This is a genomic window from Microbulbifer maximicatervae (SeqCode), from assembly GCF_052467505.1.
In genome coordinates this window covers 3,984,043-4,214,728 of sequence record NZ_CP174313.1, presented here as the reverse complement: position 1 = coordinate 4,214,728, position 230,686 = coordinate 3,984,043, and the positions used below count along the sequence as shown (strand labels likewise).

The 230,686-nt window shown below is 50.6% G+C and carries 199 protein-coding genes (2 of these 199 running past the window's edge); 73 read left to right on the top strand and 126 right to left on the bottom strand.

The window, feature by feature from the left end; all coding sequences use genetic code 11:
- On the top strand, positions 1-402 hold the end of the coding sequence (locus tag ACJJIN_RS18555) for a type I restriction endonuclease subunit R (RefSeq protein ID WP_444895722.1). 2,760 nt of this gene lie to the left of the window's left edge; only the last 402 of its 3,162 coding nucleotides appear in the window; the start codon falls outside the window, past its left edge; its stop codon occupies positions 400-402.
- 417 nt (positions 403-819) lie between these two features.
- Here ACJJIN_RS18555 and ACJJIN_RS18550 read toward each other — a convergent pair whose 3' ends face one another.
- Together ACJJIN_RS18550 and ACJJIN_RS18545 are read right to left on the bottom strand one after the other, a co-directional pair.
- A complete protein-coding gene (locus tag ACJJIN_RS18550; protein ID WP_444895721.1) occupies positions 820-1,539 on the bottom strand; it encodes a methyltransferase domain-containing protein in 720 nt (239 codons plus the stop codon).
- A 1,101-nt stretch (positions 1,540-2,640) separates the two neighbouring features.
- Positions 2,641-3,036: an SEN1984 family lipoprotein gene (locus tag ACJJIN_RS18545; RefSeq protein ID WP_444895720.1), complete on the bottom strand. Its 396-nt coding sequence runs from the start codon at positions 3,034-3,036 to the stop codon at positions 2,641-2,643.
- A 1,441-nt stretch (positions 3,037-4,477) separates the two neighbouring features.
- Here ACJJIN_RS18545 and ACJJIN_RS18540 point away from each other — a divergent pair.
- The 4 genes from ACJJIN_RS18540 to ACJJIN_RS18525 all read left to right on the top strand — a co-directional run bounded on the left by ACJJIN_RS18540 (position 4,478) and on the right by ACJJIN_RS18525 (position 7,120).
- Positions 4,478-5,275, top strand: a complete 798-nt coding sequence (locus ACJJIN_RS18540) for a hypothetical protein (RefSeq protein WP_444895719.1) — start codon at positions 4,478-4,480, stop codon at positions 5,273-5,275.
- A gap of 101 nt (positions 5,276-5,376) precedes the next feature.
- The gene (locus ACJJIN_RS18535) at positions 5,377-5,814 is read left to right on the top strand and encodes a DUF1810 domain-containing protein (protein WP_413663762.1); all 438 of its coding nucleotides are present in this window, start codon (positions 5,377-5,379) and stop codon (positions 5,812-5,814) included.
- Between the two features lie 377 nt (positions 5,815-6,191).
- A complete protein-coding gene (locus ACJJIN_RS18530) occupies positions 6,192-6,815 on the top strand; it encodes a GDSL-type esterase/lipase family protein (protein WP_444895718.1) in 624 nt (207 codons plus the stop codon).
- Positions 6,816-6,991: 176 nt separating this feature from the next.
- Complete coding sequence (locus ACJJIN_RS18525; RefSeq protein ID WP_444895717.1) at positions 6,992-7,120, top strand: DUF1810 family protein; 129 nt, start codon at positions 6,992-6,994, stop codon at positions 7,118-7,120.
- Between the two features lie 37 nt (positions 7,121-7,157).
- On the opposite strand, the gene ACJJIN_RS18520 is transcribed toward ACJJIN_RS18525, so the two are convergent.
- From ACJJIN_RS18520 to ACJJIN_RS18510, 3 genes are all read right to left on the bottom strand, one after another.
- Positions 7,158-8,495 carry a dicarboxylate/amino acid:cation symporter gene (locus tag ACJJIN_RS18520; RefSeq protein ID WP_444895716.1) on the bottom strand — a complete coding sequence of 446 codons (1,338 nt, stop codon included), beginning with the start codon at positions 8,493-8,495 and terminating at the stop codon, positions 7,158-7,160.
- Between the two features lie 189 nt (positions 8,496-8,684).
- Positions 8,685-9,881: a YHYH protein gene (locus ACJJIN_RS18515; RefSeq protein WP_444895715.1), complete on the bottom strand. Its 1,197-nt coding sequence runs from the start codon at positions 9,879-9,881 to the stop codon at positions 8,685-8,687.
- Between the two features lie 107 nt (positions 9,882-9,988).
- Positions 9,989-11,020: a LysR family transcriptional regulator gene (locus ACJJIN_RS18510; RefSeq protein ID WP_444895714.1), complete on the bottom strand. Its 1,032-nt coding sequence runs from the start codon at positions 11,018-11,020 to the stop codon at positions 9,989-9,991.
- 1 nt (position 11,021) lies between these two features.
- On the opposite strand from ACJJIN_RS18510, the gene ACJJIN_RS18505 reads away from it, so the two are divergent.
- The 4 genes from ACJJIN_RS18505 to ACJJIN_RS18490 all read left to right on the top strand — a co-directional run bounded on the left by ACJJIN_RS18505 (position 11,022) and on the right by ACJJIN_RS18490 (position 14,913).
- A complete protein-coding gene (locus ACJJIN_RS18505; RefSeq protein WP_444895713.1) occupies positions 11,022-11,936 on the top strand; it encodes a CmcJ/NvfI family oxidoreductase in 915 nt (304 codons plus the stop codon).
- Positions 11,937-12,001: 65 nt separating this feature from the next.
- Complete coding sequence (locus ACJJIN_RS18500) at positions 12,002-13,333, top strand: aldehyde dehydrogenase family protein (RefSeq protein WP_444895712.1); 1,332 nt, start codon at positions 12,002-12,004, stop codon at positions 13,331-13,333.
- 34 nt (positions 13,334-13,367) lie between these two features.
- On the top strand, positions 13,368-14,165 hold the full coding sequence (locus ACJJIN_RS18495) for a prolyl hydroxylase family protein (RefSeq protein ID WP_444895711.1): 798 nt from the start codon (positions 13,368-13,370) through the stop codon (positions 14,163-14,165).
- Positions 14,166-14,271: 106 nt separating this feature from the next.
- Positions 14,272-14,913 carry a DUF6058 family natural product biosynthesis protein gene (locus ACJJIN_RS18490; RefSeq protein WP_444895710.1) on the top strand — a complete coding sequence of 214 codons (642 nt, stop codon included), beginning with the start codon at positions 14,272-14,274 and terminating at the stop codon, positions 14,911-14,913.
- Between the two features lie 34 nt (positions 14,914-14,947).
- On the opposite strand, the gene ACJJIN_RS18485 is transcribed toward ACJJIN_RS18490, so the two are convergent.
- Complete coding sequence (locus ACJJIN_RS18485; protein WP_444895709.1) at positions 14,948-15,595, bottom strand: SOS response-associated peptidase family protein; 648 nt, start codon at positions 15,593-15,595, stop codon at positions 14,948-14,950.
- A gap of 14 nt (positions 15,596-15,609) precedes the next feature.
- Complete coding sequence (locus ACJJIN_RS18480; RefSeq protein WP_413663771.1) at positions 15,610-15,858, bottom strand: hypothetical protein; 249 nt, start codon at positions 15,856-15,858, stop codon at positions 15,610-15,612.
- Between the two features lie 303 nt (positions 15,859-16,161).
- On the opposite strand from ACJJIN_RS18480, the gene ACJJIN_RS18475 reads away from it, so the two are divergent.
- Entirely contained in the window at positions 16,162-17,124 is a 963-nt protein-coding gene (locus tag ACJJIN_RS18475; RefSeq protein WP_444895708.1) for a right-handed parallel beta-helix repeat-containing protein, read from the top strand.
- An 84-nt stretch (positions 17,125-17,208) separates the two neighbouring features.
- On the opposite strand, the gene map is transcribed toward ACJJIN_RS18475, so the two are convergent.
- Together map and ACJJIN_RS18465 are read right to left on the bottom strand one after the other, a co-directional pair.
- Complete coding sequence (gene map / locus ACJJIN_RS18470; RefSeq protein WP_444895707.1) at positions 17,209-17,994, bottom strand: type I methionyl aminopeptidase; 786 nt, start codon at positions 17,992-17,994, stop codon at positions 17,209-17,211.
- Entirely contained in the window at positions 17,987-18,193 is a 207-nt protein-coding gene (locus ACJJIN_RS18465; protein WP_413663773.1) for a ParD-like family protein, read from the bottom strand. The genes map and ACJJIN_RS18465 overlap by 8 nt, the downstream gene beginning before the upstream one ends.
- A 151-nt stretch (positions 18,194-18,344) precedes the next feature.
- On the opposite strand from ACJJIN_RS18465, the gene ACJJIN_RS18460 reads away from it, so the two are divergent.
- Complete coding sequence (locus ACJJIN_RS18460) at positions 18,345-20,048, top strand: phytoene desaturase family protein (RefSeq protein ID WP_413663774.1); 1,704 nt, start codon at positions 18,345-18,347, stop codon at positions 20,046-20,048.
- 43 nt (positions 20,049-20,091) lie between these two features.
- On the opposite strand, the gene ACJJIN_RS18455 is transcribed toward ACJJIN_RS18460, so the two are convergent.
- The 6 genes from ACJJIN_RS18455 to ACJJIN_RS18430 all read right to left on the bottom strand — a co-directional run bounded on the left by ACJJIN_RS18455 (position 20,092) and on the right by ACJJIN_RS18430 (position 27,085).
- Positions 20,092-20,667, bottom strand: coding sequence for an OmpA family protein (locus ACJJIN_RS18455; protein ID WP_444895706.1), 576 nt, complete (start codon positions 20,665-20,667; stop codon positions 20,092-20,094).
- An 86-nt stretch (positions 20,668-20,753) separates the two neighbouring features.
- Positions 20,754-21,401, bottom strand: a complete 648-nt coding sequence (locus ACJJIN_RS18450; protein ID WP_282930693.1) for an HAD family hydrolase — start codon at positions 21,399-21,401, stop codon at positions 20,754-20,756.
- 14 nt (positions 21,402-21,415) lie between these two features.
- Positions 21,416-21,781: a hypothetical protein gene (locus ACJJIN_RS18445; protein WP_282930692.1), complete on the bottom strand. Its 366-nt coding sequence runs from the start codon at positions 21,779-21,781 to the stop codon at positions 21,416-21,418.
- Between the two features lie 44 nt (positions 21,782-21,825).
- Positions 21,826-22,572, bottom strand: coding sequence for a 16S rRNA (uracil(1498)-N(3))-methyltransferase (locus ACJJIN_RS18440; protein ID WP_444895705.1), 747 nt, complete (start codon positions 22,570-22,572; stop codon positions 21,826-21,828).
- Between the two features lie 131 nt (positions 22,573-22,703).
- Entirely contained in the window at positions 22,704-25,835 is a 3,132-nt protein-coding gene (locus tag ACJJIN_RS18435) for an efflux RND transporter permease subunit (protein ID WP_444895704.1), read from the bottom strand.
- On the bottom strand, positions 25,835-27,085 hold the full coding sequence (locus tag ACJJIN_RS18430; protein ID WP_444895703.1) for an efflux RND transporter periplasmic adaptor subunit: 1,251 nt from the start codon (positions 27,083-27,085) through the stop codon (positions 25,835-25,837). Before ACJJIN_RS18430 ends, ACJJIN_RS18435 begins: the two co-directional genes overlap by 1 nt.
- 294 nt (positions 27,086-27,379) lie before the next feature.
- Between ACJJIN_RS18430 and ACJJIN_RS18425 the strand changes: the two genes are divergently transcribed.
- Both ACJJIN_RS18425 and ACJJIN_RS18420 read left to right on the top strand, forming a co-directional pair.
- Positions 27,380-29,734 carry a Tex family protein gene (locus ACJJIN_RS18425; protein ID WP_444895702.1) on the top strand — a complete coding sequence of 785 codons (2,355 nt, stop codon included), beginning with the start codon at positions 27,380-27,382 and terminating at the stop codon, positions 29,732-29,734.
- A 1,205-nt stretch (positions 29,735-30,939) separates the two neighbouring features.
- Positions 30,940-33,861, top strand: coding sequence for a TonB-dependent receptor plug domain-containing protein (locus ACJJIN_RS18420; RefSeq protein ID WP_444895701.1), 2,922 nt, complete (start codon positions 30,940-30,942; stop codon positions 33,859-33,861).
- Between the two features lie 93 nt (positions 33,862-33,954).
- Here ACJJIN_RS18420 and ACJJIN_RS18415 read toward each other — a convergent pair whose 3' ends face one another.
- From ACJJIN_RS18415 to ACJJIN_RS18395, 5 genes are all read right to left on the bottom strand, one after another.
- Positions 33,955-34,671, bottom strand: a complete 717-nt coding sequence (locus tag ACJJIN_RS18415; protein WP_444895700.1) for an RluA family pseudouridine synthase — start codon at positions 34,669-34,671, stop codon at positions 33,955-33,957.
- A gap of 76 nt (positions 34,672-34,747) precedes the next feature.
- A complete protein-coding gene (gene metF, locus ACJJIN_RS18410) occupies positions 34,748-35,587 on the bottom strand; it encodes a methylenetetrahydrofolate reductase [NAD(P)H] (RefSeq protein ID WP_444895699.1) in 840 nt (279 codons plus the stop codon).
- A 64-nt stretch (positions 35,588-35,651) separates the two neighbouring features.
- Positions 35,652-37,028, bottom strand: coding sequence for an adenosylhomocysteinase (gene ahcY / locus ACJJIN_RS18405; protein WP_369974263.1), 1,377 nt, complete (start codon positions 37,026-37,028; stop codon positions 35,652-35,654).
- A gap of 107 nt (positions 37,029-37,135) precedes the next feature.
- Entirely contained in the window at positions 37,136-38,356 is a 1,221-nt protein-coding gene (gene metK, locus ACJJIN_RS18400; RefSeq protein WP_282930687.1) for a methionine adenosyltransferase, read from the bottom strand.
- Positions 38,357-38,428: 72 nt separating this feature from the next.
- Positions 38,429-39,385 carry a metalloregulator ArsR/SmtB family transcription factor gene (locus tag ACJJIN_RS18395; RefSeq protein ID WP_444895698.1) on the bottom strand — a complete coding sequence of 319 codons (957 nt, stop codon included), beginning with the start codon at positions 39,383-39,385 and terminating at the stop codon, positions 38,429-38,431.
- A gap of 258 nt (positions 39,386-39,643) precedes the next feature.
- Between ACJJIN_RS18395 and tkt the strand changes: the two genes are divergently transcribed.
- Positions 39,644-41,644, top strand: a complete 2,001-nt coding sequence (gene tkt / locus ACJJIN_RS18390) for a transketolase (RefSeq protein ID WP_444895697.1) — start codon at positions 39,644-39,646, stop codon at positions 41,642-41,644.
- A 109-nt stretch (positions 41,645-41,753) separates the two neighbouring features.
- Positions 41,754-42,761, top strand: coding sequence for a type I glyceraldehyde-3-phosphate dehydrogenase (gene gap, locus ACJJIN_RS18385; RefSeq protein WP_444895696.1), 1,008 nt, complete (start codon positions 41,754-41,756; stop codon positions 42,759-42,761).
- A gap of 494 nt (positions 42,762-43,255) precedes the next feature.
- Here gap and ACJJIN_RS18380 read toward each other — a convergent pair whose 3' ends face one another.
- From ACJJIN_RS18380 to ACJJIN_RS18355, 6 genes are all read right to left on the bottom strand, one after another.
- Positions 43,256-43,657: a VOC family protein gene (locus ACJJIN_RS18380; protein WP_444895695.1), complete on the bottom strand. Its 402-nt coding sequence runs from the start codon at positions 43,655-43,657 to the stop codon at positions 43,256-43,258.
- A 135-nt stretch (positions 43,658-43,792) separates the two neighbouring features.
- The gene (locus ACJJIN_RS18375; RefSeq protein ID WP_444895694.1) at positions 43,793-46,600 is read right to left on the bottom strand and encodes a TonB-dependent receptor domain-containing protein; all 2,808 of its coding nucleotides are present in this window, start codon (positions 46,598-46,600) and stop codon (positions 43,793-43,795) included.
- Positions 46,601-46,961: 361 nt separating this feature from the next.
- Positions 46,962-48,890, bottom strand: coding sequence for a hypothetical protein (locus tag ACJJIN_RS18370; RefSeq protein WP_444895693.1), 1,929 nt, complete (start codon positions 48,888-48,890; stop codon positions 46,962-46,964).
- Between the two features lie 872 nt (positions 48,891-49,762).
- Positions 49,763-50,995, bottom strand: coding sequence for a BamB-related PQQ repeat family beta-propellar protein (locus tag ACJJIN_RS18365; RefSeq protein WP_444895692.1), 1,233 nt, complete (start codon positions 50,993-50,995; stop codon positions 49,763-49,765).
- 389 nt (positions 50,996-51,384) lie between these two features.
- A complete protein-coding gene (locus tag ACJJIN_RS18360; protein ID WP_444895691.1) occupies positions 51,385-52,803 on the bottom strand; it encodes a winged helix-turn-helix domain-containing protein in 1,419 nt (472 codons plus the stop codon).
- Between the two features lie 224 nt (positions 52,804-53,027).
- Entirely contained in the window at positions 53,028-54,173 is a 1,146-nt protein-coding gene (locus tag ACJJIN_RS18355; RefSeq protein ID WP_444895690.1) for an aminopeptidase, read from the bottom strand.
- Between the two features lie 415 nt (positions 54,174-54,588).
- Here ACJJIN_RS18355 and ACJJIN_RS18350 point away from each other — a divergent pair, with 415 nt between their 5' ends.
- Entirely contained in the window at positions 54,589-54,762 is a 174-nt protein-coding gene (locus tag ACJJIN_RS18350) for a DUF3149 domain-containing protein (protein WP_282930681.1), read from the top strand.
- 308 nt (positions 54,763-55,070) lie between these two features.
- Here ACJJIN_RS18350 and tatC read toward each other — a convergent pair whose 3' ends face one another.
- From tatC to ubiE, 8 genes are all read right to left on the bottom strand, one after another.
- Entirely contained in the window at positions 55,071-55,820 is a 750-nt protein-coding gene (gene tatC, locus ACJJIN_RS18345; protein WP_413663789.1) for a twin-arginine translocase subunit TatC, read from the bottom strand.
- On the bottom strand, positions 55,817-56,410 hold the full coding sequence (gene tatB / locus ACJJIN_RS18340) for a Sec-independent protein translocase protein TatB (protein WP_444895689.1): 594 nt from the start codon (positions 56,408-56,410) through the stop codon (positions 55,817-55,819). Before tatB ends, tatC begins: the two co-directional genes overlap by 4 nt.
- Positions 56,411-56,439: 29 nt before the next feature.
- Positions 56,440-56,703: a Sec-independent protein translocase subunit TatA gene (tatA, locus tag ACJJIN_RS18335; RefSeq protein WP_282930678.1), complete on the bottom strand. Its 264-nt coding sequence runs from the start codon at positions 56,701-56,703 to the stop codon at positions 56,440-56,442.
- A gap of 88 nt (positions 56,704-56,791) precedes the next feature.
- Positions 56,792-57,124, bottom strand: a complete 333-nt coding sequence (locus ACJJIN_RS18330; RefSeq protein ID WP_282930677.1) for a phosphoribosyl-ATP diphosphatase — start codon at positions 57,122-57,124, stop codon at positions 56,792-56,794.
- Between the two features lie 7 nt (positions 57,125-57,131).
- Positions 57,132-57,524, bottom strand: coding sequence for a phosphoribosyl-AMP cyclohydrolase (hisI, locus tag ACJJIN_RS18325; RefSeq protein WP_282934621.1), 393 nt, complete (start codon positions 57,522-57,524; stop codon positions 57,132-57,134).
- 51 nt (positions 57,525-57,575) lie between these two features.
- A complete protein-coding gene (gene ubiB / locus ACJJIN_RS18320) occupies positions 57,576-59,186 on the bottom strand; it encodes a ubiquinone biosynthesis regulatory protein kinase UbiB (RefSeq protein ID WP_444895688.1) in 1,611 nt (536 codons plus the stop codon).
- Positions 59,187-59,188: 2 nt separating this feature from the next.
- Positions 59,189-59,818, bottom strand: coding sequence for a ubiquinone biosynthesis accessory factor UbiJ (locus ACJJIN_RS18315; RefSeq protein ID WP_444895687.1), 630 nt, complete (start codon positions 59,816-59,818; stop codon positions 59,189-59,191).
- 55 nt (positions 59,819-59,873) lie between these two features.
- Complete coding sequence (gene ubiE, locus ACJJIN_RS18310) at positions 59,874-60,623, bottom strand: bifunctional demethylmenaquinone methyltransferase/2-methoxy-6-polyprenyl-1,4-benzoquinol methylase UbiE (RefSeq protein ID WP_444895686.1); 750 nt, start codon at positions 60,621-60,623, stop codon at positions 59,874-59,876.
- Positions 60,624-60,761: 138 nt separating this feature from the next.
- On the opposite strand from ubiE, the gene ACJJIN_RS18305 reads away from it, so the two are divergent.
- On the top strand, positions 60,762-61,574 hold the full coding sequence (locus ACJJIN_RS18305; protein WP_444895685.1) for a CHAD domain-containing protein: 813 nt from the start codon (positions 60,762-60,764) through the stop codon (positions 61,572-61,574).
- Positions 61,575-61,661: 87 nt separating this feature from the next.
- On the opposite strand, the gene ACJJIN_RS18300 is transcribed toward ACJJIN_RS18305, so the two are convergent.
- The 7 genes from ACJJIN_RS18300 to ACJJIN_RS18270 all read right to left on the bottom strand — a co-directional run bounded on the left by ACJJIN_RS18300 (position 61,662) and on the right by ACJJIN_RS18270 (position 70,458).
- Positions 61,662-63,293 carry an alkaline phosphatase gene (locus ACJJIN_RS18300; RefSeq protein ID WP_444895684.1) on the bottom strand — a complete coding sequence of 544 codons (1,632 nt, stop codon included), beginning with the start codon at positions 63,291-63,293 and terminating at the stop codon, positions 61,662-61,664.
- A 15-nt stretch (positions 63,294-63,308) separates the two neighbouring features.
- Positions 63,309-64,844 carry an alkaline phosphatase gene (locus ACJJIN_RS18295; protein WP_444895683.1) on the bottom strand — a complete coding sequence of 512 codons (1,536 nt, stop codon included), beginning with the start codon at positions 64,842-64,844 and terminating at the stop codon, positions 63,309-63,311.
- A 265-nt stretch (positions 64,845-65,109) separates the two neighbouring features.
- Entirely contained in the window at positions 65,110-65,484 is a 375-nt protein-coding gene (locus tag ACJJIN_RS18290; protein ID WP_444895682.1) for a gamma-butyrobetaine hydroxylase family protein, read from the bottom strand.
- Positions 65,485-65,488: 4 nt separating this feature from the next.
- Positions 65,489-66,805: an ATP-dependent protease ATPase subunit HslU gene (hslU, locus tag ACJJIN_RS18285; protein WP_282930670.1), complete on the bottom strand. Its 1,317-nt coding sequence runs from the start codon at positions 66,803-66,805 to the stop codon at positions 65,489-65,491.
- Between the two features lie 73 nt (positions 66,806-66,878).
- On the bottom strand, positions 66,879-67,418 hold the full coding sequence (gene hslV / locus ACJJIN_RS18280; RefSeq protein ID WP_108734993.1) for an ATP-dependent protease subunit HslV: 540 nt from the start codon (positions 67,416-67,418) through the stop codon (positions 66,879-66,881).
- Between the two features lie 165 nt (positions 67,419-67,583).
- Entirely contained in the window at positions 67,584-68,162 is a 579-nt protein-coding gene (locus ACJJIN_RS18275) for an SPOR domain-containing protein (RefSeq protein ID WP_444895681.1), read from the bottom strand.
- 82 nt (positions 68,163-68,244) lie between these two features.
- The gene (locus ACJJIN_RS18270; protein ID WP_444895680.1) at positions 68,245-70,458 is read right to left on the bottom strand and encodes a primosomal protein N'; all 2,214 of its coding nucleotides are present in this window, start codon (positions 70,456-70,458) and stop codon (positions 68,245-68,247) included.
- Positions 70,459-70,788: 330 nt separating this feature from the next.
- Between ACJJIN_RS18270 and rpmE the strand changes: the two genes are divergently transcribed.
- From rpmE to rsd, 9 genes are all read left to right on the top strand, one after another.
- Positions 70,789-71,001, top strand: coding sequence for a 50S ribosomal protein L31 (gene rpmE, locus ACJJIN_RS18265; protein ID WP_108734996.1), 213 nt, complete (start codon positions 70,789-70,791; stop codon positions 70,999-71,001).
- Between the two features lie 382 nt (positions 71,002-71,383).
- Entirely contained in the window at positions 71,384-72,637 is a 1,254-nt protein-coding gene (locus ACJJIN_RS18260; protein ID WP_108734997.1) for a malic enzyme-like NAD(P)-binding protein, read from the top strand.
- Positions 72,638-72,767: 130 nt separating this feature from the next.
- Positions 72,768-73,199, top strand: a complete 432-nt coding sequence (locus ACJJIN_RS18255; RefSeq protein ID WP_444895679.1) for a hypothetical protein — start codon at positions 72,768-72,770, stop codon at positions 73,197-73,199.
- Positions 73,200-73,239: 40 nt separating this feature from the next.
- Positions 73,240-74,868 carry a glutamate--cysteine ligase gene (gene gshA / locus ACJJIN_RS18250; RefSeq protein ID WP_413663800.1) on the top strand — a complete coding sequence of 543 codons (1,629 nt, stop codon included), beginning with the start codon at positions 73,240-73,242 and terminating at the stop codon, positions 74,866-74,868.
- A 34-nt stretch (positions 74,869-74,902) separates the two neighbouring features.
- Positions 74,903-75,505 (top strand): acyl carrier protein phosphodiesterase, encoded by a 603-nt coding sequence (locus ACJJIN_RS18245; RefSeq protein ID WP_282930664.1) that lies wholly within the window; start codon positions 74,903-74,905, stop codon positions 75,503-75,505.
- Entirely contained in the window at positions 75,502-75,993 is a 492-nt protein-coding gene (locus tag ACJJIN_RS18240; protein ID WP_282930663.1) for a disulfide bond formation protein B, read from the top strand. Before ACJJIN_RS18245 ends, ACJJIN_RS18240 begins: the two co-directional genes overlap by 4 nt.
- A 36-nt stretch (positions 75,994-76,029) precedes the next feature.
- Positions 76,030-76,416, top strand: a complete 387-nt coding sequence (locus tag ACJJIN_RS18235; protein WP_444895678.1) for a CidA/LrgA family protein — start codon at positions 76,030-76,032, stop codon at positions 76,414-76,416.
- On the top strand, positions 76,413-77,099 hold the full coding sequence (locus ACJJIN_RS18230; RefSeq protein ID WP_444895677.1) for an LrgB family protein: 687 nt from the start codon (positions 76,413-76,415) through the stop codon (positions 77,097-77,099). Before ACJJIN_RS18235 ends, ACJJIN_RS18230 begins: the two co-directional genes overlap by 4 nt.
- A gap of 169 nt (positions 77,100-77,268) precedes the next feature.
- Positions 77,269-77,736, top strand: coding sequence for a sigma D regulator (gene rsd, locus ACJJIN_RS18225; protein ID WP_413663804.1), 468 nt, complete (start codon positions 77,269-77,271; stop codon positions 77,734-77,736).
- Positions 77,737-77,870: 134 nt separating this feature from the next.
- On the opposite strand, the gene bamJ is transcribed toward rsd, so the two are convergent.
- Positions 77,871-78,659 carry an FKBP-type peptidyl-prolyl cis-trans isomerase gene (bamJ, locus tag ACJJIN_RS18220; RefSeq protein WP_444895676.1) on the bottom strand — a complete coding sequence of 263 codons (789 nt, stop codon included), beginning with the start codon at positions 78,657-78,659 and terminating at the stop codon, positions 77,871-77,873.
- A gap of 457 nt (positions 78,660-79,116) precedes the next feature.
- Here bamJ and ACJJIN_RS18215 point away from each other — a divergent pair, with 457 nt between their 5' ends.
- Entirely contained in the window at positions 79,117-80,019 is a 903-nt protein-coding gene (locus tag ACJJIN_RS18215; RefSeq protein WP_444895675.1) for a histidine kinase, read from the top strand.
- Between the two features lie 115 nt (positions 80,020-80,134).
- Here ACJJIN_RS18215 and ACJJIN_RS18210 read toward each other — a convergent pair whose 3' ends face one another.
- Entirely contained in the window at positions 80,135-80,629 is a 495-nt protein-coding gene (locus tag ACJJIN_RS18210) for a TIGR02444 family protein (RefSeq protein ID WP_444895674.1), read from the bottom strand.
- A 108-nt stretch (positions 80,630-80,737) separates the two neighbouring features.
- Between ACJJIN_RS18210 and ACJJIN_RS18205 the strand changes: the two genes are divergently transcribed.
- A complete protein-coding gene (locus tag ACJJIN_RS18205) occupies positions 80,738-82,657 on the top strand; it encodes an ABC-F family ATP-binding cassette domain-containing protein (protein ID WP_444895673.1) in 1,920 nt (639 codons plus the stop codon).
- A gap of 86 nt (positions 82,658-82,743) precedes the next feature.
- Here the strand turns inward: ACJJIN_RS18205 and ACJJIN_RS18200 are convergent, their stop codons facing one another.
- A complete protein-coding gene (locus ACJJIN_RS18200) occupies positions 82,744-83,682 on the bottom strand; it encodes an outer membrane beta-barrel protein (RefSeq protein WP_282930654.1) in 939 nt (312 codons plus the stop codon).
- A 203-nt stretch (positions 83,683-83,885) separates the two neighbouring features.
- On the opposite strand from ACJJIN_RS18200, the gene ACJJIN_RS18195 reads away from it, so the two are divergent.
- Positions 83,886-84,896 (top strand): hypothetical protein, encoded by a 1,011-nt coding sequence (locus ACJJIN_RS18195; protein ID WP_444895672.1) that lies wholly within the window; start codon positions 83,886-83,888, stop codon positions 84,894-84,896.
- A 73-nt stretch (positions 84,897-84,969) separates the two neighbouring features.
- Here the strand turns inward: ACJJIN_RS18195 and trmB are convergent, their stop codons facing one another.
- The 6 genes from trmB to ftsY form a co-directional block, all read right to left on the bottom strand.
- Positions 84,970-85,755 carry a tRNA (guanosine(46)-N7)-methyltransferase TrmB gene (trmB, locus tag ACJJIN_RS18190; protein ID WP_444895671.1) on the bottom strand — a complete coding sequence of 262 codons (786 nt, stop codon included), beginning with the start codon at positions 85,753-85,755 and terminating at the stop codon, positions 84,970-84,972.
- An 84-nt stretch (positions 85,756-85,839) separates the two neighbouring features.
- Positions 85,840-86,217: a DUF423 domain-containing protein gene (locus ACJJIN_RS18185; RefSeq protein ID WP_444895670.1), complete on the bottom strand. Its 378-nt coding sequence runs from the start codon at positions 86,215-86,217 to the stop codon at positions 85,840-85,842.
- A gap of 108 nt (positions 86,218-86,325) precedes the next feature.
- Positions 86,326-87,180 (bottom strand): RNA polymerase sigma factor RpoH, encoded by an 855-nt coding sequence (rpoH, locus tag ACJJIN_RS18180; RefSeq protein WP_282930650.1) that lies wholly within the window; start codon positions 87,178-87,180, stop codon positions 86,326-86,328.
- 222 nt (positions 87,181-87,402) lie between these two features.
- A complete protein-coding gene (gene ftsX / locus ACJJIN_RS18175) occupies positions 87,403-88,419 on the bottom strand; it encodes a permease-like cell division protein FtsX (protein WP_444895669.1) in 1,017 nt (338 codons plus the stop codon).
- The gene (gene ftsE, locus ACJJIN_RS18170; RefSeq protein ID WP_444895668.1) at positions 88,400-89,086 is read right to left on the bottom strand and encodes a cell division ATP-binding protein FtsE; all 687 of its coding nucleotides are present in this window, start codon (positions 89,084-89,086) and stop codon (positions 88,400-88,402) included. Before ftsE ends, ftsX begins: the two co-directional genes overlap by 20 nt.
- 36 nt (positions 89,087-89,122) lie before the next feature.
- A complete protein-coding gene (gene ftsY, locus ACJJIN_RS18165) occupies positions 89,123-90,166 on the bottom strand; it encodes a signal recognition particle-docking protein FtsY (protein WP_444898273.1) in 1,044 nt (347 codons plus the stop codon).
- A gap of 412 nt (positions 90,167-90,578) precedes the next feature.
- On the opposite strand from ftsY, the gene rsmD reads away from it, so the two are divergent.
- The 3 genes from rsmD to ggt all read left to right on the top strand — a co-directional run bounded on the left by rsmD (position 90,579) and on the right by ggt (position 93,519).
- The gene (gene rsmD / locus ACJJIN_RS18160) at positions 90,579-91,169 is read left to right on the top strand and encodes a 16S rRNA (guanine(966)-N(2))-methyltransferase RsmD (RefSeq protein ID WP_444895667.1); all 591 of its coding nucleotides are present in this window, start codon (positions 90,579-90,581) and stop codon (positions 91,167-91,169) included.
- Between the two features lie 86 nt (positions 91,170-91,255).
- Entirely contained in the window at positions 91,256-91,732 is a 477-nt protein-coding gene (gene coaD / locus ACJJIN_RS18155) for a pantetheine-phosphate adenylyltransferase (RefSeq protein WP_282930647.1), read from the top strand.
- Positions 91,733-91,794: 62 nt separating this feature from the next.
- Positions 91,795-93,519 (top strand): gamma-glutamyltransferase, encoded by a 1,725-nt coding sequence (ggt, locus tag ACJJIN_RS18150; protein WP_444895666.1) that lies wholly within the window; start codon positions 91,795-91,797, stop codon positions 93,517-93,519.
- A gap of 46 nt (positions 93,520-93,565) precedes the next feature.
- Here the strand turns inward: ggt and ACJJIN_RS18145 are convergent, their stop codons facing one another.
- The 7 genes from ACJJIN_RS18145 to radC all read right to left on the bottom strand — a co-directional run bounded on the left by ACJJIN_RS18145 (position 93,566) and on the right by radC (position 98,258).
- Positions 93,566-95,158: an amidohydrolase gene (locus ACJJIN_RS18145; protein WP_444895665.1), complete on the bottom strand. Its 1,593-nt coding sequence runs from the start codon at positions 95,156-95,158 to the stop codon at positions 93,566-93,568.
- Between the two features lie 84 nt (positions 95,159-95,242).
- Positions 95,243-95,791, bottom strand: a complete 549-nt coding sequence (locus ACJJIN_RS18140; protein ID WP_413663816.1) for a disulfide bond formation protein B — start codon at positions 95,789-95,791, stop codon at positions 95,243-95,245.
- A gap of 11 nt (positions 95,792-95,802) precedes the next feature.
- On the bottom strand, positions 95,803-95,955 hold the full coding sequence (locus ACJJIN_RS18135; protein ID WP_444895664.1) for a DUF5993 family protein: 153 nt from the start codon (positions 95,953-95,955) through the stop codon (positions 95,803-95,805).
- A 71-nt stretch (positions 95,956-96,026) separates the two neighbouring features.
- Positions 96,027-96,842, bottom strand: a complete 816-nt coding sequence (gene mutM, locus ACJJIN_RS18130; RefSeq protein WP_444895663.1) for a bifunctional DNA-formamidopyrimidine glycosylase/DNA-(apurinic or apyrimidinic site) lyase — start codon at positions 96,840-96,842, stop codon at positions 96,027-96,029.
- Between the two features lie 97 nt (positions 96,843-96,939).
- A complete protein-coding gene (rpmG, locus tag ACJJIN_RS18125) occupies positions 96,940-97,095 on the bottom strand; it encodes a 50S ribosomal protein L33 (protein ID WP_020413983.1) in 156 nt (51 codons plus the stop codon).
- 36 nt (positions 97,096-97,131) lie between these two features.
- A complete protein-coding gene (gene rpmB, locus ACJJIN_RS18120) occupies positions 97,132-97,368 on the bottom strand; it encodes a 50S ribosomal protein L28 (RefSeq protein ID WP_020413982.1) in 237 nt (78 codons plus the stop codon).
- 215 nt (positions 97,369-97,583) lie between these two features.
- A complete protein-coding gene (gene radC, locus ACJJIN_RS18115) occupies positions 97,584-98,258 on the bottom strand; it encodes a RadC family protein (RefSeq protein ID WP_413663818.1) in 675 nt (224 codons plus the stop codon).
- A 148-nt stretch (positions 98,259-98,406) separates the two neighbouring features.
- On the opposite strand from radC, the gene coaBC reads away from it, so the two are divergent.
- The 4 genes from coaBC (at position 98,407) to slmA (ending at position 103,837) form a co-directional block, all read left to right on the top strand.
- Positions 98,407-99,612, top strand: a complete 1,206-nt coding sequence (gene coaBC / locus ACJJIN_RS18110) for a bifunctional phosphopantothenoylcysteine decarboxylase/phosphopantothenate--cysteine ligase CoaBC (protein WP_413665903.1) — start codon at positions 98,407-98,409, stop codon at positions 99,610-99,612.
- A 65-nt stretch (positions 99,613-99,677) separates the two neighbouring features.
- Complete coding sequence (locus ACJJIN_RS18105) at positions 99,678-102,053, top strand: phosphomannomutase/phosphoglucomutase (RefSeq protein ID WP_444895662.1); 2,376 nt, start codon at positions 99,678-99,680, stop codon at positions 102,051-102,053.
- A gap of 146 nt (positions 102,054-102,199) precedes the next feature.
- Positions 102,200-103,117: an acetylglutamate kinase gene (gene argB / locus ACJJIN_RS18100; protein WP_413663820.1), complete on the top strand. Its 918-nt coding sequence runs from the start codon at positions 102,200-102,202 to the stop codon at positions 103,115-103,117.
- A gap of 111 nt (positions 103,118-103,228) precedes the next feature.
- Positions 103,229-103,837: a nucleoid occlusion factor SlmA gene (gene slmA / locus ACJJIN_RS18095; RefSeq protein WP_108735025.1), complete on the top strand. Its 609-nt coding sequence runs from the start codon at positions 103,229-103,231 to the stop codon at positions 103,835-103,837.
- Positions 103,838-103,901: 64 nt separating this feature from the next.
- Here the strand turns inward: slmA and ACJJIN_RS18090 are convergent, their stop codons facing one another.
- Together ACJJIN_RS18090 and pyrE are read right to left on the bottom strand one after the other, a co-directional pair.
- Positions 103,902-104,498: a hypothetical protein gene (locus tag ACJJIN_RS18090; protein ID WP_444895661.1), complete on the bottom strand. Its 597-nt coding sequence runs from the start codon at positions 104,496-104,498 to the stop codon at positions 103,902-103,904.
- A gap of 47 nt (positions 104,499-104,545) precedes the next feature.
- Positions 104,546-105,199: an orotate phosphoribosyltransferase gene (pyrE, locus tag ACJJIN_RS18085; protein ID WP_444895660.1), complete on the bottom strand. Its 654-nt coding sequence runs from the start codon at positions 105,197-105,199 to the stop codon at positions 104,546-104,548.
- A 114-nt stretch (positions 105,200-105,313) separates the two neighbouring features.
- Between pyrE and ACJJIN_RS18080 the strand changes: the two genes are divergently transcribed.
- Positions 105,314-106,081 (top strand): exodeoxyribonuclease III, encoded by a 768-nt coding sequence (locus ACJJIN_RS18080; RefSeq protein WP_413663823.1) that lies wholly within the window; start codon positions 105,314-105,316, stop codon positions 106,079-106,081.
- A 66-nt stretch (positions 106,082-106,147) separates the two neighbouring features.
- On the opposite strand, the gene rph is transcribed toward ACJJIN_RS18080, so the two are convergent.
- Complete coding sequence (rph, locus tag ACJJIN_RS18075; RefSeq protein WP_444895659.1) at positions 106,148-106,867, bottom strand: ribonuclease PH; 720 nt, start codon at positions 106,865-106,867, stop codon at positions 106,148-106,150.
- A gap of 109 nt (positions 106,868-106,976) precedes the next feature.
- On the opposite strand from rph, the gene ACJJIN_RS18070 reads away from it, so the two are divergent.
- The 8 genes from ACJJIN_RS18070 (at position 106,977) to ACJJIN_RS18035 (ending at position 116,281) form a co-directional block, all read left to right on the top strand.
- On the top strand, positions 106,977-107,864 hold the full coding sequence (locus ACJJIN_RS18070; protein WP_444895658.1) for a YicC/YloC family endoribonuclease: 888 nt from the start codon (positions 106,977-106,979) through the stop codon (positions 107,862-107,864).
- A gap of 88 nt (positions 107,865-107,952) precedes the next feature.
- Complete coding sequence (locus ACJJIN_RS18065) at positions 107,953-108,507, top strand: rhomboid family intramembrane serine protease (protein WP_413663826.1); 555 nt, start codon at positions 107,953-107,955, stop codon at positions 108,505-108,507.
- A 529-nt stretch (positions 108,508-109,036) separates the two neighbouring features.
- On the top strand, positions 109,037-110,788 hold the full coding sequence (locus ACJJIN_RS18060) for a S8 family peptidase (protein WP_444895657.1): 1,752 nt from the start codon (positions 109,037-109,039) through the stop codon (positions 110,786-110,788).
- A gap of 334 nt (positions 110,789-111,122) precedes the next feature.
- Positions 111,123-112,367, top strand: a complete 1,245-nt coding sequence (locus tag ACJJIN_RS18055; RefSeq protein WP_444895656.1) for a sterol desaturase family protein — start codon at positions 111,123-111,125, stop codon at positions 112,365-112,367.
- Positions 112,368-112,590: 223 nt separating this feature from the next.
- A complete protein-coding gene (gmk, locus tag ACJJIN_RS18050) occupies positions 112,591-113,211 on the top strand; it encodes a guanylate kinase (RefSeq protein WP_444895655.1) in 621 nt (206 codons plus the stop codon).
- A gap of 98 nt (positions 113,212-113,309) precedes the next feature.
- Complete coding sequence (gene rpoZ, locus ACJJIN_RS18045) at positions 113,310-113,573, top strand: DNA-directed RNA polymerase subunit omega (protein ID WP_413663830.1); 264 nt, start codon at positions 113,310-113,312, stop codon at positions 113,571-113,573.
- A gap of 51 nt (positions 113,574-113,624) precedes the next feature.
- Positions 113,625-115,742: a bifunctional GTP diphosphokinase/guanosine-3',5'-bis pyrophosphate 3'-pyrophosphohydrolase gene (gene spoT / locus ACJJIN_RS18040; RefSeq protein ID WP_282930627.1), complete on the top strand. Its 2,118-nt coding sequence runs from the start codon at positions 113,625-113,627 to the stop codon at positions 115,740-115,742.
- A 155-nt stretch (positions 115,743-115,897) separates the two neighbouring features.
- Entirely contained in the window at positions 115,898-116,281 is a 384-nt protein-coding gene (locus ACJJIN_RS18035; RefSeq protein ID WP_282930626.1) for a Rid family detoxifying hydrolase, read from the top strand.
- Positions 116,282-116,328: 47 nt separating this feature from the next.
- On the opposite strand, the gene ACJJIN_RS18030 is transcribed toward ACJJIN_RS18035, so the two are convergent.
- Both ACJJIN_RS18030 and ACJJIN_RS18025 read right to left on the bottom strand, forming a co-directional pair.
- Positions 116,329-117,213 (bottom strand): sugar nucleotide-binding protein, encoded by an 885-nt coding sequence (locus ACJJIN_RS18030; RefSeq protein WP_282930625.1) that lies wholly within the window; start codon positions 117,211-117,213, stop codon positions 116,329-116,331.
- A gap of 141 nt (positions 117,214-117,354) precedes the next feature.
- The gene (locus ACJJIN_RS18025; RefSeq protein ID WP_108735039.1) at positions 117,355-117,615 is read right to left on the bottom strand and encodes a GlsB/YeaQ/YmgE family stress response membrane protein; all 261 of its coding nucleotides are present in this window, start codon (positions 117,613-117,615) and stop codon (positions 117,355-117,357) included.
- 189 nt (positions 117,616-117,804) lie between these two features.
- Between ACJJIN_RS18025 and ACJJIN_RS18020 the strand changes: the two genes are divergently transcribed.
- Together ACJJIN_RS18020 and recG are read left to right on the top strand one after the other, a co-directional pair.
- Complete coding sequence (locus ACJJIN_RS18020) at positions 117,805-118,728, top strand: hydrogen peroxide-inducible genes activator (RefSeq protein ID WP_282930624.1); 924 nt, start codon at positions 117,805-117,807, stop codon at positions 118,726-118,728.
- Entirely contained in the window at positions 118,707-120,812 is a 2,106-nt protein-coding gene (recG, locus tag ACJJIN_RS18015) for an ATP-dependent DNA helicase RecG (RefSeq protein ID WP_444895654.1), read from the top strand. The genes ACJJIN_RS18020 and recG overlap by 22 nt, the downstream gene beginning before the upstream one ends.
- 10 nt (positions 120,813-120,822) lie before the next feature.
- On the opposite strand, the gene ACJJIN_RS18010 is transcribed toward recG, so the two are convergent.
- On the bottom strand, positions 120,823-122,139 hold the full coding sequence (locus ACJJIN_RS18010) for a dicarboxylate/amino acid:cation symporter (RefSeq protein WP_413665904.1): 1,317 nt from the start codon (positions 122,137-122,139) through the stop codon (positions 120,823-120,825).
- 37 nt (positions 122,140-122,176) lie between these two features.
- On the opposite strand from ACJJIN_RS18010, the gene ACJJIN_RS18005 reads away from it, so the two are divergent.
- The 4 genes from ACJJIN_RS18005 to phoR all read left to right on the top strand — a co-directional run bounded on the left by ACJJIN_RS18005 (position 122,177) and on the right by phoR (position 126,047).
- The gene (locus ACJJIN_RS18005; protein WP_444895653.1) at positions 122,177-122,890 is read left to right on the top strand and encodes a chorismate--pyruvate lyase family protein; all 714 of its coding nucleotides are present in this window, start codon (positions 122,177-122,179) and stop codon (positions 122,888-122,890) included.
- The gene (gene ubiA / locus ACJJIN_RS18000; protein ID WP_444895652.1) at positions 122,887-123,768 is read left to right on the top strand and encodes a 4-hydroxybenzoate octaprenyltransferase; all 882 of its coding nucleotides are present in this window, start codon (positions 122,887-122,889) and stop codon (positions 123,766-123,768) included. Before ACJJIN_RS18005 ends, ubiA begins: the two co-directional genes overlap by 4 nt.
- Positions 123,769-123,878: 110 nt before the next feature.
- The gene (gene phoB, locus ACJJIN_RS17995; RefSeq protein ID WP_108735044.1) at positions 123,879-124,583 is read left to right on the top strand and encodes a phosphate regulon transcriptional regulator PhoB; all 705 of its coding nucleotides are present in this window, start codon (positions 123,879-123,881) and stop codon (positions 124,581-124,583) included.
- Between the two features lie 84 nt (positions 124,584-124,667).
- Positions 124,668-126,047: a phosphate regulon sensor histidine kinase PhoR gene (phoR, locus tag ACJJIN_RS17990; RefSeq protein WP_444895651.1), complete on the top strand. Its 1,380-nt coding sequence runs from the start codon at positions 124,668-124,670 to the stop codon at positions 126,045-126,047.
- A 12-nt stretch (positions 126,048-126,059) separates the two neighbouring features.
- Here the strand turns inward: phoR and ACJJIN_RS17985 are convergent, their stop codons facing one another.
- The 4 genes from ACJJIN_RS17985 to ACJJIN_RS17970 all read right to left on the bottom strand — a co-directional run bounded on the left by ACJJIN_RS17985 (position 126,060) and on the right by ACJJIN_RS17970 (position 128,365).
- Positions 126,060-126,419 carry a hypothetical protein gene (locus ACJJIN_RS17985; RefSeq protein WP_444895650.1) on the bottom strand — a complete coding sequence of 120 codons (360 nt, stop codon included), beginning with the start codon at positions 126,417-126,419 and terminating at the stop codon, positions 126,060-126,062.
- Between the two features lie 2 nt (positions 126,420-126,421).
- A complete protein-coding gene (locus ACJJIN_RS17980) occupies positions 126,422-127,033 on the bottom strand; it encodes a DUF938 domain-containing protein (protein WP_444895649.1) in 612 nt (203 codons plus the stop codon).
- Complete coding sequence (yaaA, locus tag ACJJIN_RS17975; protein WP_444895648.1) at positions 127,030-127,806, bottom strand: peroxide stress protein YaaA; 777 nt, start codon at positions 127,804-127,806, stop codon at positions 127,030-127,032. Before yaaA ends, ACJJIN_RS17980 begins: the two co-directional genes overlap by 4 nt.
- A 79-nt stretch (positions 127,807-127,885) precedes the next feature.
- On the bottom strand, positions 127,886-128,365 hold the full coding sequence (locus tag ACJJIN_RS17970; protein ID WP_108735048.1) for a DUF4265 domain-containing protein: 480 nt from the start codon (positions 128,363-128,365) through the stop codon (positions 127,886-127,888).
- Between the two features lie 72 nt (positions 128,366-128,437).
- Between ACJJIN_RS17970 and ACJJIN_RS17965 the strand changes: the two genes are divergently transcribed.
- Positions 128,438-129,724 (top strand): M48 family metalloprotease, encoded by a 1,287-nt coding sequence (locus ACJJIN_RS17965; protein ID WP_444895647.1) that lies wholly within the window; start codon positions 128,438-128,440, stop codon positions 129,722-129,724.
- A gap of 89 nt (positions 129,725-129,813) precedes the next feature.
- On the opposite strand, the gene ACJJIN_RS17960 is transcribed toward ACJJIN_RS17965, so the two are convergent.
- The 7 genes from ACJJIN_RS17960 to ACJJIN_RS17930 form a co-directional block, all read right to left on the bottom strand.
- Positions 129,814-130,665 carry a putative porin gene (locus ACJJIN_RS17960; RefSeq protein WP_444895646.1) on the bottom strand — a complete coding sequence of 284 codons (852 nt, stop codon included), beginning with the start codon at positions 130,663-130,665 and terminating at the stop codon, positions 129,814-129,816.
- A 290-nt stretch (positions 130,666-130,955) separates the two neighbouring features.
- Complete coding sequence (locus tag ACJJIN_RS17955; protein WP_444895645.1) at positions 130,956-131,270, bottom strand: antibiotic biosynthesis monooxygenase family protein; 315 nt, start codon at positions 131,268-131,270, stop codon at positions 130,956-130,958.
- A gap of 84 nt (positions 131,271-131,354) precedes the next feature.
- Positions 131,355-132,056: a phosphate signaling complex protein PhoU gene (gene phoU / locus ACJJIN_RS17950; RefSeq protein ID WP_282930610.1), complete on the bottom strand. Its 702-nt coding sequence runs from the start codon at positions 132,054-132,056 to the stop codon at positions 131,355-131,357.
- A 23-nt stretch (positions 132,057-132,079) separates the two neighbouring features.
- On the bottom strand, positions 132,080-132,889 hold the full coding sequence (gene pstB / locus ACJJIN_RS17945; protein WP_282934617.1) for a phosphate ABC transporter ATP-binding protein PstB: 810 nt from the start codon (positions 132,887-132,889) through the stop codon (positions 132,080-132,082).
- Positions 132,890-132,991: 102 nt separating this feature from the next.
- A complete protein-coding gene (pstA, locus tag ACJJIN_RS17940; RefSeq protein WP_282930609.1) occupies positions 132,992-134,278 on the bottom strand; it encodes a phosphate ABC transporter permease PstA in 1,287 nt (428 codons plus the stop codon).
- A complete protein-coding gene (gene pstC / locus ACJJIN_RS17935) occupies positions 134,271-135,650 on the bottom strand; it encodes a phosphate ABC transporter permease subunit PstC (protein WP_444895644.1) in 1,380 nt (459 codons plus the stop codon). The genes pstA and pstC overlap by 8 nt, the downstream gene beginning before the upstream one ends.
- 162 nt (positions 135,651-135,812) lie before the next feature.
- Positions 135,813-136,865: a PstS family phosphate ABC transporter substrate-binding protein gene (locus ACJJIN_RS17930; RefSeq protein ID WP_282930607.1), complete on the bottom strand. Its 1,053-nt coding sequence runs from the start codon at positions 136,863-136,865 to the stop codon at positions 135,813-135,815.
- A gap of 183 nt (positions 136,866-137,048) precedes the next feature.
- Between ACJJIN_RS17930 and ACJJIN_RS17925 the strand changes: the two genes are divergently transcribed.
- From ACJJIN_RS17925 to ACJJIN_RS17915, 3 genes are all read left to right on the top strand, one after another.
- Positions 137,049-137,621, top strand: coding sequence for a TRAP transporter small permease subunit (locus tag ACJJIN_RS17925; RefSeq protein WP_444895643.1), 573 nt, complete (start codon positions 137,049-137,051; stop codon positions 137,619-137,621).
- Positions 137,618-138,982, top strand: coding sequence for a TRAP transporter large permease (locus tag ACJJIN_RS17920; RefSeq protein WP_444895642.1), 1,365 nt, complete (start codon positions 137,618-137,620; stop codon positions 138,980-138,982). Before ACJJIN_RS17925 ends, ACJJIN_RS17920 begins: the two co-directional genes overlap by 4 nt.
- Before the next feature lie 184 nt (positions 138,983-139,166).
- Positions 139,167-139,556: an acyl-CoA thioesterase gene (locus ACJJIN_RS17915; protein WP_108735392.1), complete on the top strand. Its 390-nt coding sequence runs from the start codon at positions 139,167-139,169 to the stop codon at positions 139,554-139,556.
- Between the two features lie 69 nt (positions 139,557-139,625).
- Here the strand turns inward: ACJJIN_RS17915 and ACJJIN_RS17910 are convergent, their stop codons facing one another.
- Positions 139,626-140,759, bottom strand: a complete 1,134-nt coding sequence (locus ACJJIN_RS17910) for a TRAP transporter substrate-binding protein (RefSeq protein ID WP_444895641.1) — start codon at positions 140,757-140,759, stop codon at positions 139,626-139,628.
- Positions 140,760-140,991: 232 nt separating this feature from the next.
- Positions 140,992-143,196, bottom strand: coding sequence for a DNA helicase II (gene uvrD, locus ACJJIN_RS17905; protein WP_282930603.1), 2,205 nt, complete (start codon positions 143,194-143,196; stop codon positions 140,992-140,994).
- A 144-nt stretch (positions 143,197-143,340) separates the two neighbouring features.
- On the opposite strand from uvrD, the gene hexR reads away from it, so the two are divergent.
- A complete protein-coding gene (hexR, locus tag ACJJIN_RS17900) occupies positions 143,341-144,195 on the top strand; it encodes a transcriptional regulator HexR (RefSeq protein WP_444895640.1) in 855 nt (284 codons plus the stop codon).
- Positions 144,196-144,312: 117 nt separating this feature from the next.
- Complete coding sequence (locus ACJJIN_RS17895; RefSeq protein WP_444895639.1) at positions 144,313-145,572, top strand: multidrug effflux MFS transporter; 1,260 nt, start codon at positions 144,313-144,315, stop codon at positions 145,570-145,572.
- Between the two features lie 10 nt (positions 145,573-145,582).
- Here ACJJIN_RS17895 and gstA read toward each other — a convergent pair whose 3' ends face one another.
- The gene (gstA, locus tag ACJJIN_RS17890) at positions 145,583-146,188 is read right to left on the bottom strand and encodes a glutathione transferase GstA (RefSeq protein ID WP_444895638.1); all 606 of its coding nucleotides are present in this window, start codon (positions 146,186-146,188) and stop codon (positions 145,583-145,585) included.
- A 114-nt stretch (positions 146,189-146,302) separates the two neighbouring features.
- Positions 146,303-146,698 (bottom strand): DoxX family protein, encoded by a 396-nt coding sequence (locus ACJJIN_RS17885; RefSeq protein WP_413663848.1) that lies wholly within the window; start codon positions 146,696-146,698, stop codon positions 146,303-146,305.
- Positions 146,699-147,217: 519 nt separating this feature from the next.
- On the opposite strand from ACJJIN_RS17885, the gene ACJJIN_RS17880 reads away from it, so the two are divergent.
- A complete protein-coding gene (locus tag ACJJIN_RS17880) occupies positions 147,218-148,519 on the top strand; it encodes a cation:proton antiporter (RefSeq protein WP_282930598.1) in 1,302 nt (433 codons plus the stop codon).
- A gap of 13 nt (positions 148,520-148,532) precedes the next feature.
- Positions 148,533-150,389, top strand: coding sequence for a monovalent cation:proton antiporter-2 (CPA2) family protein (locus ACJJIN_RS17875; RefSeq protein WP_444895637.1), 1,857 nt, complete (start codon positions 148,533-148,535; stop codon positions 150,387-150,389).
- A gap of 14 nt (positions 150,390-150,403) precedes the next feature.
- Here ACJJIN_RS17875 and ACJJIN_RS17870 read toward each other — a convergent pair whose 3' ends face one another.
- The 11 genes from ACJJIN_RS17870 to glmU all read right to left on the bottom strand — a co-directional run bounded on the left by ACJJIN_RS17870 (position 150,404) and on the right by glmU (position 163,643).
- Positions 150,404-150,754: an AraC family ligand binding domain-containing protein gene (locus ACJJIN_RS17870; protein ID WP_444895636.1), complete on the bottom strand. Its 351-nt coding sequence runs from the start codon at positions 150,752-150,754 to the stop codon at positions 150,404-150,406.
- Between the two features lie 44 nt (positions 150,755-150,798).
- The gene (locus tag ACJJIN_RS17865; protein ID WP_413663851.1) at positions 150,799-152,418 is read right to left on the bottom strand and encodes a Na+/H+ antiporter; all 1,620 of its coding nucleotides are present in this window, start codon (positions 152,416-152,418) and stop codon (positions 150,799-150,801) included.
- Positions 152,419-152,873: 455 nt separating this feature from the next.
- Complete coding sequence (locus ACJJIN_RS17860; RefSeq protein WP_444895635.1) at positions 152,874-153,689, bottom strand: class II aldolase/adducin family protein; 816 nt, start codon at positions 153,687-153,689, stop codon at positions 152,874-152,876.
- A 310-nt stretch (positions 153,690-153,999) separates the two neighbouring features.
- Positions 154,000-155,016, bottom strand: coding sequence for a zinc-binding alcohol dehydrogenase family protein (locus tag ACJJIN_RS17855; RefSeq protein WP_444895634.1), 1,017 nt, complete (start codon positions 155,014-155,016; stop codon positions 154,000-154,002).
- 156 nt (positions 155,017-155,172) lie between these two features.
- Positions 155,173-156,051: an alpha/beta fold hydrolase gene (locus tag ACJJIN_RS17850; RefSeq protein WP_444895633.1), complete on the bottom strand. Its 879-nt coding sequence runs from the start codon at positions 156,049-156,051 to the stop codon at positions 155,173-155,175.
- A gap of 24 nt (positions 156,052-156,075) precedes the next feature.
- A complete protein-coding gene (glmS, locus tag ACJJIN_RS17845; protein ID WP_444895632.1) occupies positions 156,076-157,905 on the bottom strand; it encodes a glutamine--fructose-6-phosphate transaminase (isomerizing) in 1,830 nt (609 codons plus the stop codon).
- Between the two features lie 2 nt (positions 157,906-157,907).
- Entirely contained in the window at positions 157,908-158,732 is an 825-nt protein-coding gene (locus tag ACJJIN_RS17840) for a DeoR/GlpR family DNA-binding transcription regulator (RefSeq protein WP_444895631.1), read from the bottom strand.
- A 123-nt stretch (positions 158,733-158,855) separates the two neighbouring features.
- Positions 158,856-160,073 carry a dihydrolipoamide acetyltransferase family protein gene (locus tag ACJJIN_RS17835; protein ID WP_444895630.1) on the bottom strand — a complete coding sequence of 406 codons (1,218 nt, stop codon included), beginning with the start codon at positions 160,071-160,073 and terminating at the stop codon, positions 158,856-158,858.
- Entirely contained in the window at positions 160,070-161,065 is a 996-nt protein-coding gene (locus tag ACJJIN_RS17830; protein ID WP_444895629.1) for an alpha-ketoacid dehydrogenase subunit beta, read from the bottom strand. The genes ACJJIN_RS17835 and ACJJIN_RS17830 overlap by 4 nt, the downstream gene beginning before the upstream one ends.
- Positions 161,065-162,156 (bottom strand): pyruvate dehydrogenase (acetyl-transferring) E1 component subunit alpha, encoded by a 1,092-nt coding sequence (gene pdhA, locus ACJJIN_RS17825; protein ID WP_444895628.1) that lies wholly within the window; start codon positions 162,154-162,156, stop codon positions 161,065-161,067. The genes ACJJIN_RS17830 and pdhA overlap by 1 nt, the downstream gene beginning before the upstream one ends.
- Before the next feature lie 125 nt (positions 162,157-162,281).
- A complete protein-coding gene (gene glmU / locus ACJJIN_RS17820) occupies positions 162,282-163,643 on the bottom strand; it encodes a bifunctional UDP-N-acetylglucosamine diphosphorylase/glucosamine-1-phosphate N-acetyltransferase GlmU (RefSeq protein ID WP_444895627.1) in 1,362 nt (453 codons plus the stop codon).
- A gap of 226 nt (positions 163,644-163,869) precedes the next feature.
- Between glmU and ACJJIN_RS17815 the strand changes: the two genes are divergently transcribed.
- Positions 163,870-167,223: an amidohydrolase family protein gene (locus ACJJIN_RS17815; protein ID WP_444895626.1), complete on the top strand. Its 3,354-nt coding sequence runs from the start codon at positions 163,870-163,872 to the stop codon at positions 167,221-167,223.
- Between the two features lie 70 nt (positions 167,224-167,293).
- Here the strand turns inward: ACJJIN_RS17815 and ACJJIN_RS17810 are convergent, their stop codons facing one another.
- The 5 genes from ACJJIN_RS17810 to ACJJIN_RS17790 are packed head-to-tail and all read right to left on the bottom strand — an operon-like array spanning position 167,294 to position 175,988.
- Positions 167,294-168,532 (bottom strand): glycosyltransferase family 2 protein, encoded by a 1,239-nt coding sequence (locus ACJJIN_RS17810; RefSeq protein ID WP_444895625.1) that lies wholly within the window; start codon positions 168,530-168,532, stop codon positions 167,294-167,296.
- On the bottom strand, positions 168,529-170,631 hold the full coding sequence (locus ACJJIN_RS17805) for a glycosyltransferase (RefSeq protein WP_444895624.1): 2,103 nt from the start codon (positions 170,629-170,631) through the stop codon (positions 168,529-168,531). The genes ACJJIN_RS17810 and ACJJIN_RS17805 overlap by 4 nt, the downstream gene beginning before the upstream one ends.
- 13 nt (positions 170,632-170,644) lie before the next feature.
- Complete coding sequence (locus tag ACJJIN_RS17800; RefSeq protein ID WP_444895623.1) at positions 170,645-173,776, bottom strand: glycosyltransferase family 4 protein; 3,132 nt, start codon at positions 173,774-173,776, stop codon at positions 170,645-170,647.
- A complete protein-coding gene (locus tag ACJJIN_RS17795) occupies positions 173,766-174,743 on the bottom strand; it encodes an NAD-dependent epimerase/dehydratase family protein (protein ID WP_444895622.1) in 978 nt (325 codons plus the stop codon). Before ACJJIN_RS17795 ends, ACJJIN_RS17800 begins: the two co-directional genes overlap by 11 nt.
- A gap of 15 nt (positions 174,744-174,758) precedes the next feature.
- Positions 174,759-175,988: an NAD-dependent epimerase/dehydratase family protein gene (locus tag ACJJIN_RS17790; protein ID WP_444895621.1), complete on the bottom strand. Its 1,230-nt coding sequence runs from the start codon at positions 175,986-175,988 to the stop codon at positions 174,759-174,761.
- A gap of 409 nt (positions 175,989-176,397) precedes the next feature.
- Here ACJJIN_RS17790 and ACJJIN_RS17785 point away from each other — a divergent pair, with 409 nt between their 5' ends.
- Together ACJJIN_RS17785 and ACJJIN_RS17780 are read left to right on the top strand one after the other, a co-directional pair.
- Positions 176,398-177,744, top strand: a complete 1,347-nt coding sequence (locus tag ACJJIN_RS17785) for a methyltransferase (protein ID WP_444895620.1) — start codon at positions 176,398-176,400, stop codon at positions 177,742-177,744.
- A 25-nt stretch (positions 177,745-177,769) separates the two neighbouring features.
- Complete coding sequence (locus tag ACJJIN_RS17780) at positions 177,770-178,768, top strand: hypothetical protein (RefSeq protein ID WP_444895619.1); 999 nt, start codon at positions 177,770-177,772, stop codon at positions 178,766-178,768.
- Between the two features lie 74 nt (positions 178,769-178,842).
- Here ACJJIN_RS17780 and ACJJIN_RS17775 read toward each other — a convergent pair whose 3' ends face one another.
- Entirely contained in the window at positions 178,843-179,481 is a 639-nt protein-coding gene (locus ACJJIN_RS17775; protein ID WP_444895618.1) for a glutathione S-transferase family protein, read from the bottom strand.
- A gap of 115 nt (positions 179,482-179,596) precedes the next feature.
- Complete coding sequence (locus ACJJIN_RS17770) at positions 179,597-180,025, bottom strand: VOC family protein (RefSeq protein WP_444895617.1); 429 nt, start codon at positions 180,023-180,025, stop codon at positions 179,597-179,599.
- 236 nt (positions 180,026-180,261) lie between these two features.
- Here ACJJIN_RS17770 and guaD point away from each other — a divergent pair, with 236 nt between their 5' ends.
- Positions 180,262-181,659: a guanine deaminase gene (gene guaD, locus ACJJIN_RS17765; RefSeq protein WP_444895616.1), complete on the top strand. Its 1,398-nt coding sequence runs from the start codon at positions 180,262-180,264 to the stop codon at positions 181,657-181,659.
- Position 181,660: 1 nt separating this feature from the next.
- Here the strand turns inward: guaD and ACJJIN_RS17760 are convergent, their stop codons facing one another.
- The 20 genes from ACJJIN_RS17760 to rpmH all read right to left on the bottom strand — a co-directional run bounded on the left by ACJJIN_RS17760 (position 181,661) and on the right by rpmH (position 201,694).
- The gene (locus tag ACJJIN_RS17760) at positions 181,661-182,635 is read right to left on the bottom strand and encodes a hypothetical protein (protein WP_444895615.1); all 975 of its coding nucleotides are present in this window, start codon (positions 182,633-182,635) and stop codon (positions 181,661-181,663) included.
- A 176-nt stretch (positions 182,636-182,811) separates the two neighbouring features.
- Complete coding sequence (locus ACJJIN_RS17755) at positions 182,812-184,953, bottom strand: hypothetical protein (RefSeq protein ID WP_444895614.1); 2,142 nt, start codon at positions 184,951-184,953, stop codon at positions 182,812-182,814.
- A 160-nt stretch (positions 184,954-185,113) separates the two neighbouring features.
- Positions 185,114-185,533, bottom strand: coding sequence for a F0F1 ATP synthase subunit epsilon (locus ACJJIN_RS17750; RefSeq protein WP_108735087.1), 420 nt, complete (start codon positions 185,531-185,533; stop codon positions 185,114-185,116).
- Positions 185,534-185,551: 18 nt separating this feature from the next.
- Complete coding sequence (gene atpD, locus ACJJIN_RS17745) at positions 185,552-186,955, bottom strand: F0F1 ATP synthase subunit beta (RefSeq protein WP_282930574.1); 1,404 nt, start codon at positions 186,953-186,955, stop codon at positions 185,552-185,554.
- A 53-nt stretch (positions 186,956-187,008) separates the two neighbouring features.
- The gene (gene atpG / locus ACJJIN_RS17740) at positions 187,009-187,869 is read right to left on the bottom strand and encodes a F0F1 ATP synthase subunit gamma (protein WP_444895613.1); all 861 of its coding nucleotides are present in this window, start codon (positions 187,867-187,869) and stop codon (positions 187,009-187,011) included.
- Positions 187,870-187,946: 77 nt separating this feature from the next.
- Entirely contained in the window at positions 187,947-189,491 is a 1,545-nt protein-coding gene (atpA, locus tag ACJJIN_RS17735; protein ID WP_108735090.1) for a F0F1 ATP synthase subunit alpha, read from the bottom strand.
- Positions 189,492-189,539: 48 nt separating this feature from the next.
- Positions 189,540-190,076: a F0F1 ATP synthase subunit delta gene (locus tag ACJJIN_RS17730; RefSeq protein ID WP_108735091.1), complete on the bottom strand. Its 537-nt coding sequence runs from the start codon at positions 190,074-190,076 to the stop codon at positions 189,540-189,542.
- A gap of 12 nt (positions 190,077-190,088) precedes the next feature.
- Positions 190,089-190,559, bottom strand: coding sequence for a F0F1 ATP synthase subunit B (locus ACJJIN_RS17725; protein WP_282930571.1), 471 nt, complete (start codon positions 190,557-190,559; stop codon positions 190,089-190,091).
- 52 nt (positions 190,560-190,611) lie between these two features.
- Positions 190,612-190,857 carry a F0F1 ATP synthase subunit C gene (atpE, locus tag ACJJIN_RS17720; protein ID WP_020413895.1) on the bottom strand — a complete coding sequence of 82 codons (246 nt, stop codon included), beginning with the start codon at positions 190,855-190,857 and terminating at the stop codon, positions 190,612-190,614.
- 59 nt (positions 190,858-190,916) lie between these two features.
- Positions 190,917-191,843 (bottom strand): F0F1 ATP synthase subunit A, encoded by a 927-nt coding sequence (atpB, locus tag ACJJIN_RS17715; RefSeq protein ID WP_444895612.1) that lies wholly within the window; start codon positions 191,841-191,843, stop codon positions 190,917-190,919.
- Positions 191,844-191,892: 49 nt separating this feature from the next.
- Positions 191,893-192,255: an ATP synthase subunit I gene (locus ACJJIN_RS17710; protein ID WP_444895611.1), complete on the bottom strand. Its 363-nt coding sequence runs from the start codon at positions 192,253-192,255 to the stop codon at positions 191,893-191,895.
- Positions 192,256-192,456: 201 nt separating this feature from the next.
- Entirely contained in the window at positions 192,457-193,359 is a 903-nt protein-coding gene (locus ACJJIN_RS17705) for a ParB/RepB/Spo0J family partition protein (protein ID WP_282930568.1), read from the bottom strand.
- A 12-nt stretch (positions 193,360-193,371) separates the two neighbouring features.
- Positions 193,372-194,181 (bottom strand): ParA family protein, encoded by an 810-nt coding sequence (locus ACJJIN_RS17700; RefSeq protein ID WP_444895610.1) that lies wholly within the window; start codon positions 194,179-194,181, stop codon positions 193,372-193,374.
- A gap of 126 nt (positions 194,182-194,307) precedes the next feature.
- The gene (gene rsmG, locus ACJJIN_RS17695) at positions 194,308-194,937 is read right to left on the bottom strand and encodes a 16S rRNA (guanine(527)-N(7))-methyltransferase RsmG (RefSeq protein ID WP_444895609.1); all 630 of its coding nucleotides are present in this window, start codon (positions 194,935-194,937) and stop codon (positions 194,308-194,310) included.
- 85 nt (positions 194,938-195,022) lie between these two features.
- Positions 195,023-196,912: a tRNA uridine-5-carboxymethylaminomethyl(34) synthesis enzyme MnmG gene (gene mnmG / locus ACJJIN_RS17690; protein ID WP_444895608.1), complete on the bottom strand. Its 1,890-nt coding sequence runs from the start codon at positions 196,910-196,912 to the stop codon at positions 195,023-195,025.
- An 866-nt stretch (positions 196,913-197,778) separates the two neighbouring features.
- Positions 197,779-199,155: a tRNA uridine-5-carboxymethylaminomethyl(34) synthesis GTPase MnmE gene (gene mnmE, locus ACJJIN_RS17685; protein WP_444895607.1), complete on the bottom strand. Its 1,377-nt coding sequence runs from the start codon at positions 199,153-199,155 to the stop codon at positions 197,779-197,781.
- Between the two features lie 79 nt (positions 199,156-199,234).
- Positions 199,235-200,905, bottom strand: a complete 1,671-nt coding sequence (yidC, locus tag ACJJIN_RS17680; RefSeq protein WP_444895606.1) for a membrane protein insertase YidC — start codon at positions 200,903-200,905, stop codon at positions 199,235-199,237.
- 8 nt (positions 200,906-200,913) lie between these two features.
- Complete coding sequence (yidD, locus tag ACJJIN_RS17675) at positions 200,914-201,147, bottom strand: membrane protein insertion efficiency factor YidD (RefSeq protein ID WP_108735100.1); 234 nt, start codon at positions 201,145-201,147, stop codon at positions 200,914-200,916.
- Positions 201,144-201,530, bottom strand: a complete 387-nt coding sequence (rnpA, locus tag ACJJIN_RS17670) for a ribonuclease P protein component (RefSeq protein ID WP_413663877.1) — start codon at positions 201,528-201,530, stop codon at positions 201,144-201,146. The genes yidD and rnpA overlap by 4 nt, the downstream gene beginning before the upstream one ends.
- A 29-nt stretch (positions 201,531-201,559) precedes the next feature.
- A complete protein-coding gene (gene rpmH / locus ACJJIN_RS17665; protein ID WP_020413885.1) occupies positions 201,560-201,694 on the bottom strand; it encodes a 50S ribosomal protein L34 in 135 nt (44 codons plus the stop codon).
- Between the two features lie 511 nt (positions 201,695-202,205).
- On the opposite strand from rpmH, the gene dnaA reads away from it, so the two are divergent.
- The 5 genes from dnaA (at position 202,206) to ACJJIN_RS17640 (ending at position 210,737) form a co-directional block, all read left to right on the top strand.
- Positions 202,206-203,837: a chromosomal replication initiator protein DnaA gene (gene dnaA, locus ACJJIN_RS17660; protein ID WP_444895605.1), complete on the top strand. Its 1,632-nt coding sequence runs from the start codon at positions 202,206-202,208 to the stop codon at positions 203,835-203,837.
- Between the two features lie 33 nt (positions 203,838-203,870).
- Positions 203,871-204,977 carry a DNA polymerase III subunit beta gene (gene dnaN, locus ACJJIN_RS17655; RefSeq protein WP_444895604.1) on the top strand — a complete coding sequence of 369 codons (1,107 nt, stop codon included), beginning with the start codon at positions 203,871-203,873 and terminating at the stop codon, positions 204,975-204,977.
- A 117-nt stretch (positions 204,978-205,094) separates the two neighbouring features.
- Positions 205,095-206,201, top strand: a complete 1,107-nt coding sequence (gene recF / locus ACJJIN_RS17650; RefSeq protein WP_444895603.1) for a DNA replication/repair protein RecF — start codon at positions 205,095-205,097, stop codon at positions 206,199-206,201.
- Positions 206,202-206,219: 18 nt separating this feature from the next.
- Positions 206,220-208,640 (top strand): DNA topoisomerase (ATP-hydrolyzing) subunit B, encoded by a 2,421-nt coding sequence (gyrB, locus tag ACJJIN_RS17645; RefSeq protein ID WP_444895602.1) that lies wholly within the window; start codon positions 206,220-206,222, stop codon positions 208,638-208,640.
- A gap of 315 nt (positions 208,641-208,955) precedes the next feature.
- Positions 208,956-210,737 carry a hypothetical protein gene (locus ACJJIN_RS17640; protein WP_444895601.1) on the top strand — a complete coding sequence of 594 codons (1,782 nt, stop codon included), beginning with the start codon at positions 208,956-208,958 and terminating at the stop codon, positions 210,735-210,737.
- A 251-nt stretch (positions 210,738-210,988) separates the two neighbouring features.
- Here ACJJIN_RS17640 and ACJJIN_RS17635 read toward each other — a convergent pair whose 3' ends face one another.
- Positions 210,989-211,882, bottom strand: coding sequence for a LysR family transcriptional regulator (locus ACJJIN_RS17635; protein WP_444895600.1), 894 nt, complete (start codon positions 211,880-211,882; stop codon positions 210,989-210,991).
- 97 nt (positions 211,883-211,979) lie between these two features.
- Here ACJJIN_RS17635 and ACJJIN_RS17630 point away from each other — a divergent pair, with 97 nt between their 5' ends.
- A complete protein-coding gene (locus ACJJIN_RS17630; RefSeq protein ID WP_444895599.1) occupies positions 211,980-212,486 on the top strand; it encodes an SRPBCC family protein in 507 nt (168 codons plus the stop codon).
- Between the two features lie 221 nt (positions 212,487-212,707).
- Here ACJJIN_RS17630 and ACJJIN_RS17625 read toward each other — a convergent pair whose 3' ends face one another.
- Both ACJJIN_RS17625 and ACJJIN_RS17620 read right to left on the bottom strand, forming a co-directional pair.
- Positions 212,708-213,388: a phosphoadenosine phosphosulfate reductase domain-containing protein gene (locus tag ACJJIN_RS17625; protein ID WP_444895598.1), complete on the bottom strand. Its 681-nt coding sequence runs from the start codon at positions 213,386-213,388 to the stop codon at positions 212,708-212,710.
- 139 nt (positions 213,389-213,527) lie between these two features.
- Positions 213,528-213,974: a GNAT family N-acetyltransferase gene (locus tag ACJJIN_RS17620; protein ID WP_444895597.1), complete on the bottom strand. Its 447-nt coding sequence runs from the start codon at positions 213,972-213,974 to the stop codon at positions 213,528-213,530.
- A gap of 231 nt (positions 213,975-214,205) precedes the next feature.
- Here ACJJIN_RS17620 and ACJJIN_RS17615 point away from each other — a divergent pair, with 231 nt between their 5' ends.
- The gene (locus ACJJIN_RS17615) at positions 214,206-216,386 is read left to right on the top strand and encodes a TonB-dependent receptor family protein (RefSeq protein ID WP_444895596.1); all 2,181 of its coding nucleotides are present in this window, start codon (positions 214,206-214,208) and stop codon (positions 216,384-216,386) included.
- 71 nt (positions 216,387-216,457) lie between these two features.
- Here the strand turns inward: ACJJIN_RS17615 and ACJJIN_RS17610 are convergent, their stop codons facing one another.
- Complete coding sequence (locus ACJJIN_RS17610; RefSeq protein WP_444895595.1) at positions 216,458-217,645, bottom strand: class I SAM-dependent rRNA methyltransferase; 1,188 nt, start codon at positions 217,643-217,645, stop codon at positions 216,458-216,460.
- A 273-nt stretch (positions 217,646-217,918) separates the two neighbouring features.
- Between ACJJIN_RS17610 and ACJJIN_RS17605 the strand changes: the two genes are divergently transcribed.
- A complete protein-coding gene (locus tag ACJJIN_RS17605) occupies positions 217,919-218,914 on the top strand; it encodes a GlxA family transcriptional regulator (protein WP_444895594.1) in 996 nt (331 codons plus the stop codon).
- Between the two features lie 218 nt (positions 218,915-219,132).
- Here ACJJIN_RS17605 and ACJJIN_RS17600 read toward each other — a convergent pair whose 3' ends face one another.
- Positions 219,133-220,083 carry an IS5 family transposase gene (locus ACJJIN_RS17600; RefSeq protein ID WP_444895593.1) on the bottom strand — a complete coding sequence of 317 codons (951 nt, stop codon included), beginning with the start codon at positions 220,081-220,083 and terminating at the stop codon, positions 219,133-219,135.
- 428 nt (positions 220,084-220,511) lie between these two features.
- On the opposite strand from ACJJIN_RS17600, the gene ACJJIN_RS17595 reads away from it, so the two are divergent.
- Positions 220,512-221,786 (top strand): serine hydrolase domain-containing protein, encoded by a 1,275-nt coding sequence (locus ACJJIN_RS17595; protein ID WP_444895592.1) that lies wholly within the window; start codon positions 220,512-220,514, stop codon positions 221,784-221,786.
- 66 nt (positions 221,787-221,852) lie between these two features.
- Here the strand turns inward: ACJJIN_RS17595 and ACJJIN_RS17590 are convergent, their stop codons facing one another.
- From ACJJIN_RS17590 to glyQ, 4 genes are all read right to left on the bottom strand, one after another.
- A complete protein-coding gene (locus ACJJIN_RS17590) occupies positions 221,853-224,834 on the bottom strand; it encodes a S8 family serine peptidase (RefSeq protein WP_444895591.1) in 2,982 nt (993 codons plus the stop codon).
- Between the two features lie 304 nt (positions 224,835-225,138).
- Positions 225,139-225,690, bottom strand: coding sequence for a D-glycero-beta-D-manno-heptose 1,7-bisphosphate 7-phosphatase (gene gmhB, locus ACJJIN_RS17585; protein ID WP_444895590.1), 552 nt, complete (start codon positions 225,688-225,690; stop codon positions 225,139-225,141).
- A 56-nt stretch (positions 225,691-225,746) separates the two neighbouring features.
- The gene (gene glyS, locus ACJJIN_RS17580; protein ID WP_444895589.1) at positions 225,747-227,828 is read right to left on the bottom strand and encodes a glycine--tRNA ligase subunit beta; all 2,082 of its coding nucleotides are present in this window, start codon (positions 227,826-227,828) and stop codon (positions 225,747-225,749) included.
- On the bottom strand, positions 227,828-228,784 hold the full coding sequence (glyQ, locus tag ACJJIN_RS17575; RefSeq protein ID WP_282930551.1) for a glycine--tRNA ligase subunit alpha: 957 nt from the start codon (positions 228,782-228,784) through the stop codon (positions 227,828-227,830). Before glyQ ends, glyS begins: the two co-directional genes overlap by 1 nt.
- Positions 228,785-228,943: 159 nt before the next feature.
- Here glyQ and ACJJIN_RS17570 point away from each other — a divergent pair, with 159 nt between their 5' ends.
- Positions 228,944-229,831, top strand: a complete 888-nt coding sequence (locus ACJJIN_RS17570) for a lysophospholipid acyltransferase family protein (protein WP_444895588.1) — start codon at positions 228,944-228,946, stop codon at positions 229,829-229,831.
- A 33-nt stretch (positions 229,832-229,864) separates the two neighbouring features.
- Here the strand turns inward: ACJJIN_RS17570 and ACJJIN_RS17565 are convergent, their stop codons facing one another.
- A protein-coding gene (locus ACJJIN_RS17565; protein WP_444895587.1) for an ABC transporter permease crosses the window boundary here: on the bottom strand, positions 229,865-230,686 show its 3' portion. Its footprint extends 366 nt past the window's final position; the window shows 822 of its 1,188 coding nt (coding positions 367-1,188); the start codon falls outside the window, past its right edge; its stop codon occupies positions 229,865-229,867.

Sequence of the window (230,686 nt, the reverse complement as noted above, 5' to 3'; positions counted from 1 at the left end):
ATGGAAGCCCTGCGCAAATACCACAATCGCGCCATCGAAACCGCCCAGGTGATTGAAGAACTGATCCAGATGGCCAAGGACATGGCCGAAGATGCGCAGATGGCGGAAAACTCCGGTCTCAATACCGACGAAATCGCCTTCTACCGCGCCTTAATCCAAAACCAGTCGGCGGTAAAAGAGCTGGGCGATAACAATCTGCGCGAACTCGCCAAATACGTTACCCAGCAGCTGCGCAAATCCACCACCGTGGACTGGCAGGTGCGCGACAGCGTGCGCGCCAAACTGCGCAACCTGGTGCGCCGCGCACTGCGCAAATGGAAATACCCACCGGATGGGGCGGATGAGGCGGTGCAGCTGTGCTTAAAGCAGGCGGAGACATTGAGTCATAGCTGGAGTGCTTAGGTCTATCACCCGGGTGAACCGGGGGTCTACGGCAAAGTGGAGCCTGAAGAGGCTTATGGCAGCCTCTTGGGCAAGGCCTCTTAATTAGGCTTAAGAAAAAGCGGCCAGAACGTAGGGAAATTGGTGGGGGACTCCGAGCCAAGCAGCCTGTACTTGCCGGTGATTATGATGAATATTAATAAACTAGTGAAAGGTCTGCCGTCAGGCAGTTCATCCTCTCGCATTCATCCTTATTACTGCTAACCTTGAGCCTGCAGACCAAGTAGCTCGATAATCGGCGCAACTTTAAGAAACTAAAAGAAAGCAGATTCCATGTATAGTCTTAAATAGTGTTGCCCCGATTAGCGCCCTTACCTTCAATTCACATTAGCGACAACATCTAAGAAGTGAACTATAGGCAAACTTAACTCTTTACACTCAGGGGTTTTGAGCAACGAAAAACATACCAGGCTTGAGCGGCCCAGGAAGAGCCGAGGAGATAATATTAAAAATCTTCCGCTTATCATTTTTTAAGAGGACATTTTTATTTGAGTGCTCTGAAAATCTATAATCAAAATGGTTTTCATATCTAAACTTTAGCAGACTAAAGCCTAGCTCTGCCAAATAAAAAATCAATTCCTTTTTGGTATACTCACGGAAATGCCCTGGGTTGTTATGATTTTCTCGGATCAACTCATATGGATTTCTACCAAATATAATCTTCAGCCTTTTATGTAGAGCAACGGCATTGGGCGTTTGTATTATAATAACGCCTCCTTTATTTAGAAGAGTCTTAAGAAAGCCTAAAACCTGACCTGGGGAAGTATATAAATGCTCAACAACTTCAGAAAATATTATTATATCGTATTTAGGGACATCCCTTCTCCACAATGACCTATCTCTACAATCATTTAAATTAAAATTAAAGTGACGGGAGATAGAATTATCACTTTCGCGCTCAAGACCTAATGTGTCTACATTTTGAAACTTACTGATCAGGACTTCAGTAAAATCAGACCTACCAATATCTAAGATTCGAAATCCATCTTCATGATAATGACTAACGGTATCAAATAAAATTTCAAATCTAGGGAAGTGATATCTCAAGTATCCACTAAGAGCTCGCCTTTCGAGCAAACCATATAATTCTTCAGCCATAAATATCCGTTTTAACATAACATACAATTTATCATAGTATCAGATTATTTCTAGCGATAAAGCTAACTCTGCCATATTAGTGGCAGCTATTAATGACGCACAAATGATACGATCGAATCACTTGGATGCATATTTTTATTATTTACTCTACACCATTACCGAGTCATTCTTTATTTAAACCATACAGGCAAGATAAAATCTTTCCCCACCTTCCATATTTGTTTGTGATGATAAAAATCAAATAAAATTAAAATGATCGCAAGCTACGCCACCCAAGAAAGGCAGGATCATGAGTTGAAAGTAGCAGCCGATATGCACTTGCACTCAGCATAAGGCACAAAAAAATTTTACCTGCTTTCAAAAAAATGTCTCTAATGAAACTAAAAAAGAAATAATATAGGACAACTTTTGAGGACAAAGCAAAATTCAATCTTAATTTTAAAAATAATAATCCCCTATATACGGCAAGTTAAAATCTAGACTACTACAATAACCGACACACATGATGATAACGAAGAAGACCAATTGACTATATACCAGGCAAATTCCACACCAACAAGCCAGGAATTTCATGGAAACTCATTCCCGCCACCTGCCATGAAAGAACGATACCAGATCGTAGCTCCCCACGAATAAAGTTATTCAGCTCAGTAGTTTTTACTATAATTTTGTGAGAATACTTATCTCTCGCTATTGTATCTGCGGCATGGGGTTCAGATTAATTTCGTCATGAAGGTACTTGATCGTGAACTGAAAAGCGCTGACTCTAAATAAACTACTAAACGAATGAAACTTAAGAAATATAAAAACCGCTCAGTTGCTAAATAATTTACCACTGAGGGCTTCCAAGGAAAATGTTTAAGTACTTGCGTTCGCTGAAGTTTCGAGCGAGTATGTTTGCATCAATTATACTGACAATCTAAGTATTACTTCCCGTATGGCCCACTAGTTCAGCATAAATATACCTGAAACCCGAAGGTCTCAGGTTTCAAGTAATCAAATGGAGATACACCTATATAGAAAATTGGGATTCAGAAAAGTAGCCAGCTCTTTTACGATAACGTGAAGTGCCGGATGAAAAACCAATTTTGTAAGGTCTCTTTAGTTATTAAAAACACCTGATTTGCTACTGATATCAGATTCTGACATGTTATATTTTTTGACTACATCGCCCTCAAACATAACTACGAGTTGTTTTTGTGTTCCTGATGTAGAACCCCCAAACCAACCTACAACTGGAACATAGCTCACTGCGTCAACTTGGCTTTCCGTCAAAAAATAGTGCCAAATTTCTTTCCCACTATCAGTGTAGCTGGTACTATTCGGAGATCCAAACATAGACTTAATATCAGATTTAGTGGTTACACCTTCTGTAATTTTTTCTTGAACACTAGTTTCGCTTTCCTCTTTTAGAGCCTGATTACCACCAGAAGAAGCACATCCACCAATAAATATTGAAAGAAATGAAGCTAATACTACATTTTTTTTATTTATCATTTTTAATTTCCAACTTGAGGTTTAAGAAGGCACGAATCTTAAAACAAACAAAAATCGAAGAACAGATGATTAAAAAGCACAGCTGTGCCACCTAAATAGAAAATGGAGCTTTCGCCCCACTTACAGCATTTTTTTGACTACAAAAAAGCCAAATTGCATAAAATTATAAGGAATAAGCTATACGTAAGTACCAAGCCTGTAAGATTTTGTAATTCAATACACCATAAGAGCGCCTACCGAATAGTTATTCTAGATTTAGCGCATCTCTAAAAATTAGACAATTTAAAATATTCTGAACTAGATAGAACTACTATTAAAGAGTTTTTAACATCTGGCGAAATACATTCGCCTTATGAAAAGCCTATTTTTATAAAAACTTTATATCTACATCTAGCTTAATATACAACACACTCAACACGCGAAAATAACCTGTCTACTTTTGGAATAACTAATACGGGTAAGAATCATGAAATACCCACTTTCGGACATCAATTCCATCTTAAAACCTAAATATATAGTGCTCAGAAGTACAAATAATTTATGCCAACTTTATCAATATACCGAAATACTGAGGTAGTCGAGAAGAAAATGAGTAAGTTAGGTATATAAGATTTTAAAGTAAGCAGGCAAAACCTAAAAACCAAGCAACAGTAAGACTTTGATACTCACTAGACCAAGAAAAGCAATGAGAGATGCTACAGATAAAATAATTAAATCTGCATGGACAACAAATATAAACTGATACGTGAATATGAGGTAACCACAGCTGATATGCATACTTCATAGGAGTTTGCATTACTGTATGACTATACTCGAAAAATTTTGTACGGACAGCTCTTTTACATCGATAAGTTAAAGAGCACACTGGAGGCGATGAACTACCTTAGTTTAGTTCTTTGGAAAGAGGGATAAAAAATCAATCGCTAAATATCTAGGAGAGCATTGTGCATGTACTTGGATTCATGGGAGGTAACCAGGGCAGAGTTCTCGCTCGAACCATTGGGCTTGTGCGTGACTGCATTAAGATTGATATGGTGAATTTAGTTTTCGGCAGACGCCGATTTGTCGAGTTATTCAGCCTAATTTCGCTAGCCTTATAAATAAAGGAATAAAATAACTGTGAATCTTTATCTAGGGTGACTGAAAAGTGCAATGGCTCCCATTAGCTCAGAAATCCCCTGCAACCCTTTACCACAGCCTGAGCCTAAGTATTTAGTGGGGTTCGATTGTAATTCCAGTCTATCGGGCTACCTCTCAGGCCCAGGCCGGTGGCACTAATAAATATATACACCACATTCACTGTCTAGACTCACAATTAAATTTTTCAACATGCGCTTTTTGTAGTAAAATATTCTACTGATTGCTTTCTTCTGCATCAAGTGCAGGCTCAACAAAGCCATCAATAATAGAAAAATTCTTGCTTTATATCAGAGGTGTATAGATGTCAGCGGGAAAGCCCAATAGAAATATTCATATTATCTACGGGAGCATTCTCGTTTTAATTGTGTTGAGTTTTTGCTTTTTGCTATATAAAAGTGAAAAAATTGGCTCTTTACGTATCAAAGTGGGAAATAGCGAGCTAGAACTACAAGTGGATGGTAACAACAGTGCAGTTTCAATTAGAGCTGTACTGGACAAACTCTTTCAGGACGAAGAAGCTCGGCGTGAATCCAAGGCGTTACTTAAAGAGTTTGGCAATTTCTATTTACCCACAGATCCTGAATTAATTGGAGAAATTGAAAAACAACCTATTAAATCTGATGTTTCTCAACGTTTGCGCGAGCTTCTCTATGGATTGAAAGGGCCTTTTGATCGACAGGCTCACAGCTACTACGATATCAAAAGTGTGCAGGTTGTCGATGCGATTAGAGATTTGGAATTTAACCACCCGGTGTCTAAAGGCCTACGAGAGATGCTAATTTACAGACGTGGCCCCTTTGAAGAAAGATCTAAAGAAGTACTGCTAAGCGTTCCCGCAGGCAATAGTATTCCATCAGGAAGAGCGGCATCCTGTCGCGGCAATGATTTTTTCAGGCGGGAAATTCGTATTTTTAATACTCAGCGAACAAATTCAATTTCCGTCTTTGTCAGCGGTAGTTTTCCTTGTACTGCTGACACTTCCAATGACATACATCGGCTAATTCAACTTTCCTATGCCGATATGAAGAACCTATTGGGAGATTCTCCTGTGGGAGCCAAGGAGCCCGCCCTTGCTGAGATCATGATGAATATCAATTAATTGGTGGAAGTTCAGCCGTCAGGCAGTTCATCCTCTCGCATTCATCCTTATTGCTGCTAACCTTGGGCCTGCAAAGGAATAAGAATAAAGGGAATCAAAGCATGGCCCAACCATTTCACCTTGAGCGTTTTGTGACGGCGCAAGAAAGCTCTTATGAAAGTGCCCTGAGTGAGTTACATAGCGGCCATAAACGCTCCCACTGGATGTGGTATATATTCCCCCAGATCTCCGGCCTGGGGCACAGCGCGACATCCGAACATTTTGCAATTAAAAACCTGGATGAAGCCCGGGCTTACCTGGAGCACCCTGTGCTCGGCCCCAGGCTCAAAGAGTGCTGCAAGGAGTTATTGCAACTGAATAATTACTCCGCTTACCAGATATTCGGCTCACCGGATGATGTAAAACTTAAGTCATCCATGACGCTATTTTCTATCGCCGATCCCAAAGACAAGCTATTTGAAGAGGTGCTGGAAAAATACTATGAAGGACAGAAGGACCTTCGTACTTTCGAGATACTGAAAGTTCCTGTCCAACATTAGTTACCTGCAAGGGTGGAGCTTTATGATCGGAAGGCTGGATGGCAATCATGATCTGAACCATTATATTGGCGTACAAGCTGTAGTATCCATACTCACAGAATCCACCACTCTACCCATATTAAATTTTCCCCACCATTTTAGGCCGAACCGATCAGCACCTCTTTCCCCCCAAAGAGACTGTAAATTTGCTACCCACCTTAGAACTCTCTCCATTCGATTTCTAATTGTTTTTTAACAAGGCTATTCCTAATCCAGCCTTGGACTCTCAACTTTTCGAAATCACGATTTGATACTAATCAATACAACCTGGACTTGGTCGATGTCTATAATGGTAACGGCAAATAAAATCCAAAGTTCAGTCAAATTAGTGACTTTCTATGGCACGAAGAGTCCCCCAAAAAATTGTCTTTATTGGCTCCAGTTCTATCTATGGAAAAGGTGATACAGAACTAGGCGGATTTGTTCAACGATTCCGGTTTCGGTTCGAAACTTTAGATCCCCATAATATAGTTTACGCTCTGGGAATATTCGGAGAGAACGCGAACTCTTTAGCCATAAGACTTTCCCGAGAACTGCCTCCAAGAAGGCCACACTTAATCGGGATATATCCTGGTTTCAATGATATTTGCCGCATCGGGGGGCCAAAGGCTGAGAACTCTGTAGCGCTGGACTCTTTCCGTCAAACAGTGCGACAGCTGTTACAAACTTCTAAAACCATCGCGCCATCCTTCCTAATGACAGGCATTCCGTTCGATGAGCAACGAACTACCCCCTTTCGGAATAGTGATAGCTATTTCTATCAGGCTGATGCGGACCTTTATAACCAAGCTATGAGAGAATCTGCCACTGCCGAAATAATCCCCATACTGGAGTTTGACAATTTATGGCGAGATCAGGAATTTATTACCCTTCTCTCAGAGGATGGCCTCCATGCAAATCCCAAGGGACATCAATTACTGTATGAACAGACTTGGGATTTTATCTCTAAAAATTACTTTTAGTATTTATAAATATTTTTCAATCAGATAAATTCTGAAAAAAATATAATGACTGTTACGATATTGAATAGTTTATATTTGTTTTTTTCATTTTATAAAGATCACCCATACTTTACATATGCCACTTTTTTCTATTTCAAGCTTCCTTTAGATACACTAGAAGTAATTAAGATTTTAAGATGAAATTTTCTATGGCCTTATTTGCATTGGCAGAAGAGGGCAGAACTTTGTTTGATACAGTCCTGGAGAAATACTACGAGGGTCAAAAAGACCCTCGTACTCTGGAGATTCTAGTTATGCCGCAATAGAAACCGGGAACCCTCATTTAAGCCATCACTTTGACAGTCAAGCCGTTTGGGCGGATTCCTCCTCCAGGTTGTCGCTGCCTAACAAGCGGTCCATCACCAGACAGGCTGTCAGATCCCCGGTCACATTGACTGCTGTACGGCACATATCGAGAATCCGATCCACCCCCAGAATCAGCGCAATACCTTCCGGTGGGACACCAATACCGGCCAGAATAGTAGCAAGGATAACAATACCCACTCCTGGAGTACTGGGAGACCCAATAGATGCTCCCACAGTGGTCACGGTGAGACCCACCAACTGTGCAGTGGTTAAGTCAATACCATATACCTGAGTTAAAAATACCGCAGCGATTACCTGATAGAGCGCCGTGCCATCCATATTCACAGTAGCGCCCAGGGGCACAATAAATTTGGCGATGGATGGTTTTACTCCCAGGGGACTTTCTGCAACTTTCATTGACAGCGGCATTACCGCAGCAGAGCTGGATGTGGAGAATGCCAGTAGCTGCACTCCGCTAATTCTCTGCAAAAATGTGATCGGGCCGACGGACGTCACCAGGGAAACAATGATCAGGTAAAAACTGAGAAGAATAAGTAACCCCAGAATTACGGTGCCCACATACACAGACATTCCCAGAATTGCAGTGAGACCAACGCGAATGGCGATATCTGCCAGAAGGCCAAATACGGCCAGGGGTGCAAACAGCATGGCCCAACCAACCACCTTAAGTGCCACCTCCTGAATAATGCCAAAAGCGTATACTGCGGTTTCCCGCTGCTTTTGCGGCAACAGCATCACTGCAACACCAATAAAAATCGCGTAGACCACCAGCTGCAACATATTGCGCATGGCGATACTTTCGTTGAGGTTGGCGGGAATCAATTCAGCAATACGCTCGGGAAGCGGTTTGGACTCCATAATCTGGGGGGCGCTCGCAACCTGCAACTCGGTAGCGGCGCTGAGCAGGGACTCATCGATATAGTCGCCGGGTTGGATCAACTGGACCAGGATAATGCCGATAATCACCGCAACGGTGGTAGTGCCGACAAAGTAGGGGGCGATACGCAGCCCGACCCGTTTAAGCTGACTGACGTTCCCGCTGCCACTGAGCCCCAAGATGATTGAGGACATAATCAGTGGTATCACCACCATCTGGATCATATTCAGAAAGATGGAGCCCGGCAGCTTAAACCAGCTGGCCAATGCCGCACTGAGATCCTGGCTCACCAGCGCGGCCCCTTCAGGAGATAGCAGCAGGCCGACAGTTAGCCCCAAAATCATGGCGACCACTATCTGCATCCACAGGCGAGTGCGCACCAGCACACCGAGGGATTCCACCATTCGGATCAGATAGAAATTTGTACCATTGCTCATTATTGGTATTCCGGATTACCTGAAATAGTTAGCGGCATTATCTCCCAGGGCCATTAAGGAAACCTGACGGTCAGATCAAGTCCTGGGCTTATAAGACAGTTATTCGACGCCATTTATTGATATCAATACCAAAAAGAGCGCTGAGACTCTCTTCGTCTTTCACTATTTGAAGCAACAATCGGGCCTGAGTTAACGCCTGGGTGGCCCGGGAGGTCCCCGATGGGAGAAATCGCACAGGCTTTGATTGCCGGCCAGGGCACAACCTCTCTCCCCTTTTAGGCAATGCAGGATATCGTTTTCTGCAGCGAGGTTGGCGTGGTAGTGGTAGCCCAGGTCTGCAAACTCATGGCCACGGCATTCGTCCAGGTCATCGGGCTCGCGGCCATCGGCATTCTCCCGCGCATAAATCAGATAGCCATCTATGGCGACACCGACAATCGCTGCATGGCTTGCGGCAGACGGGTAGGCTTGGCTGCAACCCAGGGCAGCGTGGTAGTGATAGCCCACATGGGGGTTTACATGACCACCGCAGGCATCCACTGGCGCTAAGGTATGTGCACCTAAAATTGCACCGATGGGCGCGGCGATATCAAATTTAACCCCATTAAAAGCGACCCCATAACCGGAAAAACCATCGGGATTCTGCTTTGACTTGGCCTTGGTAGGCTGTACGGGGATCAGGTAGCGGGTATGAAAATCCGGGCCCATATAGCTGGCTAAACATTCCACGCAGTAATTATTGTATTGCGGTGCAACATCTGGCCGCGCGGCCATCTCACAGGCCTGCTTTGAATCGGTAACTTTTACCTCCCCAGTTTTGGGGTCGTATAGGCTCCATTTTGGATCAGAGAAAAAGGTCGCAGCATTTTTAACGAAAGGTCCATCAATCGGCTCTATCTGCTGCTTGATAAACATCATGCCGCCAGACGTAATTGGATCGACAACATTGCGTGGGCACCAGGGCCCTATTTTATGTTTGGGTTCAGCCTTTACCACAATCATCCAGCATTGGGTCTTGCGCCCCTCAGAGAGGGTGCAATCCACTTTTTTAATTTCCTCAACCAGTGCGTCTTTGGCAAATAAGTGGGGGATGCCCATTTGCTCGGTAAAATCGGAATGAGCGTAAACAGAAGAGTTCAAAAATATCAGCAGAAAAAATGCTACACGCATGGCGACCACTACCTGAACACTTGGAATGCTCAAGTTTAGCAGCGCTACCTCCCTCGCTAAGGAGCCTCTGAGCAACTCCGTAATGCCTCTGCGGGTCTTGAAGGCTGCAGATGTTAGGCGCAGCTTGCCGCGAATGGCTCTAGCCCTTTGCAAGGGCTGCAACGCAGCAGCTGTGGCCTTCAAGGCCCGCCCTTCGGGGCTTGCAGAGCGATTCACACTCCGCGTTGCGGCTTCTTGAAAGGTCTAGATATTCCTGCGAAGCCGCGCCTTGATTGTGAATCGCTCTGCATGCCAGAGGTATCACGAAGTTATTCAGAGGCTCCTTAATTACTGGGAAATTGTTGTGCTAACAGGGCGCGAATCCACTTGTGCAAAGGGTCCTGACTGCTGCGAGTATGCCAGGCGGCAATCACATCAAACCCCGGGGGCTGTTCGACAATAGGCAGTGTTTTTAGTCGGGGATCAGGCAACAGTCGCGAGGGCAAAAAGGCAACGGTATTGGTAGAGGCAATGCACTCAGCTGCGGCGGCAAAAGAGGGGACAGACAGCACCACATTGCGCTCCAAACCAAACTGCTCAAACCAACTATCCGCCATGCCCCGCAGATCTCCCCTGGAAGGTGATACCACCAGCTGTGGCAAAGCCGCCAACTCTTCCATTTCCAAAGGCTGATTGGCGCTGTGCAGCATATCGGTGTGCTGACAACATACACAGACGTAGTGCTCCCGATACAACAACATGCTGGGGCTGTTATCCGGCACAAATCCCGGCGTGCTAAACACCAGATCCACTTCACCGGTTTGCAGTTGCTGGGCCATGCGATCAATCTCCAACTTAAGCACCACGACTTTTATATCCGGGGCCTGCTGACGCAGTTGCTTGAGGAGAACCGGCAGTACCACCCGCTGCTCAAAGTCTGTTGCACTGATGGTAAAGATGCCCCGATGCTGTGCCGGGTCAAATTCATCCGTACGCAGCAGCGCCGCGACATTGTTCAAGATCTCATCCAATTTGGGAGCCAGACGCTCGGCAAGAGGGGTGGGAATAACACCGTTGCTGGTGCGAATAAACAGCCGGTCATCAAAGATTTCCCGCAGGCGTTTCAATTGTTCACTGACTGTTTGCTGGCTCACACCCAGCTGGTCAGCCACCCGGGATAAGTTCAGTTCCCGCAAGATAGCGTTCATTAAGCGAAGTTGACGTAACTCCAGCCTCTCCAGCGGGTTCGCCCGATGATTTCTGCTCAAACCTGTATCACTCACAACTGTTACTTGGTTTTCATTGTATCCACGTAACCCTAGCATTGTGAGTAGATTGGCCCGTATGGCATCCACTTCGGTGGGGGGAGAGTTCACTATGCAAACCGCAGCCCGATCCTCCTTTCAGGATCAATTAGTTACAGCAATTATTCACTACGCTGATCCCAGTAGCGATCTGGTGTACGACAAGCGTTCAGAGGGCCCCGGGCCCGCCAATCTGGTCGAGAATGTTATTTCCCAGCAGGTTCACATCTACGATGGTCGCGCCCTGAAAACCGCCGGGGAGCGTTTTCGTCTCGATACCCAGGGATTTGAGCTTGTACGCCCTATGCTCGGCATAAACCTGCGCCAGCTGGATGATGCGCTACACGCGCTGGACCAACCCTCAGGGAGTAGCCCCAGCCCTGAGGAGCGCGACCAGTTGATTCGCACCCAATGGTATCCAGCTATTGAATCCTGGATAGGCGCTCACCTGGGTGCAGCAAAGGTACTGACCTTTGACCACACGTTGCGAGCCCAACCATCGACTGATGCGGCACCGGAGCTGAGTCGCAGTCGCCGATCCCCGGTGAAATTGGTGCACAACGACTACACACCCTGGTCCGCAGAGCGCCAGCTAAAGGAAACCCTGGAGGCCCGGGGGTACAAGCCATCAGATTATCCGCGCTACCAGTTTATTAATCTCTGGCTGCCCCTATTGCGCCCGGTGCAGGAGTCACCGTTGGCAATGGTGGACCTGCGCACTGTCGCCGCCAGTGATTTCCACAATATGCGATTAATTTACCCAGAGCGAAAAGGGCAGATTTCGGTGTTGAGTTTCAACCCGGTTCACCGCTGGATTTGGTTTAGCGACATGCAGCCCGGCGAAGGCATTTTACTGCGGGTCTTCGATAGCCAGCACCGAGGTGATGTAACCGGTGTTCCCCACTGCGCTTTCGACCTGCCGGGAAGTGCAGGGGCACCACGCAGAACCAGCCTGGAAATTCGCACTATTGTCCTGTTTGACCAATAACACCAACGCTTTTAAGAAAACACCCGGCCACTCAATAAAGTGGCCGGATTAAGTGAGACCCCATTATGGAAAATATACTTCGATCGATTGATCCACTAACCGGAGAGGCCATCGGATCGTTACCTGTCAGCAAGCCCCAAGATATTCAGGACATGGTGGAGAAAGCCCACAAAGCGCAGCGAGTGTGGTCGAGTAAATCTCTTCAGGAGCGGGTACTACTACTTCAGCAGGCTTACACAAAACTGAATGCGGAAGAGGGAGAGCTGGCACAACTTATCAGCCGTGAAATGGGCAAAGATGCCCGGCGTGCACAGTATGAAGCCGGCGGCGTAGTCCAAGGCGGTGCCTGGTTAGCAGGGGATGCCGGAGAGGCCCTGCGGGCAAAACGCAGTGGCGGTAGCGAAATTCAATATCGGCCACTGGGCGTTGTTGCGGTTATCTCCCCCTGGAACTATCCACTGGCCATGGCCAATAACCTGATTGTTCCCGCGCTGATCGCCGGCAACGCTGTGATTTTAAAACCTTCAGAAGAGTCGCCATTGGTCGCTGACTTATTGGTGAAAACACTCAATCAAACCCTGCCTCAGGACATTTTACAAATTGCTCACGGCGATGGCGCCACCGGTGAAGCCCTGGTGAAATCCCCCATCAATATGGTCGCCTTTACCGGATCGCGAACAACGGGCCAAAAAATTATGGCCAATGCCGCTCCGGCATTGAAACGCCTGGTTATGGAATTGGGTGGCAATGACCCGATGATCGTGTTGCAGAGCGCCAATATTCCCCAGGCTGCACAATTTGCCGTTGGCTCCAGTTTTGAGAATTCTGGCCAGATGTGCACCTCCACAGAGCGTATTTATGTGGACGAAAAAATTGCCGATAAATTCGAGAATGCCGTGGTGGCATTGGCGAAGCAGTATCGTGTCGGCGGGTGGCAGGAGCCACAGGTGGATATCGGCCCCTTGGTTAATCACCGCCAACATCAAAAGGTAGTGGAGCATATCCACGATGCCCTGAATAAAGGCGCAAAGCTTCTTCTAGGGGAGCGCGATCCACAGGTGCCGTTTATTCCGCCCACAGTTATCAGCGGTATTCGACCGGGCATGCTGGTGGAAGATGATGAGACTTTTGGGCCTATCGTAGCCATCGACCGCTTTAGCTCAGTAGACGATGTGGTCGAGCGGGCCAATAACTCTGTTTACGGTCTTGGTGCGGTTGTGTTTGGTGAAAGCAAACAGGCCGAGCAAGTCGCCAGCCAGCTGCAAGCGGGAATGATTGGCATCAACCAGGGCGCCGGCGGCTCACCTTGGGTGGGCGCCAAGCAAAGTGGCTTTGGCTTCCACGGTGGAGCTGAAGGGCACCGGCAGTTTGCCCAAATTACCGTTTTAAACCGCTAAGTTTTTGAAAAATTTTCCAATAGAAGTACAGCAGATGTCCACGACTGAAAGTATTGATACTGTCACCCACTTGGATGACTTCTTTGTTATCGCTCGCGAACCCGGAGCAGAACACCCGGCTCTACCCACCTGGGCTACACGCAGTAAAAACCCGGCGGCGCTGGCCGAACAAGCACCGCAACCGGTTTCACGACGAGATATCGCCGAGGTACCCGGAGCCTTCCAATTGCTCAATGTCTTTTCCAAAGACGAATGCCAAGGGCTGATTGATATCACTGAAGCGGTGGGTTATTTACCGGATGCAGCCGTCTCCCTGCCCCGGGAGGTCCGCCATAACGACAACCTGACCTGGGTGGTTGACGAGGTTACAGAGCGGCAGATCTGGCAGCGATGCCGAGACCTGGCGCAGGACTTAAATGGTTACTTTGGTGGAAGAGAGGCTGTTGGCATAAATCGGCGTTTTCGCTTTTATCGCTATGGTGAGGGAGATTTCTTCCAGTTCCACACCGATGGCGCCTGGCCCGGTAGCCGCATTGACAACAACCAGTTGATCACCAATGGCTACCCCGATCGCTATAGTGAAATGACGTTTTTAGTACTGCTGAGTGAAGATTTTGAAGGTGGCGCAACCCGATTCAGGGTGAATGCAGATGACCCCCTAAAACAACCCAGTCGGGACTCTTTATTAGACATCGATGTCCGCACACCTGCCGGAGCCGTACTGTGCTTCCCCCATGGAATGCATCCCTTACACAGAATTCACAGCTCTACTCCAATCACCCGAGGAATCAAATATATTATTAGAACGGATATTCTCTTCCTGCAGGAATAAATTCTCCAAGACTTGTTAAAAGGGAAAAGATGCTTCGGCTCACATCGAAGTATTAAGTGCTCCAGGCGCTAGAATTCCATTCGATTTCTACCTTGGAGCACATTCAGTGAAATTGCTTAATTATCTGGATAAACACTTCCTGACCAAAGAACAGCTTATTAAGGCTACTCAAATCAGCGAACTACAATTGCAGCGCTACCAGGATGAGGGTGTTATGCCAAAGCCCTCTTATAAGCTTAATATTCAATGGGACTGTGAATCCTTTTTTGGACCCCACTCCGAAAAACAGGCAGTTGAGTACTTTGCAAAAGGCTACGCCAGCTGGATTGGTATCATAGAGGCTAAGCAAGACTTTAACTCTATTTATCAATGCTTTGCTAATCGATATATGGCTAAAATAGCTCAATTGCAAAATTTAAGATACGAATCAAGAAACCCAAAATTTTCATCCGGAATTTCTCAACATATCGAAGAGGAATGGCAACACTTTATTGAGGGGACTTATGGATTATGTACTCGCAGTGGCCTGCCAGAAGATATAGCAGCAAAGGAGCTGGCTAGCACAGAAATCAATGCACTTCTTGCTCAAGATAATTTAAACCAAAAACAAATACATCGGCTTAATCGCTTTGTAGATCTTCTAGATGAAACCAGCGCATATTTTGCACCTCACGAAAGAAGTACAAGCTCAAGAACGAAGCTAATTGATATACCACGCCAGGAGTACAACTTAGGTTGTGCAATATAAATTTTTCTATACACCAATATCCCAGGGCAAATAATTATTCAATTACGGGGATAGGGTCCCCGATATACTCCGTAGAAGTTGCCCTCAGCAAAGGATGAGCTGTAAGTATTTTCCCCGAATACTCAACGGACGGTTTCAGGAATGGGCCAAAATCTTCTGTCAACTCCGTACAATTTAACCAGGACTCTACAAAATCTGGGCGATTGGGCGCAATCATGGGAAGTGACTTTTCATGGTAGCGCTTAGTGGCTGGGTGGGAGTCCAAAGTAATGATTGAGCAACTGAGTAAATTTCCCCAGATTTTATACAAACCACAAAAGAAAAAAGGTTCACCATAACTGAATTCTACCGGGTACTTGCCACCTTGGCTTTCCACCCAGGCGGTAGCGGGTATTAAGCAACGGGACTTGCGATATTCCGGTCTGGAGTCCAGTTTCTTCCAATTACTGTTGATGGACCAGTATTTTTTATGGGGCCGCCAAGTATCACCATGCCTTTCAAGATAGAGATGCCAAATGGCATTTTCTATTTCAGCAGAACCCTTCCGAGTAGTTACAATAGACACCTGCTGGGTGGGCCTCCGGCGTCTACCGTAAATCATATGTCCGGCACCCCGAATGTCATAGGTATCGAGAAAACGCTCCATACCCGCATGATCACTGACATCAAAGACACTACACACCCAGAGCCTCCCACTTATCCCGCTGAACTGGTTTTTTCAGTATATTCGGACAGCCACCTTAAATTACTCTCGATCCCTCTCATCTGGCACAAGGTTAACTCCAATTCCTTGCGCAAATCCACTCCCACAGCAACAGAAAACCGACGTACGTACTTTTCATAGTTCAAAATACTAATCGCGTACATAGGGCGATTGTCATAACTGGACCTATAGCGGCAGATACGAATCGGTTCACTATCAAAAACTATAACTCTGGGGCGCATAATTAAACACCTACAATACTGTACAAAAATACAGTATATCTTCATTTGACGTGAACCTGTCAAGGAAACAGAAGACTGAAGTCACTGTCACCATTACACGAACGCAATACTTTCCTTAGGAATTCGACATAAATAATTGGCGCGCCAGCCACCAAACAAAAAAATAAATAAATCTAAAATTCTGATATAAAACAGAAAATAGATTCCAATTATATATTACAAAATTGGGATTAATTCCTATAAATTCGCAATTGGAACATAACGAATGTCATAGGAATACTCTCCACTTAAAAGGTACACATAATGAAAATACGTAACATTTACGCAACAGTTTTATTTTCAGGATTATTGAGTCCATTTTCTGTTTGGGCTATTGACTGTGGAGATATTATTACAACACCAACCACTCTGGATAGGGATTTGCTCTGTGTGATAACGGAACAAAATGAAGTCGCTTTAACCATAGAGGGTCCTAGTGGAAGCCTGAATATGGACGGCTTTCAGCTTACCTGTGATGATGAAGAGGCAACGGGGCAGGCCGGAATACTGTTAACTGGTATTGGAGCCCAGGTATATGGTGGGATCATTGCGGCCTGTCGAGACGGGGTCAATGCGGAAGGGGAAGGCTCACACAGTATTTATTCTATGGAAATCATTGATACGATATTCGATGCCATCTACATAGAATCCAATAACAGTATTGCCAGGGATAATATTATCACCAACAGCGATCGCGGCGATGGCATAGAATTAAATGGTAACACTAATACCGTAACTCGAAATACCATAACGGGTATTGATAACTCGGGCATTGAATTAAGAGGATCCTTTAACAATATTAGTTTTAATGAGATAAGTGGAAGTGGCAATCAGGGAATCGAAGTAAATGGGCAATTTACCAATGTCTTCTCTAATATAGTGACCAACGGATTAAATGATGGTATTGCCGTAGGGGAAGGAGATGAATCTGACAATGCTGATTTTTCTACCATCTCACTAAATAACGTCTCAGGAAATTCTGGTTTAGGTATTCCGATTAGGCTTTCCTCAAATACTCTAGTAACTCAAAATACCGTAGAGAGTAATGGCGAAGGAGGTATCGGTATCTTTGTTGAGGGTAGTGAATTTAACAAGATTGTTCGAAATACCTCTCTCAATAACTCACCTTACGATTTGGAAGATGATACCGATCCGGGCGATTGCAGCGGCACCAATACTTGGGTCTTTAACACGTTTACCGCAGCAGAACCTGCATGCCTGGATTAAAATATCTATTGAAAACAGTGGGTAGCGAAAATGTAAAGTGTCTCGCTACCCATTGCTATCTACCTAACGATCACTAATTGGCCGCTATTTAATCTTAGAAGATCGCTCTTCATCCCTAAGCGTTAACACTTCATAGCCGTCACCGGTTACCAAAATCGTATGCTCCCATTGAGCCGATAGCTTTTTATCCTTAGTTACTACAGTCCAGCCATCTTTCTTAAGTTTAGTTTTACGATTTCCCTGATTGATCATGGGCTCAATGGTAAATGTCATTCCCTCCTGCAAAACTTCACCGGAACCAGGCCGCCCAAAGTGAAGAACCTGCGGGGCCTCGTGCATTTCCCGGCCAATACCATGACCACAATATTCCCGTACGACACTGAAGCCGTTGCGCTCGGTATGGCGCTGGATTGCATTGCCGATATCACCAAAAGTAACTCCCGGCTTTACCGTGGCAATACCGGCCCACATAGCTTCATAGCAGGTGGTTACCAGTTTTCTGGCAATAGGGGTCACGGTACCGATGCTATACATTTTGCTGGAATCCGCAATATAGCCAGATTTCTCCAGGGTAATATCCACATTGATGATATCTCCCTCCCGCAGTAGCTGCTTATCGCTCGGCATGCCGTGACAGACTACTTCATTGACTGAGGTGTTCAGGGCGTAGGGATAATCATATTGCCCCTTGCTGGCGGGGCGAGCATTGAGTTCATTGACAATAAATTCTCCTACCCGCTCATTAATTTGCATTGTCGAGACCCCCGGTTCAATAAAGGAGTCCAGCATGGCAAATACACGGCTCAACAATTGACCCGATTGGCGCATTAACTCCTGCTCATCAGGAGTCTTTATTTTTATTTCACTCACGTGTCAGCTCTTCCAGGGTTAATGCCTGATTGCGCAGCAACTTCTTACACAAGTCGCTGTAGCTTAATTCCGGGTTCAGCTCCGCCAGCATCCCAATCTTGATCCAGTACTCCGCCTGGGAATTAATTGAACGGGCCATCACCGTACTGGCCTTGCGAATCTCATCGTGTAGCTCATCGGATATCTTGACGATGCCCATAACTATTACCTTGATATGCTTTATATGCAAATTGTATACGCGATATATAAAGGTGCACAATAGATATACAGAATATTAATATGCAACTTATTGCATAGCTCGATAGGGGGCGCTATGGTTGAGGAATAAAAACAATAGTGGCGAGGCCATCATGACAGAGACCCCTGAGAAGAAGCGCAGTGCCCCAAAACCAAGCCGGCTGCGTATTGGTCGGCGCTATCGCCCGAGCCGCCTAGAAGGCAATTACGACGCCATTATCATTGGCTCAGGCATTGGCGGTCTGACTTGTGCTGCGATGCTCAGTGCCATGGGCAAGAAAGCACTTGTCCTTGAGCAACACTACACTGCCGGGGGATACACCCACGCCTATGACCGCAATGGTTATGAGTGGGATGTCGGCGTCCACTATATCGGCGATGTGGGCGAACACCCCACCATGACCCGCAAGATCTTCGACTTTATTTCCAATAACCAGTTGCACTGGGCGCCAATGGACAGCACCTATGACCGCATCTGTATTGGCGATAAACAATACGACCTGAAAGCCGGCCGCCAGCAATTTATCGATGAGTTGGTCAGCCACTTCCCCGATGAGCGCGCGAATATCGAGGAGTACCTGCAACGGCTGAATGTGGTTGCCAAAGCCATGCAGCGACTGGCAATGGAAAAAATGCTGCCCTCCTGGTGTGGGCCTTTTATTCGCCTGTGGAGAAAGCTGCGCGAACCCGCCTGGCTCAATAAAACCACCCGCGAAGTTCTCAGTGGAATCACCAGCAATGAAAAGCTGATCTCTGTACTGACAGGGCAGTGGGGTGATAATGGCATGACCCCATCCGAGGGCAGCTTTATTATTCACGCCCTGATCGCCAAGCATTATCTCTATGGCGGTTACTATCCTGTCGGCGGCGCCAGCAAAATCTCCGAAACGATTATTCCCCAAATCCAGGCCAGTGGTGGAGATGTATTTACCTATGCCAAGGTGGAAACCATCCTGATGAATGGGGATCAGGTTCGCGGTGTAAGAATGTCCGACGGACATGAAATCGAAGCGCCATTAGTTGTCTCCGGCGCAGGGGTATTTAATACCTTCGAGAAGCTGTTACCGCGCAGCACCAGTGAGCGCATGGGATATATCCGCGACCTGGACACCGTCAACCGCTCCATGTCTCACCTGTGTCTGTATATTGGCTTGGAAAAAACTGCGGAAGAATTAAACCTGCCCAAGACTAATTACTGGATCTATTCCAGCGATCAGTACGAAGAGGATATGCAGGCCTTTATCGACGATCAGGATAAGGAAATACCGTTAGTCTATATTTCGTTCCCGTCTGCGAAAGACCCCACCTTTACCCAGCGCTACCCGGGCCGCGCCACTATCGAAATTGTGGCACCGGCCAACTACGATTGGTTTGCCCAGTGGCACGACAAGCCTTGGGGCAAGCGGGGAGATGATTACGAGGACCTGAAGGAGGCATTTAGCCAGCGCCTGCTGGAGCATTTGTATAAGCACATGCCGCAGTTGCGTGGGGAAATCGATTACTACGAGCTTTCAACCCCGTTATCCACGGATTATTTCTGCTTCTATCCACGGGGAGAGATCTACGGACTGGATCACGATCCCAACCGCTTTGAGCAATCCTGGCTGAGACCCAAAAGCCGGGTCAAAGGGCTCTACCTTACCGGGCAGGATGTGATGAGCTGCGGCGTAGCCGGTGCAATGATCTCCGGTATGCTCACAGCGCAGAGTATTATTGGATTGCGTCAAACTGGAAAATTAATGAAGAAAATATTTTCCAACCAAGCCCCAAAGGCGCCGGTAAATTCCAGTGAGGAATTGGGTAATGCCTCTAGCTGAGACACTATCCTAAGCTAGCTCTTCACCTGCAAGCTGTTCGGGGTTAGCGCCTCGGCAGTTTGCTGGGTACACGATCAAAATTTAGTACCCGGATCATCAGGCGGCGGTTCTCCCGCTTGCCTTTCTCTGTCTCATTATCCGCAATCGGATCGGTATCGCCGTAGCCCTGGGCTTCCATACGGTCAGCGGAGACGCCCCGCTCTATCAGGAAATGCTTTACCCAATCCGCTCTGCGCTGGGACAGGCTGAGATTCTTCTTCGCATCGCCGCCACTGTCTGTATGCCCCTCAATGGAGATTCGCATCTCTGAAAAATCGCGCATGATCACCAGCAAGGCTTCCAGATCGGCAATAGTTTCTATGCGGGGGGCAAAACCGCCGGGATCGAACTCCAGGCGCAGGCGGAACGTGTCTCCGATGGACCGGTTATTTCCCCGTAAAAACCTCACCAGCTCATCGGCAAAGGGGGCCGCTTCTCGGGCAGTCTTCTCACTGTCACCTGACTGTATTCCATCGACAGGCTCGAGCGTATATTTCTTTGGGGATTCGGACTGGTCACAGCCCACCAGAGTAAAGGCCAATAAGAATAGGCAACTGGCAGACAAGAATTTACCCGCCATAGGTACAGCTTCCGGTTTCTCGACGTCAAATTCAGTGTAGAACAGCGAAAGCGCTGATCAACCGGAAGTCTCGGCCACTGAGGCCATTAAATAAAGTTGAGAACTGCCATCATGTCAGTGACTACCCGGGCACCCTGCTGTTCCAGCTGGGGGCCCCGCACTGGGTGAGCGCTGTAGCCAACCACGCGCATACCTGCAGAGACCGCCGCAGAGACACCGGCAATGGAGTCCTCCACTACCAGACAGCGCTCCGGCGCCACCCCCATAGCATCTGCCGCGTGCAGGAACAGCTCTGGCCAGGGCTTGCCCCGGGATACATCGTCGGCACTAAAAATCCGCCCGTCGAAATAATCGTACAAACCGGTCTTATTCAGTGTCAGCTGCATTTTCTGGTGAGAGCCCGAGGAGGCCACGCAGCTGCGCAGACCCAGCTGTTGCAGTTGGTCGAGCAGGCCTTCAATACCCACAACCGGCTGTAATTCCTGCTGGAACGCCTCGCGGATACGCCGCTCCGTATTGCCAAAATAATTATCCGGTAGTGGTCCGCCAAAGCGCTTCTCGATTTCCACCAAGCAGTCCCTGGCCGGGCGACCGCTGAATTGCTCGTCCAGTTCCTCGGCGGTGGTCTGCAAGCCCAGGCGATTCATTTCCTCTGCCAATATGCGACAGACGATGCTCTCGCTGTCTACCAGCACACCATCACAGTCAAAAATAATTAAATCGGTAGAAGACATGGGAACCTACATCGTTAACGCGCAGAGAGCAGCATCAGGCCGAGGATGACACCGATGACGCCGCTAATACGCAGGAAATTTTCATTGCCACGGGAAATTTTAACCGCTAATTCTTTGCCCCGCTCAAAACCAATTTGCAGCATATAGGCACCACTCAATAGCACCAGTACGCCGAGGGCATTGAACAAAATATACCAGTGGCGAGTGTCTGCAATTAGTAAAAGGATCAGGCCAATAATAATTCGCGCCCAGGCGGAGAGGGCATAGCCGGTTTCGTTAAGCCGTTCGCTGAGGCTTTGTGCCAGTTTCGGCTTGGCAATAATCGCCAGTGATAACACAACGATGACAATGCCCAACAACCAGATAAATGCTTTTATCATGCTCTTCTCTCCCTGAATACTCTCGAGTCCAATCCTTCAGTGACTTACAAATCACCCCATTGAAATTGCAATACCGACAATGCCGCTATCGGCGCTGTCTCAGTACGCATCACCCTTGGTCCCAAACGCAGAGGCATAAAATCCTGCGCCAGTGCCGCATCGATTTCCACCTGCGATAGCCCGCCTTCTGGACCTACCAGTAGCAGGGCGGATTCCGGTGTACCGCGCTCCGCCTGCCATTGGCGCAGATCCAGCTCGGTGCGGTGATGCAGTACCAACTTGGCTTGGGGCTCAGCTTCAGCAGATTCATTCTGTAAATACTGCGCCAGCTTTATTGGTTCGGCAATCTCCGGCACCCGGTTGCGCTCACACTGCTCACAGGCACTGATAGCAATCTGGCGCCAGTGACCCAGTTTTTTCTGTAAGCGGTCCCCGGACAGCTTCACTTCACAACGTTCGGTAAACAGCGGCTGTATCGCCGCCACTCCCAGCTCAGTAGCTTTCTGTATCACCCAATCGAAGCGATCGCCACGGGAAATACCGATCGCCAGAGTCAGTGCCAACGGTGACTGGCGATCCTCTGCACAGTACTCTCCCGTGTGCGCGCGCGCCCGTTTGCCGGTCTCGATCAACTCCGCCGTGTACTCACCGCCATTGCCGTCAAAAAGAACTAAAGGGTGGCCCGCATTCAAGCGAAGTACTTTTACCAGGTGACGGGAAGCCAGCTCATCCAGGTCTACTTCTTGATCGGAAGCCAGAGGCTGCTTGGAAAAAATACGCGGGATGCGCATGGGAGAATCCTATTCAAACACCATAAAAAAGCCGACAGGAATGTCGGCATTTTGCTGGCAGTTAGTTTAGGCATTTATACCCCAAAGGCGCAATGGTGAAGGCGATCCACCATTGCGCCCGGATACCTGCTCTACACAGTCTCCAATGAGACTGGGGTATCGTCTTCTACTGCAACTTTGTGCTTCGGGCGTAACCTCTCAATAACTTTGTACAGGTTGGGGACCAAGATCAAAGTCACTGCCGTTGCAAACAGAACGCCGAATGCCAGGCTGATTACCATCGGGATCAGGAACTGGGCCTGGATTGAACGCTCGAACATAATCGGTACCAGACCGATAAAGGTAGTAATCGAGGTCAGGATAATCGGGCGGAAACGATCCCGGCCCGCGTGTACTACCGCATCCATCACCGCCATACCCTGAGCGCGCAGCTGATTAATGCGATCCATCAATACCAGGTTGTCGTTCACAACCACACCCGCCGCTGCGAGGAAGCCGAGCATCGACATAATGCTGATGTTGTGCCCCATCAACAGGTGGCCAACTAGGGCACCGAAGAACCCAAACGGCACAGCAGTAAGGATCAGCAACGGCTGAGAGTAGGAGCGGAAAGCAATCGCCAGCAGCGCATAAATGCCGAACAGGGACAATACGAAGAAGGCCAGGATAGCACCGTTAAACTCTTCCTCTTCCTGCATTTCCCCAGCGGTTCTCAGGGAGAAACCGGGGAACTGGCGCTCCAGCTCAGGTACCAGGGTCTCGCGCATATCCTTAAGGATATCCTGCGCGCTGGAAGTATTCGGCGTTATTTCGGCAAATACCCGCACGGTGCGCTCGCGATCGTTGCGGCGAATCGTGGTATAGCCCGGCACGTAAACTGCCTCGGCCACCGCTGAGAAAGGTACTTCCCCGTCGTTGGTGCGAATGCGGATGCGGTCCATCTGCTCTTCGCTGGCGCGCTCCTCCATGGGGTAGCGAACCATTACGCGAACATCCTCACGACCACGTGGGATACGTTGAACCTCCTCACCGTAGAAACCCTGACGAACCTGCCTGGCCACGTCTGCCAAGTTAATACCCATCGTAGTGGCATAGGGTTTCAGCTGGATCTCAATATCGCGACGGGCACTGGTCAGGTTATCCCGCACATCATAAACACCGACATAACTATCCAGTTTTTCCTTAACCAAATCAGCAGCAGCGCGCAGTTCACCCATATCCCCTGAGGCAGTGCTCAGGTTCAGGCTCATACCATTACTGCTATTGTTGATGCTCGCATCAATATTCATGTCCTCGACGCTAGCCGGCAGCTCGCCAATCAATTCGCGCCAACGCAACGCTAAAGACTCGGAGGTGACATCACGCATCTCTCCATCGGTAAGCTGCAAGGTTACATAAATATTGCCACGCCAATTGAAAACCAGGGAGTTCTGCAAGAAAGACTCGCCCTTGTTCTGCTCCAGCATTCCCTCATCGGTTTCCAACTTATCAGCGGCGGTGAGTACCTGCTCCATTACCCGTTCAGCTTCACTGAAGGGTTCACCTGAGGCCATAGAAATTCGCAATTGCAATAAATCGGAGGGGACCTGGGGTGAGAATGAAGAGCCCACATAACCACTCTGGAAAACAGCGATCGACAAACCCAGTGCCAACATAAAGCTCATCACTGTGGTGCGGCTATTGCTAAGGGACTTTTCCAGCAAAGGTAGGTAGTACTTATCTCCGGCCGTCTTCATCGCACCGGCAAAACTTCTACGTACGTTTTGTAATTTAATTCCCAAAGTCGATCTGGCAGGTTTCTCTGGCTTCATGCCCACCAAGTGAGCCGGCAGGATCAACAGGGATTCCACCAGGGAGAAGACCAGACACAGCAGTACCACCACCGGCAAGGCCAGCATCATCTGTGCAGTAATGCCGGGTAGAAACAGCATGGGGATAAAGAACACCATGGTGGAGGTCACGGCGAAAATTACCGGGGAAGCTACCTGCTTCACCCCTTGCTCAGCTGCAGCTAAGCCAGATTCACCTCTATCGTGGGCAGCATGCACTGCCTCCCCCACAATGATGGCATCGTCCACCACAATCCCGAGTATTAACAGGAAGGCGAACAATGACAGCATATTTAGGCTGACGCCGGTCACCGGCAACAGCCAGAAAGCACCCAGGAAAGCGACAACAATGCCCACGGTTACCCACATGGCCAGAGCCGGGCGCAGGAACAGCATCAGCATGACAAACACCATGGCAAAACCGCTCAGGGCATTGGTAGTCAGCAGATTCATGCGGCCTTCAAATGCCTTGGAGAAGTCGAACCAGACATCCAGTTCCATGCCCGGTGGCAATTGCTCGCGAGTCTCCTCCAGGAACGCTTTTATTCGCTCAGCGGTTTTCACCACATCCAGGGGCTCGCCTTGAATAATGCGAAGGTTCATGGCGGGATTGCCATTAAAGCGAATAACGTTGTTGTATTCCTCAAAGCCATCGCGCACTGTCGCTACATCGCGCAGCAACAATACAGAGCCATCGGCACGGCTAACTACGGGGATACGCTCGAAGTCTTCAGCGGTATAGGCCTGGCCACGAGTTTGCACCTGTATATCACCGCGATCCGAGCGCACCATGCCGGCAGGCAAATCCAGGGAGGAGCGGCGCACTGCGTCGGCAACCTGGTTAAAGCTCAAGTTGTAACGGCGTAAATCCAGCTCGGAAACTTCAATGGATAACTCGTCTGGTCGATCACCCCAAACATCAACTCTGCGCACACCGGAAATCAGGTTGAGTTTATCGCGCAAATCCAGGGTGGTTTCCTTGAGCTGACGCTCAGAAACTGGCCCACCAATGGCGATCATCATTAACTCGGCGTTGGCTTCAATCAAGCGAATAACGGGACGCTCAATACCGTCGGGAAAGGTGTTGATACTATCCACCTGAACCTTAATATCGTTGAGCAATCGCAGCTCGTCGTAGCCATCCATCGCCTGGATTTCAATAGAGGCACTACCCCGTCGGGAAGCAGAATTTACCTCCTTAATACCCTTTACTTCGGAGATAGCCTCCTCAACCCGAACGGTTACCTGCTGCTCCACCTCTGCCGGACCGGCGCCGGGGTAAGAGATATTAACCTCTACAATCCCCAGCTGCAGCGTGGGAAACACCTCCCGGTCGATACTCATAAGGCCAAAGATTCCGCCGATGATTATCATAATCATCAGCAGGTTTGCGGCTTTGCTATTGCGCGCAAACCACGGGATGATTCCGCTCATCACTTGCCTCCCTGGGAAGCATTGCTAACACCACCGGCATCACCAGCAGCGGATACTGTAGAGGGATCTGCTGAATCCTCAGGAAGACTCCCCAGGCCCGCTGGCCGCTCATTGAGGGGGTTAGCGGTAAGTACCATACCCTCACGGGAGTAGCCCAAGCTTGAAACAATCACTCGGTCACCCATAGCAATATCCCCGCGGAGCCAGATTCTGTCACCGATGGTTTGTAACAGCTCAACAGTTTTGTAGATCAGCTGGCTCTCGTCATTCAGAACCAACAAGTGATCTCCTTCATGTAGTGCCTGACGGGGCAGCTCCACAACATCATCAAAGGTTCTACCGGCAATATCTGCCTCAACAAACAGGCCATTCATCAGCGGTACATCCCCTGCATAGGGCTTCTGCACCTGGGCAACAGCAAAAATAAAGCGGCTGTTAGGATCAATACTCGCTTCGGTTCGCACCAATTGCGCACGCCACTCGTGTTCACGTCCAGCCACAACAGCTTTCAGACGCACAGCGGGGCCATTCTCAATAGTTTTACCCAGGGGAAGATCGAGCAACGCCAGTTGCTGGTCGGTCAGAGGGAGGCGGACTTCAGCGATACCGGTGCTGTGAATTTTTGCCAGAGGGGTGCCGGGGGTAATGTACTGTCCCAGGTCGACAAAAGTCTCAACTACACGACCTGCAAAGGGGGCTTTGAGTGATGTGCGCTCCAAATCCAGCTTTGCCTGGTCGCGGTCAGCTCTCGCGGCTTCCACTGCAGCCTGGGCAGCTTCGAGATGGGGTTTGCGCAGGAACAGTGCATTGGCCGCTTCAGACCCCAGGTCACGCCACTCGCGCTTAGCTTGCTTGGCATGGCCCTGCTCCTGAGCCAGGGCGGACTTGGCATTTGCCAGTTGCGATTCTGCGCGAGTGACCTGGTAGCGATAGTCTGCTTGCTCAAGCTGTAATAAACGGGCGTCTTTATTGAAGAAGCCACCGGGAACAAATGCCTCATCCACGCTTTCGATCACACCGCCGACTCGCGCGATCACATCAATTTCATGGCGGGCATGAACGGTTCCCTGGCTGGGTACCAATAGTGTCTGGCGACGGGGTTCTATATAGAGAACATCGGCCATTGGCGGTACCACCACCTCTGGCGGTTTTTCCTCCGGCTTCGGTTTCAATACAACCACCGCAGCAATAACAGCCACCCCGACTAACAATACAATGAATAACAGCTTGTTTTTACTCGAGACTTTCACAGGTACCCTCTACCCCGTTCCCTGACCTGAATTGGTCAAATTTTAGTTAGTACGCATTCTACTGGAGTTCGACGCACATAAGAGGCAATTTGGATGCAGACTGCCGCACAAGTTTGTGCCCTGCCGCAAACCTTCCTCGCTGCGCTCGGGTAACGCATAATGCCGACCCAAAATTACTCCTGTAAGGGCCCTCTCGTTTACCCGCCAAATACCACGGAAACTGAAAGGCTACTTACTGGTCCAACATCGCCCTTAACGGTACGAAATTTCCCGGAAAACGGATGTAAACATCAAATGCTGGATATCAACGTTCGCATCGCCGAAGAACTCAATGTCAGACCACAACAGGTTACCGCCGCAGTATCCCTGCTCGATGAAGGAGCCACAGTCCCATTTATTGCGCGCTACCGGAAAGAGGTGACAGGGGCCCTGGACGACACCCAGCTGCGCACCCTGGAAGATCGGCTGCGCTATCTGCGTGAACTGGAAGAGCGCCGCGCTGCCATCCTGAAAAGTATCGATGAGCAGGGCAAGCTTACTCCGGAGTTGTCACAACAAATCAACAGTGCTGACACCAAGAACCGCCTCGAAGACCTCTACCTCCCCTACAAACCCAAGCGCCGCACCAAAGGACAAATCGCCATCGAGGCTGGACTGGAGCCACTGGCCGATGCACTGACCAACAACCCCTCCCTCGACCCTGCAGCTGAAGCAGAGCAATACCTCAATACCGACAACGAAGACGCCTCCCTTCACATCAAAGACATCAAAGCCGCTCTGGATGGAGCCAAATTTATCCTGATGGAACGTTTTGCAGAAGACGCCGAGCTGCTGGGCAAGCTGCGTGAATTCCTCAAGCGCGACGGACAGGTGAAATCCAAACTGCTCGAAGGCAAAGAAGAGGAAGGGGCCAAGTTCCGCGACTATTTTGAATACGCCGAAGACTGGTCCAAGGTGCCCTCCCACCGCGCCCTGGCTATTTTCCGCGGCCGCAACGAAGGCGTACTCGCCATCAGCGTGGGCCTCGCCGAAGAAGAAGGGGCTTCCCCAACCGCCAGCCACCCCTGCGAAGCCATGATTGCCCGCCATGTGGATATCACCGATGAAGGTCGTCCTGCAGACAAATGGCTTGGCGAAGTGGTGCGCTGGACCTGGCGAATCAAGCTGCTGACCGCACTGGAAACTGACCTGATGGGTGAGCTGCGCGAGAAAGCAGAAGAGGAGGCCATCAAGGTATTCTCCCGCAACCTGAAAGACCTGCTGCTAGCAGCTCCGGCCGGGCAAAAAGCCACCATCGGCCTGGACCCGGGCCTGCGCACCGGGGTCAAGGTCGCCGTGGTCGATGCCACTGGCAAGATACTCGATCACACCGCCATATTCCCCAACCCGCCACAGAATCGTCACCAGGAGTCTGCAGCAGTTATTGCCGCCCTGTGTAATAAATACAATGTGGGCCTGATCGCCATCGGTAACGGCACCGCCAGCCGTGAGACCGACAAATTTGTCGGGGAAACCATTAAACAATACAAGCTGACGGCTCAAAAAGTTGTGGTTAACGAAGCCGGTGCTTCCGTTTACTCCGCCTCTGAATTTGCTGCGCGGGAATTCCCAGATCTTGACGTGACTATCCGTGGAGCTATCTCCATCGCCCGCCGTTTGCAGGACCCGCTGGCAGAATTGGTGAAAATCGAGCCCAAATCCATTGGTGTTGGCCAGTATCAGCACGACGTTTCCCAGACTCAATTGGCTCGCTCATTGGACGCCGTGGTTGAGGACTGTGTAAACGGTGTCGGCGCTGAGCTGAACTCCGCCTCTGCACCGCTGCTGGCTCGGGTTTCCGGCCTGACTGCATCTATTGCCAACAATATTGTCAGCTACCGCGACCAGAACGGCGCTTTCAAAAATCGCAAGCAACTGATGGAAGTTCCGCGTTTAGGACCCAAGGCATTTGAACAGGCCGCCGGCTTCCTGCGTATTAATAACGGTGAAAATCCGCTGGACAAATCCGGTGTACACCCCGAGTCCTATATCGTGGTTAAACGCATTGCCGAAAAAAATAGCCGTGAAATTAACAGCCTTATCGGCGACTCCGGCTTTCTGCGCCGGCTGAATCCGGCAGACTATACCGACGAAAAATTCGGTGTACCTACCGTTACCGATATTATCGCCGAACTGGAAAAACCTGGCCGAGACCCGCGCCCGGAATTCCGCACGGCAAAATTTGAAGAGGGCGTAGAAGAAATAAAAGACCTACGCCCAGCAATGGTACTCGAGGGGACTGTCACCAACGTCACCAACTTCGGTGCTTTTGTGGATATCGGTGTTCACCAGGATGGCCTGGTACATATCTCTGCACTTTCAGAGAAGTTCGTTAAAGACCCTCACGAAGTCGTAAAAGCCGGTGATATTGTCAAAGTTAAAGTGATGGAAGTGGACGTTGCCCGCAAACGTATTGGCCTTTCCATGCGCTTATCTGACGAGCCTGGTGAGCAGGGTAGTGGCGGTATCAAAAAGGGTGACCAGCGCGAAAACCGCCAAGCCCAGCGCTACAACAAGCAGCAGGGCAACCGCTCCCAGAAAGGGGGCCAAGGTAATGGCCGTGGCAGCATGGGTGATATTTTGATGGCGGCGATGAAGAATAAAAAATAAATATAGCAAGTTAAGGGCGACAATGTCGCCCTTAACTTGCCACATCAAAATTAGCCACTTAAATACAAAGTAAACCAATAAAATAATAGCTGGCAAATAGGCAATTGATAGTTGTCTGACTTATGGCTAGGCTAAACTCACTATAACCTATACGAGAAATAAAAAATTGCCTTCTAGAACCACCCAAATAAAGATCATGACGCTTAAGAAAATATTTTTCTAAATAGCCCCCTAAAATATATTGAAATATAATTTCACCCTAAAAGAGGGTACATGGAAAAATAAAGTACAAATCAACACACTCGATATACTTTTCTTTCCAGAAAAAAAGTTACAAGCCAACCCCACCATCCCCAGAAAAAAATATCCAAATAAAGTAAAGCCTTAAAAATTGAGATCGGTCATAATACAAATGTAGAGGTGAACTCCAAAAGAGAGCTTCTTGGCTGCTCAGAATAATATTTCAAGAAAATTTAAGTGAGATAAGCACTAGAAACATTTTCATCCCAAAATCATCGAAAGAGCCGATTAAGTTTCAACACTTAACTCAAAAAAACGCGATTAAATGGACCTTGAAGAAGTATAAAATACTGAGATCTATTAAATATTAGGGGGTCAGAAACACCACAGATTTAATCCAACTTTAGCACTTGCTCCCGATCTGCGGGTAAGCAGAGCAAATGGATCGTGCATATACTCATGAGTACAGTATAGCTTCCAACCTACAGTCAGCAGCTTATGATTTAGGAGTAACTAAACAGCCAACAAAGGGGTAACGCAAATATTGTTAAAGTCAATTTGATCTTACCCCCCTCAGAAAGTCACAAGTGTCATAAAATTCACTTTCGGCATATTGTTTTAAATAAAACACTCGTTAAAACATGATTTTTAATCATGCTAGATTAGCGCATCTACATAAATATTGGCCACAACACTAAAAAAGCAACTTACTTTGCAATCTACCCAGAACTAAACATCCCCAAAAAACCGAATTATCCACAAAAACAACACACTAAAAACAAATTCTCGGCAATAAATAACCAACAAATATCAAAAAAACATGATAGACACTCCATTTTTCTTGAGGATCTCGAGACTCACAGAGGATAGCGTTATTATCACCTATATCCTGCAATCATATTGATGCAATAAAAACATGCAGGAATACAAAATTACAATTACACACTGGATCCTTGGAGGAATTTATGGAACAGAAGTTCAAACTGAACTTTCTGAGTGCGGCAATTATTTTTGCCGTCGGTGGGGCACCCGCTTTCGCACAAGAAAATAAAATCGATACTGATATTAGTGAATCTGAGGCCCTAGAAGAGGTTGTAGTTACGGGTTCTCGTATCAAGAAGATGAACCTCGAAACTGCTAGCCCCATTACTTCCGTATCGATTGAAGATATCAAAAATAGTGGAGCTATCAGCCTTGGGGATTTTCTGAACGAACTCCCCGCACTGCGTTCTACTTTCAGCAATAGTAATGCTGGCCGCTATATCGGCACCTCAGGCCTAAGCTTGCTGGATTTACGTGGAATGGGCACTTCACGTACCCTAGTATTACAAGATGGCCGCCGCCACGTCGGTTCCAGTATCGGAACCTCTGCAGTCGATATTAATACAATCCCCGAAGATCTTTTAGCAAGAGTCGATACAGTTACTGGAGGCCAATCAGCTGTTTACGGTGCCGATGCTGTAACAGGGGTTGTTAACTTTATTACCCGTGATGACTTTGAAGGCCTTAAAGTCAGTGTACATCATATGCAGCCAGAACTGGACGGCGGTGAGGCGAGTGAATATAGCGTAACCTGGGGTAGCAACTTTGCCGATGGGCGCGGTAATGTGGCCCTAAGCTTCCAACACTCAGAGACCGCTGAAGTTTTCGGCAAAGACAGACCCTGGGTGGCGCGATCTCCCGGCTGGCAGGATGACCCTAATGCAGAGCCCAATGACGGTATCCCGGACTCAGTTCTTGTCTATAACACCACCAACAATTTTCTGAGCGATACCGGAGTAATTTGGGGAGCCCATCCAATTACAACTGTTTGGCAATTTCCTGACAGCTATATACCTATTATGGGCATGGAATCAGGGCCTTATACCTTTACTGAGGACGGGCAATTTGTTGCCTTTAACCCGGGGGAAGCGCCTCTAGGAGAATCAACTTCTATTGGAGGAGATGGCTCTAATTTCACAAACAGTACGCAAATGTACCCAGAGCTTGAGTCGCAAAACTTCTTCTCAAAAGCGCATTTTGATATCAATGAGAGTATGCGTGTTTTTGCTGAAGCGAAATACAGCTTCAGTAAAGCCATCACATTTAGTACAGCTTCCTTCGATTACCTTGGCGATTTAGTTATCTCCGCTGATAACGCCTTTATTCCAACTGAGCTTAAAGGCCTTCTGGATGAGGCCGGTATGGACAGCTTCTGGTACAACCGCCACAATGTCGATTTAGGCTTGCGCGGTGACGTTGCTGAACGGGAAGTACAGCGCTATGTGCTGGGCCTTGAGGGGGACTTCGCCGGAGACTGGCACTATGAATTATCCGCAATTTATGGCCGTTACGATGCAGAGGTCGACTACTCCAACAACCGCCATAATGAGCGCTATTTTGACGCCGTTGATGCTGTCGTAGATCCCGCAACTGGTGAAGTGGTTTGCCGCAGTGAGGAGGCCCAGGCCAACGGCTGTATACCGATCAATCTCTTCGGCTCCGGATTAAACAGCCAAGAAGCAATCGATTACTTTATGCTGCAAGATACCGGCTCAACAGAGGAAATGACGCAAACTATCTACTCCGCCAATATCACCGGAGATCTGTTTGAATTACCGGCCGGCGCATTTTCCACGGCTTTCGGTGCAGAATATCGAGAGGAGACCTCGAAAGTAGATTACGACCAAGTAATCAAGGATGGCGAGACTTTCATGAATGCCCTCTCTGCTACCTCTGGCGATTATGATGTCACCGAGGTCTATGGCGAGTTTTCTGCCCCTCTGATATCGGATGTACCACTAGTAGAAAGCCTGGTGCTGAATGGCTCGGCGCGTTTCTCCGACTACAGCACTGTTGGGACCACTACCACCTGGGGGTCATCACTTGACTGGACAATCACGGAAGATGTGCGCCTCCGTGCAACAATCTCTGAGTCTGTAAGAGCCCCTGGTATCGAAGAACTGTATTCTCCACTGGGCCAGAACTTCTTCCCTGTCGAAGATCCCTGTAGCTACGACAAGATCGATAATGCGAGCGACCCAACCCAAAGGGCCGCGCGCTGCGCGGACCTAGGGCTTGCAGCCGATTATCACTCAGCGACAGATTCCGCACGCCTCCCAGGCTATTCGGGTGGTAACACGGAACTGACCGAGGAAACCGCAGATACTTACACCTATGGAGTGGTGTTAACCCCGCGCTTTATTCCCGGCCTATCCCTGACCTTCGACTACTGGGATATGGAGATTACTGATGCTATTTCCTACATTTCCGGTCAAGACATTGTGGACCGCTGTGTCGATAGCGCTAGCATCAACAATGTGTACTGCTCACTGGCCCCTCGCGATCCAGAGACCGGCGAAATTATTTCTATCACTTCTACCGGGCTGAATATCGCCAGCTTAACCGCTCGAGGAATTGACTATCAGCTTGATTATAGCTTTGACTTAGCCGCACCTTTCTCTGCCGATGCAAACTGGGGCTCCGTAGACTTTAGCCTGGTGGGCACGAAGTTATTGGATCGGGATGATTACCCATTCCAGGAAGACCCAAGCACCGCCGATAAAGTAGATGGTGAATTAGGCGACCCTCGTCAATCTTACATCACGAACCTCACCTACAACTATGGTGAGCTCCAGGTAAATTGGCGCAGTCGCTATATCGCCGATATGCTACTGATTCAAACGGATGATCGTACCGACCTTCAAGGTCCATACAAGACCCCAAGTATGCGGTATCACGATATTCAGGCCCGCTACACCTTCTCAGATCTTGAAGTATATGGTGGTGTGAATAATCTCACTGATAAAGAGCCACCCTCGGGCCTCTCTGGAACTGGTGAAGGCTCAGGCATGTATGACACCTTAGGTCGCAGCTTCTATGTCGGGTTTAATTATTCAATACAATAAAACCTAGAGGATTTAGGGGTCCTAAGTAATTCACTTAGGGCCTCTCTCGATAATACTTAAATCAGTCGTCAAGCAAAGTCGAAAGGTTCCCGATCACGATTTAGCTAACCTAGATCTTTCTCCACTATTCAAATCAGTTTTTTTTAGGTTTCTCTCAAAAACCTCACCTAACTCACTCTTAAAGCTAATTAACTTGCCGATAATGGGGTGGAAAAAATCAAGATTACTAGCATGTAAAAGTAATCTCGGCGCCGATAATAATGCCTCTGAATGAGCATAAAACCGATCTCCCAGTATAGGATGCCCTATAGCCTTCATGTGCACCCGGATTTGGTGTGAACGACCAGTAACTGGCTTTACCTGAATTAAACTGCTGTTACCTGAACTTGAAACTTTTTTCCAGCGAGTCAGCGACGGTTTTCCCTCCTTAAAGTCTACTTTTTGCCTTGGTCTATTTGGCCAGTCACAAATGAGGGGTAAATCCACTTCGCCGCTAACACTTTTTGGTACACCCCATACTCGAGCATAATAAGTTTTATCAACCCGGCGAGTTTGGAACAGTGCGCTAAGAGATTTATGCACTTCAGCATTGCGCGCCATTACAATTAACCCCGAAGTATCCATATCCAAGCGGTGTACTGTAAGTGCTTCCGGGTAACGCTCCTGAACCCTGCTTGCCAAACTATCCCTATTGGCAGGATCCCGGCCAGGTACACTGAGGAGCCCGCTTGGCTTGTCCATTACCAGTAGGTAAGAATCTTCATAAACCACGGAAAGGTAAGGCTCCGTGGGAGGGTTATACTTACGCATTAATAATGCCCTGAAAATATATCTATAAGTTTTAGCCCCTCCCTACGGCAAAAAATCTTCCTATTTCAAGTCAAATCTATCTGGGCACTAAACCAAGGGCGTTCAAAATATGTGTAGAAGTTTCAACCTGATTCATCGTATAAAAATGTAAGCCCGGTGCGCCACCCTCTAATAAGGTCTCACAGAGGTCGGTTACAACCTCTAACCCAAGCTTCCTAACATCCTCTGGGTCACGATAACTTTCCATGCGCTTAACCAACCATCTTGGGATTTCCGCACCACAATTGCGAGAGAAACGCACAAGGTTGGCAAAATTAGCTATCGGCATAATGCCTGGATAAATGGGCGCATCGATACCCGCCTTTTCACACTGATCAATAAAGTAAAAATAGGAATCCGGGTTATAAAAATATTGAGTCAGTGCGCTATTAGCACCTGCCTCAAATTTACCTTTTAAATAGCGAATATCGTCATCATAGCTGTTCGACTCCGGGTGGATCTCTGGATAGGCAGCTACTTCAAGATGAAATTGATCACCGGTATGTCGACGAATAAAGGCGACTAATTCATTCGCATAAACCAGTTGCGCCACTGCACCCATGCCCGACGGCATATCACCACGCAGTGCAACTATTCGATTAATCCCCGCCTCTTTATATTCATTTAACAAACCCAGTATTGTCTCTTCATTATCACCACCAAACGATAAATGAGGGGCAATTGAAATACCATCTCGCCGCATATTGGTCACAATACTCGACGTTGTCTCTCTCGTGGTACCACCGGCACCATAGGTAACAGAAAAGAATTCAGGATTAAATGCCTGGAGCGCTTCGCGAGTTTTGTATAGCTTCTCGCGACCCTCCGGCGTTTTGGGAGGGAAAAATTCGAAACTTATGCGAATGGAGTCTTTCATTATATTTCTCCAACCCCGCACAATTCAGGCGCCGGCGATGCCGGCACCTTTTAGTTAGGGGCTATTAGTACTTATAACTTTCAGGTTTGAACGGACCTTCAACTGAAACACCGATATAGTTTGCTTGTTGCTCGGTCATACGGGTGATAACACCACTAAAACCCTCAACCATATAGCGTGCAACTTCTTCATCCAGGTGCTTGGGCAGTACTTTTACATACAGCGCTGAAGTTTTTTGATCTGCCGGTAAGTCAGCAAACTTTTCTTTGAACAAATGGATCTGGGCGAGAACCTGGTTGGCAAAAGAGCCATCCATGATGCGGCTCGGATGGCCAGTAGCATTGCCGAGGTTTACCAGGCGGCCTTCAGACAGCAGCAACAAGTGATCGTTGGTTTCGCTATTGCGAACCACCTTATGTACCTGCGGCTTAACTTCCTGCCACTCCCAGTTTTCACGCATAAAGGCGGTGTCGATTTCATTATCGAAGTGACCAATGTTACAAACCACCGCACCACTCTTCAGGGCGGAAAGCATGTGGGCATCGCAAACGTTTACGTTGCCAGTTGTAGTAACAATCAGGTCTGTATTGGCTAGCAGCTGCTTGTTAATACCCTCAGCGGTACCAGTATTAACGCCGTCGATGTAGGGGGAAACCAGCTCGAAGCCGTCCATACAAGCCTGCATCGCACAGATCGGGTCCACTTCAGAAACCCGTACGATCATACCTTCCTGGCGCAGGGATGCTGCGGAACCTTTACCTACGTCGCCGTAGCCAATAACCAGCGCTCGCTTACCAGAGAGCAGGTGGTCAGTGGCGCGCTTGATGGCGTCGTTGAGGCTGTGGCGGCAGCCGTATTTATTGTCGTTCTTGCTCTTGGTCACAGCGTCATTGACGTTGATCGCAGGAATCTTCAGGGTGCCTTCGCGCAGCATATCCTGCAGGCGGTGTACGCCGGTGGTGGTCTCTTCACTCACACCGTGGCAAGCATCCAGAAGTTGCGGGTATTCGCGGTGCAGCAGCTCGGTGAGGTCGCCACCGTCGTCCAGAATAATATTGGGTTGCCAGCCGGCAACATCGGCACCAATAGTGCGCTCAAGGCACCACTCATACTCTTCTTCAGTTTCACCTTTCCAGGCAAATACGGGGATTCCGCGCGCAGCAATAGCGGCAGCGGCGTGGTCCTGAGTGGAGAAAATATTACAGGAGGACCAGCGAACTTCAGCACCCAGTGCGACCAGAGTTTCGATCAGCACTGCAGTCTGGATCGTCATGTGAATACAGCCCATGATACGGGCACCCGCCAGCGGCTGCTCTGCGCGGTATTTCTCACGCAGAGTCATCAGTGCCGGCATTTCACCTTCTGCAATTTCAATTTCACGGCGCCCCCACTCGGCCAGGGAAATATCCGCGATTTTGTAATCTTTAAATTCAGTGCTCATTTGATTCATCGTTTTTGAGTCCAAAAATTATCAGCTTGCCGAGTGGTACCCAGCATATTTTGTGTGCCCGCGCTTTTGGCGCAGGCATGAATATTTATTTCTGAAACTTAGAGGCCGGCTTGGGAGCGAAGCGCATCCGCCTTGTCGGTTTTTTCCCATGGGAAAGCAGTAAAGCTCTCACTGCGTTCCTGGCCATTGCTGTCGATCCAATTGTAAGTGTGGGTAAACGGATCGCGACCAAAGTGACCATAAGCTGCGGTCAACTGATACATCGGGTGCAACAGGTCGAGGGATTTGGAGATGGCGTAAGGGCGCAGGTCAAAGTTTTCGCGCACCAGCTCTACCAGCTTATCCTCTGGTACCAAACCGGTTCCAAAAGTATTAATTGCTACGGAAGTCGGCTCGGCGACACCGATGGCGTAGGAAACCTGAATCTCACAGCGCTTGGCCAAGCCTGCAGCGACAATGTTCTTAGCCACATAGCGACCTGCGTAAGCGGCAGAGCGGTCAACCTTAGAGGGGTCCTTACCGGAAAACGCACCGCCGCCATGGCGAGCGGAGCCACCGTAAGTATCGACGATAATCTTGCGCCCGGTGAGACCGCAGTCCCCAACTGGCCCGCCAATAACAAAGTTGCCCGTCGGGTTGATATGGAACTTGGTGTCTTTATGCAGCCATTCCAGCGGCAAGGTGTTGTGAACAATCAACTCCATCACTGCATCGCGCAGATCTTTTTGGCTGACATCCGGGTTGTGCTGAGTTGAAAGAACAACCGCATCGATCGCACAGGGGCGACCCTGTTCGTCGTAACGGAAGGTCAGCTGGCTTTTTGCATCGGGACGCAACCAGGGAAGCAGACCGGATTTACGCACTTCAGCCTGACGCTCAACCAGACGGTGGGAATAGTAGATCGGTGCAGGCATAAAGGTGGGGGTTTCGTTGGTCGCATAACCAAACATTAACCCCTGGTCCCCAGCACCCTGGTCTTCCGGCTTAGCGCGGTCTACACCCTGTGCGATATCCACAGATTGTTTACCGATCACATTGATAACACCACAGGTCTCACCGTCATAACCCACGTCAGAAGAGGTGTAGCCGATATCGGTGATAACTTTACGCACCAGCTCTTCCAGGTCTACCCAGGCAGAGGTGGAAATCTCGCCGGCAATAACTGCAATACCGGTTTTCACCAGGGTTTCACAGGCTACCCGCGCCTGCTTGTCACGGGCCAGTAGAGCATCCAATACAGCATCGGAAATCTGGTCGGCAATTTTATCCGGGTGTCCCTCAGATACGGATTCTGAGGTAAACAGTCTGTATTCACTCATTTTGAGGTCTCCATTGTCCCGCCGCAGCGGTTGAATATCTTTTAACTTCAGGCTGTGCCTGACAAACCCCCGTCAGGGCTTAATAAACTCTCTTATCTGGATCTGAAAGCCGTTGCGCAAGGCACTGTAAATACTGCGCCCATCTTGCAGGCCGGCAGTCGCGGCCCAGTCACTCAACTGCTCTGGAGCAAAACCCAGCCATAAATCTCCGCAGGCCTCTCTGGCCCAGTCCTGGCTGTGTTCTTGCAATTCTGCGATTAAAAGCTGCCCGCCCTTTTTTAGGGCGCCGTGCAAATCATGAAAAATTTGTGCCGGGTCAGGAGTGTGGTGCAGCACCATGTTCACCACGATAGTATCGGCACTCGCCGGCCGTGCCGCAGCAGCGCGAGTATCGCTACAGACAAACTCGATATTTTTAATACCCTGTTCATCGGCAAAAGATTGAGCCCGCTCCAACATTGCAGAAGACAGATCCAGTGCTGTCACTGTCGCGAAACGCTGAGCCAACTCCTGTAGAAATTCACCTTCTCCAGGCCCAACTTCCAAGGCATGGCGACCAGGTTTGAGCAGCTGAGCCACTTGTGGTCCGTATACGTCATAGCTGGCGATCAATTCCTGCTGCTCGCGAAAGCGGTTGCCGTAATCGGCAAAGAAACGTCGCGATGCTTCCGCTCTCTCCTCAGAAATCCGGTATACCGCCTGCACACGCACATCGGCCAGAGGCAAATGATCCAGGTTGGTAAAAAGCTGTGCCAGCAGTGGAGTAGCTGCAGTGCGCCGGTAGAAAAGGTTATTACCTTCGCGGTGCTTGTTTACCAGACCTGCCTGGGCGAGCACTTTCAAGTGATGACTCAAGGCAGGTTGGCGCAAATCGAAGATTCGGCACAGCTCTAAAACACTGTAAGAATCCTGGCTGAGCAGGCGCAATATTTCGAGCCGCAGGGGATCTCCGGCGGCTTTCAAGGTCAAGGCCAGCTGAGGAATTGCCTCGGCTGGACTCAGTTCGGGTGCTGGCTCATTTTCAGACATGGGGCGAAGTCTAGCAGGGGAGCACACCTATATCAAAATGTTTTGATATAGCTTTATTGAATATTTTTGATATAGATGTTAATGGCGCCGCCTAATGCATAGAATTGGAAGTTTGTTGCTGCACTCAACAACAAATCCCCAACCAAAGCTTTGCGCGGGGCCGTCCTTTACGGGAAAATACGCCACCATTTTGTTGTTGCGGGAATCTGCCGGCAGAGCAGCGCCGCACCCTAGCTAAGAAACCAGAGAGCTCTTCTTATGTCTTCTACTCCCTCTCGCGCTGAAAAGGCCAACGCCATTCGCGCCCTGTCCATGGACGCGGTCCAGAAAGCCAAAAGCGGCCACCCCGGTGCGCCCATGGGTATGGCGGATATCGCCGAGGTGCTGTGGAATGACTACTTAAAGCACAACCCGGCCAACCCCAGCTGGGCCGATCGCGACCGCTTTGTACTGTCCAATGGTCACGGCTCCATGCTGCTTTATTCCCTGCTGCACCTGTCCGGCTATGACCTGCCGATTGAAGAGCTGCAGAACTTCCGCCAACTGCATTCCAAAACTCCGGGCCACCCCGAATACGGTTATGCCCCTGGTGTAGAAACCACCACCGGCCCACTGGGCCAAGGCATCACCAACGCTGTTGGTATGGCAATGGCAGAAAAGATAATGGCTGCCCAGTTCAATCGCCCCGGCTATGAGCTGGTAGACCATCACACCTATGTATTCCTGGGCGATGGCTGCCTGATGGAAGGTATCTCCCACGAAGCCTGCTCCCTGGCCGGCACTCTGGGCCTGGGCAAGCTGGTCGCCTTCTATGACGACAACGGCATCTCCATCGATGGTGAAGTGGAAGGCTGGTTCACCGACGACACGCCCAAGCGCTTTGAATCCTACGGCTGGCACGTAATTCCCAATGTGGATGGCCACGATTCCGCCGCTATCAAAGCCGCTATTGAAGAAGCTCGCTCTGTTACCGATAAGCCCACCATTATTTGCTGCAAAACCATAATCGGCTTCGGCTCCCCGAACAAACAGGGGCGCGAAGAGTGTCACGGTGCACCGCTGGGTGACGAAGAGATCGCCCTGGTTCGCGAAACCCTCGGTTGGGCCCACGGCCCATTTGAAATCCCCGAAGATATCTACGCTGGCTGGGATGCCAAAGCCAAAGGTGAAGCCCAGGAAGACGAGTGGAAAGATATCCTCGCCGATTACCGCGAAGAATTCCCGGAGCTGGCAGCCGAATTTGAGCGCCGCATGAGCGGTGAATTGCCCGCAGATTTCCTCAGCAAAGCAGATGAGTACATCAAAGCCTGCCAGGAAAATGCAGAGAAGATCGCCTCCCGTAAAGCCAGCCAAAACGCTCTGAACGCTTACGGCCCGCTGCTGCCCGAATTCCTCGGCGGCTCCGCCGACCTGGCTGGCTCCAACCTCACTATCTGGTCAGGCTCCAAAGGTGTCAGCGCCGAGGATGCCTCCGGCAACTACATCTATTACGGTGTGCGCGAATTCGGTATGAGCGCCATTATGAATGGTATCGCTCTCCACGGTGGCTTCGTGCCCTACGGCGCTACCTTCCTGATGTTTATGGAATACGCCCGCAACGCTGTGCGCATGGCTGCACTGATGAAGCAGCGTGTGGTCTTTGTCTACACCCACGACTCTATTGGCCTCGGCGAAGACGGCCCGACTCACCAGCCGGTAGAACAGCTCAGCGCCTTGCGCGCCACTCCGAACCTGCACACTTGGCGCCCCTGTGACGCCACTGAATCTGCAGTGAGCTGGAAGATGGCTATCGCGCGCAAAGAGGGCCCCAGCACCATGGTCTTTAGCCGCCAGGGCCTGGCTCCTCAAGATCGCGACAGCGCACAGCTGGCTCAGATTGAGCGCGGTGGATACGTACTGTCCGACTGCGAAGGTGCTCCTGAAGCCATTATTATTGCCACTGGCTCCGAGGTAGAGCTGGCGATGGCGGCCCAGGAAAAACTGGTTGGCAAGAAAGTTCGCGTTGTTTCCATGCCCTGTGCCGAGTTGTTTATGGAGCAGGAAGAGGCTTATCGTGAGTCCGTACTGCCTTCTTCTGTACGTGCACGAGTAGCGGTAGAAGCGAGCCACAAAGACTACTGGTATAAGTTTGTCGGTTTCGATGGCGCTATTATCGGTATGGAAACCTTTGGCGAATCTGCCCCTGCCGGCGACTTGATGCGCTACTTTGGTTTCACTGTGGACAATGTGGCTGAAGCGGTAGAAAAACTGCTGAAGTAATACTGTTCTCTCCACTGAATATCATTTAGGTATCAACCCCGTGCGGCACTGGCTCAGCGCCGCACGGGGACGCTTAGCTGACATTTTTTCTCCTGCCTAAAGTTGTGCTATGACCACTAGAATTGCCATCAATGGCTACGGCCGTATCGGCCGCTCCGTTTTACGCGCACTCTATGAGTCTGGCGCCCGCGATAGCTTACAAATAGTCGCCATCAATGAACTGGCTGACTGCGACACCATTGCACACCTGACAAAGTACGACTCTGTCCACGGCCGCTTCTCAGGTGAAGTTTCCGTGCATAAAGATGTCCTTGTGGTTAACGGAGATTCTATTTCCGTAACTCATTACGAGCAGTTAGAAGACCTAGATTGGCAACGGGATCAAGTAGATATCGTACTGGAATGCACCGGCAGCTTTAAGCAGCGACAAGGCGCGGAGTTACACCTTGCCACAGGAGCCAAGAAAGTACTGTTTTCTCAACCCGCCAGCCGCGATGTCGATGCCACGATTGTTTACGGGGTGAACGACCATATTTTGACAGGCAAGGAACGGGTAATTTCGGCAGCCTCCTGCACGACTAATTGCAGTGTTCCAGTTATCGCCGCACTGGATAAAGCCTTCGGTATTGAGGCAGGAGTCATTACCACCATTCATTCTGCAATGAATGATCAACCGGTAAGTGATGCCTACCATCATACTGACTTGAGAAAAACACGTTCGGCAATAACCTCTGTTATCCCGGTTGATACTGCTTTGGCAAGAGGTATTGAGAGAATACTACCCAACCTGGCAGGTAAATTTGAGGCGCAGGCCCTACGAGTTCCCACTGTCAATGTTTCTGCTATCGATTTATCAGTCTCACTACAAAAAGAAGTGAGCCGGGAAGATATTAATGCCCTATTAAAATCAGCTTCTGAGTCTGAGTTTAATGGTGTACTTGGCTTCACCCAAGAACCCCTCGCATCCTGTGATTTTAATCACGACCCCCGATCGGGGATTATTGATGCAGGCCAAACTCGTGTAGCGGGGAATCGCTTAGCCAAGATTTTGATTTGGTTTGATAATGAATGGGGATTTGCGAATCGGATGCTGGATGTGACAAAAGCCCTGCTTTAGCAGATAAGGTGCATTTATCTTAAATCAAAAGGTGCCATATTCTAATAAGCAGGCTGGTAAAACCTGCCCGTAGAAATAAGCCTGAAGTGTTTTTACTAGCTCTCGATAACGTATTTTTTAATCCCTAAAAATATTTTTATAAATCAGGCGGTGCTTCAAGTGCCTCATCCTTTCTATAATACATAATTCTTTATCTTTAAGTTTAGTCTTTCTCAGCTTTCCTCACCTCTATAGTCAGAGTTCCCCGGGCTCACTCCTCTTTTACATGAAGAAATATACCTAATACAGCAATATCATATCGGCTTCCCACTGTTGTGCAGAGACTATTGGATAGTCCAAAATTGTCATCGGTATCGATATACAACTTCATAGCAAAATACAACTGACTACTCCTTTAGTTTGGTGTACTCCTGGAATGTCCCCTTTTTTTAATTCTTAGTACAAGACCGTATTTCGCGTATTCTATAAAAGCACCAAAAGTGACAAGTTAAAGTCTATTCCAGGGATCCTACTTTTTTTAATTCAACTAAAATAAATTCGTTGCCATACAGGTCCTCAAAGTGAGCAAACTCCGCATCTGCGTCAGAGGTGGGGGGCTTGCTAAAGTGGACGCCATTGTTTACAAGCCTCTTATATTCTCGGTCAAAGCTCTCAGTGTAAATAACGGCGCAAGGCTGCCCAGCAGTTTGTGCTCCAACTTTCTTCAGCTGATTCTCAGAATCTGCCTTAAGTAACCATATGCCCATATCTCTTTGTTCCGGAAGCCGAATGTGAACGAATCGGTGTGGTTTTGCTTGATAGTCTATAAAAATTTCAAACCCCAATTTATCACAATAAAAGGTAATAGCTTCTTCGTAGCTGTTGACAAGAATTACCAGTCTGCCAATTGAGTTCATTAGAAGTTTCCCTGGCTAATACACGATTTATAGCCACCTTTGAGAGCGGGGCTATATATTTTTTAAGAAATCAAGTAGTGCATGAAGATAAAGCGGGCCGTAAATACGGCCCTTAATTGTGGCAACTACCACTCCTTAAAATTTATGGCTCAGCCTCAGGTAGTAGCCTCGCCCAAATGTGCGGTAAACCGAAGGGTCCGTTTTTGCATTGAAACCAATATCAATAAATGGGGGAGCCTCGTTAGTAAGGTTAGTGATTCCGCCCGAAATAGCCATACCATTACTAAAATTATATGAAGCAACAAGGTCATGATAGAGCTGAGCTTTTATAGTTTGCTTATAGTCTCGCCATATTTCATCCATGTAAGTTCCATAGTTAAGATCTCCTTTCACCTCACCTATATATTCACCTCGGTAACTTAAATTGAAGTCATTCCAATTCCAGGATAGGGAATAGTTTATTTTGTTTTCTGCGTAAGTCCCTCCATCTTGTGCCGTGCTATCAGTGGTACGTCCTTCTAAATGGATAGCCTCCGCCCCTGAATAAGCAATTTTGGTACGCTCAATCAAGTGGGTCCATAGTAAGACTGCATCCCATTGTCCAAATTCGGTATCTAATGAGTATCGAGTTTCAAAATCAACTCCGGCCGCTCCCTGTTCGGCAACATTTTGATTAATATCCAATATATTTTGAATCGTATAGTCACTAGTTCTGGTGATGAGGTCACAGTAGCTGGCTACCTGCTCTATGTAACATTGATCCATAATGTACTGAGCACCATAAGAACTAATACCTGAATCAATTTCTGCTTTCCAGTAGTCCAGGGTGAGGCTTAAATCCGAACTTCCGATAAAGTCCGGTGTCCAGACAAGGCCTAGGGTAAATGTATTCCCTGACTCCGGTAGGAGCTCTTCGTTGCCACCGACTGTTGCAGGAAGTTGAGTATCCTCCTGCTCCGATATTTGAATGCAACCAGCAGGAAGCTGGCTAATACTGTCGACATAACACGGGTCAATAGCTGATGGAGCACTATCATTTCGCCCCCCGAATAAGTTAGTAATTGTCGGGGCACGGAAAACCGTTCCATAAGTGCTACGCAATTTAAGCTCTTCAAACACCTGCATATCCAAACCCAATTGCCAAGTGTTATCGCTGTCAAAGATATTATAGGAGTCATAGCGTAATCCACCTTTAATATCGATAGATTGAATACCGTTATTAAATATCGGAAGATGCACCTCGGCAAGTAGATTGGTATTGTACAAAGAGCCTTCTGTACCCGTCCCCACAGACCCGGTAACATCACCGGTTGCTTTACCCGAGTCTGGAGAGAGGGTAAATGAACGCGCCCAATACCCTCCACCTAGGGCCCACGTCATTGCTCCCCCAGGAAGTTCAAATCCATTGCCACTAATATTAAGGTCGATAACTTCTTGGGTAGTAACCCTATGATCTGTGAGATCTGAACTCACATAAGCAAGCATTTCTTCGGTAATTGTGCCCGCCCCATCAACCATATTGATTGGTACACAATCACTTATCAATGTACTTTGATCACTAATATCGGCATAACATTCGGGAACACCATTACCATCAAGATCTGCTGATGGACCAAGTGCTTTTGCCAGCCTCGCCCCAAGAAATTGTCCAGTATTAATGTCCGTTCGAGTACGATAGCCTCGGTTGTAGCTGATTTTCCAGTCGTAATCGTTAATATTACCTTCGAAGCCAAACACTCCCTGTACTTGGAGGACCCTTTGTTCCATTCTGCGGCGATCCTCTACCACACGCCGACGTACATCGATAGCCGGCTGGTGATCAATTCCTGCATCTGCCAATGCCCTAGATAAATAATAATTGTCTTGGTGAATGCCATTGTAAGCCTCCAAAACACCATCACCATCGAAGTCGAAATAACCGTTGTAGGCCGGATCAAAACCAGGGCGACTGTCATAGGGAATCGGTGCCAATTCTTGGGCCGACTCGCGATAATTTACACGGACCTCGGAAATAAATCGCACATTGTTTGTAATTTCAGCATTACTTTCAGCAAAGACGTTGTACCGTTCAAACGGAGTCTGAATATAGTTAGAGGGTGCATAGTTATAGGTGCGATCATCATCTTCAACTAAGCCATCTCCCAAGTTGATGTATTTAGAACCGCCAATATTGAGTCGACCCTCGGGTATACGTGAGGAGCCTTCGGAATAGCAACTAACCGGATTACTTTCGCAACCACCTTCCGGAAAAATATGATAAGTATTCTGAAAGATACCCCATGGAGTGTCAGATTGGTAAGCACCCTCTTGAGATATATACTCTGTACCAAAAACAAAATTTCCGCTATCAAACTCTCGACCAGCGATAAAACTCACACTATTTTGGCTAATCGAGTCTACATCCATAAAGTCGGCATTCTGAAGCTCAACCTCAACTCCTTCAAAATCCTTTCGCGTTATGATATTTACAACCCCAGCAACAGCATCAGCACCATAAGTTGCAGAAGCTCCATCTTTGAGTATCTCAATCCGCTCAATCATAACTGAAGGAATGGATTGATAGTCCCCCATATCTACTGAGCGATGCCCGTTTAGTAAATTTAGTGTCCGGTTAGCACCCAGTCCACGCAAGTTAATTTGTACAGCCCCATTACCGCCGTTATTGATAGTTGTTCCCAACGGCGAACCTGACATTGAAGGCAAGCTTTGAATTAAAGCTCCCACATCAGTTTTGCCAGATATTTTCATATCTTCTCGCCCGAGTACAGTTACCGGGCTTGGACTATCCAAATCTGCACGCTTAATACGTGACCCGGTTACAACGATTTCTTCAACCAATTCTGCATCTTCTTGAGCGAGCACAGGTATAGAAGGGAATATTATTGCTGCACCTGTCAAGCTAATAACACTCTTAACGGCAATAGATATTAGATTATTTTTCATTGTTAACCCTTTTACTATTTTATTATCACTTTAAATTTATCTACTAAGAATTCTTAAAATTGCCTCCATTAGAAAAAAAGAAACTCACCCGGCAATTTTTTAAAAGCAACTATTTCATTGTGACTTAAGGCCTTAAGTATCTATTTTTCCGCGTACGACGCTAAAGCCGAATAGACATGAATAAACTATTAAAGATTTATTTTAAGTAAATAAAAATTATAACTTCACTTCCATAACATATTAATAGCCAACTGATTTGGTCGGAAAAGTTGCTTGTGTTATCGCACAAAAAAGCATAAGAATAAAATACAAACCTTTAAGGTATGTCCATATTATTCTTGTAGGCCAAATAGATATTTGGTTAATTTTTAAATGGTCTTTCTGGCACTTTCGTTAGCCGTATATTATCGATATCTCCATACTTTAATAATATCTCCCGAGTTTTTATACTATTTGCATAGGAACCAAATGGCTTATAGAAGCTATTTTCAGTTTGCCTAACACCAAAACTATCGATGTTATAAATCTGGTACAGATCCCAACTTATTTCATCAGTTAATGTACAAATACTATCAGTGATATCCAAAGCCTCAGGCAAACAGTATCCCTCCGCTCCTTGATAAACTCTTATTGTAAGATGTCCCCCATCATCAATATTCCAATAAGCAGGTACCTCGCTGTACTCTCCATCGTCAATATTCCCGTTTAAATTAAGATCTTGGACAGATACAATTTCTAGGGTTCCATTTGATGAAAAGTCGTAGAAGTAATTACTGAGATTATCCAACAAGCTCAATGGAAGAGTGTATATTCCTGGTATATCTATATCTGACCAGCTAACTCCCTCTTTTTCTAAAACATATGAAGAATAAGTGCTTTTCTCTCCTTGTTCCGACTGATAAATAACGTGAATTTTAGCAAAGCCATGACTAGATAAACTAAGAATTGAATATTCAAGACTTGAACCATCAGGGAAGTCTAAATCTATTCTATTATTATCTAGCTGCCAAGTAGCAGATATCTCAGTATAGAGAGCTTCTCCGGAAGCTGAGATTGAAGGTACTTTTATACTGGCGGTTCCACCATTCGAGAAGTCTCCAGAAAAACTTATTTCCACCGCCTTAAAACTAAATCGTGGGGTTTCGCTATCAACACTACCAGCGATTTCCCCGCGACTATTTGGTATAGGCATGCTATACACTTTACCAATGCTTATTAAATCTTTCGGGTCTACTAAATTACTCGCTCGAGCGCCTGAAACAGCTTCATACCCATTTTCCATGTAATCCTGAAGCTCTCCACTAGGGTAATGAAATCTGTCATTTACCTCAAAAACAAACATCGATTGAGCAGTAGAGTTGAACATCCATGAAATTCTATTAATCTGTCTGTGTCGCTCAAACTCAATCTTTTGGCCTTCAACTAAAATCGTATCGGTAAAAACAATGCTACTGTCTGATTCCAAGTCAACGCCTTGTTGTGTTTTCTCCCAGGTAAGATCAACCACTTCACCGTTTTCAATGTACTCTCCAGTACCGTCTACATTAAGTGTTAATATTCCACTATCAACATAATAAGTATCCGCTATTAAATTTTCATCTATTACATGCAAATACTTTCCACTCTCATATATATCTGCCTGTACTTCCTGATAAATATCTTTAACCGCCTTTCTAAAGAGGCTAATGTATTTCGAAGAGAGATTAAAATCTGATGCTAGCTGGAAAGTATCTTGAATATCTGAAGGTATTGCCATTCCTTTCTGTGAATGCTCTACTAACATTTTAATCATAGTGGCTTTAGCAAAAACTTCACTTGCCTCTATAGGCCTAGTAATGTTATTCCAGCCTGACGACTCATTAGTTGAATTATCTAATGTCGCTGAAATTGCTGTTGATATTCCACTAATTTGGACAAATTTATTTTCGGAATAAACAAGTGTTTTATCAGAACCTGCATCCTCCTGAAGCGCATGTAAGAATCCCAATGTACTTACAAGTTTAATTCTCTCATTAGTCTCGGAAGTGGCAATAAGCTTTACCAAACCATCAGAGTTGCTCTTATCCAAATTGATTTCAACTGAATATCTATCACGATCTATAATTGTGGTATAGACCAAATTATCACCAACAAGAACTTCAAGTTTTGTACCTGTTGGCAGTCCATCAATCACTTCCCCCTGGATGTATAAGTAATTATCAGACGTTGGAATATTACTATCCCTATAATTACTATCCTCACCTTTATTCCAACATCCAGATAGAGCAAGAGCAGTAATAAATCCCATCACTTTGGTACATCTATATTCGAACATATATTGGATACTCTCTCAAACAGTCATGACGAAAAAATTAGACTTATATATACTCTAAAAACCTTGCACGATTTCTTGTGGGCATCCACAAGCATGTTTTTCATATTTTATTTCACTTTCCAGCAGTTTTGGCCAGCAATAAAATACAAACTCCAAAGTGCCAATTATTTTTGGCTCCGAGTAATACAACCACCCTACAAATAGGAATATAAAAATACCTGAAATAAAACATAATTTTCCTAAAAAAACATAAAATTCTATAAATCACACTGTCTTACAGCCAATAACATACTCTAGTTTTCTGGTACTTTTTTTAGATATGTTAGATACCGCGATAGGATCTAATTAAAATGAGCAGACGATATAGCACTGAATTGCCACTCTCCATATACAATGGCCCACTCTGCCTAGCTTGAACTTTTAATAGTCAGCAACTAATTGTTATTATAAAAATTAACTATTGCTTTAAACGTACTCTCTAAGGACGTATTTTCTAGTAAAATCCTGCTAGTCTAGAATTTAATAAGATCGATTTATCTCTCAATTATTTCTGGGGTAGAGATATTATTACGTAAAACCTATTATTATCATCCACTCACCACAGATGAAAATCATCTGACATGATATATTAGTTTTTATTTATAAGATCATATGAATTTATTGCACAGCCTTTTTATCAGGTGTTTAATAAAAAAAACCAGCTCATTAATTGAACTGGCTAGTCAATGGACTATCAAGAGAGGTTCAGAGGCGTGATTAGATATAACCCTATGTATATCTATAGCTGGTAGAAAAACTTGAGCGATTAATAGTTCTTAGATTATTTTATAATGGTGCTAACTTGTATATTAATGAGTAATTTCTATATGTGGGTTTAATGCATAAATATGACCTTTAGCACTCCCCAAATAAAGGGTGTTATCACTGTATGTCATACTCAGGAGTGAATCAGCCATGTCAACCATAAATTCAACATTCCTAGCCATACCGTCGGCAGAGGTATCATTTATATATTTCATCCCCCCGCTTGGCTTAATCAAACTTTCACATTTTTTTAAACAATCTGGTGTAGAAAAAAGTAGCTGTCCTTTACTACTCTTCTTATCTACTGCAAAAACTTGACCAGCCATTGTGGCAACAAAAACCTGAGTATCGGTCATTTGAGGTTTAGCAAAGATAAAAAAATTGGCATTAAAATTCATACTCTGATTTCCATTTTTTGCATTTAATCTTATCAGTGTTAAACCATCCGACATACCAAAATAAAGCTCTCCATCCTCTTCAATTGCTGGAGAACCAATCCAAGAAGTAGGGTGTTTATAACTCCACTTTTGCTTCCCCGTCTCAGCATCAACGGCATAAAAATAGGTATCGCGATTACCTATATATACAGTACCATCATAAATCACCGGAGACTGATTGAATCCCTCATATATGACCTGGCCGTACGGTTGCTTTCCTTTAAAAGTCCAAATAATAGATCCACTAATTATATCTATGCCATAAAGCTTATTATTCCACGACCCAACAACTAGCATCCCTTTGTATATAGCCGGAGTAGTATGCGTAACTCCAGTACTAAGGTGCCACAATTGCTTACCAGTCTTAGCATCCAAAGCAAACGTACCTCGCTGATTACCAAAGTAAACTTTACCACCAGCTACTATTGGAGAAGATCTATAAAAGCTCCAAGAATCTGGAACAAATATCTTTCCCCACCCCATAGGACGGCCATCAATAAGATTTTCATTGTCCTCACTTTTAAAATACCACAAGGGCTCCCCATCTAGACTTAATGCATGAAGGCCATTATCTGCATTAATAAATAGATATTCTCCATCTGTAGCTGCCGATGCAGCGGTGGTAGAGCCTAGATTCCATTGCCAAAGGAGCTTTCCTTCCTTATTAAGGCCCACTACAAGTGATCCACCAGTGGCGATAATTTGATCATCTAAAACAAGTGGAGCTCCTGCAACTGGACCGGGCATTTTATATCGCCAAGTACTATGCGCATGTAGATCAAAAGAAAATAAAAGTAAAACTATACATACACACAACTTAATTTTATTTATACGATCCATACTAATACTCCAAATTATCAACTTGGAATTTAAAAGATGATTGACAAAAATACCTGAAAAATATCTAAGAAATCCTTAAATTTTCTAATTAAGGTGGCCTAACTAACACATTAGCACCAATTAACTATTAGCTTATCGCTTCAAGCTAAAGGTCATATCTATATAAATACTATTTCATACCTTCTTAAACATGTATCATAGGATCCAAAGTCCCAAATAATTTATAGCGGGTCTGTGGAATAACAGTTAGTTTTTATGTGGCACGAGAATCAACTAATACAGGATATATTAGGGGATGAACTATCAGCTGTTCCAAAAGGCGGAACTTGCTTCAATTAATTGTATATAATATGTTAGCTTTACTTATATCCTATTAAACTCTTAGAAGTTTACTCAGACAGCCCGACTTTTCTCATTAATTTGATATAAGCAGGAAGAGATCTTACTAACTCGTACTTCGGGTCAGTGTTAACCCACAACACTTCCAACTGTCTTTCTTCAATAGCCTGCTGCAAATAGTATAGGGTTCTCTCTATATCTCCCGCTGTAGCAGCATATCGCGCATAAGCTAATGGAGGTCTATACTGGCCAATATCAGCTGCCTCTTGCTTTATATCTAATAGCCACTTATTTACTGCTGCAAGGCCGCCCACCTGGAATTTTTCTTCTACTGTTCTCAAGTCATCATTGTTGTAGCCAACATGAGACAAGATAGCCTTTAAATGAATAAATGCATCAGCATCTCGCCCCATATTCTCAAGCGTCGAGTGCGCTGATACGTGATACGCTATTGAGCGTGGAGCGATTTTGGCAATTTTAATTAGCTCTTCATTTGCTTCCTTATACTTTCCCGACATATTATATATCCAGGCAACCATTGGCTTGGAATAAGCTGAGGGATCTGAGTCTATATACTTGTAAACATGTTGCAGCGCTTCAGGGTAATCTCGCCTAGCTAACAAGAACTGTGAATAATCATGGTGAACTTTCCCATTCATCGGCTCCAGTGATAAAGCTTTTTGGTAATACTTATCTGCCATATCAAAGTTCCATTCGATGTGAAAAGCAATACGAGCTTTAAGTAGGTAAGCATCCACGTTAGATGGCGATAGATCAATCGCCTTATCAACTAATTTATTCAAACTTTTACAATTATTAAAAAGTTTTTGAGTATTTCCTTGATCAATTAATAACTTGCTCTCTACTAAAGCTAGGTAAGCAGGAGAGAATTCCTCAGACTCTATTATTATTTGCTCAAATAAAGTTTGAGCTTGTCGCCACTTAGCGTAATCTTGTAGCGTTAAGAGATAGCGTCCCTTTTGGAATTTCTCATTCTGAGAAATGGATAATGATGGAATAGGGTCTGCATGGAAAGAAAACCATAGTAGAGGCCCAATAAGTAAAAAAATGCTAGCAATCAATCCTACAATATATTTTTGACTGAACCACCAAGAGCTATCTACAGCATCCGCTTTATTGTTTGACTCTATATCCTCCACTGTACAAATTAGGCGATAACCCTGACCTGAAATAGTTTTAATGTATTCCGGTTGCTTCGCTCTGTCTCCTAGAGCTTTTCTAATTTGACTAATAGCCACAGTAAGTACTTCATCCCCTACGACCTTATTAGCCCAAACTGTAGTTAACAGATGCTTCTTAGTCACCAGACAGCCTTGATGATTGACTAACTCTAATAAGACTTGAAGTGGTATATGGTCCAGCTGATTTTTATTCTCACCACATAGCAAATAACCTTGCTCTTCATTTAAAATCCACCTTCCCAATTTAATATTTCTTGTTACTTTCATAAACTTCTACACTGAAAACTTACAAATAAGTAATTTTTAACGACCAGACTAGTTTCAAATATTAAAATAAAATTAAATATACGCCTAAAAATAAAAATTGTTAAGTAAAAGGTGGGGTTTCTACGTTATTTTTATTTCTAAGCATGTACCATGTTGAGTTAGATTATGCTTTTTAAAATAGGAGATTAAAATTGAAAATTAGTATAATTTTTAGAGCTAGCTAATTATAGAACTTCCCCCCCCTGTCGCATACAAAACTGAGAGTCAAATTTAGCCATTGTCGGCGCCTTGTTCCTCTTTTTTCTGTATCCATTAGCTAATTCCAATAAATATTGCTCTCGCTCTTGGCGGTCAAGCTCACCCAATCTTTCAGCCGCATTATAAAAATCTTCCCAACCATTACTATCAATATAAAGCTGACGAAAAGCTGGAACTAAAGATTCATATTCTGCAGCCAAAGCCAAAGTAGCATTATTGGTTTTCTCTATATAAGCCTGGTAGCGCGCGGGATAAGACCACTCTGCTGCCATACGCCAATAGCAACGCCTCAATCGACTCAGAATTTCCTCCTTTTCTTGGCGCTTTTCCTCGTCCGGCAAGTTGGATTGGTAGACTGGCTGAAGCTCTTTACGCGTCGCTGTCATTAACTGTCGTACCGCCAGTGCCTGAGCCTTAGTCTCCTCAGCAGAACTCGAGAGACCCTGGCTACGAAGCCAATCAGGTAAAGCAATTTCGGACACTGCTGTAGCAAAGCTCTCATTAAAGCGGGTATCACCCGGCACATAAACTCTTCTGTGGGCCAACTCATGAAATAAGAGCCCCGCTAGCCTCTCCGGTGTCCAATTCACAAAGCTTGATAACACAGGATCGTTAAACCAACCCAGGGTGCTATAGGCCGGAACGGCTCCCAGATAGACATCATAACCCTGGTTCCGCAGGCTATTTGCTTTGGCAATAGCCGCTGATTTGCGGAAGTAGCCCCTATAGCTAGCGCAACCGGCTATGGGGTAACACCATCGTTTGGGGCTCAGGGAAAACTCTGGTGCGGCCAAGACATTCCATATAGGGTACTCATCATCGAGCTGAACATAGGAGCTATAGGCTTGCCCCACTGGTAGTTTTAACTCCTGTGCTGCATAGGCACGGATCTCCTGAACGAGCTGTAATTGCTTCTGGAGTTGATCACTGGCATTGCCGTCTTGAACCAGCTCTTCAATCGGCTGCCGGGCAGAGAGTATCCGCAATTGACCGCTTGCAGCCTGGAAGTAATAGCCCGCAGTCTCGCACCCGTAGAGCCCTAACAATACTAATACGAGCAGCCAAACTCTGGGGCGCGCTAAAAACCTAAGATCAGAAATACTGATATACACTCTTTTTCCTATTAGTATTTTTCTTAGAGAAACCCACCAGTCAAACGATTCCATGTGCAAAAGGTTATTCCATGTCACCAGTGGCAGCCGTCTTAACAGTATTTGCGCTGGTTTTAGGTGCTGTTGCCTGGTTGCGACTGCTATTTATTGGTTTTAGTCGTGACCCCTTGTCGGGGCTGATAGCACTATTTATACCACCTTTGGCGCTTTTGCTGCTTCTGCCTGACAGGCGAGAAAATAGTGATCTTTATTCTTTATGTGGCGCGTCCTTACTCTGCCTGCTAGCAGCCTTGACCCTGCGTTGACCAACCCGTCGTTCTTACAATAAGTTGATCCAGCTTGATTTAGGTCAAGAGATTTCCATTACAGCTCCCTAGACTGCATAGGTGAAGCATTAGCCTATCTGGAGAGAAAAATGGATGCTTTAATTGACCTGTTTACCAGCTTTTCTGGCCTTCTCAGCTTGGCCGTTATTGCCTTTATATTCCTGATGGCAGCGTTTTTCGTTCGCTTGGTTCGCAACAATGTTGAAAAAGCTGTTGCCGAGCAGGAACGCATCGCAGCACAAGCAACCGGTTCCAATAAATAGCTAGGCTTCCATCGTTGTTGTAAGCAACCAAGCACAAGCTAGTTTAGCGTTTATCTCTCGATCTGGTATCTAATAGCGGGCTTTCTACAGCCGGTAGGGTGGTCAACCTCCCTGCAGCTGGGAAATAACCGTGTAATAAAGCTTCTTGTCATGGAAGAGGTGGAGTTGATGCTACTGAGAAGAGAGTGCGGCGTTGTACCCGTATAGCTAGCGCTCTCAGGTGAGTAACCCTATCGAGAGCGCAACTGCAATACCTCAAGCGCTGCCTGTGAAGCTAACCGCTGAAAGCCCAGTGGTGACTTTTTATCTCAGGTAGCAGGCTTATCTTTGGGTGAAGACTTCATCCAACGCCCAAATAAAATGCCAATCTCAAACAATAGCCACATGGGGAAGGCCAATAAGGATTGGGAAATTATATCCGGCGGTGTCAGTAGCATCCCAATTAAAAAGCATCCCACAATCACATAAGGGCGCTTACTTGCCAGGGTCTTGGCATCCACTACCCCACTCCAGATCAGTAGGACTGTCGCAATAGGGATTTCAAAAGCAAAACCAAAAGCAAAAAAAAGCTTCAGCACCAGATCCAGATAACTGCGCATATCTGGCATTACCTTAATATCTTCTGGAGCAGTTCCAACAAAGAAATCAAAAAGAAGGGGAAAGACCACAAAATACGCAAATGCAATGCCGATATAAAAAAGTGCGACGCTACTAATTAATAATGGAATAGCAATACGTTTTTCATTTTTATACAGCCCCGGGGCAATAAATGACCAAACTTGGTAAAGCACAAAAGGGATTGCAATAAAAAAAGAAACTATAAAGGTCGTTTTGAACGGAGTAAGGAACGTGGAAGTCACCTCTGTAGCGATCATTCCAACATCACCCGCCAAACGCTCCTGTAGTGGGTGGGCAATAAAATTATAAATTTCAGACGCAAACGGCATCAAGCAGACAAATAAGACCAATACGACCAAAAGGATTCGCAATAGGCGATCACGCAGTTCGATCAGGTGGTCGATAAAAGGCTGATGCTTATCTTGGGACTGATCGCTCATGACTGGCTGTCTTTTTCCTGTTGCGATGTTTTCTTCTCGCTTTGTTTTTCTTCTTCATCTTCATCGATGTTTTCAGGATGGTCCGGGTTTAGGTCCGGGTCCCCAAAGTCATGCCAATGCTCCGGGTATTCGGGGTCCTGTAACTCCTCGGCAGTTTCATCCTGTTCTGGCAAATAATCCTCCTGCTCTGCACGAGGATGAGCAGGTTCCTCTATCGCCTTTTCAGGTTTTGGTGCCTCAGGATGGTTGACTCCAGCTGCCTGTTTTTCTACTGGTGTCCCTGCAACTTTTGGTTTTTCAGGCTGATTAAGCGCGTCGTGAACTTCCTTATTGGCTTCGCTAAAGGTTTGCTCCATCTCACGACGACTCTCCTCAATCTCACGCATAATGCGCTCGTTGTGAAGTTCACGCCGTATATCATCGGCTCCAACCTCTCGCTCCAATTCTTCGCGAGCACTATGTAAGGTCCGCTTCAAACCGGACCACCAGCGGGAAGTGGTACGCACCGCATCGGGCAGTCGCTCAGGGCCAACCACCAACAGGGCCACGGCAGCAACTACCAATAGTTCTAAAAAGCCGATATCAAACACAGAGTGACACTCGCCTTAGTCGTTGCCGATTATTTGTCCTGAGACTGTTTATCTTTATTTTTGACAGTAGTGTCTTGGCCTGGCTTCTCTTCCTCATCGTGCTTGAGACGCTCGACATCTTTGTCTTCATCAGCATCCTTGGATTTGTCTTCATCCTTAACCGCTTTGCGGAAACCCTTAATTGCGCCACCCAGATCGCCTCCGAGGTTTTTCAAACGCTTGGTTCCGAACAGTAGTAAGACTATGACCAGGACAATCAACAACTGCCAGATACTAATTCCACCGAATCCCATAATTGTCTCCATTACATTCAATAGGATGGCTTGAGTTTCTTACCGGGCACTCCCGCCATCAGGGGTGGTGCCACAAGTGATTCAAATTTTACTTAGTTCGCGCAGCTTTCTCTTCCAGGCCAGAAAGACCAAATCGGCGCCCAAGCTCTCGAACCACGTCCTGAGAATCAGCGCCCAAGTGAGATAGCATGACCAGCGAGTGAAACCACAGGTCCGCTGTCTCGGCAACCAGGTCTCGATTATCGCCACTACTCTGTGCGTCTTTTGCTGCAAGAATAGCTTCAGTGGCTTCTTCACCGACTTTTTCCAAAATCTTGTTCAGGCCTTTGCTATGTAGACTGGCCACATAGGATTCAGAAGCATCACTGCTATTTTTACGGCTTTCCAATACCGCATCGAGCTGTTGCAGCACATCTTTCATAATTGTTTCACTTATAAATGGACTTCGGGTCCTGAATCACCGGCTGATTCACCTGCCACTCTTCATCTTGAAGGAGGTGATAGAAACAACTACTGCGTCCGGTATGACAGGCGATTCCACCTTCCTGCTCGACCAACATTAATACGGTGTCCCCGTCACAATCCAGGCGCAATTCACGCACCTTCTGTAGGAAGCCGGAGGTTTCTCCTTTGCGCCACAGGCCCTTGCGGGATCGGGACCAGTAGACTGCGTAACCCTCACTGGCAGTGAGCGCCAGCGATTCGCGGTTCATCCAGGCCATCATCAACACCCGCCCGGTTTTGAAATCCTGCGCAATCGCAGGAACCAGGCCATCACTGTTCCAGCTGACTTTATCGAGAAAACCGGCCTTTGCTTGAATTTGAGTCAATGTCTAACAATCCTTAGAAGTTCCAGTGTAGGCCGAAGCGCCCTAGGGCCACAGCAGTAGCACCAGTGCAGCAACGCCCAGTACCCAACCGGTCGGCGGCAACTGAGCCAGCCATTCCGGTTTACTGACGGCGATGGCGCCAACGCCCAACATAACTCCGGCGACCCGCCGAATATATTGGCGCAAGCCTCGGCGTTGCGAGCCCGCCAACTGCTCGCCAATTACCTCTAACTGGGGCGCCAGTTCCCGCGACTGCTCCAGAGCTGAGTACACCAGCTGTGGCATCTGCGGGAATTTCTCAAGCCACTCCGGACCGTAGCGCTTTATCTCACCCACAATTGTTTTGGGGTGGATTCGATCGCGCATCCAGCGCTCTAAAAATGGATGAGCAGTCTTCCACAGATCCAGCTGCGGATAAAGCTGTCGACCCAAACCTTCGATATTCAACAGGGTCTTTTGTAACAGTACCAGCTGTGGCTGCACCGCCATATCGAATCGGCGCGCAGTCTGGAACAGACTAATCAACACCCGAGCGAAAGAAATTTCTCCCAGGGGTTTTTCAAAAATGGGCTCACAGACCGAGCGAATAGCGGACTCAAAGGCATTGATCGGCGTGTCGGAGCGAACCCAACCACTTTGCACGTGCAGCTCCGCCACCATACGGTAATCGCGGCGGAACATCGCCAGGAGATTGCGCGCCAAATAGTACTGATCTTCCCGTGTCAGGCTGCCGACGATTGCGGTATCAATCGCAATATATTGCGGGCGTTGCGGGTGCTCCCTGGAAACGAAAATGTTGCCCGGGTGCATATCCGCATGGAAGAAGTTGTACTCGAAGACCTGCTTAAAGAAGATCTCAACACCGCGCTCAGCCAGCAGCTGCATATTGGTGTCCTGGGCGCGAAGCTGGGCCAGGTCGGTGACGGGGATACCGTCGATACGCTCCAACACCAGGACATTTTCACGGGTGTAATCCCAGTGCACTTCGGGGATATACAACAGCGGGGAGTTGGTAAAGTTGCGGCGGAGCTGGGTGCCGTTGGCCGCTTCACGAGTTAGGTCCAATTCACCTTCAATCGTGTGCCGATAGTCCTCAACCACCTCCACCGGGCGCATGCGGCGCCCTTCGGGCACAAAGCGTTCAATTCCACGAGCGATCACCCCCAGGAGCTTCAAGTCTTCCTGGATTACCTCATCAATGCCCGGGCGCAGTACTTTGACAACCACTGATTCGCCGCTCTTTAATTCAGCCGCATGCACCTGTGCAACTGAAGCCGCTGCCAGTGGCTGCTGATCAAATTTGGCGAAGACCTCATCCACCTTGGCACCAAGGGCTTCTTCGATCAGAGCCGTGCACTGGTCACTGGGGAAGGGCGGCACCTTGTCCTGTAAATAATCTAATTGCTCGACAATATCTGGCGGTAGCAGGTCGGGACGAGTGGAGAGAAGTTGGCCGAATTTAACGAAAATGGGGCCCAGCTCTTCCAAGGCTCGGCGCAGCCTTTCGCCCCGTGGTATCTTGGACTGCGGCAGCAACTTCACCGGAAGTAGCAACCCCCGCAACCACAGTGGGCGCTCCTCGGCTGGCAATAATTGATCGAGACGATAGCGCAGAAAAACCCGCGCAATTGTGAGACTTCGACGAACTGGCAAAACTACTCGGCCTCCCTGCGGGAAAATTGTTCTTCCAGCAAGCGTACGCGCGCCTCGAGCCGTTCAGCAGCTAGAGAGGCCTCGGCCAGGTCTTCGACAAATGCTTCGAACTGGGCCTGGGGTGGAGTCAGCTGCCACTCCTCACTGATAGCCTCTGCCGCCACTTCAGGCGCTCGATTCAGATTGCCTCCCAACCAGCGGGCAGCATCGCGCAGGACATTGCCAATTGAGTGGGCGGGAATATCGCCAACCACTTGTGCCAGCGGCGCTTCCCAATCGATATCCAGGTCACTCAAGATCCATTGCAGTTCTGCCAGCAGGGCACTGGAGCCGCTCACTGACACCCCCAGCCCGGCAGGAGTTGCATCCGGGTCTTTGATCAGGCGTACAAAAGACAGCGCTGAACCGCTCAACTGGGTGGTGACTTCCCCCTCCCAGTGCTGGCGCACCCGCACCTGGTCACCCTCGATACACAGGCAAAACTGTAGTTGCGGGGCGGTTAAATCCAGCGCCATGGTTTTCCCATCCAGTGCGGAAAGGCGCTCGCGTGTCGCCGGGTCATACTGGAGGGCAGCATTAATTGTGGTTTCCAGCGCGGCATCAAATCCCGCGCGAAAAGTGGGGTCGCTCATGGCGGTTTACGGCCTCGTGCCTGCGCTCAGAGAAAAAATAGGCTTATGCAGTTTTTCAGGGCTTGATGCCCCGGTGCAAGGCGACAATTCCGCCGGTCATATTGTGGAATTCACAATCGACAAAACCGGCATCCGCCATCATCCCCTTGAGGGTTTCCTGATCTGGATGCATGCGGATACTCTCCGCCAGGTAGCGATAGCTGTCCGCATCATTGGCAACCAGTTTGCCCATAAATGGCAACAGGCGGAAAGAGTACTGATCGTAGACTTTCTCCAACAGCTTCGACTGGGGCTTGGAAAACTCCAGCACTAACAATCGGCCACCGGGTTTCAACACGCGCAACATGGAGCGCAGTGCCAGGTCCTTATCCGTGACATTGCGCAAGCCGAAAGCGATCGTGATGCAATCAAAGGTATTGTCCGGGAAGGGCAGGTACTGGGCATCCGCCTGTACCGGCACTACGTTGCCGGCGATGCCTCGATCGAGCAGGCGGTCGCGGCCGACCCTAAGCATCGATTCATTAATATCTGCCAGTACCACCTGACCACTAGCGCCCACGATACGCGAGAAACGCGCGGTGAGATCGCCAGTACCCCCGGCGATATCGAGGATTTTCTGTCCCGGTCGCGCACCGGACAATTCGATGGTGAAACGCTTCCAGAGGCGGTGGATACCCCCGGACATCAAGTCGTTCATTACGTCGTAACGCGCCGCCACTGAGTGGAACACTTCCGCCACACGACCGGCCTTTTCCTCCACCGGGACCTCTTGGTAGCCGAAGTGGGTGGTCTTGCGATCCTTCATGCTGTGCTGCCTGCTGAGCCAAATTCAGTGCGCCATTGTACATCGACCAAGCCGGCGGAACAGCGCCCATGATTCCCCCAGCGGCAACTCACTAAAATTAATTCACACAAGAGTAACAACGGGACCCAGGGTTCTCTCATGGATTACCGGCTCGATAGCGACACGCCCGCTGTAGTGAGTCTGCGCCGTACAGCACGCACAGAAATACACGCCGCCAACAGTAATGCCCAGTTGTTGCCAGATGAGCACGCCGTGCACGAACTGCGCAAACACTGTAAGAAACTGCGCGCCCTGCTGCGCCTGATTTACCCGAATAAAAATCCACTGTTCCGACGCGAGAACGATCGCTACCGGAAATTGGCACGATGCCTGTCAGCTGGGCGCGACCTGGTCTCCATACGCACCGCGCTTCTCACCCTGGCTCCACCCAATCACTTTGAAAAAACGCATAGGGTACTGCGTCAGATACAGCAGTCACTGCGAGACGAAGAGAATCTTATTCGGGTTGAAGGGTTGTTGACTGAAGCGCGGGAGAGCATTGAAGAATGGCCCCTGCACGATATTCGCTGGGGTGATATCGATGCCGGATATTTACGTGGCTACCAGCGCGCGCGCAAAGCCTGGCTGAAGGCACGAGAAGGAGACAACGCCCATAAACTCCACCAATTGCGCAAATGGGTAAAAGATCACTGGTACCACAGCCGCCTACTCAGAGAGAGCCACCCCCAATCTGTAGCGCTGCGCTGTGAACCGCTAAAACAACTCGCGCAACTATTGGGAGACTGGCGCGATCTCTACCTGCTCTGTCGTTTTGGCATCACGGTTGGAGAACCATTGGGGAAAGAGTTGATCAAGCTGTTGGAAATGTGCGACTGGCACAAGGTGCGATTGCGCTTGGAAATAGAAAAAGGCTGCGCTGAGTTCTTCGCCCACAAAAAACTTGTGATCTAAGTTGAGCAGGCGTAAAGGGATTCGAGATTATTCGTTATAAAAACGAAAAAGGCGCGGGAATATTTCCCGCGCCCGAAGATCCCCGATTTATTTGGCACTCTGCTCCAGCAGGCCGCCGGCGCGAGCCATCACATGGAACAGGTAGTTCTGCTCATTGGTGCCGCTCACCAAGTGGGCACCGGGACCGCGAGCCCAGACACCCACATCTTCGCCGCCGTGGGTTTCTCCAGAAAGAGGAACAAGGACTTCCTGGTGGAAGCCGGGAGCGGTGGTGTCCACATCGGTAAGATCCTGACGCCCTTGAACAATATCGTCATAGTAGCGGTCATCAGCATCGGTATTGTCGCCGTAATGTGCAAAACCGCGACCATTGGCATAGTTCAGGGTAGTGTAAGGCAAGCCCGTCTTATCCAGCTTGGGCATATCTTCAGCCACACCGGTCTTGTCATTTTTAACTACCTTACCGAGGATTGGGTTGCCACGGGTAGTCCCACCGGCAATGGTCATCACGTGACTGTGGTCCGCGGTAACAACGATTAGAGTATCCTCGGCACTGGTGTTATCCAGGGCTACCTGCACCGCCTTGGCAAACTCTTCCGCATCGCTGAGAGCATTGTAGGCATTATTGGCGTGGTGACCGTGGTCGATACGCCCGGACTCCACCATCAGGAAGTAACCCTTATCGTTTTGCTGGAGCATCTCGATGCCCTTGGCAGTCATCTCACTCAGGGAAGGCTCGCCGCCAACATCGTTGCCACGATCGGCCTCATAGCGCATATGAGAGGAGTTAAATAACGCCAATAGCTTATCGATGTTAGTCACATCCAGCTGGTCAAACCCGGCTTTGTCTTCCATATAGTGCGCGGTGGTTACGCCATCGTTATAACGAGTTTTCCACGCTTCAATCAGATTGCGCCCATCGGTGCGCTTACCAGTCTTGCCTTCCGCATCGGTGAAGTCCGCTGGCAGGAAGTTGCGGCGTCCGCCGCCCATTACAACGTCGATACCATCACCGGCCTCCAATTCAACCAGGTGGGTGGCGATATCGCGACAGCCGTCTGGAGCAGTGTATTCCCACTCACGCTCAGGCACCTTGGCATAAGTCGCTGCGGGCGTGGCATGGGTGATACGCGCGGTGCTGATGATACCGGTGCTTTTCCCCAGTTCCTCGGCCAGCTCCAGGGAGGTGGTCAGGGGACGTTCGAGGCTGGCAGCGCAGTCACCGCGGGCGACATCTTCAGCCACACTCAGGATACCCGCCTTGGTTTTCACTCCGGTAACCAAAGCGGTCATGGTGCCAGCGGAATCCGGAGTCTGCTGGTTGGTGTTATAAGTTTTTACCAAGCCAGCAAAGGGCATCTTTTCGAAGCTCAACTGATATTCCTCGCCATCGAGGCCCAGTTTTTGGCCAGCGAAGATACGCGCAGCGGTGACAGTGGAGATACCCATGCCATCGCCTACAAACAAAATAATATTTTTCGCGGCACCCGGCGTATTGTTGATCTTCTCTGCGCTCGCCGCAGCTACGGCTTTCTGGCCATCTTCGAACCAGCTGCTTTCACTTTGGGTTGGGGAAAGGCCTAAGTAATTCTGCTGCTGCGGTTTTTCTGTAGCATCCGGCACTTCGGCAACATTGTTGGAGCTGGAGTTATCGTCGCTACAGGCACTGGCCAGTACGGCAACGGAAAAGGCCAGCAGGGTCTTTTTAAACTGTTTCATGGTCAATATCCCCAATTATTCTTCTAACAGCGACAGATCGGTCGCGGCAGTCATTATGTGGAAAACCGCATTCTGTTCCAGATGTCCCTGCACTTTTTCGGCACCGGCGCCGATCGCGTGCAGACTGATATCCTCACCGCCGTGGCTTTCGCCCCCCAGGGCAACCAGGGATTCCTGGTGGAAACCTGGCATCTCGGTATCCACATTCGTTAAGTCGTGACGACCGGCGGCGATATCATAGTCATCGCGCTTGTCTGCATCGGTTTCAGTACCCAAATCGGCAAAGCCACGGCCATTGGTGTAGGTCAAGGTGGTGTAAGGCTTATTATCCTCGGCCAGAGAGACGGCCTCATTCGGTGCGCCGCTGTCATCGTTGCCGATCACCTTGCCCAGGATAGGGTTACCCCTGGTGGGATAGCCCGCCATGTTCATTACGTGACTGTGGTCAGCAGTCACCAGGATCAGGGTTTCTTCCAGGTTCACTTTCTGTAGCGCTGCCTTGACCGCATCAGACAGCTCAATAGCTTCATTTAGCGCGTTATAGGCGTTACCGGAATGGTGAGCGTGATCGACTCGGCCGGATTCCACCATCAGGAAGAAGCCGTCTTCATCCTTTTGCAGCATATCGATAGCGGTGGTGGTCATCTCGACGATACTGGGCTCTTCGCTATTCTTGGCGATGCGGTCGGCATCGTAGCTCATGTGGTCTTCGGTAAAGAGACCCAACAGCTTATCTGTTTTGGCGATATCCACTGCCGACAGTTCGAAACCATTTTCGACGTAAACCGCATTTTGCTCACCGTCATAGCGCAGCAGCCATTCACCCGTTAGATTGCGCTCGTCCTCACGCAGGCCACCCTCGGCCACCGGTGTAAAGTAGTTGCGCCCACCACCGAGCATGACTTCCATGCCATCGCCGATATTCATTTCCACCATTTGTGTGGCGATATCGGTACAGCCCTCATCGGCCGCGTGTTCCCACTTGCGGCTGGCACTGTGGGCATAAGTGGCTGCCGGAGTCGCGTGGGTGAGGCGTGCGGTAGAAACAATGCCGGTAGCCTTACCGCGGCTTTCCATCATCTCGAGGAAGCTGTTCAAACCCAGACCCTTACTCGCAGCACAGTCAGCCACCAAGCCCTTGCCATCCACATTGATCATACCGGCGCGGGTTTTTACACCCGTCATCATCGCGGTCATGGTGCCGGCGGAATCCGGGGTCTGCTGGTTAGTGTTGTAGGTTTTGATCAGGGCACTGTGAGGAAACTCCTCAAAAGAAAGGCTGTTCTCTTCACCGGGTTCACCGCGGCGCTGGCCCTCGAAGATACGAGCTGCGGTCAGGGTGGATATCCCCATGCCATCGCCAACAAACAGGATGACGTTTTTTGCAGTTTTGGCTTCACGGGAGAGAGAAGTGCGTTCTTCCAGGCGATCGGACGCCTCGGTAAACCATTCACTCTTAGTTTGGTAATCGGGCAGGCTCGCGGCGGAAACCGCGGAAGCGAGAGGAATCAGACAAAAGGCGCTCAGTGCGCGGGCAATTGTTTTTGCCATGGGGGCCTCCGAAACTCGTTAATTTGGCGAGCATTAGAGTTCCAAAATGTGACAAAAGAATTACGCGCCGGTTACGTTGTTAATATCTTTGCTCTTAAAATCAATGAATATCAAAGAATTACCTAAAGCGGGCAATATTTGGCAAAGATGTACCAAAGATTAATTATTTCAGTAATAAATTATTGAGAAGAGTGGGGAGATATTAAGAGAGAGAAGGGTGGAACCGCCCACTGGAGAGCGGTTGTCATTACCGATCAATTTGCCACTAGCCGATAAACTTCACCACACTCTCATCCGGGTCGCGGCCCTGGCCGGCATCGCGCAGGCGCTGAAGGTAAGCCTCCCAGTTGGACGAATAGTTTTCAGCTAGTTCGTGCAAATACTCCCAGGTAAAAATACCGGTGTCGTGGCCATCGTCGAAATCGATTTTTAGCGCATAGCGGCCAGCCGCCTCCACCGTATCGATACCCACATGTATTTTGCCACTGACCAGCACCGGTTCGCTGGCACCGTGGCCACGCACTTCGGCGCTGGGGGAGTAGACGCGTAGGTACTCTGCCGGCAAGGTAAATTCAGCATCGCCAAATACCAGGTGCAGGCTTTTCTCTGCGCGATTTAATCGGATTTTTTGCGGTTTCATTGATTTACAAAATAAAACGCGACAGGTCTTCGTTCTGGCTTAACTCGCCCAGATGGCTGTCCACATAGGCGGCATCAATATTCAGAGAAGTATTGCCATCGCCCGCATCAAAGGAAATTTCCTCCAGCAAGCGCTCCAATACCGTGTGCAGTCGGCGTGCACCGATATTCTCGGTACGCTCATTCACCTCGAAGGCCACTTCCGCGATGCGGCGAATACCGTCTTCACTAAATTGCAGTTCCAGCCCCTCAGTGGCCAGCAATGCTTTTTGCTGCTCGGTAAGGGAAGCGGACGGCTCGGTGAGGATGCGCTCGAAATCTGCGGAGCTCAGCGAATTCAATTCCACGCGAATGGGCAGACGACCCTGCAACTCGGGAATCAGGTCCGAGGGCTTGGACAGGTGGAAGGCGCCAGAGGCAATAAACAGGATGTGGTCGGTTTTGATCATGCCGTACTTGGTGTTAACCGTGCTGCCTTCAATCAGTGGCAGCAGGTCGCGCTGTACTCCTTCGCGGGAAACATCGGCACCGCCGCTCTCCTGGCGCTTGGCGACTTTATCGATTTCATCGATAAATACGATGCCATTCTGTTCGGCAGCGCGGATCGCACGGGTCTTAACATCTTCGTCGTTGACCAGCTTGGCCGCTTCCTCGTCGGTGAGCTGCTTGAGGGCCTGCTTGACCGGCAGCTTGCTCTTGCGAGTCTTGCCCTGGGACATATTGGAGAACATGCCCTGGAGCTGGTTGGTCATCTCCTCCATACCGGGAGGGGCCATAATTTCTACGCCCATGGGCGCAGCGGCCAGATCCACCTCAACCTCTTTGTCATCGAGATCACCTTCGCGCAACTTCTTGCGGAACAGCTGGCGAGTGCTGGAATCCTTATCGGTGGGCTCGGTGGAGCGCGCCGGAGGCAACAGGGCATCGAGGATGCGCTCTTCTGCGGCATCCATAGCGCGCTGCTCAACACCAGCCATGGCCTGCTCGCGTTCCTGCTTCACTGCCATCTCAACAAGATCGCGGACAATCGACTCTACATCCCGACCGACATAGCCCACTTCGGTAAATTTAGTCGCCTCTACCTTGATAAAGGGCGCGTTCGCCAGTTTGGCCAGGCGGCGGGCAATTTCCGTCTTGCCCACGCCGGTAGGGCCGATCATCAAAATATTTTTCGGCGTGATCTCGGCGCGCAGGTCTTCACTAACCTGCATACGGCGCCAGCGGTTTCGCAGCGCAATGGCTACCGCACGCTTGGCCTCCTGCTGGCCAACAATATGGCGGTCGAGTTCGTGGACAATTTCTCTGGGTGTCATCTGGGACATACAAATTCCTGCAAAAATTCTTGCGGGGGCTTAAACAGCCCGCCAGCCGGTCACTCTAAGGTGTACCCGGTAATCAATAAGCCAGTTCTTCGATGGTGTGGTTCTGGTTGGTGTAAACACAGATATCACCGGCGATCTTCAGTCCCTGCTCCACAATAGAGCGGGCATCCATATCGGTATTGTCCAGCAGCGCACGGGCTGCCGACTGGGCGAAGGGGCCACCGGAACCGATAGCAATCAGGTCGTCTTCCGGCTGAATCACGTCGCCATTACCGGTCACAATCAAACTGGCAGTGGAATCAGCAACCGCCAGCAGGGCCTCCAAGCGGCGCAGGGCGCGGTCGGTACGCCAATCTTTGGCCAACTCCACAGCGGCGCGGGTCAGCTGGCCACCGTGGGCCTCAAGCTTGGCTTCAAAACGTTCGAACAGGGTGAAAGCGTCTGCAGTACCACCGGCAAAACCGGCAATAACCTTATCTTTGTACAGGCGACGCACCTTGCGTGCATTGCCTTTCATAACGGTGTTGCCCATGGACACCTGGCCGTCGCCGCCAATCACAACTTTGCCGTTGCGGCGACAGGATAAAATAGTAGTTCCGCGATACTGTTCCAATGGAGACCTCTCGGATTGCGCGTGTACTCTGGCAGCGGGCATCGAAGTGCCCGCGCCGGGGAATTATCTTCAGACTAGGTAAGTGAGGACGGTTCGCGCCGATTTCAATAAGAGAGGTCACAATTACTGAGTGGGGCAACACACCTTAATAAACGGAATTGATGGTCACTGGGTCGCCGGGCGTTTTAGCACCAGCGGCATCAGGCGATGCTCAGCCAGTGTCTGGCGCGCTTTGGCCATCCGGGAGCGGTTGCTATAAGGGCCCACCAGTACCCGATGCCAGGTTCCCCGGTTATCGGTGGCCGATTCCACTTTGACCTCCAGGTTGGCCAGGGTCAGCTCAACGCGCAGGCGCTCCGCTTCAGAGGCATCGCGAAACGATGCCGCCTGCAGGATATATACCTGTGCCGGGGTGCTGCGATCGGGTTCCGACGAGCTACTACTCTGGGAATTGTTGGTGGAGTCACTGCGGCGCGCCGGTTGTGCCACTTTGGGCGGGGGTACCGTGACTTCGTTTTCTTTTAATTTTGTATAAAAATCAAAACGCGGTTGAGGCGATGTTTCCTCTCGCTGCTGTACCGCCTTTGGCTTAATGCTGCTTATTCCCCGGCTGTCCTTGTCCATGCCCTGAAGAAACAGTACGGCCACCGCAAAGCCACCGACAAAATTCCCCAGGACAAACCAAACCCATGCGGGTTTGCCTGCGGCTTTTTTACTGCGGCGATTACTGGTGCGACGGCTCATCGAAAATTTCTTCCCTGCAAGGTTTTAGCGGTTTGTGAATTGTACCGCCAATTTAGTGCCAGGCGCGTAACCCAGCGCATATTCACGATAATTCCTGCGCATCCATATCCACAGCCCAGCGCAGGCGGCGATTTTTATTGCCCTCCGCCCAAGCACACACTCGCGCCAGCAGCGGCTGTAAGTGGGCTCGGTTTTGTGCGGTGACCTGAATATAAAATCGGAAGCGCCCGGATTTGCGTTCCAGTAGTGCCGGCACCGGCCCCAGATATTGGATCTGCGGCGATGGGGGTGCCAGGGACTGCATAAAGAGTCGCGCATTTTGTAGAAACTCTTCGGCCCAACCAGGCTCTTCACACTCCGCTCTCACCAGTGCCATAGCGCTGGCGGGAGGCAACTGTGCAACCGTGCGATCCCTCAGCAACTGGCGCGCAAAAGCGCCATAGCCTTTTTCCAGCAGCAATTGTAAAAGCGGGTGCTCGGGGAAGCGGCTCTGAACCAATACCCGCCCACTGAGACTGCCGCGCCCCGCACGACCCGCCACCTGTTCCAATAACTGGCCGGTACGCTCTGGCGCGCGGAAATCTGCGCTGAACAGGCCGCCATCGGCATCCTGGATCACTACCAAAGTGACCTTGGGCAAATGGTGCCCCTTGGCCAGCATCTGGGTTCCTAACAACAGGCAGGGCTCGCCCTCTCGCGCCGGTGCTAACAATTTATCCAGCGCCTGTTTGCTCGCCGTGGTATCCCGGTCCACACGTATCACCGGGTAGTCGGCAAAGCGACGGGCCAACAGTTCCTCGCTGCGTTCCGTGCCGGCACCCAGGGCCGAAATCGAACGGCTGTGACATTGTGGGCAGCTGTCAACCAGCGGGCGGCGGTAATCGCAGTGGTGGCAGCGCAACTGGCGTTGCCGCCGGTGCATAGTCAGCTTGCTCGAGCAGTGTGGGCAATCCGCCAGCCAGCCGCAATCATCACAAGTCAGCGCGGGGGCAAAGCCGCGCCGATTGATAAACACCAGGGCCTGCTCACCCCGCGCGAGCGTATCGCCGATATGGCGCAGCACCTGGGAAGAAAACCCCTCTTCCAGAGGCTCCCGCAGTGTCGGCACTACGTGAATTTGCGGTGGCTTGGCATCACCGGCGCGATAGCGCATATGCAGGTGTTGATAGCGCCCATTCAAAGCGTTGTGCAGGGTTTCCAGAGAGGGCGTGGCCGAACCCAAAACCACCGGCACATTATTATTGCGCCCCAAAACCACGGCCAAGTCCCGGGCCGAATAGCGCACCCCGTCCTGCTGTTTAAAAGAGGCATCGTGCTCTTCATCGACAATCACAACGCCGAGCCTGGGCAGGGGGGTCATAATGGCTGAGCGGGTGCCGATCACAATATCTGCCTGCCCACCCGCTGCCGCCAACCAGGATTGAGCGCGCTCGCCGTCAGCCAAGCCTGAGTGCAACGCCGCAATACTGTGCTTGGGAAATCGTGCAGCAATACGCCTCAGCGTTTGCGGCGTAAGTCCAATCTCCGGCACCAGTAACAATGCCTGGCGGCCACTATCCAGGACCCGCTGCATCAGACGCAGATAAACTTCGGTCTTGCCACTGCCGGTGGTGCCCTCCAGTAATGAAGTAGAGAAGCCGCTGCAATCGATACTGTCGAGCACCTGTTGCTGTTCGCTATTCAGCTCCGGAGCCGGTGTACTCTCTGCTGCGGGTAGCGGCGCAGGTACGGTAGGGCCTAGAATCCACTCCACCAGGCCGCGATCCTGTAGGGCTCGAATCACGGGGGTATTGTGGCCGAGGGTCTTAAGGTGGGTTCGGCTCTGCTTGCCATCACTCAACAGCAACTGGAACAGAGCCTGCTGCTTGGGCGCGCGTGCCAGTGCAGTTTCCGGTAAGCCCTTTCCCTCTGTCGTGAGCTGAAGCCACTGCTCCGCCCAATGATCAGACGGCTTACCTTTGCGCAGTGCCACGGGCAGGGCAGCGGCGTAGACCTCGCCGAGGGGCGCCTGGTAATAGTCGGCAATCCAGGACAGCAGCTTGCGGCTGCCATCACCAAACAGAACCTCCGAATCCACCAGTTCCAGCGCTGGCTTCAAACTGCTGTGCGGCGACTCCTGCACTATATCCAATAGTACTGCCACTAACTTGCGCCCGGCAAAGGGCACCCAGAGGCGCTGGCCGGGCCGCAGTGACTCCGGCGACAGTCCCTCTGGCGGCAAATAGTCAAACAAGCGCCTCAGGGGCACGGGCACTGCCAGCCTTAAAATGACTCTTTGTTGGACTGACTCCTGCACCTGGCCCCCACTCACTCAAGCAAAAGGCGCTAGTGTAATGGCAGATGTGGCAAGTTGCAGGGCTTCGTCGGGGATAATGGTTGTTATGACCGAATTGGCAACTTAGGCGTCACAGAGGAATTAGTGAGGTCAATTGCTATCAAAGCTGTTGTGCAATGCTAACAAGTGGCCATCCTCAGTCATTTCGCCACCCATTTGTGCTTGAACCGCGACATTAATCTGATAGTATGCGCCGACTTTTTAAACAGCCTGGAACCATACTGGTTCCTGCACCAATGACGATGCCGTGCTCGGCAAAAGATCGAGTGGCGGTTTCGAAAAGAGGCAATCATGAAAGCAGATATCCATCCTAACTACACCGACATCTCCGCTACCTGTTCCTGCGGCAATGTTGTAAAAACCCGCTCCACTCTGGGCAAAGACCTGCAAATCGACGTTTGCTCGCAGTGTCACCCTTTCTACACTGGCAAGCAGAAGCAGGCTACCACTGGTGGTCGTGTTGACCGTTTCAAGAAGCGTTTCGGCAGCCGTATCGGCAAATAATCCGGGCTCTTCGCTCGAATGGACCCGCCGCTTGCGGCAGGGTCCATTCCAAAAAGGCACCTCGCACTGCGATGGTGCCTTTTTTGTATCTATTCTCAGCGTTTCATACCCCGCTGCTGTAATCCTCTGTATGTAAAATCAAAATCGACTTGAATCGCTTAACCTTTCCGCCAATGGCGATAACTTTATCCTTATAAATCAGATTAATGCGGCTATTTATCCTGAAAATCGTCGATAGGCACGATAAAAATAGAAGTCCGTACCACTTATTGCAGATTTTCACGCTTGTAGCGCCAAGCTTCCCTCGGTTATTCTCTGGCCCCCGCAGTAACCGGGATAACACTTAAGTGTTGCCCACAGTATTCGAGAGATAAGCCCCCAAATGACGGATTCATTGCGCCAGGCAGCGCTCGATTACCACGCGCTCCCCAGTCCCGGCAAACTTTCAGTAGAGCTGACGACCCCTGCCGAAACCCAGGAAGACCTGTCCCTGGCTTACAGTCCCGGCGTCGCCGAACCGGTGCGAGAAATTGCCAAGGACCCAGAAGCAGCCTATCGATACACCGGCAAAGGTAATCTGGTAGCAGTCATTTCCAATGGCAGTGCCATTCTCGGTCTCGGCAATCTGGGCCCGCTGGCCTCAAAACCCGTGATGGAAGGCAAGTCACTGCTGTTTAAACGCTTTGCCGATATCAACTCAGTAGATATCGAAGTTGATGCCAGCAGCCCGGAGCAGTTTATTCAGACCGTGGCCTCAATCGCCAACACCTTCGGCGGTATCAACCTCGAAGATATTAAGGCGCCAGAGTGTTTCCATATTGAAGAGACTCTAATCGAGCGCTGCCCGGTACCGGTTTTTCACGACGATCAGCACGGCACCGCCATTGTGACCGTTGCCGGTATGCTCAATGCTCTGGAGATTCAGGGTAAGAAAATTAGTGAAGTGCATATGGTCTGCCTGGGCGCAGGTGCCGCTGCGACGGCCTGCTGCAAACTGCTGCTGGCTGCCGGAGCGCGCAAAGAGCAGATCACCATGCTCGACAGCCGTGGGGTTATCCACTCGGGTCGAACGGATATCAACGCCTACAAAGGTGAGTGGGCACGGGATACCGATATGCGCACCCTCGACGATGCCATCGCCGGTGCGGATGTATTCCTCGGGGTATCCGGCCCGGACCTGCTCTCCGCCGAGCAGCTACAGCGCATGGCCCCAAAACCGGTGGTCTTCGCCTGCTCTAACCCCAACCCGGAGATTAAGCCCGAGTTGGCTCACAGTGTGCGCGACGACCTGATTATGGCCACAGGCCGTTCCGACTACCCAAACCAGGTTAACAACGTCCTCTGCTTCCCGTTTATTTTCCGGGGTGCCCTGGATGTTCGCGCTGCGCGCATTAATGAAGAGATGAAGCTGGCAGCGATCGAGGCGATCCGCAAAATTGCCCACCTGCCGGTACCGGATTCAGTGCGCGAAGGTTATGGCGGTATCGAGCTCAGCTTCGGGCCCAACTATATCCTGCCCAAGCCAACCGACCCGCGTTTACTGCCTGAGGTGGCTTCGGCCGTAGCTCGAGCAGCCGTAGACAGTGGCTGTGCGCGCCTGCCCTACCCGGACAACTATCCCCTGGAAACCCTGTAAAGATCACAGATTTCCTCACTTAACCCGTTAGAGCAGGCATTTACCGCTTTCGCTCTAACGGAGTTCTTGAGCCATAAAGCCCCCGTCGCTAAACTGCCTTTCTGTCACAGCATCAAAGTTGCCCAACATAATGAGTCATGTGTACGTGCTGACCAATCAGCACCAGCAGTTCCTGAGTAAAAGCGGCGAATGGACCGATGGCCGCGAGCCGAACAAACTGTTTCGCAGCGAGCATAAAGACGTCGCTATCAACCAGATGTTCGAGGCCAATACTCGCAATGTGAGCCTACGCATTGAATTGCTGCTGTGCGAACTCAGCATTAAGGGGCACCCCCAGATCCCCGAGGAAGCTCTGGCACCGGTATCCAGTGATGAGAGTCAGGGTGACCCTGAAATCACCCCCTCAATACCTGAGGAACTGCCAGAGCAGGCCAACCCGGAGATAGAACCCCAGCCTGCGCCTGAAGTCGCACCGGAAGAAGCGCCTGAGGTTGCCCCGGAACCAGCGCCCGCTGAAACGCCCGCACAGCCTGACGAAAACAAATCTGAATCCGCCGCCTGAGCGCCAGAACATTCAGCACCGGCACAGAGAGTCGCCCGAGATGGCAGCGATAAAGAAGCGTTCCGGTAGTACCAAGGAGATTCGAGTGCCCATTTCCCACCTGGCCGCGCTATCGCAAGCCAAACCAGCCCAACTGCTCAAAGGCATCCTCCGCGGTGTCGAGAAAGAGAGCCTGCGTGTCGCTCCCGATGGCGCCCTTGCGCAAACGCCGCATACCACAGCACTGGGCTCCGCACTTACCCATGAAAGTATTACTACCGACTTCTCCGAGGCCCTACTGGAATTTATTACGCCGCCAGTAGCGACCCCTGAGGAAGCGTTACAGGTCTTGGACCGTATCCACCGCTACACCTACAACCAGATCGGTGACGAGCGCCTGTGGGTTAACAGCATGCCCTGTGCGATTGGCGAAGATAAAGATATTCCCGTTGCCCGCTACGGCAGCTCTCACAGCGGCACAATGAAAACTATTTACCGGCTGGGCCTGGGGTTGCGCTACGGCCGCGCCATGCAAACTATCGCCGGTATCCACTACAACTTTTCGCTTCCTGAAGAGTTCTGGCTGTGGCTGCATGAAATCGAAGGCAGCAGTGAGGATTTAAAGAGTTTTAAAACCCGTCGCTACTTCGATCTAATTCGCAATTTCCGCCGCAATTACTGGTTGCTGATTTACCTGTTTGGCGCCGCACCTGCGGTATGCGCTTCTTTTGTCGATGGCCGCGAGCACAGTCTTGAGCCCTTCAATGGGGATGACCACACTCTGCACGTGCCCCACGCTACGTCCCTGCGTATGGGCGACCTGGGCTACAACAGCAACGTGCAGCAGTCACTAGTGGTTTGCTACAACGACTTGCGCAGCTATTTATCCACGCTCTGTTCAGCGATCAGCAGTTCCTACGGCCCTTACCAGGAAATGGGGGTTAAAAATGAAGGCGGCGACTACCAGCAATTGTCCACAGGCATACTACAAATCGAGAATGAGTTTTACTCACCGATCCGTCCCAAAAACCCCGCCAAACGGGGCGAAACAGCGCTGTCTGCCCTGGATAATCGCGGTGTCGAATATGTTGAGGTCCGCTGCCTCGACCTGAACCCCTTCGCTCCCCTGGGAATTGACGCCCAGCAAATGCGTTTCCTCGATAGCTTCCTGCTGCACTGCCTGCTCACCGACAGCCCCAAAACCAGTGATGCCGATTACCGCAGTACCCAGGAGAACCAACAACGTATCGTCTACCGGGGTCACGAACCGGAACTGACGCTGCTGGATAACGGTGGCGAGCGTAAACTGAGCGACTGGGCCACCCAATTATTGGAAGAGGTCGACTCAGTGGCAGAACTGCTGGATAACGCCTGGGGCGGCTCGCAATACCGCGGCTCAGTGGGCGTGCAGAAGGCCAAGGTGAAAGGGGATATCCTCACACCGGCACAGCAGATACTGGCAGAGATGCGCGAACAAAACATTACCTTTTCCCAGTGGGCTATGGATAAAGCCGAACAGCACCGCCGCTACTTCCTGGAGCGCCCTCTGGACAGCGACTATCTGCAAGACTTCTTACAGCAGGCAGAAACCTCACTGCTCAAGCAAAAAGAAATTGAAGCGCAGGATAGCGGTACTTTTGAAACATTCCTGAGCCGTTACTATGCCCAATACAACTGCTGCCAGGACTAGCGGCTGATACAGTGCCGCAGCCTGAGCGAGGCTTATGAACTATCTGGCACACCTGTTACTGTCCGGGCCCAAACCGCGCTGGCGACTGGGTGGGCTCCTGGGGGACTTTGTTAAAGGTCCCCTGGATGACAGTTGGCCAACGGATATTGAGCATGGTATTCGCCTGCACCGTCGCATTGATGCCATCACCGATGCTCACCCGGCCTACCGGGATGCCCTGGCACAACTGGACCCGCGCTGGCGTCGCTATGCCGGCATCGCACTGGATATATGGTTTGATCACCTGTTGGCAGAAAACTGGCAGCAGTGGCACCCTGAAGCGCTGGATGAGTTTTGCCGGCGCTGTTGGAGAGACTTTCATTTCGACAGCCGGTATATTCCGCCACGCGCAATGGCATTTATTGAGCGCGCCGAGCAAATTAAACTGCTGCAAAGTTACCGCGAGGAGCGGGTAATCGAGCTGACCCTGGAGCGGGTTGGGCAGCGGTTGCGCCGCCCGGTAGCACTGCAGGAGCTACTGCCTGAACTTATCGCCGGGCGGAACAAACTGGAAAGCAATTTCAATAAACTATTAACCGACTTGAATCTCGAAGCGAACCGCTTTCGACAGCACTATTCAGGACCCGAATTACCATGACCTTACCCAACCCGCGCATCACTTTTCTTCTGGTCTTCCTAATGGTGGCCTTTTTACTCGGCTCCGCCTTTTATCTCGAGTACGTGCAGGGGCTGGAGCCTTGCAAATTGTGTATTACCCAGCGGGTAATGCTATTGGGTGTTGGCGTAGTTTCGTTGATCGCATTCCTGCACAACCCTGCCACCATTGGCCGTCGTGTCTACGGCCTGCTGGTATCCCTTTGGGCAATGGGTGGTCTCTACTTTGCCGGTCGTCAGCTTTGGCTGCAAAGCCTGCCGGAAGACCAAGTGCCGGCCTGTGGTCCAAGCGTCAGCTATATGATTGAAGTTTTCCCGATGGCCGATGTGCTCAAGGCGCTGCTGAGCGGCGATGGCAATTGTGCTGAAGTACAGTGGACCATGATGGGCCTGAGTATCCCCGGTTGGGCCGCTATCGGTTTTGCCGGTCTGATCCTGTTCGGTGGCTGGCAAGCATTCCGCAGAGCTTAACAATCTCCGGCGGCTTTAACGGCCTCCATCTCCTACATGTCAAAATCCACGCTGCACAACATACTCCACTGGCTGGGTGGAGCTGCCACTCTGGTTGCCTGTACCTGGCTGGGCAATTTCACCAGCTCAAGCCTGTCACTACCCATTCCGGGATCTGTCATAGGGATGCTGATGCTACTGGTGATTCTCGTGTTCAATGGTGGTGCTCCCACAGGCCTTGCCAAAGTCAGCTCACAACTGCTTTATCTACTGCCGCTGTTATTGCTACCGGCGGCTGTCGGGGTATTTTTTTTCCAGGGCCTGACTCTATCCGACTGGCTAGCCTTAATCGCCGCTATTGTGATTGGCACACTGGTCAGTATCGCTATTTGCGCACAGCTACTAAAGAAATTGCTGATTCGCTCTGGGGGTAATCGGGAGTGAATGAATTTCTGGCGAGCCCAATCTTTGTATTGCCCTTGAATGTCATCGCTTTTCTTGTCGGCGTTACCCTTTACCGGCGCTACAAGACTGTTCTGCTGCACCCTATCATCAGCGCTAGCATTTTGACCGCAATAACATTGAGTGTTCTCCATATCCCCTATGAGAGTTACCAGGGCTCCAGTGCATTACTGTACAGCTTGCTAGGGCCAGCAGTTGTTGCCCTGGCTGTCCCTCTCAAACAAAATCTAGTGATTATCCGCAAAGCCGGCTGGCCGCTACTTGTCACTATTTTTGTGGGTGCGATTTTGGCCCCAGTTATAGCGGTATTAATCGCCTTGGTATTTGGCGCGGGCAAGTCAGTACTACTGGCGTTGAGCGGCAAATCTATTACCACACCCATCGCATTGGCCCTGGCGGAAACAATCCACGCTTCTCTCAGCCTCACTGCAGCTATTGTGGTCTTGACCGGGGTGGTCGGTGCTATCGCTGGCCCAGCTCTAATGAGTAGGCTCAATATTCACGATGAGCGCATTGTCGGTATCGTACTCGGCATCAATGCCCACGCGGTGGGGACCGCACGAGCATTAGAAATCAGCGCCCTGTGCGGCGCCTGTGCAGCATTGGCCATGGGTACCTGCGGTGCGCTCACCGCGCTGATTTTGCCGCTCATTATCAGAGGATAAAACACCCTAGATTTGCTCCACCAAAGATCGCCGCAGGCATCGTTGTATTCTGGCGTAGATCACACTCTGCACCTTGCCGTCGGCGGGGGAATCTCCTATCTTCTTAGGGCCTTCGGGATCAGCAATAAAGCTGGCTATCACGGCAACAGTAACCAAAGGATTCTTGGAGATGCTGGAAAATTGTAAATCTGCGCGCGAGCGCTGGGGTGGCGTCAGTGAAATCATTGACCGCTGGCTACAGTCCCGACAAATCCTGCTGGTAAGTTACTACCATCTATCTGAGAAGAAAGAATTTAACGATGGGGATTCGGAGACCGAGAACGGTGTTCGTCATCTTTGCCAGTTGCTAGTGGACTACGTCTCTGCGGGACACTTTGAGGTATACGAACAGCTCATACTGGAAGGCCAGGCTTTTGATGATAAACAGGGGCTGCAACAAGCGCGGGAACTCTATCGGGATATTGATGTGACCACTGATGTCGCTGTCGATTTCAATGATAAGTACCAGGAAACCGACGATCTATCCAGCCTGAACCCAGATTTGTCACAGCTGGGGGAAGCACTGGAAACCCGCTTTAGTTCCGAGGATCGAATGATCGCACTTTTGCACACAGCCCATAAAAACCAGCTGGTCTAAAAAACTGAATTCATCATTGTAAAGGCGATGGGAAGCCGGCGCCTTTAATCGAATATTTTTGCTGTTGATTTTTCAGGGTAAAAAATAAAGGCGCCCATTGGGCGCCTTTATTGAATCCAATGTAGTAAATTTAATTACTCACTTTTGGGCTCTTCTTTTTTCTCTTCTTTTTTCTCGGCGCCATCTTCCTTGCCAACATTGGCTTTGTGCAGCTCCACTTCAAAAATCAGCGTTGCGTTAGGGCCGATCTTACCGCCTGCACCACCCGGGCCATATGCCAGCTCGGAGGGGATGTAAAGCTCCCACTTGGAACCCTCTTTCATCAGTTGCAACGCTTCGGTCCAACCCTTGATAACACCATTAACTGGGAACTGGACCGGCTCACCACGGGCGTAAGAGCTATCAAACTCTTCACCATTAATCAGGGTACCCTTGTAGTCCACTTCAACAGTGCTGTTCTCGCTGGGCTGGCCACCGGAACCCTCAGTAATCACTTTGTACTGCAGGCCGGAATCAGTGGTAACAACACCATCTTTCTTGGCATTCTCTTCGAGGAAGGCTTTTCCTTCCTGCAGGTTTTTATCAGCAGACTCTTTGAACTCTTTCTCTTGCTGGGCAAGCATTTCCTGCTGCTTCTTCTGCATTTGCTCTTGGAAGGCAGCGATCGTTTGCTGCTTTTCTTCTTCAGTCAAACGGGATTCATTGCCGCTGGAAACATCCTTAAGAGCCATCATCACCACTTGGGGATCTAATTTCACATCCTGAGCTTCAAGGCGCTTCGCCATATCTTCGGCAATGATGTAGCTGACCTTCTTCTCCTGGGTGTCCAGGGTAACTTCTTTTTCCTGCTTGGATCCCTGTTCGTTACAGCCGGTCAGCGCCAGGCCAAGGGCAATTGCTGCAGCCAAAGGGTATTTATTCATGGGTGTTGTCTCTTTGTCCGTATTGCGTTGAATGATTCGCGCTTGACCCTGGGTCAATGCCTGCGGCGGCTTATCAAGTAATCCTGATTCGGCCCTTAGCCTCCAGGCGCACCTTTTCCGCCAGTCCGCTCAAGTCTAACCCAAGGCGACTGCAAGTGCATACCGATGACGCGCACACTGTGCAGGACACCACATTCCACCTTAAGGTTCCAGGGACCAGCGAGAAAAAAATACATTTACAGCACTATTTTCGCTGCTTACGGCATACATTTTTTTTAAAAACAGCGCTATTATCGACCAGTCGCCGGTTATTGTTCCGGACTGTTTGAGGTGCTTTTCAGTTTCAGAACAATTTACAGTGTTCAGATCCCCGATTTAAATATGTCTATTACATATAGATCTGATCCGTACACTGTCCGGATGTTCCAATTGATAATAAACGTCAGGACATTTACTCATGGCTGCCAAACAAAGAGCTGTCAATTCAGTCGCAGAACTGGAAGCACAAATTTCCAAGCTAACCGTCAAGCTGGACAAAGCCCGCAACAAGAAAGTTACCGATGCCGGCAAAAGTGTTTTAAAAGCCGGAAAAGCACTGACTTCCGCAAAAGAAAAATTAGCTAAAGCGAAAACCAAACTAGTAGACGCTAGAACTGCAGCCAAGACACGAAAGACAGCTGCCACTCAAAAGCGTGTAGAAACCGCCAAGGCCAATGTAGAAAAGCATAACGAAGTACTCCAGCAAGCAAAGGCATCACATGCCGAAGCAAAGGGTACTGAGTCCCAGGCAAAAGCCGAGCTGAAAGCTGCCGAAGCTGTACGTAAGGCCGGTGTAAAAGCAGAAAAACTGCTGAACAAATCCAAGCCAAAAGCCCGTAAAGCTACCACCTCAAAAAAAGTAGCCGCTCCTAAAGCAACCGCAGCAAAGAGCCGCACTAAAGCAAGCACCACCAAAGCAGCGAAAAAGACAGTGGCAAAAAAAGCCACAGAAAAGAAAACTAGTGCCAAGAAAGCGCCGGCTAAAACCGCCGCTGCCACTAAAGCTGTAAAGAAAACTCCCGCAAAGAAAGCCTCCACTGCTGCGAAGAAAGCTCCAGCTAAAACTGCTGCTGCCAAAAAACCAGCGGCGAGCAAACCCTCTACGGAAGCCAAGCCTGCAACGGTCAAGCCAAGCGCAGAAACTCCGAAGGTGAAGGCTGCCAGCAAGCCAGAAACCGTAGAGAAGCCCAAAGACGATTCAAAAACCATGGCTCCAGCTGAGCAGCAGAAACCGGTGGATACTCCTCGCCCAGCAGCAACGATTACTCCTAGCACTCCGGCAAACAGCCTGTTTTCTTCGGAGCAACCCAGCGGCGAGTAATGTCGGGACTCCTCGCAGCCAAATACGCTGCTGCTTAATTGAGCTCTGTACTTTTCACGACTGTATTACCGGCGACCCCAGAAAAGTACAGTGCCCAGAGGGGTGTAACAGTGGCTTAACTCACTGCCCCCCTGTGAGCCAAGTAGCTTTCGATCAGGCCCGCCCAGCGGGCCTGATCTTTTTGCTGCAAACCATATTGCTGGGATGCTAGCTCCAGTGCAGAGCGATCCCCCGGCCAGTCCTCAGCATAAATTTTCCACAACGCAGCCAACTGTAACTGCTCCAGCTTTAATTCATAGCGTTTACAAAGTGCGTAGGCCCGCTGGGTATGGGGGCGCAAACTCCCCAACCAACGACGCAGGTGTCGCACACTGCGAATCATTCGCCTGCGCGGCGCAACGCCTCGATCTGCGACTCTCCATCCCTCTTCACTGATTTCCTTGCCACAAACGGCTGTATAGCTCGCCCACAGTAGAAGACACACGTCAGCGCCATTTCTGTCTTGGCAGTCGAGTAGGAACTGTTCGACATCCTGGTAGGCATAAAAGTCCAAGCTGAACTGCCAGAGGGGGTTTTCCTTTGGGGAAGATGGAGGTGAAGTATTTGTCACGTTAGAATCCCGACCCTTTGCTGATCGGCATAGTGCCCCAGTCTCTGTGGAGTCCGGGTCTGTTCAATAGCCTAGCATTCATCGGCCTATTCATATGAGGTTTTTCCAGTGATCAATTTACAAGGGGTTTCTCTGCACCGAGGTGAGCGCGACTTGCTTGACAGCGCAGATTGCAGAATCTTCCCCGGCCACAAAGTCGGAATTATCGGTGCCAACGGCTGTGGCAAGTCAACTCTGTTCAAACTGCTGCTTGGACAACTGGAAACCGATGCAGGGCGGGTAGACCTCCCCAGCACCTGGCGTATCTCCCATATGGCTCAAGAGGTAGAAGCTAGTGAGCAGTCAGCACTGGATTACGTTTTAGACGGCGATAGCGAGTTGCGGCTATTGCAAAAGCAACTGGCAGAGGCCGAAGCAAGCGGCGATACCGACGGTCACAAACTGGCAGAACTGCACGAACGCATGGCCAGTATTGATGGCTACAGTGGCCCGGCGCGCGCCGCGCAACTCCTCGACGGGCTCGGCTTTTCCCACGAAGAGCAACAGCGCCCCGTTCGCAGCTTCTCAGGTGGATGGCGTATTCGCCTCAATTTGGGCCGTGCCCTGATGTGCCCCGCAGATCTTATGCTGTTGGACGAGCCCACCAACCACTTGGATCTAGATGCCACCCTTTGGCTGGAACAGTGGCTGCAACGCTTCCCCGGTACCCTGCTGATTATTTCCCACGACCGCGACTTTCTCGATGCAGTGGTCGACGGCATTGTCAGTTTTGAACAGCAAAAACTGGTCTTGTACAGCGGCAATTACAGTGCCTTCGAGCGCGCTCGCGCTGAGCGCCTGGCCCAGCAGCAAATACAGTTTGAAAAACAGCAGGCCGAACGCGCACATATGGAAGACTTTGTGCGGCGCTTTCGCGCCAAGGCGAGCAAGGCCAAGCAGGCACAAAGCCGCCTGAAAGCCCTGGACCGGATGGCTCTGATTGCCCCGGCCCATGTGGATTCCCCTTTTCATTTCACCTTGCCATCTTCCGAGAAAACCTCTAATCCGTTAATCGACCTACGCGAGGCGGATATCGGCTATGCCGAAAAAATAGTGGTGAAGAACGTTCAGCTGGGTATTCAACCGGGTCGCCGTATCGGCCTGCTCGGCCCCAATGGTGCGGGCAAGTCCTCTCTAATCAAAACCCTGGCTGGCACACTTGCCCCCCTCAGCGGCGAGCGCCAATGTGGCGAACACTTGGCCATCGGCTACTTCGCCCAGCATCAGCTGGAAGCACTGGATAGCAACGGTTCCCCACTGCTGCACCTGCAAAGGCTGAGCCCCGATGCCTCGGAGCAATCGCTGCGGGATTTTCTCGGCGGCTACGGTTTTATCGGCGATCGGGTTTTCGAAACGGTAGGGGGCTTTTCCGGCGGTGAAAAAGCCCGTTTAGCCCTGGCACTATTGGCCTGGCAAAAACCTAACCTACTGCTTCTCGATGAACCGACAAACCACCTTGATTTGGAAATGCGCCACGCCCTGACCCTGGCGCTGGCGGAGTTTCCCGGTGCCGTCATATTGGTTTCCCACGATCGCCATCTACTGGCCAATACTGCCGACGAATTTATTCTGGTGGCCAATGGCCGCGCCGAACCCTATAGCGGCGACCTCAATGACTACAAACAGTGGCTGCTCGGCTTTAACCGGGAAAAGAAGCGCAAAGAGGAGAGCGCCTCCACTGTTACAGGCACAGAGGAAAAAGCCCCTGAGGATAAGAAGGCCCAAAGGCGCGCCGCCGCCGCACTACGCGAACAACTGAAGCCCCTGACCAACAAGCTCAAGAATATTGAGCGACAGATGGCTGCGGCAGAAAAGGCATTGGCCGCAGTACAGGAAAAACTTGCCGATGAAGCGCTATATAGCGGCGGCCAGCAGGAGGAAATAGCTCGACTTAATAAAGAGCAGTCAGAGCAGCAGGAATTAATGGAAGAACTGGAAATGGAATGGCTGGAAATTTCTGAGAAGCTCGAGGAAATTCGCAGCGAGTAATTTTACAGAAAATCACTCTAAATAATATCTTCAGCGGGCTTCAGAACTTTCCTGCTACCCGCTGAAGAAATCGATTTTATTTATCTTTAACGAATACAACCGTATTCATCCACTGCAATACCAATCGGTGTATTTGGGCATTGATCGATATAGCTGGGTACACCATCAAAATCTGTATCCAGCGGACAGCCATCTAATTGCACATCGATTCCCACTGGGGTCTGCGGACATTGATCAGTGGCATCAATAACACCATCTGCATCTTCGTCATACCAAAAATCCGGATATTCAAGCCATTGATAGCCGACCGCCAAGCTGGCAAAACCATCGACACCACCTTCTTCGACCCCCTGGAAAAGCCGTATATCTGCGCGGGCCTGCCAGCGGGGCCCCAGGTGATATTTAATTCCCATTCCCACATTCACCATATTTTGCCGGTCATGCCAGTCACAATGGTAAGGCGGGTAGGGATAATGGTGGCCGTCTGGCCGATCCTCAGGGACATAGAATTTCTTACGACAATCCCAAGGATAGGGATAGTATGGGTCGTAGGGATGATCCGGATCATAGACATACTTTGGGTCATCTGGATGCCAGTGTTTTTTACGGTAACGCCGGTCATAATTAATACGCATTTCACCCAGGCCAAACGCGACATAGGGCTGCCAACAAAAATTACCGCAGAACTGCCCTCCAAATTGATATAGGAGATCTATACGGTAGTTATACACATCTACTTTCTCGGGCGTATCCGCAACACTCACGACGAAATAGTCGACAACCCCTTCCATCGCCCAATGATTTGTCATGTTAAAGCCAAAACCGGCACCGACACCTGAGGTATCTCGCATTTCAAAACCGCGAAATGGTGTGCCTTGTAGGCGGTCGCCATCAAACCAATGCTTACCCCCATTAACATAGAGGTTTAAAGTTCCAACAAAATCAGCACGGACTTCAGAAACTGTAAAGAGTAAGATAAACGGCAGGCTATAGAGAAATGAAAGCAGAGGGTCACGCCTTCTCATTAGAAACACCAAGATTCCTTCCTTGATCAACCCCCCAAATTATTATTAACATCAATATCTATTAATAAAAATAATTCGGTTTTGTTTTCGCGATGCTTCCTGAATCCGGTTCTTATTGGAAATAAAATTCGATAATCACAGCACCACTAGAAGCATAGACGGCTAGTGGCGAAAAACAGTAATAAAGACAGGAGAGTTAACCCTTGCTGGCACCCAATATCGATAACTATGTTAGGAACTTGGTTCACCCACAAAACATACAAACCACCTGCTATGTCCCCAAAAGTATCCGTGAGTACGCACAGGACTTCCAAAATAATTCCAATAGCAACACTAAGTGGTATCACAAGCGCAGTAGTGATGGACTAACCCGGATTGACCAATTAGTAAGCCAGGCAGTACAAATTCAAACAAATGATTATGGAAGGATTACCCGTGTCGCCAAAGTACTAGTGGAAACCCTATATACCTGGCTTACTGGATTTGATCCCTCCACACCCACCAAGCTACTCGATAGCGATGGAATAACACGCCGTAAAGATGCCATTTTAGCTTTACTCGGTGGAGCTTACTGCTGGTATCGACAGGCCAGTGAAGCTTTCAGCTCAGAGAGGAGAGCAATATCCAACATCGAAGCCCATTTGGACGTCCCTTTCTCACTATTTAATTACCGATTTAGCCGCAGTGGTTTTAACCTGCACACAGTGACAACACTGTTATACCGTGGCGATACCCGCCCACCACAGAAGCTGTGGCAAGCCGGGGGATTCTTTCCCTGGATGAATCAAAATGGCCGCTTTGATCCGCACCTGGGTACCGGAGCATCTAACCAAGTCATTTCAACCACTACCAATGCAAATATTGTTGCGCGCTTTGCCTGGCACAACAAAACTTATTGCCCAAAAAGGTATTATTTTGTGCATGGAACAAATGAGGGTGACTTAGCCACTACCGGTTTTATCTATGAGCTCGATAAAAGAAACCACCAATGCGTAGAGGTTTCCACTGTCACCCAGGGACGTGAAGTTGCCTTTATGGCTATTCCCAACCAATTTATTCGCCGCTTTCGCATGCGTTATTTTGCGGGCACCCAAAATAATATTGAACTGTCGGACTGGATGTCCTATGACAGTAACACCATCCGCAACCTGAATGTTGTCGAAGACAAGCGCCGATGGGAAGCGGCCAAGAAAAACTGGAATGAGTTTTTCTAACAATAGAGGTGGGCTGTTGCATGCCACTGGTGCCATGTTAGCACCGGTGGCAAACATCGATCGTCAGTGCGAATTATTCGCCTTTGGACTCTTCAACAGTTGACGCATCTACGTCAGTGGTAGTTAGCGACAGCGCTTCACCAGGTAACCTGCGGTATACCAGATCCCAAACACCGTGCCCCAGCCTCTGCCCTCGACGCTCAAACTTGGTCTCCGGGCGCCATTCTGGCCGGGCAACATAATCACCCTCACTGGCGGTATTTTCTAGCAGGTTTTCACCTTGCAATACTTCCAGCATATGCTCGGCATAATTCTCCCAATCTGTCGCCATATGCATAAGACCGCCAGTTTTTAACTTGCTGCAAATCAGGCGAACAAATTCCGGCTGCACTATCCGGCGCTTGTGGTGCTTCTTCTTGTGCCAAGGGTCAGGGAAGTACAGCTGGAAACGATCCAGGCTTCCATCGGCAATACAATCATTTAGAACATCGACCGCATCGGCCATGTAAACACGCAGGTTTTTGATACCTGCCTTGCCGGCATTATTGATCAACCGGCCAACGCCCGGCGGGTGTACTTCAATACCAATAAAATCCTTATCTGGCTCGGCTTCCGCCATAGCCAGCAGGGAGTCACCCATACCGAAACCGATCTCTAACGCCAGTGGCGCCTCGCGGCCAAAAACCTGTTGGCGATCCAAAGGTCCGTCAAATAGGGAGAGCCCATACTGTCCCCAATAATTGTCAAAGGCATTGCGCTGCCCCTCTGTCATTCGCCCCGCGCGAATCACATAGCTGCGGATAGATTTCTTCTTAAATTCTGTGCGGTAGGGAAAATCTTCCGCAGATTCGTCTTGCATTGTTCGCGACCTCTTATGCGAAACGGTTTATATCTTGATATTCTGTTCGGGCTCGGTATCAGCGTCTAAGCCCAGTAAAGCTGGCTACTTAGAGAAATTAAATGCGGCAAAAAACAGGACTACCCAACCGGCTATCATCATCAGCCCGCCGAGAGGGGTGATTGGACCTAGCCATCGGGGGCCTCCCAGTGCCAGGGCATAGAGACTGCCGGAGAAGAAGATAATACCGAAAGTAAAAAGAGCACCGCTCAGGGTCAGCGATAAACGGTTTCCCCAGTTTTGCATTAGCAGCACCACACCAAACAGCGCCAGGGCATGAATCATCTGGTACTGGACTCCGGTTTTATAGGCCTCTAGCAGATTCTCTGCCACTTTACCGCGCAGGCCGTGAGCCCCAAACGCCCCCAGAGCCACACCACTAGCGCCAAAGAGTGCGCACAGCAGCAGATAGAGTTTGGCCATTACCTTCCCTTTTTGTTTTACCCAGTGGTGACAGGTATGCCTGTAACAGGCGGGACAAAAAAAACCGCGCTACTGCGCGGTTTTCTACCCGTGTACCAGAACGCCGATTTAGGCTTCCATAGCAGCACGCACTTTCTTCATGGCATTTTTTTCCAGCTGGCGAATTCGCTCAGCGGAAACACCATACTTATCAGCCAACTCATGCAATGTGGATTTCTCCTCACTGAGCCAGCGGGCCTGAATAATATCGCGGCTGCGATCATCCAGTTGTGCCATGGCACTGGCGAGGCTGGTCAAGTTGGTTTCCTGCCAGTTATCCCGCTCAAGCTGGGCGGCCGGATCAAAACTGCGGTCTTCCAGATAGTGAGCCGGTGCCTGCCAGGCGGTATCGTCATCGTCATCGACACCCGCATCAAAAGCCGCATCGTGTGCAGCCAGGCGGCCTTCCATTTCATGGACCTGGGTGACATCCACATTCAGGTCTTTGGCGACGGCCTTAGCTTCTGCATTGGTCAACCAAGCGAGTTTTTTCTTCTGACCGCGCAGGTTGAAGAATAATTTGCGCTGCGCCTTGGTGGTGGCAATTTTGACAATACGCCAGTTACGCAGAATAAATTCGTGGATTTCAGCTTTAATCCAATGTACCGCAAAGGATACCAGGCGCACTCCCTTTTCGGGATTGAAGCGTTTGACGGCCTTCATCAAACCGACATTACCTTCCTGAATCAGGTCGGCTTCATTGAGCCCGTAGCCGGAATAAGATTTGGCGATATGCACTACAAAGCGCAGGTGTGACATGACCAGCTGGCGTGCAGCATCGAGATTTTCGCGGTAATAGAGGTCTTCTGCCAGGTGCTTTTCCTGTTCAGCGGTCAGTACGTCAAAACCACTGACGGTCTGGATATAAGCTCCCAGGTTGGCGCCCGGAGACAGCGTATGCACTGGCTGTAGGCTGGTTCCCATTCAGGTCTCTCCTGTCATTATTAGTCGGCCGATCTTACCGGCCGCTGCCATCGGATACTGTATCCGACGACAAGCTGGACTCAGTGTAGCACTTGCACGGGCAGATAAGAAAGCCCGCCAACAACTACCGTATTCTGTTGTATTTCGCGGAATTAGAGGGGCTTTTTACGCCTCAGGTTCCCTTTGCCAGAACACTTTACCCTTCTTGATCAGACTCGCTGGTCAGCGGGGTTCTATCTTGCGAGTGTGTCGCGCTACCGCAAGCCAAGCCCCTAATAGGCCCAGCGAGGAGGCCCCCAAAGTTAATTGAAAGAAGTAACTGGCGCCTGGCCCTCTCAGTTCGAAGCTACTGCCATAACTTGATGACAGACTCTCAACTGGCCCAGACAACATAGCCACACCACCTGCAAGCAACAGCCACGCCAACAGCCCGCCAAATAATCCATAGCAAATGCCACTGTAAAGGAACGGCCGCCGCACAAACGCGTTAGTGCCGCCGACGAGCTTTACTACCAGGATCTCCTCCCGGCGACTTTCGATATGCAGCCGTATCGTATTGATCACCACCAATACCACCCCCAGCGCCAATAACAGGGCTAGACCTGCGGAGAGACGCTGTCCCAGTTCGGTGATCTGGGCGAGGCGCTGGACCCAGGCAAGATCCAAGACCACTGAATCCGTCAGTGCCTGGGCTCTCAGATTCTCCACCAAAGCCTGAAGTTTATCGCCGTCCTTCGCATCCCTTGGCCGCAGCAACAGCACTGCCGGCAGGGGGTTGGCATCCAGGCCAACCAATACATCCCCAAGCCCCGAGGCCTGTTCAAACTCTGCCAGGGCATCTTCCGGGGAGACATAAGTTACCTCCGCGATAGCGGGGTCACTGCGCAATTTGTCGGCCAGGGAATTAACTGCAGCCTGTCTCGCATCTTTGTGTAGAAAAACAGAAATTTGTGGCTGCCCATCCCAACCGGCCACCGCGCGCTGGAAATTCAACAATCCCAATTGCAATGCCGCCGGCAGGGCCAGGGCAATAGCAATCACCAGCGCCGTCATTGCACTGGCCATGGGTGCGCTAAAAAATCGACTGACTGAGTCGGCAGCCATCTCACGGTGGTGCCCCAACCAGCTATTCCATCGATCGCCCAGCCCTGTTTGCGCAACAACAGCGCCGGTGCTGCGCACACGCTTGTCTGCGACAGGGTTGGCCTGCCGTTGCGCTTTAGCTTGGGTGTACTTCACGGCTCGGAACTCCGTCGTAAATCAATTGGCCAGCCTGTAGGGTCAATACCCGTCGGCGCATCCGTGCAATCAGCTCCAAGTCGTGGCTCGCCACCAGCACCGTAACTCCCACTGCGTTAAAGTCGGCGAATAACTGCATGATTTCCTGCGAGAGTGTTGGGTCCAGGTTGCCGGTGGGCTCATCGGCAACCAATATCGCGGGCTTGTTAACGACTGCGCGGGCAATCCCAACCCGCTGCTGCTCACCACCAGACAACATAATGGGATTTTGCTTTTCCTTGTGCAGCAAGCCGACCTTATCCAGGGCTGCGCGAACCCGACGCCCCACCTCGCGCTTATTGCAACCAGCAACAGACAAGGGCAGGGCAATATTGTCAAAAACGCTGCGGTCAAATAGCAGCTGGTGATTCTGGAAGACAATACCCAGATTGCGGCGGTAGTAGGGGATCTGGCCATTGCGCAGGCGGTTGAGATTCTGTCCGGCGACAAGAATACTGCCCTTAGTAGGGCGCTCAATCGCGGTCAGGAGTCTCAGTAAAGTACTTTTACCCGCACCGGAGTGACCGGTGAGAAATACCATATCGCCACGGGGGATTTCCAGGCTGACTCGCACCAGGGCATCCTGCCCCGATACGTAACGCTTGTTCACATTATCGAAAGTGATCACGGCTTCTGTTGTTCTTGTTATTTCCTAGGCGAATTATCAGGCCTTATCGCGGCCAAACAGGGCGGATACGAACTCACGAGCGCGGAATGGCTGTAGATCTTCCGCCTGCTCACCCACACCGATAAAACGCACCGGGATACCGAAACGACGAGCCAGGGCAAAGATAACGCCGCCTTTGGCAGTACCATCCAATTTGGTCAGCACCAAGCCAGTAACGCCGGCCGCCTCACGGAACTGAGAGGCCTGGTTAATCGCATTTTGGCCAGTGCCAGCATCCAGTACCAACAGCACCTCGTGGGGCGCACTGGGGTCCAATTTGCCCATCACCCGGCGCACCTTGGACAACTCCTCCATCAAGTTGGATTTGGTGTGCAGGCGCCCGGCGGTATCGGCAATTACCACATCGACGCCGCGCGCCTGGGCAGATTGAACCGCATCGAAAATAACTGACGCACTGTCAGCACCGGTATGCTGCGCTACAACCGGTACATCGTGGCGCTGCCCCCAAACCTGCAGCTGCTCAACTGCTGCGGCACGGAATGTATCACCGGCAGCCAACATCACCGACTTGCCTTCACCGAGAAAGCGGTGGGCCAGCTTGCCGATTGTTGTGGTTTTACCCACACCGTTTACGCCCACTACCAGAATGACGTAAGGCTTCTTGCTGATATCGATTTCCAGGGGAGCATCAACACTATCGAGTAAGTCAGCCAGCTCCTGCTGCAGTGCCTTGTAAAGTGCATCGCCATCGGCCAATTCCCGACGGGATACCCGTTCGGTCAGGCGCTCGACGATCTCGCTGGTGGCCTCAACTCCTACATCTGCCATTAACAGCTGTGTTTCAAGTTCTTCCAGCAGATCTTCATCGATTTCCTTGGCCCCGAGGAACAGGTTTCCCATCCCCTCGACAAACTGGTTGCTGGTGCGGCTGAGGCCGCGACGAATACGCGCAAAGAAACCCTCTTTCTTTTTGGCTTCCGGTTTCGGCTGCTCTTTGGCTCTGGGTTTTGGAGCTGGCTCGGGCTGAATCGGGGCTGGCTTTTCGGCTTCCTCTTTTACAGGCTCTGCTGCTACAGCCACCTGGGGGGCTTCGACAACGGCCTCCGGCTCGCCCGCCGCATCAGCATGCTGCGCCCAGCCGGCACTTTCCTCTTGGGGGACAGAAGCTGGGGCAGTGGGTTCATCGATAGGGGCCTTTGCCTCCTCCAGAGCGGAGGTTTCTCCCTGGGCAGACGACTTTTCCTCTATGTCTGAGGGCATTTTGTCCAGCGCCGAGGGCTCTTTCTCTAGCGCTGAAGGCTCTGGGCTCTGCGCCGATGATTCCTCTTCAGACGCAGCAGTGACCTCCGCCTGGGATTGCTGGGGCTCACTTTGTTCGGGCTTGCGCTTCTTCTTTTTGCGCAGGAAGTCAAAAATCATTCGTATGTCCGGATGTACCGCTTGCAGAAAGACGCTAATCTTAGCATCGCTAAGCCCCCAGTAGAGAGTTACCTTGGCCAGAAGTTCATCCCGAAAGCAAAGCCCGCAAAACCTTTCACAGTTACGCATCATTGGCGGACAGTGGCGCGGGCGAAAATTACAGTTTGCCCCAGTGGAGGGCTTGAGACCTACCGGCGACCGACTGCGGGAGGTTCTGTTTAACTGGCTGCAGTTCTACCTGCCCGACGCCCGCTGCCTGGACCTCTTTGCCGGTTCAGGAGCCCTGGGTCTGGAGGCGCTATCCCGAGGCGCCGGTTCGGTAGATTTTGTCGAGCTGAATACTCGCGCTGCGCGAACCCTGGCGGAACAGTTAAAACAGTTAAACGCCCGGGAAGCCAAAGTCCATAACTGTAGTGCAGAAGAGTTCCTCGGAAGTAATGGAAGTAAATACGACCTCGTATTTATCGATCCCCCTTTTGCTGACAATCTTTGGCAGGCAACTCTAGGCGCCCTGTCCGGCCATCTTTCGCAGGATGCATTAATCTATGTGGAAACACCGCGAGACACAGTGGTTGCATCCGTACCTGGCTGGGAACAGGAAAAAGAAAAACGTGCAGGACAGGTGTGTATGCGCTTGTTTCGCCGCGCCGGCCCATCGGTTTAGGGAAGAATAAAAAGATTCGGTTTTGACCTTAGCCGTAAATTGTTTACCATTCGCATCCCATTCGGCCCGCATTTAAGCCCTGGCGTATGAAAAAAGTCGTCTATCCCGGAACCTTCGATCCCATCACCAATGGTCACTTGGACTTGGTGGAGCGCGCATGCCGCTTGTTTGACCACGTTATCGTGGCTGTGGCTGCCAGCAACCGCAAAAACCCCCTGTTCACCTTAGAGGAGCGGGTAGAACTTTCACAAAAAGTTCTCGGCCACCTGCCCAATGTCGAAGTCATTGGATTCGATATCCTGCTCGCCGACCTGGTGCGCCAGGTAGATGCTTATGGCGTACTGCGCGGTCTGCGCGCGGTGTCCGACTTTGAATACGAGTTCCAATTGGCCAATATGAACCGCCAGTTAGCGCCCAATATGGAAAGCCTGTTCCTGACACCGGCAGAACATTTGTCCTACATTTCATCCTCTTTAGTGCGTGAAATTGCCTCCCTGGGCGGCGATGTCACCAAGTTTGTTCCGGCTGCTGTACAAAGCGCGCTGGAAGAGAAATTTCGTTAAGCCGGAATCTGGCTATTTCTGATACACTCGAGCGGATTTATCCACAATCCGCGGAGTGTTACGTGCGCAACCTTCTCGCCGCCTTTGCACTGGTTCTGAGTCCCGCTTTCGCTTTTGCCGATGAACCACAACCGGAGTTTGATACCGGTCGCACAGCCGTTAAGTCCTCAACGGCCAACTTCTATATGGCAGTCACTGCCAACCCCCATGCCAGCCGGGCTGCCGAGCAGATTCTCGCCCTGGGCGGCAGCGCTGTGGATGCCGCCATTGCCGCTCAGATGGTATTGGGATTGGTAGAACCACAATCCTCCGGGATTGGTGGCGGAGCATTTATGCTCAGCTATGACGCTGCGGCAAAGAAGCTCAAGTACTACGACGGGCGCGAGACAGCCCCCTCTCAGGTAGACGAAAATTACTTTATCCGCGACAACAAGCCGCGTTCATTTTTTGAGTCTGTAATCGGCGGCTACTCGGTCGGCGTTCCCGGTGTTGTGCGAATGCTGGAAATGGCTCACGAGCGCGATGGCAAGTTACCCTGGGAGCAGTTATTTCAGCCGGCCATACACCTGGCCAAATCCGGCTTTCAGATATCACCGCGCCTTCACCAGCTGTTACTGCGCATGCCGAAGGTGGCTGCTCGACCGGAAATTGCCAGCTACTTCTTCAACAGTGATGGCAAGCCCCTGCCGGTGGGTCACAACTTGAAGAATCCAGCTTACGCGGAAACTCTGGAGGCCATTGCCCAGGGCGGTGCGGATGCCTTCTATCACGGCGACATTGCCAAGGCTATCGTCAAAGCTGTGCGCTATGACAGTGCCAACCCAGGGCTCCTGAGCCTCGAAGATATGGTTAGCTACCGGGCCAAGGAGCGCCAGCCCCTGTGTTCGGAGTTTCTCGAATATCGTGTGTGCGGTGCGGATGCCCCGTCGTCCGGAGGTACCACAGTAGGCGGCATTCTGGGCATGCTGCAACAATTCCCACTGGAGCGCTTCGAGCCTGGCAGTGATCTGCTCACCCACTTATTTATCGAAGCTTCGGAACTGGCATTTGCCGATCGCAACACCTACTCCGGTGATTCCGACTTTGTCCAAGTACCCAGTAAATCACTGGTGTCCAGGGATTATTTGGCTCGCCGCGCGCAGTTAATCGACCCGGACTCCGCCACAGCTGCGACTCCGGGTACCCCAGCCGAACTCGGGGTGAAGCGGGTGATGGCCCAGTCGCCAGAGTTGCCCAACACCAGTCATTTAGTGATTGTCGACCGCTACGGTAATGGTGTCAGTATGACGACCAGTATTGAAACCGGCTTCGGGTCGCGCCTGATGGTGAAGGGCTTCCTGCTCAACAACCAGCTCACCGATTTTTCCTTCACTCCAAAAAACAGTAGTGGGGAGCGGGTGGCCAACCGCATTCAAGCGCGCAAGAGACCACGCTCTTCCATGTCCCCCACCATCGTTTTCAACAAAGATGGCAGCATGCGCCTTCTGGTGGGTTCCCCCGGCGGCTCACGAATTATTGACTACACCGCGCGCACCATTCTCTACCACCTGGGCTTGAATATGCCGATTGCCGAAGCGATTTCTGCGGGAAATATCGGTGCAATCGGTAAGAGGGTCGAATTGGAGCCCGGCTTTTTCAGCCCCGATACTATCGAGAAACTCGAAGCCCGTGGGCACGAGGTTGTCGAAAGGGGCCTCAACAGTGGTATCCATGCAATCGCTTTGCAAAATAACAAGCTGTACGGGGGAGCCGACCCCCGCCGCGAGGGTAGCGCCCAAGGGCGTTAACATTGATCAACCGAGGGGCGCACTGCCCCTCGGTTTCTTCCTCTCCTTAGCGCCTGCGGTCATAGACTTTCTGACCTTTGTAATAAGTCTGTATCACCCGGACACTACCAATATCTCGCTGCGGAATTAAAAACAGGTTTTTGTCCAAAACAATAAAGTCCGCCCACTTTCCCACCTCCAAACTACCAGTATCCTGCTCCAGGTGATTCGTAACAGCACCGGTAAAAGTGAACATTTCAATCATTGTCTCCAATGATATCTGGTTACTGACTCCAGCATGGATGTTCTGGATTGGTGACACCTCTCGCCCGGCAACATATCCCGAGTCCATAACCACGGCTATATGACGAGGCTCTGTATTAGATTTTCGACTTTCAGTTAAGTAACTTTTATCATCTGGAGAAACTTTTGAGCGCGCTGCTACTGACAGCAATAAAATCGGTTTTTCCTTATCATCTGACAATACACTCCCAGCATTATCCGAACTAATATTAAGCAGGGTGTTACGCAATCCCAACTCCCTGCCACCATCCAGGGATATCTGTATGAGCTTTTGTAGAGCTGCCAACTCTTTATTACTCTTAGCATCCAGGTAAAACTGGAAATTATGTGAATTAGCACGAGTAATTATCTTGGAAATAAGTTCACTCGATAGGCCTGAATCACGTTGATCACCTAAACCTACCTTGTCAGCTTTCAAGCTAACCGAATTGATCTTGAAATCATCACCGGAATATTTTTCTGCAACCTTCTGCAATTCTCTAAGTTTCTTACCAGTGACATCCATCGCTATTTCAAAGGATGCTCGGATACGCAAACTCAATTTCTCTGACGATAGTGGGCGATCGAAGGCGCTGAGATATTTATTTAAATCATTGAGCGGCATTACAGCCTGAAAAAAAGTAGTTACGCCTCTCTGGGCCGCAATATTCTTAATCTCTGAAAAACTTCGAGTTGGTTTTTCACCCTCATTATTTACGGGTATCAGACGGGAAAAAACCTCCACCGCTTCACGACCATGAAAAATACCGATGGGAAGACCATCTTCATCTTTTTCGATTCTACCACCCTCAGAAAAATTAGACTCCATATCAATCCCAGCTGCGGCAATACCTTCAGAGTTAGTCCATACACTGGCGCCATCTTCTGAGAAAAGAATAATGGGGATCAAATCATTTATTTGATCCAGTATTGCTTTATGTGGTCTGTGTGGTGCAAAAATGACATGACGCCAGCCGCTGCCAACGACAAGCTGCTTCTCGGGGTTGGCCTGAATAAATTTACGAACGCTATTCTCATACCCCTCTACAGTTTTATATGTGGATAAATCCAAACTGTCACTGATACCAACATCAGGTATTTGCTGAATAAAACCGGGCAATACCATTTTTCCACTGAGATCAGTGACCTTTGTTCCCTCTCCTACAAGGGCTTCTGCCCCCCGATCTGTACCCACATAAACAATGCGCCCATCGCGGATAGCCATTGCCGAGGCAACACTGCGGGCCGGGTCGACGGTATAGATATACGCATTCCTTAAAACGTGCTGGGCGGTTTCAACACTGGTGGCCGGCGAGGGGGATTCAGCTCGTTCACAAGCAATTAACAATAGTGAAATGAGCAGGCAGGCCAGACGCATAGGGACTCCTCACAGTTTTCCGCAATTCCCCGGGACTCGGGTCTTATCAGGAAAAGTGTAGAAAGCTCGGACACATTTGTGTGCCTAACCTCGAGACCACAACCAGTGATACCCAAATGACCCACTGGTGCAGGGACCCAGACCGCACTCGAGGAGAACCGCGACTAAATTGGCCAACACGACAGTGAAGAACGAGATGGCAATGCACTTTTCAATCAAAGTAAACTCTCTCGTGGCAAAACTTCGCCGCTTAAAGCCAAACATTAATGCAACGCCACAGTAGATCAGTAAGACAAAGAAAATCAGCGCAGACCAAGTGTATAAATGTAAGCCAAATACTGGGCTGCCAAACCCTGGATCGCCAGGGGTGATATGCAGCAATACCTGCCTGACAGCAGCAGCCAGACCGGCCAGACACGAAAGAATAACAACGCCGTAATGCTCTGCACGAATACTAAAGCGCAGGTTCAACATCAATCCCATGCCAATCATGGCAAAGGCAACACGTTGTAAGAGACAGAGAGGGCAGGGGTGTTGGTGAGATACCAACTCCATGATCAAGGCAATCCATAGGATTATGCTTACCGCTAACAGCGCCAAGCTATCCAGCCTTCTGACCATAAACACCATCATGGGCACGGTCCCTAGAAAGACAGCGACAGTGCTCGCGTCATATGATATCCACACCACATAATGAAGATTAGCAAGGTCAACAACCACCAGCCCATTGCAGAGCCGCGACGACCATTCCAAACGGCCCAAATCGACAGGGTGACCGTAAGAAAAGGCAATATCATGACCACTAAGCAGCTCCTTATCGGCAATACGATGATATTAGTATTGCCTAAAGCTGCCAGAAGGATGCGATTTAACGTTGGCAGCTAGAGCAGAAAAAGGTATTTCTCTGGCCCAAAACCATATCTTTGACTGCTCGGCCGCAAGAGGGACAGGACTCACCCGCACGGCCATAAACATTTAGCTGTTGGGCGAAATAGCCAGGTTTTCCATCGCCGCCAATAAAGTCCCGCAAGGTAGTCCCACCTTGGGCGATTGCCTGACTGAGAACCTGCTTTATGGACTCAGCCAAGCGCTGGTATCGGGCTTTGGAAATAGAACCGGCCTGTCGATCTGGGCGAATGCCCGCCAGGAAAAGAGATTCACTGGCGTAAATATTACCCACCCCCACAACGATACGGCCATCCATGACGAAGGTTTTGACAGACTGCTTACGCTTGCGCGAAGTCTCGAACAGATAGTCACCACTAAATTCTTCCGAGAGAGGCTCTGGGCCCAAATGCCTGAGTAAGTCGTGGGCCAGTGGGTCCGCCACTGTCCACAGTAGGGCACCAAAACGGCGCGGGTCGCGGTAACGCAGTGTGAGACCACTATCCAGGCGCCAGTCGATATGATCATGCTTTTCCGGTGCCTGTGCAGCCTCGACCATTCGCAGGCTGCCAGACATCCCCAGGTGCCAGATAGCGCAGCCTTTATCGGTGTGCACCAGCAGGTACTTGGCGCGGCGCTCCAGCTTCAGTATCCGGGCATTGCGGACACGGCGCTCAAAGTCTGCTTCCACGGGCCAGCGCAACTGGTGCTGGCGCACTTTTGCGGAGCGAATTTTATGCCCCTCCAGGTGAGGTTGCAGGCCTCTGAGAGTGGTTTCTACTTCTGGGAGCTCTGGCATCTTCTGGAGTTACCCTGTGTAAACTGGCTGCTCAATTTCCAATACGCACAAAAAAGCCCGGTTAGAACCGGGCTTTTTGTACAGTAGCGGTAGGCAATTATTTAATTTTGCCTTCCTTGTACATTACATGCTTGCGTACAACGGGATCGTACTTTTTGATCTCCATTTTCTCAGGCATGTTGCGCTTGTTTTTGGTAGTGGTGTAGAAATGGCCAGTACCGGCGCTGGAATTCAGACGAATCTTCTCACGCATTGCTCTATCTCCAATCTATTAGCTGGGCTACAGCCGTTACACTTTTTCGCCGCGGGCGCGCAGCTCAGTCAGCACAGCGTCGATACCTTTCTTATCGATAACGCGCATGCCTTTCGCGGAAACACGCAGCTTCACAAAACGCTTCTCGGATTCAACCCAGAAACGGTGGCTGTGCAGGTTCGGCACAAAGCGACGCTTGGTGCGGTTCTTAGCGTGGGATACATTGTTTCCGGTGACCGGACGCTTACCGGTTACCTGACATACCTTGGACATCTGTTGGCCTCTTCAAAACGCTTGTGCCCGCATGGCGCCAATCCTGAAGAGGAAAAGGTAGTGCGGGAACATAAAAATCGGGATTCTAATCCGGTTCCTGGATGGCGGCGGAACCTGTGCAGAATCTGGCCCGGCCGCAAAGAGCGGCGTTTTATACCAAAAGAGCCCGTAGGGAGCAAGTTTTGTACAACATTTCAACGCCGGGAACGACACCTTTACATCAATCCCTGCTCTGCAAAGGATAGCGCCTTGCCCTCACCGACGATCAAATGGTCCAGAACCTTGATATCCACCAGCTCTAGTGCCTGGGTCAAACGCTCGGTAATCCAGATATCTGCCTGGCTGGGCTCACTGACACCAGACGGGTGGTTGTGCGCCAAAATAACCGCCGCAGCTCCCTTCAACAGCGCTTGCTGTACTACTTCGCGCGGGTAGACATTCGCTGCATTCAGAGTCCCCTCGAACAGCTCCTCAAAAGCGATCACCCGGTGTTGATTATCCAGGTAGAGGCAGCAGAACACTTCCCTGCGCCGGTGCCTGAGCTGGATTGCCAGGTAATCCCTGACCGCCCCGGGACTGCACAGTGCGCTGCCGTGCTGTATCGTCTCCGCCAAGTGCCGCTTGGCCATTTCCAGCGCCGCTTGCAACTGTGCAAACTTTGCGTCGCCGAGCCCTCGCGCGCGGCAAAAGTCATCTCGCTCGGCCTCTAATAGAGGGCGCAAGCCACCAAAATCATTGAGAAGTCTCCTGGCCAGATCCACTGCTGAGAGGCCGGGTAGCCCCACGCGCAGAAAAATTGCCAACAACTCTGCATCCGACAGGGCTTCAGCCCCTCTCTCCAACAGCTTTTCCCGAGGCCTCTCACCTGCCGGCCAGTCCTTTATTTTCATTTGTAGCCCAGTTAGTCAGTGTCTTATCTATCGCACATCTACTGAACACCTCTTCCACGCTGCACCTTTGTAGCACTACTGCAGTCTTATAAGAAACGACACAGAAATGCTAATCTTACCGGCTCGCACCAAATCGGAAACAGCATTTATGTCCTCTCTGGCCGACAAACGCATACTTTTAGGTATCAGCGGTGGAATTGCCGCCTATAAGAGTGCCGACCTGGTTCGCCGGCTCAAAGAGCGCGGTGCCGATGTCCGAGTGGTAATGAGCGCCGGAGCACAGGAGTTTGTACAGCCACTGACCTTTCAGGCGCTATCCGCTAACCCGGTGCATACAGACTTGTTGGATCCCTCGGCAGAAGCCGCTATGGGTCATATCGAACTGGCGAAATGGGCTGATCTTATCCTGATTGCTCCAGCCAGTGCCCAGGTAATGGCAAAGTTGGCTGCCGGTATGGCTGATGACCTCTTAACCACCCTTTGTTTGGCCAGCGAAGCCCCCCTGGCCCTGGCACCAGCCATGAACCAAGCCATGTGGCGCCACGCAGCTACCTCAGCCAATGCTCAGACCCTAAAGGAGCGCGGAGTCATATTCTGGGGCCCAGGCGCGGGTAGCCAGGCCTGTGGCGACGTGGGCCCCGGCCGTATGCTGGAACCAGAAAACCTGGCGGAACACACTGAATCCCTTTTTCACACAAGCCACTCACTGCAGGGCCGCAAAGTAGTAATCACTGCCGGCCCTACCAGGGAAGCCATTGACCCAGTGAGATTCCTCAGCAACCACAGCTCTGGAAAAATGGGCTTCGCCCTGGCTGCGGCGGCGCAGAGTGCCGGTGCCGAAGTGACGTTGATTGCCGGCCCCGTAAATTTGGATACGCCGCCAAAGGTCAATCGTATCGATGTTATCAGCGCCCAGGATATGTATGAGGCCGCCAAAAGTGCCGCCGATCACTGCGATATCTTTATCAGTGCAGCAGCCGTTGCTGATTTCCGGCCGGCCCAAGTCGCTGAGCAGAAAATCAAAAAGAAAGACGGGCAAGATGATGATGCAATTGCCCTCATCAAAAATCCCGATATTGTTGCAGCCATAGCCACGCGTACTGAGCTACGGCCTTTCACTATCGGGTTCGCCGCAGAGACAGAACAGGTTCTCGCCCACGCCCAGAGCAAGCTGCAGCGGAAAAACCTCGATATGATCATTGCCAACGATGTGAGCCAATCGGATTCGGGATTTAACAGCGATCACAACGCTGTCACTGTGATAGATGCGGATGGTCAGAGCCGACTGGCTCCCGCATTAAAGACCGACCTAGCCCGACAGCTCATTGAACTCATCGCCTCCAAGGCTCAGTGACAACATTTACGCTCAAATCAGGGATATCTGTGGGCTCCAACAACAAAAAGAAACCAGGCGGTACCATGCAGAAAGGGTTATTTCTACCGTTATTATTAGTAGTTGTCGCTTGGCTGGGCGGTGCCTATCTGTTAATCCAGTATCTTGTAATACCCCACAATCATTCGCAGATTGAGCTAGCCGCCAAGCAAAAAACTGCCGAACTAGCTGAAGTCGTGCAGTCTTACGTCGCAGACTATTCGAAGCGCCTGCAGGCCCTTGGATCAAGGAAGCTCCCTGCAGCAACACTGATTGAATCTACCAAACTACCTGAGCAGGTATCCCTCCAGGCCTTTTCTTCCGAACAGGTTCGAGTGGGCTCAGGGCAAAATCCCTCCCTGAACTTTGCCTTGGTCGATCTGTTAAAGCGCAGTCAGGAAACACCTGAGCAACCGATGGAAGTACTGCGTACAGGTGTGGAAAATAGCTGGCAACTTCATAGTGTTATCACCCTGGAAAATGAACAACTACTGGCTACCCAACCCTTTTCCGTGCTGGAAAACATTTTAAAAAGTCTGGGCGGTAGTCATGGACAAGTTCAGTTAATGCAGAAGTTTCCCGATGCCCACCGACAAACACTGTGGCGCGCAGGCATAGGAAAAGGCTACAACACTGTAGAGCAACTTGAGGACAGCTATTTAAGCCTCCACTTCAGTCCCTCCCAAACCTTTGTCGAACAGCACAGTCTGCCCACATCCTGGATTTACATCGGAGCCGGTATTGGAATATTGGTGAGCCTATTCGCCCTACTGAAATTCCTACCTCGCGATTCGAGAGCCCCATGGGAAAGAAGTAAGGATGCTAGTGGCAGCGAGCTTAATAAGGCGCACCCACAAGCCTCTGATGGAGGAACTACACAGGCTTCCAATACAGATTTTCTGCCGCAGAGCTTGGCCTCAGCACCCAGTATCTCGGACTCTGATTCGGAGAACTCAGAAAGCGAAGAAAAAGAAAATAGTTCAAAGGACTTGCCAGAAAGTGACGATGACAAGCCCGAGCTGCCTCTGACCTCTGAGTATCCCCAGCATGTTTTCCGCGCCTACGATATCCGTGGAATCGCCGGGCAGGAAATCAACGAACCTTTTGCCTATCAACTAGGTAGAGCGCTCGGCACCCTGGCACAGCACGCTGGAGAACATCTCTTACTAGTTGGCCGAGATGGACGCAATAGCAGTGAGACACTTAGCCAGTGCCTGATTGAGGGAATTCTAGATAGTGGCTGCAACTCTATTAATCTCGGCCTGATTCCATCACCACTTCTCTATTACGCTTGTGCGAAAGGAAAAAATACCAGTAGCGGGGTCATTGTTACCGCAAGCCACAACCCTGCGGAATACAACGGCTTTAAGATCGTACTGAAAGGTCGCGCCCTGGCGGAAGACAAACTGCAGGGGCTCTACCAGTTGATGAAAAAAGGCCCATTCAAAAGTGGGGAAGGCGCCAATCGGGAGCAAGAAATCACCGATAAATATATCGATGAAGTTTTCAATAATGTCGCCCTCGCCGGGCAACCGCACTTGGTTATCGATGCTGGCAATGGCGCCACCTCTAACCTGGCTCCCCGCCTCTTTGAGCAGCTCGGCTGTGCAGTAACACCGATCTATTGTGAGGTGGATGGCAACTTCCCCAATCACGCACCGGACCCCTCCAGGCCAGAAAACCTCGAAGCCTTGACTGAAAAGGTTCTGGCTACAGGAGCAGATCTGGGCGTGGCCCTGGATGGTGATGGTGATCGTGTTACCCTAATTTCAAGCAGCGGCCGTATCGCTTGGGCAGACCAACTGGTTATGTTGCTGGCAAGGGATATCCTTGCGCGCAATCCGGGAGAAAATATTGTCTTCGACGTTAAGAGCAGTCGCAGTTTATCCCAGCTAATCAGCCAGTATGGGGGCCGCCCCATTATGTGGAAGACCGGACACTCTCCGATGAAAGCCAAGATGTTGGAGACCAAAGCCATTTTGGGCGGCGAGCTTTCCGGACATATCTTTATTAAGGACCGCTGGTTTGGTTTCGACGATGGTATCTACGCTGCTGCGCGGGTACTAGAAATTATGGCACTGCGCGAACAAAGTCTTGATGAACTCCTCGACACCTTGCCGAAAATGCACAGCACCCCTGAGATCCTGCTACCAGTAGAGGAAACTGAGAAGTTTTCACTGATAGACCAGCTGCGCGATAAGGGGAATTTTGGCAATGCCGATATCAATACTATCGACGGCCTGCGTATAGAGTTTCCCGATGGCTGGGGGCTTGTACGTGCCTCCAATACCACTAGCGCACTAACCCTGCGCTTTGAGGCTGAAAATGAACAGGCCCTGGAGCGCATCCGTACTGAGGTGATGGGACAGCTCAGAAAGATTGCTCCCGCAATTACTGTACCCGACTGGCAGCTGCTCGATTAAGATAAAACGGCGGAATAGACTGCGCCGCCATCGGGCCACTGCCCCTATTGCTTAGAAAACAATCCACCACATTTGCTTTAAATCGTTGGCGACTCAATTCAGGACCCCAAACCTGATTCCCTTTCGCCCTGTGTAAGGAACTGCCCATGTCCCTAGATCTAAACTCTGCGCTGAAAAGTGCCCAGGTCCTCAATGAAGCACTGCCCTATATCCAGCGCTTTACAGGCAAAACTATTGTGGTCAAGTTCGGTGGCAACGCCATGGTGGATGAGCAACTACAAAACAGTTTCGCGCGAGACATTATCCTGATGAAGCTGGTAGGTATGAACCCAGTGGTAGTGCACGGTGGCGGACCTCAAATCGGGCAGCTGCTAAACAAGCTCAGTATTGAGTCCCGATTCGTAGACGGAATGAGAGTCACCGATAGCGAAACCATGGATGTTGTAGAGATGGTGTTAGGGGGCACCGTCAACAAACAGATCGTCAATTTGATTAACAAAAATGGGGGCCGCGCGGTAGGTATCACCGGTAAAGACGGATTGCTGGTTAAAGCGCGAAAGTTGACCCGAAAAAATGAGAGTGCGGGACTACATGCCTCTGAAATCATTGATATCGGCCAGGTAGGGGAAGTCGAGAAAGTTAATATTGATGTGATCAATATGCTGGTTCACAGCGACTTTATCCCGGTTATCGCGCCGATCGGAGTCGACGGCAATGGGGTTTCATACAATATTAATGCCGATCTCGTCGCTGGAAAAATCGCCGAGGAATTGAAAGCAGAAAAGCTGATGTTACTCACCAACGTCGCCGGTCTGCAGGATAAGGAGGGGGAGGTTCTCACCGGACTGACTACCAATGAAGTAGAGAGCTTAATTCAGGATGGCACCATCTATGGCGGCATGCTGCCAAAAATCACCTGCGCTCTGGACGCTGTTCAGGATGGGGTAAATTCCGCTCACATCATCGACGGCCGTGTGCCCCACGCCATATTGCTCGAGATATTTACAGATCGAGGCGTGGGTACCCTGATTACCAACATAGAAGCGCAAACTGTGGACCACTAGCCCCTTGGCAATTGAAGACAGCCCGGCGAATCGGTAGGATTCCGCCGCCGTCAAAATAAGACGACAAGAGCAAAACTAAATTCCGCCCCCCAAGCGGACCAAAGGCAGTCAATGAGCAGCGAAAAAATCAATCGGCGTCAACAAATCCTGGAAGCTCTAGCACATATGCTGGAAGTCAGTCCCGGCGCACGTATTACAACAGCAGCACTGGCCAAGGAAGTTGGTTTCTCTGAAGCCGCGCTATATCGTCACTTCCCCAGTAAATCCAAGATGTTTGAAGGGCTGATCGAATTTATTGAGGAGACCATTTTCAGCCGTATCGCAATGATCCTGCAGGAGGAGCCCTCGGCTCTCAATCGCTGCCAGAAAATTCTGCAGCTCCTGCTAGCTTTCTGTGAGCGAAACCCTGGAATCACTCGCCTGCTCACAGGCGACGCGCTTACCGGTGAAACTGAAAGGCTGCATGGACGAATCCTGCAGTTATTTGATCGACTGGAAACCCAAATTAGACAGATCTTGCGCGAAGCCGAGTTGCGCGAACACCTGCGCCCAACTCTTCCTCTCGGTGGTGCTGCCAACCTGCTTTTGGCGAGCGCGGAGGGGCGTATCGTCCAATACGTGCGCAGCGGTTTTAAGCGTAAGCCTACAGAGTACTGGGCAGAACAGTGGCCCGTATTAACGGCTGGTTTCTTCCGTGAGACAGTGGCTGCAGCCAGATAACCATTTCCTCATGAGGGCTGTTTAGCGGTAGCCCTCCGAAATTATTCAGGTATTGAAAAATCAGTTAGCTCTCAACATTAAGCTCTGTGTAGCGGGCTACCGCCTTATCGAAATCAACCCCTATGGTATCTGCTTCAGCCGCACGCCGGCTGAGGCGCTCCTCAAGCACTTCCATTTCTTTTTGTAGATCTGCAATTCTCTGCAACAATTCGGGAGCCACCTCACGGCCGCCCCGCTGCGTTCGTGCAGCAGAGGCTTCTTCCTGGGCAATTTGCCGGCGCAGACTGCTGATATTTGACCGCATGATAGCCATATCCTGCTCAACGACAGCCAACTTGCGCGACCGTGCACTCTCAATATCCGCAATACTGTTATAGCGCTTTAGCAGCTTTCGATCCGCTTCCCGCTGGGCCTCTAGCTGAAGTTCGGCTTGGTACTCTTCGGGACTGAGCTGCGGTGCAACTACTTCAACTACACGACCGGTGAGAGTGAGAATCTCATAACCATTTGGAACAAATTCCGGTGGAATAACATCGTTGATCACCAGGACTCCCTGGTGATCAGTGTATCGATACAAAACCCGGCTATTGTTGCCATAAGCCTCTACAGCCAACATCAAAAGGGTGCTGACCAATAGAGGTACTAAAGGGGCGACTCGCATCGCTCTTCTCTCTAAATTAACCGGCCCACGGCTAGGGGGGACAAAATTTATTGACCCGCGACACCGTAGCGCTGCCGGTAGTCCACAATTTTCTGCAGAGTATCGCTGTCATTCGACTCCTGCTCGAGAAAGCTGATCACATCGTCTAACTGCACGATGCCGACCACAGGAATATTGTACTGTCTCTCAACTTGCTGGATAGCGGAGAATTCACAATCTTCGTTAGCCTTTTCCTGGCGGTTGAGACCAATCACAACTCCCGCTGCTTCTGCGCCATGAGACTCGATAATTTGCATCACTTCGCGCACGGCTGTGCCCGCAGTAATAACATCATCGATAATCAAAACCTTGCCATTAAGCGGCGCACCCACTAAGGTTCCGCCTTCACCGTGATCCTTGGCTTCTTTTCGGTTGTAACAGAAAGGCTTATCGATCCCCTTTTGGGCTAGAGCCACAGCAGTCACCGCACCCAGCGGGATACCTTTGTAGGCCGGCCCAAAAATGACATCGAACTCCACTCCCGAAGCGATTATCGCCTCGGCATAGGCCTGCCCCAGCGCTGCCAGTGCAGCACCGGTGTGGAAACGGCCGGCATTGAAAAAGTAGGGGCTTTGACGGCCCGACTTCAATGTGAAGTCGCCGAAACACAAAACCTGATGATCCAGGGCAAGTTGGATAAAATCGCGCTGATATTGCTGCATGGAAAATTGTTAACTATTGGCTAAGGTGAAGGGAGACCTCCCCGTAGCATTCCCGGGGGTAGGCATGCATATAATGTTTCTAATGATACACAGTCCGCTGGTAAGGGGCTAATAATGCGAATAGTAAGCTTGTCGGTAGACGGCGTTCATCAGGCCGCCCAACGCGGTCTCTACGATTGGTTGGCGGAGCAGGACGCAGATATTATCTGCCTTCAGGATCTGCGCTCTCTCGAGCCTGAATTGGACCACCCAATATTTCACCCCGACGGTTATTACAGTTACTTTTTCGACTCGGGAACTCCCCACGAAAATGGTGTGGCTATCTACACCCGCAGCCAGCCCAAAGCCATCATATTCGGCATGGGCTTCGCCAATGGTGAGGATATGTACGGCCGCTATCTACAGGCGGATTTCGAGCGACTGAGCGTTGGCTCCCTGCTCGCGCCAGTCGCCTCAGATGAGACGTCGTTAGAGAAAAAAGTCCAATTCTTTGAGGACATGCAGGCGCACTTGCTAAAAATAAGCCGCAAACGCCGCGACTTTATTTTCTGTGGTAACTGGGGCATGGCTCACCGTCGTGCAGACGTACAGAATTGGCAGGATCACCAGGATTCTCCCGGCTTTATGCGTCACGAACAGCGCTGGCTGGACCAACTGTTTAATGATGTTGGCTATGTCGATGCTTTTCGCCGTGTAGTAAAAGATACCGACGAATTTAGCTGGTGGCCCAGCGGTACTGTCGGAGAAGGAGATGGCTGGCGTACTGATATGCAGATCGTTTCTCACGGTCTGAAAAATCGCATTGAGTACGGTGCAATCAATAAGAATGTGAAATTCTCCAGCCACTTACCGGTAATCATGGACTACGAAATCGAAGTCTGAATCGCACGGAGTTCCGGCCCCTTCCCTATTGGGGGAGGGCCGGATACAAACCAAGGGGCGGCTGCTTTACTCGTCCAACGCCCGCTTTTGCAGAGCGATCAATTCATCAATACCCGCCTTGCCCAACCCCAGCATCTGAGCGAACTGCTTTTCGGTAAATGGCTCACCCTCTGCAGTGCCTTGAACCTCGATCATGCCGCCATCTTCGGCCATCACCAAATTCATATCGGTATCCGCTGAACTGTCTTCCGGGTAATCCAGGTCCAGTAACGGCTCCCCCTCATATATTCCCACCGATACCGCCGCTACCATATTCTTGAGCGGATCATCGGCTATGATTTTCTCTCGCTGCATATGACGCAGGGCATCAACCAATGCCACACAGGCACCAGTTATTGCTGCGGTCCGGGTACCGCCATCGGCCTGGATAACATCGCAATCGACGGTGATTTGATTCTCACCCAGCTTCTCCAGGTCTACCGCCGCTCGCAGTGAGCGCCCGATCAAGCGCTGAATTTCCACGGTGCGCCCACTCTGCTTGCCCTTGGCCGCTTCCCTAGGCATACGAGAGCCTGTGGAGCGTGGCAGCATGCCGTACTCTGCAGTAATCCAACCGCTGCCCTGGCCGCGTAAAAACCTTGGGACTTCACTGGAGAGAGAGGCATTACACAAAACCTTGGTATCACCAAACTCCACCAACACAGACCCCTCCGCATGACGGGTATAGTTGCGGGTAATTTTTACCGGGCGCAATTGCGCAGGGGCGCGGCCACTGGGACGCTGCATAGTCCACCTCAAATATTGAATGAAAGCCCCGCATTATATACCCCAGCATGACGATCCAAACGCTGTGTTATTATGCCGGGCCGATTAATACGCCTGTAGGGGAGCAGCTATGGCCAGTCAACGGGAACAGAACAACGTGCGCAGCATGACAGCCTTTGGACGTGCCGAGGCCAATTACGCAAACGGCACTGCTATCTGGGAACTGCGCTCGGTCAACCATCGCTACCTGGAACCACATTTCCGTTTGCCCGAAGCGGCTCGCGCCTTGGAAACACAACTGCGTGATACGCTGCGCAAGACGCTGTCCCGCGGCAAAATTGAACTGACCCTGAGCCTGAAGACCAATAGCGCCGAAGATACTGGGCTGGAAATCAATCAACCCCTCGCCCAGGCGCTGATTCAAGCGGCAAAACAGGTAGCGGGTGGCGAGGATGTTCAACCACTCAATCCCTTGCAAATTCTCCAATGGCCCGGTGTTATCAGTGAACCTGAAGCAGATACCGATAAACAGACGGCAACGATATTAGAGGCTTTTCGCGAGGCACTGGGACAACTGCGCGCAAACCGTGAACGCGAAGGCGCTGAGCTAGCCAAGTTTATTGAGGCCCGACTCAAGGGAATCGAAGAGCAGGTAGCCAATGTTCGAGAACTGCTTCCCCTGATTCTTGAAGCACAGCGAGACAAGCTGCGCAGCCGCCTGGAAGAATTGCAAGTGGAGCTGGACAAGGACCGGCTCGAACAGGAGATTGTCCTGTTGGCCCAGAAAGCAGATGTGGATGAAGAGCTCGACCGCCTCAGTGCGCACACTTCTGAAACACGTCGAGTTTTAGCCGGCGGTGGATCAATCGGCCGTCGGCTTGATTTCCTGATGCAGGAATTTAACCGTGAAGCCAACACCCTTTCCTCAAAGTCTGTGGTTACTGACACAACCCAGGCTGCGGTAGAGCTCAAAGTATTGATCGAGCAGATGCGCGAGCAAGTACAAAACATCGAATAACCCTCTGGGGCATTCTCACCGAGACTGTGGATGCCCCTCTGCCACCAGAGAGGGGGATTTGTGATAGCTCACCCTTTAAGGAATATTTATGCGACACAACCTGAAGTGGGTCGGCGCTATTTTTTTAGTGCTTGCTGCAATTGAGATTATTAATATTCTGAGCGGCCGATCGCTTAATTACTTTGGTATTGTTCCCCGCTCAATCAACCACCTCCCCCATATTTTTTCTGCACCATTACTGCATGGAAATAGCTGGCATTTCTTCTCGAACATATTCACGCTGTGCATCTTCAGTTTTTTAGTGTTGCAGTACGGGGTAAAAACTTACCTTAAAGTGACCCTGTTCGTTGTGATCACCACCGGACTGGCTGTTTGGCTTTTTGCTGGCAGGGGCAATCATTTGGGAGCTAGCTCAGTTATCTATGGCTATTTCGGCTTTTTGCTTCTTGCGGGATTTATCAGCAGGAAATTTAGCCGTTTATTAATATCTATTGTGGTAGCCGTCCTTTATGGAGGGCTTATTTTCGGTGTCTTGCCACGGGGTGGTTTTATCTCCTGGGAGTCCCACCTATTTGGATTTATCTTTGGGTTGCTGGCTGCAAAGCTGTGGGCCAAAGTTCCCAGTTATAGCAAGGCCAGATAAACACAAGCCCTAACACCGACCTTTCAACCTCAAACCCCAGTAGTAGCCAGCAAAGGTTTTCATTACTGGGGTACCCTCAGGAAACAGGCCCCAAAGCCAAGCTACGTAAATGCTACGTACACGTCACTAAGAAGCGTTTAGCGATTCATCTTTTCTGCGCACGATAATTCTTTTATCTGAAAATATTCGTTTATTATCCAATTTCCCCCCTGTGAACCCCTCCACATCTCTCCCGTAGATAAATTCTCACTATCAGATTTTTTTCCCAAAACTTATAAATTTGTCGCCAAAAGCCACACAAATTTAAAGGCTTAAGCTGAGGATAATAATTTCACGAACGTTATAAAGAAGTACCATTTTGAAACTTTGGTACCAATTTTGGTCAAACTGACTTACCGACTGTGAGAAAGACAGTTTCTAGGCCTATCCGTTAAGCAAATTTATTTTGTTAGTGCGGAGTTTTTCAGGAGTCTCCGGCCTATCGGAATACTGATAGCCGGATTTAAAATATCTCGGAGATATAACAATAATGAAATCATCATTGAAAAATCTTTTGCAAAAGACGACTCTGGCGAGTGCGTTTTCGTTACTGTGTGCTACCCCTTTCGCTACTCACGCAGCGGACGCGGAAAAAACACTGCTAACCGACCGCATCATCGTAAAGTACAAGGAGAGCGCTAAAGTTGGGAAGGCGGCCACCATGGCCACAGAGACGGTCGAAAAAGCTTCCCGTCGCGCCGGCCACAAGATGCGCCACCTCCGCCGTATGGCCACTGGCGCCCAGGTAATGCGCCTGGAAGGCCGTAAAAGTAGAGCTGAAGTAAGCGCGATCATCGATCGCCTGAAACAGGATCCGGATGTGGAATACGCAGAGCCGGACCTGATTATGAAAGCGATGGCCGAGCCCAATGACCCGAGCTATCTCAGCCAGTGGCATTACTACGAGTCCACCGGCGGCTTGAACCTGCCCTCAGCTTGGGACGTTACCCAGGGCGATGGCGTAGTGGTTGCCGTACTCGATACCGGTTATCTCCCCCACGCCGATCTGGTAGACAATATCCTACCAGGCTACGATATGATTTCTGACACTTTCGTCTCTGTAGATGGAGATGGACGTGATGACGATCCCACTGACCCAGGGGATTGGTATACAGATAAAGCCTGCGGTGACGACCCGAGCATCCCCTCCGAGAGCGACAGCAGCTGGCACGGCACCCATGTAGCCGGCACCATTGCCGGGGTTACTAACAACAACATGGGTATCGCCGGTGTAGCCTATGATGCGAAGATAGTGCCCGTTCGTGTGCTTGGACGCTGTGGTGGCTATACCTCTGATATTGCCGACGGCATTATCTGGGGTGCCGGTGGTTCTGTCAGCGGATTACCAAGCAACCAAAACCCAGCCCAAGTATTGAACCTGAGCCTCGGCGGTGGCGGTAGCTGTGACACTACCACACAAAGCGCTATCGACACTGCGCGCAGCCTCGGCGCTACCGTGGTTGTCGCCGCTGGTAACAGTGGTGCCAACGCAAGCCAATACTCGCCTGCCAGCTGTGATGGGGTTATTACCGTTGCGGCAACTGACCGTACCGGCGGCCGCTCTTATTACTCCAACTATGGCAATGTGGTTGATGTCGCTGCACCCGGTGGCGCACAGAGCTTCGCAAACGATTCCGACGGTATCCTTTCCACCTACAACAACGGCTCTACCGATGCGGGCAGCGATAGCTACTATTACAGCCAGGGCACCAGTATGGCAGCCCCCCATGTCGCCGGCGCAGCAGCGCTGATTTATTCGGTTAACCCCGACATTACTCCGGATGAAGTTGAGTCGATCCTCACCAGCACCGCTCGCAGCTTCCCCTCTTCGTGCAACAACTGCGGCTCCGGTATTGTGGACGCGGCAGCAGCTGTAGCTATGGCGAGCGGCAACGATAGTGGTAATGGCGGCGACGACGATGACGACAGTGGCAGCAATGGTTCAGGTTGGACTGAAACTAACCTTTCTGGCAGCCAGGGCAGCTGGAATGACTTCACCATTGATGTTGAGTCGGGGACTTCCACCCTTACTATAGAGATGTCCGGTGGCTCCGGCGAAGTTGATCTCTACGTGCGCCACGGTAACTATCCTACCCTGCGTCGATATGACTGTCGTCCATACCTCTGGGGTAACGAGGAGAGCTGCACCATTAGTAACCCGGATTCCGGCACCTGGTACATCAGTGTCTATGGGTATGAATCCTACAGCGGTGTGACTTTGGAAGCGGAAGCTAGCGAGTAAATAGCGACCCGTTCAGAGTAAAAAAAGACCGGCATTTGCCGGTCTTTCTATTTATAAACTCCAAAGAAAATCCTTTCACGAAGAAAACCATGCCTAAACATCAAAAGTCGCACCTAGCCATGGTACCAATTCGACGTATCGCATGCTCTTGCCAATCTTTTGATTAGTGCCAATCAGGCACCACTTTTGTAAACCTGAAAGTTAATTACGTCAAAATCCCTTCAGCGAATACTGACTGATTTCAGAATCCATGCTTCACTGGCATATGCGGCCCAGTAGCCGTGTGGCAGAGTTCGATAGATACGCTATCTAATAATAAAAATATGGGGTTTCTGTGGACCTGCTTACTTTCTCCATTCCATTTTTTCTGACTGCCATTCTTATGGAGTTCGCCCTGGATCGCTGGAAAGGCTGGGGGCTCTACAGGCTGAATGACACTATTGGCAATCTCAGCACGGGGATTCTCAATCGTATTATCGGGCTTACCTATAAAAGCTTATTCCTCGTTATCTATATCCCGCTGTTTACGTTGCTACAACCCTACTATCAATGGGTTGGTTTCAACTGGTCTATCGACAATGTCTGGCACCTGGCCCTGGCGGTTCTCGCATACGACTTCTGCTACTACTGGAAGCACCGTATCTGTCACGAGGTAAACATCTTTTGGGCAGAACACCTGGTACACCACCAGAGTGAGGACTACAACCTGAGCACCGCATTGCGCCAGTCTTCGGGGGGGGTACAGCTGGATTGGATATTTTATCTACCGCTTCTATTGATTGGCCTGCCGGCAGAAACTGTTATTGTCGCCGGCGCAATTGATCTTATTTACCAGTTTTGGGTTCACACACAAAAAATACCAAAGATCCGCTGGTTGGAGTGGTTTGTCATTACCCCCTCGAATCACCGCGTACACCACGCCCAGAACGCTGTCTACGTAGATAAGAACTACGGAGGGATATTAATACTTTGGGATCGCTTATTTGGCACCTACCAGCAGGAACTCGAATCTGAGCCCTGTCTTTACGGTGTGCGTAAACCCCTGAATACCTTTGATCCTGTAGCAGCCAATTTACAACACTTAAAGCGCATGACCATTGATGCCTGGCACACGAAAAGCTGGTGGGACAAGTGCACTCTTTGGTTCCGCCCCACCGGCTACAGGCCCGCAGATGTAGAAAAATCCATGCCAGTAGCCTCTACCGATCTGACAAACTTTAAACGTTTCAACCCTGAAATTAGCCCTGGTTTGCGCAACTACGCATTCGCACAACACCTCTGTTACACCGCCACAACCTTATCTCTCCTCTGGTTCACCAGCGTATTGAGTTTCTGGCAACTTATGGGCTCGGTTATTGCCTTGATTATTTGCCTGGCAATTAATGGAAGGATACTGGACGGTAATCCTATTTCAGGGCGCCTCGAAACTTTGAGACTCGCAGCACTCATCTGCGCTATTCCGCTACTAAACAATACATATGTACCACTCTTCATATCCTACTTGCTCGCAAGCTCTTTGGTATGGTGGTGGTTGGCAACCCGGCGCAAAGAGGATAGAGTCACTTTCGTTAGCGATTAACAACAGGGAGATCCCCTTAATCACAGGTGGTTGGCGGTGATTGAGAAACTCCCGCGAGGCTATCCCGGCCGGGCCCAGGCGCGCAGGTGGTAACGCGCCCTGAATCTCCCAACAGATACCCCCACTCCGGTCGGGGGCTAGCCTTGTCCCTTCATGACACTCTTTCATCTCCAGACGCAAGCTTCGGTTATAATGGGCTCTTTGCTCGCGAACAGGATCAGTTGTGCAAACAGGAACCCTCTACACCGTCTCCGCTCCCTCCGGTGCAGGAAAAACCAGCTTGGTCAAAGCGCTGGTAGACAGCGACAGCCAGGTTACCGTATCGGTTTCCCATACCACTCGTGCCATGCGCCCAGGCGAAACTCACGGCGTTGACTATCACTTTGTCGAGCGAGAAGAATTTTTGGCAATGTTGGAGCGTGATGCTTTTTTTGAGCACGCCCAAGTTTACGGCGATAATTATTACGGCACCGCCAAAGCTGAGATCGAAGAGACTCTTGCCAGTGGTCGCGATGTAATCCTGGAAATCGATTGGCAGGGGGCCGAACAGGTTCATCGCCTGCGCCCTGATGCAGTGGGTATTTTTATTTTGCCTCCGTCCCAAGAAGCCCTGCGCGAACGCCTCACCGGACGCGGTCAGGACGATCAAACAGTCATTGATCGCCGTATGGACCAGGCCATCGACGAAATGACCCATTATGTCGCCGCAGATTACCTGGTAATCAACGATAACTTCGACCAAGCGTTAACAGAGCTGCGTGCGATTATCATTGCCCAGCGACAGCGCTTAGAGCTGCAGCAACTGCGCCACGGCGACCTACTTCAGGCACTGTTGCGCCACTGAACCAATTGATCGAATTGCATACATTTCCCGGTCCGGTAAAATAGCCGGTCCCCTGTACAGAATTTGCCTTCGGGCACAGCAAATGGAAACGAAAGTTTATGGCACGTATTACCGTTGAAGATTGCCTTGAGCATGTGGACAACCGCTTCGAGCTCGTTATCGTCGGCAGCAAACGCGCCCGTCAGATCGCTACAGGCGGCAGGGATCCATTGGTTCCCGAAGAAAACGATAAGCCCACGGTAATTGCCCTGCGCGAAATCGAAGAGGGCCTGGTGGATGCCGCCATCCTCGACGAGCCGGAACGCGAAGAGGCACCTGCTCCTATCGTTGCTCCCAACTACCTAACAGATCAGCAAGTCTGATCAGGTCTCTTACTGGGTACTTTTTGAGTTTTACGAGAGGCACGCGCGGCATTGCACACCATAGATAGTTTGGCCCACCGCCTCTCCTCATACCTTCCCCCCGACCAGATCCAAATCGTCCGCCGCGCCTATTTTTACGCGGAGCAGGCTCACGATGGTCAGCAGCGCCGTTCCGGCGAGCCCTATGTCACCCACCCGCTGGCAGTTGCCACTATTCTCGCGGGCATGCATATGGATCACGAGAGCTTGGCGGCAGCCATGTTGCACGATGTGATCGAGGATACGGGTATCCCCAAGGCAGCTTTGGCCGAGCAGTTTGGTGGAGAGGTTGCCGACCTGGTCGATGGGGTCTCCAAACTAACCCAGTTCGAGACCGACAGCCCTGCAGAAAAGCAGGCGGAAAACTTCCAGAAGATGGCGCTAGCCATGGCCCGCGATATCCGCGTGATTCTGGTCAAACTGGCCGACCGCCTGCACAATATGCGCACTCTTGGTGCACTGAAACCGCAGAAGCGTGCCCGTATTGCCCGCGAGACGCTGGAGATCTACGCACCCATCGCCCACCGACTGGGTATGAACGACGTTCGTATCGAGTTCGAGGATCGCGCTTTTTTTGCCATCTACCCACTACGTGCCAGCCGCTTGCGCGCCGCCCTGGTCGCCGCCCGCGGCAATCGCAAAGAGCTGCTGGAACAGATTCAGAATGCTATAGAACTGCGCTTGCAGCGGGAGGGCATCAGCTCTCTGGTGATTGGTCGGGAAAAGCACCTATTTAGCATCTACCAAAAGATGCGCGCCAAGAAGAAGTCCTTCAAGGAGATAATGGATGTCTACGCTTTCCGCATCATTGTGGACAGTGTGGATACCTGTTACCGGGTTCTCGGTGTTATGCACAGCCTGTACAAACCGGTAATCTCCGAGTTTAAAGATTACGTCGCTATCCCCAAATCCAATGGCTACCAGTCACTGCACACAGTGCTGCTGGGTATGCACGGGGTGCCCATTGAAGTTCAGGTCCGCACCAAGGAAATGGATGAAATGGCCAACAGTGGCATTGCCGCCCACTGGCTGTACAAAGCCTCCGGCGATGAGGTGATCAATACCGGTGGCACCAGCCAGGTGCGCGCACGGCGCTGGGTCCAGGGACTGCTGGAGATGCAGCAGCGCGCCGGCGACTCGTTAGAGTTTATTGAAAACGTAAAAATTGACCTGTTCCCGGATGAAGTTTACGTCTTTACCCCTAAAGGGCAGATCGTTGACCTCCCCGCAGGAGCCACTGCCGTGGACTTCGCCTATTCCGTACACACGGATATCGGCAACTCCTGTGTTGCCGTGCGTATCAATCAGCGCCTGGCCCCTTTGTCCCAACCTCTGGAAAGCGGGCAAAAAGTCGAGATTCTCACGCGCAAAACTGCACAGCCAAACCCTAACTGGCTCAATTTTGTAGTAACCGCCAAAGCGCGCAGTGCTATCCGTCACTTCCTCAAGCACCAGCGTCACCACGATTCCATTACCCTGGGCCGGCGCCTGCTGGAAAAAGCACTCAGTAAGTTCGACACGAGCCTAGACGCGCTATCGCCAGAGCAATTAGAAGCGGGCCTCAAAGAGGCGAAATGCGCAACTTTGGACAAGCTGCTGGAAGAGATAGGTATGGGCAGTAAAGTGGCCTTCTCTGCCGCTAAATTACTCGCGCCCGTCACCAGTGAAGAGACTGAAGCCAGCAATATCTCTTCTCCCTTAACGATCGATGCCCAAGAGGGCATGATGATCAGCTTCGCTCGCTGTTGCCGTCCTATTCCCGGGGATGCCATTATCGGCCATATCAGCTCGGGCAAAGGCGTAGTAGTACACCGCGACACCTGCCGCAATACCGGTGATTTTCGCGAGCACCCAGAAAACATCATGCTGGTGAACTGGTCACCGGATGTGACAGGAGAGTTCCTCGGTGATGTGCGGGTAGAAGTCGAGTCAGAGAGAGGGATTATTGCCCGACTGGCTACTCGTATTACGGAAGAGGGCGCCAGCATCGAGCAGATCAATGTGGATGAGAAGGATGCTCACAACAGCGTGATCTCCCTGACCCTGGAAGTCAGTGGCCGTGTACATTTGGCTCGGGTTATGAAGCGCCTGCGCAACCTCCCTTCTGTCATACGCATCGCCCGCCCTTGAGGAACACAAGGGAATCCCATTGGGAACTGCCATTAGGCTTCAAAGCGCGATATATTTAACCGACTTCTGAAAGCCCCGCAAATAAGTAAGGGATTAATCGGAAGTTCCGTATAGGTCTTCCTTTTCAACAATATTGATAAGTAATGGAGTACCCCATGCCCAATCGAGCCGTTATTAAAACCGACCGGGCACCCGCCGCAGCTGGTACCTATTCCCAGGCAGTAAAAGTGGATAATACTGTTTACCTGTCGGGACAAATCGCTCTGGACCCAGAGACACAACAGATGATTAGCGGAGGTTTTAGCGATGAAGTCCACCAGGTCTTTCGCAACCTCAGCGCAGTCTGTGAGGCCTCTGACGGATCGCTTCAGCATATTGTGAAACTCAATCTCTACATTACCGACAGCAGCAACTTTGCCGCTGTAAATGAGATAATGGCAGAGTTTTTCGAAGAGCCTTATCCCGCCAGGGCAACCGTCGTCGTCAAGGAGTTGCCGCGGGGAGCCCTTTTTGAAGCCGAAGCGATTATGGTGACCTGAGGCAAGAAGTTCTCGCCGATGCTGTGGCAATAATTGAGGAGGGCAGCTCAGCCCTCCGACTCCAACAGAGCGCTATAGCCCACCTTGTAATCTGGATATTTCAATTCGTAACCACTGGACAGCATCAACTGATTGCTGAGCTTTTTCGAGCGGCGCTCGCTCGTTTGCACAATCTCGCGCAGGTGGGCACTGGTATATCCCATCGCTTTTACCAACCACTGTTGCAGCTCGTACATCGGCACAGGCTGGCTATCGGCGCCTATATAAAGGGGCTCCGGGACCCACCCCTGTTTGTGCCTTTCAATAAGGTGCAATAAAAAACCAATACAATCATCGACATGGATGCGATTGCTATATTGCGGTGGCTGGGGAGGAGCGCAGCGACCAGCGCGAACCTGCGACAACAAGCGATCTCGACCAGGCCCATAAATTCCCGCAAAGCGCACAATGCAACTGTTGGGAATTGCGTTGCGAATGATCTCTTCAGCTGCCAGCAAACTATCTCCCTGAAAACCACTGGGCAGGGGTAAGGTTTGCTCATCGATAAAGTCGTCACCGCTTTGGCCATAAACACGAGTAGATGAAACCCAAATAACCAAGCGCGGTGGGGATGGAAGGTGCGGAACAACTTCAGCGACTGCCTTTGCCGTTTCCACATAGGCGCGGTGATAGCCGGTTGGTGTGTGCTCAGTGGGGGTAAATGTCGCGAGAATGACATCCGCCCCCGTAGACAACAAGCGTTCAATATCTTCTTTCTTAGTGGCATCCCCCCGGCGCCAATTCACCACATCTGCCCGGCGCTTACTCGCCAGAGCTACCAGGGGATTGCGCCGCATTCCATAAACCGCGTATTGCTTTCGGTCTATATGCAGTGCCAGTCTCGCCCCGAGGTCACCACACCCAAGGATCCAAAGCTTTTCTTGTTGTGTCATATAGTTCCCGGTGAACAATCTTTGCTGCTCACCTTATTCCCTTGATTCAGTGCTATTCAGTCCTAAGGTGCTGGGGTCATTTGGGCAAATTCAAATTCGGAATGCTTATAGTTCGCCGCCGAGGCTCTCCCCAAAGGCGGACTAGTTGCCACGCCTTTTGAACATGCGATAGATCGCAAGAAAAATTATCGCACCAATCGTAGCCGTTATTATGTCGCCAATTCCGAAACCAGTCACTGGACCACCGAACCCAATCAGGGCACCCAGCCAGCCTCCAATAAAGGCACCGACAATGCCGATGACCATAGTGACTATCCAACCACCAGGATCTCTCCCGGGCATAATCCACTTTGCCAAAGCGCCGGCAATCAACCCGAGAATGACCCAGGACAGAACTCCCATGACGTATCTCCGTTCGGTGTGCCCCTTACAGATATAGCAAAATTTTGCGCCTCAATCCCACCTGAATTCCCAAAACTAGTAAATTTTCCCAATATTCGCTCTCAGCTTACAGATTGAGACAGGGTATTGGCCAGCGGCGATTATTTATGAATAATTACTATTACTAATGGCCATCTAATTGCCTCGACCATGACTCTCAATGAACTGCGCTATATCGTAACTCTCGCCCAGGAACAGCATTTTGGCCGTGCCGCCGAGCGCTGTTACGTCAGCCAACCGACACTCTCTATCGCAGTAAAGAAACTGGAGAAAGAGCTCGGTGTCGCTCTGTTTGAGCGCTCAAAAACTCGAGTGCAGGCAACACCATTGGGCGAGAGAATTGTCGCCCAGGCCCAGCTGGTTCTGGAACAATCAGCAGCTATCAAAGACATTGCCAGCGCCGGCAAGGACCAGCTGGCGAGCCCCCTGTCAGTTGGCGCCATCTTTACTATTGGGCCCTACCTGTTCCCACACTTTATTCCCCAACTACAGCATTTAGCACCAGAAATGCCACTCTATGTTGAGGAGGGATATACCGCCACGCTGAGACAGAGGCTACGCAAGGGCGAACTGGATGCCATCATTATTGCGCTTCCCTTTACCGAGCCCGACGTTGTCACCCAACCCCTGTACGACGAGCCATTTGTTGTATTGATGCCCGCGGGGCACCCACTTACAAAGCAGGAGGTTATCTCCCCGGATCAACTCACTGAAGACAATGTGCTTCTGCTGGGTGAAGGCCACTGCTTCCGTGATCAGGTACTGGAAGCTTGTCCGCACCTGCAACTAACCATGGAAAAAGAAGCGGGCGGCGGCAGCATACGCACAGCGGCCGATGGCAGCTCACTGGAAACACTCCGCCATATGGTGGCCTCAGGGCTTGGAATTACCGTATTGCCACTCTCAGCCGCCACCGCATCACAGTATGCCAGTGGCCTGTTGGAGACCCGCCCCTTTACCGCACCGGGCCCACGCCGCACCGTAGCACTGGCCTGGCGGGCAAGCTTCCCCCGACACCGCGCAATCGACATACTGCGAGAGGCCATCAGCCAGTGTCACCTGACCGTGGGATAGATAACAACCTGGCCGAGCTGCCCGTTACCACCCTCAAAGGCGTGGGGGATAAATTTGCCCAGGTGTTGGGCAAACTCCATATCAACTCCCTACAGGATTTGGTTTTCCACTTGCCCCTACGCTACCAGGACCGCACCCGGGTGGTGCCTATTGCCGGCCTCACCGCTGGTATGGATGTGGTAATCGAAGGGGAGGTCAGTGCCGCCGATGTCGTATTCGGCCGCCGTCGCAGCCTGGTGGTCAGATTACAGGATGGCAGCGGCACCTTAACCCTGCGCTTTTTTCATTTTTCCGCCGCACAGAAAAGCCGCTTTGCCCGAGGAACCCGAATACGCTGCTTTGGGGAGGCCCGTCGCGGTGCCAACGGCCTGGAGCTCTACCACCCGGAAACGGAAATCGTCGGTATCGAAAACGCGGAGACCGCAGATACCCTTACGCCGGTTTACCCGCTAACAGAAGGTGTGAGCCAGGCCCGTATGCGAGGATTGGTGGAACAGGCACTGGTTCTACTGAAAAACGGCGCTGTTACCGAGTTCTTGCCGGCAGAGCTGTTACCCAAATCTCTGCGCTACCCCCTCAGAGACGCCTTGCTTTATTTGCACGCCCCTCCGGCTGGCACCCAGCTAGATCAACTGGCAGCAGGTACTCACCCCGCCCAGCAGCGTCTGGCCCTGGAAGAGTTACTGGCACACCATCTGAGTCTGCTGGAGTTGAGACGCAATAGCGCTAGGGTAGCGGCACCACCTCTGTCCGTTAACCGATCCCTGGAGCGAGACTTTTTATCGCGTCTGCCATTTTCCCTCACCGGCGCACAGCAGAGAGTTTGCGAGGAAATCGCTGAGGATCTGGCTCAGCAAACCCCGATGATGCGCTTATTGCAAGGAGATGTGGGCGCGGGAAAGACCCTGGTCGCCGCTATGGCTGCCCTCAAAGGCATTGGGACCGGTGCTCAAGTAGCAGTCATGGCACCGACAGAAATCCTGGCAGAGCAGCACCGGATCAATTTTTGTAATTGGCTGGAACCTTTGGGTATTGAAGTTGCTCAGCTAACGGGCAGCTTAAAGGCTGCCGAGCGGCGTAAGCAGCTGAGCAAGATCGCCAGTGGCGATGCCCAGTTAGTGGTGGGCACCCACGCACTTTTTCAGGAGGAGGTGGCTTTCCACAACCTGGTGTTAGTGATTATCGATGAGCAACACCGCTTTGGCGTACAGCAACGTCTGGAGCTGCGTGAGAAAGGGGCGGCAAGTGGAGCTACCGGCAGGCTGCAACCCCACCAGCTGATTATGACCGCTACACCGATTCCCAGGACCCTGGCGATGTCCGCCTTCGCTGACCTGGATTGCTCAATCATCGATGAGCTGCCGCCGGGGCGACAACCCATCAACACCGTTGCCATTGCCAATGATCGGCGGGACCAGGTTATGGAACGGGTGCAAAGCGCTATCGCCGAGGGCCGCCAGGCCTACTGGGTTTGCACCCTTATCGAGGAGTCGGAAAGCCTGCAGGCCCAGGCGGCAGAATCGACCGCCGAAGAGCTCGCCGAAATGCTCGAAGGCGTTCGCGTAGCCTTGGTACACGGCCGCCTGAAGCCAGAGCAAAAAGAGCAGGTGATGAGCGCCTTCAAGGCCGGGGAAGTGGATTTGCTGGTGGCCACCACGGTCATTGAAGTGGGCGTCGACGTTCCCAATGCCAGCCTGATGATTATCGAAAACCCCGAACGCCTGGGCCTGGCCCAATTGCACCAGTTGCGCGGCAGGGTCGGGCGCGGCTCCATCGCCAGCCACTGCGTGCTGCTGTACGGCACACCGCTATCGCAGAATGGCCGCGCCCGCTTGCAAGCGCTGCGTCAACACAGTGATGGTTTTGCTATTGCAGAGGAAGACCTGCGTCTGCGAGGTCCCGGGGAAATCCTCGGCACCCGCCAGACAGGGGAGATCCAGCACCGTATCGCAGACTTGCAGAGAGATGCTGAGCTGCTGCCGCAAGTGCAAAAAATTGCTATTTCCCCTCAATTGACAGAGGGCATGCGACAACAGTTGATTAAACGCTGGTTACAGAACAAGCCCCGATTTGCCGAGGCTTGAGGAAAGCGCCCTAGTGGGCTCCTACTGTGTTGTTGTCGTTAATGCTGACACTTTTGTAATTGGCATCGTAGTAAGTCTCTTCGTCCAGCGCACCTTCACTCTTCGCCACCACACTACTTACTACCGCATCACCGGTAATATTGACCGCCGTGCGCACCATATCCAGCAGGCGGTCTACGCCGATCACAATGGCAATCCCCTCGAGTGGCAGACCCACCTGCTGCAATACCATACCCAACATAATCAGGCCGACGCCGGGCACCCCAGCAGTACCAATAGACGCCAGAGTTGCTGTCAGGATCACCGTCAGAAAGCCGGTCAGGCCGATCTCAATTCCAAAGAACTGGGCAATAAAGACCGTAGCCACACCCTGCATAATCGCGGTGCCATCCATATTGATAGTCGCACCTAGGGGAACTGTGAATGCAGCAATTTTATTATCCACACCCAGGCGCTTCTCTACCGTCGACAAAGTCACCGGGATAGTGGCAGCAGAGGAAGCGGTACTGAAGGCAAATAACATGGTCGACCACATTTTCTTCAGTAGCTCTAGGGGATTGAGCCCACTCAGCAGCTTCAGAATCACCGAGTAAGTACCCAATGCATGCAGAAGCAGGGCACAGACCACGACCAGGAAATACTTTCCGAGTTGTATCAAGCCTCCTAACCCAAGACCGGCAAAGGTTTTCGCCAGCAACGCAAAAACGCCATAGGGGGCAAAAACCATCAGTACACCGACCATGCGCAAAACAACGGTATTGAGGTCATTAAAGAAAGCGGCAATACGTTGACCCGGCTCCCCGCAACGAGAGATCGCATAGCCCATCAACAGGGCAAAAACGATAATCTGCAGCATATTTCCCTCAGCCATAGCGGCAACAGGGTTGGTCGGGAATATATTGACCAGTACCTCTGAAAGAGGTGGGGACTCCTTCGGCACAAATGTTGAAGCGGCTTCAGCTGCAGCTTCATTAACACCAACTCCAGGCTGGAAGATTAATGCCAGACACAGTGCCAGAGTAATGGCAATGGCCGTTGTCGCCATATAAAGCAGGACGGTTTTACCCGCCAGCGGCCCAATTCGGCTGCCTTCCGATAGGGCACAGGCGCCACTGATCAGCGAGACCAGAACCAAAGGTACCACCATCAACTTTAGTGACGCGATAAAGATACGGCCGATAACATCGAACAGGCCTTCGGTCAGGTAAAGATTAATAGCACTGTTCACGCCAGCACCGAGCAGCTGGGTCTCATTCAAGGAGTTGATTAACCCCCCAACGGTAATGCCCGCAAACATCCCCACTAAGATTTTGGTAGTAAGCCCCATAACAAGCTTCTCTTTATGAATCGTTGTTTTCATTGCAGTGAGCACTATATCCATTGCCGTGCTGGGGAGCAAAAATGCAACAGGGAGAGACCTGCTGCACCGGCCGGGATACAATGGGGCCTTTATCCAGACTGCGGAGTTATCGTTGCACCAATCACCATTTGTGCCCTCTGGCGATTGGCAGAGTTTGCCTCTTGAAACCCAGCAGCAACCACCCAGAAATCTGGTGCCCTGGCTGACCTATTCCGGATCACTCACCGCCGCTCTCAAGCAGCAAAGTGACGGGGACTTTTATGTTCGCGTGCTGTATCAGGGTTGGCAGACACCCCGCCCTGAAGAATGCCTTGTACTGGGATTGCACAATGGTAACCGGGCCCTGATTCGGGAAGTTTTGCTCTACGGTTGCGGACAGCCCTGGGTGTATGCCCGCAGCGTTTTACCCGAGCGCAGCCTGCAAGGAAAATCTCGCAATCTGCGCAGCCTGGATACCCGCCCGCTGGGGGAGTTGCTGTTTAGTGAGCCGGGCATTCGCAGGGGGGAGATCACCCTAAATTTGCTGCAGAAATCCCCTGGCTGCGCCGATCGTGAACTTGGGGAAAAGGATTCTGAAGTCTGGGGTCGCCGCTCGGTATTCTGGCTGCGGGACAAGCCTTTACTGGTGTCAGAGGCTTTTCTTCCCAACTTCACACCGACAGGTGACCCCATAGCGCAAGAATCAGCCAAAACTATCGCAACTGAGGATTCACTGTGATCAGCCAACAGATCGCACAACGCTGGCCCACCGCGCTGCCCTACTGGCAATTGGCGAGGATGGACAAGCCCATAGGTTCACTGCTGTTACTCTGGCCCACTTGGTGCGCACTATGGCTAGCCGCTGAGGGGTGGCCGGGCTTTCACTTGTTTATCGTATTTACACTCGGTGTGATCCTGATGCGAGCGGCTGGCTGTGCAGTCAATGACTTTGCCGATCGCAAAATTGACGCCCATGTAAAACGCACCGCAGAGCGTCCCCTGGCCACCGGCGCACTGACTCCAAAGTCTGCATTGGCGCTTTTCGCCGGGCTCAGCGCTGCCGCCTTCCTACTGGTACTCACCACCAACAGACTCACGATTCTCCTCTCGTTTTTAGCTCTGGCTCTGGCATTCGGCTATCCCTTTGCGAAGCGCCACACACACCTACCCCAGATGGTCCTGGGCGCCGCCTTTAGTATGGGAATCCCCATGTCTTTCGCAGCGGTTACCGGAGAAGTACCAGCAGAGGCCTGGTTGCTCTATACCGCCAACCTGGTTTGGACCCTGTGCTATGACACTTTCTATGCGATGGTGGACCGCGATGACGATCTTCAGATCGGCGTTAAGTCCACCGCCATTTTGTTTGGGGAGATGGACAAGGTCATCACCGGAACCTTACAACTTTTAGTTCTAATAGCCCTGCTGCTTATTGGATCAAGGTTCTCACTCGGTATTTTTTACTACTTGGCGCTATTGCCGGTTTGCAGTTTATTCGTTTATCAGCAGTGGCTGATTCGGGACCGAGGGCGAGAGGGCTGTTTTCAGGCTTTTATCAACAATAATTGGGTAGGGTTTGCCATTTTCGCTGGCATATCGCTGCATTTTCTGCTGAATTGAAAGATGAGTGGGCCCCAGAAGTGGAGCGTCATATATTTGTCATATAAATCCCGTTTAATCCTCGGCCATAACTGGGGAAACCCTGACAACAGAGCGGGTATGGCAGGCAAATGCACAGTAAAACGATCCTGATTGTCGATGACGAATCCGCAGTGCGCGATATGCTGCGGGTCGCACTGGAAATGGCAGATTACCGCTGCCTTGAGGCGGAAAACGCCCAGGAAGCTCACGCCCTGATTATCGACGAGAAGCCAGACTTAGTGCTGCTCGACTGGATGCTGCCGGATGTTTCCGGGGTAGAGCTGGCAAGGCGCCTCAAGCGCGATGAACTCACCACCTCGTTGCCAATCATCATGCTCACGGCAAAAGGTGAAGAAGACAATAAAATCAAAGGGTTAGAGACCGGGGCCGACGATTACATCACCAAGCCTTTCTCCCCCCGGGAGCTGGTTGCACGCTTAAAGGCCGTACTGCGCCGCGCGGGCCCGGCAACCCCGGAAGAACCGCTCAGTGCCGGCGCACTGATATTGGACCCACTGAGTCACCGGGTCACTATCAAAGGGCAGCCGGTAGATATGGGGCCAACAGAATTTCGCCTGCTTACCTTCTTCCTCTCCCACCAGGAGCGCGCCTATACACGCACCCAACTCCTCGATCATGTATGGGGTGGGAATGTCTATGTAGAGGAGCGCACCGTGGATGTCCATATTCGCCGTCTGCGCAAAGCCCTGGCCATTGATGGCCACGACCGCTATATCCAGACAGTTCGCGGCACCGGGTATCGGTTTTCTGTGCAAACCGCAGAAAAAGTGTGACAATCCTCTCTGGATCGGTACCGATCCCTGCAGAATCAAACCTCCGCACTTAACGGGTGCGGGCCTGGTTCCATGAGGTATTGAATGTGGGCGGAAGAGGCTGTGCCACTGCCGCCATCTATCAGGCAACACGGCAACTCTATGTTGGATCGCAGTATTGGCGAGTTCTCGCGTTTCGTAATTATCGCCCTGGGGTGCACCATTCTCGGTGTCACCTCCGGCAGCTGGTCTCTCGCCCTGATTGCGGGATTGGCCAGCTACCTAATCTCAGTGCTGTGGCAACAGCAACGTTTCAACCGCTGGCTGGCAAACGGCAGACGCGGCCCAGCCCCAACCGCCTTTGGAATTTGGGGCGAAATCTACGACGACTTTTACCGTATGCAGCGGCGCCACCGCCGCGAGAAGCAGAAGCTGCATGTGATGTTGCGCCGGGTACAGGACAGTACCAGCGCACTGCGCGAGGGCATTGTAGCCCTGGAAGACGGCGATAACCTGGCCTGGTGGAACCCTGCTGCCGGTGAACTGCTCGGGTTACAGGCCAGTGACTCCGGCCAGTCATTAGTCAACTTTGTCCGCGACCCTGGCTTTGTCAGCTATATGCACAGTGACAACAACGGGGAACCCCTCACTCTGCCCGCACCTGGCAATGAAGCCCGCATGTTACAGCTGGAAGTCACCCGCTACGGTAAAGATGAGGCATTGGTCATTGTTCGCGACATCACCCGTTTACACAATCTCGAGCAGATGCGTCGGGATTTTGTCGCCAATGTTTCCCATGAGCTGCGCACCCCCCTCACGGTAATTGCCGGCTACCTGGAAACACTGCAAAGCAGTGATATGGCACCACCTCCCTGGAGGAAACCCCTGGCTCAAATGGAGGAGCAGACTGGCCGCATGAGTACGCTGGTCAATGACCTGCTGCTATTGGCTCGCTTGGAGACCTCTGAGCGCAAAAGCGGGGATATGGCTGTGGCAGTGCCAGAACTGATTGAGAGGGTGGCCCAGGAAGCGCGCAGCTTCAGTGGCGATCGACATCATCATATCGAAGTTGATTGCGAGGGGGATTGCTACCTCAATGGAGACCCCGGCGAATTACACAGTGCTTTTGCCAACTTAGTTTTAAATGCCGTGAAATACACTCCTGAAGAAGGCGAGATTCAATTGCGCTGGTGGCAGGATGACAAAGGCGGGCACTTTTCCGTAGAGGACAACGGTATCGGTATCGATTCGATCCATATTCCCCGCCTGACTGAGCGCTTCTATCGAGTTGATCCAGGCCGCTCACGGGACAGTGGCGGCACAGGTCTCGGGTTGGCGATCGTTAAGCATGTGTTGCTGCGACACAATGGAGAAATGAGTGTAGAAAGTACGCCCGGGCAGGGCAGTCTCTTCACGCTTCACTTTCCGCCAGCAAAGCTGGCTCAAAAGCCAGCATCCAGGTTGAGTTCTGAAGCCGCTAATTAAAGCGGCTTTCGATTACTCCAGTTCCTGCAGCTCTACTTCTTTACCGTCTTTAATATAGCTGGCCGTGCCTTCTTTACCCAGAGCGTTTGCTTCCCGGCGCAAAACCAAATGGTGCAACTGCAAATCCCCATCGCGCAGCAGTAGGTGCTCATTGCCCTCATCGTCGGTAGGCAGGGCCTTAACACCGATGAGGGCATCTCGCAGAGCGCGCAGCTTGGGCACATCGCGATAGCGATTCAAGTCATTCGACAAACGGGCTTTCATGCGCTCGCTCTCATGCAGTGCCGCCGCTGTCTCTCGGTATTTAGCAAAAAAGAATACCGCTCCTATGGCAAAAGCCACAATTACCACTATTTCCAACCACTCAGGCATAGTTACTCCTTATTATCACTTTTCCGCCAGACCATTAATTGGTTATTGGCTGGCAGGTAATTTAGTTCTACGCGACAGAACCCCGCACTTTCCGCCACCTGATCGAGCCATTCGAGATCGCGAATCCCCCGCTTGGGATCACGCTCCTTCAACTGAATGTCAAAATCAGCATTAGTAGGGCCAATAAACTCTCCTGCAATTTTCACCGGACCATAAACGATCAACAAACCTTCCAGCTCCAGAACATCGGCACTGTGCAGAAAGAACTTTTGCACCAGTTCAGCCGACATAATATGCAAGGTGTTTGCAGTGAAAATAGCATCAACCGAAATCTCGGGCCAAGAATCACCAACATCGAGCGCTAGCGGTTGCGGCAGGTTGCTACTGGGTACCTCCGCCAGCCAGGACTTTACTGCCTCCAGCTGTTGCGATCGCTCTGAAGTTTGCCATTCAAGATGCGGTAAATGCGGAGCAAAATATACTGCGTGCTGACCTGTACCACTGCCAACCTCAAGCACTTTACGACTTGAAGCCAACAGGCGAGTCAGTTGTTGGAGAATCGGCTCGCGATTGCGCCCGCAGGAGGGCGCATCCGGCAACTCTGTACTACTCACTGCGGCTCATCCCGGGTAAATACCCAATCCCACTCAGTGGACATCTTCTGGTTATAGCCGTAACCAGCCACATCAAACCCTTTCAGCTCTTCCGCCTTCTTCACCCTCTGATCAATCGCCCAGCGACTCATCATGCCTCTGGCTTTCTTAGCGAAGAAACTAATCATCTTATACTGACCATTTTTCAGGTCCTTAAAATGCGGGGTGATCACCTGAGCATCAAGCTGCTTGGTTTTGACTGATTTGAAATATTCATTGGATGCCAGGTTTACCAACTCGCGACTCTTCACGCCCTGCAACTGCGCATTCAATGCTTCGGTAATCTTATCTCCCCAAAATTCATAGAGATTCTTACCCTTGGCATTTTCAAATTTAGTGCCCATCTCGAGGCGATAGGGTTGCATCAAGTCCAATGGGCGCAGCAAACCATACAGGCCAGAGAGCATACGTAAGTGCTTTTGCGCATAGGCAAAGTCCCGCTTACCCATAGTCTCCGCCTCCAATCCGGTATAAACATCACCTTTAAAGGCGAGCAGGGCGGGGCGGGCGTTGTTATCGGTAAACGGGCGCTTCCAAGTGTGGAAGCGATCGTAATTCAAGACTCCCAACTTATCTGAAATCTTCATCAAGCTGGAAACCTGCTGCGGGCTCAGTTCGCGCAGCTCTTTGATCAGGGCTGCTGACTCTTTCAAAAAGTCCGGCTGGGTGGTTTCCAGTGAGGGAATATCACTTTCATAGTCCAGGGTTTTCGCCGGTGAAATAACTATTAACATCGGGTGCCTTCTCGCTTCGCTATCGCCTCAACCACACACTACCAAGCTATTGTGGCTGACCCAAATATATCGCGGATGTTTACTCTGGCTTTAGGACGTCCTGCCACCAGTTGAGCGGTGTCTGCCCATCTTTGGGGTCATAAACATTGCCGTAATACCAAACGCTATTAGCCCCATCGCAGGCACTGTTGAGGATTTCCTCAATCTTATCGAATCCACAGCTGACATGAATGCTGTAGACCAATACGCGCGGTGCCTCGAGATCCAACTCACCCCCGAGCTTTTCCAGCTGTGGGGTCAACTTATCAGACAGCTCCGTGCTATCGCCACGACAAAAAATACGCACCGCCAAATTGCCCGAGCGCTTTACCAACTCAAATTGCTGGGTGTCTTTATCGACCTTAATGTAATCCCCACTGGCGATTCCCTTAATAAAGACAGGGGATCGCACCAGTTGGCAGCTATCATCCTCGCTCACACGAACCTGTAGCCGTTCCACAACAGGCTCACCTTCGGGGTTGTTGCCCGCAAATAACTCAATGACTTGAAGTGCCGTCATAAACCTCAGTTCCTGTACTGTGTACAATGAGTAACCATTCTAATGACTCAACATTATACAGGGAGGGAGGCAATGATCTCGCGTACCCAAGCGCTTACGGCATGTGTCGCGTTTTGGACGACCACGATTCTCGGAGGATGCGTTGTCAATCCAGTCACCGGTGAGAAACAGGTTTCGCTGATATCTCCGCAGCAGGAAATTCAACTGGGGCAACAGCACTACACTGCCAACCAACAACAGCAGGGCGGCCAATACACCATTGATCCGGCCCTGCAAAACTACGTCAGCCAGGTTGGCCAAAAGCTGGCACGGGTCTCTGACCGCCCCCAGCTACCTTACGAGTTTGTGGTTCTGAACAACTCGGTTCCCAACGCCTGGGCCCTGCCCGGCGGCAAAATCGCCATCAATCGAGGCCTACTGGTGTTACTCGATGACGAAGCTGAGCTCGCCGCCGTACTGAGCCATGAGATAGTTCACGCCGCTGCGCGCCACTCCGCAACTGCGATGTCCCAACAACAATTATTGGGCGCAGGCCTGGCAATCGTGGGAGCTGCCACCCAGGACTCTGGCTACTCTGACTTGATTGCCACCGGGACTCAACTGGGGGGCTCCGCCTATATTGCCCGCTACAGTCGCGGCAATGAGTTAGATTCAGATCAATACGGTATGAAATATATGGCCGCTGCGGGATATGATCCCCAGGGGGCCGTACGCCTGCAAAGAAAATTTGTTGAACTGTCGGAGGGGCGTCAAACTGGTGGACTGGAAGCGCTCTTTGCCAGCCATCCCCCTTCCCAATCTCGTGTCAGCGCTAATATCAAGCACAGTCAATCTCTACCCAAAGGGGGAATCACCAACCGGGCCGCCTACCAAAAAGCCATAGCGCAATTAAAGCGCGATGCCGATGCTTACAAGAATTACGACGATGCGGTTGCCGCGGCCAATAATAAAAAGTTTGACTCTGCACTAAAGCTGGTGAGAAAAGCTCAAAAACAGCAACCCAAAGAAGCTGCCTTTTTTGCGCTAGAAGGAGATTTACTCAGCCAAAAGAAACAATATAAAAATGCCCGAAAGGCATACGATAGTGCCATTCAAAAGAATCCAGCGCTATTTTCGTATTGGCTAAAGCGGGGAATCACTAATATCCAATTAAAAAATTATAGCTCTGCAGAGGGCGACCTAACCAGATCACTACGCTATCTGGATACCGCTTACGCACACTACTACCTTGGCCAGACCTATGAGAGGCAGGGAAATAAGCAAAGTGCTTACAAGCACTATCAGGAGGCTGCCGGGGCTGGAGGGGAAATTGGCACCATGGCTCAAAATAGAATTAAGGCGATAGCCGGCAAAGGTTAAATTTTAAGCAAAAAATTTTATTTGCCTATTTTTTCAGAAACCTATGGACACAAAAAGGGCTATCGACGATAGCCCTTTTCTATGCCAAATTACAGCTGAACTGTCAAACCCAGCTCAAACTTGTCTACATCAATATCTGCATTACCACCTACACCGTAGGTATTTAAACCAAAGCTACGGATATTCAGACCATCTGCAAACATAGTGCTGTAACCAGCTTCAACAGCAACATTGCGGCTAAAGAAGTGCGAGAATCCAACTTTTACATCTTCATTCTCGTCAATCTTCGCACCAAAAGAAGTATTCTGGGAGAAGAAGTAGTCTGCACCCAGCTGCCAGTAGTCGCCACCATCGTCATAATCGGCATAAGCAAATTCTGCGGTCACATATTGATCGCCACCCAAGTTAGCAAAGTACTTGGTTGAAAAAACACCTGCATCATCGCCAGCGATAAAATCAAAACCGATGTAATCGGAACCACTCAATTGGTGGTTATAGCGAAGCTCAACAAAAGTCTCGTCAGTGCCATCAAAATCTGTATGGGACAGCTCTACCAAGAAATTTGGAGTAAACAAGTATCCGATAGAAGCTGTATTAACACCTTCATCATCAGTTTCAGTTAGGCTCGCACCTAAAACCAGACCAAAGCTAGTGAAGTATTCACCTGCGATGGCAATGTTATCTAAATCTTCGCTAGATACATCGTAGTGAGTGTAAGCAGCAGATATATTGCTAGCCTTATTGATATATTCAAACTCTTTTAGAGGACCTAGTGCCTCTTTACCGGAGAAGTAATAGGTGGTTTCAGCAGAAAACTGATTGCCATCAGCTCCATCGAAATCCAGGTTTGAATAATCCAAAGTAGTGATGGAATTATACTCCTCGGCACCAGCAGTTGCGGCAAGAAGCATTAAGGGAAGAGCAGCAAGCTTGAATCTCATTGAATAAATCCTTCGTTAACGTAGCGATCCAAATTGGGCTGCGGATTGTAACAAAAGTTTTTAAGTGCGCAACAACAGCAAATTACACGGTAAGCAATTAAGGTCAAATTTGCGGCAAAGTGAATATTATTTTTCGACGAATAACTTTTTTAAAACAAAAAATAAAAACTGTAATCACCTGTAATACATGAAACGCAAACATATCTATTAAAAGCATTAAAATAAAAAATTTTATTTTAATTATAATAAGCAAACTTATTCAGGCTTCATTCAGGTTCAACTGATTAACATCAATCCTCTATATTTTTTACGACCCATTGCGGGTCATAAAATTCCCCTACTAGATTAATTTTTACAAAAGGGGCCACGCTGGCAATGATTTCATCAATTTTTTTACTGTGTTCAGTTTGCATAGCATCCCGATCTTTTTTACATCGCCAGCTAGCAATGGCTATCAACACATTGGGGTCATCAATTTTTCGATGAAGTTCTGTGCCCATCGCTCCCGGGGAGCGCTGTATGATCTCGGAAGCACGCACCCAGGCATCGGCATAATCCTCAGCTTTAAACCCATCTTGTAGATGAACTTCGAAGATAAATTTCATTCCCTGTACTACCTGACGACTAAGAATTAGATTCCAACAAAAAAAAGGCCGCGCTAGGCGACCTTTTTAAATTAGCAAAGCCCTTTAGGACTTGCGCAGATTTTCCTGGTGCCCATGCCGGATATCAGCACCTTCCACCAAGTAAACAACCTGCTCACAAATATTCTTCGCATGGTCACCGATCCGCTCCAGTGAGCGCAGGGTCCACAACACATTAATGACCCGGGAAATACTACGCGGGTCTTCCATCATGTAAGTCACCAGCTCACGTACGGCCGTACGGTAGTCCATATCAACCTGCTGGTCCTCAGCAAGAGTTTGCAGAGCCGACTGCACATCGAAACGAGTATAGGCATCCAGGGCGTCATTGAGCATTTTCCGCACGGCATTGGCAATATGACGGATTTCGGTATACCCGCGCGGCGACGTACCTTCATCCGTCAGTGCTATGGCCATCTTGGCAATCTTGCTCGCCTCATCCCCAATGCGCTCCAGGTCTCGGGCAATTCGAATGACAGATAGCACCATGCGGAGGTCGGATGCGGCCGGTTGGCGCTTGGCAATAATTAGCGTGGCGTGCTCATCCAGGGCCATCTCACTTTTATCGATGACTTCTTCAATACGCAGCACTTCCTCGGCCAGCTCACTGTCCGCATTGGCCAGGGCATCAACCGCATCGGCAACCTGGCGGGCGACCATACCGCCCATTTCCAGCATCTCTGTCTTTAAGCTTTCCAGGTCTTCATTAAATTGGCGTGAGATATGTTGATCGAAATGCATTTCCATAGTTTTCCCTCCGAGCAGGAACCTTAGCCGAAGCGGCCGGTGATATAGGCTTCAGTGAGTTCGTGCTCGGGGTTGGTGAACACCGTTTCAGTATCATTAACTTCCACCAAATGCCCCAAATGGAAGTAAGCCGTACGCTGACTCACCCGCGCAGCCTGCTGCATCGAGTGAGTAACGATTGCGATAGTGTAGTTCTGGCGCAGCTCATCGATCAGCTCTTCGATTCGCGCCGTTGCAATCGGGTCCAGGGCAGAGCAGGGCTCATCCATTAGGATTACTTCCGGGCTCACCGCAATAGCGCGGGCGATACACAGGCGCTGCTGCTGACCACCGGACAGACCCGTACCCGGCTTATCCAAACGATCTTTAACCTCATTCCACAGACCGGCGCGGCGCAGGCTGTTTTCTACGATCTCATCCAGATCGGCACGGCGGCTGGCAATGCCGTGGATTTTTGGGCCGTAGGCCACATTCTCGTAAATGGACTTGGGAAAAGGGTTTGGTTTCTGGAATACCATACCGACGCGGGCGCGCAGGGGTACCACGTCCACTTTGGGGCCGTAGATGGGGTCACCATCCAGACTTAACTCGCCCTCGACGCGACAACCTTCAATAGTGTCATTCATGCGGTTGAGGCAACGCAAAAACGTCGACTTACCACAGCCGGAGGGACCGATCATGGCAACCACTTCATTTTTTCCGATATCGAGACCGACCGAGTGGATCGCCTGGGTTTCACCATAGAAAACATTCACATTGCGCATACGCAACTTGGCGGTGTCACAGAAGGGTTGGCCAACTGTTTCTCTAACATCAGCCCGATCATTCATCATTTGCCTACCCGCAACATCGGATTGCGCCGCATCAGTTTGGCTGGCGGCATCCAGGGTCATGGTACTCATATAATATCCCGCTTTCTGATAATCCGCGCTCTGTTACCAGCGGCGCTCAAGTTTCTTGCGCAGCAATACCGCGCTGGTATTCATCACAATCAGCACACTCAGCAACACCATAATGGCTGCGGAGGTGCGCTCGACAAAGGCGCGCTCCGGGCTGTCTGCCCACAGGAAAATCTGCACAGGCAGCACGGTGGCCGGGTCGGTTACCCCAGCAGGTACGTCGACAATAAAAGCGACCATACCAATCATCAATAGGGGCGCCGTCTCACCGAGGGCCTGGGCCATACCGATAATCGCGCCAGTCAACATTCCCGGCATGGCCAGGGGCAGCACATGGTGGAAAACCACCTGCATACGCGAAGCCCCCATACCCATTGCCGCCTCGCGAATTGAGGGTGGCACCGCCTTCAAAGCCGCGCGGCTGGAAATAATAATCGTGGGCAAGGTCATCAGTGTCAGTACCAAGCCCCCTACCAGAGGTGCCGAACGCGGCAACTCAAAGAAATTAATAAATATCGCCAGGCCCAGAAGGCCGAAAACAATAGAAGGCACTGCCGCGAGGTTATTGATATTCACCTCAATCAAATCGGTCCAACGGTTTTTGGGTGCATACTCTTCCAGGTAAATCGCCGCCGCCACACCGATAGGAAATGACAGTGCCAGAGTTACCAACAGGGTAAACAGGGACCCCATCAAGGCTGCGCGGATGCCCGCCTGCTCTGGTTCACGGGAGTCGCCATTAGTAAAGAAGATGGTATTGAACCGCTTCTTCAGTTCACCGCTGTCCAACAGCTGCTCAATCCAACCAGCCTTCTGGTCCGAGGTACGACCACGGAAACCCTCTTTGGAATCCTTCAGGCTTTTGACGAAAGTATCCACATCGTCATCGACTGACAGCCAGACTTTCTCGGATTTACCCAACAGTTCCGGATTCGCAGCTAAGCGATCGCGCAGGGTAAAAGGTGCTCCGGAGGAAACCAGGCTGTAGAGTTCACGCTTGTCACTGCGACCAGTCACAGTGGGAAAGCGCTCGCGCAGGGACTGGCGAATAACACCGGTGAAGTTTGCCCAGGTCAGACTTTCATCATCGACCTTATCGATGCCCAAAACCTGTTCGTCGTAGTGCACTTCCAGCTGGATAGCTGTCTGCACAAAGGCACCACTGCCTTTGCTGATAATGTCAGTGAACAGAATCAGTACAGCGAGTACACCAAAGGCGATACTGCCAATACCCAGCCCACGAAACAGCTTTTCTTTGCGGTGACGGCTGGCGAGGCTTTTCTCTATGCGCTCGCGAACTTGCGCCTGAGTAAGATCAGTCATACTGCTCCCGGTATTTTTTCACTACGTGCAAGGCAATAAAGTTCAGCACCAAAGTGGAGATAAACAACATCAGGCCCAAAGCAAAAGCGGCGAGGGTCTTTGGACTGTCAAATTCCTGGTCGCCAACCAACAGAGTCACAATCTGCACCGTCACAGTCGTGACCGATTCAAGCGGGTTGGCGGTGAGGTTTGCCGCGAGTCCGGCGGCCATCACCACAATCATGGTTTCACCAATTGCGCGGGAAACCGCCAACAATACACCGCCGACGATGCCGGGTAGTGCCGCAGGAATCACAACTTTGCGCACCGTCTCAGACTGGGTGGACCCCAAGCCCAGGGCACCATCGCGCAGAGACTGGGGCACCGCATTGATCACGTCATCGGACAGAGAGGAAACAAAGGGAATGATCATGATTCCCATCACCAGGCCAGCAGCCAGTGCGCTTTCACTGGAGGCCTGTAGGCCCATAGAGGTGGCCAACTCGCGAATAAATGGAGCAACGGTTAAGGCAGCAAAAAATCCGTATACCACGGTGGGTACACCGGCGAGAATTTCGAGTACCGGCTTGGCCAGGGAACGCACGCGCTTACTGGCGTACTCGGCCAGATAAATAGCCGCCATCAATCCCACAGGTACCGCCACAAACATGGCGATCGCGGACACCATCAGGGTTCCGGTAAACAGCGGGACAGCACCAAAAGCACCGCTCGATCCCACCTGGTCTGCGCGCAGGGCCATCTGTGGGCTCCAGTGCAATCCAAACAGGAATTCACTCACCGGCACGGACTGGAAGAAGCGCAGGGATTCAAACAGTACCGATAGCAAAATTCCGACAGTGGTTAGAATCGCAGCGCTGGCACAGGCAATCAGCACCGTGCGCAGCACTTTTTCAACTTTTTCGCGAGCGCGCAGCTTCGGAGAAAAGCGCAGCAGTGCAAAAGCGGCAAGGCCGCTGGCCAACACCAAACTCAGGAAGGCCTGTAAATTATTGGAGCTGGAACGCAACTGACTGAGGTAGTCCGCAGCACTCTGCAATTGCTGGGACTTTTCCCCTATCAGGTGGCCCGCCGCGAGATTCTGGATCTGCGCGTAGAGAAGGTTCTGCCCGGAGATGCTCTCCGGCTTATCGGCAATACTATTCATGACCATCGCACGGATGATCGAATCGTCAAACACCAACCAGCCACAGAGTAATATCAGTGCTGGCAAACCACACCAAAGGGCGGTGAGTAATCCGTAGTAACTGGGCAGGGCGGCCAGATTGCGAACGCCGCCAAGACTGCGAGCAGCGTTCACTGCACGGCGAAAGCCAGTGCCGTAGGCCACTAATATCAGGAGCAGCAAAAGTGCGAACAGTGTGGGGGTTTGCATTGAATTACCGTACTAAAAATATCGTCGCTGGCATTATCCAGACTTTATCCCCGCGTTCCATCACAGGGGGGGCGACAATTTGTGAGTCTTCTTATAAAGAACGGCCAAGCCCTTTCGAGCTTGGCCGTCAATTCCCTTTGACAGTACAACTCCAGAATTTTTTTACTTGGCTGCGAGATTACTCAGTGCGTTCAGCTTGCGCACATCAGTAGCAATCTTTTGACGCTTCTCGGTGGGCAGAGGAATCATACCTTTGTCAGCCAGGTAGCCATCTTCACCCCAAGCGCGCTCATTGGTGAATTCAGCCAGGAACTGCTTAACACCGGGAACCACGTCAGCGTGCTGCTTCTTGACGTAGATAAACAGCGGACGGGAAACCGGGTAGCTCTGGTCAGCGATGGAGTCGAAAGTAGGAGCCTGATCTTCGATTAGAGAGCCCTGTACCTTGTCAGCATTCTGGTCGAGGAAACTAAAGCCGAAGATACCCAGAGCGTTCGGGTTGGCAACCAGCTTGTTCACGATCAGGTTGTCGTTCTCACCGGCCTCAACATAAGCGCCGTCTTCGCGAACGTTGTGACAGATCGCTTTGTAAGCGCTCTTGTCTGTTTTCTTCATGGCTTTGATCCAGCCAAACTTCTTACAGCCACCTTCCATTGCCAGCTCGGCAAAAGCATCGCGGGTACCGGAAGTGGGGGGCGGACCCAAAACTTCGATTTTGGTGTTGGGCAGAGCTGGGTTTACGTCCTTCCAGGTCTTGTAGGGGTTGGCTACCAGAGTTTCAGAACCGTCTGGGTTAGGTACTTCCTTAGCCAGAGCCAGAAAGATGTCTTTACGAGTCAGCTTAAAGGGAGCCGCTTTCTTAGCATTCGCAAGAACAATGCCGTCGTAACCGATCTGTACTTCAACAACATCAACACCGTTGCTGTTACACATTTCCAATTCGGATTGCTTAATGCGACGGGAGGCACCGGTGATATCCGCAGTGCTTTCTCCAACACCCTGGCAGAACAACTTCATGCCACCACCAGTACCAGTGGACTCAACGACTGGAGTTTTAAACTGGGTTGCGCGGCTAAAACGCTCCGCCACAGTCGTAGTAAACGGGTAAACAGTAGAGGAACCTACAACACTAATGTAATCGCGCGCTGCCATAGCAACCTGTGAAGTTGCCAGGGTCAGGGCTGCCAGAGAAGTCGCCAGAATTTGCTTGTTCATTGTGTAACTCCGATGAGTGTTTTTATTTCACGCGGCGATGCTAGGAACAACGGGTGACGATTCTATGAATAAAAGATTACAAAAAGGTTACAGCTGTATTTTTACCCTGCTGGCATGAGAGCGGGCAAAGGGTTAACCTTCGAGCAACATAAATAACAATAAGATGTAAAGAGAGAAGCCCCCATGCGTTTTCTGCTGTGCAGCGCGCAGGCACTCGAGCGCCTGACCAGTCATACCGGGCAACTGCTGTCCTGGTTCACCTGGGCCATGGTCCTGTTACAAAGCTGTGTTGTGGTGATGCGCCACGGCTTCAATACCGGTTCTATCGCCCTACAGGAATCTGTGATTTACCTGCACGGTGCCGTCTTTATGCTGGGGCTGGCCTATGCGTTGCAGACCGAAGCCCATGTGCGGGTGGATGTCTTCTACCGCAGGATGAGCGCCAGGGCCAAAGCCTGGGTCAATGCAATTGGCTATCTGATATTCCTCTTACCGCTTTGCGTCTTTCTATTTATAAGCAGCTGGCACTTTGTACTGAATAGCTGGTCAGTTTTTGAAGACAGTGCGAACGCCGGCGGCCTGCCTGGAGTATTTTTACTGAAGAGCCTGATTCCTCTGTCCGCCGTCACCCTGGCTCTGGCGGGGCTGGCCCAGTTTATTCGCGCGCTGATGCAATTGATGCTGCCCCAACAACAGTCCATTCCAATGTCGTCGTCAAAAGCAGTACTGAAGCAGGTAGAAGGGGCCGAAGTGTGATTGAGCTAATCCCCTTTCTGATGTTTGCAGTCGTCTGCGCTCTGCTTATGTTCGGCTACCCAGTAGCTTTTACCCTCGCGGGTACCGCCCTGCTATCAGCGGGCCTGGGTATTGTGTATGGCGTATTTGATGCTGAGTTGCTGCGCGCTTTCCCCGATCGCCTCTACGGCATTATGCAAAACGGCACTCTGGTTGCCGTTCCGCTATTTGTGCTGATGGGGGTAATACTGGAGCGAGCCAAGATTGCTGAGGATTTATTGGTTAATCTGAGCAAAGCCTTTATGGGGGCTCCCTCGGGACTTGCCATTTCCGTAGTGGTAGTAGGCGCGCTGCTCGCCGCCAGTACTGGCATCGTCGGTGCAACTGTAGTCACCATGGGGCTGATGTCACTGCCCACCATGTTAAAAAATGGCTACTCCCCCAAACTGGCTACCGGCACTATCTGCGCCACCGGTACCCTCGGGCAAATTATCCCACCCTCTATTGCCTTGGTTCTGTTGGGTGACACCCTCTCCAATGCCTATCAACAGGCACAACTATCTGCAGGCATTTTCAATCCCAAGCCAGTCAGCGTAGGGGATCTGTTTGTAGGGGCAATTATTCCCGGCTTACTGCTGGTGGCCGCCTATATCATTTATCTATTATTTATTGCCCGTCGCCCCAAACCCACGGAGAGCAGCGAGCCTCCAGAAGTGGATAAGGCCCAGCTGCTTCGCAGTCTTTTACCCCCGATTGCCTTAATGCTGATTGTGCTCGGATCAATCATCGTTGGCGCTGCCACCCCTACAGAAGCGGCCGCCGTCGGCGCACTGGGGGCGGCGTTACTGGCGTCCAGTCGCGGAGCACTGAGCTTTAAGCGCGCCGGGGAAATAAGCCGCAGTACACTTCAGGTCTCGGCCATGGTTTTCGCCATATTGATTGGCGCCTCATTGTTTTCTCTGGTATTTCGCGGTTACAACGGCGAAGAGCTGGTGACAGGATTTTTCCACAGCCTGCCCGGAGGGGTAATCGGCGCGACCCTGTTGGTGATGCTGGTAATATTCCTGCTGGGCTTTATCCTCGACTTTATCGAGATCACCTTTGTAGTGGTACCAATTGTGGGCCCGGTACTGCTGGCAATGGGCGTCGATCCGGTGTGGCTCGGCATTATGATTGCCATCAATTTGCAAACCTCTTTCCTAACGCCTCCATTTGGGTTTGCTCTCTTTTACCTGCGCGGGGTGGCCCCCAGTTCTGTCGCCACATCGGCCATCTATCGCGGGGTAGCGCCTTTTATTGCCATCCAACTTTTACTGCTGTGCCTGCTGGCGATATGGCCGGCCCTGGCCACTTGGCTGCCGGGGGTGGTTCAGCAACAGTGATCTGCGCATGTGGAGAGCCATCCATAGACTGAGAGGCAGTACCAACGGCCAAAAACGCGCCTACGGTCGACTAAAGGCCGAAATTTATTCTGGTCAATTACTGGCCAAATTGTGCTAGAATGCGCCACCATTCCAGTAGTGGAAACCAATAACTCTAACAATCTGTGAGTACCCGATGTCCGCACTGTCAGCTCTCGATGAAGATCCGCAACCCACAGGCACGCTAACCCTGCAAACCCTGGCTATGCCCCGCGATACCAATCCGCAGGGGGATGTTTTTGCCGGTTGGCTGATGTCGCAGATGGACCTCGCTGGCGCCATTCTCGCACAAACCATGGCACGCGGCCGTGTCACAACCGTTGCAGTGGGCAGCATGGTTTTCCTGCGCCCGGTTCCGGTTGGCTCAACAGTCAGCTGCTATGCGGAGGCTATCGAAGAAGGGCGCTCCTCGATTCGCACCATGGTAGAGGTTTGGCTGACGCGGGTGGATTCCGGTGAGCAGGTCAAGGTCACCGAGGGTGAGTTTGTATTTGTCGCTATCGACGATGCCGGCCGTACCAGGCCGCTGCCCTGATTGTAGGTTTCGAGTTCGCCGGCTGTAGAGCAACACAGCCGGCAATATCATCGGCCCAGTAGTTGGGCGCTAATCTTCCTTTAACTCTCTCGCCTGGTAGTAAGCCTCTTCACTGATCTCGTGGTAGGGCTTCACATCCCGTTCAAATTCTTTAAAGGCTTTGTAAACACGGGCAAACTCCGGGTCCTGCTGCGCCGTCTCCTGCATAATTTCGTTGTTGATCTTCTTCAGGTGAGACAGAACATCCTCCGGCAAGCGCTCCACTTTTACCCCGTGCTCTTCTACCAGCTCCTTGAGGGCCCGGTTATTGCGTGCCGTGTATTCGTCCAGCATATCCTGGTTAGCTTCACGGGCGGCGACCCGCACTATTTCCTGCAAATCAGCAGGCAATTTTTTGAACGCCTTTTTATTAACGATAAATTCCAGGATAGAGCCCGGCTCATGCCACCCGGGGTAGTAGTAATACTCAGCGACCTGGTGGAAACCAAAAGCGAGATCGTTGTAGGGCCCCACCCATTCGGTAGCATCGATCACTCCAGTCTGGAGGGCGGTATAGAGTTCTCCACCGGGAATGGTCACCGCAGTGCCGCCTGCGCGGTTTAAAACCTCACCACCCAGGCCGGGAATACGCATCTTTAGGCCCTTTAAATCCTTCACCGACTCAATCGGTTTGTTAAACCAGCCCGCCATCTGCACACCGGTGGAGCCCCCCGCAAGTGGAATTAGGTTAAAGGGCTCGTAGATCTCCTCCCAGAGTTCGAGACCACCACCGTGGTGTAACCAACCATTCATTTCCTGGGCATTCAAGCCAAAAGGCACCGCAGTAAAAAACTGGGCAGCGGGCACCTTGCCTTTCCAGTAATAGGCAGCACCGTGTCCCATCTGCGCGGCGCCTTCCGATACAGCACCAAATACGCCCAGGGCAGGTACCAACTCACCGGCACCGTACACTTTGATCCTGAGACGCCCGGCTGACATCGCCTCGACTTTCTTGGCAAAACGCTCCGGCGCACTGCCGAGGCCAGGGAAATTCTTGGGCCAGGTAGTAACTAATTTCCACTCGAACAACTCTTTATTGCCCTCTGCGGAAAAGTGCTGGGCAGGGCCCATCGCTGCACGGGAAGCTACCAGGGCGGCGAAGGTAATGGCGAGCAGGGCTAAGAGCCCGAGAATGATAGCCGGGTACCAATTGAGTTTTTTCATTGCTACTAATTTATCGTTATTTTTGTATTGTACAAATTATCGGCAGACGCTTTGGTCGCCAACTTAGGTCTTCAGGGGAAGTCCTCTGTGATCTGACCCTGGTATTTTGAATGGATTCCCGCTATCGCTGGAATCCATTCACCACTATCTAACTTTCAATTCTGCATGCTTCTCAGTACCGACATGCTCTGGCACTCAGAATTTAATGCTTAGTGCCAGCTCAAGCCATCACTTAAAGCGGCTGCAACTTGGCCATTGAAAGTATCAGCCTCTTGTCGCCAACATCGTCAAAATTAACCAGCACCCGCATTCGAGGACCCGTTCCCTCAAACTCAATGACAGTTCCTTCACCAAACTTGGCATGGTCCACTCGCCCGCCCAGGACCAGCGGGGGTAAATCATCGAAGTCTGGCGCCGGGTCGGAAAACTGGCCTACCTTGCCGTAGTCCGCCTGATAGAGAGGACGGGAAATTTCGGTCTTCAGGCGCACTTCTTGCACCAAATTAGGTGGAATTTCGCCGATAAAGCGGGAAGGGCTGTTATAGGTTTCGCTGCCAAACAGACGCCGGTTTTCCGCGTAGGTAATGTATAGCTTGCGCATGGCGCGGGTGATACCCACGTAGCAGAGGCGTCTCTCCTCCTCCATGCGGCCGGGCTCCTGCGCCGACATCTTGTGGGGGAACAGGTTTTCCTCCACACCCGCCATAAATACCAGGGGAAACTCCAAGCCTTTGGCGGAGTGCAGGGTCATCAGCTGGACGGCATCCTCAAACTCATCCGCCTGACCTTCACCGGCATCGAGGGCAGCGCTGTCGAGGAACTGGTTAAGAAGCGGAATTTCCTCTTCATCTTCCTCTCCTTCGGGCAGGCCTGCACCGGTAAAGCCGCGACAGGCAGTGACCAGTTCCTGCAAGTTTTCCACCCGTGTTTGGCCTTTCTCGCCTTTCTCTTTGCCGTGAAACTCCAGCAAACCGCTGTTTTCGATCACATCCTCAGCAATAGCATCCAACTCTTTATCTTCTGCATTTGCTGCCAGCTGGTTAATCAGGTCCAGGAAGCTCTGCAGGGCATTGCCGGCGCGAGCAGCCAATACCCGTTGCTGCAACATCAGCTTGGCCGCCTGCCACAGGGAGCAGCCCTGCTCCCGGGCATAAGAACGCACCATCTCTACAGTGCGCGCACCGATGCCACGGGTGGGTGTATTCACCACCCGTTCAAACGCAGTATCATCATCGCGGTTGGTAATCAGGCGTAAATAAGACAGGGCATTCTTGATTTCCAGGCGCTCGTAGAAGCGCTGGCCGCCATAGATACGGTAGGGCACCTGCTCGCGCAAAAGCCCCTCTTCAAGTACCCGGGATTGGGCATTGGAGCGGTAGAGGATGGCGATGCTGTCGCGGCGATTACCGTCGCGCACCCAGTCATTGATGCGCTCGACAATAAAGCGCGATTCATCCTGTTCGTTGTAGGCCGCGTAGACGGCGATGGGCTCACCCTCTTCACCCTTGGTCCACAACTCCTTGCCCAAGCGGCCACTGTTATTAGCGATCACCGCATTAGCCGCGTTCAGAATGGTGGAGGTGGATCTGTAGTTCTGCTCCAGTCGCACCGTCTGCACTTCTCGTAAATCTGTGGAAAAGTGCTGGATATTCTCGATCTTGGCACCGCGCCAACCGTAGATGGACTGATCATCGTCACCCACGGCGGTGATATGGCACTGCTCACCGGCGAGTAAGCGCAGCCAGGCATATTGAATCGTGTTGGTGTCCTGGAACTCATCCACCAGAATATGGGGGAAGCGCCGGCGGTAGTGGGCCAGAATAGCGTCGTTATTCAGCCAGAGCTCGTGGGCCCGCAGCAGCAGCTCGCCGAAATCCACCAATCCACCGCGCTGACAGGCCTCTTCATAGGCGAAATAGATTCGCACCATGGTCTGCAACCAGGGATCGGCGCCGGCATTGATATATTGCGGGCGCAGACCTTCATCTTTCTGCGCACCAATCCACCACTGGGTTTCACGCGGTGACCACTTTTTATCATCCAGCCCCAGATCTGCCTGTACCCGCTTGATCAGACGCAGCTGGTCATCGGAATCCAGAATCTGGAAGTTCTGCGGCAACTTGGCTTCTTGCCAGTGAGCCTTGAGCAGGCGGTGAGCCAGGCCGTGGAAGGTGCCCACCCACATGCCAAAGGTATTCACCCCCAGCAGCTCTTCGATACGGGCGCGCATCTCGCGGGCCGCCTTGTTGGTAAAGGTTACCGCCATAATGGAGTAGGGCGAGGCGCCCTCCACCTGCATCAGCCAGGCGATGCGGTGTACCAGCACCCGGGTCTTGCCCGAGCCGGCACCGGCCAGAACCAATTGATTGCCGGGCGCGGCAGCTACTGCTTCGCGCTGGGCGTCGTTGAGGGGGTCTAAAATCTGAGATACGTCCATGGGCGAAGATTGTACCAGAGCTGATGCACAAGACCTGTGTAAATAAACAGGATTTTGTCCCGCCTGACAATGTAATGTGATGTCGCTCGCCAGCAGAGGGCACAGCGGCTAAACTGCGCCATCTGGCATAGAGAAGGAAGTCCTGTGAAACCGGCGGAAGTAACGCAACGAATCAGTGAACAACTGTCATCCATGCGCAAATCAGAGCGCAAGGTGGCGGAGTATATTCTCGCCAACCCCGATGAAATCATTCATATGCGCATCGTCGACCTGGCTACTGAAGCCCAGGTGAGTGAACCTACCGTGGTGCGCTTTTGTCGCGCCGTGGGCTGCTCCGGATTCCAGGAGTTCAAGCTGAACCTGGCGCAGCAGCTGGCTTCCAGCCCCAGCTTCGGCCAGATTGCGGTTACGGAAACGGATACCATTGCCGAGTACAAGCGCAAGGTTTTCGACTCCACGGTGGATACCCTGCTGAAAGTCCGCGATAGAATTGACGACCGTGCCCTCGAGGCCGCTGTCACTGCGATGGCCGCTTCCAAGCGGGTGGAATTCTTCGGTTTTGGCGCCTCCGGTGCCGTCGCTGCCGATGCCCAGCACAAGTTCTTCCGCCTACAGTTGGCCACCGCTGCTCACTCAGACCACCACATCCAGAATATGTTGGCCATGTCCATGCAAGCGGGGGATGTAGTAGTAGCTATCTCCCAGAGCGGTCGCACCAAGGCGTTACTTCGCTCCATGAGCATGGCAAAAGAGCAGGGCGCTCTGGTGGTTGGTTTGGCACCCAGCGGCTCGCCGGTGGCACAACAAGCCAGCATCCCACTGGAAGTGGATGTAGAAGAGGATATTGAGATCTATACGCCGCTGTCCTCGCGCATCGCCCACCTGGTGGTAATCGATGTCCTCGCTATCGGCGTAGCCCAGCGCAAAGGTCCTCAGCTACAGGAGCACCTGTTGAAACTGAAACAGGGACTGTACACATTGCGGGAAGACAAGCACTAAACTCCCTGATATCCAAAGCGGGCAAGGGACAATGTGCCCGCCCGTTTCTACCAAAGCCATTTCCCGCCAATTGGGCTTTGCCGGGAAGATCCTTCCAGGCTGTACCTGAGCAACATAATGACATCCATCGCTTCTAACTCGGACGAGAAAGCCCCGCGCTGGCTAGTGGTGTGGCTGGCCGCACTCGTTTCTCTGACACCTTTTTCCATCGACAGCTACCTGCCGGCCATTCCGGCGATGGCGGCGGCCCTGGATACAGAAGTCGAGCGGATGCAGTACTCAGTGTCCAGTTTTCTGCTGGGCTTTGCCCTCGGACAACTGTTTGGCGGACCATTATCAGATCGCTGGGGACGGCGCCTTGTAGGAACTATCGGCCTCAGTATCTATATAGCCAGCTCCCTGTTAGTCCTGTTTACCGACCATGTAGACCAACTGATTATTCTGCGATTCTGCCAGGCAGTTGGCGGCGGCTTTGCCACAGTAATATGTGCTGCAATTGTGCGCGACTTACACAGTGGCCGTGAGGCGGCAAAAATTATTTCCCTGATTAGCACCATCATGCTGATTGCACCGCTAATCGCCCCGGTGATCGGCTCAGCACTACTAGCCGTTGGCGGCTGGCAAAGTATTTTCGTCTTTTTGTTACTGTATGCTCTTGCAATGCTCGTACTAGTACAGTTACTGCTACCGGAGACCGTCTCCCGCTTTACCCGCGCACGCCGCCAGATGATGCCGCTAAAGTCTCTCGTGGGCAGCTACGGCCAGGTTTTGCGCAATCCCCGCGCTATTGGGTTCCTGATTGCACAGGCCTGTGTCAGCGGTTCGATGTTTATCTACATCACCACCGCGCCCTTTGTGTTTATGGATTACTTCGGTGTTAGCGCGAATCAGTTCCCACTGTTTTTTGGTATCTGCGTACTCGGGCTAATTTGCATGGTTCAGGTGAATATCCGCCTACTTAACTTTTTTGAGCCGCGCAATATCCTGCTGGCGGGTATTGTGTTGCAGCTATTGGGTTGCGGCCTGCTGCTGCTGGGAACTATGACAGGAGTCAAAGAACTTACCCTGTGGATGATTCCCCTGGTACTGGTGATGAGCTGTATCGGTATTACCGGCCCCAATGCCGCCGCCTGTTATTTGGAGTTCTTCCCCAAAATCAGCGGTAGTGCCAACGCGCTATACGGCGCCGCTCTGTTTATTACCGGGGGGATACTGGGTGGACTGGCAAGCAGCCTGCACACCGGAACCCTGACACCTATTGCAGGATCTATGGCGGGCTGTGCTTTTGTGGCACTACTCTCTGCACTATTTGTCGCGAAGGTTCGCCAACCGATCGAGTCCGATATCCCTGCAACCCGGCGCTTTACCCCGCGTTAACGGCAGCTCTTTACACCGGCTCTAAACTTTCCTCCTGAAGCGCCCGCTGCACTGCGGGCCTTTCTTCCATTCTCTTTTGGAATGCTTGAAGCCGGGGCCACCGGGGCATATCAAACTGCTGATGTTTCAGCCAGCGAGAGAGAACATACAGGTAGGCATCGGCAACCGTGAAATCGTCTCCCATTAAGTAGTCTTTATCAAGCTGCCCTTCGATATAGTCAAACCAGCGGATAAGCCTAACCCGGGAATCCTCCTGTTCTTCTTCTGTACCATGCCAAAACAGTGGTTTGAATAGCTTGTGGACTTCAGCACTGAGGAAGTTGAGCCATTCGAGAAGCCGGTAATGGGCCAGGGTGCCCACTGGTGGCGCCAGTTGCGCGTCGGGCTTTTGCTCCGCCAAAAACTGGACGATTGCCGGACCTTCTGTCAGTACTTCTCCGCCTTCCAGTTGCAGTGCCGGCACGTACCCTTTAGGACTAATCCTTGTAAAGTCGTCGCCGTTTTCCAGCTCATGGGTTTTTAGATTGACCTTTTGCAGGCCCAGATTGATCCCTGCTTCACAAGCGACAATATGAGGCGATAGAGAGCAAACACCCGGTGCATAAAAAAGCTTCATGGTAATCCTGTAGAGTCATTACCTATATCCAGGCAGTATAGGCCCGGCTAATTTCTCCCCACTGAAGCTCGACTGAAACTGGCTTCAATTCCTCTCAACAACTGTTGCTGAAATCTACTTACCGCGTATCCAATGGTCCAGGCTAAAGCGACCGGCACCGGCACAGGTCAGAATCAGGAAACCACCGGCAATCGTGATATTTTTCATAAAGCTGGTCATTTCTGTTGCATCACCAGGGGACAGGTGTACCAGGAAGGCCGAAGCGAGACAGAACAGGAAAAGGACAAAAGCAGAAATCCGGGTGAATATCCCCAGTAACACCGCGAGTCCTCCCACCAACTCAATAACGATGACTAGGGGCAAAATGAAGCCGGGTATCCCCATGGAAACCATAAAGGCCTCTGTCATTTCGTAGCCGCCAATTTTATTCCAGCCGGCAAATATAAAGATCAGCGACATCAGTACCCGACCGATCAGCTTTGAGGTGTCGCACAACATCGAATGCTTCACTACTACTTCCTCAATTGCGCATTTATGGGTATGGACTATCAACCAGTGTAGACACTGTCGTGAAAATTCATGAGATAGTCGGTAGCTGCCTTTACTCAGGAGGAATAAAAACCACTAGACTGGCGTGATAATCATCCTTTTTATTTTCAATAGTCAGTAGGAATCTACTAATTGGCAGTTAGAAAGTAATGAAGTAATGTTTAAAAAGCTAAGGCATTAATGAATTTTAGTGGGTAGGGGAAGTCGATCCGTTTGAGCGCAAAACTGAAAAATGCAGTTGTGTGGCGCCCTAGAGCCGCTACAATTGCGCGCCCATATAAAAGGGAGTTGGCCGCTTGTGCCTGCGCGGCCCGCCCCGGTGTAATCCTGTTGCCCTAGATCCACTCCAAGGGAAATCGAGCAGCCTCTGCACGACTACAATAACGGCACACTCACCATCATATAAATTGCCGCCGGGGCGCTCCCCAAAATGGCATTAAACCATCCGAGAATATTTCAGCGCTGGAGTCCACACACGGCATGGAAGTTTATTACACCTTTTGTTTTCTTGCCGCCGTATCAGTTTTTCTGGGCTTCTTGAACCAATACGTATTGCGCGCCCAAACCACAATCGCTATTACCGCCGGTGCCCTGGCCCTATCACTATTGGTCACCGCCCTGGGCAAGTTGGGGGTGGTGGAGTTGCGCACCTGGGCAGATCAGCTTCTGCCGCTGCTCAACCTTGAGGATATTCTGCTCAAGGGAATGCTCGGGTTTCTGCTTTTTGCCGGCAGTTTACATATCGATCTGTTGGAACTGCGCAACCAGAAACTGGAGATCGGTCTTCTCGCCATTGTCGGTACCCTCATTTCCACCTTTGTGGTCGGGGCCCTTCTTTACTGGTTCCTGATGCTGATCAATATGCCGGTGGCTTTTGTTTACTGCCTGTTATTTGGTGCATTGATCTCTCCCACCGACCCTATCGCCGTACTGGCAATTATGAAAAACCTGAAGGCCCCGGAGCAGGTTTCCATTCAGGTGGAAGGTGAGTCCCTGTTCAACGATGGCTTCGGTATCGTGATCTTCGCGGTGATTTACGCACTCGCTTTCGAAGGCGGCCAACCTACGGTACCGGCAGTGGCTGAGCTATTCGCCATCGAGGCACTGGGGGGCATATTGCTGGGACTGATCATTGGTGGCGTTTTCCACTGGGCCATTTGTTGTACCAATGATCACAGCCTGGAATTGATGCTGACCATGGTTATTCCCACTGCCGGTTTTTCCCTGGCCAATGTGCTCGGGGTCTCCGGCGCCCTGGCAATGGTGGTGAGTGGCATTATTATTGGCAACTTTACCCGCGAGCGCGGCTTTTCCCGGGTGAGCCAACACGAGCTGGATAATTTCTGGAGCATCACCGAGGACTTCCTCAACGGTTTGCTCTTCCTGCTGGTGGGCCTGTTCCTGATTACTATCGACCTGCGCCCCTCCGACTACCTACTGATGGCAGTGGGCATTGTCATTGTTCTCACCGCCCGAGTTTTCGCTGTCGGCATACCCTTCCTGTATTTAAAAAGTCGCCGCAAGTACCACCCCTATACCAACCGGATTTTGATCTGGGGAGGGTTGAAAGGTGGTCTGGCATTGGCGCTGGCGATGTCGATTCCCGCCGGCAGTGCCTTCGTCCAGGGACAGGACCTTCGCTACCTGTGGGTGGTCATGACCTATGGAGTGGTGCTCTTTTCTATCGTCGTACAGGGCTCTACCATAGCGCCATTGATTCGTCGCAGCCGGGAGTTTTCTGAGCCCGAACGCGACGAGCCCCAGCAACCGACAGCCAAATAGCGATAACGATTAAATGGAACACTCCGGCTTCCTTATTGAGGCAGTAATTTTCATGGCTGCTGCAGTGATTGCGGTACCCATTGCCACCCGCCTGGGCCTGGGCTCAGTCCTCGGTTACTTACTCGCCGGTGTGGCCATTGGCCCAAGTGCCCTAGGCCTGGTCGGCGATGCCAGCGATGAAATGCACGTTGCCGAGTTTGGTGTTGCACTCATGCTGTTCCTGATCGGCCTGGAACTGCAGCCGAAGAAGTTGTGGAAAATGCGCGGTGCTATCCTAGGCACCGGTAGTGCCCAACTACTGTTTTCCGCTGCGGCCATCGCTGGGTTGGTTCTCGCCTTTTCCGAGATGGATTGGCGCTCTTCGGTGGCTATCGGGCTGATCCTGGCACTGTCCTCAACTGCGATCGTATTGCAATCCCTCAGTGAAAAGGGCCTGCTGAAAAGCCAGGGCGGGCGCGCTGCATTTGCGGTACTTTTGTTCCAGGATATCGCTGTTATTCCCATCCTCGCGCTATTGCCACTGCTGGCAGGTACCGCTGCCAGCCCCCATGAAAGTGGCTTGAGTGGTTGGTATTACGCATCGGCAGTTATCGGCACCATGTTGGCTTTTATTTTTGCCGGACGTTACCTGCTCGGTCCCTTGCTGCGTCTAATGGCAGGCAGCCAAGTTCGCGAACTGTTTACCGTGAGCGCGCTACTGATCGTATTTGCCGCAGCTGCGGTAATGACTTGGCTGGACCTATCGCCGGCACTGGGTACTTTCCTCGCCGGGGTACTGCTGGCCGAGAGCGAGTTCCGCCATGAGCTGGAAGCGGATATACAGCCTTTTAAGGGCCTGCTGTTGGGTCTCTTCTTTATCGCCGTGGGTGCCAGCCTGAATTTCTCCCTGATCGCGGACAACCCGCTGATGCTAATCGGATTAGCATTGGCGTTGGTGCTGGTAAAATTTACCGTGCTGTTTGCCCTGGCGCGCACCTTGCGAATGTCAAAGGGCGAGGATTGGTTGTTCGCGCTGTCATTGGCGCAAGCCGGTGAATTCGGTTTTGTATTGGTAGCGTTCTCTACCCAGCTTCAGGTCCTGAGTGCGGACATCGGCAATCTGTTAGTAGCTCAAATTGCTCTGACCATGGCCCTGACACCAGTGCTGCTGCTGATCTACGAACAGTTTATCCAGCCGCGGTTTGTCACCGGCCCAGAGGTTCCCGCCAACATAGATACATCACCGCCTGTGGATTCCGGCTCACCGGTAATCATTATTGGCTACGGGCGCTTCGGGCAGATCGCCGGGCGACTTCTAAATGCCTGCGGTTTCAATACCACTTTGCTCGAACGCAATGCAGAACAGCTGGATCTGGTGCGCCGCTATGGTATCAAGGCTTACTACGGGGATGCCTCGCGAGAGGATCTGCTGCGCGCCGCCGGAGCCCAAAATGCGAAGCTGGTTATCCTAACCTTAAGCGACCAGGCCGCCTGTCTGGAAATTGTGGCCCAGCTGCAAAAACACTTCCCCAATGTGACCATCCTCGCCCGGGCCCGTAACCGTATGCACCAATATGCTTTGATGGAAGCCGGGGTCCGCTATATCTTCCGCGAGACCGTGGACTCGGCCCTGACCATCGGCGAAAAGGCGCTGGAACTATTGGGACTCAGTCCCATACAGGCGCGCCGCGCCGCCTTGAAATTCAAGCAGCACGACCAGCGTATGCTGGAGGCACTTTTCCCCTACTGGCGCGATGAGTCCCAGCATATTGCGCAAAGCCGAATCTATCGCGAGCAGCTTTTACAGGCGTTACAACAAGACCGCCGCGATAAGGACCTGCATCTGGATCACTACTGGGAAGAAGCCAAGCCCGAGATGGAAAAACAGTAAGCCGGTTATTGGCCCTAGGGGTTGTCATTAAGCACGACAATGGCAGCCCTGCCAGGACTCAGACTCTCGCTGATATGCCCCTTTCCGTGTAAATCATTGGCTAATAAGATATCTCCGGGAGCAAAGATATATTGTTCACCGGAGCTGGTTGTGAGCTTCACCCTGCCTTCAAGATAAAGAATAAACTGCGCCTGCGGGGCACAGTGCCAATCAAAACGCTGCCCCTCGCTAAACTCCCGGAACTGCACCTGCTTGGCGGGATAGGGGATTGAGTAATTACCCAGGGGCTCGCGCTGGGGACTGTCTATTTTTCTTTTCTGAAAAAGGGAAACCCCATTAACTGAACACAGCTCTACAAACTCCATATCAAGTTTTCACCAATTTAAGCGTGTCTATTAAAAGAGAAAATTTATTCTTTGTTAATTAAGCTCGCCTCTACCAGATCGACCTCCAAAACCAATTTGCGGTGGAGTTCATCATCAATCTTCCTGGAGACACGCAATTCCAGCAGTTGTTCGCGCTCAGCGGAAAGTGCAGCAAGGTGGTAATGACGCTCAACCCTGGAACGCATCCAGATAATATCCTCGCTTTCATCTTCTCCTAGGGTTATGCGCCGCCGATAAATAGCCAAAAGGTGATCCACCGCCTCAAAAGCAAGATCGCGATCTTTTTCGCCTCGATCAATATCATGACGCATATTCATTAGCTGATTCACTGCCGCTGTGGCAGCAGATATTCGCGCACCTTTTTCATCACCGATAGCGGCAAAATTGGGAGCTTCGGGTAAACGGCGCAATAGAACGGGCAATAAAAAACTTGCCAGCAATAAGGAGAGCAAGATAACGCCCATTGCAATAATCAGGGCTAAATCACGACCGGGCAACGGCTTTCCGTCTGTCATAGCGAGGGGAAGGGAAAAGGCTCCCGCCAATGTAATCGCCCCTCTTACCCCGGCGATGGTCAACACGCTAACCAATAAAAAATGGGTACCAAAAGATTCTACTTTCTGCCCAAAACGTGAGAGATATAGGGAGACCCATACCCACACAAATCTCAGGAGAAGTAGTACAACAAATATTGCCAGGACATAAAAAATAATTGTTAAGTCACCAGTGTGGCGCGCACCGGAGAAATCCGCTCCAGTAATTCGAACCAATTGCTCTCCCAACAAAACAAAAATAATACCGTCAAGAACTGCTTGTACTGTTTTCCATACTGCACGGCGGTCCATCCGTGTAGTCGACATTTCCGCGCCGTGTAAGGTGGTATAGTGAGTCGCAATTCCAGCACTGGCAGCTGCCAAAATACCCGATACCTGTAAAGTATGGGCGGCAATATATGCCGCAAAGGGCACTAATAAGCTCACTAGAACTTGTACAGTAGTGTCCTCACCGCCAATTCTGACCAGCAGACGCAAAATATATCCACAGGCAAATGCCGCTCCAGCACCAATAACCACACCGCCGATAGCGACCCAGAAAAAACCAGCCAGTGCGTGGGGAAATGAAAAGGTCCCGGTGAGGGCAGCAATCACTGCAAAACGGAAAATATCCAATCCCGAGGCATCATTAAACAGGGACTCTCCGGCGAGGATATGCTCCAGCCGTGGTGGCATAGACGTTCCACCGTGGACCACCGATACCGCCACGGGATCGGTCGGTGCCAAAATTGCCGCTACTGCAAAAGCCACCGCCAGTGGCATGACAGGCACCAACCAGGAAATAAAATACCCCATACCCACAACGGTAAAAAGCACCAATCCAATAGCCAAGGTAACAATGGCACCGATATCTCGAAACAGGGCGCCTTTCGGTATTCGCCAACCGGCAATAAACAATAAGGGCGGAACAAACAGCAGGAAAAAAATTTCTGGCTCGAGGGGTATTTCTATTCCCAAAAAGCTACCCAGTATTGCTCCCGCAGCAATTTGCAATAGAGGCAGTGGAATAGGTAAAGGCAACAGGCGCGCAATAACCAGGGTAATGGCCACAACTAACAACAGCACCAGCGCAATAACCAGATAGTGCATTACTCGCTACAGTTCCCTGTGACGCCTTATTGAAATAGATCTCTCTCGAGTAACTAGGGAGCCTCTGAATAACTCCGTAATGCCTCTGCGGGTCTTGAAGGCTGCAGATGTTAGGCGCAGCTCGCCGCGAATGGCCGTAGCCCTTTGCAAGAGCTGCAACGCAGCAGATGTGGCCTTCAAGGCCCGCCCTTCGGGGCTTACAGAGCGATTCACACTCCGCGTTGCGACTTCTTGAAAGGTCTAGACATTCCTGCGAAGCCGCGCCTTGATTGTGAACCGCTCTGCATGCCAGAGGTATCATGGAGTTATTCAGAGGCTCCCTAGTGCTGCTCACTCAATATCAGGAAGTTTATGCGAGAATAGAAAACAGGGAATAAATTCTGAGAAAAAGTGCCGGCGCTTTGCAGCGCTCCAAAAAATTACTCTGCAAATTTGGCAGAGTTTTTGGAACTTCTTTACTCAAACATATCCGGCTGTTCTTTTGCAATTACATTGTAGAGGGGCTGAAAGCTAAATAATCCCGCCAGTTCAGTTCCCACAACCGCCCGGGTTCGTATTGCCACCTCTGGATCAATTAAAATAGGCTGCCCAGCTGCTTCCGCCAGTAATTGAGCCTGGCAGCTTTTTTCCATAGTGATATACCACCAGGCAGCTTCATCGACGGATTTACCCACCGTTAGTAATCCGTGATTCTGCAATATCAGTGCTTTGTGGTTACCCAAGGCTTTAGCAAGGGCTGCGCCTTCTCCCATTTCCAATACCACGCCGGAAAAAGTATTCAGCAAACCGTGATCCCGATAAAAGGCACAAGCATCCTGGGTAATGGGATCTAGAAGGCGTCCGAGAGTAGACCAACTTTTCCCATAAAGGGAATGAGCGTGCGCAGCGGCTACCACATCTGGGCGGGTTTTATGGATGTGAGAATGAATAGTAAAGGCTGCGCCATTAAGGTAACCATCCCCCTCAACCACCTCTCCTTGATGATTGACCAGCAATAGTTGTGACATCGTCATCTGTTTAAAGGAAACCCCCATGGGGTTGACCCAAAAATGATCGTCATATTCCGGGTCACGGACAGTGATATGACCGGCTACACCTTCATCAAATCCAAATTTTCCAAACAGGCGAAAAGCCGCCGTCAGCTTCCTCTTGCGCTCTTCACGAACTTGTTCTGGCGGCTGGGTTGGCTCGCCAAGCAACATATTGATGTCGCCATTCATAACAGCAGCATCAATACCGGTTTTTGTTTTATTTTTTTCTGTTGTAGCCACCTAGCGGCCCTCTCATCTTTGGAAAATGCCGAGGCATGGTTATAGCATGACTTTTATTTTCTATGCGAGGATTAATAACTTAATAAAATGGTGACTGTTTAATGCGGAAAAATATAAAAGTGACTTTGATGTCTTTTCTATCAGTTTATTTTCGCCCGGTAGAAATATAAGCAAAAATTTACTGCCAAATAATGAAAAATAAGTATCTTGCACTTAGTTTTTTTTATCAAATAGTTAGGACTGCTTACTCAAAGTAAATTCCCACCCAGATGTCATAGATATGACTCTGAGTAGGAGAGAGTTTACTCTATCAAAAACCTTCCAGGACTATCTTTCCTTTTGCAGCCTGGGATTCGATAAGCTGATGCGCTTTTAAAAGATTATTTGCGTTTATTTTCCCAAAATTCTGCCCCATAGTGGTTTTAATTAATCCCTGGTCAATTAATTCCGCAAGTTCATTCAACAAAACATGCTGGGCAACCATATCCTCGGTAGAAAACAGCGCGCGAGTAAACATAAACTCCCAGTGCAGGGACACACTCTTCTGCTTCAGTGCCATAACATCCAAGGAGGCGGGGTCGTCAATCAAACCAAACTTCCCTTGAGGTCTGATACTTTTGATAATTTCCGCCAAGTGCTCTTCGGTATTAGTGAGGCTAACGACATAGTCGACGCCATCGATGCCTTCGCGGCTCAACTGCTCGCTAAGAGACTGACGATGATTGATCACATGGTGGCTTCCAAGCTCCTCAAGCCAGCTTTTGGTTTCGGGGCGGGAGGCAGTACCTATCACAGTCAAATTGGTCAGACGACGGGCCAACTGGACCATAATCGAACCCACGCCACCAGCGGCACCAATGATCAGCAGTGTCTTGTTGTTTGCCCCTTTACCCACCGCAACTTGCAGGCGGTCGAAAAGCATTTCCCAAGCGGTAATCGCAGTGAGAGGCAGCGCCGCCGCCTCGGCACAGCCAACCGTCTTGGGGGCAGTACCAACGATTCTCTCATCCACCAGCTGGTACTGGGCATTGCTGCCGGAACGGGAGATATCGCCCGCATACCAAACCCGATCGCCAACCTTAAAGAGTCCCGCTTCCGGGCCTACCGCTTTCACTATGCCCACAGCATCCCAGCCAAGTACCTTCCACTGACCGGTATCCGGGCTGGCCCGCTGCCTCACTTTAGTATCTACCGGGTTAACTGAAACGGCCTGTACTTCTACCAGCAGATCCCGGCCGGAGACTTGCGGTATGGGGAGGGTTATATCCTGTAGCGCTTCTTTATCACTGCTTGGCAGAGACTGTTGATAACCGACGGCCTTCATCATCAGTTTTATCCTTTTCCAATGGGGTAACGGGTGTGAAGGTATCTTAAAAAGGAATATCCACAGGAAAAACTGCCTTCTCGCAGAAGTTGTTTCAATTATTTTTTTAAATTCCAGTAACTATGGATAACTCTATCCACAGTTATCCACAAAGCTGAACTAGGGCACGGGGAAATGGCTATCTGTGGAAAACTTGAGAAGAAATTTACTCACCAAGGCATTAAATCTTTGCGCTGCTTCCAGAAATAGGAAATGGCTTCCTCCTTCCGCCACATCAAAGATCTCAAGCCTGGAACCCTCAACTTGCTGGTGAATCCACTGCTGGCACTCTATTGGGTGTGGACTGGCACGACCGAAAGCCACTAGCGTCGGCTTATCAATCCTGGGGATAAAATCCCGCCAGTCCTTTGTTACGTTATCCACAAAAAGCTTTGCAGCCCAGCGACGGGGACACTGCAGATTAACCGCAACCAGCTCATCCCGTTGGGTTTTCCCCATTAAAGGCGTGACCATAGACATAAGAATTTGGCGGGTGGCCTCAACACCTTTTTTTCCAACCAAGTTATCCACAAACTGGAAGAGGCTCTCCGGGGTCAGTATGCCTCCAGCGGCCAATCGCTCCGCTTCACTCCAGGCGGGATCAGCCAGTAGACAGGGTGGTTCATCGATTAGCACTAGTGCACTGACCCTATCCCCACCAAACATTTCCAGGTAGCTCCATATCACCGAGCAGCCGGCGGAGTGGCCGAGTAAATGAAGGGGTTCCTGTTGCAGACTTGAGATCAGCTCTTGCAAATCCTTGGCGAGGCGGGAAATTCGATATCCATGATTGGGCTTGTCAGACTGACCATGACCACGCATATCCAGCGCGATCACACGAAACTGATCGCTGAGCCCAGCGAGCTGATGTTTATACAACACCGCCCCCTGGGACCAGCCGTGTAGCATCAATAATATGGGGCCGTTGCCGGCCTCCAGATAGCGCAGGGTGACGCTATCAGAGGTAGTAAATTCACACAGCTTTACTCGCTTGTGCATAAACCTTTTGCGGCAGGTAAGCGGTTATTCAACCGTGACTGATTTAGCCAGGTTTCTGGGTTGGTCCACATCAGTACCTTTTAGCAGCGCCACATGGTAACTCAATAGCTGCAGCGGCACGGTGTAGAGAATCGGCGCCAGACTCTCTGGGGAATCTGGAACTTCCACCACGGTAACACCTTCTTCACTGGTAAATCCGGCCTTGGGGCTGGCGAAAACAAACAGTTGCCCACCCCGCGCACGCACTTCCTGCAAATTGGATTTGAGTTTTTCCAGCAGCTCATCATTGGGGGCAACAACAACCACGGGCATATCGCCGTCCACCAGTGCCAGGGGACCGTGCTTCAATTCGCCGGCGGGATAGGCCTCCGCGTGGATATAGGAAATTTCCTTCAGCTTTAGAGCGCCTTCAAGGGCAATAGGGAATTCGACACCGCGCCCCAAGAAAAGCGCGTGATGCTTCTCTGCAAAGGCCTCACTGGTATTTTTAACCACCTTATCCAGACCAGTAAAACTCTCCATCAGCTCAGGTAACTGGTGCAGGGCGCTGACCAGTTCAGCTTCACGCTCTGCCGATAGGCCATTAACCTTGGCGAGGGCGATACAGAACAGTTGTAATGCTACCAATTGGGTCGTAAAGGCTTTGGTCGAGGCCACACCAATCTCAGGGCCCGCCTCGGTCATTAGCGATAGCTCAGACTCTCGCACTAATGAGCTATTGGGCACATTGCAGATGGTCATAGAGGCCAGGTAGCCCAGGTCCTTGCCCTGACGCAGGGCGGCGAGGGTATCGGCCGTTTCCCCGGATTGGGAAATACTCACAAACAGGGTTCCCGGGCGCACAACTTTCTTACGGTAGCGCAGTTCACTGGCCACCTCCACCGAACAGGGAATACCGGCCCAGTCCTCCAGCCAATAGCGGGCTACCATGCCCGCATGGTAACTGGTGCCACAGGCCACTATCTGTACCTGCTCTACATTTGGCAAAATCGCCTGGGCGCGGGCACCGAGGGCCTGGGCCAATACCGAGCGCTCACCGATACGGCCCGCCAAAGTGGCCGCGACAACTTGAGGCTGCTCGAATATTTCTTTTTGCATATAGTGGCGATAGCGCCCTTTATCAGTGGCTTCGTGGCCCCCTGTCAGTTTATGTACCGCACGGCTGACTTCCTCTCCCAACTTGTCTCGGACTGCAATGCCGCTGCGACGCACTTCCGCCACATCGCCCTCTTCGAGGAAAATAAAACGATCGGTCACCTGTCTCAGCGCCATAGGGTCAGAAGCAATAAAGTTTTCTTCAATGCCAACACCTAAGACCAAGGGACTCCCAGAGCGGGCACAAGCCAATACTTCGGGCTCTTCATGACTAACAACTGCCAGAGCGTAAGCACCTTCCAATATATGCGTGGCCTCAGTCACTGAGTCGACCAGGCTGCGGCCCTCAGAACTTAATGAGTGAATAAGGTGAACCACAACTTCAGTATCGGTTTCAGACTCAAACTCATAACCTTTTCCCTGAAGCTCTGAACGCAATTCCTGATGGTTTTCGATAATGCCGTTGTGAACCAGAGCGATATGGCCTGACAGATGGGGATGGGCATTTTCATCGGAGGGAACACCGTGAGTAGCCCAACGGGTATGGGCAATGCCAATATGACCCTCGGCGCTCTCCTCACTTAATTTGGCTTCCAAATCTGCGACCTTGCCCAGGCTTTTGCGCAATTGCAGCTGGCCATCTCCACTGCTTAAGCAGACTCCGGCTGAGTCGTAACCGCGATACTCCAAGCGGCGCAGCCCTTCCAGAAGAATCCCCGTCACATTGCGCTGTGCCAGCGCACCTACGATTCCGCACATAATTATTTCCTCATTAACCCGGGAGTCTCGCCGCCCATTAACATTTCAGGCTGAGCGCCTCTGCTCCTATCTTCAGCGGCACAAATGAGCTGGATACCCAGCTGCTCCAGTTTTTGGCCCACGGCATCCGCCAGGCCATCATCAGTTACCAGGATATCGACCTGCTCCCAGGACAATTCCAGATTGGGAATCCGCTTCCCCACTTTACTGGACTCCGCCAGTACAACCACTTCCCGCGCAACTTCCGCCATTACGCGGGAGAGGCCAATTTGTTCATTAAAAGTACAGGTACCGCGTTGCAAATCGATTCCATCGGCACCAATAAAAGCGCGATCGAAGTCGTATCCCCTCAGTACCTGTTCTGCAACCTGCCCCTGGAAGGCCTCAAAGTGTGGGTCCCAGGTGCCTCCGGTCATCAACAGCGTCGGTTCGTTTTCAAGTTCGCGCAGTGCATTGGCCACATGCAGCGAGTTGGTCATCACCACCAGGCCGCGCTTGCTTTCAAGCTCAGGAATCATTGCCGCCGTGGTGCGACCGTAATCGATCACAATTCGATGGTGATCCGGTATCAGTTCAGCAGCGGCTCGACCAATGGCCCGCTTGCTCCCTGAGGGCCCTTCTTCATTGACCAACTCCCTCGGCACTGGGATAGCACCACCGTGGCGACGCAGCAACAAGCCGTGATTTTCCATTGCCGTCAGATCCTTTCGAATCGTAACTTCCGAAGTTCCGAACTGCCGCGCCAATTGCTCGACACTGGTCTCTCCTACTTCATTTAGCAAGTGGAGAATGCCGTGGCGGCGCTGTTGGGTGTTACGTTTGGACATAGGTATACAAGTTTCGTTTCGAAACTTAAAGATAGCAAAACGAAACTAAAGTTCCCACAAATTTTATCAATAACCATTACTCAACTGATTAGATACCGGTATAGGACCCACTCAGACTGTCTGCTAGAGAGACAAAGTTTCCAACATTGTCTGAAGAAAGCGCGCCAACTCTCCACCGGTAACGGCCCGGTGATCGGCACTGATAGAGAGAGGGAGTAGGGGGCGAAGTGCCGGCCATCGATTGACCACCACAACTCCCTGGCACACCCGCCCGGCACCGACAATGGCAACAGTGGGCGGCATGACTACCGGAGTGGCATAGCGACCGGCTATGGAGCCGAAGTTGGAGAGAAGTATGCTTGCCCCCTGAAGGTCTCGCTGGGCGATCCCGGCCTCGCGGGCCTGGTGTTTAAAGTCCGCCACCTGCTGGAGCAGATCTTCATCAGTACGCTGGGCGACATCCCTGAGTACCGGCACATAGAGCCCTCGTGGAGAGTCCACTGCCAAGCCAATATTGATACTGCCTTGCGGCGCCAGCTTCTCATCCTGATACAGGGCATTGAGGGTAGGTTCCGCCTCACAAGCTTCCTGTACTGCACGAATCAATCGCAGCAGCGCCGGAGCACTACCCCACCAGTTGGAAATATCCGCATCGTCACACAGCGTTATCTGCTTTACTTCATCCCGCGCTCGGCTCATGGACAAACCCATAGCGCGACGTGCAGGCGTCATGACTTCAGACTCATAATCGAATTGGGGGGCAACGGCTGTAGTTTGTTCGGCAGAAGCGCGGGCAGGTGATGGATGCTGCCCCTTCGCCACAGTTTTGGCCTTTGTTCCCGGCCCCGCCGCAGTGCGTACCTGAGCTTCCGTTACCATTGCACCCGCAGGTGATATTGACTGTAAATCTACCCCCAAACGCCTGGCCAGGGCCCGTACTCTCGGGGTGGCCAGTCGCTTCAAGCCCACCTCCGGCCCCCGCTCAGCCCCCAACACATCTTGCCCTTGCTCTATTTTTCCCACCACCGTGCCGCTGTCGGCCCGAGGACTAATCTCTTGTTCCGATTCTTCAGCTTTAGTGGGCGGGCTTTCAACTGCGACTTCTCCCTCGGCCATAAATCCCACCAGGGGATCGCCAACATTCACAGTCTCATCCACTGCCGCAAATAGCTTCTCAATAGTGCCGCCCCAAGGAGCCGGCACTTCCACCAAGGCCTTAGCGGTTTCCACTGTCACCAGAGTTTCATGGGCGGCTATGGTGTCTCCCTCTTTGACATGCCACTCCCGCACTACCGCATCGGGCAGACCTTCGCCGAGATCCGGAAGGGTAAAAGTCTTCATTGTGGCCCTCCGTTGGCGTAGTCCAGCACTTCCTGTACGGCCGACAAAATACGCGGCACTCCGGGTAGATACTCATCCTCCAGTTGATAGTAGGGCATCACCGTATCGAAACCGGTCACCCTCTGTACCGGTGCCTTTAAAAGATCGAAGGCATACTCATTAATCTGTGCGACCAACTCGGCACCCAGGCCACAGAACCTGGCCGCCTCGTGCACAACGACACAGCACCCGGTTTTCTCCAGGGAGTCTATTACCGTGTGGATATCCAGGGGTTTCAGAGTGGCCGGGTCGATAACCTCAGCCTCTACCCCTTCCTCTGCGAGCTGCTCTGCGGCTTGCAGGGTCTCTTTGAGGGAAGCGCCCCAGGCAATAAGCGTAATATCGCAGCCCTCCCGCAACACAAAGGCGCGATCCAGTGGCAGAGCCTCGCCAGTGTCGGGCACTTCCTGACGAACTGCTCGGTAAATACGTTTAGGCTCCAGGAAAATTACCGGGTCCGGGTCTCTAATCGCCGCCAATAGTAAACCGTAGGCCCGTGCAGGAGAGGAGGGCACCACAAGGCGCAGACCTGGAATATGGGCGAACAGGGCCTCGGTGCTCTCAGAGTGATGCTCCGGTGCATGGATTCCACCTCCATAGGGGGCCCGGTAGACAATCGGACAGGAGAGGCGGCCGCGAGTGCGATTGCGATAGCGCGAGGCGTGGCTGAGGATCTGATCGAGACCGGGATAGATAAAACCCATAAACTGGAATTCGGCCACCGGTCGCAGGCCCTGCACCGCCATACCGACAGCCATTCCGGCAATCATGGTCTCGGCTAAAGGGGTATCCATCACCCGGTCCCGGCCAAACCTGGCCTGCAACCCCTCGGTAGAGCGAAATACGCCACCGTTCAGACCAACATCTTCACCAAATAGAACCACCACCGGGTCTGCTTGCATCTCGTAAGCCAGAGCCTGGGTGACAGCTTCGACCAAAGTTATCTCAGCCATTAGCTATCTCCCTGCAACTGTTGATACTGCTCCAGAAAAGGCTCCGGCAACATTGCATAGAGGTGATCGAATATTGCCGTGGCGGCATCTCTGGGGGTTTCCCGGTAGATATGGACCGCTCTCTCCAGCTTCTGGGTCAGCTCCCGTTGCAGCTCTTCTTCCTGCGCATCATCCCAGGCACCGCAGTTTTCCAGGTAGGATCGCAGGCGCCGCAGAGGCTCTCGGGACCAGGCTTCACTGACATCTTTTTTGGGCTGGTAGCGACTGGCATCATCGGCGGTGGTGTGGTCACACAGGCGATAGCTGATCGCTTCGATCAGAGCTGGGCCAGCACCACTGCGCGCCCGCTCCACGGCATCACCCACCGCCTCACGAACGGCAATCACATCGTTGCCGTCTACCTGCAAGCCAGGTATTCCGGCGGCAATAGCCTTCTGTGCCAAGGTCTTACAGGCAGTTTGCTCATCTCGCGGTAGGGAAATAGCCCATTGATTGTTGTTGATAACGATCACCAAAGGCAGGTGCCAATCCCCAGCCAGGTTTATCGCCTCGTAAAAGTCTCCCCGCGAAGTAGATCCATCGCCGCCGGTCGAAACAGCGACGCGCATGGGTTCACCGAAATGCTCATGTTTATATTTCAGGGCAAAGGCTACACCGGCACCGTGCAACATCTGGGTGGCTATAGGCACACTCAAGGGCAAATCTTCGCGGCTATGGCGAAAGTTCTGCCCCCGCTCATCGCCCCCCCAGATTGCGTAGATCTCCTCGATAGTAACGCCCCGCTCCAAAAGAGCACCGGTCTCCCGGTAATTGGGGCAATAGATATCCTCTTTGGCCATGGCGGCTGCGAGACCAACACCAATAGCTTCCTGGCCGAGGCTTGAGGGATAGGTACCAAGTTGACCGGTACGCTGCATTTTTACCGCGCGATCATCCACCATACGAGCCAACGTCATCTGGCGGTAGTAAGCAATCAGGGTATCCGGGGTGGCAAATTCCGGTAGGGCTTGGGTCGTCTGTCCCTGTTCATCCAAATATTGCAGCGAAGCAATATCAAAACTGGCAAGCAGCTGTAATCTGGGCTTGTGCATCGGGCCATTCCTTTTGTTCCCGAAGCGCAAGTTTAATGGATAGGGTGGCTATCAACAGGCGTGGAGAGGAAAGGCCCGCCGGAATTACAGTTTCCGAAGGGCAATCCAATTACGGAAAGAGTTATTTAGCTTTTCTTGGTCGGGCGCTGCCAGCTGGTAATATTGCGCTGCTTGCTACGCGCTACCGCCAACTCTTTGCTCCCCACAGCCTGGGTAATGGTGGAGCCAGCACCCACTGTGGCTCCGGCGCCCACAGTTATTGGGGCTACCAGAGCTGTGTTAGAACCTATAAAGGCATTGTCGCCGATCTCGGTCAGGGACTTGTTTACACCGTCGTAATTACAGGTAATGGTGCCAGCACCAATATTGACCGCTTCGCCCACCAGGGCATCACCTACATAAGAAAGATGATTAACCTTACTGCCCTCACCAATTTTGGCTTTTTTGGTTTCGACAAAGTTGCCCACCTTGGCACCGGTGGCCAGCTCTGTGCCCGGACGCAAACGTGCAAAGGGACCAATAGTGCAAGCCTCACCAATCTCAGCGCCTTCGATAATGGAATTGGCCTCTACCTTGGTGCCATCTGCCAGGCGACAGTTTTTTAGCAGGCAATTAGGTCCAATTTGTACCCCCTTACCCAGTGAAACTGTCCCTTCGAAAATGCAGTTGATATCGATAGAGACATCGGTATCGCACTCGAGGCTGCCGCGAACATCTATACGCATGGGGTCCAATAAAGTCACCCCCGCATTCATAAGACTGGTCGCATGGTTATGCTGCAAAGCGCGCTCCATCTGCGCCTGCTGCGCACGGCTATTTACTCCCGCCACTTCCAATGGATGACTGGCAATTACGCCCGTTACAGGAATCCCCTCACTGACCGAACGACCGATAATATCGGTCAGGTAGTATTCACCTTGAGCATTGTCACAGGACAACTCCGGTAACCAGCGAGCCAGCAGTGCTCCAGGAGTCGCCAAAATGCCGGTATTGACCTCACGGATAGCCAGGGTATCCGCATCGGCATCCTTTTCCTCAACGATCGACTGCACACAGCCGCTGTTATCCCTCACAATGCGCCCGTAACCGGCGGGATTGGCCATTTCAACTGACAGCAGGGCAGGTCCGTGATCCGCTGCCGATAGCAGTGATTGCAAGCTGCCAGCCCTAACCAGAGGCACATCGCCATAGAGCACCAAAACGGTGGCTCCCTCGCGGAAATAGGGCACAGCCTGGGCCACGGCATGCCCAGTACCCAATTGCTGCTCCTGCTCCACAAACCTGACACCACGATCAGCAAAGCGGTCACGTATCAAGTCTGCGCCATGCCCGATTACTACGGTAATCTGCACCTCTCCCAACAACATGGCGGTATCAATTACCCTCTCGAGCATGGGAATACCGCCAATAGGATGCAGCACTTTAGGCAGGTCAGAGTGCATACGGGTGCCTTTCCCGGCGGCCAAAATCACAACATCAATAGTCATAACGGGTCGATATTCCAATCGTCTACAAAATTTGAGTGCATTGTGGCCACTAGACCCGGTTTACTCAAGCAAACAACAGTTCGCCCCGGAGCCCAGGTATTCAACGCATTAAGATTGCTGCGCCGCTTTGATCCCGGTAATTTACCCCCTGTGAAATCAACCGGTTACTCAACCCAACAAAACAAATATAGCCGCCAAACACAGAATCGGGCGGAGGGATATTTCAATGAATACCACCAAGCAGAACAAGCCGCGCCGCCATCTGTTGGCTCTGGCTGTCCTGGCACTGACCCTGCCGATGGGTGCTGTGGCAGAAGCCGAAAGCGCTCTCGAAGCCACCAAAGAAAAGAAAGTAGAAAAGGCGGAAGCCCAACCCTGGGATATCAACAAGCCACCCTACGAATTCAAACCGATCCAGTTGGACACCCGCGAGACCACCTGGAGCAACCTGGATATCAGCCCAGATGGCAAAACCATCCTGTTCGATATGCTCGGCGATATCTACACAGTACCGGTAGCAGGCGGCGAGGCGGTAGCCCTGACCAATGAAATCGCCTGGAATATGCAGCCGCGCTTCAGCCCGGATGGCAAGACCATCGTATTTATCAGCGACCGTGACGGCGCCAACAACATCTGGTTGATGGATCGCAATGGCGACAACCTTCGCCAGCTCACGACAGAGAAGGAAAACTTGCTGCACTCGCCCAACTGGAGTCCCGATGGCCAGTACCTGGTAGCGCGTAAAGGCTTTATGTCTGGCCGCAGTATCCCCGCTGGTGAAATCTGGATGTACCACTACGGTGGGGGTGAAGGTCGCCAACTGAAAGAGCGCATCGGTGGCGATATCGCCCAGAAAAATATTGCCGATCCAGCTTTCTCTCCAGATGGACGCTATGTCTATTACTCCATCGATACCACCCCCGGCACCGTGTGGAAGTACAACAAAAACTCCACCCAGGAAATTTTTGCCATCAACCGCTATGACCTCCAGGATGGTGAAGAGGAGACCTTTGTCTCCGGTCCCGGTGGCGCAGTGGCACCTGTACCATCCCCGGATGGCAGTAAACTGGCCTTTATTCGCCGCCAGGACAACCAGACCTCCCTATTCCTGAAAGATTTGGACACAGGACTGGAAACACCGGTTTACTCCGGCCTCGAACGCGACCTGCAGGAAATCTTTGGCCCCCATGGCAACTACGTTCAATACGACTGGATGCCCGATGGTGAGTCATTGGTCGTTTGGACTGGCGGTAAATTCCTGCGCATCTCCATCAACGGCGACAGCGTCGCACCGATTGCGGCCCATGTGAAAGTTGAGAAACAGGTAGCGGATGCGGTGCGCTTCCCTGTAGACGTAGCGCCGGAAACCTTCGATGTGAAGATGATTCGCTGGGCGCAGAAATCCCCCAACGGCAAGCAGGTCGCTTTCCAGGCATTGGGCAAGATTTATATTCAGGATGTCGCCAGTGGTGAGCGTCGTCGTCTGACCCGCCAGGACGACCACTTTGAGTTCTATCCCAGCTGGTCCCGCGATGGTCGCGAGATCACCTATGTCTCTTGGGACGACCAAAACCTGGGCCATGTGAGGGTAGTTTCCGCTCGCAACGGTCGCGGTAAAAACATCACCAAGCAGCCGGGCCTATACGTTGAACCAAGCTTTTCTCCAAGTGGTGACGCAGTGGCCTACCGTCGCTTTACCGGCGGCTATCTGCTCAGCCCCGAGTACTCCCTGGAACCGGGCATTTACCTGGCAGACGCCAACGGCGACTGGCAGCGCCGGGTCGTGAAGTCTGGCTATGAGCCTCATTTCGGCGCCAGCGAAGATCGTATCTACTTCTCCGAGTACCAAAACGCAGACGGCGGAAAGCGCGTGCTGAAGAGCACCAACCTGGAAGGCAAAGATGAGCGGGAGCACCTGCACGGCGCTGAGATTACTTCCTTCCGCCTGTCTCCGGACGGCAAGTGGGTTGCCTTCACCCAGGACTTCAAAGCCTTTGTCGCGCCCTTTATGCATACTGGCAAATCCGAGGTTATCGGCCCCGATAGCAAAGCAGTCAAAGTCACCCAGGTATCCAAGCGCGCCGGTGAAAACCTGCATTGGTCTGCCGATAGCGACACTTTGGGCTGGGCACACGGCCCCAAACTGTTCGAGCGTGAACTGAAGGACGCCTTCGAATTTGTCGCCGGCGCTCCGGAGGAACTGCCAGAGCCAGTTTCTGAAGGCATCGACCTGAGCTTTGAACAGTCCTTCGACAATCGCGCAGGCCTCGTTGCCCTCACCGGCGGCAAGGTTGTCACTATGCGTGATGCGGAAAACACCCGTGAAATTATCGACAATGGTGTGGTTCTGTTCCGGGGCAACCGCATTGTCGCCGTGGGACCCGCAGCGGAAGTAGAGATTCCCACCGAAGCGAAGCGTATCGATATCACCGGCAAAACCGTTTTACCGGGGCTTATTGACGCTCATGCCCACGGTGCTCAGGGTCGCGAAGAAATTATCCCGCAGCAGAACTGGAACCTGTTCTCCAGCCTGGCATTTGGAGTGACTACTATTCACGACCCCTCCAATGACAGCAGCGAGATCTTCTCCGCCGCTGAAATGCAAAAGGCCGGCCTGATTACTGGGCCGCGTATTTTCTCCACCGGCACCATCCTCTATGGCGCCAAAGGTCCAGGCTACAAAGCCAAGATCAACTCCCTGGAGGACGCTCAGTTCCACGTGAACCGCCTCAAGGAAATGGGCGCCATCTCGGTGAAGAGCTACAACCAGCCCCGCCGCGACCAGCGCCAGCAAGTGCTGCAGGCAGCCCGCGAAGCCGGCATTATGGTAGTGCCCGAGGGCGGCGGTAAGTACCAGCACAATATGAACATGATTGTGGACGGGCACACCGGTATCGAGCACTCACTGCCGATCGCCAATGTCTACGGCGATGTGGAGCAGCTGTGGAGCCAAACCCAAGTGGGTTATACACCGACCTTCGTCGTGGCCTACGGCGGTCTCTGGGGTGAGGAGTACTGGTATGACCGCACCGAGGTATGGAAGAACGAGCGCCTGACCCGCTTTACCCCCGATTTTATCGTTAACCCCCGCTCTATCCGTCGCCCCACTGCGCCGGATGCCCACTACAACCACTTTAATGTGGCCCGTCAGGCCAAGCAGCTGCGCGACGAAGGTGTCACCGTACATATCGGCGCCCACGGCCAGCGCGAAGGACTTGGAGCCCACTGGGAGATGTGGATGATGGAGCAGGGTGGTTTTACTCCTTGGGAAGCCTTCCGTGCCGGTACTATCGATGGTGCCCGCTACTTGGGTATGGACGGTGATATCGGCAGCATTGAAGCTGGTAAGCTGGCTGACCTGATCGTGGTTGACGGCAACCCCTTGGATAACCTCCGCCTATCAGAGAACATTACTTACACGGTAATTAATGGCCGTGTGTTTGAGGCGGAAACCATGAACGAAGTAGGGGCTGGCGAACGCTTGGCATTCTTCCACGAACGCCTGCCTATCAGCGCTATGCCCGCTCCTACGGCAGAAGCGGTACAGGAGAAGATGGAACGCCACCACTGGGTACACTAACCTCAGGCACAAACTGAGATGTAAACAAAAGGCCGGGGACAAACTTCCCCGGCCGTTTTTGTATAAAGCCCTACTTGGTCCGGCGACGTCCTCCCAGCTTATGCCAGAGAATGGCGCGATAGATAGCGACAGGCAGTCTAAAGATTCCCGTAACCAGCCACCAAAATGACTCATAGATGGCAATCGTCTGATCCACTAATGGATGATCCTGATCGAGCCTTTCTGGATAGTGATCGTGTCGCAATATGCCCCTGTGAAACAGAAATCTGCGTAAAGGCCGGCTCAGCCGCCAACTAAAAGACTTGGTTATACGGTTTAAGTTATCGACGAGAAAGCTCTCCGAGGCTATCTTTTGCTGTGTGAGCAGTTCGAAATAGTGGCTTTTGGACTTATTTTCATTCTGCCAATCAGTATCAAAATCCATCTTTGTTAGCCAATCGCTTTCCCCGAATCCACCTATCTTACGCAGATCCGATGTGTACTGAGGGATAGTTATCTGATTTTTAATGATGGCCTTAGAAATGCGATATACATCAGCATTCATCCGGTCAGGGTTCTGCAATTCCCGACTAAGCCTTTGCTGAAAGCCGGATCGGAATTTGAAATGGAGAAGATGAGCGCAATTTTTACTGAGAGGAACCGGCGTACATGAGTGGGTTGAACGTAAATATTGAAAACCCGTCCGCCAATAAACCAGCGGAATTTTATAGGATTTAACAAAGTAATCAGAAATACCAGATATTTGCGCTCTGGCTTTGGAGCGAATTTCAAAAAAAGGAAAAGCTAATATGCTTTTTTTCTTAAAGCTTTTATAAGATACATAGTTAGGCGTTAATTCCATTAACTCGGAAAGATTTCTTATATCATATGTATTCCCTTGAAGGTTGTCGCTAAAGAAATCTATTAGTGGAGTATATAGAGCAAAAGCTAATTCACCCTGCATAAGCTGAGTCATAACTTTCAGGGAAGTTTTACCTGAAATTTCAGGTAACCAGAGAAACTCATCAGCATCAACCACAAGAGTCCATTTTCCCTGGCAATAATTCCGGGCAATTCGGTTAACCCAATCTACACCTGCGTTTGCCTGGGGGTAGCCACAATCAACTTCGTATAGCTGGACATCATTCTGCTTTAGTAGATAGCTTACCGAGTTATCACTACTTCCCGTATCCACCAAATGGAAACATGTCACACCTAAAGACCGGTAATGGTCAAGAAAAGCTGGGAGAATATCCAATTCATCTCGGAAGATACAAATAAGAGGGAAGCGTGTTTCACTAGCACTTTCAATGTACTTAACTACTTTCAAACTTTCACCCTAGCGAATTTACGCAGCCTTCGAATCGTTCGCTTTAAAAACCCTGGCTTATATTTTTCCCCTTTATTTTTTTTCGCTTCTTTTTGCTGTTTTCTTAGTAGTAGGAGGCTTTTCTCTTCCGAGTCGAGCCCTTCAAGGTAAGGACTTATTTGCCTGAAATCTCCTTCTTCTTGAAGGTGATTTCTGGCTTTCATAGAGTTGTCACCGGTGCGATAGTAATATAAAGGATCAGGATAATAGGATACATTTTCCTTTGCTAAAATTAGCTTGCTATAGAATTCAATATCATCCTTACCTGTTCTATATCTCTCTGTATAACCTCCGTGATCTCTAAACTTAGAAGCTTTTATCAGACACGTCGCATCACCGACTATATTTACCTTCGTTGCCCAAGCTCTAGCTGGACCCATAAAACGAATTTGAGTTCCGAGCTTACCTTCTGGAGTATTAGGTGCCCCTTTACCGCTGAATCGGATAGAGCTACAAGTCAGGCAATCAATATCTGCAAAAGTTGCAGCGCTAACCAACTTATCTACCATTTCCGGCATCATGACATTGTCATCGTCAAAAAAAAGTAGATAATCTCCACTTGCATTTTGTGCTGCAGTATTTCTAGCAGCCCCTACATATCGGTTTTCCTGGTATACAAACTGCCAGCCATTCTTCTGATAGTGACTTTCTAAAATTTCCAGCGCGTGTAGCGCTTCTTGTGAATGGCTACCATCATCAACCACAATAACTTCTATGTTCTTATAAGTCTGATCTTCAATGCTTTTTAACGCTTGATAGAGAAAGTCTGGACGCTCAAAATGAGTTACGCATATAGAAACTAAGGGATCATGTCTATTGGAAGATCGGGCGTTTTTAATAATTGAATGCTCTTGGCCATGCCATTTACTCCATACATCTAACGACTTCTTAAGCCTCTGGTGTTTTATACCCGGCGCAGGCAGTTTCTTTGCATGTAATTCTAACTTTCTCGCTAAAGCAATATGATTTGGCTTGAAGAGGATTTTTTTTCCATTTTCGTCATCAAGTAACTCTCGAGTACCACCAGTATCAGCAGCAATAAATGGTACTTTAGTTGCAAGGCATTCGTAGACAGAAATCGGGGAATTCTCTAACAAAGCTGGGATCACAGCCAAACGTCCTTCTCCACTCAAATACTCTACAGCCTGTATAGCATTACAATCACTTATAAATGAGACTTCTGTACTCCAATGCTTCTGGTTTTCCTCTATGAATTTTCGCGCATCAAATCGATAAGAGTGTCCTCCCAAAAAAGTAATCGATGGTAATCTAACCCCTCTTTTAGCAAGAGTGTTTAATGCATTCACAAAAAGAATGACCCCCTTGCGAGGCTCAAGCCGCCCAAAAAACACCCATTCTTTTGTCTCTAAATTACTATTTTTTATGGCTTCATTATCAGGTAATAGATCATCCAAAAATACATTTGGCCAATAGTAACTGCGGTCAGGCAGGCGGTATTTATTATTTTCCATCCAGCAGACTAAATGCTGACTTCCACAGATCAGAGTATCTGCCATCTCGGCACTTCTGCGCTCCATAAATACCCACCCCAATTGCCGTTCCTCTTTAAGGAATTGTTGATTACCTTCGGCAGACCAGAGTGTTGGGGAAGAACCTTTAACAGCAAAATGTATATCTTGGAATGCAATACCAAGACTCTTGGCAAGTAACACTATATAACCCATTCCACGCCATTCTGAAACATGGACAATATCAAAGCGATCATTTCGCTTGAGCCATTCATAGGCTGCATAGGGCATTGCCATAGTACGAGCCATTGTCGTTTTGGCTAGCGCTTGGGGTGCAACACCATGAAATTCAACATTAAGTTTTGCAAAAAATTTTTTTGTGATTTTCATTTTAACAGGATTTTTTGCTAAACCATTAACGAAACAGATGGTGACTATGTGACCAGATCTCTGCAGAAAAATAGCCAAATGAAAGTAAGCCGTTCCAATACCACCATTTTTTATTGGACCAAATATATCCTCCGTTAGGATGCAAATACGTTTAGATTTCTGAACAGCTTCAAGGCGTATATCCTCGTGAAGCTCTTTCATTATTCAAGCCACCTTAGATCGCGACTAACATTTGTTTAAGATAACGCAATCGGCCATTTCGTAAGACAAGTCCATTTTCCTTAACACGTACGGTAATCTCTGAGTTTTCCTGCTTTATTTCAGGGGTTAATGAGAACCGGAATCCATACCAAGCTAGTTTCGGGTTTCGAGTACCGAAACGCTCCACATAACGATTCGCCGTGGCTTCAGCTACAATGTTTCCGTTCACCTCTAAGACAATCACTAAATTTTTAGCTATATTGCTTCTATCCCATGCCCATCCCTCAAGAACCCGTGGATCGAGTGCAAAAAGCTCTCGTGGTGGAATTGACCCCTTAATAGGTGAGCCAGTATATCCCTTAAATATACGTTGCAAGGTAGTACCTGATTTTTGAATCACAGCCTGAAAACTAAACTTGGGTTTAAATTCAGTTTCATTGATTTTTCCCTGCTCATGGATAATTTTTGCAATATCATGTTCAGGCTCATCCTTACCTTCTACTGTATAATCCTTGTCTACAAACTCTCCTGCCTCTGCGTGATCTTGCCCATATAAAGTGGTATCTTCAGTATCTATCTCTTGAATATTTTCAGGTGTGTTATTTTCCGATTTAGAGAAGAAACTCCAGGTATATTTTTGGTTAAATATCTCCTCAACAGCTACCTCATTAAGTATTGGACTCCCAGAGATAGCTGCAAATACATTTTTAGAAAGTTTTATAACCCTTATAAAACGGGTATAAGTCATTTCTTGATCTTCTAACAGAAACTTAATATTAAATTTTTCACCTTCTTCCCATTTATCTGGAATTGGGAATCTATGTAAAGTAAGTTCATTATCTTGTAGCTCCAAAGAAATTGACTGGGGCTCGCCATTAACGATTAATTGCCTATTTCCCGAACCTTTGGCTACACAGAGCAAATGGGAATTTCTCTCGTCCAAACCTACAACCACCCTCGGATTACGGTTTTTCATTTTACGAGGCCGGTCGGCATGTAAAAGCCACACAGGTTCCTCATCCAAACGATTCTTATCCCGATAAAGTGCTGGTCTTAATTTAGCTCCAATAGGCTGAGCTGAAGGAAGAAGGGCTAGTTTACGATAGGCAATATTATCATTTTCAATCAACGGCATTGAGCGAAGATAGACGGAGTTAGCGTTATTTCGAGATTCTTCCAGTTCTTCTAAATAGTAATCGCTTCGAAGATGGCACTCAGGAATAACCATCAATTCAAACCCAAATTCTTTGTTCGCCCTTAAAATATATTCTTGTACCAAACCGTAGCGAATATCATAAGGGAGTATTGACCCCACCTTGCTTGATACCAGTTTTGGAATACAAATAATATTTGTGCCTATAGCATTTCCAAAGCTGATCTCAGACACGATATCTACACCTATCGGCATTACCACCTTGTTTTCAGGTAGAGATAAAAAGCTAGTGATTATGAATTCATGATTTATTTGAAGAGTTTTGCGTAACTCACCACAAAATTTTCCACCTAACCGAGAGGATGTACCGTCACAGAGAATGCAAGCATCTAGAGTACTTTCAGAAAGACTTTTTGCCAGTGCAATCCCTGCTGGAAATCCAATGAAATCCACCAAACTACAATTGAGACCGGCTTCCAATAGAAAGTTAGAAGCTCTCTCAGCAATATTTTCAAGATAGGGATCAATTAATAAAAATTTGATGGAGTCGGGTCTATCAACTAAAAGTGCCTCAGAAAACTCCATAACACTCTCAGTATCCCGCAATAGAACAACCACTTCTAGGGTCGGTAACTCCATCTCATTAGAAGTTGTTAAGGTGGGAGAGCCTGTAATCTTGGTGATCGCTTCAGCGCCACTATACTGCTTAAAAAGATCTGCTAAGTAGGCATGAAAACCATACCAAACTTGAAGGTTATAATTGTTATCAAAACTGGAATGTGCAATCCTATGCCCACTCTTCAGTACCTCTTCTAGCCTTTTCGCAAGCTCAAATGCGTAGGGTGCGATAAGACAACTTTCATGGTCTTCTTTTGCGATAAGCTCTGGAGTTCCCCCTACTCGCGTTGCAATAAAAGGAATATTATTCTCTAGTGTTTCATATACTGCCATGGTGGAGTTTTCAATCAGGGAGGGCATTACCGCTATCATATCCCTGGAACATAAAAACGAGAGAGCTTCCGGCTGGTTATAATCTGTGATGCAATTGACTTCAAAACTCCAAGTAGATGCTTTTCTCTCAATATAGTCCGCAACCTTCTCATTGTTTTGATTAGGTAAGGCTTCACCATATTTACCTAGGAAATTAACTCTGGTAGGACAATTCCCCGTCCGCTCAAGTAAATCCAGAGCGGTACAAAAGAGCTCCAATCCCTTCCGCATTTCCAAACGACCAAAGAAGGTCAATTCGTTAGTGCGAACTACATCACCAGGCTGTCGATTAATGCGTTTATCATCAACGGGAACTTCGGAAAAATCGAGAATATTTGGCTGAACATAAGTTGATGTTGGCAGCTTATAGCCGACATAGCGCATAAAGCAAAGTAGATGTGCGCTACCACCAATTACCATATCGGCAAATTCAACACATTTCTGCTCAGCAAAACTCGCTGGTAACAGCTCCCTTTTTACCAATGGCTGCATTTGATAATGACGATTCCAGAGGTGCGGGGACGATGTCTTTACAATAAATAATGTATCTTTGAACGCCAAACCCAACTTCTTAACCATCAACGCATAAATTAATCCACCTCGCCATTCGGAAGTGTGGATAACATCAAAACGTCTCTGTCCAATTAACCAGCGGTATGCCGCACTATATCGTCGCTGCCAACTCTGTGAGGGGCCAATTATTGTTTCATCCGTGTGCACCAAATAGTGCAGTGAAACACCAAAATTGGAATATTCCTCAACCCAATACTCAGGTGTTTCATTCTCAACTGTTTCACCTTTTAAGTAGAGCACATGTACTTCATGCCCATGTCCTGCCAGTCCTTTCGCTAGGTGATAGTAGGTTGAAGCAATCCCTCCATTTCTCACCGGACCTAGGATTTCTTCTGTGGCTATACAAACTCTGAGCTTCTGGTCCGACTCAAAACCTGCATAAGTATTTAAATCAGGGAATGATTCTACTGAAAATTTGTCAATCTGCATTCTGTAGGGCCCTCTGCGAGAGGCTAGGCTTCAGAACATCCTCCTTATTGACAAAGTAATCCCATGTAATTTGAATACCGTCCCTTAATGATACCTCAGGCCTAAAGCCCAAGTACTGTTTTGCTTTAGTAATATCCGTATAGTTATGGCGCACTTCACCTGCCCTGAAAGGGTGGTTAGCTATTTCAAGATCTTCATGGCAGCCCGAGACATCCCTTAGTAAACTAATTACTTCGTTAATTGACGTCGGCTGGCCGCTACCCAGCTGAAATACCCCATTTTCTCTCTTTTCCAGAGCCCTAATTATTCCCTGGCAGAGATCGCCTACAAAAATAAAGTCTCTAGTCTGATAGCCATCTCCGTAGACATCACAGACCTGTCCTTTCAGAATATTTTTAATAAAGGCTGCTATCACACTTCCTTTGTGAAAGGAAAGCGGACCATAAACATTAGAGAATCGTAAAGAAGTTATTGATAATCCATAACTTTGAGAATATGCAGAACAGTAGGCCTCTGCTGCAGCCTTAGACGCACCATAAGCCGATGCGGGATTCACTGGCATTAATTCGTGTACTGGTGGATCAGCTTCTCCAATGATCGCCCCACCTGTAGAAGCATTAATGAGATGTTTAACCTCATACCTTCGCATTGCTTCCAGAAGATTGACAGTCCCCTGTACATTTACTTCAAAATTATAGACGGGGTTATTTATTGAATTAATAACACGTGTATCTGCAGCTAAATGTATAACAGCATCAGCTTGCTTTACAGCTTCATCTATATCCCGTTGATTTCTAACATCTCCTCTAATAAATTGGTGAGGTATTCCGGCTAATGCTGCGGTAGTGCCAGTGACCTCATTATCTAAAACTAAAATTTCGTCATATAAACTCAAAGTACTGAGATATTTGACTAAATTTGAACCTATAAATCCACATCCACCAGTAATAAGGATTCGCGTAGACATAGCTAAAGCTACCCACTAGGAAATGGTTTCAGTAACTTCACTAGTTTTTTCCCGATAGGAAATATCGGCAAGTTTATTACCCTTTGTCCAATAAGAAACGCAAGGTATTTTTGTATGATCAGCCCGATCTTGATATTGCATTGTTATATCTGTAATTTCTTGTAGAAGACTATCTTTAATAAGAATCGGCTGCCATCCAAATGAACGAAGTAAATCATTTTTTACATTGAGATCATTTCTCTCTGCCTCCTTCCTCGGGTTTGGCAGATAACTTATTTCACAGTCTGTCAGTGATTGAACTAATTGTGCAAGATCAGAAAGTGATTGCGTTTCCGCCATCTGATTGAGAATCAGTGGCCGTTCACCGAGCTCCGGTGGATGTAAAAGTGCCTGCTCAATACATTTGCAAGTATCAGAGATATGGATAAATGCGCGAGTTTGACCACCTGTGCCATGAACAGTCAGTGGGAAACCGACAGTCGCTTGCATTAGAAATCTATTTAGGACTGTGCCGTAGTCCCCGTCATAATCAAAACGATTTATCAAACGCTCATCCAAACTAGAGAGTTCAGTCTGCGTTCCCCAAACAATCCCCTGGTGAAGGTCAGTAATACGAAGCCTGTCATTTTTCGCATAATACTGAAACATCTGCGAATCCATCGTCTTGGTCATATGGTAAATGGAGCCGGGATTAGGCGGATAAACGATAGAGTCTGAAATTTGACGATTATCAACTGTCTCTATTTTTACATCCAAGTAACCTTCAGGTATTGGTATGGGCTCCTCATGGCCGTAACCATACACTCCCATTGTACCGAGGTGAACCAAGTGAATATCAAGCTGCGTCTCTACAATCGCATTGAGAATATTATGGGTACCACAAATATTATTAGCGATCGTATAATTTTTAGTAGCGCTGCTTTTCATCGAATAGGGCGCAGCGCGCTGCTCACCAAAATGGACTATACTATCTGGCTTTTCCTCCTCTAGGAGATTTACAAGATCGTTAAATTTCTGGGAAACATCCAACTCGACAAAGCGAATAACCTTTCCCGTTAATTCAAACCAGGTATCAATACGCTCTTTCAGTTCTCGAATCGGTGTTAATGATTCTACATTGAGCTCACTATCAATTTTTCTTCTAGAAAAATTGTCAATAATAATAACTTCATGACCTAAATTACTCAGATGTAATGAGGTTGGCCATCCACAAAAGCCATCGCCACCGACTATTATCAGTTTCAAAGAGCCACCTCCACAAGTTTTGCCAACCAGGCCGTTGGCAGATCAATTTATTCAGGGTTGAGGTGTTATCGTCTGCTGCTTAATTGGATAACGTGAATCTTACAAAATCCAATTTATAACACAGGCTTTCCACCTTTACCGATTATACGAGTTAGCATCCGCGCCAACTTTTATAGATTGCACCTTGAATAGTTTTCTCAGAGAAAATAAATTTATTATTTGACAGCTCCAACTTTCACATTTATGAATATTTCCATAGCTTAAGAAAATCAGTGCTAGCTGCGAGCATGTACTCAATAATAAGCAATCTTATTATATTTGATTTAAATCGAGCGCAACTGCACCTATTTGCAGCATGCAAGTCAATATCCACGCCAAAAAACCTGGTTACCATTACTTGGAAAATTAAATGTCTACTTTAGAAATCAATCAGCTGGATAACTTTGAACAAGGGAAGCAAGCTGCATTAGCTGGAGAAATAGACCTGGCGAGAGAGTTATTGCGTCCAATTGCCGATCTCAACCCTTTTCATCCGGCTACTTATTTTCTGTGCTATGCCGAATCAAAAAATGGTTCGATTCTAAATTGTGATAAGTATGCGCTGACCTTCATCTCAAGACATCCACACCATGTAGGCATGAGAATAATCTCCGCTATGCTAAATATAGCTAAAGGAGACATAGATCAAGCTGAAAAAGATATAAAAATAGCAATCAAGTGTAACCCAGAACATAAACGAGCTCTGAAAGTCTTTGACCAAGTCAAACTAATACGAATCGAAAATAATGCCAGAGAAGCGATTGAAATTTTAGACACTTCCCGGTCTCACCCTGCATTTTCAAAACTTTCCCGCTCAAAGGCAGCAAAACAACTGAAGAAAATAGAACCTTTAGAAGATTGGGACAATCATGAATTACAGGCTAAAATCGCATTTTTCCACAACTGCACTAATATACGCCACGCACTAAAGAATTTTGATTCGGATCTCATCACTAGTGCCGTTGAACTCGGCTACTGCTCATGGCCAAGAAAATTACATAAATATGTACAAGGGTGCAATGTTTTAGATGTCGGTTGTGGTTTTGGCGGCTATGCCATGGGCTACCTCTGTGCTGGGGCAAATAGTTATACCGGTGTAGACCCTGCAATGTCTTTAGACTCCAGGAGAGTTCGCAATAAAAGGATAAGAAAGTGGGTTAACGCTCCAATGTCCGGCCAGGACATCATGGATTTGATCCCGGATATTGATCTACGCCAGTGCTCTACCCGCGATCTCGTCGGTATAAAAACCTTTGATACGGTTTGCCTACACAATGTCACTGAGCACCTATTGGAAATAGAAGGTGTGTTTGAAGATATTGCGGGGTTGTTAACCAAAGGAGGGAAAATTATATTTCTGCATCACAACTTTTATGGCTGGAGTGGGCACCATATGCCTCCTCATAATCCATCAGTCTTGGATGAAGGGAATCCAGATCATCTTAAGTTTTGTGATTGGAACCATATTAATATTGTTCGCCATTTGCCACACGACCACTATTTACACACACATCTAAATCGCATTCGAATCGATGAATTACGCGCATTAACACGTAAGTATTTTAATATCGATACCTGGGAACTACAGCCTTCACATAGTAATGTTTTAGAACGTTTAACTCCGGAAATAGAGACCAGAGTAAGAGAAGAAATTCCTGATATTACACTGGATGAAATGAAGACAAATGTTGTTTTTTGTGTAGCTTACGCTAAGTAATTAATTTTCTTTCCGGAGCAAAATAATGTACGAAATTGAAGATGCGGAAATTGCAAGGGGTTGTTATGTACACCCAGAAATATCATTCTCTAAAACTGAAGTCCCCCAGAGCGTATTTGAGACGCCAGGAATGGTTTCGATTGCGGAACGCAAATTACTCTATTCATTGGCGTCAAAAAATTTCCAGCAAAAAGGATATATTGTTGATGCAGGAAGCTTTATGGGAGCTTCTGTAGTTTCTCTCGCGCATGGATTGATGAGTAATTCAAATTTTTCAAACAACATAAATTCAAATATATTGAATAGTAAGCCTATTAGTAGTTATGAATTGGGTTTTCTACCTAAACCTGCAAATGGTTCGGATCGTGTTTGGGAGTGTGACTCACTGACCTATAAGTTTGGTGAATCTTTTGTTCCAATATTAGAAAATAGTATTTCTCCATTTCAGTCATTGATTGAACTAAATATCGGTGATTTTAATGAGTTTTCCTGGCCTGATAATCCAATTGAAATTTGTTTTATTGATGTATGTAAAACTCAGGACCTAAATAAACATGTTTCAGCAGAGTTTATGCCAAAGCTTATTGAGCGCGAATCATTTTTCATTAATCAGGATTTTTTCTTTGATCGTTTACCATGGATTAAAGTAACCATGGGATATCTTGAAGATTATTTCGACTGGTATGGGCAAGTATTTTCAAGCTCAATCTATAAGTGTAAAAAACCAATTCCTAAGGAAGTAGCTGAATACGACCCATTCACCGAAGCTAGCCTAGAGGAATGCTTGAAGCTCCACGATAATCATCCTAAAGAACATCTAACAGATGCTCACAAATTAAGAATGTGCTTATCTCGCTCATATCTTATTGCAATGAAGGGGGATAAAGATGAAGCACTAGATTATCTCAAAGTAGTTGAAAGTGATTATGAGCATATGATGGATGAAAATACTTCTATAGACAGAAATGATCGTTTTCGATTCAACAGAGCTGTTCGGCAAATAAAAAGCGGAATTTTTAGTTGAAAACTAGTATTTGGGATAAATTAGAAAGGTCAGAAGTATAATTTCTGACCTTTTAGTTCAAACTATACTTAAATTTAAGCGGGACTTATATTCATGTCTTTTTCCAAAGCTGCATCAAGTTCATGAGCTCGTTGAAATGCTTTACGCTGAGATAAACGAGTTACATACTCCTGATACTCTTCACGCTTATCTATAGTTCCAAACTGTAACCCCCACCCCAGCTGTGCACCAATATATACATCTGCTGCTGTAAAACGTTCTCCAACAATATACGGGTTTGATTTAATTGCACTAGAAAGCGTATCTAGTGCCAATTTATAATTACCGTAACCCAACATTTGCTGTTTATCTTTAGCCACATCTTCATCAAAGATATATTTATTCACAATGGCGGACTCCAGAGGTCCAGCCGAATAAAACATCCATCGGTAATAATTGGCACGCTCTTCGTTATTTATCGGAGACAAACCTGAATCAGAAAATACATCTGCCAAGTAGACACATATTGCTGCTGCTTCAGTTATTATTTTGTTGTCGTGCACTAGTGTTGGAACTTTCCCCATGGGATTCAAAGCAAGATACTCTTGCGATTTCATGTCTTCGCCATATTCAAGTACTTTGGTTTGATAGGGTACTGATATCTCCTCTAACATCCATCGAACAATACAGCCTCTCGACTGAGGATTCGTATAAAAGATGATTTCATTTGCCATGTCAATATCTCGAAATTATGTGGAGACATAAATTTTAGCTAGGCAAGTATCATTTCTTCGAGAGATTTACATGTCAAGTTATTAAGTAAAAGTACTATCTATTTACTTGGATAATTCACTCGGCTAATTCAACAGTTATATTCTCTGGCCCCAAGAGAAAAGCTAATTTTTTATCTTGATACTCCAATATTCCGCTTCTTGTACTAATTCCTTGCTTCGATAAATACTCTAAAGCTTCATTCAAATTATCTACCTTTAAACACAGATGGTTATAACCGGGCCTTGCCAAGTCAATTAGTGATGGATTAGTTTTAACCACTGGATTTCGGTAGTGAAGTAGCTGTATCTCAAATTTCGGAGATGACTGCTTTAGTACCATCGTAAAGTGATCTGCTTCTACATTATCCACCTGGAGATACCGTGACGCTTTCTCGCCAGTTAGATAATTTTTGAGTAGAAGCTCAAAACCCAGCAATTCAAAAAAACTGACACTTTCCTCTAATTTCGTAACAACTACTGTTACGTGATCTGGGTGTTTAAACATGGATTGAGAGCCTTCAATCTGGATTTAAGTACAAGTTTAGATGTAATTACTTAAGTTTTTTCCAAATACAAAATATACAAATCAAATTTTTGTATTTTCAAGCAGGTTATTACTCAATATATAAGTTAATTTGTTGTTTTGTATTCCAGTTCTTCTAGAGAGTACCGAAATAAATTTGTCACATTATCTTTCAAATGCTAAATATATAGGTTTGCTTATTGTTTTAACGGAGTGAAATGGTGGTCGAAACTTTATCCCTAAGCAGCAGTATAAAGTCCAACATAGTTAAATTATTTTTATTACTCTCAGCTTCTAGCAACTTTGTTTATGCAGAGACAACTATATTTCAAGGTGACATACTTCATTTTACAGCCGACCCGGCGAAGACCAATAAAGCTTATGAATATATTGAGGATGGCGGATTAATTGTCAAAGATGGAATAATTGCAGGGATAATTTCTGAACAACAAATTTCGGAAAAACAAAAAGAAGCAGAGATTGTAGATTATCGCGGCAAGTTAATACTTCCCGGTTTTATTGATTCTCATATTCACTATCCACAGACGGGGATGATTGCGGCTCATGGCGAGCAATTATTAGAGTGGCTTAAAGAATACACCTTTCCAACTGAAAGTAAATTTTCCGACAAAGAACACGCGAAGGAAGTTGCAGAGTTCTTTATTAGTCAGTTGCTAAAGAATGGCACAACATCAGCACTTGTATTTGGTACCGTTCACCCAGAGTCTATAGATGCTCTCTTTGAAATTGCTCAACGGGAAAACATGCGACTAATTGCAGGCAAGGTACTGATGGATCGCAATGCTCCAGAATACCTGCAAGATACGCCCGAAAGTGCATATTCCGATAGCAAGAAGCTAATCGAACGTTGGCATAATAAGGATCGATTGAGCTATGCCATTACTCCAAGATTTGCCCCGACAAGTACTCCTGAACAGCTTAAGCAGGCAGCTAAGTTACTAGATGAATATCCCGATGTGTATATGCATACCCATGTTTCCGAAAATAAGGATGAAATTAATTGGGTAAAATCATTGTTCCCAGAAGCAAACAGTTATCTTGATGTTTATAACATATATGGATTAAATCGGGACCACTCAGTGTTTGCTCATGGTATTTATCTGGATGACCAAGAGATGGAAAGTATGGCTTCAGTAGGTAGCGCTATAGCTTTTTGCCCAACGTCTAATCTGTTTCTAGGGAGCGGATTATTCCCGCTTAATAGAGCTGAAGAAATCAATGTTAGTGTGGGCCTGGGAACCGATGTAGGAGCTGGCACCAGTTTCTCGATGTTAGAGACTATGGATGAGGCCTATAAGGTGATTCAGCTACAAAAATCCATCGGCAATAACACCGGAGTGAAAACCCTCTCTCCATTAAAAGCACTTTACCTTGCTACGTTGGGATCTGCCAAGGCATTAGATATTGATGACAAAGTCGGGAGTTTTGAGAAGGGTAAGGAAGCTGATTTTATCGTAATTGATTTAAAATCCACCGATTTAATGAAATTTAGAATGAAGTCGGCTAGAACCCTCGAAGAGAAATTATTTGCACTTCAGGTACTCGGTGATGACAGGGCTATACATAGCACATATATAATGGGAAATAGAAAATAGTTCATCTAGAACTTGATATCGCGTTACCTATTTTTCGGTATTCTTCTTGTATTCGATTTAGGTTATCAACCCCAAGGTAGTACTCTTCACCATCGCCAAACATACTCTCCCAAACAAAAGGGTATATGGCAATTACCTTGGGGTTTCCTATCGCAAAGTCATAAGCTTGCCTAGCCTGGCTAATTAATTGTGGCTCTGTAATGCTACCGAAGGCTCTATTCGATGTTTTAAAAGCTCTCGGGATAAGATAATAATTTACATCTAAATGTGATGTTCTTGTCATTAGTTTTTCGACTATCTTATTTTGAAAACTTACTCCCACGTAATAATTTACAGCAAATAGATTATATTTTTTTGGTACCATTTCCTCAAAACGTGATTTTCTGACCGTTTCATTCATAAATGTAATTGCTCTTTTTGCTTTTGGAAAACTATCTTTAACTAGTTGAGCGATCTCTTCAAGATAGAGCTTAAGCGTTATGTTACTTAATTTTGAGCGATAAAATGGTTCATCTAGCGGGTCAAAGGCCATTATAATATCGCTAAATGGCTCTAACTGCCTCTTTGCTCTTTCCCAGCGTTCAAGATAATCCTCTCTTTTCCTATAGGTAGGATAACCATCAAAAAATATAGGTGCTAGTTGTATCCAAAGCTTTAATCCATGACTTCTGGCTTCTTTCATTATATCTATGTCATAGTAATATACGTCTACAAAAGTGGTGAATGACGCAACTTGAGCAATTTCATCTATTGTCCAACCGGAATGAAAGAATCCAAAATCCGTTAGGTGCTCTGGCACGATATTACCCGGATTTATAGTTGTCGATGACACAATGTTTCCATGCAAAAAAATGCGTTCTGTTTGCTTCAAGTTAGCGCCCAAAGTAGGGGGGCTACCCTCAGCATGTGTATTTTTAGAAAGAGCATATAAAACAACAAAAGTGAAAATCAATACGCCAAATGCCAAGTGCTTCATCGTTGAAAACATCTTTAATATGAATCCATAAAGTTTCATTAGTTAGTGTAGCAACAAGGTACTCTATATAGCTTTTTATTTTATATGTGAACTTAACTATCAAGTGAGACAGTTATTTTATTTATCGTCCTTTGTATGCAGGTATTAGCTCATATAGCTTATACCTGCTAAATAAATTATTGTGACACCATTAGATACTGTTTTGTTTCAATATCAAAAACAGCAACGCCTCGATTTGGCATAGAGACATACAGAACATTTTTAGCTTGATCTACTGCTGGAGTAAGCAGCATATCCTCCCACTCTTGTTGTATGACACTTAAAAGCAGGGTTCTATTTCCAGTTTCTCTATCTATAGCCAAAAGCTCGATGTTAATTGGTTCATCATCGCTTTCTGTGTGATTGTAATCTTCTACATATATTAGATTACCTTCACTGCTATACGCCAATTCCCCTAATTCATAAACACTTTCTCCAGCACCAATTTCATTACTTGATATGATTTTTGTTATTTCATTTTCCAGATTAAACCCAACAACTTTCCCATGAATATCTGAAATATATATTTCTGTGGATTCTAAATTTATTGATATATGGTTTGGATACCATAACCCCATATCGGGGAAAGAACTAATTTCAGTTCGATCTCCAGACTGCAAATCTATCGATATCAGTGAGCTACTAGAAATAGCGAGTATTCTATCTCGAGTAGTATCTATAGATAGTCCTGTAAGGCCAGTAAAATTCTCTCCAACACCGATACCAGGACCAGAAATAACCGATCTTTCTCCTGTTGCTGGATCTACTTTAATTATACTTTGAGAATTTATTTCTTGGACGTAGATATTTCCGTTTCGACTATCTACTGCCAAATCTTGAAAGTGTCCCTCGACTAGCCCTTCTCCATTATTAGGCCCAGATATAATCTCCCGATCACCAGTTTGTGGATCTATCGCTATTACTTGGTGAATATCATCATATTCAAATTTAGAGTATCTGGATTCTGCATAGCTATGATTGAGTAGAATAAGTCTTTGATTGTACTCATCATATATAAGGCCCGAGTTTGTTGAGAGTAGGGGACCTTTTCCTCTTATTTTTTTTGATATTAGTATTCGGCTTCCATTTTGCTTATTAACCAAAATAATATGCCCTGTTGAGCATGCGCTAATTAGAATTGAATCACCCGTATCAATGATACCATTCTTCGCTTCATCAAAATTGAGGTTTTCATCGCCGATGTCTAATTCTGACGACACTAGCTTTCGATCACCACTAATTAGGTCGATCTCAATCAATCTGCTATGGGTATCAGTGGCATAGGCTAAGTTGACTTCTAGATCAATCGTTAAGCCTGTCAAGTTTTGTAGAGACTCTCCCGAGCCTACACTCACTCCTGATAATTCGGTTGCCTGCCAGGTAGCAGGATTTAACTCCAGTAATCCATCTTCACTTACAACAAAAAATCGTCCGTCGACAATTTCGAACCCCTGATTGAAATAGCCTACTGAACTTCCGTCTTCATAATTAAAAGAGGATATTTTTTCACGCTCACCGGTAATGGGATCTACTTTTACTAAATAACTTGGAAAATAATTTAGCACATAGATATCACCAGAACTGATATCAATAGTAATTTGTGGTCTTTTCCCAAATGACATTGAATCATCTCCTGACTCGGAAATGATATTTAAGGTATTAAATTCACGATCGACAGAAATTAATTGGTCATTTTGGATGATTAAGAAATTACCCGTTCTATCATCAAATTCAGCTCCGACCACATCGGAGAGCTCTGAGGAAATATAATCTTCCTGCATACTTTCCAGATTTAATACCCTAGTAGGGTTAAAGGCATACGCTAGATTTCTATCGCTATCAAATGCCAACGGACCGCAAAATCTGTAGCTATTAAACCCGTCATAGCTATTAACACTCACTGAGGCAGCATCTGGGGAGGTATTCCCATTAACATCTGTTACCTCAATATTAATACTAGTTGTAGAGCCTTCCTCAAGCGTTATTTCAGCTTGCCAGGTTGCAAAATTATCATCCGATGTTGCGTCAATTCCATTTACTGATACCCTGGCAACACCAACATTATCATTTGCACTACCACGCACAACCAGCTGCTCTTTATCACTCCATAGCCCGTCGCTAGCGGGAAAGATAATACTTGCGCTTGGGTATTCACTATCGGTTTCCTCTTTCGGTATCGAAGAGTCGTTGCCCCCTGAAGAAGAACCCCCTCCGCATCCAACCATTAAGTACATCAGGAAGGTTATTAATAAGTAGTTTCTAATAGAGGTTTTCAACATTAATGCTCTTTGATGTAGAGGAGTAATGGCACATATATAGACGGGAAAGCTAACCTCCCTTCACTTAATAAGAGCCACTCGAAAAAATAGATATAAAAAAAGCAGCCGAAGCTGCTTTTTTGTCGCCTGGAAACAGGCCTTACGAGAAAGTAAGAACTGTTTATTTACCGGCCGCCTTGCGAATTGCCTGCAGGGTACGCAGACGCGCTTCGGCTTCGGCCAGCTGGGCTGAGATGCGCGCGTAGTCGACTTCAGACGGCGCCTTGTGCAGGGCGTGTTCCGCTTCTTCGCGGGCCTTCTGCGCGGCGTCTTCATCAATCTCACGTTCGGCTACATCGGCGAGGATAGTCACCATATTAGGTTGTACCTCGGCGTAGCCACCGCTGACGAACAGTACTTCCTCTTCACCACCGGGCTTGATGATGCGCACCGGACCGGCTTTCAGAGCGGTGAGCAACTGGGCGTGACCGTAGGAGAGACCCAGCTCACCCTCGATACCGCTCACAATCACCATCTCTACCAGCCCGGAGAAGAGAGACTGCTCGGCGCTGACAATGTCACAATGTACTGTCATGGCCATAGTATATGCCTCTCTCGATTAGCCCTTGGCTTTGTTGGCTTTTTCCACAGCTTCGTCGATGGTTCCCACCATGTAGAAGGCCTGTTCCGGCATGTGGTCATATTCACCGTTCAGGATGCCCTGGAAGCCACGGATGGTTTCTTTCAGGGAAACGTATTTACCTGGTGCACCGGTGAAGATTTCCGCAACGTGGAACGGCTGGGACAGGAAGCGTTCGATCTTACGGGCGCGGGCTACGGTCTGCTTGTCTTCTTCAGACAGCTCGTCCATACCCAGGATCGCGATGATGTCCTTCAGCTCTTTGTAGCGCTGCAGTACAGACTGTACGCCGCGAGCCACTTCGTAGTGCTCCTGACCGATTACCTGTGGGTCCAGCTGACGAGAGGTAGAGTCCAGCGGGTCAACAGCCGGGTAGATACCTTTAGCGGCGATATCACGGCTCAGTACTACAGTGGAGTCCAAGTGCGCGAAGGTGGTCGCCGGAGACGGGTCAGTCAAGTCATCCGCCGGTACGTATACCGCCTGGATAGAGGTGATAGAGCCAGTCTTGGTGGAGGTAATACGCTCCTGCAGAACGCCCATCTCTTCCGCCAGGGTCGGCTGGTAACCTACCGCAGAAGGCATACGGCCCAGCAGTGCGGATACTTCGGTACCGGCCAGGGTGTAGCGGTAGATGTTGTCGACGAACAACAGTACGTCTTTACCTTCATCACGGAATTTCTCCGCCATGGTCAGGCCGGTCAGGGCTACGCGCAGACGGTTGCCGGGCGGCTCATTCATCTGGCCGTAAACCATCGCCACTTTGGAGTTGGCTTTATTTTCCAGGTCAACAACGCCGGATTCAGCCATCTCGTAGTAGAAGTCGTTACCTTCACGGGTACGCTCACCAACACCTGCGAACACGGACAGACCGGAGTGCTCGGTAGCGATGTTGTTGATCAGTTCCATCATGTTTACGGTTTTACCTACACCGGCACCACCGAACAGACCAACCTTACCACCCTTGGCGAACGGGCAAACCAGGTCGATTACCTTGATGCCGGTTTCCAGCAGTTCGGTAGAGCTGGACTGCTCTTCGTAGGTCGGCGCAGCGCGGTGGATAGAGGAGCGCTCTTTCTCACCGATAGGGCCACACTCGTCAATCGGGTTGCCGAGCACGTCCATGATGCGACCGAGGGTTTCCAGGCCAACCGGTACAGAAACCGGAGCGCCGGTATTGCGCACGGACAGACCGCGGCTGACACCTTCGGATGAACCCATGGCAATAGCGCGTACCACGCCGTCACCCAACTGCTGCTGCACTTCCATGGTGAGGTTCTTGTCCTCAACCACCAGTGCGTCGTATACATTCGGAACAGAATCGCGTGGGAATTCCACGTCGATGACCGCTCCGATCACTTGCACAATTTGCCCGTTACTCATTTCCGGATCCTCAGCTTTAAATTCTTTCTAGGCTGACCATTACTGGCAGCGGATTAAACCGCCGCCGCACCGCCGACAATTTCGGACAGTTCCTGGGTAATGGCCGCCTGGCGCGCCTTGTTGTAGACAAGCTGCAACTGATCGATCAGCTCACCGGCGTTATCGGTGGCGCTCTTCATCGCGATCATACGCGCTGCCTGTTCACAGGCTTTGTTTTCAACTACTGCCTGGTATACCTGGGACTCGATGTAGCGAGCCAGCAATCCATCCAGCAATTCAACCGGATCCGGCTCGTAGAGGTAGTCCCACTCGTGCATGAGTTTTTCATCTTCGTCCTTCGGCAGCGGCAGCAATTGCTCAACCTGCGGCTTCTGGGACATGGTGTTGATAAACTCATTGGATACCAGGAACAGGCGATCGATATCGCCTTCTGCGTAACGGTCCAGCATTACCTTAACTGAGCCAATCAGCTGGTTGGCCTGGGGCGCATCGCCCAGATCGCGCACCGCTGCGACAACCTTGCTGCCGATGGCATTAAAGAAACTGGCCGCCTTGTTACCTACCGCGCAGACTTCGACGTCGACACCCTGCTCGGACCACGCCTGCATCTCGCGAATAGCGGCTTTGAACATATTGACGTTCAAGCCACCACAGAGTCCGCGGTCAGTGGATACCAGGATAAAACCGACCCGCTTGGCCTCGCGCTCTTGCAGGTAAATATGCTGGTACTCGGCCGAAGCGTTGGCGACGTGGCCGATCACTGCGCGTATGCGCTGGGCGTAGGGACGCCCCAGTGCCATGCGATCCTGAGCCCTACGCATCTTACTGGCTGCAACCATTTCCATTGCGGCAGTAATTTTCTGCGTGCTCTTGATGCTGGCAATTTTTGTGCGTACTTCTTTTCCGCCTGCCATAGTGATTTACCTTGTTCGCTGGAAGTTAGATTCCGAAAGAGCGGACACGCCGCTCTTTCGCGCTCTCCAGGGAGTTCTTACCAGCTGCTAGTAGCGACGAACTTCTCGATAGCGGCTTTGAAAGCTGCGTCGATTTCGTCGTTGTAGTTACCAGTGCTGTTCACTTTCTCCATCAGCTCTGCGTGTTCGCTGTTCATATAAGCGAGCAGGGCGGCTTCGAAATCGAGAACCTTGGCAACTTCTACTTCTTTCAGGTAACCCTTGTCGGCGGCGTAAACGGAAACAGCCATGTCCGCGATAGACAGCGGAGAGTACTGTTTCTGCTTCATCAGCTCGGTTACGCGCTCACCGTGATCCAGCTGGGCTTTGGTAGCTTCGTCCAGGTCAGAGGCAAACTGGGAGAATGCCGCCAGTTCGCGGTACTGAGCCAGAGCGGTACGGATACCACCGGACAGCTTCTTGATCACCTTGGTCTGCGCTGCACCACCTACACGGGATACAGAGATACCCGGGTTGATCGCTGGGCGGATACCGGAGTTGAACAGATCGGTCTCGAGGAAGATCTGGCCGTCGGTAATGGAAATCACGTTGGTCGGTACGAACGCAGATACGTCACCGGCCTGGGTTTCGATGATCGGCAGGGCGGTCAGAGAGCCGGTCTTGCCTTTCACTTCACCGTTGGTGAACTTCTCTACGTAGTCGGCATTTACACGCGCGGCGCGCTCCAGCAGACGGGAGTGCAAGTAGAAAACGTCACCGGGGTAGGCTTCACGTCCAGGCGGACGCTTCAGCAACAGGGAGATCTGACGGTAGGCCCAAGCCTGCTTGGTCAGGTCATCGTATACGATCAGGGCGTCTTCACCGCGGTCGCGGAAGTACTCACCCATGGTACAGCCGACGTAGGGAGCCAGGAACTGCATCGCTGCCGGATCGGCGGCGCCAGCGGCTACTACGATGGTGTGATCCATAGCGCCGTGCTCTTCGAGCTTGCGCACTACGTTGGCAATAGAGGACTGCTTCTGGCCCACGGCAACGTAGACACACTTAACGCCGGTGCCTTTCTGGTTGATGATGGCGTCGATCGCCACAGCAGTCTTACCAATCTGACGGTCACCGATGATCAGTTCACGCTGGCCACGGCCAATCGGGATCATGGTATCAACCGCTTTCAAACCGGTTTGTACAGGCTGGTCAACGGACTGACGGGCAATAACGCCAGGCGCTACTTTTTCTACCGCGTCGGTCAGCTTGTTGTTCAGCGGGCCCTTGCCGTCGATCGGGTTACCCAGCGCGTCTACAACGCGGCCGAGCAGTTCTGGACCAACCGGGGTTTCCAGGATACGGCCGGTACAACGACACTTCTGGCCTTCAGCCAGCGCCTTGTAGTCGCCCAGGATTACAGCACCAACGGAGTCGCGCTCCAGGTTCAGCGCCATACCGTAAACGCCGCCTTCGAACTCGATCATCTCGCCGTACATCACATCGGCCAGGCCGTGGATGCGGATGATGCCGTCGGATACGGAAACAATGGTGCCCTCATTTTGGGCTTCAGTGCTCACATCGAGATTTTCGATGCGGCTCTTGATGATTTCACTGATCTCAGAGGGATTCAGTTGCTGCATGCTCTGTTCCTCAAGTCCCCGCTGGCTAACACCAACGGGGAGAGTAATTTAGGAGTTCATCGCCTCGGCGAGCTTGGCCAGACGGCCGCGTACGGTACCGTCGATGACTGTATCACCGGCGCGGATGATCGCGCCGCCCAGCAGGCTCTCGTCCACCGAGCTGTGCAGATGTATTTCGCGTTCAAACTTCGCGCTGAGCTTTTGGCCCAGTGCTTGCGCCTGTGCATCGCTCAAGGCGTGCGCGGAAACAACTTCCACCTCGAGGGTGGCTTCCGCTTGCGCTTTCAGCTCTTCGAACAGTTCGGAAATTTCCGGCAGCAGCTGCAGGCGGTTGTTTTCCGCCAGCAACCGGATGAAGTTCCTTCCGTGCTCGCCGAGTTCGTCTGAACAGATCGACAGGAATTTATCTGCGCGCTCTTCACTGGTGAGCTGGGGATTATCCAGCAGCTCACGCACTTTTTCGTTCTGGCTGACCGCTGCCGCAGTGCTCAGCGCAGTGCTCCAACCACCTAAGTGGGAGGCTTCCTGCGCATAAGAGAATGCAGCTTTAGCGTAGGGCCGGGCCAGTGTGCTGAGTTCCGCCATTGGGTTCCTCGCTTACAGCTCGGCTGCCAGTTTATCGATCAGGTCGTCGTGCGCCTTAGCGTCGATATTGACCGCGAGAATCTTCTCCGCACCCAGGACAGACAGGTCTGCCACACGGCTGCGCAGTTGCTCTTTAGCGCGATTCACTTCCTGGTCGATCTCAGCTTTGGCCGCAGTTTTCAGGCGATCGCCTTCAGACTGAGCCGCTTGCTTGGCTTCATCGAGAATCTGGTTGGCGCGCTTGTTGGCACCATCAATGATCTCGTTAGCCTGATCTTTGGCTTCCTTCAACTGCTCGGCAGCTTTGCGCTTGGCCAGTTCCAAATCTTTCTGTGCGTGTTCGGCGTCAGCGAGACCATCTGCGATCTTCTGCTCACGCTCTTTCATCACGCCCAAAAGCGGCGGCCAAACAAACTTCCAGCAAAACCAGACGAAAAACAGGAAAGTAATCGACTGGCCGATTAGAGTCAGGTTGATATTCACTCCGACACCTCTTGCTCTTTAAATAGGGTTAAGGGCAATTGGAACGGCGTAATTAAACCAGACCAGGAGCTACGGCGAAGATCAGGTACATAGCGATACCAACACCGATCATCGGAACCGCGTCAAGCAGACCAGCCATCAGGAACATCTTGCCCTGCAGAGCCGGAGCCTGTTCAGGCTGACGAGCGGAACCTTCCAGCAGCTTGCCACCCAGAGTACCGAAACCGATTGCGGTGCCCAGGGCGCCCAGACCGATCAGCAGTGCACTTGCGATGTAAACCAGACCTAATGCTTCCATTGTGTTCTCCAAATCAAAGTTAAAGAGTTGTTGTAAAGATCGAAAAAAGGGTTAAAAACTTATTGATCGTGCTCGTGCTCATCGTCGCGATGGTGTGCCATCGCCATGTACACGGTGCTCAATACCATAAATACGAACGCCTGCAGCACGATTACCAGTACGTGGAAAATCGCCCAGCCCATGTGCAGGAGGCCCGCACCAATAAAGCCGAGAACACCAACGCCAAACACAATCGCGATCAGGATAAAGATCATTTCACCGGCGTAGAGGTTTCCGAACAGACGCAGGCCCAGGGAGATCGGTTTGGCGATCAGGGATACTGCTTCCAGCAGGAAGTTCACCGGGATCAGCAGGATGTCAAAGAACAACTTGCCGGTATGGAAAGGGTGCAGAGTCAGCTCTTTAAGGAAGCCGATGGCACCTTTTTCGCGAATACTGAAGAAAATCATCAGCGCAAACACCGCCAGGGCCATACCCAGGGTGGCGTTCGGGTCGGTAGTCGGGACCACTTTAAAGAAGAGGTGATCGTTGCCGGAGATCTTGGCGGCAGCCATCGGCAGCCAGTCTACCGGTACCAGGTCCATCAGGTTCATCAGGAACACCCACACAAAGATGGTCAGAGCCATCGGGGCAACCATAGTGTTGCGGTGGGGGAAGGTTTCCTTAACCAGCTTGTCGATAAAGTCGGTAACCAGCTCCACAAAGCTCTGGAAGCCTGTGGGCTTGTCCACACTAGCCTTCTTGGCTGCGCGGGCAAACAGGAAGCAAAAAATCAGACCGAGGCCGATAGACCAGCCCAGGGTATCTACGTGCAGGGCCCAAAAGCCCATATCCGCAGCTTCCTGGGAGGAATGCGCCATAGTCCAAGTAGACTCACTCAGCACAGAGCCATCGGCGCGGGTATACCCGGCCGGCAGCTTGCCGTAAGTCATGTTTTGCAGGTGGTGTTGGATATACCCCGTCGCGGTTTGAGCTTCGCCTGCCATAGTTCCTCAACAATCGTAAAAGTAAGAATTCTTTTTTCTTATCCACCGGCTAGCGGACCATGCGCGCTACCAAAATCCACTGCACGATTACACAGAGGGCGTAGCTGATAAAAAGCGCCGCGGCATTCAGTGGTCTGACGGTGGCAAACACCGCTGCAAAACCTGCCATGGTCAATATAAATTTGCCGGTTTCCGCGCGGTAGAAATTGCCTACCACGCGATGGGCCGCGCGCGCTCCGCTATCGCGATAGGCGCGCCAGCCAAAATATGCTCCGGGTAGCGCACACAAAGCGCCACCGATAAATACGGAGAGCGCCGTCACCGGTTTGCCACTCAAGTGCAGTACCGCACTGGTCAGCGATATCAGCAGAAGCTGTACCGCGGCAATTCGTAATACCGGGAGTTTTGTCATAGACGGGATAAGCCGACTTTTTTGCGCTGTCCGCCCAAAATTTGGGCGTGCGAATTATGCGGCAACAGCATCGCCGATTCAACCGGCAAATGTCGTCAACTTATTTGATTTTCAGGAGGTTTTGCACGGAATTACTCGCCGCAGTGAGTATTTGCCAACAGTTATTGCGCGCGCCACTAGGACGCGCATTTCCCTGTGGCCTCAGTCCTCGGCGTAACCCAGGTGGGCCAGGATTCCATCCAGCTCTTCCAGAGTGGTGTATTTGAGTACCAGGCGGCCATTGCCTTTATCGTTGTGATCGATAGATACGGGCACTCCAACTTTTTCTGCCAGGCGCTCAGTTAGGCGACGGATATTGGGGTCGGGCTTCGGTTTTTCCGGTGCGGGGGCAGCCGGCTGTTGTAAACGGCGCACCAGCGCCTCAGTCTGGCGCACGGTAAGGCTGCGCTCGACCACTTGGCGCGCAGCAGAGCGCTGGGTGGCACCGGATAGACCGAGCAGGGCTTTGGCGTGCCCCAACTCCAGATCGCCACGCTCCAGGAAAGTCCGTACCTCTTCACTGAGACTCAACAGTCGCAAAAGGTTGGTTACTGCGGTACGGGATTTGCCCACCGCATCGGCCACTTCCTGCTGGGTCAGCTTGAACTCATCCTGTAAACGCTTGAGGGCTACAGCTTCCTCTACCGGATTCAGGTCTTCACGCTGGATATTTTCAATCAGCGCCATAGCGATGGCAGCTTCATCGGAAACGCTGCGCACCAGTGCCGGCACTTTCTCCAGTCCCGCCAATTGGGCCGCGCGCCAGCGCCGTTCACCGGCGATGATTTCATAGCTCTGCTCACCGATACCGCGCACGACGATCGGCTGCATAATGCCCTGGGCGCGTATCGAGTCCGCCAGCTCCTGCAAGGATTCCTGTGGAAAATCCCGGCGTGGCTGGTAGCGGCCGCGCTGCAAAAACTCTATCGGCAACTCCTTCAGCTCACCGTCGACCACGGCGGTTTCGGTTTCAGCTTCACCGGTAGCCTCGGCGATCGCGGTGCTGTTTTTATTGCTGATCAGGTGGGATAAACCCCGGCCCAGTCCTTTGCGTTTGGCGGCCATAGTAATTACCCCTTATACGGCTTCCGCCACAGGGCGGCTTTTCTTATTGGAAGATTGATTGGCGGGATGGCGGCGATTGATTTCGCAAGCCAGTGCCAGGTAGGCAATAGCCCCTTTCGAATGGCGGTCGTAATCCAGCGCCGGCTTGCCGAAGCTGGGAGCCTCTGCCAAACGGACATTGCGCGGGATACAGGTTCGATACAGGCGATCGCCGAAAAACTCCTGCAACTGCGCCGACACTTCGCTGGTGAGGCTGTTGCGCGGATCGTACATGGTGCGCAAGATACCCTCGATTTTCAGGTCCGGATTGGCGGCCTGCTGGATCTGGGTGATGGTATCCACCAGTGCTGACAACCCCTCCAGGGCATAGTATTCACACTGCATGGGAATCAATACGCCGTGAGCTGCACAGAGGGCGTTTACCGTCAGCATATTCAGCGACGGCGGACAGTCGATAATCACGTAGTCGTAACGATTACTCACCGCAGCCAGGGCGCGGCGCAGGCGGGATTCGCGGCCCTCCAGATTCAGCAACTCCACCTCTGCCGCAGACAGGTCACCGTTGCCCGGGATCAAATCAAAACCGCTCTCTGTGGATACAATGGCCCGCTCAACGGGTAATTCAGCGGCCAGCACATCGTAACCGGACACCTCCAGGTCACTTTTATCCACACCACTGCCCATGGTGGCATTACCCTGGGGGTCCAGGTCGATCAGCAATACGCGCCGCTTGTTGGCAACCAAAGATGCGGCCAGGTTGACGCAGGTAGTGGTCTTGCCAACCCCGCCTTTCTGGTTGGCCACAGCAAATATCTTGCTCAAGATTCTTGTCCTTTGTTGTTTCCGGGTGCGTTTGCCCCGACGCCGGCTCGGCTTCGGGCGGCGGCTGTTGTGCCCCACGATAGGGGAGCAGGATTAGGCGGGCGACAAACCCGCCAAACTATCATCTTATTCTGTGCGACAGAGCTGAATCATATGTCGCTCACCGTCGCAGCCGGGCACCGACAACCGGTGCACCTGCTCGACCTTAATGCCTTTTGGCAGAGCGCTCAACTCATCCTCAGGCAGCTTGCCCTTCATGGCATAAAAACGACCCTTGGGTGCCAACATGTGCTCACTGCCATTGACCATATCTTCGATGGAGGCAAAGGCGCGGGACACCACACCGGCAAAAGGCTGTTCTGGCACAAAGGCTTCTACCCGCTCATTGACTACCGTGATATTGGGCAGGGGCAGGGTGCTGGCCACTTGGAACAGGAAGCGGGTCTTCTTGCCATTGCTGTCGAGCAGGGTGATGGCGCGCTCCGGATGCACAATTGCCAGGGGAATTCCAGGCAGGCCGCCACCGCTACCCACATCGATTAAAGAGCCTTCGCCACAGAGATTTACCACACTGAGGCTGTCGATAATATGGCGCTCCAGCATCTGCTCTGGGTCGCGTATGGCGGACAGGTTGTAGGCACTATTCCAGCGGGCAAAAAGCGCCAGGTATTCCAGTAGCTGATTCTGCTGCCGGTCACTGAGTACCACCGACATCTGTGCCGCCGCCTCTAACAGGCGCGGACGAAACTGTTCCATTGAGTGAGAAATGGGTCTATCCCCCAGTAGTCCCGCGAAACTCAAACCCCGCAGGGCCTCGCGGGATACCCTGTGGAAAACCGATTTATACCGCTTTTTTGCGCTTCAGCAGCCCGCGCTTTTTCAACTGGATCAACAGCAGGGATATGGATGCGGGCGTCACACCCGGTATCCGCGAGGCCCGCGCCAGGGTATCCGGGCGGGTCTCTCCCAGCTTTTGCTTAACCTCATTGGACAGACCAGAAATATCGCTGTAGTCGAAGTCCGCCGGGATCGGGGTATCTTCGTAGGCCTGCAAGCGCTCAATTTCCTCGCGCTGGCGATCGATATAGCCGGCGTACTTGGCCGAGATTTCCACCTGTTCGGCAACCTGCTCGTCGGTTACCGCTTCCCCTTTGAGGCCCGCCACATCCTGATAGCCCAGTTCCGGACGGCGCAGCAGGTCCATCAGGCTGTATTCCCGCGCCAATGGCTGCGGCAGCTTAGTCTCTACAGAGGCGGCCTGGGGCGTCTTTGGGTGCACCCAGGTATCTTGTAGTCGCTGGGTCTCCCGAGCGATCTCCTCGCGCTTTTCACTGAACGCTGCCCAGCGGGTATCGTCGACCAGGCCCAATTCGCGACCTTTTTCGGTCAGGCGCAGGTCAGCATTGTCCTCACGGAGCAGCAAGCGATATTCCGCGCGGCTGGTAAACATGCGGTAGGGCTCTTTAGTGCCGCTGGTGATCAAATCATCCACAAGCACGCCCAGGTAGGCTTCATCCCGACGCGGGGCCCAGGCTTCGCGCTCCTGGGCCTGTAGGGCGGCATTGGCGCCAGCCAGGAGTCCCTGGGCAGCCGCTTCCTCGTAGCCGGTGGTGCCATTGATCTGGCCGGCAAAGTAGAGCCCCTGGATAAATTTGGTTTGCAGGGACGGCAAAAGGTCGCGCGGGTCGAAGAAATCGTACTCAATTGCATAGCCAGGGCGGGTGATATGCGCCTTTTCAAAGCCTTTGATGGAGTGCACCAGCTCAATCTGTACATCGAAGGGCAGGCTGGTGGAAATACCATTGGGGTACAGCTCGTTGGTGGTCAACCCTTCAGGCTCGATAAACACCTGGTGGCTATCTTTGTCCGCAAAGCGGTGCACCTTGTCTTCGATGGAGGGACAGTAGCGCGGGCCAATCCCTTCAATCACGCCGGAATACATGGGCGAGCGATCGAGCCCCCCCTGGATAATTTCATGGGTGCGGGCATTGGTGTGGGTAATCCAGCAGCAGACTTGGCGCGGGTGCTGATCGCGGCTGCCCAAATAGGACATCACCGGTGTGGGGCTATCTCCCCACTGTTCCTCCAGCTCGCTGAAATCTACCGAGCGGGCATCAATACGGGGAGGGGTGCCAGTTTTGAGGCGATCGACGCGGAAAGGCAGTTCGCGCAGACGATCTGCAAGGGCAATCGAGGGCGGGTCTCCAGCGCGGCCGCCGGCGTGGTTATCCAAGCCGATATGTATACGCCCACCGAGGAAAGTCCCTGCGGTCAGTACCACTGTCTTGGCGCGAAAGCGCACCCCCGCATTGGTGACAACGCCCACAACCCGTTCACCTTCGACAATCAGGTCATCCGCCGCTTGTTGGAAGATCTCCAGGTTTTCCTGTGCTTCCAGGATTGAACGGATAGCGGCGCGATACAGGGCTCTATCGGCCTGGGCACGAGTTGCCCTTACTGCGGGGCCTTTGCGGGCATTGAGGACCCGGAACTGAATTCCGCCCAGGTCTGTTGCCGTTGCCATAGCGCCACCGAGGGCATCGACTTCCTTCACGAGATGACTCTTGCCGATACCGCCGATCGCCGGGTTGCAGGACATTTGTCCAAGGGTCTCGATATTGTGGGTCAGCAGCAGAGTGGAAGCTCCCATACGTGCCGCTGCCAGTGAGGCTTCGGTACCTGCGTGGCCTCCGCCGATCACGATCACATCATAGGTCTTAGGGAATTCCATAGTGGCTGCTACTGGTTACAACTGGGGGCGCACATTTTATAGGCAGTAGGTATGAGTCAGCAATTGGCTACAAGCATATTCCTGCACTCTAGTTGGTAGACCCTTGTAAAGCTGTAAAAACGGAGACTATCCAGTTCCCTGCATATCGAGCTCTTTCTCTAAGGAAATCATTTTTTTGGACTCTCTTAAGTTTATATAAATGAATAAATGTATTTCTTAGAGAGAGGTTTTTGATTTAGTTGTTTTTATTAGTGCCCGGCAAATCATGTATAAGCAAAAAAAAACCTTATAAATCAATAGGATACATTAATGAAAACATGGGCAATAACCCCTTGGCTGAAGGGGGGGCAACCCCGGTAGATGATTGTGGAAAGCCGGGACAACTTTGCGCGCCTCGTGCTGGCGGGAAAGTTATCATCATAGCATTCGTTGCTTACGCAGGTGTTTATCCCCTTTTTTACTCACACCTGGCAATTTCAGGTTTTAGCTTGTGCGTAGAGGGTGATAAGACTTGGGGGTTAATTGTGCGTAAGAGTGAATATTGTATAAGTCTGTGAGTTTTGTTGCTGTATCTATGTGATTTATAGGTGATTGAAGCAAGTGAAAAGATATCCACGGGAAATCCCCGTGGACATGTATAACTCGATCAGCGCCATATCTTATTTTGCAGAGTTTTTTGCCAGATTTTTTCGCGAATCTATTTAATAAGATCGGGAAAAATTGGGGATTTAATTTACCCGCCCTGAAAGTCGGGGTTAAGCCTGTGTAAAAGAAGTGAGAAATATGTTGGGAAGCTGGAAGGAGAGAAGCGAGGGAGGATAAAGTAGCCTCCCCCTTGGGATAACTTGGAAGTTGGGATGGAGCGTTTACTTACCGATACAAAAACTGCCGAAGATCTTGCCGAGTAATTCATCGGCACTGACGGTGCCTGTAATTTCTCCCAGAGCCTGCTGGGCTTGGCGTAAGTCTTCGGCGAGCAGTTCGCCTGCACCGCTAGTGTGAAGTTGCCGCTGGCCCTGATGTATAAAAGCTTGTGCCCGGCCCAGTGCGTCCAGGTGTCGGCGCCTGGCACTGAATGTTCCCTCTCCAGCGCCGCTGAAACCAATACTCTGTTTTAAATGCTCTTTTAACGCATCGAGCCCGGCACCTGTTTTTGCACTGATGGCAATCACTGGCACGCCTTCAGTATGTGCCTGAAGTCCAGCGCTGTAGTCGGTGAGGTCAATCTTATTCAGTACTAATGTTAGTTTATCGAGATCTCTCAGCTGACTGGTAAATTCTGGCCAAACTTGTGTGGGATCCAGGGAGTGGAGCTGCTCTGCATCCATGACTAGAAGTACCCTATCTGCGCCGTGGATTTCCTCCCAGGCGCGTTCGATACCAATTTGCTCGACTCTATCCGGGGCATCCCTTAATCCCGCAGTATCGGCAAACTGGAGGGGCATACCGTCGATATGAATATGTTCGCGCAGGATATCCCGAGTGGTACCGGCGATATCGGTGACAATAGCGGCGTCGTGTCCGGCCAGTGTGTTGAGCAGGCTGGATTTCCCTGCATTGGGGCGTCCTGCGATAGCAACTCGCATTCCCTCGCGCATTATCGCGCCCTGGCGCGCCTGGGTTTCCACACCCACCATTTGTGCCAGTAGGGTTTCTATATCAGCTGCCACTTTGCCATCGGCGAGGAAGTCGATTTCCTCTTCGGGGAAATCAATGGCGGCCTCCACGTAGATACGCAAGTGGGTAAGGTTTTCCACCAGGTCTTCGATTTTCTCGGAAAACGCGCCCTGCAGTGAACGCATGGCATTGCGCGCTGCCTGGGCACTGCCGGCGTCGATTAAATCGGCGATCGCTTCGGCCTGAGTTAAATCCATTTTGTCGTTGAGGAAAGCCCTCTCGGAAAATTCTCCGGGTCGGGCTTGTCGAGCGCCCAACTCGATAGTTGCTTGAAGTAACTGATCGAGAATCACTGGGCCGCCGTGTCCCTGGAGTTCCACCACATCCTCCCCGGTAAAGGAGTTGGGACCGGGGAAAAAGAGTGCCAATCCCTGATCGATTAACTGCTCTTTGTGGGTAAAGTTCCGGTAGTGGGCAGAGCGGGGCTGGAGGGATTTTTCCCCGCAGATTTGTTGGGCAATTTGCAGGGCTCTTGCGCCCGACAGTCGGATAACGCCGATGCCGCCGCGCCCGGGCGCGGTGGCAACAGCGGCAATAGTGTCGCGATTGAGGCTTTCTTGTGTCATCGGCTGAGTTTACTCGACAGAACGGAAAAGGGCCGCATTAGCGGCCCTTGTTTATTGTGTTGCTGCAGATCGGTACTGGTTAGTACTTACCGGCATCCACCTGTTTATTGATATACCAGGTTTGCGCAATGGTAATCAGGTTGTTGGCGATCCAGTACAGAACCAGACCCGCTGGGAACCACAGGAAGAATACAGTCATCATTACCGGCATCAGCTGCATGATGCGGGCTTGGGTTGGATCAGTCGGCGCCGGGTTCAGCTTTTGCATAAACCACATTGACAGGCCCATCAATACCGGCAGGATAAAGTAGGGGTCCTTCGCCGACAGATCGTGAATCCAGAAAATCCAGGGCGCGTGGCGCAGCTCAACGGTTTCGGTGAGCATCCAGTAGAGCGCGATAAATACCGGCATCTGCAACAGGATCGGCAGGCAGCCACCCATCGGATTGATCTTCTCGCGGCGGTAGAGCTTCATGGTCTCTTCCGCCAGCTTTTGCCGGTTATCCTTGTACTGTTCCTGCAGCTTTTTCATCTGCGGCGCAAACTTGCGCATACGCGCCATGGACTTGGTGCCAGCGGCGGACAGAGGCAGAAGCAGCGTCTTGATAAATACGGTGAGCAGGATGATCGCCCAGCCCCAGTTGCTGACAATATGCTCCTGGATAAAGTGCAGGACACCGAACAGCGGTTTTGCGATCCACCAGAGCCAGCCGTAGTCGACGGTCAGGTCGAGGCCGGGGGAGATTTCTTCCAAACGGTAAACATCTTTCGGGCCAGCGTAGAAAGAAGCGCTCAGCTCGCCTTGGGTGGCAGCGGGGATTTGCACTTGAGGTGCGGTAAAGCCCATGCGGAAGAGGCCGTTGGATAGCTCCTTCAATTCAAAGGTATTGCGCTCGTCCTGGGGGGGAATCCAGGCACTGATAAAGTAGTGCTGAACCATAGCTACCCAACCACCTTCGATGGTTTCGCGGGTGGGGCTTTCAGCAATCTCCTCGAAGTCCTGCTTGAAGTAGTTCTTTTCGTTGGTGCGGATGGCGGCGCCGAGGAAAGGCGACATGCCGAAACCGGTGTCGGTTGCGGGTTCACTGGCATCGCGCTTAATCTGACCAAACATGGCCGCGGACCAGGGCTTGTCACTGGTGTTATCCACCAGGTAGGCCACTTGGATCAGGTAGTCTCCACGCTTGAAGGTGAAGCGCTTGGTGATATTGGCGCCTTCCTGTTGCAGAGTCAGGTCTACTATCAGGGTATCGTCGCCCTCAACCATCGCATATTCGGTTTTTGCCACCTTGAAAACCGGGCGGCCAGCGGCGCTGTCGGTCCCGTTTTTACCGATAAGGCCACTTTGGGCAATATAGGTATGGTTGCGGGTCTGGTTTAACAGGATCAAGGGTTGGTCCGGGGTATCCAACTTCTCTTGTTGTTTGCGCAGCGCCACTTTGACAATATCGCCGCCACGAGGATTGATGAGCAGATCAAAAACGTCGGTGGTGACACTGATCAGCTTGCTCTCGATACTGCTGCCTTCATCGGATGCGGGCACCTGGGAGCGAAGTTGGGGAACATCACTGTCGCCGGTGCTCGGGGGTGTTTCGGCGGGTATTTGGCTTACAGTGTCGCCGCCTGTTTGCACGACAGTTTCGCGGTCGAGTTCAGGAGTGTGTTGCTCTTGAAATGCGTTCCACTGGAAGATAAGTGCCAGGAGAACCGCGAGAATTCCGCCGAGCAGCGTATAGCGTTGCCAATCCATCTTATTACCTAGAGCGTGTTCTTGTGTCTGGTAGGGGGAACCGGGTCCAATCCACCAGGGTGCCAGGGGTGGCATTTTATAAGGCGGCGCAGAGTTAAATAACCCCCTTTTATCGCTCCATGAGTTTCAATGGCCTCTTCAGAGTACCGGGAGCAGGTGGGGTAGAAGCGACATTGGTTGCCTACCCAGGGGCTGGCCAGGTAGCGGTATACATGAATCAGCTTGATCAGTATCCACTTCATGGTCGGGGTTGCGGCTGTCGAGCCCGCTTGGCCAGTTTACGCCAGAGTTTATTCAGTAGTTTCGCCAACTCGGCCTTATCCAGATCTGCGACCCCAGGGCGCGCGAGCACCACGGCATCCAGCGGCGGCAAATCATATTGCTGCAGGCGGAAGGTTTCCCGGGTTATACGCTTGATTTGATTGCGGTCGGAGGCGTTGCGTACATGCTTTTTAGCAATAACGAGGCCGAGACGCGGGTGTTCCAAGGAGTTGGGACGGGCGAGGATCAACAGATGAGGGTGTGCGGCGCGCACCTGGTTTTCATTGAATACCAAGCGATACTGCGCCGCATTGAGCAGGCGCAGCGTCTTGGCAAATCCGAAGCTGCTGCGCACCTGCTGCATAAAGAGATATCTCTAAAAGGGAAGAGATCTTATGCAGACAGTACTTTGCGGCCTTTAGCGCGACGGCGGGCCAGAATCTTACGGCCGTTTTTGGTTGCCATGCGAGCGCGGAAACCGTGAGTGCGCTTGCGCTTCAAGTTGCTTGGTTGAAATGTGCGTTTCATAGTCTTGCTACCTGAGACTTTGTGTTCAAAATTTCTCGGGACCTTTCCCGGCCGCGGCCTGGACTCCGGTCCGGCACAAAGCCGGTGCAGACGGAGCTACGCGCTGCGAAGGCCGCGGATTGTATAGAAACCCAGCAGTGAAAGCAACGCGCTAATCAGGGAAATTCTTTTTGTTGGTGTGCGAGTTCACTGTAATTTTTTACGCCAACTAAACAAGTCGTTGAGTCATCAGGGGTATCTCTGAATGCCCACTGATTGACCCCAAGTTATCCACAGCTTACTGTGGATAACTTTCAGAGGGTTCCCACCTCAATTGTCTAATTGTTGTGCAAATCCTTGATTGTGTGGATCTTTTTGCGCAGTTTTTTCAACAGATGCAGTCTTTCTTGTGGATAACCTAAAGGTGGAAAGGTATACTGCGCCGATCTTATTTGATGGCCCCGGGTGATTCCTAATCCGGCCTTGCCGTCTCTCCTTGGTCTTACCATTTTGGGGTTTTTTGGGGGGTTTCTTGACTGAATCCGTATGGAAGCAGTGCGCGAGCTGTTTACAGGACGAGCTGCCGTCTCAGCAGTTCAATACCTGGATCAGACCGTTGCGCGTCAATCCCGTTAGTGCGGAGGGCGAGTTGCGCCTGATCGCACCGAACCGCTTTGTGCTGGACTGGGTTGGCAATAAATTCCTGAACCGCATTCGCGAGTTGGTGCAACAGTTTGCACCGGGACGCCCTCTGCAAGTGGCGCTCGAGATTACCGCTCGCCGGCCGGCTCGCTTCCAGCGCGGCCATGTAACAAATAATGCCCCTCCGACACCGGTACCGACACCCGTGCCATCGGCACCAGCTCCGCCACCACCTCCGGTGCAGCCGGCAGTGGCACCGCCACCGGTATCTGTGCCGCCTGTTGCCACTGCGCCACCTCCGGTGACTTCACCGCTGGGATCTGGGTTTGGTGCCAGCAGGCCGGTGCCTCATCCCGCTATGGCTGAGGAGGTGACTGCCGAACAGATGACGACAGGCGAACTGGCCCTGACAGATCTGCGACCACCGGCTATGAATGGTATGGCTCGCTCCATACCGGAGCAGCCGGCCAGGCAGGTCGAGGTGGAGGGGGCTATCAAGCACGGCAGCTCACTCAATCGCAACTTTACTTTCAAATCCTTTGTTGAAGGTAAGTCCAACCAGCTGGGCCTCGCTGCGGCACAACAGATTTCTGACAATCCTGGCGGCGCCTACAATCCCCTCTTTATATATGGGGGCGTGGGTCTGGGGAAAACTCACTTGATGCACGCGGTTGGCAACGCGCTGTTGGAGCGCAACCCCAATGCTAAGGTAGTGTATTTGCACTCCGAGCGCTTTGTTGCAGATATGGTGAAAGCGCTACAGCTGAATGCAATCAGCGACTTTAAGCGCTACTACCGGTCTGTTGACGCACTGTTGATTGATGATATCCAGTTTTTTGCCGGTAAGGAGCGCTCTCAGGAGGAGTTTTTCCATACCTTTAATGCTCTGCTGGAGGGTGGTCAACAGATTATCCTAACCTGTGATCGCTATCCGAAAGAGATCGACGGCTTGGAAGAGCGCTTGAAATCCCGCTTTGGTTGGGGATTAACGGTGGCTGTAGAGCCTCCGGAGCTCGAGACCCGGGTAGCTATTTTGATGAAGAAGGCCGAGCAGGTGGGTGTGGACTTACCTCACGACTCCGCTTTCTTTATTGCGCAGCGTATTCGCTCCAATGTGCGAGAGCTCGAGGGTGCACTGCGCCGCGTAATTGCCAATTCGCAGTTTACCGGCCGCGCTATTGACGATGTCCTTGTGCGCGAAGCACTAAAAGACCTGTTGGCCCTACAAGATCGACTGGTCAGTGTGGATAATATCCAGCGGGTTGTCGCTGAATACTACAAAATTAAGGTGGCGGATTTGCTCTCCAAGCGGCGCAGTCGCTCGGTGGCCCGTCCCCGCCAAGTCGCTATGTCCCTGGCCAAGGAGCTGACCAATCACAGCTTGCCGGAGATCGGCGATGCCTTCGGTGGTCGCGACCACACAACAGTACTGCATGCCTGCCGCAAAATACGTGAGTTGCAGGAGTCCGACGCGGATATTCGCGAGGACGTTAAATTGCTGACACGGTCGCTGACCACTTAATCGAATAACTGACAAAACAAGGCGAAACTACCGATGAAATTCAATGTGAGCCGGGACGCCCTTCTGAAGCCGTTACAACTGGTGGCCGGTGTTGTTGAGAAACGCCAAACACTGCCAGTCCTGGCCAATGTGTTGATGCAGTTACAGGGCCAGGAACTCTCCCTGACCGGTACTGACCTGGAAGTGGAAATTGTCGGGCGTCTCGGTGTAGACGGTGTAGAAATGGAAGGTGAGGTGACCGTTCCCGCACGCAAGCTGCTGGATATCTGTCGCTCTCTGCCCGATGGTGCTGAACTAAAGTTTGAGCGCGATGGTGAGCGCCTGATACTGCGCAGTGGCCGCAGCCGTTTTCAGCTGTCGACTCTGCCCGCAGCGGACTTCCCGAATCAGGAAGAGGCCAGTGCACAGACCCGTTTCGATATCTCCCAGCGCGAGATCCGCCGCCTGATAGAAGCCACTAGTTTTGCTATGGCTCAGCAGGATGTGCGCTATTACCTGAATGGTTTACTGCTTGAATGCCGCCCGCAGCAGCTGCGCGCGGTTGCTACTGATGGCCACCGCTTGGCACTCTGCGATCGCGATGCCCCCGGCCTGGATGTCTCCACGCCTATCCAGGCTATTGTGCCGCGCAAAGGCGTACTCGAGCTGGGTCGTTTGCTTGAGGACAGCGATGCACAGGCACAGGTGGTGCTGGGTAACAACCATATTCGTGTGGTTAGTGGTCAGTTTACTTTCACCTCTAAATTGGTAGACGGCAAATTCCCTGACTATGAGCGCGTGTTGCCGCGAGGCGCGGGCAATGTGGTTTATGCGGATCGCCAGGGATTGCGCCAGGCCTTCTCCCGAGCGGCGATTCTCTCCAACGAGAAATACCGCGGGGTGCGCCTTCAGGTTTCTGAGGGGCTGCTGCAGATTGTTGCCAACAACCCGGAGCAAGAAGAGGCGGAAGAGCAGATGATGGTGGATTACGTGGGTGAGCCAATGGAGATTGGCTTTAACGTTTCCTATCTGCTGGATGTCACTGGTGCTATTCACAGTGACCAGATCCGTATCAGTCTGGCGGATGCCAATAGCAGTGCTCTGCTGCAGCAACCTGAAGAAGGTGATGCACTGTACGTGATTATGCCTATGCGCCTGTAAGGCAGCCCACCCATTGCTCTTTTCTGAATGGATTGAGGCTACCTCCCCGCTCGGTGGGGTAGCCGATAAACAAACCGATGCCTGTGCATCGCGCTCTTCACTCTGGGGGAGGTGTCTGTGGCGCTGACCCGTCTTCTCTTATCTAATTTTCGAAATATCTGCTCTGCGGATCTCAAGCTGGGTCCTGGCGTTAATGTGTTTTGTGGTGCGAATGGCAGTGGCAAGACTTCACTGTTAGAGGCGGTACATATGCTGGCAACCGGTCGTTCCTTTCGCTCTCGCCTGCATAAGTCGGTTATTCAGCGTGATACTGGTGGGCTTACGGTTTTTGCCCAGCTCGATACAGGTTTTAACTTGGGGGTAGAGCGCCTCGCAGATGGCTCGGGCAGAATCAGGGTAAACCAGGCTCCAGCGGAATCCAGCTCACAGCTTGCTAGTTGCCTGCCCCTTCAACTGATAAACAGTGAAAGTTTTTCTGCACTTGATGGTGGCCCCGGCGTTCGGCGTCGGTTACTGGATTGGACAGTGTTCCACGTGGAACATTTATTTGCCCAAGAGTGGAAAAATTATCAAATCGCACTGCGGCAGCGAAATGCTCTCCTGCGTCGTGGTAAAATCGATGAGGCCAGCATCGGCGTATGGGAAGAGCAGTTGGCCCTTAGTGGCGAGCGTGTAAACGATCTGCGATTAGCTCAGTTTTCTCAATTACAGACCGCTGTTTCACAACTTCTCGATGAGTTACCACAGAGCTTATTGAGCCGTGTTGATATGAGTTACCGTCGTGGCTGGCGTAAAGAAGTTGACCTGCGTGGTGCTCTATCTGAATCACGGGAATCAGATGTTTCACAGGGGCATACGCGTATTGGTCCCCATAGGGCGGATATTCGTTTTACCGTAGCCGGTGAGTCGGCCCACAATATCCTATCTCGAGGCCAACAGAAGATGTTGGTGTGTGCGGTGCGCACGGCCATGGCAGAGGTAGTCTGTAGGCAGGGGGATATGCCAGTATTCCTGGTAGATGACTTGCCGGCAGAGCTGGATGACAGTAACCAACAGATTTTTGCGCATTGGGTTGGGCGTTGTGCCAGCCAGGTGCTTGTAACCGGAATTGAGGAGGGCACTACAAGCCGCCCCTGGCGGCAACTAGATGCCCCTTGGAATTGCCCGAAAGTGTTCCACGTGGAACATGGGAAGATCAGTGCCGAAGCTTCGGCCGCACAATAAGTTTAATGGAGCGAATAAATGTCAGAGCAGCAAAGCTATGACTCAAGCAGTATCAAGGTATTAAAAGGCCTGGATGCGGTGCGCAAGCGCCCCGGAATGTATATTGGTGATACCGACGATGGCACCGGTCTGCACCACATGGTATTCGAGGTGGTCGACAACTCCATCGATGAAGCGCTGGCCGGCCACTGTGATGAGATCCGTGTAACCATTCACCCGGATGAGTCCATTTCCGTATCGGACAATGGCCGTGGTATCCCGACAGAGATTCACCCGGAAGAAGGGGTTTCTGCAGCAGAAGTGATTATGACCGTCCTTCACGCGGGCGGTAAATTTGATGACAACACCTACAAGGTCTCCGGCGGTCTGCACGGGGTAGGGGTATCGGTGGTAAACGCTCTGTCCAAGGAGCTGAAGCTGACTATCCGTCGCGGTGGCAAGATCCACGAGCAGACCTACCACCACGGTGTGCCCCAGGCACCCCTGGAAGTTGTGGGTGATAGCGATACCACCGGCACCACAGTGCACTTTAAACCCTCAGAGGACACCTTCAGCAATATCGAATTCCATTTCGACGTGCTGGCCAAGCGCCTGCGCGAGCTGTCCTTCCTGAACTCCGGTGTGCGTATCGTCCTGAAGGACGAACGCAGTGGTAAGGAAGAGGTCTATGAATACGAAGGTGGTTTGAGTGCCTTCGTGGAGTTCCTCAACCAGAACAAAACCCCGATTAACAAGGTTCTACACTTCCAAAGCCAACGTGAAGACGGCATAGCAGTAGAGGTGGCATTACAGTGGAACGATAGCTTCCAGGAAAGCATCTTCTGCTACACCAACAATATTCCCCAGCGCGACGGCGGTACCCACCTGGCGGGCTTTCGTGCAGCCTTGACCCGTGGCCTGAACAGCTATATCGAGCGGGAAGGCCTGGGCAAGAAAGACAAGGTGAACACCACTGGCGATGACGCAAGGGAAGGTCTCACCGCGATTATCTCTGTGAAGGTACCGGACCCGAAATTCTCCTCCCAGACCAAGGACAAGCTGGTTTCATCCGAAGTGAAACCCGCTGTAGAGCAGGAGATGGGCCACCACTTTACAGACTACCTGATGGAGAACCCACAGGAAGCCAAATCTGTCGTCACCAAGATGATCGACGCGGCCAAAGCCCGTGAGGCGGCCCGCAAGGCCCGCGAAATGACTCGCCGCAAGGGAGCGTTGGATATTGCCGGCCTGCCCGGGAAACTGGCGGACTGCCAGCAAAAAGACCCGGCACTATCTGAAATTTACCTGGTGGAGGGTGACTCCGCCGGTGGTTCAGCCAAGCAGGGCCGCGATCGCCGCACCCAGGCGATCCTGCCGTTGAAAGGTAAGATCCTCAATGTGGAAAAAGCGCGCTTCGACAAAATGCTCTCCAGTGCCGAAGTGGGTACCCTGATTACCGCACTGGGCTGTGGCATCGGCAAGAGCGAGTTCAACCCGGACAAACTGCGTTACCACAGCATCATCATCATGACCGATGCTGACGTGGATGGAGCCCATATCCGTACCCTGTTGCTCACCTTCTTCTTCCGTCAGATGCCGGAGCTGATCGAGCGGGGTCACATCTACATCGCCCAGCCGCCGCTGTATAAGATCTCCAAAGGCAAACAGGAACAGTACCTGAAGGATGAGGGCGCTCTAACCCAGTTTCTCACCAACGCCGCCCTGGAAGGCGCCACTCTGTTTGTGAACCCGGATGCCCCTGGGCTTTCTGGTGCCTCCCTGGAGAGCCTGGTAGGCGAATACCGCAGCGTACTGGCGACAATCGACCGCCTTTCGCGTCTGTACCCCGAGGAAGTGCTGCGCAGCATGATCTACCTGCCCAACTTTTCTCAGGAAGACCTGCAGTCCCAGGAGAAAGTCGCAGCTTGGAGTGAGAAGCTTCAGGAGAAACTCGGTGACGAAGAGAGTGGTGGAACCCGTCGTCACGAAGTGACGGTTCAGGAGAACACCGAGCGCGGCCTATTCCTGCCCCATATCCATATCGTGGCCCACGGTGTCGGCAGTGACTACCTGATTAACCACGAGTTCTTCGACTCTGCGGAGTATGCGTCTATCTGCGCTCTGGGCGAGAAGATGGTGGGTTTGTTAGAAGAGGGCGCCTTTATTCAGCGCGGTGAGAAGCAGCACCCTGTTGGCAGCTTCCCTGAAGTGATGGACTGGCTGATGGGCGAGAGCCGCAGAGGCTACGGTATCCAGCGCTATAAAGGACTGGGAGAAATGAACCCTGAGCAGCTTTGGGAAACCACCATGGACCCGGAGAGTCGCCGTATGCTGCAGGTAACCGTTGAAGATGCTATCGCAGCAGATCAGATCTTTACCACCTTGATGGGCGATCAGGTGGAGCCCCGCCGTGACTTTATCGAGACCAACGCATTGGCGGTGGAAAACCTCGACGTCTAATTGTCATTTTTCCGAAAATCCCACAGTAACTCCGCGAAAGGGGAATTACTGTGGGTATTTTTTCCGCTTAAAATAATTAGCCGCAAATTCAATATTTTTGTTTTTCGTCCCGTCAAAAAAGCCTCGTCGATCAGATACCCTCCTTTCCGTTAAAGCCTGAAATTACTGACAAACAATTAAAGTAAACAATAAAATTCTTGGTAATTTTTGGCCAAGCAATATTTTTGCTGTATTTTTAGAAAGTAAAAAATTATAGATGTTCTTCCTACTTATCTATTTCTACGAACAAATAAAATTAGGCGGACCATAAGACTTATGGGGAACTTCATCTCTTCTATTCTCGACGATACTCGTCGTTTGATAGCTATCAGTGGTGTGATTGCACTAGCTTTATACGGTTGCACAAGCACACAGAAATTAGTGAATTCCGAGTGGTATGAAATCGAAACCGAACATTTTCGGATCGTTACCAATGACAACCCCAAGCAAGTTGAAAAGCTGGCAATAGACTTAGAACGATTTCGGATTTTCGCGAAACGATATATCAAGTATTCAGCAGATCAACAGAAGCTGACCATTTACGCTCTGGATGACCGGCTCAGCTTTAAAGGAGTTAGTGGTAGTGAGTCATCTAGAACTGTCATTGGACAGTTCCATAATACTGCTTATGGGAGTTTTGCATTACTAAACCTAAACGGAAATCGTGCCCTTCCTGACAATCCGGCCCGTCAGACGTTGTTTCATGAATATGCGCATTTTTTGACCTACAGTGGAAGCCAGCACCTCTACCCCTACTGGTTTAGTGAAGGTATTGCTGAGGTATTTTCCACTGTAGATTTTGATGAAAATGCAAAGTACAGCTTTGGGAAAATACCGGTTGATCGAGCGATTAGTCTTAATCGAGCGAGAGAGTTGTCTCTGGATAAACTCCTTTCAGCCACACCTGGCTCTCTGAATGTAAGAGATACCGAGGCACTTTATGCCAGTGGATGGATGTTAGCTCACTGGATGATTTTCGATACGGATAGAAATAAAGCCTTAAATGAATATTTGGAGGCTTACAACGCCGGCGGTGATCCAATTGCGAGCCTACCTGAAGCTCTGGGAATGACTTTTGAAGAACTCAATGAGCAGTATAAGAAACTGTCGAGAAGTCATTTCAATTATTACGAGGGGGAGCTTTCTGATAAAGGTATCGTTAAATCCCCCTCCGTTAACCTGATGGACAGTAGTACCGCAGTCGCAGAGCTGGCCTACTTCATGGCAATTTCAGAGCAGGGTTCCGAAGTACTAGAGAAATATATTGCCTATGCAGATGAAAAGCAGGCTTCTAGCCCATCGTTAAATTCGGCACTGGCCATTGCTCTGACAGGCGAAGGAAATTATTCCCAAGCTGAGGAAGTCTTAAACTCTATTCCGGCGCAGTACCACGAAGAAACCTGGTATCTTGAAGCCCAGGCAAAAAATGATCTATCGGCTGCCTTGGCGGAGGAGGGGTTCCCCAACCCTGGAAATATGAAACGTATCCGGGATAAATATGTTCAACTAGTTAATGCCAGTGGGGAAGTACCCGCGTACTGGCATGAACTGGCGATCACAATGCAAGTTTTAGGGTATCCCCGCCAGAAGTATACGGAAATACTAGAGCAGGCGTATTTACGTGCACCGAGAGAAACAGGAATCGCTTGGTGGTATGTGCTGGAGCTTTACCTAGACCGAGATAAAGATCTCTTCGTAAAAGTCTCCCAACCGTTATTCATGCAAATTACAGAGGAGGGCTCGCGGGCGCAGTTGCAGTCGATGCTGGATGAGTTGGAGAAGGAAGAGGGGTTGGAGTTCGAGCCTGAGATCAGTGGTTTGGGTCAATTAATGTCAACTTACAGGAAGTACTCAGGAAACAAAGCCCTGGCAATGGCTGCGGACTATCGTGGCGCATTTGTGGCAGGTTTTAACGAAGATGGCGGAGGCACCCAAGCTGAGGCGAATCGAAGTGCTCTTCTAGCCTGTGAGGAACAGCGAAAGCAGTACCAGATAAGGGACCGTTGTGAACTCTACGCGGAAGGTGAGGTGTTGGTGAATTCAACTACAAGGATGTAACTATCTAGTAGAAGTTAGGGAAGACGCAAAGTAGGTAGTAATAGAGCTTACTTTGCGACAATATAAAGCTTGGTGATGAGAGTGGATGAACCGATTACCCCATTACCAAGTATCCACTCTGACAATTAGCTCCCAGAACATTGGGGAGTGGCCAGCACAAATTATGGCCAAAAAGCGTGTAAATCAGTATTGAGCCATCACTAAAGTCACAATACATCCCATCACTTTTAGAAAAATATCAATCGATATAGTTAAGCCTTGCCTATTAACTTATCATTCAGACGGCCAAACAATTCCACGATAAACTCTCTAAAAACCTTAAAACGCATAACATTGCGATGCTCTGGGTTGGAGACTAGCCACAGTTCATGCAGGCTGGATGGGGCTGCCCCAGGGACCCGAATGACTCCTTCAGCACCATCTGCAAGAAAGCAGGGCAGCCTGGCCAGCCCCAGTCCACTCTTAACTGCCTCTAGCTGTATCAAGCCGTGATTAATCTGGTGCTGATAAGGCATCTGTGGATAGGGCGTGTCTTTGGCCCAATTCAATGTGGCGTCATCGCCACTCCAGCCTAGCCAGTGGCCATCGTCAGGTACAGATTTCTCGATATACCCCGGAGAACCGTAACAGCAACTGGGTAGGTCGGCGAGCTTGCGAGCAACAAGTCGATCCGAAACATCGACGTCGCCTTTGGGGAGAATACGAAGTGCTATGTCGGCTTGGTGACTTTCCAAATCGAGAACGTGGCTAGTAACCAGTAGCTGTACGTTGATCTCTGGATACGTACGTGAGAAGTCATTTAGGTAGGGGATAATTAAGTGCGATGCGACTACATCCGGCATAGTGATGCGAACTTCCCCGGAGAGCTGGTTACTCCCCCCCTGTAAATGCTTCTGCGCGGCATTTAGATACTGCTCTGCCGATTGGGCGTAGTCGAGCATCGCTTTGCCATCCTCCGTCAGCTGATAGCCTTTGGAGCTGCGATAAAACAGCTTGGCCTGGAGCTTTTCTTCCAGGGCATCAATACGGCGAGAAACTGTGGAATGGCTGACTTTAAAGTCGTCAGCAACGCTGCGAGCGCTCTTACTCCTGGCTACCGCGATAAAGAACTGGATATCTCCCCAATCTATGGACTCTTTATGCAACACACTGTCCTATTTTGCTGTATTCCGTTGCATATAGTGTCCAGTTAATCTGTCTCCCGTCAATAGCACTCCCGTAGAGAAACCCAGGAGATCAGAGATGAAAGAAGCCCAAGTAAACCGAGAAATCGCAATTAACCGCCCAATTGATGAGGTCTGGAAAGTCCTCGCCGTTGATTTTGATACAGCTTACGAGTGGATGACGTTAATCCCTCACTCCTTCGCTAAGGAAGGAAAACCTGTTGAAAATGCGAGTGTAGAAGGCCGGGTTTGTGTGCTGACAAACAAGAGACCGTCGGGTCTTGTCGCAGATGAAACTATTACAAGGTTTGATGAGAAAAACTATGAACTGGATGTCTCGGTTGAAATCAAAAATACGCCACCGGGATTCCCCGTTAAAAAGAGTTTATCTCAATTTAAATTAAGCCCCTCTGTTGGTGGAGGCACAACAGTGAATTTCACTGCAAATATGGAGTTAAATGCTTTAGGAGGCGTGTTGAGTCCTGTGGTGAAGAAGATGACTGGATCTCAATTTGAGCAAATGCTGAAGGACCTGAAAATTTACATGGAAAAAGGCGGTCATCTTGCAAAAGGGGCAGTCGCCTAGCCTATCGCATGATAAGTAATCTAAGGACTCTCCTGGATTTACGCGGAAGTAAATAGAAGAGTCTCCTTCTTGAAAAAATACAGCGAGTCGAGACTCGCCTTTTGTAATAGATTTTTTTATTCGGTAAATACGCAAAAAGTATTCACTTTATAAACGGCTGGGATAGAAGGCCTTGTTAAAGAAATAGGCGAAGTACGCTAGTCCTCGCCGAGTATTCCACTCTATTTTTCCAACAGCAATCCGCACTCCCGGTGCTCCTCACCTTTAGTCGGATCAAAGTAAATATCGTTATCGGGGAGATCATTCTCATAAACATACTCTTCCACATCGATTTCCTTCAGGTGGAACATCGGTGCCACTCGAATAGTACCGTGGTTGCCCTGGGTGAAAATATCCAGGTTTTTGCGGTGCGAATTCTGATCGTGGCGGATACCGTTTAGCCATACATCCGGCTGCAATTCCTGCATAGCGCGGTTAAACGGCTCCAATTTAACGGTCCTGGAGAAGAAGTCATGCTCTGGGGTGTCCAGCTGCGGGATTCCCCCGTACACAGCGTTGTAGTGGGCCGCGGACATCTTCGGTGAGTAGGTGCGCAGGTTCAACTCGAGAGATTTGACCACGTTTTCGATATGGCGATAGGTTTCCGGGGTGTTATAGCCATGATCCACCCAAATTACCGGGATATCCGGTTTGGCGCGGGTAACCAAGTGGAGAAAGGCTATCGCCAATGGGCGGAAATTAGTAAAAACCACCGGGTTCTGAGCGTGTTCCATGGTGAACTGCATAATTTCACTAGGCTTGGCGCCAGCGAAACGCAGGTTCATGGACTCCAGATCCGCATCGTGATGAAAGGTGCGTTCTAGAATAGGCTGTAAAGTTTGGCTGGAAGCGTTGCGTCCCATAAAAATTCAGCGCTCAGGAAAATTATGATGGGAGGCATGCTACCCGGTTCAAGAGTCGCGTAGAAACAATAAAAAGAAGTGATTCAATAAGCTTCAGTTATAAGGGAAAGACTATTCAATGGGCATAGTGCGGCAAATTTTATCTTGCAGATGCCCTGGGGCACTGCATGGAGATTGAATGCTGGCCATACTCCACGTTATAGCTGCGCTCCACCTCCACAAAACCATGCTTTTGTAGAAAGTATCGAGTGCGAAGATTCTCACGAAGTACTTCAGCCTTTAGTGGGTAACGCCGGTCACGAATTGAAGAAATGAGGTTAGTGCCGATTCCACAACCGCTAAATAAAGGACTGACACAGAGGTGGGTGACGGTACCGTCACCAAGCAGCGTGATAAAGGCTTCCGCAACAGCATTGTTGCGATCGGTATAAACCAGGCATTGAGTGGCATTATGGCAGTCTCTACGAAATTGAGCTATACGGTCCACCCAAAACTGGCGGGGTATGGAGGGGTGGGAGTTCGCTGATGCATGTAGCCAAAGTTGCTCCAACCTGTCCAGCTCTTTGAGTTTTGCCTTTCTAATCATGGGCACACCCGAAGCGGATACGTGAGCCCAATACTAGTCAGATCGAAGAGTAGATCCTAGAAAACATCTGCTTATAAGCAAAACCTTAAAGTTGCAGGCACACCAGCGAAGTTCGTGACGCTAAACAGCAAAAAGAAGAGTGTAAATAAAGTGAAATGGGAATGTTAAAATACAATCATTCGTATTTATAAAAACAATGACTCAAGGTTACTAATAATCCTTGGAGGGTTCATGAAGCACATTCCATTTACACCCCTGGTCTTTACGATAGCCACTCTTATTGCTGCGCCGACTTTAGCCGAGCAACAGCTGGAGAGCGTAACAGTAATCGGCGACTCCTCATCTATTTCCAAGTTGCCTGGCTCTGCACACTTGGTTGATGCTGATGAGTTAGCCGAGTTCGAGTTTGTAGATATCAATCGCATGATGCGCTCAGTTCCTGGGGTCTACATTCTTGAAGAAGATGGCTACGGATTGCGTCCGAATATCGGGATTCGCGGTGCCCAAGGGGGACGCTCCGCCAAAATTTCCTTGATGGAAGATGGAGTGTTAGTGGCTCCGGCTCCTTACTCTGCACCAGAAGCTTATTATTTCCCCAGTGCGGGCCGCATGAATGCAATTGAGGTGTTGAAAGGCCCCGGATCTCTGCAATATGGCCCGTTCACCGTGGGTGGTGCAGTCAATATGTTGAGCACACCTATTCCCACTGCCAGTGAAGGTATGGTGCAACTAGAGGCTGGAGAATTCGGTGAGACCCGTTTGCATGCTCATTATGGCGCCAGTACAGAAAATACTGGCTGGTTGTTGGAAACACAGCAGCAGTATGCAGATGGATTCAGACAAATCGATAGTGCCGGCAGCGCAGATATTACTAAAGAAGACTATCTATTAAAGGGTCGTATCAGTTCCGATAGAGACGCAACTTATCGCCAGCAGTTGGATATCAAGCTTCAGTACTCCGAAGAGGAGTCTGGCATGAGTTATCTGGGCCTAACGGATGCCGACTTTAAGAAAGATCCGAACCGTCGATATGGTATCAGCGCCCTGGATGAAATGCAGAATCGCCACAGCACTATCCAGCTGAACCACAGTATCGAACTGAGTGACAGCTTTACCCTGCATACCCAGGCTTACTACAACAAGTTTAAACGCGACTGGTTTAAGGTCAGCGAGGGTGAATTGATAGATGCTGTTAATACCGGCGGCAGTGTTGATGGAGTTTTAGACCCTCAAGCGGTTTTGGATGGCACTGAAGATTACACCTTTGGTGTTAAGCACAACAATCGTGAGTACGAGGCCAAGGGCCTGCAGATCAGTGCCGATTGGCGATTTAATACTGCTTCCGTTAGTCATGAGCTGTCCTTTGGAGTGCGCCAGCATCGAGATGAGGTGGATAGATTCCAGCCTGTGGAAAACTATGAGCAGGTTAATGGCAAATTGGTGTATCTGAGCACAGATATTCCCGATACCGCTGAAGAAAGCAGCAATAACCGTGTTGAAGAAGCGGATGCAACTTCGTTCTTTATCTACGACGATATCCAGCTGAGCGATAAGCTGACTCTCACTGCTGTTCTTCGTTACGAGGATATAGAGACCGAGCAGCAGCGTTATAACGACGCCGAGCGTACCGAGAAGGGCAGTTATCGCACCAATCAGGTGGATGAATGGCTGCCAGGTTTGGGACTTGTTTACCAGGCAAGCGAACAGTGGAGCCTGCTGGCAGGTGTGCACCGTGGCTTCGCCCCTCCCGGCGCAGGTGCAGCCGATGGCCAGGGGCCGGAGTTATCCACAAACTATGAATGGGGTGCTCGCTTCGATAACGGAAGCCTGAATGCTGAATTGATCGCCTTCTACAGTGACTATGAAAATGCTGTGCAAAACTGTTCGGTGGCGGTGAAATGTCCCAATGGTGCCGAGAGTGGTACCTACCAGTTGGGTGAAACAGAAATCAAAGGGCTGGAAGCTACGTTTGGAAGTGAGTGGATGCTCACAAACGGTTGGATACTACCGGTGCGGGCAACCTATACCTTTACTGATGCAGAAATCAGTGAAGATAGTGACGGTAATGACCTGCTTGCCGGCGACAACCTCGAATACCTCCCAGAAAATGTCTTTGCGATATCTGCGGGTCTGGATAGCGGCGCTGCTTGGCGTTTGTACCTGACTGCAGCTTATCAGGACGAGATGTGTGTTAATACCCAATGCAACCGGGGAGATACCGACCAATTTGATTATACCGAGTCACTTTGGGTTGTAGATGCTGCTGCGCATTATGATTTCATGGATGACCTGACCGGTTACCTGAAAGTGGATAATCTGTTGGATGAGCAGGTTATTATTAGTCGCAGTCCAGATGGCGCCCGTGCAAACAGACCCCGCACTGCTACTTTAGGCATGAAGTATGTCTTTTGACCTGAAGTAGGCTCATCGATCTGAGAACAAGGCCCCGGTCATTACCGGGGCCTTGTGGGGTTCATGAGCACCTACTTATTGGTGTTTCCCCCGAGATGTACAAAATGAGCTTTTAGGTAGTTGGTTTCCGGAATTGCTGGATGCACAGGGTGATCGGCCCCTTGACCACCACTGGCCAGAATTGAGGCTGGACGTCCCAAGCGGTGAGCGGCGCCACGGATACAGTCGAGAAGCTCATCGGATTGCAGATGCATAGAGCAGGAAGCGCTTACTAACAGCCCATCCTTTGCCAACAAACGCATTGCGAGTTCATTGATATGGCGATAAGCCGCCAAGCCGGCTTTATGATCTTTCCTCCGCTTAATAAAAGCGGGTGGGTCGAGCACAATCGCATCAAACCTCTCCCCCTCTGCGACCAACCCTTTGAGGACATCCAGTGCTTTACCCTGGATGGTTTTGAGCTTGTCGGCGAATCCATTGTGATCCGCATTGAGCAAACACCAGTCCAAGGCCTGCTGTGAGGCGTCTACGCACACTACCTCTGCCGCACCATTGGCCAGTGCCTGAATACCCCAACCGCCCGCGTAGGAAAACAGATCTAATACTTTTTTGCCGTTGACCCAGCGATTCAATAGCCTGCGGTTTTCCCGGTGATCGTAAAACCAACCGGTTTTCTGCCCCTGGTGTACCGGAGCCAGAAGTGGAACGCCGTTCTCCTCGAACGGGACCATCTCGGGTACATCTCCAAAGGCTACGGTGTGTACCAGCGGCATATCTTCAACTGCGCGCCCCTGATGATCATTGCGCAGCAGGATGCCTTTAGGGTTAACCATCTCCACCAACTTATCCACAATCGTTTGTTGGTAGCGCTCCATTCCCCAATTGCTGACCTGGACTACTAAATAATCCCCAAACCTATCCACTACCAAGCCCGGAAGCCAGTCAGAGTCACCGTATACCATCCGGTAGCTGGGGTGGGAAAAGTACCGCTGGCGCTGTTCAAATGCAGTTTGTATGCGCTCACAAACAGTATCTGTGGAAAAGTCAGAATTGCGGCTGACTATTCGTCCACAAATAAGTTGGCTCGGATTTACAAAGGCTGTGCCGAGCAGCTTGCCCTGGCTATCGTGAACTTGGCACTGACTACCCGCATCAATTCCCTTTAATGGAGAGCGCTTAGTGTCCACCTCATTGCTGTAAATCCATAGGTGGCCACGCTTGAGTCGGCGCTCTGCGCCTCGATTCAGTATTAACTCCACCAAAAGGGGATCTCCGTTGATGTGTACAAATTAGGGGCCAATTGTGCGGACAGCTAAGTGAAGGTCAAGCCTGCAAGCTGATGTATGGCTCGTTCGGAGCTTTAAGAACCAATAGTCACCCGAGGGTTACTCATATCCGTCAAAGTTTATACGTCAGTACCGGAGAAAATGACTATCAATTTGGGGTAACAGGGTGTCTAAGCTGGCTATAACTGGCAGAATCTGGCGCCTGTAAGTCATTCTTATCCCCAGCCGTTGTGGAAAACTGCCGAGATGAATAAGCACCAACAAACACAAAATGGAGCTAGGAAAGTCGCCATGGTGGTCTGCCCGGGTGCAACCAGCCTGGATATCACAGGTCCCCTAGAGGTTTTTGCCTTGGCAAATGACCAGTTGCGCAAACAAGGGCGTTCCAACCAGGATTTCTATGATATTCAGTTGGTGGGACTTGAGTCTGGTCCGGTTACGACTTCGACAGGGGTTAAGGTTTTTATAGACCTCCCGTTTCATGAAGCTGAGGGGATTCACACACTGTTGGTGAGCGGCATGCCACCGGACTCCTGTCAGCGCGCATGTGCCAATAGTTCTGTTCTGGAGTGGCTGGCTGAGCAGCAGAAAAAAGTTGCTCGTATTGGTTCAATCTGTAGTGGGGCCTTGATGCTCGCCAACGCAGGCATTCTCAATGGACGGCGTGCTACAACGCATTGGGCGGATGTTCCTGAGTTGCAGGGGTTCCCCCAGGTAGAAGTGGATCCAGATGCCATCTTTGTCCGCGACGATAATGTTTATACGTCGGCCGGAATTACTGCTGGAATTGATTTGGCTTTATCGATGATCGAGGAGGACCATGGGAGGGGCTTGGCACTCAACCTGGCTCGAATTCTTGTTCTCTACTTAAAGAGAGATGGAGGACAGCAGCAATTTAGTGTGCGATTGGAAAATCAGATAAACAGCGATCGTTTTGCAACTTTGATTGAATGGATGTACCAGAATATTAGGAAACCTATAACGGTGGAGAGGCTGGCTCAGGAAGCGGCTATGAGCCCACGGAATTTTGCCCGGAGCTTTGTACGAGAACTTGGTGTAACGCCTGCTCGTTTTCTAGAGCAAATAAGAGTGGAACGAGCTTGCCAATTATTTTCCGAACAAAATCAGTCACAGGATAAAGTGGCAAAACTCTGTGGGTTTCAATCCCAAGAGCAATTGAGAAGAGCCTTTAAAAAGCATAAGGGTATTTTGCCGAGTGAATATCGAAAGCGTTTTCACTAAAAATATAATTATTAATTACTTGCAGCCAATTGTTAATATTTAATTTGGGAGATTTATATTTAGCCTAGGGACCCTCTGATCAACGAAGCATTTTTCCAGAATTAAGCTGAGCTGCTTGAAAAATTCACTTTATTACGCACAAACGCGTAATTTGCGCGTAATAGTCCACTAATTTTTCATCTGAAACCCTCAATAGGTGGATTTCAGGCGAACCACCCCTAGGCAGCCAAGTATTTTCTCCCTATTATTAAGTTGGTAAAGCCTGCCAGTAAGCACAGCCTCTCAGTATTTTTTACCAGTCCCCGATAGCGGACCTTGTCATAACCAAATACCCGTTTGATGTAGCGGAAGGGGTGCTCGACCTTCGCTCTTATCTGCGCCTTGATCTTTTCCGCTTTACGAAGTGCATCACGCCCTGGAAGAGTTTTTAGCTTGCTCGGCTTCATTGCTATATACCAATCCGCCTCCCGCTCTTTCAACTCTTCACGTTTCTCCGCACCAATGTACCCAGAGTCTCCCCAGATTCTTTTCTCCTCCCCGTGGAGAACTCGCTCTGTAGTTGTGACATCATGCGAATTCGCTGCTGTTGTATCTATGCTATGTATTACTCCGAGCACATCATCAACCCCGATATGCATTTTCATTCCAAAATGCCACTGATTGCCTTTCTTTGTTTGATGCATTTCTGGATCACGTTTTTTCTTTTTATTCTTGGTTGAAGTTGGCGCAGAGATAATAGTGGCATCTACAATCGTACCTTCACGCAGTACCATGCCATTCTCAGCAAGATGCTTGTTGATTTCATCAAAAAGAGCTGCACCTAGCTGATTGAGCTCCAGTAAGTGGCGAAAGTTAAGAATCGTTGTTTCATCGGGAATTGGGCCGCTCAAAGTCAATCCAGCAAAACTACGCATGAATTCAATTTCATACAGTGCATCCTCCATAGCGGGATCACTGAGATTATAAAATAGCTGCATGCAATGAATACGGAGCATGACACTCAATGGATATGGCTGTCGGCCACGTTTGCCTTGTGGATAGCAAGGAGTGATCTGAGCTTCTAGTCGCTGCCATGGGATGAGGGCTTCCATTTGAGAAAGAAACTTCTCTCGGCGAGTTATACGGCGCTTTAGCTTATATTCTGCTTCGGCAAAGGTGACTTGGTGCATAATTCATCGTAGTCTTGATGGGTAGGTGAATATTACCAATATTGGCTTGGAATTATTCAGAGGTTCCCTAGTTAAAAAGTAAATGATTCTTTAAATCTCTCCCAAACGGAATTTTTAATAATTGTTTATTGAAGGTTAGTTTTCAACTTTAGAGAAAATTTACTGAGTTGGAGGTAAACCTATGAATACCCTAATGGCGCTAGAGTTTATTAGTTTGCCAATGAAATACTTCTTTTTGGAAAAATCTAAAAATAAATTTCGATATTGTTCACCGCTTAGGAAACATGGGAATAGAATAAAATTTGAGACCTAGGGCCGACCTAAAATCGTGTCGGAATTGGTCGTAAATGTGTCTCCTGCGACACTTTTAATTGTTCAAGCTTGCTTTTAAATCGGGCAACAGACCTAAAGTTTAATTCGGAGGGGGTATGAGAGGTAAGCTCATATTGATGAGCGTGGCCACACTTCTGTGTGGTTTTACTTATATGTTGTGGCCAGTTTATCAATTCTATGCCTGGTCACTAAATGCAGTGCCGTTAAGTCCATTTGGGTGGCAGGCTCTACCTACAAAGGCGCCGTCCACTCAAGAGCTCTCCGATAGTGGATTGCAGCTTGCCGCAGGGCAATCGCTTAAAGCAATTGAAAATCATCGTGAGAAAATCGGTGCTCCGGCAATTTCTGCGGCAGTATCTGCTTGTGGTGCAGTAGTTTGGGCTGGGGCTGCCGGCTGGGCTGATTTAGAGGAGCAAGTACCTGTTTCTACAGAGACACGCTTTCGTATTGGTAGCACCTCTAAGGCTTTAACAGGAACCGCATTGGCGCGTTTGGTGCAGAGGGGGGCTATTGATCTGGATAAATCTATCTCAAATTATTTGGAACCCTTACCAAACACCGATTGGGCGTCAATGACCCCGCGCCAATTGGCTTCCCATATGTCTGGCTTGCCACATTATAAAAAGAACTCCGATTGGCTGGGGTTGTATCAAACTCTGGCACTGGATGTTCACTATGAGGATATGTATCGGGCTCTGGGAATTTTTGATGCTAGTGAATTACTTTTCGAACCGGGTACCGATTTTTATTACAGTACTTTGGGCACAGTGCTTCTGGGAGCCGTTTTGGCTGGTGCTGAGGACAAACCTTATCTGGAAGTGATGCATGATGAGGTATTTACGCTTAGCGGAATGAACAGCACAGAGGTATCGCCACTGAATGGTGATATAGAACGTAATATTGCTCGTTTCTACAAAAGTAATGGCTTGTCTGGCAGTGCCCTTCGCCTGCGGGAATGGCGTCCAGTGGATTTAAGTCATCGCCTGCCGGGGGGAGGCTTTATTTCCACACCCAGTGACTTGGTGAGACTGGGGGCTCAGTTCCTGAAAGCAGACTACTTGTCCCCAGGAGTCCGTGAGATATTTTGGGCGCCACAAAAATTGGCCAATGGTGAAGTGAATGAACAAAACTATGCCTTGGGTTGGCGGGTGACTGAAGTAGAAATCCCTGAGGTAGGATTAACAAAAGTGGCCAATCACGGCGGAGTTAGTCGTGGCAGTCAGAGTTGGTTAATGATATTACCGGAATATCAGCTTTCTGTTGCTGTGAATATCAATCGAAAGACAAAAGATTTTTGGGACTTTGGTCGAGTATCCCTAGACATAGCGAGCGCTTTTATTCATCAGCAGAATACACTCAATTGCGAATAAAAAACCGGCCAAACTCCGGCCGGTTTTGACTTTCACTTCTTACCATCAATTATTAGCGTGTGAGGCCTATTGAGTATTAATCATGACCTGAGTTTCGGAAAATTCTTTTTCTCCGTCACCATGAGCCAAAATACCAAGATGGCGGGTATTGGGAGTAATGTTCATCCACTCCAAAGAAACTACCCCAGTTCCGCCAATCTGTGCTTGAGCCGGCGCATCCACTGCGGTATTTCCATTGTCCCCGTTCAGATTAAAATTGAATAAGCTGAAATTGGTGGGGCCGGCGGATGTCGCATAATCGACAACAACGGCTGCATATTGACCGGGAGAGGGGTTAGCCAGGGAAACTGACTCTGCGGAAGTGGCGCTGCCGCTGGTACCGACTTCGGGATAGTTTGGCGCTGGGCCATAAACTTCCAGGTCCAGGTCGTCACTTCCGCTACCGTCGCCCACATCGGCATCATACATAGCGATATGCGCAAGCTCTGTTCCTTCAGGTATATCAAAGAAAATTACTTGAACATCGCCATCTTCAACAGTGGTTGTAGTGGCCTCACCCTCTGCCAGGCCAGTGACATTCACCTGGAAATCACCGTTGTAGCCGAAGCCCACATTGAGTTCGAGGTTGCCATCGGTGCCGCTGCCAGTTAATTGCTGTGGTGCAGCTAGAGGAACAGGCCGAATAGCAATTGGGCTGCGCACACTGATCTGGGAGCCTACGGATTGCCAGGTGAGGTCACCAAAGACCCAAGTATTCATTTCGGCGGACTCTGTGGCGGTGAAGGTCACCTCAAACTCAGCACTCTCTCCCTCCCTGAGGCGCAGTACTTTCGGGTTGATATCTACATCGATACCGAGTGGCGCGTTGATGGATGCCCAGTACCAACGCTGTCCGGGAGCGACGCTAGTAACCCGGCGTTTGATGGTCTGGCTGCCGAGGAGGTCGGCGACCCCCATAGAAGCGAGGTTCAGGTCGCTGGAATCGCTAGAGTATCCCAGGGACGTCAAAGCATCACAGGTTGTGCTATCGACCATCTCGGGCTGGAGTTCAGCGCCACATAGGAAGGCGAGATAATCATTGAAGCCCGCATCGTAAACCAGACCCGGTTTAAAGGCGTCACGGGGCACTATGGCACCGGCACCAATATCAAATGGTGTTGCATCTGCTAGTCCGTAAGACTTGCGCAGGTCATTGCGTGCACTCGTCATCAATGCGGACTTGGCCATTGCCGGGCTCCAGTGGGGGTTGGCCTGTTTCAGCATGGCCATTACACCGGCGACATGGGGACTGGCCATAGAAGTTCCACTGAGGGCTCCGAATAGTTCTCCTCCGCTTAACACTGGAGAAATCCCCGCGATAATGCCAACTCCCGGGGCACTGATATCCGGCTTGATAATATCCGGAGCTCCGCCGTTCTGGCCGCGAGATGAAAAGTTTGCGACGCGGTCTTCCCTGGGGATCAATTGAGATGGATCGATAACCCCAGAAACTTCGCTACTGGCTGCGAGAGTTTCGCCCTCGTAGTACGAGATCATCATTCCGGGGATACGGGTATCAGGGGCTGACATGGAAATCGGGTTGATGCGATCGTCTGCAGTACCATCGTTGTAAACGACGATAGCCAAGGCTCCGGCATCGGCAGCATTGTTATATTTATCGGTAAAGGAGCAACCCCCACGTCTTACCAGAGCAATACTGCCCTCCAAAGACTCGCTGTTAGTGACTTCGCTACAAGCTTCTAACGGCTCGCTGAGAACAACCTCAGCAGAGACTGCTCCAACCTCCTCCAGACTTACTGTGCCGTTACCCTCGCGTCCTTCGTAAGTGCCGGAAACCGACTCTGGTGAGGATACTTGTAGGGCTAAGCCGAAGCTCTGGTCATCTTCAGAGGCGCCGACTGCGGTTATCCAAGGAACCCCTGAAGGGGTTCCCATGGTCTCTGGGCCTGGTCCGTTATTACCGGCAGATGTGGCGACGAAAACGCCGGCATCGGCGGCAAATAAAAATGCGATGTCATCGGCACCACTAAAGGTGGTACTGGCGCCACCTATCGAGAAGTTAATAACATCCACACCATCGGCCACGGCTTCATCAATTGCCGCCATGGAGTCGGCGGACGAGCAACCACTATCGTCGGGGTCTGGAGCATCCCAGCACACTTTATACACCGCGATGCGGGCTCGTGGCGCCATGCCAGTAAGGGTTTTTCCATCCGGGGTGGTAACGCCATAGTTACCGGCGGCAGTAGTCGCGGTGTGAGTACCGTGCCCGTCTGCATCCCTGGCTGACAGGAATTCGTAATCTGCCAATTCGTTGTTGGTCAGGAAGGCATCGGAAAATGACTTGGCCTTAACCAGCTTATTGTTACAGGTAAACGCAGCGTCGTTGGGGTTTTGGTCACTGTTACCAAATTCACAACCGTCACCAGTAAAGCTGTCGGGTATTGAACCGTAGGGAACTTGGGGCCCCAGGTTGCCCTGTAACGGTGTAGCTATATCTGCGACACTCTGGTGTTCAGGGTGGATCCCCGTGTCGATAACACCTACAACAATATCCTCACCTGTAATCCCCCAAAGCCATGGACTGGGCATATCTGTGATGCCGAGGAAGTCCGCAGTGGAGTCAGTATGGGGCTTTAGTAATTCATCTTCCCAAACACCTTTAACGTCGGCGCGACCGCGCAGAGCTGCCGCTTCCTTTTCACTCATTACGGCGGCGAAGCCATTAAAAGCGGTGTCGTATTCATGAATAGTGTGTGCGCTGGGAACGGTGGATAGAACTTGTTCCCGCCGCGACCGGAGGAAATTGGAATAGTGTTGGTAGCTACTGCTTTGGGGGTCAATTTTGCCACGCTTAGTCGGTTTGGTGGCCGATAAGCCGGGGATGGTACCGCTATAGGAGGACAGAGGTTCGCTGTCCAGTTGAACAATGTAAACTTTTTTTGGTTTTTCCTGACTGGGGGCAAACTTACTTGTGGCTGATTCAGCAAATACACTGTTGGATAACAACATACCGGCTGTCAGGGCAGTAAGAATTTTTCTTTTCATTGAAGTATCCCTTTTATTGTTTTGTGCAGGCGGCAACAAAAGGCTTAAAAGAGCTCGTCGCCGGGGGCATTACTCCTTTTCCCCCGACAGGAATGTTCAGAGCGTCATTCAAGCCTTACCCATCCCTGGCTTGGCACGAATCATTGATACAACAATGGGCTCGCCCTCCCGCTAGTTGCTTTTAAAGGAATGCGCCATACAGCTCAACATATTGGCGCCTAGCTGAACAACAGATCGCAAAAATGGTGCGCCAGGTTAGATATTGGTCGCTTGAATCATCTAGCGAAAAGAGAGAGGGAGCGGTTTAGGGGGATAATAAAAACTGAGAAAAATGCGAAAGATCAACAAATACTGAAGTATTAGCGAGGCGGGGTTCCGGCTGCTCGATTAGTCGCTGTAACGTCTGATCACCTGCACCGGTTTTTACCAGAATGGGTTTACACCCCTTCTCCAACGCCAGATAAAGATCTGCCAGCTTGTCTCCGACCAAAAAACAGTCGTGCAGGCTGGTATCAAATTCAGCCTCGATGGCATCCAGCAGACCCGCCAAGGGTTTGCGGCAGCGGCAATTATCTTCAGGGCCGTGTGGACAGTAGAAAATAGCGGCGATTTCGCCACCGGCATCTTCCACCTGAGCACGCATTTTAGCGTGCATTTCTTCCAGGTCATCCAGATCAAATTGGCCCAGCGCCAGGCCGCTCTGATTGGTGGCTACTACCAGTTGATGGCCGGCCTGGCTGAGCGCTGCCAGCGCTTCAATACTGCCGGGCAGGGGCTGCCATTCGTCGGCGGATTTGACGAATTTATCGGGGTTTTCGTTGATCACCCCGTCGCGGCCGAGAATGATAATTGCCATATTCGTATCTCCCTGATTTGCGAGGCGGGGGCTTAATGCCCCGCCTCTGCAAGTCATTACTTGGCAGGAACCAGCAGGGAAATATCGGCAACTTCGAGGAACAGTGCGCGCAGCTGGGCCAATAGGGCCAAGCGGTTGTTGCGCAGTTGCTCGTCGTCACTCATTACCATCACGTGGTCGAAGAAGCTGTCTACGGTTTCACGCAGGCCTGCAAGGCCTGCGAGACCCTCGGCGAAGAGCGCATCGCTATACAGAGGCTCGACTTCTGTGCGGGCAACCTGTACTGCGGCGAACAGAGCCTTTTCAGCCTCTTCCTGCAACAGAGTTTCATCGACACTGTTGGGTACAGCACTGTCTAACTTGGCGAGGATATTGGAAACGCGCTTGTTGGCGGCGGCCAAAGCACCGGACTCCGGCAGCTGGCTAAACGCGTTGACCGCGTGCACGCGGTTGTCGATATCCAGCGGGCGCGACAGCTTGCGTGCGGCAACGGACATAAATACTTCGGTGGCGATACCCTGGTCTTCGTAGCGGGCGCGGAAGCGCTCCAGTACATATTGCAGAGTCTGTTCCACCACCTTGTCATATTCACCCAGGGCGGTGCGCGGGTAGTTGTCACGGGCCAATTCCAGTAACTCGCGCAGGTCCAGGTCGAGACGCTTCTCTATGAGGATGCGGATGATCCCCAGGCTGGCGCGGCGCAGGGCAAAGGGGTCGCGAGAGCCGCTGGGGGGTTGGCCTATGCCGAAGATGCCGACCAAAGTATCCAGGCGATCTGCCAGCGCGATTACAGTGCCGGTGTCGCTGGCGGGCAGCTCGTCGCCGGCAAACTTGGGCATGTACTGCTCGTACATGGCCTTGGCTACATCCAACGGCTCACCGTCGTTTTCGGCGTAGTAGTAGCCGGCGATGCCCTGCATATCGGCAAACTCGAACACCATCTCGGTAACCAGGTCCGACTTGCACAGGCGGCCGGCGCGCTCGGCCCAGTCGCCGTTGCTTCCGGTTTTCTCAGCGATGGTGCGGGCCAGGGCAGCTACCCGTTCAGTCTTGTCGTAGACGCTACCCAGGTGCTGCTGGAATACGATTTGGCGCAGTTTCTCGCGGCGCGATTCCAGGCTGGTCTTTTTGTCGGTCTCAAAGAAGAAGGCAGCATCCGCCAGGCGCGGACGGATTACGCGCTCATTGCCGTGGATAACCTGAGCGGCATCCTGGCTCTCGATATTGGACACGGTGATAAAGAAAGGCAGCAATTGGCCATCTTCATCTACCACATGGAAATATTTCTGGTGCTCCTTCATGGAGGAGATCAGGGCTTCAGCGGGGACTTCCAGGAAGCGCTCTTCGAAGCGACCGGTGAGGGCGACAGGCCATTCAACCAGTGCAGTCACTTCGTCGAGCAGATCGTCATCGATGACCGCTTCACCATTGACGTTGTTGGCTTCGGCGATCACCTGGGCGCGAATGGTTTCGCGGCGCTCGGCGAAGTCAGCCATTACGTAGCCGGGTTCGCGCAGAACCTGTGCATAGTCGTGGGCGGAGTGGATCTCCAGCTCGCGATTGCAGTGGAAGCGGTGGCCGCGGCTGGTGTTACCGGCTTTTAAGCCGAGTACTTCACCGTTGACTACCTTGTTGCCAAACAGCATGACGAGCCAGTGCACCGGGCGCACGAACTCCTCGCGGCGCGCACCCCAGCGCATACGCTTGGGAATTGGAAGTTGCGCCAATGCCTTCTCGACAATGCCCGCTAACAGGGATTCGGTTTCAGCGCCTTTTTGCTCGCTGATAAAGGCCAGGCGCTCGCCTTTGTCGGTCTCTTTGCGTCCCAGCTCTTCAACAGTTACACCGTTGCTGCGGGCGAACCCCTCAGCGGCTTTACTGGGCTTACCCTCTTTATCAAAAGCGGCTTTGACAGCCGGGCCCAGCTTTTCAATTTGTTTGTCTTGCTGCTTATCTGCCAAACCGAATACTGCTACGGCCAGGCGACGGGGGGCTGCGTAGGCTTTAACTTCGCCAAAAGACAACTCGGCGCCTTTGAGGCCCTGGGTAATACCATCGGCGAAAGCGCTCATTAATTTGTGTAACGCCTTGGGCGGCAGCTCTTCGGTGCCCAGCTCTACCAGAAAATCCTGAGCCATTACTGCTTCTCCTCTTGCTCGATGTCTTCCGCCAAAATATCTGCCCGCAGTGCTTCATCTGCCATGGGGAAGCCTAAGGCGCGGCGCGCATCGTAGTAAGCCTGTGCGACGGCGCGGGCCAGGGTTCGTACGCGCAGGATATAGCGCTGGCGCTCAGTCACTGAGATGGCGTGGCGCGCATCCAGAAGGTTGAAGGCGTGGGAGGCCTTCATAACTTGCTCGTAAGCGGGGAGCGGCAGGCCTAGCTCAATCAGGCGTGTGCTCTCGCGCTCGCAGTGATCGAAGGTCGCGAACAGGAACTCCACATCGGCGTGTTCAAAGTTGTAGTGGGACATTTCCACTTCGTTCTGATGGAAAACGTCGCCGTAGGTGACGGGGCTGCCATCCGGGTTGCGGGTCCACACTAAATCGTAGATAGACTCGACACCTTGCAGATACATGGCGATACGCTCAAGACCGTAGGTGATCTCGCCGGTAACTGGGTAGCACTCGAGGCCGCCAACCTGCTGGAAGTAGGTGAACTGGGTAACTTCCATACCATTCAGCCAAACTTCCCAGCCGAGGCCCCAGGCACCCAGGGTTGGGGATTCCCAGTTGTCCTCAACAAAGCGAATATCGTGGACAGCGGGATCTACGCCCATGGCGCGAAGGCTATCGAGGTACAATTCCTGGATATTGTCCGGGGATGGTTTCATTACTACCTGGTATTGGTAGTAGTGCTGAAGGCGGTTGGGGTTCTCGCCGTAGCGGCCATCGGTGGGGCGGCGGCAGGGCTGTACATAGGCCGCATTCCAGTTTTCCGGGCCTATGGCACGGAGGAAGGTCGCTGGATGAAAGGTGCCGGCGCCCACTTCCATATCCAGAGGCTGTAGAATGACGCACCCTTGGCGCGCCCAATAATCCTGCAGGGCAAAAATGAGTCCCTGAAAGGTACTGAGATCGTATTGCTTGGACACCGCTATCTCCGGATCAGTATCTGCTGTGGGCAAAGGGACGCAATTATAGCGGCAGCGGCTCCTGTGCTTAAAGCGCTATAGCCGCTTCGGAGGTGTCAATGTTCATTCTCGAACTAGATAGCCGTCTCAAAATGGCTTTTGTGGATAGGAAGTAATTCAGTGGATATTAAAGGGCGCCTTGCAGTAGGGGCACTGAAAATCATTGGCAAACTGCCGTTGTCTTGGTCGCGACGCCTCGGTTTACTCGTTGGCAAAATTGCTGTGTGGACGCGCTCCGAGGGGCTGCGTCTGAGCCGTATAAACCTGGAGTTGTGCTATCCGGCCATGGACCCAAAGCAGCGCGAACGGCTCGCCAGAGAGAGCGTGATCAGTACTGCAATGACCGGCTTTGAGATGGCGGCCCTATGGAACACCCCCTGGGCCAAAAGTAAGAATGCGATTGTGGGAGTGCGCAACCAGCACTTGCTCGACGGGAGTGAAGAAGGCAGGACCGGCACAATTGTACTGATGCCGCATACGGGCAATTGGGAAATTTTTGGCTTGCATGTAGGCACCCTGGCTCCCTGCACAGTGCTATACCAGCCTCCCAAAATTGAAGCCTTGGACCCGGTTATTCGCAATGGGCGGGAAGTGACCGGTGGCAAGATGGTTCCCACCAACGTACATGGGGTTCGCTCGCTACTTAAGGCTCTCAAAGCCGGTAATTTTGCCCTGATACTTCCCGATCAGGAGCCGGATATGGGCGGTGATTTTGCTCCTTTCTTTGGCCGCCCGGCCCTGACGATGACCCTCGCCCACAACTTGATTCAGCGCACCAACTGCCATGTGGTGTTTGGTTTCGGCAAGCGCGTTGAAGGTGGTTTTGAGCTGGTATTTGTCCCTGCGGAAAAGGCCATTTATAGCGATGAGCAGAAAGTTTCCCTGGCGGCGATGAATCGGGGAGTGGAGGCCTGTATTGCCCAGGCACCAGAGCAATATCAGTGGGAATACAAGCGCTTCAGGAAACAGCCGGAAGGCAAGAGTAAAATTTACCGCAAGAAAAAGTAGGGGCTCTTCATAGAAGCCCCCCCATAAAATTATTTAAGTCGCGTGCCGGAAAGCGACCACAACCGGCATGCGTGCCGCGCGCCAGGCTGGGAAGAAGCCGCTGATAAAACCGATCACCAGCGCCAATACGGCGCCCTGCACAAACAGGTCTGGGGACATCTCAAAACTGAACACCACCTGGGTAAAACTGCCTCCCAGAGTTGAGGTGTTGAGACCGTCGAAAAACAGGTAAGCAGCTAGGGAACCCAAAAGCCCGCCGGCAACGGCTAAAACCATTGCCTCAGCAATAGTGCCGCAGAACGCGGAGAAGTTGCTGAATCCCAACGCGCGCAGCGTGGCGATTTCACGAGCCCGGTCCGCTACCGAGGTATACATGGTGTTGAGAGCTCCGGCCAGTGCGCCTAGCGCCATCACAGAGCTGATGATCCAGCCAAAAGTAGCGATATATTGCAGCTGTTTACCCTGGCTGGCGAAGTACTCCTGTTCGGTTTGCGCTTCCAGGTTTAGGCGGGGCTCGCGTTTGATGGTTTCCTGAATGGGCTTGAGATCGCCGTCATTCTCCAATTGCAAACGGATTGACTGGTAGCTGTTACCGCGGTTGTAGTGGCTTTGGATAATTTTGATATCTGCCCACAGCTCGCTCTCAAATATATTACCCCCTGTGGAAAAGACCCCAACAACTGTCCACAGGTTTTTGCCAAAGCGCACTTCTTTACCGATTTCGAAACCATTAAATTCACGCAATACCCCTTCACCAACAATCATTTCGTTAGTGCCGGGAGTAAACATACGCCCCTCCACCATACGCATGTTATTGCGCATGGCCATGCCGGTTTCATTGAGGCCGCGCAAGGG

What these genes read in the sequence shown, in the direction of transcription:
- ACJJIN_RS17840 (WP_444895631.1), bottom strand. Translation starts at nt 158,732, where the DNA reads ATGTCCAAACGTAACACCCAACAGCGCCGCCACGGCATTCTCCACTTG.
- rpmG (WP_020413983.1), bottom strand. Translation starts at nt 97,095, where the DNA reads ATGCGTGAGAAGATTCGTCTGAATTCCAGCGCCGGTACTGGCCATTTC.
- ACJJIN_RS18480 (WP_413663771.1), bottom strand. Translation starts at nt 15,858, where the DNA reads ATGCGCCCCAGAGTTATAGTTTTTGATAGTGAACCGATTCGTATCTGC.
- ACJJIN_RS18550 (WP_444895721.1), bottom strand. Translation starts at nt 1,539, where the DNA reads ATGGCTGAAGAATTATATGGTTTGCTCGAAAGGCGAGCTCTTAGTGGA.
- ACJJIN_RS17855 (WP_444895634.1), bottom strand. Translation starts at nt 155,016, where the DNA reads ATGATGAAGGCCGTCGGTTATCAACAGTCTCTGCCAAGCAGTGATAAA.
- ACJJIN_RS17595 (WP_444895592.1), top strand. Translation starts at nt 220,512, where the DNA reads ATGAGAGGTAAGCTCATATTGATGAGCGTGGCCACACTTCTGTGTGGT.
- ACJJIN_RS17615 (WP_444895596.1), top strand. Translation starts at nt 214,206, where the DNA reads ATGAAGCACATTCCATTTACACCCCTGGTCTTTACGATAGCCACTCTT.
- ACJJIN_RS17930 (WP_282930607.1), bottom strand. Translation starts at nt 136,865, where the DNA reads ATGAACAAGCAAATTCTGGCGACTTCTCTGGCAGCCCTGACCCTGGCA.
- rpoZ (WP_413663830.1), top strand. Translation starts at nt 113,310, where the DNA reads ATGGCACGTATTACCGTTGAAGATTGCCTTGAGCATGTGGACAACCGC.
- ACJJIN_RS17805 (WP_444895624.1), bottom strand. Translation starts at nt 170,631, where the DNA reads ATGAAAGAGCTTCACGAGGATATACGCCTTGAAGCTGTTCAGAAATCT.
- ACJJIN_RS18525 (WP_444895717.1), top strand. Translation starts at nt 6,992, where the DNA reads ATGAAATTTTCTATGGCCTTATTTGCATTGGCAGAAGAGGGCAGAACT.
- gstA (WP_444895638.1), bottom strand. Translation starts at nt 146,188, where the DNA reads ATGAAGCTTTTTTATGCACCGGGTGTTTGCTCTCTATCGCCTCATATT.
- coaD (WP_282930647.1), top strand. Translation starts at nt 91,256, where the DNA reads ATGAAAAAAGTCGTCTATCCCGGAACCTTCGATCCCATCACCAATGGT.
- ACJJIN_RS18025 (WP_108735039.1), bottom strand. Translation starts at nt 117,615, where the DNA reads ATGGGAGTTCTGTCCTGGGTCATTCTCGGGTTGATTGCCGGCGCTTTG.
- ACJJIN_RS18375 (WP_444895694.1), bottom strand. Translation starts at nt 46,600, where the DNA reads ATGAAAAATAATCTAATATCTATTGCCGTTAAGAGTGTTATTAGCTTG.
- dnaN (WP_444895604.1), top strand. Translation starts at nt 203,871, where the DNA reads ATGAAATTCAATGTGAGCCGGGACGCCCTTCTGAAGCCGTTACAACTG.
- ACJJIN_RS17780 (WP_444895619.1), top strand. Translation starts at nt 177,770, where the DNA reads ATGTACGAAATTGAAGATGCGGAAATTGCAAGGGGTTGTTATGTACAC.
- ACJJIN_RS18495 (WP_444895711.1), top strand. Translation starts at nt 13,368, where the DNA reads ATGTCCACGACTGAAAGTATTGATACTGTCACCCACTTGGATGACTTC.
- ACJJIN_RS17880 (WP_282930598.1), top strand. Translation starts at nt 147,218, where the DNA reads ATGGAAGTTTATTACACCTTTTGTTTTCTTGCCGCCGTATCAGTTTTT.
- ACJJIN_RS17730 (WP_108735091.1), bottom strand. Translation starts at nt 190,076, where the DNA reads ATGGCGGAACTCAGCACACTGGCCCGGCCCTACGCTAAAGCTGCATTC.
- ACJJIN_RS17755 (WP_444895614.1), bottom strand. Translation starts at nt 184,953, where the DNA reads ATGTTGAAAACCTCTATTAGAAACTACTTATTAATAACCTTCCTGATG.
- gap (WP_444895696.1), top strand. Translation starts at nt 41,754, where the DNA reads ATGACCACTAGAATTGCCATCAATGGCTACGGCCGTATCGGCCGCTCC.
- ACJJIN_RS18140 (WP_413663816.1), bottom strand. Translation starts at nt 95,791, where the DNA reads ATGATGGTGTTTATGGTCAGAAGGCTGGATAGCTTGGCGCTGTTAGCG.
- ACJJIN_RS18455 (WP_444895706.1), bottom strand. Translation starts at nt 20,667, where the DNA reads ATGGCGGGTAAATTCTTGTCTGCCAGTTGCCTATTCTTATTGGCCTTT.
- guaD (WP_444895616.1), top strand. Translation starts at nt 180,262, where the DNA reads ATGGTGGTCGAAACTTTATCCCTAAGCAGCAGTATAAAGTCCAACATA.
- ACJJIN_RS18520 (WP_444895716.1), bottom strand. Translation starts at nt 8,495, where the DNA reads ATGAGCAATGGTACAAATTTCTATCTGATCCGAATGGTGGAATCCCTC.
- ACJJIN_RS17710 (WP_444895611.1), bottom strand. Translation starts at nt 192,255, where the DNA reads ATGACAAAACTCCCGGTATTACGAATTGCCGCGGTACAGCTTCTGCTG.
- ACJJIN_RS18135 (WP_444895664.1), bottom strand. Translation starts at nt 95,955, where the DNA reads ATGATATTGCCTTTTCTTACGGTCACCCTGTCGATTTGGGCCGTTTGG.
- gyrB (WP_444895602.1), top strand. Translation starts at nt 206,220, where the DNA reads ATGTCAGAGCAGCAAAGCTATGACTCAAGCAGTATCAAGGTATTAAAA.
- glyS (WP_444895589.1), bottom strand. Translation starts at nt 227,828, where the DNA reads ATGGCTCAGGATTTTCTGGTAGAGCTGGGCACCGAAGAGCTGCCGCCC.
- rpoH (WP_282930650.1), bottom strand. Translation starts at nt 87,180, where the DNA reads ATGGGAACCAGCCTACAGCCAGTGCATACGCTGTCTCCGGGCGCCAAC.
- ACJJIN_RS18200 (WP_282930654.1), bottom strand. Translation starts at nt 83,682, where the DNA reads ATGAGAAGGCGTGACCCTCTGCTTTCATTTCTCTATAGCCTGCCGTTT.
- ACJJIN_RS17815 (WP_444895626.1), top strand. Translation starts at nt 163,870, where the DNA reads ATGAATACCACCAAGCAGAACAAGCCGCGCCGCCATCTGTTGGCTCTG.
- pdhA (WP_444895628.1), bottom strand. Translation starts at nt 162,156, where the DNA reads ATGCACAAGCCCAGATTACAGCTGCTTGCCAGTTTTGATATTGCTTCG.
- ACJJIN_RS18350 (WP_282930681.1), top strand. Translation starts at nt 54,589, where the DNA reads ATGGATGCTTTAATTGACCTGTTTACCAGCTTTTCTGGCCTTCTCAGC.
- ACJJIN_RS17910 (WP_444895641.1), bottom strand. Translation starts at nt 140,759, where the DNA reads ATGAAAAAACTCAATTGGTACCCGGCTATCATTCTCGGGCTCTTAGCC.
- hslU (WP_282930670.1), bottom strand. Translation starts at nt 66,805, where the DNA reads ATGTCCCAGATGACACCCAGAGAAATTGTCCACGAACTCGACCGCCAT.
- ACJJIN_RS17630 (WP_444895599.1), top strand. Translation starts at nt 211,980, where the DNA reads ATGAAAGAAGCCCAAGTAAACCGAGAAATCGCAATTAACCGCCCAATT.
- ACJJIN_RS18030 (WP_282930625.1), bottom strand. Translation starts at nt 117,213, where the DNA reads ATGACACAACAAGAAAAGCTTTGGATCCTTGGGTGTGGTGACCTCGGG.
- ACJJIN_RS17750 (WP_108735087.1), bottom strand. Translation starts at nt 185,533, where the DNA reads ATGGCCATGACAGTACATTGTGACATTGTCAGCGCCGAGCAGTCTCTC.
- ACJJIN_RS17850 (WP_444895633.1), bottom strand. Translation starts at nt 156,051, where the DNA reads ATGCACAAGCGAGTAAAGCTGTGTGAATTTACTACCTCTGATAGCGTC.
- ACJJIN_RS18365 (WP_444895692.1), bottom strand. Translation starts at nt 50,995, where the DNA reads ATGGATCGTATAAATAAAATTAAGTTGTGTGTATGTATAGTTTTACTT.
- ACJJIN_RS17795 (WP_444895622.1), bottom strand. Translation starts at nt 174,743, where the DNA reads ATGTCTACGCGAATCCTTATTACTGGTGGATGTGGATTTATAGGTTCA.
- ACJJIN_RS18465 (WP_413663773.1), bottom strand. Translation starts at nt 18,193, where the DNA reads ATGGGCATCGTCAAGATATCCGATGAGCTACACGATGAGATTCGCAAG.
- tkt (WP_444895697.1), top strand. Translation starts at nt 39,644, where the DNA reads ATGTCTTCTACTCCCTCTCGCGCTGAAAAGGCCAACGCCATTCGCGCC.
- ACJJIN_RS18435 (WP_444895704.1), bottom strand. Translation starts at nt 25,835, where the DNA reads ATGAGCGGAATCATCCCGTGGTTTGCGCGCAATAGCAAAGCCGCAAAC.
- ACJJIN_RS18065 (WP_413663826.1), top strand. Translation starts at nt 107,953, where the DNA reads ATGCGACACAACCTGAAGTGGGTCGGCGCTATTTTTTTAGTGCTTGCT.
- glmS (WP_444895632.1), bottom strand. Translation starts at nt 157,905, where the DNA reads ATGTGCGGAATCGTAGGTGCGCTGGCACAGCGCAATGTGACGGGGATT.
- ACJJIN_RS17705 (WP_282930568.1), bottom strand. Translation starts at nt 193,359, where the DNA reads ATGGCCGCCAAACGCAAAGGACTGGGCCGGGGTTTATCCCACCTGATC.
- rpmB (WP_020413982.1), bottom strand. Translation starts at nt 97,368, where the DNA reads ATGTCCAAGGTATGTCAGGTAACCGGTAAGCGTCCGGTCACCGGAAAC.
- metK (WP_282930687.1), bottom strand. Translation starts at nt 38,356, where the DNA reads ATGAGTGAATACAGACTGTTTACCTCAGAATCCGTATCTGAGGGACAC.
- radC (WP_413663818.1), bottom strand. Translation starts at nt 98,258, where the DNA reads ATGAAAATAAAGGACTGGCCGGCAGGTGAGAGGCCTCGGGAAAAGCTG.
- ACJJIN_RS18295 (WP_444895683.1), bottom strand. Translation starts at nt 64,844, where the DNA reads ATGGCAAAAACAATTGCCCGCGCACTGAGCGCCTTTTGTCTGATTCCT.
- ACJJIN_RS17870 (WP_444895636.1), bottom strand. Translation starts at nt 150,754, where the DNA reads ATGGAGTTTGTAGAGCTGTGTTCAGTTAATGGGGTTTCCCTTTTTCAG.
- yidC (WP_444895606.1), bottom strand. Translation starts at nt 200,905, where the DNA reads ATGGATTGGCAACGCTATACGCTGCTCGGCGGAATTCTCGCGGTTCTC.
- ACJJIN_RS17600 (WP_444895593.1), bottom strand. Translation starts at nt 220,083, where the DNA reads ATGCACCAAGTCACCTTTGCCGAAGCAGAATATAAGCTAAAGCGCCGT.
- ACJJIN_RS18255 (WP_444895679.1), top strand. Translation starts at nt 72,768, where the DNA reads ATGAGTCATGTGTACGTGCTGACCAATCAGCACCAGCAGTTCCTGAGT.
- ACJJIN_RS18185 (WP_444895670.1), bottom strand. Translation starts at nt 86,217, where the DNA reads ATGGCCAAACTCTATCTGCTGCTGTGCGCACTCTTTGGCGCTAGTGGT.
- rsmG (WP_444895609.1), bottom strand. Translation starts at nt 194,937, where the DNA reads ATGGAACAGTTTCGTCCGCGCCTGTTAGAGGCGGCGGCACAGATGTCG.
- ACJJIN_RS18505 (WP_444895713.1), top strand. Translation starts at nt 11,022, where the DNA reads ATGCAAACCGCAGCCCGATCCTCCTTTCAGGATCAATTAGTTACAGCA.
- ACJJIN_RS17925 (WP_444895643.1), top strand. Translation starts at nt 137,049, where the DNA reads ATGCGTTTTCTGCTGTGCAGCGCGCAGGCACTCGAGCGCCTGACCAGT.
- rph (WP_444895659.1), bottom strand. Translation starts at nt 106,867, where the DNA reads ATGCAGCGTCCCAGTGGCCGCGCCCCTGCGCAATTGCGCCCGGTAAAA.
- ACJJIN_RS17875 (WP_444895637.1), top strand. Translation starts at nt 148,533, where the DNA reads ATGGAACACTCCGGCTTCCTTATTGAGGCAGTAATTTTCATGGCTGCT.
- ACJJIN_RS18215 (WP_444895675.1), top strand. Translation starts at nt 79,117, where the DNA reads ATGGCTGCCAAACAAAGAGCTGTCAATTCAGTCGCAGAACTGGAAGCA.
- atpB (WP_444895612.1), bottom strand. Translation starts at nt 191,843, where the DNA reads ATGGCAGGCGAAGCTCAAACCGCGACGGGGTATATCCAACACCACCTG.
- ACJJIN_RS17770 (WP_444895617.1), bottom strand. Translation starts at nt 180,025, where the DNA reads ATGTTTAAACACCCAGATCACGTAACAGTAGTTGTTACGAAATTAGAG.
- ACJJIN_RS18090 (WP_444895661.1), bottom strand. Translation starts at nt 104,498, where the DNA reads ATGCGAGTCGCCCCTTTAGTACCTCTATTGGTCAGCACCCTTTTGATG.
- ACJJIN_RS18315 (WP_444895687.1), bottom strand. Translation starts at nt 59,818, where the DNA reads ATGAGCGACCCCACTTTTCGCGCGGGATTTGATGCCGCGCTGGAAACC.
- ACJJIN_RS18245 (WP_282930664.1), top strand. Translation starts at nt 74,903, where the DNA reads ATGAACTATCTGGCACACCTGTTACTGTCCGGGCCCAAACCGCGCTGG.
- phoU (WP_282930610.1), bottom strand. Translation starts at nt 132,056, where the DNA reads ATGGAAATGCATTTCGATCAACATATCTCACGCCAATTTAATGAAGAC.
- ACJJIN_RS17590 (WP_444895591.1), bottom strand. Translation starts at nt 224,834, where the DNA reads ATGAAAAGAAAAATTCTTACTGCCCTGACAGCCGGTATGTTGTTATCC.
- ACJJIN_RS18240 (WP_282930663.1), top strand. Translation starts at nt 75,502, where the DNA reads ATGACCTTACCCAACCCGCGCATCACTTTTCTTCTGGTCTTCCTAATG.
- ACJJIN_RS18020 (WP_282930624.1), top strand. Translation starts at nt 117,805, where the DNA reads ATGACTCTCAATGAACTGCGCTATATCGTAACTCTCGCCCAGGAACAG.
- ACJJIN_RS18060 (WP_444895657.1), top strand. Translation starts at nt 109,037, where the DNA reads ATGAAATCATCATTGAAAAATCTTTTGCAAAAGACGACTCTGGCGAGT.
- phoB (WP_108735044.1), top strand. Translation starts at nt 123,879, where the DNA reads ATGCACAGTAAAACGATCCTGATTGTCGATGACGAATCCGCAGTGCGC.
- ACJJIN_RS17965 (WP_444895647.1), top strand. Translation starts at nt 128,438, where the DNA reads ATGATCTCGCGTACCCAAGCGCTTACGGCATGTGTCGCGTTTTGGACG.
- tatA (WP_282930678.1), bottom strand. Translation starts at nt 56,703, where the DNA reads ATGGGATTCGGTGGAATTAGTATCTGGCAGTTGTTGATTGTCCTGGTC.
- ACJJIN_RS18475 (WP_444895708.1), top strand. Translation starts at nt 16,162, where the DNA reads ATGAAAATACGTAACATTTACGCAACAGTTTTATTTTCAGGATTATTG.
- mutM (WP_444895663.1), bottom strand. Translation starts at nt 96,842, where the DNA reads ATGCCAGAGCTCCCAGAAGTAGAAACCACTCTCAGAGGCCTGCAACCT.
- ACJJIN_RS18440 (WP_444895705.1), bottom strand. Translation starts at nt 22,572, where the DNA reads ATGCGCATCCCGCGTATTTTTTCCAAGCAGCCTCTGGCTTCCGATCAA.
- ACJJIN_RS18070 (WP_444895658.1), top strand. Translation starts at nt 106,977, where the DNA reads ATGGCCAGTCAACGGGAACAGAACAACGTGCGCAGCATGACAGCCTTT.
- atpG (WP_444895613.1), bottom strand. Translation starts at nt 187,869, where the DNA reads ATGGCAGGCGGAAAAGAAGTACGCACAAAAATTGCCAGCATCAAGAGC.
- ACJJIN_RS18105 (WP_444895662.1), top strand. Translation starts at nt 99,678, where the DNA reads ATGCAGAAAGGGTTATTTCTACCGTTATTATTAGTAGTTGTCGCTTGG.
- trmB (WP_444895671.1), bottom strand. Translation starts at nt 85,755, where the DNA reads ATGCAAGACGAATCTGCGGAAGATTTTCCCTACCGCACAGAATTTAAG.
- ACJJIN_RS18540 (WP_444895719.1), top strand. Translation starts at nt 4,478, where the DNA reads ATGTCAGCGGGAAAGCCCAATAGAAATATTCATATTATCTACGGGAGC.
- ACJJIN_RS17955 (WP_444895645.1), bottom strand. Translation starts at nt 131,270, where the DNA reads ATGAAATTTATCTTCGAAGTTCATCTACAAGATGGGTTTAAAGCTGAG.
- glmU (WP_444895627.1), bottom strand. Translation starts at nt 163,643, where the DNA reads ATGACTATTGATGTTGTGATTTTGGCCGCCGGGAAAGGCACCCGTATG.
- slmA (WP_108735025.1), top strand. Translation starts at nt 103,229, where the DNA reads ATGAGCAGCGAAAAAATCAATCGGCGTCAACAAATCCTGGAAGCTCTA.
- yaaA (WP_444895648.1), bottom strand. Translation starts at nt 127,806, where the DNA reads ATGTTAATAGTTATTTCACCGGCGAAAACCCTGGACTATGAAAGTGAT.
- ACJJIN_RS18535 (WP_413663762.1), top strand. Translation starts at nt 5,377, where the DNA reads ATGGCCCAACCATTTCACCTTGAGCGTTTTGTGACGGCGCAAGAAAGC.
- ACJJIN_RS18530 (WP_444895718.1), top strand. Translation starts at nt 6,192, where the DNA reads ATGGCACGAAGAGTCCCCCAAAAAATTGTCTTTATTGGCTCCAGTTCT.
- ACJJIN_RS17865 (WP_413663851.1), bottom strand. Translation starts at nt 152,418, where the DNA reads ATGCACTATCTGGTTATTGCGCTGGTGCTGTTGTTAGTTGTGGCCATT.
- ACJJIN_RS17835 (WP_444895630.1), bottom strand. Translation starts at nt 160,073, where the DNA reads ATGAAGACTTTTACCCTTCCGGATCTCGGCGAAGGTCTGCCCGATGCG.
- ACJJIN_RS17895 (WP_444895639.1), top strand. Translation starts at nt 144,313, where the DNA reads ATGACATCCATCGCTTCTAACTCGGACGAGAAAGCCCCGCGCTGGCTA.
- ACJJIN_RS17620 (WP_444895597.1), bottom strand. Translation starts at nt 213,974, where the DNA reads ATGATTAGAAAGGCAAAACTCAAAGAGCTGGACAGGTTGGAGCAACTT.
- ACJJIN_RS18545 (WP_444895720.1), bottom strand. Translation starts at nt 3,036, where the DNA reads ATGATAAATAAAAAAAATGTAGTATTAGCTTCATTTCTTTCAATATTT.
- ACJJIN_RS18080 (WP_413663823.1), top strand. Translation starts at nt 105,314, where the DNA reads ATGCGAATAGTAAGCTTGTCGGTAGACGGCGTTCATCAGGCCGCCCAA.
- ACJJIN_RS18380 (WP_444895695.1), bottom strand. Translation starts at nt 43,657, where the DNA reads ATGAACTCAATTGGCAGACTGGTAATTCTTGTCAACAGCTACGAAGAA.
- pstC (WP_444895644.1), bottom strand. Translation starts at nt 135,650, where the DNA reads ATGCAAACCCCCACACTGTTCGCACTTTTGCTGCTCCTGATATTAGTG.
- ACJJIN_RS18290 (WP_444895682.1), bottom strand. Translation starts at nt 65,484, where the DNA reads ATGAAACCGCAAAAAATCCGATTAAATCGCGCAGAGAAAAGCCTGCAC.
- ACJJIN_RS17640 (WP_444895601.1), top strand. Translation starts at nt 208,956, where the DNA reads ATGGGGAACTTCATCTCTTCTATTCTCGACGATACTCGTCGTTTGATA.
- ACJJIN_RS18460 (WP_413663774.1), top strand. Translation starts at nt 18,345, where the DNA reads ATGACAGAGACCCCTGAGAAGAAGCGCAGTGCCCCAAAACCAAGCCGG.
- uvrD (WP_282930603.1), bottom strand. Translation starts at nt 143,196, where the DNA reads ATGGACGTATCTCAGATTTTAGACCCCCTCAACGACGCCCAGCGCGAA.
- tatC (WP_413663789.1), bottom strand. Translation starts at nt 55,820, where the DNA reads ATGAGCGATCAGTCCCAAGATAAGCATCAGCCTTTTATCGACCACCTG.
- bamJ (WP_444895676.1), bottom strand. Translation starts at nt 78,659, where the DNA reads ATGAATAAATACCCTTTGGCTGCAGCAATTGCCCTTGGCCTGGCGCTG.
- ACJJIN_RS17775 (WP_444895618.1), bottom strand. Translation starts at nt 179,481, where the DNA reads ATGGCAAATGAAATCATCTTTTATACGAATCCTCAGTCGAGAGGCTGT.
- ACJJIN_RS18360 (WP_444895691.1), bottom strand. Translation starts at nt 52,803, where the DNA reads ATGAAAGTAACAAGAAATATTAAATTGGGAAGGTGGATTTTAAATGAA.
- ACJJIN_RS17605 (WP_444895594.1), top strand. Translation starts at nt 217,919, where the DNA reads ATGAATAAGCACCAACAAACACAAAATGGAGCTAGGAAAGTCGCCATG.
- ACJJIN_RS18450 (WP_282930693.1), bottom strand. Translation starts at nt 21,401, where the DNA reads ATGTCTTCTACCGATTTAATTATTTTTGACTGTGATGGTGTGCTGGTA.
- pstA (WP_282930609.1), bottom strand. Translation starts at nt 134,278, where the DNA reads ATGACTGATCTTACTCAGGCGCAAGTTCGCGAGCGCATAGAGAAAAGC.
- yidD (WP_108735100.1), bottom strand. Translation starts at nt 201,147, where the DNA reads ATGAAGTGGATACTGATCAAGCTGATTCATGTATACCGCTACCTGGCC.
- ACJJIN_RS18500 (WP_444895712.1), top strand. Translation starts at nt 12,002, where the DNA reads ATGGAAAATATACTTCGATCGATTGATCCACTAACCGGAGAGGCCATC.
- argB (WP_413663820.1), top strand. Translation starts at nt 102,200, where the DNA reads ATGTCCCTAGATCTAAACTCTGCGCTGAAAAGTGCCCAGGTCCTCAAT.
- metF (WP_444895699.1), bottom strand. Translation starts at nt 35,587, where the DNA reads ATGAAAGACTCCATTCGCATAAGTTTCGAATTTTTCCCTCCCAAAACG.
- ACJJIN_RS17985 (WP_444895650.1), bottom strand. Translation starts at nt 126,419, where the DNA reads ATGCCTGAGTGGTTGGAAATAGTGGTAATTGTGGCTTTTGCCATAGGA.
- phoR (WP_444895651.1), top strand. Translation starts at nt 124,668, where the DNA reads ATGTGGGCGGAAGAGGCTGTGCCACTGCCGCCATCTATCAGGCAACAC.
- ACJJIN_RS17960 (WP_444895646.1), bottom strand. Translation starts at nt 130,665, where the DNA reads ATGAGATTCAAGCTTGCTGCTCTTCCCTTAATGCTTCTTGCCGCAACT.
- ACJJIN_RS18235 (WP_444895678.1), top strand. Translation starts at nt 76,030, where the DNA reads ATGTCAAAATCCACGCTGCACAACATACTCCACTGGCTGGGTGGAGCT.
- gmhB (WP_444895590.1), bottom strand. Translation starts at nt 225,690, where the DNA reads ATGGCAATTATCATTCTCGGCCGCGACGGGGTGATCAACGAAAACCCC.
- ACJJIN_RS17625 (WP_444895598.1), bottom strand. Translation starts at nt 213,388, where the DNA reads ATGGGACGCAACGCTTCCAGCCAAACTTTACAGCCTATTCTAGAACGC.
- ACJJIN_RS18445 (WP_282930692.1), bottom strand. Translation starts at nt 21,781, where the DNA reads ATGATAAAAGCATTTATCTGGTTGTTGGGCATTGTCATCGTTGTGTTA.
- ACJJIN_RS18145 (WP_444895665.1), bottom strand. Translation starts at nt 95,158, where the DNA reads ATGCGTCTGGCCTGCCTGCTCATTTCACTATTGTTAATTGCTTGTGAA.
- ACJJIN_RS17785 (WP_444895620.1), top strand. Translation starts at nt 176,398, where the DNA reads ATGTCTACTTTAGAAATCAATCAGCTGGATAACTTTGAACAAGGGAAG.
- atpE (WP_020413895.1), bottom strand. Translation starts at nt 190,857, where the DNA reads ATGGAAGCATTAGGTCTGGTTTACATCGCAAGTGCACTGCTGATCGGT.
- pstB (WP_282934617.1), bottom strand. Translation starts at nt 132,889, where the DNA reads ATGATGAATGATCGGGCTGATGTTAGAGAAACAGTTGGCCAACCCTTC.
- ACJJIN_RS18010 (WP_413665904.1), bottom strand. Translation starts at nt 122,139, where the DNA reads ATGGGGCTTACTACCAAAATCTTAGTGGGGATGTTTGCGGGCATTACC.
- mnmE (WP_444895607.1), bottom strand. Translation starts at nt 199,155, where the DNA reads ATGACACAAGAAAGCCTCAATCGCGACACTATTGCCGCTGTTGCCACC.
- ACJJIN_RS18305 (WP_444895685.1), top strand. Translation starts at nt 60,762, where the DNA reads ATGGATTACCGGCTCGATAGCGACACGCCCGCTGTAGTGAGTCTGCGC.
- rsd (WP_413663804.1), top strand. Translation starts at nt 77,269, where the DNA reads ATGCTGGAAAATTGTAAATCTGCGCGCGAGCGCTGGGGTGGCGTCAGT.
- atpA (WP_108735090.1), bottom strand. Translation starts at nt 189,491, where the DNA reads ATGCAGCAACTGAATCCCTCTGAGATCAGTGAAATCATCAAGAGCCGC.
- pyrE (WP_444895660.1), bottom strand. Translation starts at nt 105,199, where the DNA reads ATGCAGCAATATCAGCGCGATTTTATCCAACTTGCCCTGGATCATCAG.
- ubiE (WP_444895686.1), bottom strand. Translation starts at nt 60,623, where the DNA reads ATGAAGGATCGCAAGACCACCCACTTCGGCTACCAAGAGGTCCCGGTG.
- ACJJIN_RS18275 (WP_444895681.1), bottom strand. Translation starts at nt 68,162, where the DNA reads ATGAGCCGTCGCACCAGTAATCGCCGCAGTAAAAAAGCCGCAGGCAAA.
- ACJJIN_RS18395 (WP_444895698.1), bottom strand. Translation starts at nt 39,385, where the DNA reads ATGTCTGAAAATGAGCCAGCACCCGAACTGAGTCCAGCCGAGGCAATT.
- mnmG (WP_444895608.1), bottom strand. Translation starts at nt 196,912, where the DNA reads ATGGAATTCCCTAAGACCTATGATGTGATCGTGATCGGCGGAGGCCAC.
- ACJJIN_RS18035 (WP_282930626.1), top strand. Translation starts at nt 115,898, where the DNA reads ATGCCCAATCGAGCCGTTATTAAAACCGACCGGGCACCCGCCGCAGCT.
- ACJJIN_RS18420 (WP_444895701.1), top strand. Translation starts at nt 30,940, where the DNA reads ATGGAACAGAAGTTCAAACTGAACTTTCTGAGTGCGGCAATTATTTTT.
- ACJJIN_RS17830 (WP_444895629.1), bottom strand. Translation starts at nt 161,065, where the DNA reads ATGGCTGAGATAACTTTGGTCGAAGCTGTCACCCAGGCTCTGGCTTAC.
- gshA (WP_413663800.1), top strand. Translation starts at nt 73,240, where the DNA reads ATGGCAGCGATAAAGAAGCGTTCCGGTAGTACCAAGGAGATTCGAGTG.
- ACJJIN_RS18300 (WP_444895684.1), bottom strand. Translation starts at nt 63,293, where the DNA reads ATGAAACAGTTTAAAAAGACCCTGCTGGCCTTTTCCGTTGCCGTACTG.
- ahcY (WP_369974263.1), bottom strand. Translation starts at nt 37,028, where the DNA reads ATGAGCACTGAATTTAAAGATTACAAAATCGCGGATATTTCCCTGGCC.
- ACJJIN_RS17970 (WP_108735048.1), bottom strand. Translation starts at nt 128,365, where the DNA reads ATGACGGCACTTCAAGTCATTGAGTTATTTGCGGGCAACAACCCCGAA.
- rnpA (WP_413663877.1), bottom strand. Translation starts at nt 201,530, where the DNA reads ATGCAGCAGGTGCGCAGCAGCTTCGGATTTGCCAAGACGCTGCGCCTG.
- ACJJIN_RS17760 (WP_444895615.1), bottom strand. Translation starts at nt 182,635, where the DNA reads ATGAAGCACTTGGCATTTGGCGTATTGATTTTCACTTTTGTTGTTTTA.
- atpD (WP_282930574.1), bottom strand. Translation starts at nt 186,955, where the DNA reads ATGAGTAACGGGCAAATTGTGCAAGTGATCGGAGCGGTCATCGACGTG.
- rpmE (WP_108734996.1), top strand. Translation starts at nt 70,789, where the DNA reads ATGAAAGCAGATATCCATCCTAACTACACCGACATCTCCGCTACCTGT.
- ACJJIN_RS18260 (WP_108734997.1), top strand. Translation starts at nt 71,384, where the DNA reads ATGACGGATTCATTGCGCCAGGCAGCGCTCGATTACCACGCGCTCCCC.
- coaBC (WP_413665903.1), top strand. Translation starts at nt 98,407, where the DNA reads ATGTCCTCTCTGGCCGACAAACGCATACTTTTAGGTATCAGCGGTGGA.
- ACJJIN_RS18425 (WP_444895702.1), top strand. Translation starts at nt 27,380, where the DNA reads ATGCTGGATATCAACGTTCGCATCGCCGAAGAACTCAATGTCAGACCA.
- rpmH (WP_020413885.1), bottom strand. Translation starts at nt 201,694, where the DNA reads ATGAAACGCACATTTCAACCAAGCAACTTGAAGCGCAAGCGCACTCAC.
- ACJJIN_RS18415 (WP_444895700.1), bottom strand. Translation starts at nt 34,671, where the DNA reads ATGCGTAAGTATAACCCTCCCACGGAGCCTTACCTTTCCGTGGTTTAT.
- ACJJIN_RS18330 (WP_282930677.1), bottom strand. Translation starts at nt 57,124, where the DNA reads ATGAAAGATGTGCTGCAACAGCTCGATGCGGTATTGGAAAGCCGTAAA.
- ACJJIN_RS17800 (WP_444895623.1), bottom strand. Translation starts at nt 173,776, where the DNA reads ATGCAGATTGACAAATTTTCAGTAGAATCATTCCCTGATTTAAATACT.